Below are 211,008 nucleotides of genomic sequence, written 5' to 3'. Positions count from 1 at the left end.
TTGTGAAGGTCGATTCCGAGGTAGTACATGATGACCTCTGGAGTGGGAGTGCATGGAGTAGAGACACACCTATTCGGGCTTGCCGCCCGTCTGTCTGTCGGACAGACGGGCGGCGTCCCATGATGCGGCTTCCTTGGCACGTAGACCAATCAAGAGCACGCGTTCGAAGACGCTTGTGAAGCATCGGCCTTTACCACCCCATTCTTACTCCATGCGCTGGGGACTTAGCAGGCTTTCATCCCATCAAGAGTGGTGATCAGAACTGGTTTCTCATCCACTGTGTCCGGGTACGTCCGGAAGTATCCCGTCTCGTGTGAGTGTCTCCGAGCCAGCATACCATATCAAAACGCCGGCAAACGTGAGTGAGAAGAGTACGGTAGGGGTTATCGGAAGTGACTCCAAGAGGTGTGGTGTCCCGCCTGTGACACGGATGAACGCCGGCATATTCCCTGCTGCGTGGGCCACCATCACGACGAACAGTCCTCCGTCAGTCTCGTTGTAGAGCCATCCGTAGAAAACCGACGTACCGATCAGTATCAGAGCGTAGTTGAACGGGGTGGTGAAACTTCCGAGTCCGAGTAGTATGAGCGGAGCGTGCCAGACTGCCCAAATCCCTCCGATGAACACGGTCACGAGGGCCGCATTGTAGCGCTGCTGGAGTCGCGCCTGCGCAAAGCCGCGCCACCCGAACTCCTCGAGCGCCCCCGCGAGGATCAGCGTCACGAAGAAGTTGAACAGCGCAGTGTACAGCATCCACCCACTGGCTTCGAGGGTCACCTCTGTGCCGAGGAGAAACGCAGTAATCCCGTTGAAATCCGTTCTGAGAAGCAGCACACCGATTCCAATGCCATACCAGACTCCTCCGACACGCCAGTTCCGGATCTGCCCGATCCACGATCGAACGTTCTCGTCCAGCAGCCAGACGGTCACCACACCACCGACGAGCGGGCCCCAAGCGAACGGCGCACCGACTATGAAAAACACATCGTTACCCGTGACCCCGTACAGGAGCCCCGCAAACCCCCACGAAAAGCTGAACGTGACACAGAGGAACATCACGATCGGACATCGACTTACTGCTAGTTTGAGGGGTTTCACACTGTGACCCTCCACTCCGCACGTGCGGAGTCACGCGTCGAACGCGACCACATCCATCCTACCAATACATTCGTCGACGTGAACGACACGTCGGTAGAACGTCGCCGATATCGGGAGTTCCAGCCCGTGAACCGACGCAATTGAGTGGGACGCTTCTCGAAGGCCGCTATGGAATCGAACACGGCCTTCGTCGTGCTGGCTACGTATCTGATCGGGTTGGGAGTCCTCTCATATCTCCTCAACGAGCTCGTTCGTCGGCGAAGAGTGGACGACGAATGAGAAGACATGAATCGTTCTTGAAGGCTCATTGGTCACTCGATCTTCAGGGAGACGAGTACCGCGAGCACACCGATAAGCTCGATGAACAACACGAGACCGAGGCCGGCGGCGTCCGAAACCCCGACGGTAGATCTGAACACCGTGAGCACGTTGAGTACGAGGAACGGAACGACGGTCAACAACACGATCCCGACTGCCAGCCACTGCATCGACCGGCGTCCGTACCGCCGGTACCCGCGGAGGGCTTGGACTCCGATGAACGCACCGAGAACGGCGGTAACGCCGTTCCCCCCGGCTGTTGCGACGGACAGACTCGCGTCCAACGCCGCCACGAGAGCGAACGGTACGAGCAAGACCAGCCCGCCGCCAACGGCTGCTCCACCGAGTACGTGCCACGTGCGCAGCTGAGAACGGCCATACACGGCATACAGCACCAGAGCCAACCCGACAAACTGAATTGCGGTAGCGACTGCGCTCGTCAGTAATGACGAACCGCCTACGGTCGGGATGAGTATTCGCGTGCCGGTGTAGCCGGCTGACGCGAGCGCGACTCCCGCAGCGAGATACAGCGTCGAGGGATTCTCGGACCGTGTGTATCCACGATACGCCACTATCGCGACCCATGCACCGGCAACGATAGTCGCGATCGCCAGTGTAAATCCGACCAACCCTTCGATAACTGAGCCACCTTCGACGGCGAAATCTGACAGTGTCATCGGAGATCCTCGTAGAGCGTGGTCAGTCGATCGACGCCGTCGCTATCAGTTCGATCGACGGAGACCGTGTACTCTCCGTCTCGGAGCTCGATCGTCACGCGTTCCAGTCGGGCCGAAAAGCGCCGATAATGGTGGCCGTCCGATTGTAGGGTCTGTCGTTCGTGAAGCATATCGAACTCCTGGAGGCGGTTAATTCGGCGGTAGATCGTCGGCGACGACGCATCACATCGCTCGGCAAGCTCGTCCGCTGACAGCGGCTCCCGACTCGTTTCGGCGAGGATCGCCCGAGCGTACTCGTCCTCGAGCAGCTCGCCGACGGTCTCGGCCGTCAGTTGGTCGGGAGGATCTTCCATCTACCAGTCACCCTTCGTTTCTCCGATGAAAAATACCCTTGTACGGAGTTTCTGACTCGGAAACCGTGGATTCCGAACTATTATGCTCAGCCTCGTCCAGTCGGGTATGACTGCGATCCGATTAGATAGCCTCACTAAACGCTACGGAGAGTACGTCGCCATCGACGAGATCGATCTCTCCGTGATGGAGGGTGAAGCGTTCGGATTCCTCGGGCCGAACGGCGCGGGAAAGTCGACGACGCTCGACATTCTCCTCGATTACGCCCGTCCGTCGTCGGGAACGGCAACGGTTCTCGGATATAACGCCCAGGACAACCCCCGTGAGATTCACGACCGGATCGGCGTGCTTCCCGAGGGGTATGATCTGTATGATCGGCTGACCGGGTATGAACATCTCCGTCTCCCGGCGTCCCTCAAAGGGGTCGACATCGATGCCGACCGAGTACTCGATCGACTGGGGCTTTCACAGGCGGATGCCGACCGTCCAGTCGGGACGTACTCGACGGGGATGCGTCAGCGGTTGGCACTGGGGATGGCAACTGTTGGGGATCCGGACCTCCTCGTGCTCGACGAGCCGACGAGCGGGCTGGATCCACACGGAATCTCGCTGCTGAAACGGCTCGTCATCGAAGAGGTCACACGGGGGACCACGGTGTTTTTCTCCAGTCACATACTCGAGCATGTCGCGGAAACCTGCGACCGAGTCGGGATCATCGACGACGGTCGGCTGAAAACCGTTGCTGCGGTCGAGGACCACACGTCGTCGCTCGGAGAGCTATTCGACCGGCATACGTCGGGTTCGCCGTCAGAACCCCCGGGTATGCGATCCGGTTCCGGAGGTGCCTAACACGTGAGCACGACTCGACAGGACGACACGGTGGAGTCCGTGGATGTAGTCGAAACGTCCACGCAATCATCGACGAGTGCGAGCACACGCATCTCTGTCGTCGCCCGGAAAGAACTCCGACACGTTTCCCGGTCACGGTCCGCGCAAACGCTTCTCGTCGTGCTCCTCGTCAGTGTGATCGGTGTGTTCCAAGCCGTCGCACGGGGTCTCGGCCCGACGTCGGCCACGGCTGCGGTCGATAACCTCGGACTTCCGTTTCAGCTTCTCGTCCCGCTTGCGGCGATTCTCGTCGGCTGTTTCACCGTGTCCGGTGAGCGTGCGTCCGGGAGCCTCAGAGTACTCCTCGGGATGCCGCTGTCTCGAACGGAGATCGTCGTCGGTAAACTCGTTGGAGGATTGGCTGCGCTCGCTGTCGGGGTCGCCGCGGCCATTGGATTTGCGATCCTGGTGAGTCTCGGGACGTTCGGTACCGTTCCGGTGCGACCGCTCGTCGGACTCGGCGTTACGACGGTCCTATTCGCGTTCGCGTTCGGCGGTCTGTCGATCGGCGTCTCCGCGGCGGCCGCCACGCCCAAGCGATCGATCGCCGTCGTCACCGGCGGCTACATGACGATGACGTTTCTCTGGGAGCCCGTCGTTGTCGGAATACATCGTGCGGCGTCACAAGTACTCCCCAGCAGTGCTGTCGCAACGTGGGTTCCATTCTTGGAACGGCTCAACCCGATCGAGGCGTACGCCGACGTCGCGACCATTCTGGGGGGCGCGTCGGTGTATCCGCTGCGTATTACCTTCGGATTGCTCGAACGCGACTCTGGCGCGTCACTCGCCGATCACGTGAGTGGAGTCGTTGCCGGATATCTCGTCGAGCCGTTCTTGATCGGCGTGCTGTGTGCGTGGACAATGGTGCCAGTTCTGTTCGGCATGGTTCGCCTCCGGGCTGTCGATATCTCTTGAACGTGCTCGGGAGAACACATTTAACCTCGGCCGTAATACTGTAGAACATGTGGTCCCTCCCCACACAAACCCTCCATCGTGCGTGTACTCGATACGGTCCCGGACGACTTCCCGGTGCTGAACGACCGGACGTCGGCGCAGGCTATGCGGCGGCGAGCGCCGCACTCGCCTCAACGGCCCTGTTCGCCGTCGGTGCGATCACCGGTGAGACTGTCGGCCTGTTGTCGTCGAACGACGGGGTCGTCTGGTTTGCGTTCGCCGGGCTCGCAGTTCCGGTCGTGATTCCGACCGCGTTCTTGGTCGGCGTCGCCGTGTGGCGACTCCTCCCGTCGGACGTTCCGTTTTTTGGGGCCGTCGCCGGGCTGCTCGGCACGCTCGGGACGTACGTCGCCAGCCTGATCGCCGTCACGGTCATCCTGACGGCGTCGGCCGTGCTTGAGCTCTCCGGTGCCGACCCCGTGAACGCGGCGGCGTTCTCGGTCGGCGTCGTCGGCCTCGGATTCATGATCACGTGGTGGGTGACGTTCCCGGTCGGTGCCGTGAGCGGGACCGTGTACACCGCGGTCGTCGAGGAGTCCGAGTGAGGCGATCACGATGAGTTCACCCTCACTTCGGACGCTTCTCGTCGCGACGCTCGCCGGAATCGTCCATCTCGGCGTTGTCGAGTTCCTGTTCCGGTGACTCGGTCACGTTCCCGACTCGCTGTGGCCGCTCGCCTCGGTCTCTAGTGCGGCCTTCGTCTTCGCGTTCGGGTTTCCGGCCGTGCTTTGCCCGGCTCACACGCGATTGCTCTCGCTGATCGTCGGGCTCTCTATCCTGATCGCGTGGGCGACGTATCGGGACGTCGCCTCACCGGCGCCGGAGTGATCGGAGTTCGAGGGGTACCTCGTCGTCGACGGCTCCGTCTACCTGACGAGCTGCGTCGGAACGTGGTGCGTCTGGCTCGCGACGTTCGTCGTCCTCGCCGTCGTCGAGTACGGAGTACGCAACCACTACGGGATCGGGCCGATTGCCGACGCCGATCACCTCGTCGACGCGTTCGAACTTCCCGTGCGAACGACCGATCTCGACCCGATCGACCGACGACCGATCGCCGTGGTGCTGGTCTGTGTCGCCGCGTTCGGCGGTGCGGTCGTCGTCCTCGCTATCGGACCGTGGATACCGCTCGGAGAACTGCTGTTCGGTGGACTCACCTACGGCGTCTTCGGGATCCCGATCGGCGGGTTGCTGCTACGGTTCGTCTGGATGTAGGCGTATCCCGACCGAACGACCGATCCGATCGAACCCTGACCTCGAATGGAGGGCCGAAACGACAGCGGGGGAGGGCTGTCAGCCGGCGTTTACCGTGTCGTCCGTGAGTTCAATATACCCATGGTTGAGTTTCTCGCTCAGAAAATTTGATGCGGATTCGTTCGATTCAGACCTTTCGGCTTCCTTTGAAAAATATCGCATCAAGCATCGAAACGTGCTGTGGCCGGTATTCATCTGGCTCGACCGATCCTATCGCTCAGTTCGGAAGGGTTCGAGATTTTATCCATGAGCCAAAAACACGTGTATGGTCCCCCGCCACTCGCTCCTCCTTGGAAGCGCCCTCGTGGTGGGTCTCCTCCTTGTCGGAAGTGCCTTCGCAGTCGGTACACCCGAACCCACAGTCACGCTTGACGACTCCGGAGGTGGCGGTACAACGACGTGTGCCGGAGGGATCAGTTGGATCTTCCGTTGAGTCTGGCCGTGAGCAAGTAGGTCACCGGCGTTTTCGGTGGGTACCAATTATCACAGCGCCCGTAACGAGCAGAATCACTGTATAAGCCATCGCTTCCTCCCACCCGAAGACAACGCTATCGAGTGTTCCCTGCGAACTTCCGACCGCCCAAAGAATCGGCCACAATACGAGGATGTTACGGCTGAACACGCTGAACAGCACCGCGTGAAAGAGCCCTAGAGCTAGTAGTACGACAACTCCGAGTAACCCGGCAGTCCCGACGTGAAAGAGCGCAAAACCACTTCCTGCCAGTACGATGCCCGGCAGAACTCCGAACGCTTGTTCGAATCGAATCTGTAGAAAGCCGTGCACGAAAAACGGCTCCCAGAACATCAATCCGACAGTAATGATGTGCGGGATGAGGACGGCCGTAGATTCCTCTGTTGCAAGCAGGCCCGGGAAAAATAACACGGCCACAACGATCGACACAAGGACTGCTGGTTTCCACCCGTCAGTAGTGATTCCGACTGCAGACAGCGGTTCTCCTCGAGTATAACAAACGTAGTATATCGGAAATGCGATCGTCAGAGCGAAGTTTCCGATAAGGAGAAACACCACCACGGATTCTGTTGACTCGCTTACAGATTGATAGTAATAGATCCCCCAGAGCACGAGTAATGAGAGGCTCGCAACGAGGGTATCGATATTCGGGTCGAAACGGATATCTCGGGCTGCCGCTAGGCTATCTTTACTGTCCTTTTTGAGTGTCTCTTTGGAGGGCAAGCGAGACATATGGCCGCGTGGTGAATCATGATACAAATAGTTGGTGTGCTAGTTACTGGCCGAGAAAGCGATGTTACAATTTATTGGTAATCTCAACAAATCAGGAGTGATGTTGTCCCCAATACCAGAATCGGTCTATGTACCCGTACACCGACTCGCCGGGAGTCGCGGCTTACCCCCTTCGAACGATTCGAGCAACGGAACGACACCGTTAGACCGGAGGCAATTCCTCGCTGGTGGCTGTGTTGTAGCGGCCAGCACTATACCGGGGTGGTTGTCAACCGACCAGGTTATCAGTTCGTCCCCCCAGGCGACCGCAGAGACCTACGTCAGAGCACTGGACGACGCGGACCGTGATGCTACAAACGAGTTGGTCGCGAACGGGGGTCCGCTTGAAACGTGGTCTGAAACCGAATTTGAGTGGGTCGCTGCGTTCGATATAGATTTTGTCGGGTTCGAGACGGTTGAAGACGACGACGCTTCTGTCATCGGAGATATCACGATGGCAATCGGTGGGAACACGGACACCGTACGCTATCGTTTCCGAAGGGTCGAAGACGAGTGGTTAATCTGGGCCGCTCTCGACGGACTCCGGTCCGGTACGGCGGGGTACACAAGTCCCCGCTCAGTTGCTCGATCTTACATTGAGAGGGTAGATAGCGGTGATCAGGACGCTGCAAACGCGATGATCGCAGACGCAGGTGAGTTAGGTCCGTGGTCCGCAGACGAGTTTGACTGGGTGGGTGCGTTTGATTTTGAGTTCATTGCGTTTGAGATGGTTGAGGAAGGAGAAGTCGACGTTGTCGGCGATGTTACGATAGCGATCGATGGGAACACGAACACGGTGCGCTACCGCTTCCGAACAATCGAAGACGAATGGTTGATCTGGGGAGCACCCGGGGGCAGTCTTCAGTCAAGCTGCTGATAACGATATCCTGGCTAATCGTTCAGACGAGAACAACATACGGTAGCGTCCACATCGTCGCGTGAATTACCGAGGGGATCAGAAGATTTTCAGTCCGTTCGTAGGCCGCACCGAACAGTACTCCGCTGACGAGAGTCTCGATTCCCCACGCGACGATTCCGCCGATTGATCGGCCGTCTATTACGCCGATGAGGACGTGCATGAGTGCGAAGATGATCGCTCCGACAGCGACAGCACCAACTGGTCGCATCGTTTCACGGAGGCGACCTTGGATCACACCACGGAAGAGTAGTTCTTCAGCTGGTGCAGCCACAAGCCAACTGATGATAACGAACACGGTGAATTGTGACAGTGACTCCGTTGGATCTGCTGTAGGGGCTCCATGGTCCATTGAAATCCCGATTATCTCCAACACTGGATCGAGAGCAAGCCCGATCCCGATCAACGTAACGGGTCCGAGTAGGATCCATCCGAGTCCTTCGAGACTGGGACGTTTGATACGAACAAACAGACCAACCGAACTGCGGTACCCGATGTAGCCCACCGCCAGTATGAGGAAGCCGTATTGAAGTCCACGTCGTGATATCCACTGACCGTGAGCCGTTTGTCCAAAATCACCAAGGACTTGGAACGTGATAATATTGCTGAGCAGGCCGACGACCAGTCCGAGGAGCATCAAGCCGAAGCCGACACCGACACCCCGGAGTGTCGATCGTCGTATCCGATCCATAGTTAGCTCTCACGAGAGTGGTCCGTAGATTCGGTCAATAAAAGAATAAACGAGAGTGCCCCGATTACGCCATATACCGGGGCCGGATCTCCAGTTTCTCCCAGGTAATACGCTGCTCCTGTGGCTAGAACGATACCCGACAGGTACAGCGCCATTTCCGTTCGTTCGGCCAGTACTAATTTACTGTTCAATATGTCTACCATGCGCGGGAGTCCAAGGTCAATAAGTAAAATGCTGTGGCAAGAGTTTCACAGTCAGAAGTCGATCTGTGGTGAAAATCACCGGTATCGCCCCCACCATCGGATCGCGTACACAATAGCGGAAATCCAGAACGCGGCGAGAAATACGTACATCGCATCACCGGGAGGATACACCGACTCGGTGAACGTGCGGGAGACCACGTACCCGGCAGCCGCAATGAGGACCGGGACGCCGAGGTACGCGATCACGTGCGGCTGCCAGTCCGCTCCCGGGGGCCGATCTCGCTCGCCGTGGAGATACATCGCGACCGCCGTCAGGGGCGTCAACAGGATTATCAGTCCGAGCAGCCCGAAGACCGACACGAAGAGCACGGCACCCTCGGTCGGGCCGAAAAACACGCCCCCGATGACGAGCGGCAGCACGACGACGTACGCGAGGATGACGAGCGGCCATTTGCCGGGGACATCGGCGTGGGACCCGTACCGGTTGACGAGCGCCGGCGACAGCGGATAGCGCCACGCCGTGCCGAAGGTCGCTTTCCCCATCGCGACGAACCCGACGACGAACGTCCAGACCCAGACGATCGTCTGGAGCGTGAGCAGCGCGGGAACGACCAAGTTCGCGATGGCGACGACGGACGAGGGGAGCACGGCGACGCCAAACACACCCTGTCCCGTGAGCTCACCGAACGCGAGCAGCGAGCCGAACGCGAGGACCGTGATTGCCAGAACCGTGAGGTGCCAGTCGAGGGCGTTGCGAGCGTTCCGTTTCGTGAACTCGTTGGTGGCGAGGAGGTACACGATCCCCGCGCCGACGACACTGGTCGGGATCGCGATGAAGTGGACGAATATGCCACCGACCGACCGCTCTTCAAGGAGGCTCGGTCCCTCGCTCGTAGTTGCCGAGTCACGGGCGTGTTCGGAGGGCATGGACGCTCGCTACCGGAATCTCCCGACGATGTCGACCGACCCGGGGTACGTCCACACCGACCCGAATATCGCCTTCACCGTCGCAACTATGGTGTACACGAGCGTGAGCAGGACGGCGACGAACAACAGGAGCACGAGCAGTACTCCAGTGATCATAAACACCGTATCGAGCGGCGCGGGGAGCAGCGAGAGCTCGGTCGCCTCGCCGCCGACGGTGAGCTCGTCGGCGCCCAAAAAGAACGTCACGAATGCGACGATCGTGAGCGCGAAGACAGTGACGTGCCAGTTCAGCGCGTGACGGGCATTCTCGCGCGTGTACTCGTTGTTGGCAGCGACGTAGACGACACCAGGACCGAGGAATCCAGTGAGTAGTCCGAGGAAATGGACCAGGATACCGCCGAGCGAGCGTTCATCGAGCAGTTCGGGGCCGGTTGCGGTGGATGTGGAGGTCATTGGTGGTTGGTGAGTGCAATTTTGAAAGTCTGGTTACGTCGACGGCAGGATGTTCAGCGGGCCGTATCTGCTGCGAACCCACCGAACGGAGCGCTCAGCGACAAGCAACAGCAGGCTCACGAACAGCAGGTCGAAGGCGGTGTCCCAGAGCACGATATCGCTGTGGGTACTGCTCAGGTCTGCACCAGTGATCGTGAGTACGCCGCCGAGCGCGAACAGCACGAGGCTCAACTGGAATCCAGCGAGCACGAGTGTGCGGATCCCAGCCGTGTCCGACAGCGTGAGGAATCCGCGAGTGGAGAGCCGATCCAGCGGGGTATTCGCGTTCAGCGCGCGTTTGCCCTCGGGAGAGACGGGCCAGTCCGACTCCGGATGGTTGATGTAGTACAGGGTGATCGAGTCGGGATACGTCTCCGTCGCGACGACGTCGATCTCCTGGAGCTCCCGAAGCCGGTTCCGAACGGTGGCCCGGCTGACGTCGGGCTTGATGCGCGCGTGGAGCTGACGGATCGAGAAGAACGGCCGATCGGACGCGAGCATCGTCTCGACGACGTGCTCCTGGGTGAGCGTGTTGTCGAGGTTCCGATCGATCCGGTCATCGATCCAGGACGGAATCGGGGACACGGTATCATCCCATAGATGGCGGGGGTGATTAAAACGAAGTGGGAATTTCATCCCCACGAACCGTCGTTTGGCGGCCGTGAAACGGGTTCTGTCTACCTTCACAAACTGAGAAAACACCGTACCGCGTAGACTTCGAACACATTCAGGATAAAAACCAATCGGCAAAGGTTCGTGGCCGCGATCCATACGGTGGCGGAGATGAACACCCTCTCAGGTGGAGTTCACAGAGTAGTCGAGCTTTCGTCCAGTCTCGCCGCAAGGGGCTTGTCGCCGTGTTCACACCTGTGGGCTCGAACGTCGTAGTACGTTTTCGCGACGACGAGTACCACGAGCAGCCCACCCGGCGATCCGACCAACGTGATAGCGATCGCGCTACAGACGAAGGTAATGAGAAGGATGAACACGCGAGGAAACGATTCGATTCGCCGGTATGAGAGGCCAGTATGGTACAAAAACGCCGCGAGGACACGCCGCTCCATCGGCGTGTCCTCACGGGAAAATACTTCCTGCTGGCGAGCCTTCTCAACCGTGCGGTTGAGCATTGCTTAGCATCCAACGTACCCTTGATCGGCCGCTTCCCTCACGCTAAGATTGACACCCTTTTCAGTTATAAACGACCGTCGCAGTCGGTTCCGTTCGATCCGACGATACCCCGGAACCGCTTTCAATCGGGACCTCGACCCTTCGGGTATGATCGACGAGACGGTCGCCGAGATCCGAGCGATGCGGACCCACAGCACGTCGGCTGTGGCCGTGAAGGCGACGCAGGCGCTCGCGGAGCTGCTCGACCGCGACTACCGAACCGTCGACGAGTTCGAACGCGACCTCGAACACAACGCGGGCGTGTTGCGCCGGTCGAACCCCTCCCACGCCGCCCTCCACAACGCGATGCGCGAGGTGGAACGGACCATCGTCGGCGAGCCGACCTCCGTCGAGGACGCCAAACAGCTGCTCGAGGAGACGATCGAACGGGTTGTCGACGACATCGAGACGTCGAAGGCGGCCGCCGCCGCCAACGCCGCAGAGCGGATCAACGACGGGGATACTCTGCTCGTTCACGACTACTCGACGACGGTACTGGAGTCCATCGAGGCGGCCGCGATGGCCGGCGCGCATCTGACGGTGTACGTGACGGAGGCGCGGCCCCGAACCCTCGGGCGGAAGACGGCCCGCGCGCTCGCCGCGATGGATCGGGTCGACGCTCGGATGGTCGTCGACAGCGCGATGGGGTACGCGCTTCGCGACTGTGACCGCGTCCTCCTCGGGATTACCTGTATCACCGGCGGGACGTACTACAACCGCGTCGGGACGTTCCCGCTCGTCGTGACCGCCCGCGAGTTGGGCGTCCCCGTCACCGCGGTCGGCTCCGGCGCGAAGACCATTGAGGAGTTCCGCTTCGAGAACGAGTTCCGCGACGCCGTCGAAGTGATGCGGGAACCGGTCGAGGGCGTGACGATCGAGAACCCGAGCTACGACGCCACCCCGGTCGGGATGATCGACACCGTGATCACGGACGACGGCGTCCGGTACTGAGCGTCGGATCGCACCCCGACCGAGATCCGTCGGACCCCGAACGACGGTCACTGGTCGAGTAGCACGTCGAGTCGCGCTCCGATCCGGTCGAGCGCCGCGTCCGAGAGGCCGTGCTCGGTGCCCGGTTCGATCCGGAGATCGACCGCCGCGCCGCCCCGTTCGAGGACCGAGGCGGTCGCCTCGACCCGCCGGCGGGGAACGTACGGGTCCGCCTCGGTCGCGTCGAGCGAGACGGGCGTTCCGTCCAGCGAGCCCGTCTCCCGGTCACGCTGACGAGCGTCTCCGTCAGCCCGCCCGACCGTTCGATTCTCGGGATTCGGGCCGGAAAGCGCCGCGGAAACGACGAACGCACCGCCGAAACGTCGCGGACGACGACACAGGAACTCCGCGAGGACGCAGCCGCCTTGCGAGACGCCGACGAGGACGACTCGCTCGGGCGGGATCCCGATCTCCTCGGCGGCCGCGACCGCGCCGGCGACGCAGTCGACCGCGGAGGAGAGCGCGGGCTCGTTGGTTTCGATCGGCTCGTCGTGGGCAGCCGGAAACCAGCTCGACCGCCGGGCGGCGGGCGCGAGCAGCGTCACGCCCGGTCGATAAACCGCATCGGCGAGTCGGATCAGCCCCTCCGCGGTTCCGCCGCGACCGTGAAGGAGGACGACCGCGACCTCCGCGGCCGCGGTCGGCGCGCCCCCGACGACCAGCTCCGCGTCCGCATGGGGTCCCTCAACCGTCGAGAGCGTCCGAGTCATTCGCTTTCACTGTCGGTCTCGGCGGGATCGGATCCCACAGGCGGCTCGATCCCCGGGAGCTGGCGCTCGATGAGCTCCCGGTCTTCCGCGAATCGCCCCGGAAGGTAGAGTTCGGTCGCGTGACCGGCGACTTCTGGGTCGGCGAGTCCCGGCCCGGGCGGCCCATCCGGCGTGGGTGCCTCCGTGGCGAGTTCGACCAACAGCCCGCCCGGGCCGCGGACGTACAGCGAGTGGAAGAAGTGGCGGTCCTTCACCCGTGAGACGTCGTAGCCGCGGTCGCGCTCGCGGAACAGCGCGTGCCAGTCGAGCAGCGCCTCCCGGTCGGGAACGCGGACGGCGACGTGGTGAAGCGTTCCCGGACCCTCCCGAACGAACGGCGCGTCCCGGTTCAACAGGTCGATTCGGGTCGCTCGATTCCCGGGTGCTCGGTACCGGATGCGGTCACCCAGCTCGGCCTCGTACTCGAACCCGAGCGTTTCGAGGACGCTCGCCGCCCCGTACGGATCGGTCGGAAGCGCGGTCGCGCCGTACAGCCCCCGGATCGCGGCCGACTCGGGAACCGGGCCGTTGCGCCAGGGTTCCTCTGCTCTGAAACCATCGGTCGAGGTGGGTACGTCCGTCTCCACTAGCTCGACCGTCGTCCCGGCGGGATCTGCGACCCGCAGCGTCGGATCGCCGAAGCGGTCATCGGGGTCCACGCGCTCGACGGTCGCGTCCCCCTCCGGAGCCAGCTCCGGGAGCCGGTCCGAGAGTCGCTCTCGCCAGTAGTCGAGCGAGCCTGGCGGCACCGCAAGCGAGACGGACTCGTAGCCGGGCTTCCCGACGCGTCCCGGGTCGCCTCCGGGGTCGGGAAAGACGGTGAGGACGGAGCCGGGACGCCCCTCGCCCGTCCCGAAGTAGAGGTGGTGCTGGAGGATGTCCTCGTAGTTCACCGTGGTCCGAAGCAGTCGGAGCCCGAGCGCTCCCGAGTAGAACTCGACGGCATCCCCGGCGTCGCCGACGATCCCGGTTACGTGGTGGATCCCGGGCGTTCGAGTGGTCACGACCGATCTTCGACGAGGGGACACAAATCGATGTCGGCGACGGCACACCGGGCGACTCCGTAGTCAGAGTGAGCCGAGCAGCAGCAGGAGAACGAACAGGAGTCCGCCGACGAGCACTGCGGCAAGCTTCGGGTTTTCGAGCGGCTTCCGATAGAACGGAAGCTCGTCGTACTCCGCGGCGAACGCCTCGCGGTTCGCCTCGTCGTAGAAGTGTTTGGTCGCGAAGAAGAACGATCCCGTCACCGAACAGCCCGTACATACGGGGTCGCCGACGAGCCGTTCCTCCCGGACGTGGTCGTCACAGTTGAGGCTGCCACAGTTCGCACAGTAGGTGATCGGCTCGTCGCCGCCTCTTCGGTCCGACTCGTCGCCGCCTCCGCCGGCTCCGCAGTGGACACAGGTGCTGAAATCGTTGCGGAGAGCCAGCCGGTCGTCTCCGTTTGTGACGAATCCGTGCTCGTACTCGTACTCGCCGAGCGCGGTGGTCGTCGTCGCGTGCGGGAGATACACCGGGTCGACGTCCAGCACTCGGACATCGCTCGCTCGCGGCGTACAGGTCTTGGTGTAGGTGACGTTGTTGTCGCCGGTGTATCGGACGGTCCGTTCGTAGCGGTCGCGCTGGCGGTCGACGACCCAGTCGGTGTACTCGGACTCCGTGCGGCCGAACCGACGGATCTCGACGTCGTCGTATCCGGGATCGAGGCCGTTCGATCCGGCGTCCCCAGGATCGAGGCCGTTCGATCCGGCGTCCTCGTCCGTGGCGTGGGGGTCTGGAAGCGGAGCGCGGGCGCTCGAATCGTCTCCGAGGAGCCGGGCGACCTCGACGTCCAACAACGCCGGCCCCTCGCGGTCGGCCGACACCGCGAGATGCTCGCGCTCCAAGACGGAGTGGATCACGCCGACGGTCGTCTCGAAGGTCGCGTCGACCTCGGTCTCGACGAGCAGCGTGGGCGCGAACGAAAGCGTCGCCGTCGGCTCCGGGAGGTCGGCGGGAGCGAGGTTCTCGATGTCGGCTGCGGCCGCGTCTCGTTCGGCCGCCACGTCGTCAGTGCTCTCCGGCGGCGGGAGGGTCTCGTTACAGAGCACCTCGATCCGGCCGCTGTACAGATCCATACCGATCGAATCGCCGATCTCGCGGAGCTCCCGCCCGTCGAGCAGTTCGATGTCGACGTCGTCGGGCGCGTCGGTGACGCGCTCGGCGTACTCCGCCGCCGGTGACGTGAAGCGGCCCGTCGTCGCGACCATCCCCCGGACAGGCCCGTCGTAGTCGTGAGTCGTGACCGCGGAGTGGAGCTTCTGGACGACCGGCCGGCCGACCGTCGCGGTGTGTTTACACTCGACGACGACGCCGACCGGTTCTCCGGAGCCTCGATCGTCGACCATCGTCACGTCGCGTCCCTCGTCCGCAGTCCTGACTGCCTGCCGGACGTCTCGGTAGCCTTGATGGCGGAACACGTCGACCATCAGCTCCTCGAACTCGAACCCCGATAGATCGTCCAGCAGCGTCGTCACGCTCGGACCGTGACCCGGCGATCCGCAAAACGGTTCCGGTCATCGTTTGCTAAGACATCCCGAAGGTCATCGGAGGTCATCGGAGGTCGCCGGAGATCGTTTCATCCGGTCATTGAACAATCAAAACAGTTTTGAGCATGTACCGTGTTAACGCGTTATATGAGCCTGCATCGTGGCGGAGACGTGAGATTCCGGATCTCCGACTCGGGGCTCGGATCGGAGTGTCGGAGCCTCTCGTGTGAGGTGGCCGGGTTGGTGACCGATCCGGGCGTCGTCACGGCCCTCGTTCTCGTCGGGCTTCTCGCTTTCGTCGCGTTCGCGTACGTTCGGGACGCGAAGTCGTGCTGTCGGCGGGAGCGCCGGCGAGTTCTCGACGAGCGCGACGCCTTCGAGGAGTTCGCCGACAGGGTATCGGGGCTCGACTCGTCCCCGGTGAACGCCACGGGATCGACGTTCGACGGGTCGGTCATCGGCACACAGCACGCGGAGAGCGTCGGCGGACCGGGAGACGTTCGAGTGAGAAACGTCCTCGACACGTACCGGGACACCGTGATGTCGCTGCCACACTACACGGAGGAGTACGACGAGAGCGTCGTCGAGAGTCTCGCCGCGGAGCTGGGCCCGGACACGACGACGTCGTTGGCGTCGAACGGGACGCTCTCGCCCGCGCTCCAGTCGGCACTCATCGGCCGGAGCCGGCAGGCCGCCCGAGCACGCGCATCGCTCGCGGACGCCATCGATACCGAGTTAGACGAACTGACGGACGCGGAGACGACGCTGACGAATATCGACCGACAGCGGACCCGGCTGAACGAACACCTCGAAGGTGTCTCACACGGGGGACGCACCGACGCCTCGATCGACGTATGGGAACGGATGGGCGCTCTCGAAGACCGGTGTGACACCGCCGCCGCCGACCGTCAGGCGTCACTTCGGGACCCTCCCTTGGTCCTCGAAGACGGGAACGGTGCGGACGCCCCCCGGTTCACCGGGTACCTGTACGAACCGATGGAGGGGCCGCAGTATCCGGTGTTGGCGTCGATAGCGTCGCTCGCCGAGCGCATCCGGGCGGATCGGGACCGGCTCGCACGCCGGATCGCGGGGAGCGAGGAGTACGTCTCGCACTGACTGGCCGATCCGATCCGGACCGATACGCGGTGTGACGCCCGGATCAGTAGTGCCACGGGTACTCCTCGAACGCCGGGTCACGCTTCTCGAGGAAGGCGTCGCGGCCCTCCTGTGCCTCCTCGGTCATGTACGCGAGGCGGGTGGCCTCCCCGGCGAACACCTGCTGGCCGACCATCCCGTCATCGGCCATGTTGAACGCGTACTTCAGCATCCGCATGGCGGTCGGCGACTTGCGAGTCATCTCGTCGGCCCACTCCAATGCGACCGCCTCCAGTTCCTCGTGGGGGATCGCCTCGTTGACCATCCCCATGTCAGCCGCCTCCTCGGCGGAGTAGGTCTTCCCGCGGAAGAACACCTCTCGGGCCTTCTTCTGTCCGATCTGCTTCGCGAGGTACGCGGATCCGAACCCGCCGTCGAAGGACCCCACGTCCGGGTCGGTCTGGAGGAACTTCGCGTGCTCCTCGCTCGCGAGGGTCAGATCACAGACGACGTGTAGCGAGTGGCCACCGCCGACCGCCCAGCCGGGGACGACCGCGACGACCGGCTTCGGCATGAACCGGATCAGCCGCTGGACCTCGAGCACGTGGAGTCGACCGGCTCGTGCCTCCCGCACCAGTTCGTCCTCCTCGTCGCCGGCCTCGTCGTCGTCGCGGTACTCGTAGCCGGAGTCACCTCTGACCGACTGGTCGCCGCCGGCACAGAACGCCCAGCCGCCGTCGGAGTCGGAGGGGCCGTTTCCCGTCAACAACACGCAGCCGACGTCCGCCTGCTTGCGAGCGTGGTCGAGGGCGGCGTATAGCTCGTCGACGGTGCCGGGTCGGAACGCGTTGCGAACCTCGGGACGATCGAAGGCGATCCGGACGACGGGCTCGTCGACGCCGCGATGGTACGTGACGTCGTCGAACTCGTCGGTAACCGGCTCCCAGCGGTCGGGGTCGAAGATCTCCGAGACCATATCCGAGGGTCGAACGCGGACAACATAAACGACGGCGGATCCGATGTGACGCGCGGATCCGAGACGCCGGGATTCAGTCGTCCGTGGCGTCTCGAAGGTCGGCGAGGTGGCTTCGGATCACCGATACGGTCGCGTCCGCGTCGGCGTACCCTTGGTCGTACTCCTCGAGTGCCGCGTCCGTCCCGTCGATGAACTCGTCGACTGCGTCCGGGAGGTCGTCGCTCATACGCTACGGTTCCAGCCGGTGCCGGTTATATTCCTCGCTCGCCGATGACCGGTCGTCGGACCGCTTCCCGCGCGAGCGGACTTGTACGCAAGCCACACAAGCCTTTTAATAGAACGGCTCCTATCGAGCGATAATACCATGCCCGATTCATTGGCTGAGCAGCTCCGGAGCGACATGGAGTGTGAGGGGCTGTTGGAGTGTTTTCACGGCCTCAAGCCGCTTGACAGGGAGTGCTTTCAGGTGCTCGTCGAGAGCGACGAGCCGCTCACGATAGACGAGATCGGTGACGCAGTCGACCGGGAGCGGTCGACGGCGTACCGCGCCGTTCAACGACTCCTACAGACCGGCTTCATCACCAAAGAGCAGATAAACTACGAACAGGGCGGCTACTATCACGTGTACCAACCGACCGACCCGGAGCAGATCTCCGGCGAGATGCAGCGGCTGTTGAACGACTGGTACGCGAAGATGGGACAGCTGATCCAGGAGTTCGAGGACAAATACGAGGGCGCGGACGCTCCCGAGTCGGCCACGGCGTCGAGTTGAACTGCGCCGTCGGGACCCGTTTTATAAACAAACCACTTTATCGGTAGTCCGCTGTACCTACGCTCGTGTTCGATCCTCGGTCCGATCCGACTCTCGGAGCCGTTCTCGCCGGCAACGCCGCTGCGCTCGCGGGGGTCGTACTGTTCGGGTTCGACCTCCACACGCTCCTCGTCGTCTACTGGATCGAGACGGGCGTGATCGGTGCGAGCATCGCGGCGAAAATCCGGCGGTCTGAAGCGACCGACGACCCCAACGAACTCCCCGACTGGGAGTACAGCCCGATGGGTGGCGGGTCGCGATCGGTGCGGGAGCTCGCCGGAGCATCGAACCGGACGGTGTTGGGGCAGTTCCTCGGAACGTACGCCGTTTTTTGGACGCTCCTCGGGGCGATCGTGATCTCGATCCCCGACGACGTCGCCGGGATCGATCCGGGCTCCCCGCTTGTCGTCGTCGCGGCCACGGTCGGGCTTGCGGCGACACACGTGGTCTCCTACCGGGTTGAGTACCTCGGCCGCCGCGAGTACGAGCGGACGGGACCGGTGGCGCTGATGATCGCACCGTTCGATCACCTGCTCGTCCTGTTCGTCACGGTGTGGCTCGGCTCGATCCCGGTACGGCTGTTCGGCGAGCCGGTCGGCGCGCTCGTCGTCATGGTGCTCGCGAAGACGTACGCGGACGTGCGGGCACACGGCCACGGAGGAACGAACGGCAGTGGACCCGAAGAGAAGGCAGCGTAACGTCGGCGTGATCCCGGTGACCCCGGCGGGTGATCGACGGCGTTTCTACCTCGTGGAGACCCGCCACGTCGTCGCGCCGGTGTACGACCACTTCTCGATCTCGAGGTCGCCGACCGACTCCTGTAGTTGGACGATCAGCGCACCGATCTCCTTCGGCGAGAGGTCGACGTCGTCGGCGATGAACTTCGCCTTGAAATAGGTCTCGCCGTCGGCGGCCTCCGACCTGAGGTACGAGGCCAGTCGCTCCGCCTTCGACGGGGGGTCCGTCGACGGATCGGTCGTCGTGTCGGGCGAGTTCTCGGCGTCGCCGTGGGACGTGCTCGTACTCATCGCTGATCACCATCGGGACGGTTGTGTCCGTGTCCGATCACGACACAGACCATGTGTGCCGCGAGCAGCGCAAGCGTGCTCCAGGCACCGTCGAACACGCCGACCCCGTAAACTGCGGGGACGTACGCGACTGGGAGGAATATCGCTGCCCAGAACGCGACGGCTCTGGCACCGTCGACGGTGAGTCGCCGGAACCAGGTGGAGAGCGTACTGCCGAGTCGAGTCGGCTTGCGAACGGTTGGGGGGGACGTTTCGCTTGACATTTGGGTCACCTGCTTCGATTCCACCATGGGACGGGGACATCATATAAGGGGACGAGCGTTGTGTCGTATTCGCTCCGATTAACGGTTGTCGAAACAGTTTAACGACTTTTTACGGCAAGCGTCTAACCTTTTATACCGACCGCAGATCGACGTAGACCGTTTACGAACCTATTTGAAGGCGTTTCTTCGCGATCCACTCGACGCTCGGTTCGATGCTCGCTTCGATCGGATCCGCGGTCCCGCTCGGGGTGATCTGGGCAAAACGGTGCGAGGAACTGGCGGCCCGCGCTGACGGCGGGGTGTCGACGGACCGAGTGGACCTCCCGGTAACTCCCGGACTACCGGTTCCTCGTGGGCGTTCACCGTCGACCGGAACGGTCGAGAGAAACGGACGGAGCTGAAACGGCTGGGAGGCGAAACGGACCGTGGTTTCGCCCGCGGGCCGTCCGAACCGCGGTCGGCGATCCGAGCGACCGGGGGGTCCCTCCCGCTACTCCTCCTGATCGTAGGATTCGCCGACTGCGGAGGGCATCCGTGTCTTACCCCACACCGAGAGGACGACGATCACGATGACGTACGGGAAGAGGTTCACGAGCCGGCTCGGAACGTCGATCCCGGCGGTCTGGAACTGTACCTGTAACATGTCCAACCCGCCGAATAGCACGGCCGCCGCAGCCGCTCCGAGTGGATTGTAGTTGCCGAACAGGTACGCGACGATCGCGATCCAGCCTCGGCCGTTAACCATCGTGTCTCCCGTACCGACGAAGTTGCCCGCGTGTGCGAGTAACACCGCACCGCCGAAGCCGGCCATCGCACCGGAGAACAGCACGGTGGCGTACCTGACGCGAGTGACGTTCACCCCGGCCGTATCGAGTGCTTTGGGGTTCTCGCCGGCCGCCTGGACCCAGTAGCCGTACCGGGTCCGGTAGAGAAACACCCACGAGGCGATGACGAGAACGAGCGTCAACAACACCAGCGGTGACTGATCGAACACAACCGGGCCGATCCACGGGATCTCCGAGAGCCCGGGAACGGTCACGTTGTCGATGCTCGCCAGTCCCGGACTGTTACGGCTGCCCCAGACGAGCGAGGCGACGAACGGCGCGAAGCCGAGCCCGATAAACCACACCGCGAGTCCGGCGACGATCTGGTCGGCCTGATAGTCGATGAGCAGCACCGCGAATATCGCCGTCAAGACCAGCGAGACCAGTACTGCGGCCACCATCGCGATCCAGATGTCGCCCTGGCTGGGCGTCGTTCCGCCGAGCGCGAACAGCACTCCGGCCGTCGATATCGCGCCGATGATCATGAACCCTTCCAGACCGATGTTGAACACGCCGCTCTTTTCGGCGTAGAGCCCGCCGATCGCCGCCAGCGTGATCGGGGTCGCCATCTGAAGCGAGCGGTTGACGAACCCGACGGTCAACAGCCGTTCGAGATCCCAGCCGAACATCATCGATCCGACGGCTCCGAGCACGACGAGAACGACCGCCGCGCTCGCGCCGAGCCGAACCCACCGTTGTTGGAGGAGTCCGTCGTCACTCATCGGTCGTCACCTCCGAGCCCCATGCGAGCCCCGATCATTCTGAACAGTTCGGGGACTGCCACGAACAACACGACGAGTCCGATAATCCCGTTGATCAGTTGGACGGGGACGTCGCTGCGGATCTGGATGTGTGATCCGGCGGATTCGAGCCCGCCGAAGAGGATCCCTGCGGGAACGACCCCGATCGGATTGTTCGCCGCCAACAGGCTCACCGCGATCCCGTCGAACCCGTAGTTCCCGATCCCCGCGGGATCGGTGTAGGAACCCTGGATCATGATCGCGAAGACCGCACCAGTGAGTCCCGCGATCATCCCGGAGAGCGTCATCGTGGCGACGATCGTCTGTTTCGAGTCGACTCCGGAGAACCTGGCGGCCGTCGCCTGATAGCCGCTCGTAACCATGTCGTAGCCGTATCGGGTCCGTGTGAGCACGAATGCCACGCCGATGACCGAAAGCACCGCGATCCCGAACCCGACGACCGAGAAGTTCGGATCGGAGAACACCACCTGCGGGAACGCGACGTAGTCCGGTAGCTGCTCGGTCCGGACGCTCGTCGCCTCCTCGCCGCGGAACGGGCCGTTGACGAGCCAGCCGACCACACCGATCGCGATGAAGTTCAACATGATCGTGGTGATGATCTCGTTCGCCCCGGCGTACGCTTTCAGCGCACCGGGTAACGCCCCGTACAAGCCGCCGAAGACGATCGCGTTTACCACGCCGATCCCGATCAGGAGAACGCCGCCGACGGTGCCCGTCGGAAGATATGGTGCGGTCCAGATGATCGACATCACACACGCGATTCCGCCGACGACGAACTGGCCCTGTACCCCGATGTTGAAGACGCCGGCACGGAAGGCGACCGCGACCGCGAGTCCCGCGAGCACGAACAGGGTCGAGAACCGTAGCGTGCGTGCGATCGCGCGCTCGCTGCCGAACGCACCCACGACGAGCTGGGTCGCGAACCGGAACGGGTCGTAGCCCGCAAGCGCGACGATCACGAGCCCGATCAACAGCGCGAACGCGGTAGCTCCGACCGCGATGCCGATCCGTTCGAGCACGGTCGCATCCAGCAGATAGCCGGCGATCCGTTCGAGGCGACTCTTCGACTCGTCCGTATCGGACACACTGCTCATTCCGTCACCTCCTCGTCCTCGATTCCGAGGTCGGGTCCGGGATCGACCTCCTCGTCCACGCCGTGACCGGTCATGAGCAGCCCGAACTCCTCCTCGGTGACGCCGCCGGGATCGACGATGTCGACGAACTCCCCCTCATACATCACCGCGACGCGGTCGGCTAGTTTCCGCACCTCCTCCAGTTTGGAGGAGACGAGCAGGGTCGCAACCCCCCTGTCCCGTAGCTCGATGAGTCGGTTGTGGATGAACTCGATCGCGCCGATGTCCACGCCACGGGTCGGATGTGACGCCACCATCAGGTCGGGGTCGCGTTCGATCTCCCGGCCCACGATGAACTTCTGCTGGTTACCGCCGGACAACGAGGAGGCTTCCGACGTCGTCGTTGGCGGCTGTACGTCGTACTCCTCGACGATCGACTCCGCGTGGTCGGCGACGAACGGCCAGTCGACGAGCGCACCGTCGACGAAGGGTTCGATCGTCTGGTTTCCGAGCAGCGCGTTCCGCACGAGGTCGTACTCCTGTACGAGTCCCTCCTTCTGTCTGTCCTCGGGGACGTACGCGATTCCCGACTCGATCCGTTCGCGCCGGCTCATCTCCGTGGCGTCGCGGCCGCCGAACTCGATCGTCCCGTCGTCGATCGATCGTAGCCCGGTGATCGCTTCTATCAGCTCCGTCTGGCCGTTGCCCTGAACGCCGGCGATCCCGAATATCTCGCCTTCACGGACCGTGAGGTCGACATCGGCGACCTGCTCGACGCCCCGATCGCCGGAGACGCGGAGGTCGCTCGCGGTCAACACCGGGTCGCCGGGCTCGCCCTCCCGCTCCAGTCGGTCGAAGAGCACTTCCCGGCCGACCATCATACGGGCGAGACCGCGCTCGTCCGTCTCTGCGGAATCGACGCTACCGACGGCTTCGCCGTCGCGTAACACCGTGATCTGGTCCGCTGCCGAGAGCGCCTCGTCGAGCTTGTGAGTGATGAAAATAAGCGAGTGGCCGTCCGCCCGAAGGTCGTCCATCACCTCCATGAGCGCGTCCACTTCCTGTGGGGTTAATACGGCGGTCGGCTCGTCGAGAATCAACACGTCCGCGCCGCGATAGAGGCTCTTGACGATCTCGATACGCTGTTGGACCCCGACATCGAGGTCCCGAACCGGCGTGTCGAGGTGACGCGCGACGTCGAAGCCGTACCGGTCGCTGATCTGCGTGATCTCCTCGCGTGCGGCCTCCTCGTCGACGAGCCCGTTCTTCGTCGGCTCGTGACCCAACACGACGTTCTGGAGTACCGTCATCGGCTCGATCAGCTGGAAGTGCTGGTGGATCATCCCGACTCCCGCAGCCATCGCGTCACGCGGTGACGCAAAGGATTGCTCCTCGCCGTCCACGACGATCGTTCCGTCGGTCGGCTGATACAGTCCGTAGAGGACGCTCATGAGCGTCGTCTTCCCGGAGCCGTTCTCGCCGAGCAGCGCGTGGATCGTTCCCTCCTCCAGCGTGAACGTCACGTCGTCGTTCGCGACGACGTCGCCGAAGCGTTTGGTGATCCCGTCGAGCCGAACCGCGGTGCTGTTGTCCGTGCTCATCGGTCACCCCGCGAAATATCGGATCGCACCGGCCGATCAGCAGCCGGTCGGACCGCAGGTCAGTTCGATCTCCCCGGCGATGAACGCGTCCTTCGCGTCCTCGAGGTTCTCGTCGAGAGCGGCCGGCAGGCTCCCCTCGAACTCCTGGCCGGTAATGAAGTCGATACCGCCCTGTTCGATGCTGAGGTTCCGCTCGCCGGACACGCCGCCCCAGTCGCCGTCCATCGCCGCCGTCACCACGTCGTAGGTCGCCTCGTTGAGCGCTTTGACTGCCGAGCCCAGAATGACGTCCGCGTACTGGTCCTCGGTGATCGACTGGTCGACGTCGACGCCGAGCGCGAACCGGTCGTTGCTCTGTGCCGCGGAGAACGCGCCACCGCCCGCCGCGGACGCCGCGTGCCAGACGATGTCTGCGCCGTCGTCGATCTGTGAGGCGGCCACGTCGTTTGCGGCCGACGTATCCGAGAAGCTGCCGCCGTATCCCGTCAGCACCTCGGCGTCGTCGTTGACCCACTCGACACCCTCGATGTACGACGTCTCGAAGGCGTTGATCAGGTCGATGTCCTCGCCGCCGACGAAGCCGACGACGCTCTCGTCCGGGTTCGTGCTGCTGCCCTCGTGTTCGATCGACTCGGTCGTGAGCGTGCCGGCCGCGACGCCCGCGAGGAACGACATCTCGTGGTTCATTTCGATCCAGCCCGAGACGTTGGCCGCGCCCTCGACGTGGTCGTTGATCAGCATCCAGTTCTGGTCGGGATACGTCTCGGAGTTGTTCACCAGCGGGTCGTAATGCTGCTGGCCGACCATCACTATCACGTCGTAGAGGTCCTGCTCGGCGAGTTCGGCTTGAACCGACTCGTACTCGGCTTCCTCCGTCTCCTCGACGTCGTTGATGTCGAGATCGTACTCCTCGGCCGCCTCGCGGAGTCCGTCGCGCGCGTTATCGTTGAACGCGTTGTCGTCGAATCCGGCCGGGCTCGAGATGATGGCGGCGTTGTACTCGGCACCCTCCTCGTCGTCGGCACAGCCCGCGAGCCCGACGGCACCGACCGCTGCCGTCGACGCGAGAAACGTGCGCCGGTCCACCGTTCCCGCCGAGTTCGGCGTAGCGGGGCGAGCGTCCGAATCGCCTTCCGACTGAGTCTGACGTGACATACCATCTCGGCGGATCTCCATATCACATTATAAATGCTTTTATTCTTGACTAACTGCGTACACGAACGGGACGGAACGGGCAAGGAATGCCGAGAGTCTCTCGAATACGTATTCCCGTTTTATCCGGAATCCGAACCGATCTCTTATAAATAACCAGTCATGATAGCGTGAGCGGAGATCGGGACCGAGCGGTCGGCGCGCAAGTGAGATTTAAGAGGAGTCGCCGAGACGACGGCGACATGACTCTCCGTGTCGTCGGCGCGAACTTCGATCAGATGCATATGAACACGAACCTCGAGTGGGTCGTCGACCATCCCGGAACGGAACTCGTCGGCGTCTGTGACGAGTCGCCGGCGACCTCGACCGGCTCGGTCCAACGAGCCGTCGACCAACTCAGCATTCCGTCGGACCGCGTCTATGACGATCTCGATCGGTGTCTCGAGACGCTGGCTCCGGATGTCGTTATCGGCTGTCCGAGGAACGCCGACCACGCGGCGTTCGTCGAGCGTGTCGCTCCGTACGACCTCGCGATCGCGCTCGAAAAGCCCCTCGCAATGACGCTCGCGGACGCCGACCGGATGCTGGCGGCGATCGCGGAAAGCGACGGTCGCCTGTTCGTCAACTGGCCCGTGCTGTGGGACCCGGTCAAACACACCGTCAAGCGGCTCGTCCGGGAGGGGACCGTCGGCGACGTCCTCGAGGTCCAGTACTACGGGGGGAACGCGGGTGCCCCGCCCGACGAAAGCTGGTTTTACGACGCGGGCGCAGGGGGTGGCTCGCTGCTCGATTACCTCTGTTACGGCGCGACGTTCGCCACTTGGTTCCGCGACGGCGACCTCCCGACCGCGGTAACCGCTGAGACGTACACCCCGCCGGAGCTGGAAGTCGATATCCAGTCGACCACGGTGTGCCGATACGAGACCGGCCTGTCGACGTTTCACACCTCGTGGCGGATGGTGACGAACCCGTGGGAGACGCAGCCGCAGCCGGCGAAGGGGTACGAGATCGTGGGTACGCGGGGGTCGATCAGCACCCGCGAGCGCTCCGCGCCGATCCGGGTCCAGACCCGCGAGCGTCCGGAGGGATACGGGGTCAAACCCGACGCGCTCGCCTCGCGGTTCGAGAACCTCGCGGCCTATCTCGTCGATCGGCTCGAAACCGGTGCCGAACCCGAGGGACCCGCCGACCCCGCGTTCTGTCGCGAGGCACACCGGATCATCGAAACCGCGCGGCGGAGCGCACGAACCGGAACTCGGGAGCCGTTGGCGGGGGAGTAGCTGCGTGCCCTCCCAGTCGCCGTCGGTCACACGTCGTCTCTCCCGTCGTTCCTCACCGTCGTGCCGGCGGCGGCGTGTAGCCTTCGAGGTCGGCGTCGGCGAGGACGACCTCGCGACCCTCCTCCGCAGACTTATACGCGGCCATACAGGTCCGTAATACGCGATAGCCGTCGGTCAGGTCCAACGCGCCGTTCTCGCCGGCACGGAACGAGTCGACCGCGTCGCGGTTCTCGGCGACGAACCCGCCCGTCACGACGTCCGCGGCGGCGATCGGGGTCCGCCCGCTCGTCGCGTTCTGTTTCTCGGCCCATCCCTCACCGTCGCCGACGGCGTCGGAGAGGAAGACGCTGGAGGACGCCTCGTCGGAGAGGACCTGTCCGGAGTACTCGGGGCCGAGCAGCTCTATCGTTCGCCGCACGCCGGAGCCGACGTAACACCACGATCCGGTCGCCTCCGAGACGAGCGGAGTTCCCTCGGCGTCCTCGTATCGCACCGTCGCTCGGGCGTAGTCGTCAGCCGGGTTCGTCTCGTAGTCCACGCCGTGTTCCTCGCGGAGCTCGGCGGCGTACTCTTCGCGGCCCCACTTGAGCGTCTCCGTGTCCGCAGTCACGGAGACCGGTGTGAGGCCGGCGTCGGGATCGGCGTTCGGATCGCTCGCGTTGTCCGCCGTCGTATCGGCCGTATCGGTCGCCGGATCCGACAACAGAACCTCGTTGCCCGCGAGCGCGTGACAGAGCATGTCGGTCAGCGCGCCACCCCCCTGTTTCTCCCCGTCCCAGAACCACGCGGAGTGGGGACCGGTGTGTTCCGCCTGCGCCCGGGCGAGGTACGGCCGCCCGGCCTCCCTGCCCCGCGACCACAACAGCTCTCGCATCCCGCTGATGTCGGGTTCATGCGGCCAGTTCTCCAGATAGGCGTGTGGCACGCCGACGGACGCGACGCGGTCGAGGATCCGGGTTGCCTCCGCGAGGTTCCGGGCGACCGGCTTCTCCATGGCGATCCCCCGGAGGGTTGCGCCGTCCTCGAGCGCGTCGACCGCCTCGTCGATCACGTCGACGCGGGTGAAATTCGGTGAGGTTACCCACAGTCCGTCGACCGCAGGGTCCGCGACCAGCCCCGCAACCGAATCTGCCACGGTCGGGTCCCCCCAGCCCTCCTCGCGACACGCGTCCGCGACGGTATCGGCCGTGCTCCGCGTTCGGTTCTGGAGCCCGGCGACGTGGACGCCGGGAAGGTACCCGACGCTCGGGAGGTGTCGTTCGCGCGTGATGAACCCGCAGCCGACGACGCCGATGCCGAACCCGTCAGTGCTCATGTGTCGTTCCGCTCCCCGGTAGCGTATAACTCACACGGTGGTCGCGTTCGTCCGAGACGGGCGAGAGGACCGGTTCTCAGAGCGTGTCGAACTCGATAGCCGACTTGATCCGGCCCTCGTCGCTCTCGAACGCCGACTCGACCGCCTCCGGAGCGAAGGCGTCGGTGATCACGGCTTCGGAGAGCCAGTCGGGGAACGCCGCCAGCGTGTCGAGCGCGGCCCGGAAATGCGGGACGCTGGAGTTGACGCTGCCGACGAGTGCCTTGTTCGACAGGACGAACTCCCGGTGAAGCCGTCCTCCGTCGAGCATGACCGAGTCGTCGCCGGGGATCCCCAGAAGCGCGCCGACCCCGTTGGGCGCGAGCAGGTCGATCGTCTCGAAGGCGTGGGGCGCGTGGCCCGTCGCCTCGATCACGAGGTCCATCGGTTCGTGAACGTCGGGGATCTCCCGCAACGAGTGTTCGCGGGAGTCGACGTAGGTGGCTCCGAGCCGTTCGACGACGTCTATCGTCGGGTCGGGGCGGTCCCGCCGTCCGAGACAGTAGAGCCGGTCGAACCCGGCCGCGTCCAACAGTCCGACGGACAACAGCCCCAACGATCCGTTCCCGAGCACCATCGCGCTTTCGGGGGCCCACTCGAAGGCGGATCGTGACGCGCGTGCGAGTTCAAGCGCCTTCTCGACGTTGCTGATCGGCTCGATCAGAAAGCCCGTCTCCGCGAACGCGGGCGGGACCGGAACGAGGAACTCAGCCGGACTGGTCACGTACTCGGTCATGAACCCGTGTTCGCCGGCGATCCCGCGCTCGACGTAGTGGCCCTCGGGAGCCATGTCCGGCTCGCCGCGCTCGAAGTAGGTCGTCGGGCCGCCTTGGACCGGTCGCCGAACCGTCGGGACCACGAGCTGGCCCGCGTCGAGGTCGGTTCCGTTCGGGTCCTCGACGACGCCGATCGCCTCATGACCCAACACGAGGTGTGACTCGCCGTCGGGATAGCCGCCGTGCCCGCCCGCGATCACCTCGTGGTCGGTGCCGTCGATGCCGACGCGGAGGACCCGAACCAGCGCCTCTCCCGGAGCCGGCTCGGGACGAGCGATCTCGCGGACGTGTGGAACCTCCGTCTCCGGCGTCACGACGATCGCGCGCATCGCGATCACTCTCCTCCTACGGTGCCGTCAGCGTCGTCCCCGGTACCTGCGCCCCCGGTCCCCGCGTCGTCATCGGCGACGTCGTCGACCAAGGAGACGATCCGCTCGACGACGTAGTCTGCCTCCTCGTCGGTGAGACACATCGGGTTGAGCGTGAACTCCCCGTCGGCGATCGAGTCGGCACCGACGAACACGCGGGGCGCCTCGGAACGGAGCCTCCCGACGAGATCGGCCGTGGAGCCGTCGCCCTCGACTGTGACGACCACCTCTGGGGCGACCGACCGCCCGCTCGTGTCGACCCGCGCCGAGAGCCCGGTCGCGGCCGCCACGCCCGCGGACAGCCGCTCCGCACGGTCGTGCCACTCGGCGGCACGGGCGTCCTCGTCCTCCTCCAGGAACGCTTCGAGCGCCGCCAGCAACCCTGCCAGCTCCTCTTTGCCGACCTTGAGCGGTCGGCCGATCCCCTGTTTCGGGACGCCGTCGAGCGAGTCGGCGTCGACCAGCCGCGACGGCGGGTCCCAGACCGCCTCGGCCGCGTGCATGTCGAGTTGCTGGCGCGCGACCGACCGGATCAGGTCCTGCCGCCCCGCGAGGATCCCGGTCGTCTGCGGGCCGCGGATCCCCTTCCCGCCGCTGAACGCGACGAGGTCCGCGCCCTGCTCGGTGAACCACGAGAGGTTCGCGGCCGGCGGCACCTCCGCGGCCGCGTCGACTATCACCGGAACGTCGTGTTCGTGGGCGATCGCACACACCTCCGCGAGCGGCGGCGTCCCGTAGGACTTGTACACGTGGCCGACCGCGACCGTCCCCTCGCCGATCGCGTCGGCATACTCCCACGGCTCGACGTCACGCGATCCGGTCCCCAGGTATCGGTCGTTCGTCCCGACCTCGATGATCGACGCTCCCGCGGTCCGAAAGGCGTGGTCGTAGCCGGTTCGGTGGGTCCGCGGCATCACGATCTCGTCTGCGACCCCGGTCGTGTCCGGTAGTCGGGACATGGTGCCGAGGTCGTCGCCGGCGATACACGCGGCCGCGGCCAACACCATTCCGCCGGCCGCACCGTTGGTGACGTAGCCGGCTTCCGCGCCGGTGACCTCGGCGATCCGGTCGCTCGCGGCGGCCTGGAGGTCCGAGAGCCGGACGAACGATTCCGCGGCGTCGGCCATCGCCTCGACCGCTTCCGGACGGATCCGGCTACCGCCGATGCGCGTCTTCGTTCCCGTCGCGTTGATGACTTCCGGGACCCCCCACCGGTCGTAGACGTGTTCGCGGTTCATACGGACCCTGTCACCGCCGCGGTCATATACTCCGTGGTCGGACAGTCGGTCGATACGGTGCGGTGCTCGTGTATGTATCGTCCTACAATATTCGGATGACGTTCGCCGTGGAGGGAGGACGTCACATCACGTCGTGTGGCGGAGGGACTGACGTCGGTCGACTCGTCGGTCGACGAACGTCTCTCGGCTCACTTCGCGGTCGGCGTCACGTCGCCGACGGCGTCCATGACCTGCATCGCGGCGCTGGCGGCGAGGCCGCGAGCAACCTCGTCGGCGTCGGCGTCGGCGATGCCAGCTTCCAACTCGTCGCTGTCGGGCGTAAAGCCCGCAGAGACGGGATGACCTGCGGGCGGGTTGACGGCGACGGTCGCCTGCGGGCCCTCGGTTCCGACGGAGAGTTCGGAGCCGACGGCGTAGCTGTCCGGGAGGTACGATTCGGTGCGCGAGACGATCCCGGCGACCGTCCGCCTGAGACGCCGTTCCTGTTCCGGGGAGAGGTCGACGGGCGCGGGTTCGCCCGCGTTCGTTACGCCCGGTGGCCCGGCATACGGGTTATTGCCGTTCATCGAAGACAGGCAGTGTACGCGGACCCGACCCAAAAAGGCGTCGGCGAGCACGGTCGACCCGCGTCGGCTACAGGATCGGTTCGGACTCGCCGTACGCCGCGATCGTCACCGCCGTCGTGTACCGGTCGGCGGCGGCCGGCGCGCTCTCGACGTGGGTCCGCCGGTCGGTGAGCTCCCAGTCACGGAGGTCCGCTCCCGCGTCCAGTCCCGCGTGGATCCGTTCCTGGACGGATCCGGGATCCTCGCCGGTCACCTCGTAGAACAAGCCGGGGCCCGGACCGGTCGCCCATCCGAGTCCGGCGACCACGTCGGGACGCCGGCGCGGTGCCCGCTTGTCCGCGGCGTCCTCCGCGCCGGCGCGACCCCCCTCGCGGAAGTCGACCTCGTCGCCCGGGCCGACCGTCCGGCGCGCCTCGACGACGGTGAGCGCGTTTCCGGCGGGCCCCAGATCCGGAACGGCGTCGACGCTCGTCACCGTCGCTTCCGCGGGGACGACCGAGGAGACGGCAACTAGATTGTAGTTGTGGAGGTTTGCGTCCGCGAGCGCGGCGTCGTAGGAGGCCATCGCCGTGTCGGCGACGCCGACGCCGCCGGCGACGTGGATGGTGTTCATTGTCCGCCTTCGACGACGTTTCGAGTAAGGGGTTACGGATCGGGAAGGGAAGGAAAGTGGACTCTGCGGAGACGAACGAACGACCGCCGCGGACGCTCAGTACTGGTAGTTGATGACGCGGTCCTCGGTCTTATCGGCGTCTTGGAGCTTCTCCCGGGCCCGCTCGAAGTCGGACTGGATGACCTCGGTCCGACCGTCGCGGATGGCGAACATACCGGCCTCGGTCGCAAGCGAGGCGATGTCCGCGCCGCTGTATCCGTCGAGTTCGCGAGCAACGACGCCGACGTCGACGTCGGCAGCGACGTTCATCTCCTGCGTGTGGATCTCGAGGATCCGCTCGCGGCCTTCCGGCCCCGGCTCGGGCACCTCGATGAGACGGTCGAAGCGGCCGGGGCGTAAGATTGCCTCGTCGAGCATGTCGAAGCGGTTGGTGGCGGCCATGATGCGGATCTCGCCGCGCTCGTCGAAGCCGTCCATCTCAGAGAGCAGCTGCATCATCGTTCGCTGGACCTCGGCGTCTCCCGAGGTCTTCGAGTCCGTTCGCTTCGAGGCGACCGCGTCGATCTCGTCGATAAAGATCACGGCGGGTTCGCGCTCGGCAGCGAGTTCGAAGAGATCCCGGACGAGCCGTGACCCTTCACCGATGAACTTCCGGACGAGTTCGGAGCCGGCCATCTTGATGAACGTCGCGTCCGACTCGTTGGCGACCGCCTTCGCGAGCATCGTCTTCCCCGTTCCCGGCGGACCGTGGAGCAGCACGCCGCTCGGCGGCTCGACGCCCACCGTCTCGAACTGTTCGGGGTTCTCAAGCGGATCCTCGACGGCCTCGCGCACCTCGCGGATCTGCTCGTCGATCCCGCCGATGTCGTCGTAGACGACGTCCGGCGACTCGGCGACCTCCATCGCCTGTGCCCGCGAGTCGGTCTCGTCGTCGAGCACCTGCTGGACGGCGAACGAATCGTTGATCGCGACGCGGTCACCGGGTCGGAGGTCCGCCTCCAGTCGCGTCGACGCCTGCGTCAACACCTCCTGGTTGTTGCCGTGCTGTTTGATCACCACGCCGTCCTCGGTGATCTCCTCCACCGAAGCGATGTACAGGGAGGACGTTTTCAGGGTCTCGTTCTCCCGTTTCAGCTGATCGACCTCCGATTTGAGGTCGCCACGGCGGCCCTGTACGTCGTCGAGTCGATCGGATAGCTCCTCGTTCATGTGGACGATCCGCCGGTAGTGTTGCCGGATCGCCTCCAACCGTTCCGCCTCGCTCATCTCCGGATCGAGCTCCAGACGAGGACGGTCGGGGAGTGAAGGACTATGAGACATTCGTTACGCCGATGTACGAGATGCCCGTAAATGTGCCTTTGGGTCACGGTGGTTCATCGATCCGAGTCAGAAATCATCTTTGATAATTGGCCCACTGGGTTTTATCAGCTCCAGCGAAAACGGGTTGACATGAACGGACGAACCGTATCCGCTAACGGCGTCGACTCGGCCGGCGTGGGTGTCGGCCGACCGCGACCGATCGGCGATGACTGACGGATCGGCGGCCGCCGACGATCCCCCGCCGACCGTCCTCGCCGTCGACGACGAGCCGGACCTCGCGGAGCTGTACGAGGTGTACCTCGAGGACAGCTACCGCGTCCGCGTCGCTACCGATGGGGAGGAGGCGCTCTCGATGATGGACGACGCCGTCGACGTGGTCCTCCTCGATCGGCGAATGCCCGAGATGTCCGGACACGAGGTGCTCAGGGCGATCCGCGAGGACGGATACGACGCGCGGGTCGCCATGCTGACCGCGGTCGAGCCGGACGTCGACATCGTCAACATGCCCTTTGACGATTACAAGACGAAACCCGTCAGCCGGGAGGACCTCGTGGCGCTCGTCGAAGTGTTGCTCTACCGTGCGGCGTTCGACGAGCGGAGCCAACGCTTCTTCGCGCTCGCCTCGAAGAAGGCGGCACTCGAAGCGTCGGGCGCGACCGATAACGAGGAGTATGCGGAGTTAGTCGACCGGCTCAGAGCGGTCCGCGCGGAGGTCGACGAAACGCTCGACGTCCTCTCGGCCGAGGACGCCTTCGCGGAGATCGCGGCACGTTCCGACTAGCCGACTACAGGCGCTAAGCCCCCTTCTTCACCCGGGCCGGCTACTCGATCTCGAGGTCGCCGCCGCGTTCCTCCCCGTCCGCGTTCTCGTCCCACTCTAGTTCGAACTCGATGCTCAACTCGCCGTCGCCGTCGGCAGGACCCTCCCGCTCGGCTTTCACCTCGAACGTCGGCCGCGGCGGAGGATCCATCGTCACCGACCGGTCGCCGGCCGTGAGCGTTATGTCGTTTCCAGCCTCAAGGGCGTCGGCAACGGTTCGGAGATACGAGGCGATCTCGGCGCGTGTTTGACTACTCTCCGATTCGAACAGGATCTCTTCGGGCATATCAGGTGACACGCGATACAGGAATATAAACCCGCCTCGGATAGGTGCGATCCGAGCCCACGATGCGGTCACGCTGGAGGGCGAGAACTGATCGGAAACGGAGACTTCGACGACGATGCCGGGGCCCGATTATCCGGAGAGTTCTCGTTTCGCTCGGCGTGCCTTCCCGGACATCTCGTCGTTCCCCTCGACATCGGCGAGCGTCTCGACGGCTTCCAACTGCCGGACGGCGTCGTCGAGGAACGAGCGCACGTCGCCGGTGTAGGCGTACACCATGTAGTCGTCGCTCATCACGTCGACGATGGCCTGCGGGCCCAACCCCTGTGCGCGGAGTTCGAGGACGTACCGGATGAACTTCCGCTCGGGACAGCCGCAGTACGGGTTCGCCTGACAGTCGCAGTCGAGGAAGTCCTCGGCGAAATCGAGGATCCGGTCCCGGGTCGTCGAGTCGAGCTTCGAGAGGCCGTCGCCGGTGAACAGCATGTCGAGGGTCGCACCCGTGAACGCCCCCTTCGGGAGATTCGTCTCCAGTTGGGAGGCGAGCTGCCGGTGGTTCTTCACGTATATCTTATCGGTGAACGCCACGGTCTTGGCCCCGATACGCCGCCCCCACTCAAAAGAGTCGTGGTGGGTGCTCGAACGCTCCGTGACTCGATCCCACGGGTCGCCGTGAGTCGTAACGGTTATGAAGCAAAGAAGGATATCTGACCATGCGTGTCCGGGTTAGGGTAGTGGACTATCCTTCAGCCTTGTGGAGGCTGAGACGCGGGTTCAATTCTCGCACCCGGACTTTCTGAGGAACGTAGTGACGAAGAAAGCCGGAAGGCGAAATCGAACCACGCGAGACGAGCGTCAGCGAGTCTCGCAATCGGGTTCAATTCTCGCACCCGGACCTCCCGTTTTTTATTTGAACGAGTCGAGTCGCCGTCGCCTTCCACGTGATGACGACGTCACGTCCCGCGACCAGTTCGAGTCGATCCGCGCTTTCCGCCGTCACGAGCGCTCGAAACGTCGTCCCGTCGATGTCGATACCGACGGTACACACCGTTTCGCCCCGCACGATCCCGGAGACCGCTCCGGGCAGTCGGTTTCTCGCGCTCGTCGAACCCGGTTCCGGGTCGGCGGCCGGGTCGAGAACCGTGAGCGCGTCCGCGCCGATCCGGATCTGGACCGCGTCGTCCGGAGCGACGCCGTGATGGAGGCCGCGGACGGTGCCGACGGTCGTCGTCACGTCGGCCAACTCCCCCGAGACGGACGAGACGGTCCCGTCGAGGACGGTTTCGGGAACTTGTGCGGTCGCTGAGAGCGCCGTCTGTAGCCGTTCGTAGCGGTGTATCAGCTGCCTCGCGGTGTCCGTTAGCGTGCTTCCGCCGCCGCCGCTCCCGCCCCGAGACCGCTCGACGAGGTCGCCGAACGCGGATTCGAGCGTCTCGATCCGGGAGAGTTCGCGCGCACGTGACCGGCCGAGATCCGTCGACGCCTTCGCGATCGACCCGGTTTCGTCGATCGCTCGGAGCAGCGACACGTCGCGTTCGTCGAACTCCACCCCCTCTCGCACGAGTGCGGCACGTCCGTGACCGCTCGGTTCGTCCATCGATCGGATCTCTTCGGGGAGACGCTAGAGTCTTACCCGTCTCGTCGTCGGCTCAGTAGACGAGCTCGCCCTCGATGAACTTCCGTGCTCGTGGGTCCTCCGGGTTCGTGAACACGCGTTCGGCGGGACCGACCTCGATGAGGCGTCCACCGAGCAGCACCGCGACCCGGTCGGCGACGCGCTCCGCCTGATTCATGTCGTGCGTGGCGACGGCGACCCCCAACCCGCGTGTTCGGGCCGTGTCGATCGCGTCCTCGATGACCGCAGTGTTTCGAGGGTCGAGATCGGAGGTCGGCTCGTCGAGGAGCAGGAACTCCGGGTCGTACGCGATCGCTCGGGCGAAAGACACGCGCTGTGCTTCCCCACCGGAGAGCGAGCCGACGGGCCGCGATCCCGCGTCGGCGAGCCCGACGAGGTCCAGCGACTCGGCAACCGCCTCGCTCGCGTCGCCGCCGCGGAGCCGCGAGAACCACTGAGCGAGTCGATCGCGCCAGCTGCGCCGGACGTGTTGGCCGTAGCTCACGTTTCGGCGGACGGTCGTCTCGAAGAGGTTCGCCTCCTGAAACACCATCCCGATCCGGCGTCGAACGTCGAGCCTGTCGCGCTCGGACAGCGCCCACACGTCGGCTCCATCCGTCTCGACGGTCCCCGCATCCGGACGGTGAAAACACGAGAGCAGTCGCAGCAGCGTCGTCTTCCCCGTCCCGGAGGGGCCGATGATAGCCACGGTCTCCCCGCGTTCGACTGCGAGCGACACGTCTTCGATCACGTCGGTGTCATCGAACCCGTGGCTGACGTTCCTGACGGCAAGCCCATCGGTCACTCGTCGGTTCGGCTCCTGTCGTCGTTGGCCTCGGCGCTCCGCCCGTTGCTGCCCTCTGCGTTCCGCCCGTTGCTGCCCTCGGTGTCCCGTCATATGCGGCTCCCCCCCAACCTGAGCACGAGGCCGTTTATCAGCAGGACGAGCGCGACGAGGACCGCACCGAGGATCATCGCGAGTTCGAAGCGTCCCTGTCGGGCTTCGAGCTGGATCGCCGTCGTGAGCGTTCGCGTGACTGAGGTGCCGTCCGCACGAGCGATGTTTCCTCCGACGATGAGCACGGACCCGACCTCGCTGATGGCTCGGCCCAATCCCGCAAGGATCCCGGTCACGATCCCGTACCTCGCCTCCTTGATGGTGACGAGCGCGACGTCGAGTCGCGTCCCACCCATCGCGTACGCGGCGTCGCGAACGCCGTCCTCGACGCCGGTCACGGCGGCGAGACTCACACCGGTGATGACCGGCGCGGCGAGGACGATCTGCGACAGGATCATTGCCTCCGTCGTGAACAGCAGATCGAGGGACCCGAACGGGCCCTGATTGGAGACGGCGAACAACACGATCAGACCGACGACGACGCTTGGAAAGCCCATTCCCGTGTTGATCAGAGCGACGAGAAACCCCTTGCCGGGGAACTCCGAGAACCCCACGAGCATCGCGATCGGAAGGCTCACGAGCGTACTGACGAGGACGGCGGTGAGGCTCACGTACAGCGAGACGTAGATAATGCTCTCGACGTAGTTCCACTTGAAGGGGAGCTCGACGAACAGTGGTAGTGCTCCGTCAGCGGCAGCAACGACTGGTGATGCCTGTTCGATCATCTGGCTGGTTACTCTTCAGTCGTCCAGTTCTCGGGGACGTACTGCCGGAAGTTCGGCTCCTCCGAGACCGCCTCGGGGAAGAACAACTGCTCGCCGTCGATCGCGTACTCCTCGATGATCTCCCGTCCCTCCCGGGACGTGAGAAAGCCGATATACGACATGGCGAGGTCGTAGTTGACGGTCTCGTGGACGCCGGGGTTCACGGCGACGACACCGTACGGGTTCGCGAGGAGCGCCGAACCGCCCTCGATCGGTCCCTCGACGCGGATCGATACCTCGTCGAGTTCGGACCGCTGGGAGACGTACGTGCCGCGGTCGGCGAGCGTGTAGCCGGGCGTCCGGTTCGCCTGATTCAGCACCTCTCCCATCCCGCTGCCGGCCTCCCGATACCACTCGCCCTCGGGGTCGGCGTCGGCCGCGTCCCAGATGGCGAGTTCCTTCACGTGGGTCCCGGAGTCGTCGCCACGCGAGACGAAGACGGACTCGCTCTCGGCGATCGCCCGAAACGCGTCGGTCACGCTCTCCATCCGGTCGACACCGGTAGGATCGTCGTCGGGACCGACAACGACGAAGTCGTTGAACATGAGATCGCGCCGGTTGATCCCGTATCCCTCCCGGAGGAACTCGTCCTCCAGCGATCGGGCGTGAACCATCACCACGTCGGAATCGCCCCGTCGCCCGGTTTCGAGCGCCGCGCCGGTTCCCTGAGCGACCGCCCGGACCGTGACGCCGTACCGGTCCTCGAACGCCGCGTTCACCTCGTCCAGCAGTCCCGTGTCGTAGGTGCTCGTCGTCGTCGTGACCGTCAGTGTCTCGTCGTGTATCTCGGCAGGGGCGTCGTCGTCACCGAGACAGCCGGCAAGTGCCGCCGTCACCCCGCCAGCGACGGCTGTGAGAACTCTCCGTCGATGAATCACGAGTGATACAACGTATTGATGGAGCCTATTTAGCTATTCTGCTTGTACAGTAATTGGAACTGGTTACGTTTGGCGGGTGGCGAGCACGTTTCCGTGGCTGGCGATGTCGCTACGGCCATTCGGAATGTGCGCCGGTAACACTACCGGACGAGTTTCTTTTAGCTGATTACAGGCGGTAAGCCCCCTTCCTCAAGGAGCAACGCAGGCCGAAGCCGAGTAGCGTTAACGAGAGCAAGCTCTCGTTCGCACATCAGAAATCGAAGATTTCTGAGGACGCAGTAGGCAGGGGTAGTTCACTAGGCTCGGTGGAAGTGTATTTGAGGATTTTGGGCACTTGAACTGGTGAAATCAGCATACTCGCTCAAATCCATGGGTCGAGTTCCTCACGGCCATCGAACGAATATCGGTTCTGGCGTCGATCATCGTAATAAGACCAGCCGCAACCTGGTACGCCGGCATCGTATCATCATAGAGGAGAACAATACCAGCGTGAGTCTCTGGTGGTACTCTACCGAAATCTTTCACATCGCTCGTCACGACGATCAATTCGTGTTCTCGGGCATACGGTAGGACGTCCTCTTGGTCGTCGGCTCCTTGCCAGAGTGAATCCCGGACGTGCTCGGCGTGAATCCCTTCCTTCTCTACGTACGTGGCAGTCTTTGGATCGATATTCTCGTCGAGCAGAAACTGCCAATCGCTCATCTCAGGCAGCGTCCGGATCGACGCCTTCCGGACGATCGATGGATTCCCGGAACTCTTCCATGACGTTCTCGCGCTTCTGCTCTGCGTCGCGCATGTTGCGTGGGTGATCGTGATAGTACGCTAGCGCGTGATACACGTCGGCCACATCGAGATCGTACCGATCGGCAACTGCTTCCGGATCCTCATCGTACTCTTCAACGAGGGCGTACACCTGACGGACGCTGATTCGGCGGCCGCGAATATGGGGCTCGCTCAGGAGATTGTGTTCGATCCGCCGAGATTCTCCCTCAGACATACGTAAGCGTTGCTGCTACTCCCGCAAAAACATACTGCTGGCGTATCGACAAGAAAATAGTTACATGTCGATCGAGTCGGCGTGGCCCACCGCCACTCCGGACGTATTTGAGTGATGACGCTGGGAATGACCCACGTGCGCGAAACAATAAACAAGCGAACAACAAACGGATGTAAAGCTACGTTAGTCTTCGACACTGGTGGTCCGGTCGGGAGTAATCACTTGATGATTGTCAAGCCAATCGATGCCAAATCGGATTGGTTAATAAACCGGTGGTTCTACTTCAGCGAGCAAACTGAGGCGTACATGTGGAATTTCGCAGAGAAGATCAGCACCGACAAGGAATATCGACGCCAGTCACGGGAGGAAACAGCAGACTGGAAGCGCGTGGACAACCTGTACGAACCGCTCGCTCGCAGACTCTACCAGGAACTATCCCGCTCCGAACGAAGTGACTTTCCGGTCATGAACGACCACTCCCGTAGCGATTCGGAGAAGTTGGAATCGCTTTGCGAAGAACTGTTCGAAGAGATCAAACGTATCGTGCGGCAGGGAGCGGACCAGCACCCGGAGACGATTTACGACGAGAAGGAAGCAGAGCTACGGCAATGGCTCGCTGACGGATCCGAGTGACTCGTCGAGAGTCATATGTGCCCCGGACACTGCGGGAAATCCGGTTACGTGACGAGCGAAGCGCTAGCGAGCCATAATGTCGCCCGCAACACTAACGACCGGTCTCATCTCCGGCGGCGTGCCGCGTCGACCGGGAAACCCTCGTGGCGGGCGGTCGCCTGCGCGGCGACGGGCGGGTCGCGTCCACGACCGACTGTGGGTCACGGTAGCGACCGGATGTCACGTGCCTGGGTTCTCCGCGCTGTCATCGCTCCCAGTCGGGAGTACTCGGGCGGGGACTGAGGGCACGCGGAGGAGAGTTGCCGCCGAGGGGATATAAACGACGCGTCGGGTGGCCGGTGCGTCGGGTGGCCGGTGCGTCGGGTGGCCGGCGGCTCCTCAACTAGTCGCGTGGACGCCGCACCCCGACTACTCGCCTTTCGTTCGGTCCGTTTCGATCGCGTCTTCGGTGGGTCGGTTGGCCGCGACCGGGTCGACCCCGCGACGGTTCGCGTCAAACTCCGAGAGCCCGTAGACGAGTCCGATCAGGACGACGACGCCGAGCGGCAGCAGCGCGACCGGGGTGATCCCGGTGACGCCCCAAGTCAGCAACACGAGTATCGCCACGACGCCGACCGTGACGGCGTAGTACAGCTGCGTCCGGACGTGGTCGATGAGGTCCGCGCCGGTGAACGTCGCCGACAACACCGAGGTGTCGGAGATCGGCGAGGTGTGGTCGCCGAAGATCGCCCCCGAGAACACCGCGCCGACGACGGCCGCGACCATCGTGTGGTCCCCGGTCAGCGACCACGCGACGGGGATCGCGACCGGCGTAATGATCCCCATCGCACCCCACGAGGTCCCGGTCGAGAAGGCGACGAACGCTGAGAGAACCAACACGACGATCGGCAGGACGGCCGTCGGGAAGTCCGCGCTGACGTACCCCTCAATGAACGCCGCGGTCTCCAGCGAGGCCACGACCTCGCCGATCGACCACGCCAAGACGAGGACGGTGACGGCGGTGAGCATGATGCCGAAGCCGTTAACGGTCGTGTCCGTCGCCTCGCCTAATCCGAAGATTCCGTATACTTTTCCGAGGAGGAATCCGGACGCGACCATCGCGAAGGAGCCGTACAGCAGGGCGGCCGCGTAGTCCGCGGCGATCACCATGTCGTACAGCGACGCGCCGGGCTCGTAGCCGGTCCACAGTGCCGAGCCGACGGTGACCGCGATCAGCACTCCCACGGGTGCGAAGAAGTTGACCAGACGCGGCTCGGTCGCGCTCGGCTCGCCGAGCTCCGCCTCGACGTCCTGCATCGGGACCGCGTCGTCACGGGTCACTTTTCCGGTTGAGGCCGCTCGGTGCTCGGCGGTCAACATCTCGCCGTAGTCCCGTCCGGTGAGGACGACGATCCCGACCATCGCGATAGCGAGGATCGAGTAGGCGTTAAACGGGATGGAGCTGAGGAACACCTCGAACGCCGAGGGCGGGTCCTCGACCCCGAGGTTGTCGTACGCGTCGTTTATTAACCCGAGTTGGAACGCCACCCACGAGGAGATGCCGAGCGTCGCCACGGGTGCGGCCGTCGAGTCGACGATGTAGGACAGCTTCTCGCGGGAGATCCGTAGTTGATCGGAGGCGTCCTTCATCGACGAGCCGACGATAGCCGTGTTGGCGTAGTCGTCGAAGAACATCACGAGCCCCAGCAGCCACGTGACTAGCCCGGCGTCACGACGGCTGTCGAGCCGCTCCAGCGCCCAGTCGCGGACGGCGTAGGAGCCGCCGAGGTTCCAGATCATCGCGACGCCGGAGCCCAAAAGCAGCGTGAACACGATTATCGTCGCGTGAAACCCGTCGTCGACGAGGATCGCCGCGATGATCCAGTCGAACGTCTGGACGAGTCCCAGCCCACCGGTGTATATCACGGCCCCCGCCCAAACCCCGAGGAACAACGAGAGGATCGCCTTCCGAGTGGCAATCGCCAACACGATGGCGAGCAACGGCGGAACGATCGAGAGGACGCCGAACTCTGACATGTCTTCATACACACTCGCCGGAGTATTTAACCGCTCCTGCCAAACCGTCGCTCCGACTCGGATCCCCTGTCGGCGGCTCTGTTGAACTCCTTCGGCTCCGACAAGAACCGCGTGCGGTATACCGCGCGCAAATGGTACCAGAGCTGGTTGCCCTGTGACCGGCGGTGTTCCTGTCTGCGTATCAACCGTATGGTTTCATATACCTACATTTTACTGCGATTGTAGTCGGGAACCGTGTCATGAGTGCCGAACAAGCACCTGAGAGCGGCAGTACGTTCCGTGTGTTACCGGCAGTAGCGATGACCGTTGGAGGGCTAATTATTGCGCTCAGCCTTCTGTTTCTGCCGTATTCGTTATATGGTGTTGTGCATACCGGAGCCATCGGTGTATCGCTCTTCCTGTCCGGGATGGTTTGGACGAGATGGGCAGCGACTAGATGGAACATATCACCAGCGGATCAGCGGAAATGGTCGAGATCGTTTCTCTTCGCAGCGCTCCTGCTGACGATTCTGTGGATTCTTCTCAATTCCTTTGGCCCGATCGACGAGAGAGAGAGATAGCGGAATTAGGATGAATCGGGACTGTTGAAATCCATAGAAATGACACTTTTTCCTGCGGTCAGTACAGGCGCAGTCGTGAGTGACGGCGGGAGTGGGTCTCTCAAATCGGCAGCAACGTGATCGTATTTAAAAGGACTGTGAGCGGCTGCGACGACCACTTATAAATGAACACCGCGGTGGCGCGCCCCGGTTCGCGCCCTTAAAAGGGCGCGAACCGACGGCGCGAGGTCGCCGGCGCTCCGCGCCGGCTGCCAGAGAATCTTCGATTCTCGCTGGAGCCCGGAACGGCGCTTTAAGCGCCGTTCCGGCGAGGCTGGGGAGGCGTGAGGTGCGGGTGCTGTGTGGGGTGGGGCTCAAAGGGGCAGCCTGCTCCGGGAAGACGGGTGACGCAAGCACTCAAAAGGGCTCGCTATGCTCGCCCTTTTGAGCGCGCAGCGAGCCCCTCGACCGGAGCAGGCTGGGGCTTTGGAAGTGTTCACCGACGATCCGTACTCAACCACTTATAAATGAACAGTTAGAGATGTGGAACTGTTCACCACAGCACCATCTACTTATAAACAGCCGCCAACAACACCACTATCCCACTTATAAACAGCCACCACACCGTATCGATATACCCACTCCCGATATCACTCAAAAAGCAGCCCGATCGGCTGGTCGTGCCGTTCGATAGCACGTCTGAAAGCGGCCGTTCAACGAAGTCGGTCGCTTATAAAAGCAAGCTGATCACGGCGAGCACGAGGAAGACGACGACGAGTATCTTCGCGACGCGCATCGTCACGCCCGCGACGCCTCGGAACCCGGCGATACCGGCGATGACCGCCAACAGGAAAAAGGTGATCGCCCAGCCGAGCACGCCGTCACCGAGTACCTGTGCTGGCGTGAGCGCGGTCGCGAGCGCTATCGTCTGTGACATACCTGCGTTCCGCACCGTGGAGGGAAAACGGTGGCGTGCCAGTCAGTCGCTCTGAATTCTCGGGGCTAGCATATACGTTGCCTGCCCGAGCCCCTCGGCGAAGCCGTAGTGGAGCTTGACGGGGAACTCCTCGCCGAGCTCGATGGTGACCTCGGCGTCGCCGGGGATCGCCTTGTTCATGTCCTTCAGGTAATCGAGGCTGAACAGCGAGTCGGCGGGACCGGCCGTGAGCGCGATGAGGTCCTCGCGGGTCAACTCGAGGTCGACGTCGTCGGTGTCGCCCTCCGCCTCGATGAAGAACGTCTCGTCGGTCTCGTCGACGCGGAGGCGGATGTGATCGGAGACCATGTCGGCGGCCTTGATCCCGCGGTCGATCTGGGCACCTTCGACGACGATCTCGGAGGCGAGATCGAGGTCCGGGATGTCGGGTTCCTGGCGGATCGAGTCGGGATCGATGAGCGCGAGGGTGTAGGAGAGTCCGTCCGTCTCGATGTGGAGTTTGCGGGTCTCCTCGTCGAGTTCGAGGTGGATCAGGTCGCCGGAGTTGGCCATGCCGGCGATGTCCTCCAGTCGTGCGAGGTTGACGCCGATGACGCCGCCGTCGGCCTCATAGGACTCGAAGGCGGCGGCCTCTAGGGTGAGATCGACCATGCCGACGTTGGCGGGGTCGACGGCGCGGATCGAGAGGGCCTCCTCGTTCAGACGGATCTTACACTCGTCGACCAGCACGCTCACCGAATCGAGCGCGTCCTGTAGCGTCGACGCGTCCACGATGGCCTTGAACATATACGTTCAGCTACGGCGGTATCCCCTAAAAAGCCACCCAATCGCTGCCATCGCTCCGGGTCGAACGTCGGACTCGACGCCGCGCGGACGGGCCGTCACAGCACCCGGATCAGCCGGCCGATGGCGACGATGGCGAGCAGTACCGCACGGCGTCGGAGCCACGCGATGCGACGGCCACCGCGACACGCCCATCAGACGAGGGGTTCGACGAGTTCGCGACCCTCCGCCAGCAGCGACTCGACGCGGTCGTCGTCGTCGGCCTCGGCGTAGACCCGGAGTTTCGGTTCCGTCCCCGAGGGGCGAACGAGCAGCCACGACCCGTTCTCCAGAAGCAGTTTGAACCCGTCAAGCGTGACGACTTTCGCGACCGCGTGGCCGTCGACGGACTCCGGGATGTGGTCCTCCAGCTCGTCGAGTACCCCCGCCTTCCGGTCGTCCGGACAGTCGATCGACACCTTCCCGGCCGCGATGTGGCCGTGCTCGTCGAGCAGGCGATCGACGCGTGCGTCGAACGGCTCCGCGGTCGTCGCGTCGGCCGCGAGCAGCGACATCAACACGCCGTCCTTCTCACGGACGTGCCCGCGGACGGAGAACCCGCCCGACTCCTCGCCGCCGAACAGCGCGTCGTGTTCCCCCATCGCTTCCGCGACCCATTTGAATCCAACCGGCGTCTCGAACACCTCTTGGCCGTGAGCCTCTGCGATCCGGTCGACGAGAAACGTCGTCGAGACGGTCCGAACCGCGGGGCCGGTGTCCGTCTCTAAGAGGCGATCGTAGCAGGCGGCGTAAAACAGGTTAGCGTCGAGCACGCCGCGCTCCGGCGTCACCACCGCGATCCGGTCGGCGTCGCCGTCGTTGGCGATCCCGAGGTCGACGTCGCTGCCGGGATCGGTGACCAACTCGGCCAACCCCCCGAGATGTTCCGCGCTCGGCTCCGGCGGCTCCCCGCCAAACGTCGGGTCGCGGTCACAGCGCAGCCGGTGGACCTCCGCGCCGGCGGATTCGAGCAGCACGTCCGTGACGCCCCGGCCGCTGCCGTGCATTGCGTCGTATGCGACCGTGAGCCCGTCGAGGTCGGCGTCGACGAGTTCACGGGCCGCGTCGGCGTGTGCGGAAACGAAGTCGCGTCGCTCGATCGTTCCCCGTTCGGGTTCGGGGAGGAACGTCGGCTCCGCGAGCCGATCGACGACATCCTCGGTTACGTCCGGCAGGGCTGGTGCCCCGTCGCTCGGAATGAATTTCACGCCGTTGTACTCGGGTGGGTTGTGTGACGCGGTGACCATACACGCACCTGAAAGTCCGTTGTCGACGATGGCGTAGGCAATCACCGGCGTTGGCACGTCCCGCTCGGGAAGGAGTACGTCGAACCCGTTGTCCGCCAGCACGTCGGCGAGACTCTCGGCGAACCCTTCCGAGGTCTCGCGCGCATCGTAGCCGACCGCGACCGGGTCGTCGTGGCCAGCGGCGTCGAGGTGGTCCGCGACTGCCTGTCCCACGATCCGCACCCGTTCGTCGGTGAAGACGTCGAGCGTCGCTCGCCAGCCATCGGTGCCGAAGGAGATCCGATCCATAGCTACACTCTCGACGGCCGGGACCATAATGGCCGGTGTCGTCGTCGATATCTGAGCGAACTCCGGGGTGGACTCGCCGCGTTTTTGCCCGTCCTCCGCGAGGGGCCGGTATGACGAGGGTCGTCGCCATATCCGGTAGCCGGCGGACGAACAGCACGACGAAGGCTGCCCTTCGTGTGGCGCTCGGCGCGGCTGCGAGGGCTGGCGCGGAGACGGATCTCATCGATCTGGGTGCGGTAGATCTCCCCTTATATCACCCCAACGAGGACGAACAAGGCGAGAGCGACCGGCTGAAAGCGATCGTTCGCGAGGCCGACGGCGTGATCGCCGGGTCGCCGGTGTACCGTGGCTCCTACTCCTCGACCTTTAAGAACTTCCACGACTTTTGCGGCTCCGAGGAGTACGAGTACACCGCGGTCGGCCTGTTGACGACTGCGGGTGGCGGTTCGTACGGAGGCACGCTCGAACACCTCCGGTCGACGTTCCGGAACGTCCACGCGTGGGTCGTCCCCCATGAGGTGGGTATCCGAGGCGCGTCCTCGGCTGTCGCCGCCGACGGAACGTTTCGTGACGACTCGCTACGAGACCGTACGGAGCGCCTCGGACGTGTCGTCGTTGAACACGCGGAGCGACTGCCCGACACGGACCCGTGACCACGCCCGAAGCGATCGTCTCTTCCGGTAGTTTTAAACAAAAATTGGGTCAGTACATTCTATGAGTGTCCGTCGTGACTTCTGGTCGATCTACCGCGAGGCGCTCCCCGTTCTCGTTATCGCACTCGGAGGTGGACTGTTTGCCGGATTGGTTCTCGAGGGCATGCTCGAAAGTGTCGATCGGTTCCCCGGACTGCTCGTCATGGTTCCCGTGTTTCTCGCAACGCGTGGGAACGTGTACGGCGCACTCGGCGGACGGATCGCCAGCGGCCTACATCAAGGGCTGATCGACCCGCGGTTTGAACGGAGCGAACGACTGGTAAACGCCGTGCTCGCGTCCTTTATTAATGGAATCGGTATTTCGATCGTGATCGGGTTCATCTCGTGGGGCGCGCTCACACTTCTCGGACGAGAGTCGGCCGCACTCGTCGAACTGGTGGGGATCATGCTCATCGCGGGCGTGCTCACGTCGTTTGTGCTGATATTCGGGCTGTTGTTGCTCATCTTCACCGGATATAAAGCCGGCTACGACCCGGACAACCTTGTGGGACCGATCGTCACTACGCTGGGTGACGTGTTCGGCATGGCGTTCCTGTTCCTCGCTGTGATCGTCATTGAGGTGCTGATCTGATGGTGGTTCCGAGCGGCTCGCTGGGGTCGTGGGACACCCGCAAGATCGTGACCAACATGTTCCCGCTTCTCGTCGTCCTCTCTATCATCGTTCTCTGGGCGGGGATCACCCTCGAAGACGCCGAGGAACTGCTCGATCAGTACGGGCTGCTCGCGGTGATGGTGCCGACGATGGTCGATATGGGCGGGAATCTCGGCGCAATCCTGAGTTCGCGGCTCTCGACACGAATGCACTTGGGGACGACCGACTTCGACCCTCGTGACCGCACCCTGTGGGCGAACGTCGGTGCCGTGTTCGGGCTGGCAGCGACGATCTTCACCGCTCTCGCCCTCGGCGCGTGGGCAATCGGGCAGATCATCGGCGCGCCGCTCGGACTCGCCGACCTGCTCGTCATCTCGCTTATAAGCGGCATGTCGGTAGCAGTGATCGCGGTCGTGTTCAGCTTCCTCGCGACGTACGGCTCCTATCGGCTCGGGATCGACCCCGACGACACGACGATCCCCATCGTCACGAACGTCGTCGACGTGTTCGGGATGGTGATCTTCATCGGCGTCTCGGCGTGGTGGCTGCCGGCGATCTGAGGTCCGCCCCAGACGAAACACCACGGCTTTGTGCTTTTAGTACAATTCCATCGTATGAGTAGGATCCGCCCCGACGAACTGGACGAGCGTCTCGACGCCGGCGACCGACCGTTTCTCCTCGACATCCGGCCGGAAACGGAGTTCGCGGCAGGCGCGATCGACGGCAGCCACAACGTCCCGGTGTACGACGACCTCCAGAGGGGTGACAAGTCCGCGCTCCGGAAGCGACTCGGCGAGATTCCGGACGACGAGCCCGTCGTCGTTGTCTGTAAGATGGGGATCGTCGCCAAGCGAGCGACGCGGTTCCTCGACGAGCAGGGATACGACGCCACGACGCTCGCCGGCGGTATGAGCGGCTGGAACGGGTATCAAAAAGGGTCGTGGGGGTATCGACTCCGGTCGCTGTGGTGGACGATCCGGTGAGCGTCGCTTGCTTACAATTGAGAGTGAGTCGAGATCCGCGACACGGGACGGGTTCGGGATTGCTCCGGTCCACGCATCTCTATAGCGATCCGTTCACGTGGGGATCGCTACCACGAAAACCGTTAAGCCCGGCTGTCGCCTACGGGCGGGTATGAGCGCTGACCGGTCCGCGTTACGGCGGGCCATCGAGCGCGGCGAACGGGACGGCGGCGCGATCGAGTTCAAGGAACGGCTCACCCGCGAGGTACACCTCGCGGACGGTCGGATGGAGTCGCTCGTCGCCCAGCTGCGCCACCGCGTCCTCTCGGGCGACGGAGAGGCCACCTACGTCCTCGGCGTCACCGACGACGGCGGACTGGCGGGGATCGCTCCGGAGACGTTCTCGGAGACGATGGACGTGCTCTCGCTGCTTGCCGAGGAGGCGGACGCCCACATCGCCGACGTCGAGACGTGGAGCGCGGGCGCGGACGGCAACGGCGACGACGAAGGGCTCGTCGGGCTCGCCACCGTCCGCGAGGGCGGGATGTTCGAGGCTGACGACGACCACCTCGTGATCGGGACGGCGGGCCACGTCGACCACGGGAAATCGACGCTCGTCGGCACGCTCGTCACGGGACGGGCCGACGACGGGCAGGGCGGCACCCGCGGCTTCCTCGATGTCCAGCCCCACGAGGTCGAACGCGGCCTCTCCGCCGACCTCTCGTACGCGGTGTACGGCTTCGCGGACGACGCCGACGAGCCGGTTCGGATGGACAACCCGCACCGGAAGTCGGACCGAGCGCGGATCGTCGAGGAGGCCGACCGGCTGGTCTCGTTCGTCGACACGGTCGGCCACGAGCCGTGGCTCCGGACGACGATCCGCGGACTCGTCGGCCAGAAGCTGGACTACGGCCTGCTCGCGGTCGCAGCCGACGACGGCCCGACGGAGACGACCCGGGAACACCTCGGGATCCTGCTCGCGACGGAGCTGCCAACCCTCGTCGCCGTCACGAAGACGGACGCCGTCTCGGACGAGCGACTCGCCGCGGTCGAACGCGAGGTCGAGTCGATGCTGCGTGACGCCGGCCAGACGCCACTGTTGGTCGATCGCTACGGTGTCGATGTCGCGGTCGCAGAGGTCGGCGAAGGGGTCGTTCCGCTGCTCCGAACCAGCGCGGTAAGCGGCGAGGGGATCGACACGCTTGATCGGCTGTTCGAGTCGCTCCCGAAGCGCGCGACACCCGAGCGCGAGGCGTTCCGGATGTACATCGACCGCAGCTACAAGGTAACTGGCGTCGGCGCGGTCGCCTCCGGCACGGTCAACTCCGGAACGGTCGAGGCGGGCGATGAACTCCTCTTAGGACCGATGGCTGACGGCTCGTTCCGCGAGGTCGAGGTCCGCTCGATCGAGATGCACTACCACCGCGTCGACAAGGCGACCGCCGGCCGGATCGTCGGCATCGCGCTCAAAGGCGTCGACGAGTCCGAAATAGAGCGCGGGATGGCCCTGGTCCCCCGAGAGAGCGACCCGGAACCGGTCCGGGAGTTCGAGGCCGAGGTGATGGTGCTCAACCATCCGACACGGATACAGGAGGGATACGAGCCAGTTGTCCACCTCGAAACGCTCTCGGAGGCCGCGGTGTTCGATCCCGCGGAGGGACGGCTGCTCCCCGGCGACACCGGTCACGCGCGAGTCCGATTCAAGTTCCGTCCGTATCTGATCGAGGAAGGGCAGCGGTTCGTCTTCCGCGAGGGATCGAGCAAGGGCGTCGGGACCGTCCGCGACGTGGAGTGACGGTCCCCGGTCCTCTTTTGACCCTCGTCGTCCTCAATCGCCGCCGTCCACGACCGAGACCAACTCCATCAGCGGATAGCCGTCCCGCATCGTCATTTGAGTGTTGACGACGACCCCCTCGTGGTCGATTCGCATCTCGACATCCATCAGCGACCCCGTAAGTTCGGTGTACCCGTTCTCGTGATCGATCGCGTCCGCGACGCGGTCATCGTGAATCTCGACGCTCACGGACTCACAGAAGGGCTGGTTCTCGATCGATTCCGCCATCGCGGTCTCCAGACTTCGTGTGCTGGACGGGCTCACGGGCGTTCCCGCGAACTGGTGGTACAGTGAGCCGAACTTGATCCCCGCCTCGAAACACGCCTGCTGAGCGTCGCTTGCCATGTCGACACTGCGGTCGCGTCGGCCTAAGGGGCTTCGGAGGGATCCGGGACGCCCGTCTCGGAAGCGCTCGACGACCGGCCACCGTCGACTTCGCTACACAGCGTCTCAACCTCAAGCGGTTCGATTCCCTGCTCTTCGAGACATCGTTCCAGCAGTGGCACCCGGTCAGCGAAATCCTCGGGGTCGTGTGCGTCGGTCCCGACGACGAACCGGATGCCGTGGTCGCGGAACGCTCGGATGAACGGTTCGGTGGGGTGAAAGAGATCGAACTCGCCCCGTTCCCCGGCTCGACCGGCGTTGATCTCCGGAACGGTCCGAGAGTCCGCGCAGGCGGCCGCGACCCGCTCCCGATGGGCGTCGGTGGTGAGTCCGTTGAGCGCCGGATGGTTCTCCACGAGATCAACGTGTGCGAGCACGTCGAACAGCTCCGAGTCGACCAGCGAAACGACCGCGTCGTAGTAGTCGTCGACGAACGCCCGACGCTCTGCGTCGCTCACATCGGTGAACGACTCGAACGGGAACACCTGTTTGCCGGCGACGTAGTGGACGCTTCCGAGCGCGTAGTCGAATCCGGCGTCGTCGAGGAACGCCTCGATCGCGGGCTCCAATGCGGGCTCGTAATCCATCTCGACGGCGTCATAGACAGACAGGTCGGTGCGGGCGTCGGCGATCCCGATCGCCTCGCGGCGACGGGTGTACGTCCGATCGAAGTTGCGGTTCCACAGCAACCGTTCGTCCCGCCACGCTCGGCTCAGGCTACAGTGGTCCGCGAACCCGACCGCATCGAGCCCGGCCGACTCGGCGGCGTCGAGCATGAGCGGGATTCCGGACCCGTCCGAGTAGGACGTATGTGTGTGGATGTCGACCGTCACTATCGAACGGAGGGCCTCGACCGGAGTAAGGCCATCGGGGAACGACATCGATCCGAACAGTTGTCCTCTGCTGCCGCATCGAGAGCAACTGGGAGAACTTCCGTCTGGCACGTCGGAACCGAAGGCGTTTGGTGCGGGCGACGGGATCGGAGCGTATGAACACCCTGTGTGTTACCGGCGGGCGAGCGTTGCGGCCGGACGGTCGCGTGGAGCGGGCGGACGTCGTCATCGATCGCGACGCGGGAACGATCCGTGCGGTCGGTGCCCCGAACGAGGTCGCGGACGCGACGGATGCGGCGACCGAGACCCTCGACGCTGAGGGATCGCTCGTCATTCCCGGGCTCGTCAACGCACACACGCACGTCGCGATGACGCTTCTACGGGGGTACGCCGACGACAAACCGCTCGATGCGTGGCTTCGCGAGGACATCTGGCCGGTCGAGGCCGAACTCACGCCCGACGACGTCGAGGCGGGTGCCGAACTCGGCGTCGTCGAGATGATCCGGTCGGGAACGACCGCGTTCGCGGACATGTACTTCGCGGTGGACCGCGTGGCGGACGTCGTCGACCGCGCGGGGCTGCGCGCACGACTCGGGCACGGTGCCGTCACGGTCGGCAAGGACGACGCGGCGGCGGCCGCCGACGTCGAGGAGAGCCTCGCCGTCGCTGCGGAGTTGGACGGGGCGGCCGACGGCCGGATCCGAACCGCGTTCATGCCGCACTCCTTGACGACCGTTGGTGAGGAGTTCCTCCGGGAGGGCGTTGACGAGGCGCGCGAGGCTGGCGTCCCGATCCACCTCCACGCCAACGAGACGACCGACGAGGTCGATCCGATCGTCGACGAGGGCGGGCAGCGACCGATCGAGTACGCGGACGACATCGGCGTGCTCGGCCCTGAAGACTTCTTCGCGCACGGGGTCCACGTCGACGGCGCGGAGATCGATCTGCTCGCGGAGTCGGGAACCGCCGTCGTCCACTGTCCGGCCTCGAACATGAAACTCGCCAGCGGAATGGCCCCTGTCCAGCGCATGCGCGACGCGGGCGTCACGGTCGCGCTCGGCACCGACGGCGCGGCCTCGAACAACGACCTCGACCTGTTCGACGAGATGCGCGACGCCGCGATGGTCGGGAAGCTCGCCGCCGAGGACGCCAGCGCCGTCCCCGCCGAGGCGGTCGTGGAGATGGCGACCGCGGCGGGCGCGGACGCGCTCGGGCTCCCGGGCGGTCGGATCGCAGAGGGAGCCGCCGCGGACCTCGCCGTCGTTGACCTCGACGCCCCACACCTGACGCCGGTTCACGACCTCGTCTCGCACCTCGCGTACGCCGCGAGCGGACACGACGTGCGCCACACGGTGTGTGACGGCGAGGTGCTGATGCGCGACCGGGACGTGCTCACCCTCGATGTCGAGGCCGTCCGCGAGCGCGCCGCCGAGGCCGCGGCCGGCGTCGTCGCTCGCGCGGAAGACGCGGGCTGATCGAGATCGCGATTCCGTTCTTCCGCCCGTGTCGGCAGCGTTTAGTGCGCGGTGAGCCAACCGATGGACATGAGCGAGAGCACGTATTCGCCGGTAACACACCACCTGTCAGATCCCGACTCGGCCCGCGAGGAGGGCCGCCGCAAGATGGATTGGGCGCTCCAGCACATGCCGATCCTGGAGTCGTTGCGCGAGGAGTTTGTCGCCGAGCAGCCCCTCGACGGCGAGGTCATCGCGATGGCGATGCACGTGGAAGCGAAGACCGCGAACCTCGTCGAGCTGCTCGCCGAGGGTGGCGCGGAGGTCGCGATCACCGGCTGTAACCCGCTGTCGACGCACGACGATGTCTCCGCGGCGTTGAACGAGCACGAGTCGATAACCTCCTACGCCGTGCGCGGCGTCGGCGACGAGGAGTACTACGACGCGATGCACGCGGTCGTCGCCCACGAGCCGACGATCACGGTCGACGACGGGATGGACATGGTCAAACTCGTCCACGAGGAGTACCCCGAGCTGATCGACTCCATCATCGGCGGAGCCGAGGAGACGACGACCGGCGTCCACCGCCTGCGCGCGATGGACGACGAGGACGAGCTTCACTACCCTGTCTTTGCGGTAAACGACACGCCGATGAAGCGGCTGTTCGACAACGTTCACGGCACGGGTGAGTCCTCGCTGGCGACCATCGCGATGACGACGAACCTCTCGTTCGCGGGGAAGAACGTCGTCGTCGGCGGGTTCGGCTACTGCGGGAAGGGCGTCGCGAAGAAGGCGGCCGGACAGAACGCCAACGTGATCGTCTGTGAGGTCGACCCGCGCAAGGCGCTCGAAGCCCACATGGAGGGCTACGAGGTGTTGCCGATGGCGGAGGCCGCACAGAAAGGCGACGTGTTCGTCACGACGACGGGCAACCGCGACGTGATCACGCGCGAGCACTTCGAGGTCATGTCCGACGGCGTGCTCCTCGCGAACGCGGGCCACTTCGACGTGGAGATCAACTTAGAGGAGCTCGACGACCTCGCGGTCGACCGCTTCGAGGCGCGTGACGGCGTCGAGGGCTTCGAGATGCCCGACGGGCGCGTGCTCAACGTGCTCGCCGAGGGTCGCCTCGTCAACCTCGCTGCCCCCATCGCGCTCGGCCACCCGGTCGAGGTGATGGACCAGAGCTTCGGCGTTCAGGCGGTCGTCGTCCGCGAACTCGCCGAGAACGGTGCGGCCTACGAGGCCGGCGTCCACGACGTTCCCGACGACCTCGACCGCGAGGTCGCCGAGATCAAACTCGCCGCCGAGGGCGTCGACCACGACTCGCTTTCCGCCGAACAGCGCGAGTACATGGGCAGCTGGGAGCACGGCACTTAAGCCGGCACTACGTCCCGTCGGTCTCGGTCGGGAGCCGGAGTCGAGCCCTCCCCGACCCATCCGTTTCCCCGTCGCGGTCAGCCGACACGAAGCGGTCGATCGCCACGCTCTCCGGGTCGCCGAGGCCGATCCGGTTCGTCGCCGCCAGCGTCCGTATCGCGTAGAGGTTCCGCGCGGGCGGGAGCCGCGCGTGAACGGCCGGATCGACGATCGCGTCCCACGCGAGTGGGTGGCTCCCTCGCTCGCCCCACGACCCCCGCGGCGCGAGAAACGGCGGGTCCCATCGTCCGTCCCGCTCGGTGAACCGTCGGACCGGCGTGTGGCGCAGTAGCGAGAGGTGTCGATCGATCGGCGCGAGCGTTCGGTCCGTTACTTCCGCAGGGCCGAGACCGGATGAACGGCGGTCGGGATCGTCATCCGTGTCCGCGTCGCCGAGCCCCGCCGCGGCCCGATAGCGGTCGACCGCGAGTTCGCTGTGGAGCCGCTTGTCTTCCCGACATCGTCGTGGCAGCGACGCGTACGCACGGACGTACGCAGGGTCCCACAAGGGGAGCCACGTCTCGACGCCGGCGTTCTCGTAGGCGCGCAGGTCGCCGTTGGTAAAGGTCGTCATCCGGGCGCGCCACTCCCAACGCTCGTAGGCCGCCGCGGCCGATGCGGCGTCGTTCACCGCGTCGGGGTCGCGGTCGCCGAGGAGTCCTCGACGGATCCGCTCGTCGACCGCCGCGTTGAACCGGTCGTCGTCCCACTCCCAGAGGGAGTAGTGCGTTCGTCTGACGTAGTCGGCGAGCGCGTCGACGGTCGGCGGGACCGCGTCGCTCTCCCCCGACTCTCCCTCGTCGCCGGCGGGCGTATCGGGGTCCGCGAACCGGGGAAGACGCTCGCCGGGCGTCGCGACGGTGTGTCCCGGACACCAGAGCGCGTCCGCGGGAACCTGCCCCTCGGCGACAAGCGTCCGAACCGCGGGCCACTCGGCGAGGAAGGGGAGCGCGTCCCCGCCGAACGCCGCTCGACGGTACGTTTCGCCCGCGGGGCCGCCGTACCACTCGTGCCACGTCTCTGCGTCGTAGGGGACGAACCGCCACTCGATCCCGAGTCGCGCGGCGACCTCCCGACTGACCTCGACGTCGGGATGACCCGACCGGCCGAACGTGAACCCGATCACGTCGTGGCCGCGGGCGACGAACTCGCTGGCGACCAGCCGCGAGTCATACCCGCCGGACAGCGGGACGACGACCGGGCGGTCCCCCGCGATCCGGACCGCCCGGTCGAACGCCCGTTCGAGCCCGGATTCGAGCCGCTCGCGCGGCGATTGGGATCCGGTCAGCGAGACGGTTGACGCCGCCGGCTCCGATAGGGTCGATGCCGGCCGTTCCGACACGGTCGATGCCGCCGGCTCCGTCTCATCGGGCCAGTGATCGCGGTAGGTCGTCGGCTCGATTCCGCCTCCATCGTCGATCCGGACGGCCGCACCCGCGCGCGTCGATCTGACGCCCGTCCAGATCGTCTCCGGACCGGAGACGTATCGCGTCAACAGGAACTCCGACTCCGTGACCGGGTCCGTGGACGCGTCGAGGGCGTCGCGAACGACCCGTCCACGATCGGAAACGATCGCCGACCCGTTATGGGTCCCATAGTACAGCGGGATCGAGCGCGCGCCGTCGGCGACGAGGATTGCGGCGTCGGCCTCTCCACTCGTTCGGTCCTCGACGACGGCCGCGTAGAACCCCTCCAGATCGTCGGCAGCCGCGGTGACTGCGGTGTGCGGGTCCGCTCTGGGCACCACGGTCCGGGACTCCGTCTCGGCCACGTCGTCCGCGAACCGCTCGGCGATGGCCGACGCGTCGAGGAGGTCGTCGCCGTCGAACGCCCGACCGCGAGCGACGACGCCGTCGCGGTGAACCCAGCCGGGGCCTCGAAGGTCGACGTCCATGAGACGCATTGACGCCGGGACGTATTTATATATCGCGTCGACCGCGTCCGGTCACGCGACGCGTCCCTTTTGCGCGCTCGGCCCGTAGCTCGACCGTGACAGTCACGAGCCTCCACGATCCGGCCCACCGCGAGGCGCTGTGGGAGCTGGAGGCGGCGTTCGATCGCGGCGACCTGATAAGCGTCTTCGGTCGGTGTTCCGTCTCGTATGAGGGACGGGCAGCCTCCGATCTCGGGTCCGGCGACCGCCTCCTCCTGTTGAAACCGGACGGGGCCGCGCTCGTCCACACCGACGAGGGCCAGAAACCGGTCAACTGGCAGCCCCCCGGCTCCGAACACCGCGCCGCCGTCCGGGAGGGCCGGCTCCGCGTGACGTCCGTCCGGGAGACCCCCGAGGAGACCCTGCGAGTCCACTTTTCGGACGTACAGCAGCTGTCGGCGATGTCGGTCACGGGCGGCCGCGATCTGGAGCTTCACGGTAGCGAGGAGGACCTTCGAACCAGGATCCTCGAACGCCCCGACCTGATCGAGGCGGGCTTCGAGCCGATCGGGACCGAGCACCCCTCCAATGCCGGCCCGATCGACGTGTTCGGCGTCGACGCCGACGGTACCCCGGTCGTCGTCGAGTTGAAACGCCGGCGGGTCGGCCCGGACGCGGTCGGCCAGCTCGCCAGATACGTCCGCGCGATCCGCGAGGAACTCGGAACGGAGGGATCGAGCGTGGCGGAGCCCGAGACGGAGGGATCGAGTATGGCGAACCCCCCTGATGACGCCGACACGACTCGGGTCCGCGGGATGCTCGTCGCGCCCTCGGTGACGGAGCGGGCCGCGGAGCGGCTCGCCGATCGCGGCTTCGAACACGTCGCGCTCGAACCGACGCCGGCGGAGTGACCGCGAGGTCGGTGGAGTGACCACCGGAATGCCGCCTCCGCGGCTCCGTCACCGTATCGAAGGCTTTATCGACGCAGCGGCGGCTACATCGGACAAGTAACCATGTCCGACAAACCCGCCTCTATGTACCGGACGATCGACAAGCCGTCCTACACCCGTCGCGAGTACATCACGGGGATCCCCGGTTCGAAGATCGCACAGCACAACATGGGCGACCTCTCCGCGGAGCCGGACGACTACCCCGTCCAGATCAGCCTCCGCGTCGAGGAGGAGCTCCAGATCCGACACGGCTCGCTCGAGAGCGCGCGCCTGTCGGCGAACCGCCACCTGATCAAGGAGCTCGGCGAGGGCAACTACAAGATGACCCTCCGCAAGTTCCCCCACCAAGTCATCCGCGAGAACAAACAGGCGACCGGCGCGGGTGCGGACCGTGTCTCCGACGGAATGCGTCAGGCGTTCGGCAAACCGGTCGGCACGGCCGCTCGTCTTAACGCCGACGACGTCGTGTTCACCGCGTACTGTACGGCCGATCAGGCCCCCGTCGTGAAGGAGGCGTTCCGTCGCGCGTACAACAAGATGTCCCCGCCGTGCCGGATCACGGTCGATCGCGGCGAGAAGCTCCTCGTCTCGTAAAGCCGACCGTCCTTTCGACGAGTCTCCGTTCGTCCATTAGATACCCGTAACGAGCTCGAGGGATCCGAGCACGAGCCAGACGATCAGGACGTAGTTCAGTACCGTCGAGACGGTCGCATGGACGACGACGCGACCGAACGGATACCGAGCGATCCCCGCGGGAATCAAGACGAAGCTGCCGACGTACGGCACGAGGTTCGTGACGAAGACGCTCGCGCCACCGTACCGTCGGAACCAGCGGTTCGCACGCTCGAGGCGGACCTCCGAGACGCGGATCCATCCGGTCGCGTCCGTGAACCCGGGTCCGTATCGTCTGGCGCTCAGGAACAGCATCACCTGTCCGGTGACGTAGCCGGCGGACGCGACCCCGATCGCGGCCGCGACGAGCAGGTCTGACGCCGACACCGCCAGCAGGTATCCCGGAAGCAGAACGCTCGTCGGGAGCGGTTTGCCGACGAGCGCACCCTTGAGAACGAACACGACGAACAGCGCGGGGAGGCCGAACTCCAGAAGCACGGACAGCGCGGCGTCGCCGAGCGCATCGATCATGGTGTCGTAGTCCGCCGGGAGTCGGTTCGAGACACTCACGACGGGGTTCCACCCCGGCAAACATCGGTCTTTCGGCGGACCAGTCGCGGTCAGGGAGGTGGGGGCGTCGCGGTCAGGGAGGTGGAGGCGTCGCGGTCAGGGAGGTGGAGGCGTCGCGGTCGGGGACGCCGCGAGCCGAACCGCTGAAATACCCGAGACGCGTATCAACGCGCAGTGTCACAGCAGTTGGCCGATGTCGAGACGCTGTTCCTCCACGAGGCACGGAGCGACTACACCGTGGTCGCGAACCGTGACGGGAGCCGGGTGCTTCGCGGTCGTCTCGAACTCAAGGAGACGTCCGCGGGTCCGCGACCGGGGAGGTTCCGCGTCGTCAGGGACGGCGAGGACCACCCGCGCAGCCCCGACGAGTTCGTCGAGCTCGCGCGAGCGGCCGACCGGATCCGGATCTCCCAGCAGACCTCATCGGAGAACCGGGCGCGGTTGGAGGCAATGTTGGACGGCTACCAGCTGGAATCGGTGACGGTGCGGACTTGCCGTCGCTGTGCGAACGACGGGCGATACGGGCCGATCACCTCGGAGACCGCGATCGAACACAACGACGAGCACATCTGTCGGGACTGTGCCCGCCGAGAGCTCGAACGCGAACTGTCGTATAAAGGCGAGTTCACGGGTGCGGCCGAGGAGCGACTCGAAGAGCTCCTCTATGACTCGAAGGATCTCGACCGGATCATCAACCTGCTGTCCGGCGGCCTCGATCCGGACCTCACGAAGTACGACGAGGTGTCGGCGAACGTCGACGACGTCTCCCCGGTTCGAACCGACGAGCTGGAGATCCATCCCGACCTCGCCGCTCATCTCCAAGGGCGTTTCGAGGAGCTGTTGCCCGTTCAGAGTCTCTCGGTTCGAAACGGACTGCTCGACGGGGACGACCAGCTCGTGGTAAGCGCGACGGCGACGGGCAAGACGCTCGTCGGCGAGCTGGCCGGGATCGACCGGGCGCTGAAGGGAGACGGGAAGCTGCTCTTTTTGGTCCCGCTCGTCGCGCTCGCGAACCAGAAACACGAGGACTTTGAGGACCGCTACGGCGACCTGCTTGACGTCTCGATCCGCGTCGGCTCCTCCCGGATCGCCGACGACGGTAACCGCTTCGACCCCAACGCGGACGTGATTGTTGGCACCTACGAGGGGATCGATCACGCCCTCCGGACGGGGAAAGACTTGGGCGACGTGGGAACCGTCGTCATCGACGAGGTTCACACGCTCAAGGAGGGTGAGCGAGGCCACCGGCTCGACGGACTGATCTCGCGGCTCAAGTACTACAGCGAGGACCGCATGGAGAGCTGCCCCGGGTACGACGGCACGCAGTTCGTCTACCTCTCGGCGACCGTCGGCAACCCCGAATGGCTCGCGAAACGTCTGCGGGCGACGCTGATCGAGTTCGAGGAACGCCCCGTCCCGATCGAGCGCCACGTCACCTTCGCGGACGGCCGCGAGAAGGCGCAGATCGCGGACAAGCTCGTAAAACGCGAGTTCGACACGAAGTCCTCGAAGGGGTATCGCGGACAGACGATAATCTTCACCAACTCCCGCCGTCGGTGTCACGAGATCAGCCGAAAGCTCCGGTACGACTCCGCCCCGTATCACGCCGGACTCGACTACGGTCGCCGGAAGAAGGTCGAACGCATGTTCGGGGATCAGGAACTCTCGGCGGTCGTGACCACCGCGGCGCTGGCGGCCGGAGTCGACTTCCCCGCCTCGCAGGTGATCTTCGATACGCTGGCGATGGGGATCGAGTGGCTCTCCGTCCAGGAGTTCTCCCAGATGCTCGGCCGGGCGGGCCGCCCGGACTACCACGACCGCGGACGCGTCTACCTTCTCGTCGAGCCCGACGCGGTGTACCACAACTCGATGGACCGCACCGAGGACGAGGTCGCCTTTACGCTCTTAAAAGGCGAGATGGAGGACGTCGCGACCCACTACGACGAGACCGCCGCCGTCGAGGAGACGCTCGCAAACGTCGTCGTCGCCGGAAACAAGGCCAAACGGCTCAACGATCGCATGATCGGCGAGATACCGACGAAACACGCGGTCGGCAAGCTGTTGGAGTGGCAGTTCATCGACGGCTTCTCGCCGACCCCGCTCGGTCGGGCGATCTGTCGGCACTTCCTCGCGCCGGACGAGGCCTTCTTCATCCTCGATGCGGTCCGGAAGGGAACCGATCCCTACGACGTCGTTGCCGACCTCGAACTGCGCGAGAACGAGGAGTGAGGCGGTCGCGTCGCCGACGCCGCTGGCGGTACCTCTCCGCTCTACCTGACCACGGTGACCGGAACCGGACACCGGCGGAACACGGTCTCCGCGACGTTGCCGACGAACAGTCGATCCAGAAACGACCCGCCGTGACTGCCGATCACGACCGTGTCGAACTCCTCGGCGCGCTTCACGATCGTTCTTGCGGGGTGTCCGACCGCGACCGTCGTTTCGATCTCCGCGTCCCGTTCCGCGGCGATATCCCGTGCACTCTCGAAGACCTCCTCCGCCCGTTCTCTCGCGGCCGCGGGGAGGTCCTCTTCGAGCGCGAGCCCGGCAATCTCGCCCATCATCGGCGTCGCCTTGCCGACGACGTGGAGGACGGTCACCGTGGCGTCCGGATACGAATCGAGGGCGTATTCGAGCGCCGTCTGTGACAGTTCTGAGCCGTCCATCGGGACGAGAACACGATCAACCATGTCTGCCGGTTCGACACGGAGCGATATATACCCGCGCCGGAAGTGCCACCGCGTCCGTCAGTATCTCAACCCTTTTCTTGATTCAGTCTCGTGAGTCATGTGTGAATTTCGCAGCGGTACCCCTGACGGCAACCGAGGTGCCGCCGCTGACGACGGAGATCCTTCTCCTGTTCGCGATCGTCCTCGTCGCGCTCGCCCTCTTCGTTACGGAGCCGGTGCCGATCGACATCACCGCGATCGGCGTGATGGTCGCGCTGATCGTCCTGGAGCCGTGGACGCAGGTCGACGCCGCCACCGGCGTGGGCGGTTTCTCCAGTTCGGCCACGGTGACCGTCCTCGCGATGTTCGTCCTCAGCGAGGGGATCCGCCAGTCCGGACTCATCAATCGGATCGGCGCGTGGATCGCCGACCGGTTCGGCGACAGCCCGTTCAAACAGTTGCTCGCGGTGCTCGGCCTCTCCGGCGGGACGGCCGGGTTTATCAACAACACCCCGGTCGTCGCCATCATGATCCCGATGGTGAACGCCATCTCCGAGAAAACGGGCGTCTCTCCCTCGAAGCTGCTCATGCCCGTCTCGTTCATGGCGATGCTCGGGGGCATGCTCACTCTGATCGGCACCTCAACGAACATCCTCGCGTCCGACGTCTCCGCGCGACTCCTCGATCGACCCTTCTCGATGTTCGAGTTCACGCAACTGGGCGTGATCGTCCTCCTTACCGGCGGGATCTACCTTGCCACCGTCGGTCGATACCTGATCCCCGAGCGGATCCGAATGGACGACAAGCTGATAGAGGGGTTCGAGATGACGGAGTACCTCACCGAGGTGTTCGTTCGTGGCGACTCGCCGTTCGTCGGGCAAACGGTCAGTCAGTGTCTCGAAACGCTCGACGTCGACGCCGACATCGTCCAACTCGTCCGTGACGATCAGGCGTTCACGGAGCCGCTGGCGCGCAAGGAGGTCCGCGAGGGCGACGTGCTCGTGTTGCGGACCGACCGCGGAAGCCTCATGTCGCTCGTCGACGCCGAGGGGTTGGATCTCGCGCCCGACGCCGAGGTGAGCGAGGACCAACTGACGACGGAGGCCGACGCCATCGAGGCCGAGACCGAACAGAACCTCGTGGAGGTCGTGATCTCCCCGGAAGCTCCGCTTATCGGTGAAACGTTGGAGACGCTGAACTTCAGGGGGCGGTACGACGCGACCGTCCTCGCCATCCGCCGGGGCGGACGGGTCATCCACGCGCGGATGGACGAACGGCGGCTTCGCGCCGGCGACACGCTCCTGTTACAGGCAACGGAGGACACCATCACCCGCTTCAGCAACGACCGCGACTTCGTCGTCGGCGGGCGGCTCACCCGACCGGATTTCCGGTCGGAGAAGATCCCGATCGCGATCGGCATCGTTGCCGGCGTCGTCGCGCTCGCGGCACTCGACATCTTCCCGATCCTCGTGAGCGCGCTCGGCGGCATCGTCGCGATGGTCGCCACCGGCTGCGTGAAGCCCAACGAGGTGTACTCCTCCGTCGACTGGAGCGTGATCTTCCTGCTCGCGGGGCTCATCCCGCTCGGCGTTGCGATGGAGCGAACGGGGGCCGCGGAGTGGCTCGCGAGCGTCATCGTCGTCTCCTCCGGCGGGTTGAGCCCGGTGCTCGTGTTGGGCGCGTTCTACCTGTTCACCGCGCTGATCACGAACGTCGTCAGCAACAACGCGAGCGTCGTGTTGATGATCCCCGTCGCCATCGACACCGCCCAAGCGATCGGAGCCGAGCCGTTCCCGTTCGTGCTCGCGGTAACGTTCGCGGCCTCGACCGCCATGTTAACCCCGATCGGCTACCAGACGAACCTGATGGTGTACGGCCCCGGCGGCTACAAGTTCACCGACTTCTTCAGGGTCGGTGCGCCGCTCCAACTCGTCTTGACCGTCGTGACGACCCTCGGGATCGTCCACTTCTGGCCGATCTAGCCGGCCGTCCCTTGGGTCGCCGCCGAACGAAACGCTTTAGCGGCGCATCCGGGTACTAGAGGATACGGGACCGTGGGTTAGTGGTATACTCCGGGCCTTGGGTGCCCGTGACCCCGGTTCGAATCCGGGCGGTCCCACTTGCTGCTGCGAGCAACTCCGCGAGCAGCAGCAATGGAGCGGATTCGAAGCAGGGAGTGGAGCGACGCGGAACGAGTGAGGTTCGAATCCGGGCGGTCCCACTTCTACCCGGTCTCCTCACAGACGGTTCGAATACGTTCTTCATACAGGGCAGCATGGTACTTTTGAAGCGTCTGTGCGTTTTCCGCGAATTCGTCTTCGATCCGGATCCGCGGAACGGCCTACGATCCGTTCGATCCGCTGTGCTACTCGAGGCGTTTTGAGCGATGCCGGGAGTGGGTCTCTCAAATCGGCAGCAACGTGATCGTATTTAAAAGGACTGTGAGCGGCTGCGACGATCGTTTATAAATGAACACCGCGGTGGCGCGCCCCGGTTCGCGCACTTAAAAGGGCGCGAACCGCGAGGGACCGAAGGTCCCTCTGGCAGCCGGCGCGTAGCGCCGGCGACGACGGCGCGAGGGAACCCGGAACGGCGCTTTAAGCGCCGTTCCGGCGAGGCTGGGGCTTTGGAAGTCTTCACCGACGATTTGTCGCTAACCACTTATAAACGAACAGCTGGAGAAGTGGAGCCGTTCATCACAGCACCATCTACTTATAAACAGCCGCCAGCAACACCACTAATCCACTTATAAACAACTACCAAACCGTATTGCGAGACCTACTCCCGACATCGATCACACATGTATCCGTATGGATCACATCGGGGTCACGATCTCTCACCAGCGATCGGAACCTCACGGCCGGCTGGCTTCCGACTCCTCTCACCATGCACCGTCGTACTCGACCCGGGGTCGGTCGACGTTGAGTCCGATCTCCCGTAGCGTTGCGGTCGCGTTCTCGACGGGTGCGGGGGCCGGCCGATCGAGCGCGTCGGTCGTCGCCTCGGCCGCCCGAACCGTCCAGTCGCCGTCGATGACGACCGTCGCGCGCCGCGGGATCTCCGAGTGTCCCTCCCACGACTCCGCCAGCAGGTCGTACGAGTCCGCGACCCCGCCGTGGAAATCGGAGACGATCGGGAAGGGGAGATCGAACCGGTCGGCGTACGCGAACCCCGAGAACAGCGAGTCGCCGGTGGCGGCGACGACGGCGAGGTCAGGGTGGTCGTGCCAGCCGGCGTCCCGTATCGCGGCGAACGCGGCGGTACACGTCGGCACGAAGTTCGCGGGCGCGAACGACACCACGACGGCGCGGTTTGCCTCAACCAGCCGGTATAGCTCCAACTCGACGCCCGTCCCGTCGGAGACGGCCGGTGCGATGAAATCGGGGGCCTTGACGCCGACGTCGATCATACCCTCCGTGAGTGCGTCGCGAACAAAAAGCCCGCGTCGCGCCGTCCTATGGCGGCACGGGCGTGTCGCCTCGCGTGCGTGTCACTCGCTCGATGGAAGAGCTATATACGAGGCCGCCCAATATGCCGTATGCTCGGGTCCGCGTTCGAGACGCTATTCGCCCTCGTCGGGACCTACGGTGCCGTCGTGCTCCTCTGTGTGTTCGTTCTGGAGGGCGCGCTGGTCGGGAAGCTGATCCCGACGCGCACGCTGTTCGTCGCCACGGTGCTCGCGGTCGGAACGAGCCTCATCGCCTTTCTCCCGGTCCTGATCGCCGCGGTCGTCGGCGCGACCCTCGGCCAGCTCCTGCTTTTCGTTCTCGTCCGCCGGTTCGACGTCGACCCGGCGGAGTCACGACTGGTCCCCATCGCGCCCGACCGCGCCGACGGCGCGGCCGACTGGTTCGACCGCTGGGGACTCCCGGCGGTCGCCGTGTCCAACACGGTTCCCGGGATCCGCGGGTGGCTCGCGGTCCCGTCCGCGGGGTCGTCGGTATCGGCCTCCCGGTTCGCCGCTGCGTCGCTTGCGGGATCGACTGCGTACGCGGGCGCGCTCGTCATCGTCGCGTTTGGGCTGGAGGGTGCCGCAAGCGCCTTGATCGGGCTGTAATCACACTATCGTGCCGTGTTTCTTGTCCGGGAGATCCTTCTCGACGTCCTCGTAGAACGCGAAGCGGGCCGCAAGTTCCGCCCGGAGCTGCGAGGGAGGAACGACCTCGTCGATGACGACCTCGCTTGCCATCCGGTGGATGTCGATGTCGCGGCGGTACTCCTCGCGGAGCCGTGCCTCCGTCTCCGCGCGCTCCTCCGGATCGTCGATGTCGGCGAGCTTCCGGGCGTACACGGCGTTGATCGCGGCCTCCGGACCCATGATCCCGATCTCGCCGGACGGGAGCCCGATGACGCTCTCGGGGTCGTAGGCGGGGCCGCCCATCGCGTAGATGCCCGCGCCGTACGCCTTCCGCGTGACGACGGTCTGTTTGGGGACCGTCGCCGACGACGTGGCGTAGATCATCTTCTTCCCCTTCTCCAGGATGGCGTCCTTCTCGACCTGTGAACCGGCCATGAATCCCGGCGTGTCACACAGATAGAGAAGCGGGATCTCGTAGGCGTCACAGGTCCAGATGAACTCCGCGGCCTTCTCGGCGGCGTCGGGGAAGATCGCCCCCGAGCGCTCCGTGGGCTGGTTGGCAACGACGCCGACCGGTCGGCCGTCGATCCGACAGAACGCGGTGACGATCTCCGGACCGTATCCTTCTTTCAGCTCGAAGACGGACTCCGCGTCCGCGATCCGGTCGAGCAGGTCGCGGACGTCGTACGGTCGGTTCGGCGACTCGGGCATCAGTTCGTCGATCCCGTCCGGCGAGAACTTCGGGGGTTTCGGCTCCGATCTGGGGGGAGTCTCGCCCGCTTGGTCCGGGAGGTACGTGATCAGATCGGCCACGAGTTCGCGGGCGTGCTCCTCGTCGCGGGCGACGAGATCCGCGGAGCCTGACTCCTCCGCGTGAACCTGTGGTCCGCCGAGATCCGCCATCTCGATCTCCTCGCCGGTGACCATCTTCACCATTCGCGGCGAAGCGATCGCCATCGCGGACATCCCCTCGACCATCACGGTGAAGTCGGCGAAGACGGGCGTGTACGCCGCACCGGCGATACACGGACCGTAGAGGACACAGATCTGCGGCACCGCGCCCGACAGCATCGAGTGGTTGTAGTAGTACTTCCCGATCCCCTCGCGGTTGGCGAAGAAGCCGCTCTGCTGGTCGATCCGGCCACCGGAGGAGTCCATCAGGTAGAGCACAGGCTTGCCGGTCTTCAGCGCGCGCTGTTGCATCCGGAGGAACTTCTCGACGCCCTTCGCCGCCATCGACCCCGCCTTCACGGTGAAGTCGTTGGCCATGAAGTGGACGTCGCGCCCCTCGAACGCTGCGGCGCCCGTCAACAGCCCGTCGCCGGGGACGCGGTCACCCTCGTCGTACTCGTCGCCGTTCGGCGAGTCGGGATGCCAGTCGTCGAACGCCGCGAACTTTCCGTCCTCGAAGTGGAGCCCGGCGGGATCGCTGGTGGTGCCGTCCTCATCCGTGCTCGCGTCCCCCGTCCCGCGCGTCCCGCCTTCGCCCCCGAACCAGAGGTCGAGCCGATCGCGGACGAACAGCTTCCCTTGGTCGGGAAGGCGATCCCTGTACTTCTCCGGACCGCCTTCGAGGATGTCGTCGATCTCCGCGCGGAGGTCGCGCTCGCGGTCCGTGGGCCCGAGATCGTCGTCGAGCGGGTACTCGGCCTCGGGCGGGTCGGCGCTCGCGGTCGGCTCGTCGTCGTCGCCGACGTGGACGTCGACGCCGACCCCGAGGTGCTCCGCGAGCGATCGGGCGATCGCTGCCGCCTCCTCCGCCGTCGCCGCCGTCCCGACGTGTACCTTCATGACCGCAAAACTTGCGGACGATCCTAAACAGTTTTCCATGTGGGTTTCACCCTCGGCTGTCCTGCCCCCTTCCTCATCCCCGCTTGATAATCCTTAAGCCGGCGACAGGGCTATCCGAACGCAATGAGAGTCGTCGTTTCCATCGGCGGGAGCGTGCTCGCGCCCGAGCTCGATCCCGAACGCGTCGCCGCCTACGCCGACGCGCTCGAACGGTTGGCGGGCGAGGAGTGTGCGTCCGGCGTCGTCGTCGGCGGGGGTGGCGTCGCCCGCGAGTACATCACGACGGCCCGAGAGCTGGGCGCGAACGAGGTGGAGCTCGACGAGTTGGGGATCGGAACCACGCGGCTCAACGCCCGCCTGCTGATCGCCGCGCTCGGCGACGTGGCGGCCCCGTCGCCAGCGACGGGCTACGACGAGGCGGCCGCGGCGCTCAGACGCGGAGAGATCCCCGTGATGGGCGGGATGACGCCCGGACAGACCACCGACGCGGTCGCCGCCGCGCTCGCCGAGTCGGTCGACGCCGACCTGCTGGTGTTCGCGACGAGCGCCGACGGCGTCTACGACGTTGACCCGAACCGCCACGACGACGCGACTCGGTTCGAGACGCTCTCGCCCGCCGAGCTGGTCGAGGTCGTGCTTCCGATGAGTCGGAACGCCGGCGCGTCGGCCCCCGTCGACCTCCTCGCGGCGAAGCTGATCGACCGGGCCGGCATCAGATCGATCGTCCTCGACGGCACCGATCCCGACGCCGTCGTCGACGCGGTTCTCCACGGTGAACACACGGGAACGAACGTCGTCCCCGAGAGAAGCACCGAGCCGGCCGCGTGGGCGGAGGACGAGGAATGACCGACGACTCGCCGCACATCCTGTCGGAACAGGCGGCGGACCGGGGCGGCGCGGGCGACGCGGGCGGTGCGGACGAGAGTACTGCCGGAGACGAGGCCTTCCACGCCTTCTGGGCCGACGTCGTCGCCGACGAGATCGAGGCTCGCGACCCCGAGGACCCGATCGTGATCAAGGGTGGCGTCTCACCCTCTGGCGTCGCACACGTGGGGAACGTCAACGAAGTCATGCGCGGCTACTTCGTCGCCGAGGTGCTCCGCGAGCGCGGCCACGAGGTTCGTCAGGTGTTCACCTCCGATGACAAGGACCCCCTCCGGAAGGTGCCCCGGAAGCTGGCGAACGCCGACGGCGAGATCGTCGGCCTCGGCGACGTCGATGCCGGCGCGCTGGGTCGAAACCTCGGGAAGCCGTACACGGCAATTCCGGATCCCTTCGGCGAGCGCGAGTCGTACGCGGCCCACTTCGCGGCGCTGTTGCGTGCGGACGCCGAGCGACTCGACGTTCCGATCGAGATGGTGTCGAACACCGAGCTGTACGCGGAGGGATCCTTCGACGACGCGGTCCGAACCGTGCTCTCGGATCTCGACGGCGTTCGCGAGGTGCTCGGGAAGTATCAGGACAAGGTCGACGACGAGTACGTCCCGTTCAATCCGGTGTGTGCCGAGTGTGGCAAGGTCACGGAGACGGTGGTTTCGGTGGACGTCGAGACCGAGACCATCGAGTACGTCTGTACCGACATGGATGTCGGCGGCGACACGATCGAGGGGTGTGGCCACGAGGGGACCGCCACGTTCCGGGACGGGAAGCTCCCGTGGCGGCTGGAGTGGCCCGCCCAGTGGCAGGTACTGGGCGTCGACTTCGAGCCGTTCGGGAAGGACCACGCGGAGGGGTCGTGGCCCTCCGGCGTGGACCTCGCACGGAACGTGTTCGGGATCGACCCCCCGGTGCCGATGGTGTACGAGTGGTTCACGCTCGGCGGGGAGGCACTCTCCTCGTCGGCGGGCAACGTCGTCACCGTGCCGGAGCTGCTGGAAGTACTCGAACCCGAGGTCGTCCGGTACTTCTTCGCGCTCCATCCGAAGAAGGCCCGGGACCTCGACATCGAGCGTATCGACCAGCTCGTCGACCGGTTCGACCGGTTCGAGCGGGCGTACTTCGGCGAGGTCGACGACGAGGAGCTGACGCGGTTCGCCGAGCGCGCGTACCCGTTCGTGGTCGGCGGGCATCAACCGGATTCCGGCGGGACGGAGCCCCGCCCGGTCGATGAGGTTCGCGAGGAGCGGGTCCGACTCCCGTACACCTTCGCCGCCGTGCTCGGGATGGTCGAGGACCCCGCGTTCCGCGAGCAGCTCGCACGCGACGAGGGGCACTTCGAGGAGGACACACCCGAGTGGGCGGTCGAGGAGGCGCTCAAGCGGGTCGAAAAGGCCCGAACGTGGGCCGAGCGAACGAACAACGAGTACGACTATCGGCTCCAGACCGACCTCCCGGACGCTGAGTTCGACGACGACGTGGCCGCGGCGCTCGACGATCTGGCCGACTTCGTCGCCGAGGGACACGACGGCGAGGCGATCCAGGGCGAGATGTACGAGACCGCCCGCGAACACGGGATCGAGGTCGCCGACTTCTTCGCGGCGGGGTATCGCCTCTTCTTCGACGAGACGCAGGGACCCCGTCTCGGGGAGTTCCTCGGCGAGTTGGAGCGCGAGTACGTCGTTGCGAGGCTGCGACGGGAGGCGTAGATGCCCGAGGACCGTTCGCTCGACGAGTTCGCCGGCGGTCCGAGCGGTGACGGCGCGGAGGACGACGAGTACCCGGAGGACGACGAGCACGTTCCTCCCGTCGAGGACGACACCGGGTCCGACACCGGCGGTGTCGTCTCCGACGACGACGTCGCCAAAACCGGGAACGACGACGACGATGTCAGTTCGGTCGAGGACAACGAGACCGGTCCCGTCGCCACGGATGACGTCGATCCGGCAACGACGACGTCGGCGTGGGCGAGCGAGGGCGGACGCTGTGAACGCTGTGGAGACACGGTGCGGCGGCTGTGGGAAGAGGACGGAGCGTTCGTCTGCCCCGACTGTAAGGAGTGGTGACGCCGATCCACCGACGCCCCGTCCCGGACCCAGCTCTTTTTGCCCGACGGTGAAGACTTAATACACAAGATGTGCTGCTGTTAGTTGTATAATTGTTCTACTGGTCTTAACCGTCACATCCATGAAATTAGTTCCGGACCGACCGTTCGATCGATCCCCCCACGTCGTCGTCGGCCTGTATCTCGGCCTCGGGGCGGCGTCCGTGCCGGCGGTCGATGTCCTCGTCGGCGTACTCGGAGTCGCCGGGGGCTGGACGCCGACGTGGCTTCTCGGCGGTTGGCTCCTCGTGGGGCTCTCGTCCGTGTTCCTCTACGGGGCGGTGACCCATCATTCCCGTCAGGCGACGGCCGCCCGCGCGGAGCTGGAAACGTCGAATCAGCAGTTACAGGTCCTGAGCCGCGTGTTTCGTCACAACGTCCGAAATGATCTCAACGTCATCCAAGGATACGCCGATCTGCTGGAGCGACGCTTGGACGACGAGCGGAGTCACGAGTGTCTGGAGACGATCCGCGAGACGACGGAGAACATCGTGGAAATAAGCGAGAAGCTGCGGGTCATCGAGGACGCCTCCGGTGAGCCGACGGACGACCGCGTCGATCTCGCGGCGATCGTCGCCGAGGTTGTCACCGATCTCGATCCCGACGAGGCCGACATCGACGTCGACGTTCCGGAGTCCGCGTGGATCCGTGCCGACGACTCGGTCGGCTATCCGGTCCGCGAGGTGTTCGAGAACGCGATCGCACACAACCACGAGCCCGGGCGGCGCGTCGTCGCGCGGATCGACAAGAACGGGACGACGACCTGTCTCGAGGTCCATGACAACCGGCCGGGGATCCCGGCCGACGAGCGGGCGGTACTTCGCGCCGAGGAGGAGACGCCGCTGTCCCACGCGAGCAGCATCGGGCTGTGGCTCGTCAAGTGGATGTGTGAGCTACAGGGCGGGACGGTTCAGTTCGACGCAGGCGACGACGGAACAACGGTCCGGCTTCGGTTCACGTCGGCCGACGGTCCCCGGGTCGGCGGATGACCCCTGAGGAAGTCGGTTCTCGAAACGGTCGGGTCCCCGATCAATCGAGTTCAGTGATCGTGACCGCATACACCGCACCGCAGTTCCCGCACTCGACGTGAACGCCTCGGCTCGTCTCCCCTCGAGTGAACTCCGAGATGTCCTCTGAACAGGAGCACTCGAACTGGACTTTCATTGACGTGGGTAGGCTCCAGTTGTATTTAAAATACGGTGATCGGTTATCGGCGCTGATACCCGTCGTCGCGTCGCCGTCCTCGCTCTCGCCGACCGATGTCGACATACGAACCGTCCGGAACTGGTTTCGACGCCTTCGGCCGAAGGACAGCGGTCAGAGAAACTCTCTACGAGAGCTTCCCGATGCCTTCGGATATCTTCGAACGCCCGAAGCGTTGTCTACGACAGCGTTTCGATCTTCTCGACGACGGCGTCCGCGAACTCGCTCGTCGCGAGCTTCTCGCCGCCCTCTATCTGTCGGTGGAGGTCGTAGGTGACCTTGCCCGAGGAGATGGTTTCCTCGACGGCGTCACGCACGAGGTCGGCGGCATCGGACCAGCCGAGGTAATCGAGCATCTCGCGTCCCGAGAGGATCATCGCGGTCGGGTTCACCTTGTTCTCGCCGGCGTACTTGGGTGCGGAGCCGTGGACCGGCTCAGCGAGTGCGCGGCCGTGCCCGTAGTTGACGCCGGGTGCGATTCCCAGCCCGCCGATCTGTGCGCCGGCCGCGTCGGACATGTAGTCGCCGTTGAGGTTCATCGTCGCGATGACCTCGTACTCGTCGGTCCGGGTCAACAGCTGCTGGAGCATGTTGTCGGCGATACGGTCGTTGACGACGACCGTGTCGTCGGGCTGCTCGCCGTCGTGCTCGTCCCACAGTTCGTCCTCGGTGAGCACGTCGTCGCCGTACTCCTCCTCGGCGACCTCGTAACCCCAGTCGCGGAACGCGCCCTCGGTGAACTTCATGATGTTCCCCTTGTGGACGAGCGTGACGGTGTCACGATCGTTTGCGATCGCGTAATCGATCGCCTCGCGGATGAGCCGCTTGGAGCCGAACTCGGAGATGGGCTTGACGCCGATGCCGACCGGGCCGTCGTGGATGATGTCGGCGATCTCCATGTCGTCTTCGAGGAACTCGCGTACCTGTTCTGCCCCCCCTGTGCCGGCTTCCCACTCGACGCCGGCGTACACGTCTTCGGTGTTCTCACGGAACGTGATCATATCCATCGCTTCGGGGTTTTTGACCGGCGACGGGACACCGTCGAGGTGGTAGGTTGGCCGAACGTTCGCGTACATGTCGAGCGTCTGGCGAAGCGCGACGTTCAGCGACCGGAACCCGGCACCGACCGGCGTCGTCAGCGGGCCCTTGATCGCGACACGGTGGTCGCGGATGGCCGAGACGGTGTCCTCGGGGAGGTTTTCGTCGTACTTTTCGCGAGCAGCGGAGCCGGCGTACACGCGCATCCACGCGATGGAGCGGCCGGTCGCCTCGGCGGCAGCATCGAGGACTCGCTGTGCGGCCGGTCCGACGTCGGTGCCGATCCCGTCGCCGTGAATGATCGGGACGATCGGGTTCTCGGGGACGTTCAACTCGCCGGTCTCCTCGTCAGCAAGCGTAATCTGCTCCCCGTCGTCGGGGACCTCGACCTTGTCGTAGCTCATAACGGCCGAAAATTCTCCCACCGCCGTAAAGTGCCTGCCGTTTTCGGTTCGGGCGGACGTTCGTTCAGTCACCCTCGGTCCAGCCGACCACGTCGACGTCGTATTTCGCGGCCCACCGATAGCGTCGGCCTCCCCACACGAACGTCCGGCGGCCGAACGCGTACGCCAGCAACGCGGGCATGGCGAGGGCGGCCGGCCCGGCCAGCAGGAACGTCGGCCGCCGGAGCCCGGTCCACGCGTACGTCGCCGCCGAGACGAGCGTGAGGAGCCCGACGATCGGAAGCGGAGCGACCAGACACGCCGCCGCCATCACGACCGCGAGAACGACGTTGAACGCGGTCGCGCGCGGCGCGTAGTGGCGGGCGATCCACACGAACCGGACGAACCGCTCCAGCGACTCGCGGATGGAACCGCCGGCAGGAACGAGCCGGGTTCGGTCCGCGGCGGTCACGTCGAGGTGCTCGCTCAGGGTCCCGTCGTCGCTGAGCGCGCGGCGGAGATCCGCAAGGAACGCGTCCTCGTCGACGTCGTCGCGCTCGAAGATCACGGCCCCGCCCCAGACGATCCCGCCGACGGCGACGGGGAGGGTCCCGCCGATCAGGTATGCGGGTTCGAGGAGGACGCCGAGCGGGTCGCGGCCGACAAACGCCGGCCGCTCCGTGGTCGGCCCCTGTCGTTCGTAGTCGACGTGAAGCCGGTCGAGCCAGTCCGGTGGGTGGTGGAAGTCGTCGTCGGTCCAGACGATCCGGTCATGTCCGGCTGCGTTCATTCCTGCTGCGATGGCGTTCGCCTTCCCGGAACGGTCCGTCGGCTCGCCCGCGAAGACGATACGGACGTTGTCCGGCAGGTCCTCGTCGACTGTGCGGTTCTCGTCGCCGTTGACGCGGCCGGTGCGGTCCGCTACCGGATCCGCCCCCGTGTCACAGATCACGAGGAGTTCGTCGTCGGGCCCGAGTTGCTCGGCGACTTCGTCACAAGCATCGGTCCACCGGATCGTGGGGAGGAGCACGGAGGTCGGCGGGGGGTTCGCCATGTACGGCGTTTCGGCCGACCGGATATAAAAACGGTCGCCCGATCGGGGACCCGCTCTCGCTCCCGTGCCGTTCCCGAACCGACCGATCCGGACGCGCTTTCCCCTTTCCCCGCCGCTTTCCGGACCCTTATGAGGTCGCCGTCGGGAGGGATTTCCATGCGCATCATCGTTCACGGCGGCGCGGGCGGAGTCCCAAACGAGCCCGAGCCCCGACAGGCGACCCTCGACGAGGCGGCGGAGACGGGTGCGGCGGCGGCGACCCCGCTCGACGCGGTCGAGTCTGCGGTCCGGGTTCTCGAAGCGAACCCGCGGTTCAACGCCGGTACCGGCGGCGCGCTCCAGTCGGACGGCGTCGTCCGCACCGACGCCGGCCTCATGACCTCGGACCGGTCGATCGGCGCGGCCTGCTCGATGGCGGGCGTCGAAGCCGCGGTGTCGGTCGCCCGCGTCGTGCTGGCGGAGACGCCGCATATCTTCCTCTCCGGCGAACACGCGGTCGACCTCGCTGACGACTTCGGCGTGGAGACGGGCGTCGATCTGACCACCGAGGAGAAGCGCGAGCGATACGAGGCGGAGGATCCGCCCCAAGGTGGCCCGCGCGAGCATCTAGCGTGGCTGGAGACGCGGTTCGGTTCCGGCGACGATCAGGCGGGAAACGGCGGAAACAAGCGGACCACCCCCGACCACGACACGGTTGGTGCGGTCGCCACCGACGGCGAAACGTTCGCGGCAGCAACCTCCACGGGCGGGCGGTCGTTCGCCTTGGCGGGACGGGTCGGCGACGTACCACAGGTCGGGTCGGGCTTCTTCTGTACCGAGGCTGGCGGCGCGAGCGCGACGGGGGCCGGCGAGGATATCGCGCGGGTGACGCTCTCGCGGCGCGCGGTCGACCACCTGGCCGACGGGCTCGACGCGCAGGCGGCCGCCGACGGGGCGATACGCGAGTTCGAGGAGCTAACGGGATCCGGCGCGGGCGTGATCGTTCTCGGCGACGAGACGGCCGGGAGCGCGTTTAATACGGACGGGATGCAGACGAGTGTCGCTTATAAGTAGTCGACTCCGTGGACCGGGAGTCACTCGTCCGCGTCACGGGGTTCGGACTCCGACGAAGCGGAGGGATCCATCTCCGTCGGGTCGAAATCTCGGCCGAACACGGTGTTGAGCGCCATCTTCGCACCAATATACGATCCCGAAACGACGATGGCGAACGCGACCACGACGGTGAGTATGGCGTCGAGGACCATACGGCGAGGATGTATGGGTTTCCTGAAAAAGGCTACCGGTGATCGCGGATCGTCGTCGATAATTTATAAGTGATCGATCGTTGATCGGCGGCGAATACGCACAGATCCCCCAGCGGCTTGCGTATAAGTGGTTGACTGTGGATCAGCGGCGAAGGCCTCCAACGCCTCGGCCACTTATAATCGGCCGCTCAGCGGGATGCGCCGACCGTAGTAGCCGTCGAGCGGCACCGTTCGCTTATAAACGAATCCGTTCCGTCTCGGCGTACCCTCCACGGCCGATCCGCACCAGCGCCCGCGGAGCCGAGGATACAAATCCCGCCGTCGCGTTGCGGGCGTATGGTTACGTTCCTCGCCGGCGGCACGGGGACGCCGAAGCTGCTCGACGGCGCAACCCGCGTCTTTCCGGCGGCCGACGTCTCGGTCGTCGCCAACACCGGTGACGACATCGAGCTCGGCGGCCACCTCGTCTGTCCGGACGTCGACACCGTGCTGTTCGCGGGCGGCGGCGTCCTCGACCGCGAGACGTGGTGGGGGATCGCCGACGACACGACGGCGACTCACGAGGAGCTGGGTCGGCTCGCGGACGCGGCCGGCCTCGATCGCGGCCCGCGATACCTCGACGACGCGGCCCAGATCTCGGGCCGCGAAATCGCCCGATGGCGACGATTCTCCGGCGTCGCGGAGTTCATGGAGATCGGCGACCGGGACCGCGCCGTCCACCTGACACGGACGGGACTGCTCGACGAGGGGCACACACTCACCGAGATCACCCGAACGCTCGCGGACGCGTTCGATCTCGACGTCGACCTTCTCCCGATGTCCGACGACCCGGTGGCGACGCTGGTCCACACGGCCGGCGGGGAGACGATACACTTCCAGGAGTACTGGGTCGATCGCCGCGGCTCCCCGACCGTCGACGACGTGGAGTTCCGCGGGTCGAGGGACGCGGAGCCGACCGCCGAGGTCCGCGAAGCGCTTGCCGATCCGGTCGTGATCGGTCCGTCGAACCCCGTGACGAGCATCGGACCGATGCTGGCGCTTCCGGGGTTCGAGGCCGCGCTCGCGGAGACGCCCGTCGTCGCGGTCTCGCCGTTCGTCGGCGGGGAGGTGTTCTCCGGACCCGCGGCGGAGCTGATGGCCGGCGTCGGCCTCGACCCGTCGACCGCGGGCGTCGCCGACGCCTACCCCTTCGCGGACGCGGTCGTCCTCGACGACGACGATCCGACCGATACCGACCGGGCACTGGCGGGGGTCCACGTCGAGTACACCGACACGCGGATCGACGACGACGACGACGCCGAGCGCGTCGCTCGCGCGTGTGACCGGGCGTTGGGGGCGGTGTCGTGACCCGGAACGGCCCCGTCCTCGTCGCCGCCAGCCTCAGCGGCGAGGCGGACGCGGAGTGGTCGCGGGCGGCCGCCCCCCACGTCGACTGCGCGGTCATGGGCGGGATCGCGCTCGACCCGGCGAGCCGGGCCGCCGCCCGCGACCTCGTCGAACGCGGGCGCGCCGAGTTCCTCCCCGACGACCCGGTCGAGTGGATCGACCGCCAGTTCCGCACGCTCGGCGACGTCCCGGTTCGTCCCGGCGTCAACGTCCGCAGCACGACGGTTGAGCCCGTGCGGGAGGCGGCGGCCGTCTGTGCCGACCACGACGCGGTGTGTGAGATCAACGCGCACTGTCGCCAGCCGGAGCTTCGGGCGGTCGGCTGCGGCGAGACGCTGTTGGCCGACGCCGGTCGGCTGACGGGGTACGTCGCTGCCGCGGCCGAAACGGGGGCGACCACGAGCGTGAAGGTCCGCGCGGAGGTCCCCGGGGTCGATCTCGTCGACATCGCGGTCGCGGTCGCGGAGGTCGGCGCGGACTGGCTCCACGTCGACGCGATGGACTCCGAGCCCGTCATCGCCGACATCGTGGACGCGGTCGCCCGGCACGACCTCGATCTCACGGTCGTCGCCAACAACGGGGTCAGGGGTCGGGAGACGGTCGCCGAGTACGTCGCCCACGGCGCGGACGCGGTGAGCGTCGGCCGACCGAGCGACGACCCCCGGATCCTCTCGCGGGTCGCCGAGGCGGTGGCGGAGTGTCATGAGATCGGTGGCTTAGGGCGTGATACCGAGCAGGGGTCCGGCCGACGAGCCGAACCGGGACCCTCGCGATGACGCTCCGACGCTCCCCCGTCGACGATGCGACGCTCGCGCTCCTTCTCGAAGTCGCTGGCACCCCCAAACCCGGGAACGTCGACCGCCATCGTGACCTCGCTGATCTCCACTTCGAGTCGTTTCTCGGCGGTGCGGTCGGGGCCCGTACCGGTCTCGAACGGGCCGCCCGGGGCGGGGCGGTCGGTCACGCCTTCGAACGCGCGGTCGCCGGCATGGCCGACCGTGCGGGCACCAACACGCAGTTCGGCTGTCTGCTGCTGCTCGTCCCGCTCCTGCGGGCGACCGAGGTCGGGGGGCTCTCGTCAGCTGGCGAGCCCTCGCCGGCTGGCGAGCCCTCGCCGGCGAGGGGGCTCTCCCCAGACGGCCTCGACCGCGTGACTCGCGGGACGACCGTCGACGATGCGGTTGCGTTCTACCGCGCGTTCGAGCACGTCGACGTCGCGGTCGCGGAGCCGCCGCCGGACGCGGCCGACCTCGACGTCCGCCGCGGGGGGGCCGCCGAGCCGACGCTCCGCGACCGGGGGATCACGCTCCGGGACGTGATGGATCGGTCCGCGGATCCGAAGGGGGACCGGGTGCCCGACCGCAACGCGCAGGAGTGGGTCGAGGGGTTCCCCCGGACCTTCCGGGCGGCGGAGTGGATCCGTACCGACGAGGGTCCGGTCACGGACCGAGCCGCCCGCGCGTTCCTCGGGCTGCTCGCGACCGAGCCCGACACGCTAGTCGCGACCGCTCACGACCCGGCGACGGCCCGTGAGGCGACCGACCGGGCGGCCGAGGTGGTGACGTCCGGCGGGCCGAACTCGGAACGAGCGGTCGACGCCGATCACCCGCCAGACGCCGACACGGTCCACGGGATCGACCGCGACGCGGCGGCGGAGCTGGCCGGGGCGTTCGTCGACCGGGGGATCAATCCGGGAACCACGGCCGACATCACCTGTGCGGCACTGTACGTCGCGCTCCGTCGCGGGGTGACGGTCGGTTCGAACTTCGATCCCGGGCCGGGGGGAGACGCGTGACCGACGCCGACTGGCCCGTCGAGCTCCGCGGCGTCACCGAGTCGGTCGTCGCGACCCTCGGCCCCAACGATCGGTGGAACATGGCTGCGCTCGGACTTCACGTGCCGGACGGGAACGACGAGGGCGTTATCGAAGCCGACGGCCGTGTCACCGCTCGAACCTACGGGCGGACCCGAACTTGGCGGAACTTCACCGAGCGTGGCGGCGGCGTCGTCCAGTTCACCGTCGACCCCCGTGAGTTCGTCGACGCGGCGCTCACCGTCCGCGAGGAGTCCGAGCCGGTGTTGCCGAACGCGGACGCGTGGGTGGAGGTCGAAGCCGAACAGGTCGGAGCCGAGGAAACCGGCGACGTTACCGTCCGGACGTGGGCGCTGACGCCGGTCGACTGTGCGGTTCGATCCGAGCGCGTGCCGACCGTCAACCGCGGGTTCGGGGCGGTCGTCGACGCCACCGTTGCGGCCTCACGACTGGACGTTCCCGCATACGATACTCCGGAACTGCTCGATCGACTCCGGTACTTCGCCGATGTCGTCGACCGGTGTGGCGGTCCCGCGGAGCGCGAGGCGTTCGCGCGGATCGACGAGGCGACGGGGTGGCGAGCGGTCGACGTGGACCGCGACGACGCGGGTCACGATGACGGCAGCGCTGACTCCCGGTGACGGGTTCGACCGTCGCGCCGGCGGATTCCTTCGTCACGGCCGCTCGTACGGGAACGAACCCTTTTAGTCCGCGCCGCCGGTACCGCTCGACATGGCTATCAAGCCCAAGTACATCAAACAGCTCGCGAACGTCCTGCTGGAGCGATACCCCCAGTCGTTCAACACGGACTTCGAGACGAACAAGGAGAGCGTCTCCGCGCTGACGAACGTCGAATCGAAGGGCGTCCGCAACCGGATCGCCGGCTACATTACCCAGAAGAAGGCGCAGGCGGCCGCGCCGGCCTGATCGGTTCCTCTCACGAACGTCATCCGACCCACCCCCGAGCCGACAGGCTACTCGACCGATCGGGCGACCCCGGGCAATCGACTGACCGGCTGGTGACCCGTCGTCGCCGGTCCCGGAGTTTATGAACCATGCCGCGGCCACGTCGCCGGGATGGACGCGTTGGTCCGCCCGGTGCTCGACCCGACGTTCGCAGCCGCCGCGCTTGCGTTCCTGTTTGGCGGCGCGGCGCTCGGCGCGGTGAGCGGATTAGTCCCCGGGCTTCACGCCAACAACTTCGCGCTGCTGCTCGCCGGAGTCGCTCCCTCGATCCCCGCCGACCCCCTTCTCGTCGGCGTCGCCATGCTCGGCGCAGGCGTCGTCCACTCGTTTCTGGACATCGTCCCCGCGCTCGCGCTCGGCGTACCGGACGCCGCGACCGCCGTCGCCGCCCTTCCGGGCCACCGGCTCGTCATTGCGGGACGGGGACGAGAGGCGCTTCGGCTGTCGGCGGTCGGCTCCGGGCTCGCGGTCGCCCTGGCGGTCCCGCTCGCGATCCCGATCACGTGGGTCATGGTCCGCGGCTATCCGACAGTCCGATCCCATCTCCCGCTACTTTTGGGCGGCGTCGTTGCCTTTCTCGTCGTCACCGAGTCGTCGAAGCGGTCGGCCGTCGGCGGACTCTGTGCCTTTCTCGCGAGCGCCGCGCTCGGCGCGGCCACGCTCAACGTCGACCCCGCCGCTCCACTCGATGCGGGCGGGGTGCTCGCCCCGCTTTTCACCGGACTGTTCGGCGCGCCGGTCCTGATCGACGCACTGGGAGGCGAGGGCGTCCCGCCGCAGTCGGACGCGCGGATCACGATGGGCAAACGCGACCTCGGCGTCAGCGCGAGCGCGGGGTCGCTCGCGGGCGCGATCGTCGGCTACGTCCCCGGCGTCTCCGCGGCGATCGCGGCCGTCGCAGCGCTCCCCGCGGTTCCACGGAGCGAGGCCGATCGCGGGTTCATCGTCGCCACGAGTGGGGCTAACACGGCCAATACCGTCTTCGCCCTCTTCGCGCTCGCCGCGCTCGGGACGCCGCGGACCGGCGTCACGGTCGCACTGGAGGAGGCGGGCGTTCCGCTCGCGCTGCCGATCCTCCTCGTCGCGGTCGCGACCGCCGCCGTCTGCGGGTTCACGCTCGTGTGCTTGGTCGGGGACACGTATCTCAGGGTCGTGGGGAACGCCGACTACACCCGGTTGTCGATCGCCGTGTTGACCCTGCTTCTCGGCGTCTCCTTCGCGTTCGCGGGACTCTTTGGTGTCGTTATATTTGCCGTCTCCGCGGCGTTGGGGCTCGTTCCCCCGCGTCTGGGCGCGCGCCGCGTCCATCTGATGGGCGTGTTGATCGGCCCACTGATGCTCTCGTGAGATGCGTCACACGGTACCTCACGGCACGTTTTGGCGAGTCGAAATCCGACGGCGACGGCAAAGAACAACCGTTAAACGTCGCGCGCCGGTCTGAAGAGGTATGAGCGATACCGAAAGCCGGAGCACGCAGCAGTGTGTCTCCTGTGGCATCCAGGTGTCCGGCATGAGCGCCGCGCGGTTCGCCTGCCCGGACTGTGGTGCGACGATCTACCGATGCGCGAAGTGCCGCAAGCAGAGCAACCTCTACGAGTGCCACGACTGTGGCTTCCGGGGGCCCTGAACATGGGGGACGTCGCCGCCAAGATCAAGGTCATGCCGAACAGCCCCGAGGTCGACCTCGACGAGCTTCAGGACGAGCTCGAGGAGTCGCTCCCGCAGGGAGCGAAGATCCGTGGCTTCGAGCGCGACGACGTCGCGTTCGGACTGGTCGCGCTCCTCCCGACCGTCATCGTTCCCGACGGTGCGGGCGGCACCGAGGCGGTCGAGGAAGCGTTCTCCGGCGTGGACGACGTCGAGTCCGTCGCCGTCGAGAACGTCGGTCGTCTCTAGACCGAGCCGTCGATTCTCGTCGTTCCCGCTCGACCCCGAGCCACTGCTCCATCGTCGCCCGTTCCGTGGACACGCGTTCGGATGCGGCGTCATCCAACCGCTCGTTCGGTTCGACCACGTCGACTGCCGTCCATGCCGTCCTTTTTATTATCCGTCGATGATGGTCGCGCATGGATCTGAAACGGAAGCTTCGGGAGGGCGACGGACCGGTCGGCGGGTGGTGTTCGCTCCCGTCGCCGGGGGTCGCCGAGGCACTGGCGACGGCGGAGTTCGACTTCGTGACCGTTGACACGGAGCACGCGCCGACGACGATGGAGTCGGTCGAGCACGCGCTCCGGGCGATCGAGGCGGCTCCGGGCGGGACGGAGGCGCTCGTCAGAGTCGCCGAGGTCGACCCGGTCCGGATCAAGCGCGTTCTCGACGCGGGACCGGCCGGGGTGATGGCTCCGCAGGTGAACGCCGCAGCGGAGGCCGAGGATCTGGTTCGTGCGTGTCGGTATCCAGTACAGGAGAGCGATGAGGGCCACACGGGCGATGCGCACTTCGGAGAGAACCGAGACGGAACGCGGGGCATCGCGCTGAGCAGGGCATCCGACTACGGTCGCCGGCTCAACGAGCACGTTCGACACGTCGCCGGATCGGTCGCCGTGATCGCCCAGATCGAGACGCCCGAGGCGGTCGCGAGCGCCGGGGAGATCGCGAGCGTCCCCGGGATCGACGCGCTGTTCGTCGGCCCGGCGGACCTGTCGGCGTCGCTCGGACGGTTTCGGGCGTTCGACGACCCGGAGTTCGTGGACGCGGTCCGGGAGACGGTGACCGCCGGCAACGACGCTGGCGTTCCCGTCGGGACGCTGGCGACGACCGACGAGCGGATCGACGCGTGGCTCGATGCGGGCTTCGACTTCCTGATCGTCGGGACGGACGTCGGCTTTCTCGGGGCCGGCGCGGATCGGGCGATCGAACGGTACGAGGACGGATCATAACCGAGCATCCGGCCGGCGGGGGTCTCGACAGACCCCGCCGAGAGATCGGGTCGCGGATCACCGGACGTTTAAGCGGTGGCCACCCGAACGAAGCGGCATGCGTGGACTCCGTATCGGAACCGTCGTCGGTATTCCGATCCGACTCAACTGGACGTTCCTGATCGTGTTACCGCTGTTCGCGTACCTCATCGGCTCCCAGATAGAGGTGACTGCCGAGGTCATGAACCAAACGATGGGAGCCGGGATCGATCCGACGGCGCTGACGGCGGGGGTCACCCCGTGGGTGCTGGGGCTCGCGGCCGGGATCGGACTGTTCGGTGGGGTGTTGCTCCACGAGTTCGGCCACTCGCTGGTCGCGATGCGGTACGGCTACGAGATCGACTCGATCACCCTGTGGCTGCTCGGTGGACTCGCGAGTTTTACCGAGTTCCCCGAGGACTGGAAACACGAGTTCTGGATCGCGGTCGCGGGGCCGATAGTCAGTCTCGCCGTCGGTGCCGTCTGTTACGGCGTGTTCTTTTTCGCCCCGACCGGGTCGAACGCGGTGGTGTTCGTCTTCGGCTACCTCGCGTTACTGAACGTCGTGTTGGCCGTGTTCAACATGCTCCCCGCGTTCCCGATGGACGGCGGACGGGTGCTCCGGGCGCTCATGGCCCGAAAACGTCCGCATGCCCAAGCGACCCAGCAGGCGGCCGCGGTCGGGAAAGTGTTCGCGTTCCTGATGGGGATCATCGGGCTGTTGACCTTCCAACTGCTGCTCATCCTGCTCGCCTTCTTCATTTATATTGCCGCCTCCGGCGAGGCCCAACAGACGACGCTGAAGGCTGCCTTCGAGGACGTCACCGTCGCCGACGTGATGACCCCGCGTGAGGACCTCCACACGGTGACCGAGGACACCTCGGTCGCCGACCTCATGAGCCGGATGTTCGAGGAGCGCCACACCGGCTATCCGGTCATGGGTCGGAACGGACTCGTCGGCATGGTAACGCTAGAGGACGCCCGAAGCATCCGGGAGGTCGAACGCGACGCCTACCGCGTCGAGGACGTGATGGCGACGGAGATCGCGTCGGTAACGGCCGACACGGACGCGATGACCGCCCTCCAGACCATGCAGGAGCACGGCGTCGGTCGGCTCCCCGTCCTCAACGATCGGGGCGAGTTGGTCGGACTGCTCTCGCGGTCGGACCTGATGACCGCGTTCAACATCATCCAGACCGGCGGAACCCCGAGCGTCATCAGCGGTCGACGGCTGGGTGACGGCCAGCGACCGTTATAATCGGCTGCGGCGCACACGCTGCCTGCCTCGGCCGCTTCGGGAATTCCCGTCTACTCCGCCTGTTCCGGGAGTTCGGCACTATCGGAGACCGAGTCGTCGTCATCGTTCGACTCGACTGCTGAGAGCCGGTCGAGCGCGTCGACCATCGCGACGACGCTGGCCCGCGTGATGTCGGCGTCCGAGGCGGACACCGAGACGGACCGGTCTCCACGGGAGAGGTCGACCGCGACGGTGACGACCGCGTCGGTACCGCCGGTGATCGCGTCGACGTGATACGAGTCGAGCTCGAAGGCGACGCTCTCGGAGCGCTCCGATCCGTCCGCACGCGTCCCGCTTTCCGATCCCGCTTCGAGCGCCGTCCGCACGGCCTCTAGCCCGGCATCGACCGGTCCGGATCCGGTCCCCGAGGCGACCCGTTCCTCGTCGCCGACGCGGAGCCGAACCGAGGCGGTCGGGAGGTTGCCGCCGGAGCTCGCCGACAGATCGACGAGTTCGACGTGCCGGTCGCGCTCGCGACCCTGTACGTCCTCCGCCATCGCGAGCAGGTCGGCGTCGGTGACGCGCTTCCCGCGGTCGCCGAGCTCCTTCACCCGCGAGACGATCTCGCGGAGCTCCGCCTCGTCGACGTCGATCTCGTGTTCGGCGAGCGCGGCCGCAACCCCCGCCCGACCGGCGTGTTTGCCCAACACGAGCCGGCGCTCGCGACCCACCGTCTCCGGCGGGTACGGCTCGTACATCGCCCCGTCCTTCAGCGTTCCGTCGGTGTGGATCCCGGACTCGTGGGCGAAGGCGTTCGCCCCACAGACGGCCTTGTTCGGCGGGAGCACGACTCCCGTCACGTCGGCGACGCGTCGACAGAGCCGGTAGAGTCGGTCGATATCTACCGTGTCGATGTCGTAACAGCGATCGAGCGCGATCGCGACCTCCTCGATGGCGACGTTGCCGGCGCGCTCGCCGATACCCGTGACGGTGCCGTGGACCGTGTCCGCGCCCGCCTTCAGGCCGGCGTGGACGTTCGTCACCCCGAAGCCGAGGTCGTCGTGGGTGTGAAGGCTCGTCGGACCGAGATCGGCGAGCCGTGAGACGACCTCGGCGGTGTGTTCGGGCCCGGCCGCGCCGACGGTGTCACAGTAGCAGACGCGGTCCGCGCCCGCGTCGAGGCCGGCTCGCATGAGGCGTTCGAGGTAGTCGAGATCGGCTCGCGAGCCGTCCTCGCCGAGCACCTCCACCCAGAGCCCGTGATCCGTCGCGTACTCGACGAGTTCGACGGTGGTCTCGACGACCGCCTCGCGGCTCGATCCGACCTTGGTCTCGACGTGTCTGTCCGAGGCCGGGACGACGAGGTTGACGCCGTCGACATCACACTCGAGCGCGCGGTCGATGTCGCTTCGCACGCCGCGCGCGAAGCTCGTGACCGTCGCGTCGAGCCCCTCGCGGGCGACCCGGCGGATCCCCTCGCGCTCGCCCTCCGAGGTGCACGCTGAGCCGGCCTCTATCACGTGGACGCCGGCGGCGTCGAGCTCGCGAGCGATCTCCAGTTTGTCCGCGGGCGTGAGCGAGACGCCCGGCATCTGTTCGCCGTCGCGCAGCGTCGTGTCCAGTAGCTGTACCTCCTCGAGGTGTGTGAGTGGGTTCAAAAGGGTCTCCGTGTCGGTGTCGGCGGAACCGTCATCGCTGGACGGACGGGTTCCGTCGCTGGACGGACGGTCCAGGCTGTCTGATCGGTCGTTACGTTCGGCGAATTTCCCGGCCAGCCGCCGTGAGGCGACTTGCTCTATCCTCCGAACGACCACGATCGTTTCGTGTCATTCGTACCCGTGTCGATGGTTCACAGCCCTATAAACTGCCGGGTCGCGTCAGCTTTGGCCGAGCGGTTCAACCAAGGGGGGATCGGTCGTCCCGAGGGTGAGCGTGTCGGGCCCTCCCGCCGATCGGGAGTAGCGTTATATCGTCGTCGGGAGGATGTCGGCGTATGCGGAAAGTCGCCATCGACGAGGTCGACGTCGTCACCAACCCGATGGGCGTCCACGACCTCCGGAAACCGGTGTCGCGGGCGCTCGGGACCGAACACGTCGCGATGAACTACTTCGAGCTCGCGCCCGGCGACGCCTTCGCCGGGGGGCTCCACACCCACGAGGACCAAGAGGAAGTGTTCTACGTGCTCTCCGGAACCGCCACCTTCGAGATCGGCCGCGAGCGCGAGCGCGTCGACGTTGGCCCGGGCGAGCTGATCCGGTTCGCGCCGGGGGAGTTCCAGTCGGGGTTCGTCCGCGAGGACGCCGACGAGGAGGTCGTCGCGTGGGCGTTCGGCGCGCCGGGCGCGCGCCACGACTGGGACGCGATCCGGTCGATCGCGACGTGTCGCGCCTGCGGCGAGGAGCGCGTCCACGACACGGAGCTCACCGACGAGGGTCGCTTCCGGTTCACCTGTGTCGAGTGTGGGACGTCGTTCTCGCCGTGAGGTCGTTGATCGCCGGCACGGCCTGTCCTGTCCGATTCACCCGAGCATCGACCGGATCGACCGACGACGGGTGCCACACGTCTCCTGATACTCGCAGGCGGAACAGCGGCCGTCGTCGACGCGTGCCGGCGGGCCGTCGATCGCGCGGGCCGCACGGAGCGCCCGCCGGTAGGCCGCCTTTCTGCGAGTCGTAAGCCGTACCGTCCGGACGACGCCGACCGCTGGGTACTCGACTATCGCCTCCTCGACCCGCCGCTCACGCTCCCACGACAGCGCCTTCGCGGCGGCGACCGCCCGCACCGACTGTGGCTCCCAGACGCCGTTCTCGGGCGGTTCACCGGGCGAGCAGAGGACCGGTACCGGCGGACCGTCGTCGGGGCCGGCGATCAGCTTGTGTGCGATCCCGTGACAGTCGCGTCCAGAGAGAAACGCGCGCTCCTTGACCGGATCGACGAGGCGATCGTACACGGGTCGGTTTCGAAGCCGCGCGAGGTTGCGACGATAGGCGGCCGGCGAACGACGGATCGGGAGTCGCCGGAGCGTCGCGTCGGACGCGTCCACCAACTCAGGATAGCGAAACGCCAGATCGATCCGCTCGCGGGCCGTCTCGGAAACGCCGCGGTCCGACTCCTGCCGCCGATAGTACAGCTGCCGCGGGCAGTACGCGGCGGCCGCGAGGTCGCTGAACGGAGTCATGTACCGGGATCGTTCCGGGTTCGTATATAAGGATTCAGGCGGAGATGCCGCCGCTCACGGACTGCGGAGGCCCGCGAGGGTATATAAACGGGTCGAGCAGATTTATAAGGAAACGTCGGTCTCGATGTCCTCCGTCGCCTCCCGGAGACCGTCCTCGCGGGCGTCGCTCGCATGTGACCCCTCGATCTCCGCGTCGGTCAGCAGGTCCCGGAACTCGTCACGGAACCGGTCGTTCGCCCGGGTCGATGCGAGATCCGCGCGGGCGACCGCGGCGTACTCCTCGACGGTATCGGGGTCGACGTCGAACTCGTTCGCCATCTCGTCGCGGTCGCGGTCGCGGTCGCGGTCCGCGGCAACCATCCGTTTCAACGCCGCGTACTCGAAGGGCGAGTCGCGGTCGTCGTCGTCGACGAGGTGAAGATCGAGCCGCGCGTCACGGACCGTCCCGGGATCGATGGATCCCGTCCCGTCCGCCAGATCCGCGGCGATCGCCGCGTCGTCCTCGTCGCCGAAGAAGCCGCGGACCACGCGACAGTAGCCCGCGTCGTCGAGCCCGGCGTCGAACCCGTACCGGTCCCGCATCGCCGACACGAGTTCGGCGACGCGGGCGGCGACCGCGTCGTCGTCGCGGTCGGTGAGGCTCCCGGGCGACTCCGCTTGGTGCTCGGTCACCGTCTCGGACCCAGTCGCGTCGACGAAGAGGTCTCGGAGGTTCTCGGTCTTCTCGTCCATACGTTCGGTACATACGGACTCGGACTGAAAAAACGTGTCGTTGGGTCCCTTCGTAGTCGATCGTGCTCCCGGGAGCAGTTCGAAGCCGCTCCCGCGGCAACGTCGTAAACCAGTACACTGAAGTTGGTTTACGTGAGAACGAACGACATGTCGACACGAACGGAATCGGTCGATCTCGTCGGCGATGAAGCCGCAACGAACGTCGCCCGCGCGGCGCTTTTCGCCGCCCTCGTCGGCGCGTTCGCGTACGTCTCGTTTCCCCACCCGTTCTCGGCGTCGCCCATCACCCTCCAGGTGCTCGGCGTGTTCCTCGCCGGGATCTTCCTCGGGCCGGTGTGGGGCGGCGGCGCGCTCGTGCTCTATCTCGCGGCCGGCGCGATCGGCGCGCCCGTTTTCTCTGCGGGGACGGGCGGTCTCGGCGTGCTGCTCGCGGAGCCGACCCTCGGCTATCTCTGGTCGTACCCGTTCGCCGCGGCGCTCATCGGATTCGTCGTCCACGGCGGCGTGACGCTCCGCGACATCGACACCGTCGGTCTCCCACGGCTGGTCGGCGCGATGGTCGCCGGTACCGCCGTCATCTACGCGTTCGGCGTCGTCGGGTTCGCGGTCGTCCTCGAACTCACCCTCGTGGAGGCGTTCCTCACCGGCGCGCTCGCCTTCATCCCGTTCGAGGCGGTGAAGATGGCCGCGGCGGTCGGCGTCGTCCGGTCGGACGCGATCGCCGCGAACTGAGTTCCGATGAGCAGTCTCGGAGGGCGCTTGTGATCGAGGTCGACGGCGTCACTTGTCGGTACGAGAGTGGAGGCGGTAGATCGACGGGAGACGGATCCGACGGCGTCGTCGCCGTCGACGACGTCTCCGTGTCGATCCCTGACGGCGAGTTCCTCGTCGTCGCCGGCGCGAACGGCTCGGGAAAGACGACGCTCGTCAGGACGTTCAACGGGCTCGTGAGGCCCGACGACGGGGAGGTCGCGGTCAACGGAACTTCCGTCGGCGAGGACCTCGTTGCGGCCCGAACCACGGTGGGAATGGTGTTTCAGGACCCACGCGACCAGATCGTCGCTGCGACTGTCGGGGGCGACGTCGCGTTCGGTCCGGAGAACCTCGGACGCTCTCACGCCGAGATCGACCGGCGGGTCGAGGAGGCGCTGGCGGCCGTGAACATGAGCGGTCGCGCTGACGAGCGAGTCGAGACGCTCTCCGGCGGCGAGCGCGAGCGCGTCGCCATCGCCGGCGCGCTCGCGATGGAGCCCGACCATCTCGTCCTCGACGAGCCGTTCACCGGGCTCGACGAGCCGGCCCGCCGGTCGGTCGTCGATCGGCTCCGGGCGCTTCATCGTGAGGGGACGAGCGTCGTCGTCGTCACCCACGACCTGCGTGACGTGATCGACCTCGCCGACCGCGTCGTCGGACTCTCCCGCGGCCGGGTCGTCGTCGACGCGCCGCCCGCCGAAGCGGTCGGGACGCTTTCCGGACTCGACGTGCGCGTGCCGGAGAGCTGCGCACCCAAGGACGAGTCGGGAGCCGGTGAAGGCGGGTCGGAGCCTCGCGGAGGCGGATCAGGACCTCACAGAGACGGGTCGGGCTCCCCTAAAACCGGGTCGGGGTCGCCGTGACGCTCGCGTACGTCCCCGGGGACTCGCTCGCTCACCGGCTGGATCCCCGCTCGAAACTGCTCGTTCAGGCCGCGTTCGCGGCTGCGGCCTACGCGTACACGACGCCCCGCGGGCTCGCCGCGCTGACGGTCGTCGCCGTCGGATCGCTGCTGTCGGCCGAGGGCGGCCCGCGGGACCTGTGGGGATACCGGTTCGCGGTACCGTTCCTGCTCGTCGCCCCCCTCGTCGCCGGGGCGACGCTCGGCGAGCCGTGGTTCCGACTCGACCGTGCCCGCGACACGACGCTCGCGAGCTATCGGGTCCTGCTCGTCCTCGTCGTGGCCGCGGCGTACGTCAGATCGACACCGGTGCGGGACTCGCGGGCGGCGATCCAGTGGGCGATCCCCGGAAAGCCCGGCCAGTTCCTCGGAGTCGGCGTCGCGCTCGTCTTCCGATTTCTTCCGCTGTTGAAACGCGATCTGCTCGCGACGCGGGAGGCGATACACGCGCGGGCCGGTGGCGAGCGCCCTCTCCGAGACCGGATGCGTCTCGTCGCCGTCGGCGGCATAAACCGGGCGTTCGGGCGCGCCGACCGACTTGGAACCGCGCTGAACGCCCGGTGTTTCGCGTGGAACCCGACGCTCCCCCGGCTCTCGTTCGGTCGGGGTGACTACGCGGTGACGGCGGTCGGGGTGGGTTTGTTTGCGGTCGCGACGATGGCCAGTATATAAATACACGGCTCTGTTGAGATCCGCAGCAAGCGATATACGTTGATCTCACAGTGGTCAATACAGGTGATTTACCGAGTTTATTGGTATTCAGCCGTCCGAAAGTTTGAGATGATGTGATATTAAATTCGGATATATGAAGATCCCCAAACTCGATATAAGAGAGCTCTTTACATCGGCAGTCGTTGTTGTTGTCATCATCGCGCTGTTACAGTATTTCGGGGGTTTACTAGTTACAGCGCCCGGACAAATTGATCCTACTGGGTTAGCCATAATCGGGATACTATTTGTTTTGATTTCGGCTCTGATTGCGATAATTACAGCAAATACGTCTCTTCCGACACCTGACTGGGCCACCGGAAGCGACGAATAAGCACTCTTCAGCGATCGGCTGTTTCATCCTATTTTATGTCTGAATAATAGGGATTCAACGAAGCAAAATGAAGGGTCCTTACGCGGATGAGCGTTAACTACTTCGGCTCGCTTGGACCCGTTTCGACCGTGCCGTATTTCACCGCCCTCCGGCGTTCGGTCGGTGGATCACCTCGCGGACGGAACCGATCGACCACTCGCTTCGTATTGTGGCAAGTTTTAACCCGAACCTACCCACCTGATCGATCATGACGCTCCTACAGGCGGCCACCCGGGAGACGTTCTGGACCATCGGTCCGGTCGGGAAGGCTGCCTTCTACTGGCTCGCCGCGGTCGCGATCCTCGTGTTCCTCTACGGCGTGTACGCCCGCTTCGCGGCGTACTCCCGGGGACGTGCGGATCCCCGGGACCGGCTGTCGGACCTCCCGGGTCGGATCCGCTCGGCGACGAAGACCGTCCTCTCGAACGAGAACCAGTACGACCGCGACCTGTACGCCGGGATCATGCACACGTTCGTCCTGTGGGGGTTTCTCGTCCTCGTGGTCGCGACTGCCATTCTCGGCTTCGACATCGACGTGTATCGCCCGCTCGCCGGCGAGTCGTTCTGGGTCGGCGACTTCTATCTCGCCTACCAGTTCGTCGTCGACGCGTTCGGCCTGCTGTTCGTCGTCGGCGTCGGGATGGCGATATATAAGCGCTACCGGAACCGCGAGGGCCGGCTGTGGGGGAAACACACCTCGTTGGAGGACGACGCGTTCGTCTGGACGCTGTTTCTGCTCGGCGTCGGCGGATTCCTCGTTCAGGCGGTCGGGATCGTTGGCCAGCCCGAACGCGCAGGTGAGACCGTCTCGTTCGTCGGGATGGCGATGGCGAACGCCTTCCAGTGGGCGGGAGTCACGCAGGCCGGCGCGGAGGCCGCCTACGGCGTGATCTGGTGGCATCACTCGCTGCTGGCGTTCGCGTTCATCGCGTGGATCCCGTACGCGAAGCCGTTCCACATGATCTCCTCGTTCGCGAACGTCGTCGCCCGCGACGAGCGGGCCGGCGCGCGGCTCCCCAACGTCCCCGCCGATCTCGATCACACCAACGCCGAATCCATCGAGGACTTCACTTGGAAGGAGCTGATGGACGGGGACGCCTGTACGAAGTGTGGCCGGTGTACCTCGGCGTGTCCCGCCGATACCGTGGGCCGGAACCTCGACCCGCGCGACGTGATCCTCGACCTGAAGGCGTACCGCGAGTCGATCAGCGACGATCCGGTGGTCGGACGCGGCGGGTCAGTTGCGACTGACGGTGGCGTGGCCACCTCCGACGGTGGAACAGTTCCCATTGTCGCTGACGAGGGCGGCGTGATCGCCGCGGAGTCGATGGAGTCGTGTATGTCCTGTATGGCCTGCATGGACGCCTGTCCCGTCGACATCGAACACCTCACCTCGTTCACCAAAATGAACCGTCAGCTTGTCGACGAGGGGGCAGTCGACTCGCATCTACAGGACATGTTCCAAGACGTGATGCAAAAGGGGAACTCGTTCGGCGAGTCGCAGGCGACCCGCGCCGACTGGGCTGACGGGCTCGATTTCGAGCTCAACGACGCCCGAGAACAAGAGGTGGAGTACCTCTGGTACGTCGGCGACTATCCGAGTTTCGACGACCGGAACAAGAAGGTCGCCCGCGCGCTCGCCCGGCTGTTCGACGAAGCTGACGTGTCGTTCGGGATCCTCTTCGACGACGAGAAGACCGACGGCAACGACATCCGCCGGATCGGGGAGGAGTTCCTCTATCTCGAACTCGCCGGCCACCACGTCGAGACGTTCGCCGACTGCGAGTTCGACTCGATCGTCTGTACGGACCCCCACTCGTACAACACGATGAAACACGAGTACCCCGAGGTCGACTTCGCGGAGTTCGCGGACGACCCGATGATGCCGTTCGACCGCGAGGAGCCGTGGAACCCGGACGGCGAGATCGACGTGTTCCACTGGACGCAGGTGGTCGAGGAGCTCGTCGCGGACGGCCGGCTCGATCTGTCGGGCGACGAGCTCGATTACACCGTCACCTATCACGACCCGTGTCACCTCGGTCGCTACAACGACGAGTACGAGGCCCCCCGCGAGCTGATCGAAGCGACGGGTGCCGACCTCCACGAGATGCCGCGCTCCCGCGAGAGCTCCTTCTGTTGTGGCGGCGGCGGCGGCGGACTCTGGACCGAGCACGACGAGGCGGTAAAACCGAGCGAGGAGCGGCTCCGCGAGGCGGTGGAGGACACCGCCGCGGGCAACGCGGTCGAGAAGTTCGTCGTCGCCTGCCCGATGTGTACGACGATGTTCGAGGACGGTCGGAAGACCGGCGGGTTCGAGGACGCGGTCGAGATCGTCGACGTCGCGGAGCTGTTGATCGAGGCACTGGAGGCGGGGACCTAGCGGCCGAGTACGCGCGGCCGAAACCAACGCGCGGCCGAAACCAACGCGGTCAGACGCCGTTCGAGGTCGACCCGACCGCGGTCGCGGTACGGCGCAGCAGGGCTCGACCGGCTGCCCGATCGCGGACAGGGGCGTCGCCGAGGTAGTCGATGAGCGCCTCTCGAAGCAGCGCGGTCTCCTCGGCATCGAGCGGTTCGTCGCGCTCGATGCTCCGCAGCGGCACTCCGTGTGGCGGGGTCTCGGCGGGATCGATGCGGGTAGCGTCAGTTTCGATTGCCGCAACCGCGTCGGGGTCGGCGTCGACGGACCGCTCGCAGGCGGCAAGTAGCGCCGCGTGCGCCACCCACGCCTCCTCGCGGCCCAGAACGAGGCCATCGGTATCATCTCGCGGAGGGCTCATTCGACTGGTTTCTCCGTAGGAAGGGTCTTAAAAGTATGCGTGCTGCCGGTATCCGATCGGCCGTTGCCAATGCGAATTTCGATGGTTTAAGAGTCGGGGACTGAAACGATCCGCCATGGTGCGGGATCCGTCGCGCGAAGAGGAGCCACCCGCCGTCGCGGACGTGCTCGACGCGCTCGCCGACGACGCGGCCCGACGCATCGTCGCGGCGCTCTCGGAGCCGAAGACCGCGAGCGAACTCTCCGAGGAATGTGACGTCCCGTTGTCGACGACCTACCGGAAACTCGAGGACCTCGTCGACGCCTCCCTGCTGACGGAATCGACTGACATCCGGCGCGACGGCCAGCACACGACGCGGTACTCGGTCGCCTTCGAGGAGGTACGCGTCTCGATCGACGCGGACGCCGACGGCGAACTGAGCGTCGAGTTCGAGCGACCCGAGCGGACTCGGGACGAGCGGATCGCCGACCTCTGGTCCGAACTCCGTGAAGAAACATGAGCACACACATAGAGATCGCCATCATCGTCGCAAAGACCGCCATCCTGCTTTTAGGTGGCTCCATCACCTATTACGCGCTCCGGGCATTCGAGCGCACGGGCGATCCCTCGTTGCGCGCGCTCGGGGTCGGGTTCGGTATCGTCACCGTCGGCGCGCTCGTCGGCGGTGTCTCACACCAGATCATCCGCGCCGATCTCGCCGTGGGGATCGCCATCAACAGCCTGCTGACGGCGGTCGGCTTCGCCGTGATCGTCTACTCGCTATACGTTGAGTGAGTCAGGTCTTGTATCGGTATAAAAGACGCGTTCGAAGAAGAGAGAGTCGTGCGGGCGGGCTACGACCGGCTACGCCGACTCTTCCGCGTCCTCGCTACGCATGAGGTACAGGCCGACGAGCGCCATCAGGAGGACGAACCCCGTGAGAAGTCCGATCAGCGCGAGCGCACCGTCCTCCGGGAGCGTGTCTCCGTCGAAGGTGACGCCGATGGCGACCAGCCCGGCGAGGAAGACCGCCGCCGCACCCATGGAGACGACGATCTGTCGACGAAGCTCCGCATCGATTTCCATACTCCCGGCTTCCCGTCGGCACTAAAAAAGGACTTCGATGGCACCGCCGCCGACGGCACGGTCATCACTGCCGCGTTCGCCGAACGAACCGAACCGGGTACACGCCCGAGAACGTAACCGGGTGACGCGTCTCGTTCCGACGAGGCATGATACACCGACAACCTATGACACGCTCGAGAGACGCGTGCGCGCAGCCCGGGCGTGGCCGACTCTACACCGACGGCTCGGGGACTGACAGCTCGGAGACTGACAGCTCGGAGACTGACAGCTCGGGGACTGACAGCTCGGAGACTGACGACGAGAACGACGAGGATCGGTCGAGGCGAGCGCGACGCGAGTCGATGACGGTGTTCCCCCTTCGTGACCGGCGATACCTCGTCGACACCGCGGGCGGAACGTATATTGTCGCACTCGACGTCGGAACGTGTTCGTGTCCCAACCACGAGATCCGCGGGTCGCGATGTAAACACCTCCGCCGGGTCGCCATGGCGGTGACTGAGGGGGCGCTTCCGGCACCGGACGAGCGCGTGTCCGTCTGTGCAGTCTGTGGAGTCGAGACGTTCGTCCCGCTGACGGCCTCCGGTCCCCACCTGTGTGCGCGACACGGTTTCGCCCGCGGCGACGCCGTCCGCGACCGTGAAACGGGGGAAACTCTCATCGTCACCGGCGTCACGGACGAACGCGCCGACGAGTATCGAACTGACGAGGGGCGACCCGTCGACGAGTACCCCACGAACGCCGAGTACGGCGCACACGAACCAGTCATCGAGGCGGTGTACGCGGAGCCGCTAGGACCCACACACGGGGTCGACGACGCGAGACGGTACGGGTTTCCGGCCTCGCGGCTGGTTTCGATCGAAACGACGGTGGAAACCGGAACCTGAGATTACGGTCGTCACTCTTCATGCTGCCCGTTCCGGGGACGGGATGGGTTATAACACGTCTAGCGCGTCCTCGACGGGCATGTGGCCGTCACGGACCGATTCCAGTATCCCACGACGCTCTTCGTCCGGATCGGTCCCGACCTCGTCGAGTGTCACTTTCTCCGTCTCGCCGACGAACTCGGGGAAGTCGGTCCCCTCAGCGAGCGCCGTTTCCTTTTTCACTCGGTAGGAGCCGGCGTCGGTCGTATAGAGATCACCCGGATGGAAAAAATACCAGTCCTCGCGGTCGAACCGGACCGCGATCCGCGCCTTCGCACCGAAGTTCCGGGCGAAGAACAGCAGCGCCTCGACCTCCTCGCCCGTGAGGTAGATGGGGTCGCCCGCGCTGGATTTCGCCTCGATGGCGTAGAACGTCTCGCCGTTGCCCGCGAGCACGTCCGGCAGTTCCCGCTCCGTCGCCGCGCCGCTGGCCGGCGCGCGCATCACCGCGAAGCCCGCGTCGTCGAGTGCGTTGACGAGCTCGCGCTCGCGGCGATCACCCTTTCTGTTAGCGGACACCGTCGTCGTCACCCGGATTCGTCACGACCGGTCCTACCCACGAGAGAAGTAAAAGGGCGACGGGTCGCCGACGGAACGTAGACCTGACGCCGTCGCTACGTGGCGTGAAATACCGAAGAAAGAAACGGGTCCGACGCCAGCGGCGGCGGACGGCGTTCCGTGTTAGTTGCGGACGAGGTTCGTCGCGCGGGGTCCCTTGGGGGATGATTCGATGTCGAACTCGACTTCCTGGCCCTCTTCGAGGTCCGGACCGCCGACGTCTTCCATGTGGAAGAACACGTCCTCGTCGTCGTCTAGGTCGCCGTCGTCCGTCGAAATGAAACCGTAGCCGCCAGTGTCGTTGAAGAAGTCAACCTTGCCTGTCGCCATTACGAATACACATAGAGCCGTGATGGGGATAACGCTTCCGAGAGTCGAGTTATCATGACTCCCGTGTCAGCGACCCACGACTGAAAGCGTGGGGTTCCACCAGTTCCCTTCGTGAGGAAACGAGGAGGACACGGCGCTCCGATCCCATCCGGGAGACAACTATATACCATGTGAACACATCACATGACACGGACCGTTATGAAACCATGCCACCGCTGTCAGTCGGTCATCGACGAGTACATCTTGGACAAAGAACTCGAACCCCTGCGTGACCTCACTGTCGACGATTTCAACGTCTGTGCGGACTGCGTCACCGTGGTCGCGGACGCGTGCGTAGAGTGTGGCGGTGCGGTGTACGTCCCACCGGGCGATTCCCGGGTTCCCGACTTCTGTCCGGCGTGTCGCGCCGACCGGATCAAGCGAACGGGACAGGATCCGGGATGGAATCGCGACCCGATGTCGACCTGATAGCGATGTTCCGAAAGATGTCGTCAGTGATCGTATACACGTGACGACGGGCGTTCTCGACGAACACTATGGTCGACGGAGTCAGCGTGAAAGGATGGAACAGCGACGGGGGTATCTCGACAGTATTTGAGAGCGTCAACTCATCACCACGATGGACTTCGTGAGTCGGTCGGAGGAACTGGATCGGCACTACGACCTCTTCGACTCGGGTCGCGTTCGAATCCGTTCAGGGATGCCAATCGACGATCGATTTTCTCTCCCTACGCCAGTTTGGATGTACGCGAACCCCACCGATGCACCAGTGGACGGCCAGCTATCGAACGAACGCATGCGCCTCGCACTATTACGGCGTCAGCATCGACGCCGGCATGCGATTAGAACGATACGGGCGCGACGGGCGCTACTTCGACTGTCGAACGACTCGACCTTTGAGGCGTGAGGCGGCCGAATTCGACGTCATTGAAGCGGTGATATCCGACATCGTTCAGCCGGCGATGACAAAATCTACACCGGTGCAGCACCGACGCCAGAGCGAATGGCCGACCCGTTGTGGTACCCGTCCGTCGAAGACGTCGTCACCATCCACGACGACGTCGTCGCGGAGTATCCCGATACTCCCGCCGGGGTTCGGAACCGCGGCGATATCGAGTTCGTACTGAACTACATCGAAGAGGGGAGCTTCGGCTCAGCGCCGGAAACCATCCACGAGAAGGCGTATCATCTTCTGCGGCTCCTCGTCGCTAATCACCCCTTCGTCGATGCGAACAAACGAACTGCACTCAACGTGACGGTCGTCTTCTACTTCCTCAACGGGTATCGGTTCGAGTACGATGACGAAGTGAGGGCGATTCTGAAAGCGTTTGGCACCGACGAAGCGGCGGTAGATGAGGAAGAAACCACCGAGTATCTGCGATCCCACACCGAAGAGTTGGATCTGGCCGGTGAGATCGACGAATGGCGAGACGAACTCGTCCGGTATGGGCTAGACCGGCTGGTCGGCGATTCGTCGGACCCGAACGATTAACGGTGTTCGACGCGTCCGTTCAAGCATGGCCACCGAAGAAGGCGCAGAAACGACATCACCGCTTGACGACGTGATGGCGGACATCCGGCGGGAGCTGGTTCGACGGGTCGCGGCGGACGACCGGGATTCGAATCGGGATGTCTACGACGCCCTCGAAGACGAATAATCGCACTTGGGTCGCGTTTGAATCCGTTCTGGGATGTCAATCGCCAATTGATTTTCTCTCCCTACGCCAGTTTGGATGTACGCGAACCCCACCGATGCACCAGTGGACGGCCAGCTATCGAACGAACGCACGCGCCTCGCACTATTACGGCGTCAGCATCGACGCCGGCATGCGATTAGAACGATACGGGCGCGACGGGCCTTCAGTCCCGTAATTATCGGGTTACAATCGGCTTGAATTTGTGTGATACTCATTGTTGTATGATCCTCCATCGGCGATCGGCTTTCTCGCGTTCCGATGCGCGGTCGTAGTGTTTGTCCAGCACGTCCTCGCTCGCGTTGAGCTGATCCGAGACGACACCGCGTGGCACGCCGTCGTTCCGGTACTTCGTCACCCGGGCCTTCCGCGCGTCGTGGGGTGACCGGGCGGACGGACACTCGCTCACGTGCCGGAACGTCGCGAACTTGCACGTCTCCGGGTCCTCGTCATGCGGGCACTCCTTCCCGATGAAACACGGGCGTGTCCACCGGTAGAACGCCTTCCGGATGGTCCCGGCCGCGACCCGCCCCGCGTCGGTCGTGACGAGCGGCGTCCGACCGTGATCATCGACCGTCTCCTTCCGCGGACCGTCGATGTAATCCTGTAAGATCTGGGCGACGCGCTGACTGATCCGGTTCACCCGTTCGCTCCGGGCGTCGTTTTTCAGCGGGGTACCCGTCTCCGGACGGTGGACGAACGAGATCGACGGCTGGTTTCCATCCAGCTCGAGATCGCGGAGGTCGAGCGCACGGACCGCTCCGAGTCGCGCGCCGGTATGCCAGATCAACGCCCACACGACGTGGTCGCGACTGGCATACTCGTATCGCGAGAGATACTCCACGATGTCGCTCGCGCGCTCCGGCGCGAGGTACGAATCGCTCACCTCGTCGTCGCGAGTCAGCTTCACCAGCGGGACCTTCTCGTAGAGATCGGGAGGGACCGCCTCGATCTGCCCACAGAACTTGAGGAACGACCGGAGCGTCGACAGGTTCGAGTGAAGCGTCTTCTTCGCAAGTTCGTCGACCTTACTCTTGCTGTATCCTCCCTCACGACGCCAGATCCGGTACTCGTAGAGGTCCCGACCGGCGAGTTCGTTCATGTTGTCGATCGCTCCCTCCTCGCGACACCACTCGACGAAGGGACGCAGCTCGCTCCGGTGGGTGGTCTGGGTCCACTCGGCGAGGTCCTCCTTGATCTTCTCTAGGTGCATCTCGACGGCCCGCTCGGGCGGGATCGGATCCAGATCGTCACTCATCGGGATCCTCCAAGTCGTCGTCGAGACCGTCCTCGTCGTCGGCGTCGGGCTCGACGTCTCCGTCGTCGCCCATGCCCATAGCGAGCTGGTCGGCGATCCGGCTCGCGTGGCCGCGGTCGTCAGTCATCCGAGGCCCTCCGGTCGAGATCTCCGTCGTAGGGTCCGACGGGCGTGACGAGCCGCACCTGGTCGCGACCGAGGTGCGCGTCGGTCTTCTTGTCTCGGAGTTCGTGAAAGACGCCGTCAGCGTCGTCGCTCGCGGCGCACTTCTGACACCAGAAATGGTGGTTCGTGGGCTCCCACGATCGGTGGCCGCGGGGACACACGAACCGCCACCTGTCCTGCCGGTCTTCGATCCGCACGACTTCTTTCGAGGGCATCACCGTCCGACGACGGACGGGTGTATAAAAGGCCCAATCCAGACGCGCGGAGTGAAACTGAAAGTGGTCCCGGCGCGGGCGGGCGATCCGCTCGGCCGTCGATACGGTTCGGTCGTCGTCGGGGGCTTTTAGGCCCCCAGCGTTGTGCGAATACATGGCTTTCGTGCTTGCTCACGGAAGCTCACGCGGACCCGCTGTCCCACCAGCGGGGTCCGCTTTTGCGAACGACGGGACCCATCGAGGAGCGACGGGTCCGCGGGAGTGCTTCCGATGTCTGTGACACAAGAATGCGGGCTATTTATATTTTGATACTAGATGGTATTAGAACAGGGACTAAATAGGATCGAAGGTCAACGTCTCACGTGATGTTATCACATCGGAATCGAGTTAGGCAGGTATGCGCCCGTTGGTGTCGTGGATGACGAAGTCGGACCCCGCGATACTGGAACTGCTTGAGGAGTCCGACCTAGAGATCCCGCCGGCCGTTATTTCTCACAATATCGATGGGGTCTCGCATCCGACCGTGAAGCGGCGTCTCCCGGTTCTCGACGACCACGGGCTCGTCGCGAAAGCGCCCGAGAAACGGGGATACTACCACATCACCGATCGGGGGCGAGCGTACCTCGCGGGCGACCTCAACGCCGACGATCTCGAATAGCTACACGACCCCCAACTCACGAGCCGCGTCCGCCGAGATCGTCACGGCCCGGTCGCCGACGGTCACCCTTTCGCCGGTCGAGTCCGTGAGCAACCGACGGAGATCGTCGAGGTACGAGTTCGGTCGGCGTTCCTGAATCGAAAGGGTGGCCCTCCCGTCCTGCTCGATCGCCCGGTGGCGGACGTAGATCCGCGCGAACGACTCACGGACCGCGGGCGGAACGTCCCACACGACCGGCGGGAGTCGGTCGAGATCGGTCTTCTCGCCGCGTGCCGCGCCCATCGTGACGAGGCACCGACCGAGAACCGACCTGTCGGCGGTCGGGACAACCTCCGTCGCGCGCCCGGACGCGTCATCGTGCCGGGTCGTCGTCTCCACGCCGACGCGCTCGAAGGCGGCCTGTATCTCGTCGATACCGACACGCCGGCCGAGCGTCACGGCAACGCCGAACGTCCGCTGCCCGATGCTGCCGCCGGCCAGCACGTGCGCGAGCAGCTCGCCGAGCGCCGCGGCGGTCTCGCCGTCGGGGTCGGGGTCGATCCAACCGTAGTCGGTGGCCGTGTTGATCCCGCGGACGGGGTCGGGGAGGGCTCCGTTCAACCAGCCGCGAACGCGTTCGTTCGGGAGGTCGAGGGCGTTGCCGACGCGGACGCGGCCGGCGTTCGGGTGGTCGGCGGCGTACTCGACGACGCGGCGGTGGTCGAGGACCTTTTCCCACGGGTCGGGGTACACCCGATCGCTGTAGGTGCGGGCGAGGGCGTGGGCCGTGGGCTCCATGCGATCCGATCGCTCGGCTACTGATTTGAACCTACCCAACTAATTTTTACACCTGATAAGCAGATCGGTAAGTACATACGTGAGTTCCATTACCATTCAAATAACCAGCAACCGTACGGGATCGGTGCGTTCCGACCCGTGGCGGCGTATGGCTGGATTCAAACCCATGAAACCAACCAACCCGTTCAAATCGGAGAACCGTGCCGTCAGTCCCGTTATCGGCGTTATACTGATGGTCGCAATCACTGTGATCCTCGCCGCCGTCATCGGGACGTTCGTGCTCGGACTCGGCGACTCGCTCGGAGATAATCAGCCGACGGCGCAGTTGAGCGTTGAAATTGATACCGATGGAGATGGCAATATAACTATTGAACACAATGGCGGTGATCGAATTGACTCGGACACACTGACCGTGATTGTGAGCGATGCGGAAGATAGTACTGACCGTGTCGAAGGAGACATCGAAGAAGCACTCACTGTTGGGAACTCCGTAACCGGGGAATTCACTCAAGGCAGCGATACGGTGACTTCTGAGGATGTCCGAGTTCGAATCGTTCACAACCCTAGTGACTCCTTCCTCCTTGACCGCACGTTCGAACTTGGTGAAGTGCTCGAGGTCGGGGACGACGAGATCGACTTCTCTGCTAATTAACGCCATCGACTTTTTATACGCGTCCGGTACTGTAACCCGAGAACCGACGTGTTACACAGTTCCTGAATAAGCACCGGCTCATACTCGTCGCGGGCGTCCCGAATGTTCTCTTCACTCTCCACCAAGTGCGCGAGCGCCGCGTCGATCACGACACTCATCGGCGGGTCGTCGTCGGGACCGCTCGCCACGATCTCGGTCGCCCGCTCCAGCCGCCGCTCCCGCTCGTCGGTGATTTTCAGGCTGGTTCGACGGGTCATTCATGCCCCTCCGTATGTACCGGGGTCGCGATCCCGTCGATCCGCGGTGACTCGACCCCCGCTCGTTCATAAGGAGTGCCGGGTGATCCCCCGCGATCACCGCGGGGACCCCACCCGACCCCTGCCGATCTGATGCACCTCTCGCGCCCATAGCCCACGGGGATGTGCATAGATCGCGGATCGTGAATACATCTACGTCGAACCCCACGGGGTCGCGTCGAGAACCCCCTTCCAGCGGGTTTCACCGAACCACCTCGGGAAGCTCGGGGATCCCATCGTCGTCGACGGCGCGAACCACGTACACCCCGCGACTCAACCGCTGGACGTGCATGTGCTGATCCGCCGGGATCTCTCCCTCGTCGAGAACTCCATCTACGCCGAGTTCACCTTTATCGAGCGTTACTCGAGGCGTTCCGTCGCAGTCGACTAGCTTTCGTAGTGACGACATCGATCCCTGCGGGCACGGTGGGGTACAAAACAGTACCGCCGTATCCCCTGCGTATCCATGCCGTATCCACAATCCTCGGGTTCATTACGGTCACCGTGGCCCGCACACGGGTATGGCAACCTCATACACGTCCGGTCTGACGAACCTGAGCGGCAAACAGAACATGCTCCTCGACACCCTCGCGCTGGCGATCGTCCCGTTCTTCGGGTCGTTCATCTTCGGCGTGTTCACCTTCGAGGTCAACATCTTCGGTGGGTACGACTTCGCGAGCCCGATCTGGACGGTCGCCGGGGCCGAGATCTCGGCCGCGCTCCTGATCGTGCTCGGCGGCGTCGCGTGGATCCTCGCGACCAACGCGATCGACGGCAACGACTACCAGCCGGAAGAACTCGCGATCGTCGCGATCGCGTTCCTCGCGCCGCTCATGTACGTGTTCATTCCGGCGTTCGAGACCTTGGTGAACTACCACGACCTGAGCCGCGTGTTCTTCACCCTGCTCCTGTCGGTCGCGACCGTCTGGATTAGCTACACGGCCTAAGCCCACAGCCCACGGATTTCATTATGTCACACAACACGGAACCCGAGAGTCGTATCGACCGCAGAACGTTCGTCAAAGGGATCGGGGCGACCGGCACCCTCGCGGTGGGGATGGGCTCGACCCGCGGACCCGTCGGGGAGGCGCAGGCCCTCCCACCGTTGGCAATCGGCGTTGCGAGTTCTGGAGCCGCGGCGGCAGTCGGCTGGGCGGTCCGAGAGGGGTATGAGGCCCTGACAGGTGACGAACCAACCGACGGACTCGGGCCGGACGCTCTACATAATCAGGTGTTTCAGATGACGACGCGAACCAAATCGGAGAATGAGAGTACCTTCATCGACAACAAAAACATCATATCTGGGATAGGTAACATCGCATATACTGATGGGAAAATCGCGGCGATAGAGGAGTTGAATAACGAGTCGTCGCTGGAAGTTGTCCAAGATGCGGCGGATGAGGCGGCTCGGGAGCACTTTGTGACCGTTCAGGAGAATCTACTCAAAACGTGGAACGAGTCGGTTCGGGAGTTCCGGGGGATCTACAATAGCCTCGATCAGTCGGAGGAATTGGACGTAGACGACGTAATCACGATGGAGGATCAGAGTACTCGCAATTTTACCGGATGGGAGACGGTAGAGGGGTCCCAAATGGTTGAGACTGCGAACGGTGAATTTGAGGTGGAGACGCACACACCTGTTTGGGATACTAGCGGATGGTCGACAGTCGACTACCCCCGAGCACCGGGTTATTCCACGACGAGCCGGGAAATCATAGTTAAACACCCGAGCGATGGAGATAATTTTAGCGGGTATCTGGACGTGGAGGGATTCGGCGAGATATTTGAAGAAATAGAGGACGAATTAGATAGCGTTACCGGCGGACTCCAGAACTGGACGGCGAACGTCTACTCCGAGGTACAGTCCGGTAGTATCGACGTGGCGGACCTACTCACACCACGCGAGCAGGCGGAACTACTGAGCGATGACGAGGAGTATCCGCAGGCGGTGGCGGATCTTATCGCGCTCAATATCCCGGTGGACCCGGACCGGGAGGCGACGATCTCCTTCGACGACCGTGATATCACCATCTCCGGGTTGATGGCTCCGACGAGCCCGCCAGAAGACGGGTTCCAGACCGGCAACAGCTACGACCCTGCCGCCGAGGACGGGGATCTGTACTTCACATACGACCCGGCGCTCGGCTCCGGCGGCTGGGCCGAGGTCGAGCCGACAATCAGTCAGGGCGAGCTCGTCTTTACCGACGAGCCGTATGCGGACACGCTCTACCAAGTGCCCACCAATCAGGGGACGGTCGAGGTCGTGACCGACGACTTCGACGAGGATGAGGATGGGGGGACGTGGGTCGCCGACGTGTCCGACCAAGTGGAGCGGACTGCCGAGGAGTGGACCGACTTCGAGACCGGGATCGACGGCGGCACGGTCACCTTCGGATCGCTTCCCGACGACCCCACGGACTTCGAGATCGTCACCAACCAAGGTGACGCCGCCGAGGTCACCGCCAGCAGCTTCGAGGAGGCCAACGGGTCCTACGAGGTCGATACCGATCTCGGGATCGCCGAGATCGCCGAGGTAACCGCGGAGATCGACCGCGCCTACGTCGACGAGGACGAGCCCGCGAGCGTCTACGCCGAGGACGGCGAGACAGGCTATGAGACCGTCCAAATTAACGACCCGTTCACGATCGAAGCCATCGAAAACAGCGACGGCGAGGAGGTCGGCGAAACCGAGTATACCCGGACCGAGCCGCAGAACGACGAGAACTACATCACTCAGGAGGAGTGGGACGATCTAGAGGACCAGAATCAGGAACTCATCGAGCGGTACGAGGACGCGATGGACGATGACGGGGTACTTGGCGGGTGGGACCCGTTCGACGGCGGGATCCCCGAGGTTCCGGGTGGCGCGGCAGCCGCCGCCGGGGTCGCCGTCGTCCTCGTTCTCTTCGGAGCGGTGAGACAGATCGCGTCCCTCTACATCCCGGGCAAATGACCCGGAGCATCCGGCTCGTTGTCGTCATCGGAGTCGTCACCCTCGCGGCCGTCGTGGGCTTTGGGCTCGCCGGCGGCGCGTCCGCACAGGAGGATCCGACCGACGCCAACGTCACCGACGTGATCGAGTCCGACTCGGAAGCCGACACGCTCGCGAACCAAGAGGAGATCCGACTGGAGTCCTCGACGACGCTCGTCGGCTGGGAGTTCGCCGACGACCAGCTCCGCGTCGCGGTCGAAGCCGATCGACCCACCCGCGTGAGCATGTCCGACGACACCGCCGGCATCGGAGAGGCTGGCGCGACCCGCGTCCCCGTCTCGACCGAACGCGTCTTCGACGGGACCACCGTGCTCGTCTTCCCGGTCGAGGAGTTCGGCGGCGGCCACGCCGCGACCGTCGGCGCGGGTGGCGAGTCCGTCCGACTCTCGACCGACATGGACGCCTCCGGAGACGACCCGTTCCAGTACTTCGGCGGGGAGAGCGGCCTGTTTTCGGGGATGGGACTCGCGGTTCTCACGTCGCTCGGCGGCGCGGGATACGTCCTGTGGCGCGAGGATAGCGGGGTGATCAAGGCATGAGCGACGACGGCGATCTCTCCGGGACCTTCGGCGGCTGGAGTGACCGACTCACGTACGTCCTCGCCGAGGGGCAGCTCGTCGTTCTCGGGCTCCTGTTCAGCGTCGGTGCGGCGCTCGTGATCTTCCGCCCGTCGCTCCCGTCGGTCCCGCCCATCGTCATCGGGTGGACCGCCGCGCTGTTCCTGTTCGGCCCGCCCCTCTTCGGGTTCTGGGTCGTGTTCGTCCGCCGGCTCCGTGAGAGCCACATGATCCCCGTTCACCACGTCGATGCGACGGGCGACACCCTCGAAAAGTACTACGTCGACCCCGAGATGTGGGCCGAAAAGACCGTCGAGGACGCCAACCCGTACCCGGTCAACGGCGGATCCGGCTGGGCGGTTCAGTCGTTCGAGCATCTCGAAGACGTCGACGAACTCACCGTCAGCGGAGTGTGGCTCTCCGAAGCCGAGGACACGAAGCTACTCACCGCTAAATCGCATATGGAAGCGATCTACGGGAAGCTCACCGAATCCCACATCGCCCTCAACGTGATGCGTGATTCGGTGAGCGAGTTCGGGGCCGACATCCAGAAGCGGGTGGTCAACACCGGCGCGGAGGCCCGCGAACGCGGGACGATGGTCGACGAGACCGCCGTGAAGGAGGTCTTCGAGTCCTTCCAGGAGGACATCGGCGGCACCGGGCCGGGCGACCTCCCGACGATCGACCTCGACGACCTCGCCGACGACGTGAGCGGAGACGGCGCGGTCGTCGACGAGCCGAAGACGACCGGAGCCGGCGAGGAGATCGCCAACGGAACCGCGGAGGCGGTCGCCGATGATTGAAGCCGAACTACTCCGCGCCGTGGGCTTTTGGGCCGCGTGTGTCGGGGTCGTCGTCCTGTATCACCGACCGCTCCGGGCGGCCGCCGCCCGGCTCCGCGAGGTAGCCCCATGACCGACGACAACGACGTATACACGCCGGCACAGTTCCGCGAGCATCAGGACGGCTACGGGGTCCGCGACGCTGACGCCGACCGCCACACGGGCGTCGTACGTGACCCGACGGTCTCGCGGTACCTCTCCGTCGTCGCGAACGAGTACGACCCGCGTGAGGCGTCCCAGCCGGGTCATATGCCGGGCACCTACGACGAACTCGGCGAGGTCCAACAGATCCGATCGATCGCCGCCACGGAGACCGGCCGGGAAGCCCTCGCGAACGGCGACATGCCGACCCTGAAACACCTCACGGGCGACCAGCAGCAACGGGCGGACATCTCCGGGATGAAGGCCATCCAGCAGCTCGACCAGATCATCACCTCCCCCGCGCCGGTGATCGTGATACTCGGCGAGATGGGCGCGGGAAAGACCGATTTCGCCGGTCTCCTCGGGCAACGCGCCACGCACCTCCTCGGCGTCGACAAGGTGGCGAGCAACATCCCGACGCTCGAAGAGACCGACCCGTGGATCGACGGCGACGGGGAGGCTCGAACGGGGTTCGTCCCGAACTTCGCGACGATGGACGAGTGGGTCCGCCAGGACGGTGACCCGCTCGAAAACGACCAGTCCCGCAAGCTGTTCCTCGGCGACGAGTTCTCGTCGGTCGGCTCCGGGAGCGGTAAGAGCGGCCACCTGATGCGACAGAAGATGGGGCCGCTCGTGTTCAAGATCCGGAAGTACGACGGCCTGCTGATCTACATCGCACACGACGAGTCGTCGATCCACCCGCTGCTGTGGCGGGTCGGCGTGATCGTCAAGAAGACGGCCAAGAAGCGGGCGATCGTCGCGGACAAGATCAAGTCGGGGGAACTCCGAGATATCCAGTTCGAGATCGACGGGATTCCGCAGACAGACTGGCGCTACGACACGAAAGACCCCTCCGTGTGGTCGTGGACGGACGAGGACGACGACGAGGAGCCCGAGCCGGGGGAAGTCGCGTACGACGTGGCGCTGTGGACGGTCAAAGCGTGTAAGGAGGACGGACTCTCACACCGTGAGACGGCCAAATTCGTTCCATTCGGGAAGTCGTGGGTCGGCGACCGATGGCCGGAGATCCGCGAGGGCGAGCACGCCGGAGCCCTGGACAGGGTGGAGGCCATAACCGCATGACTCCGGTACGGTGTCCGGGTGTCCGCGTCCGGACACCCCCCGCGTACTACGGGGTCGCCCATAGCCCACAGCGCGCTCGCGGGGCGAGCGGCGCGAGCCGTGGGCCGGCGTCGAGACGTGGCGAGGAGTTGATATATAAGACGCGTGCGAGGCGCGAGAGCGTGTGATCGATGCCGTCACACAAGGCGAACAAACACGGGACGGCGTGTGAGTACCACCTCGCGGATCGGTACAACGTTCGGCTCGTCGACGAGGACGGGAAGCGGCTCGACACGAGCTGGTACGATGGGCTGAAAGACGGCACGCCGTGGGAGTTCAAGGCGACCGCGCACCGCCACGCCGACGGCAACCCGGGCAACTTCAAAATCTACGAGACGTATCACGGGAAGCTCCAGCAGCAGGGCGGGTGGTACGGGTTCGCCGTGTACCGGCGGCGCGGGACCGGCACGCAGATCCTGAAGACGACGGCGGTTCGGGCGTCGAGGCTCCCGACGCTCCGGTGGCACGGGGGCGGCAGCCATCGCGACAGCCAGCAGGCGAAAGTCGCGATCGGCGACGTGTTCTGAACGGCTGATTTTTTCGCGCGCCCCCAGGGGGCGAGCGGCGAGCGCGCCTCCGGCGCGCGGCCGATCCCGCGAAACCGGAGGGGTACCTTAGAATCTGTGGCCTTAGCCACACCCCTAACGTGCGACCGACCCCCGGGGTCGATTCGAGTCCGACTCGCGGCTCGTCGAGGTCGCCGTGGGCTATGGGCGCGACCGAGATCGTGGCCGACCCGCCGGTCACACCCGGTCGATTCCGGCGAAAAACGTCGTAAAAAGGAGGTCAGAATAGTGTTGCCACTCACGAGGGGCCGCGCTACCCGAGCGTCTGACCCCTCCCCCACGCACCCCGCGCCGGCCGGATCTTCGGCCCCGCGTCGTCGCGGTAGTGCGTCTCCGCGTCCTTCAACCGCTCCGGATCACGACCCGCGTCGACCCAGTACCGTTTCAGCCGCGTCACCAGCTCCGACCAGGACTCGTCCGCCAGGTATCCCATCTTCACCCGGAGCCGCGCCTCGCGCTCCTCGACGTGGATCCCGTTCGCCTGGCAGAACGCGATCAGTTCGTCCGTCCGCTCGTCGAGCGCCTTCCGCTCGGCGTTCTGGACCGCGTTCGCCGCGGCACCCACGGCGTTCCGCACGCCCTCACGCGCCGCCGTGAGCGCTTCCACGACCTGCTCGGCGACGTGATGCGACCGGAGCGCCACGGACCCCTGCTCGCGGACCACCATGTCCTCGATCCGCCGGAGCCCACGCCGCACGCTATCGGGATGCCAGTCGTGTTCCTCGGCGATCTCCGCGGGCGACACGTCCCCGCCGTCGGCGACGAGCGTCTGTAACGAGTCCCACTCGACCGGCGAGAGACCGTCCGCCAGCTGCCGGACCACGACGTTCCGCTGGTCGCTCTCGACCCGCTCCAGGTTCAGCGCCAGCACGCGCGACCGGTCGACGGTCTCCGCGTCGAAGTACGCGTCCTCGACGAACGTCCGCCCGCCACCGGGCCCGTCCTCGTCGAGCGGCTGCGTCGGCAGCCCCGCCTCGTTCAACACCGCGAGGACCGCCTCCTCCAGCTCGTCGACGAGGAGGTCGTGGTCCGCCGGCCGGAGCGTCTCGTCCCAGCGACTCGACTGATACGACGCCTCCAGCTTCGGATGGGCGAGCGGGTGGTCGTCGGGCATCGACTCGGCGTTTCTCGCGTAGTAGTGTTTCAACTCCTTCGGCACCCGGTGGTCGGGGAAACACTCGCGGATCCGCTTCGGTCCCAGCGTGACTGTGTGGTAGTAGCCGGCCCGTTCCGTGTCGTCTTGAACGACCTTCCGGTAGCCGGACCGGTCGCTTTCGAGGAGGTGACCCAGCCGCGCGATCGGCCCCTCGCGGGCGTGGACCGGCCCGGACACGTCCCGGTGGAGCCGGACGTATCGCGCCGCGTCGACGACCACGCTGTACTCGTCGCTCCGCGACTCGAAGTGCATCGGGTCGAGGGTCACCGCGCCGGCCGCCCGCTGGATGACCGTCTCCACCCGGTCGAACTCGACGTTCGACGCGTTCACGCGGACGTTCACTGCGTCGCCCGCGTCCCACAGCGGCCGGGCGACCGACTTCCCGGACTCGGATTCGAGCCCACGCCACCGCGGTTGGATCAGCGCTTTCACCTTCCGCTCGCCGATCTCGTCGTCGACGACCGCGTTCAGCCGGAACTCCCGAAGCGTGTCGAACTCGACGGGCGTCCCGTCGGGGGTCTCGCCGCCGTCGGGCGGGGCGAGCCCGGACTCCTGATACGACAGGGTGACCCGCCACGTCTCGCCGTCGAGCGTGAAGCTGCCGCGGCGGCTCCCGGTCGCGTCGCACAGCCGGGCGGCCCCGAACCACGGCCCAAGCCCATCGGCGTACACGTAGTTCGCCATGTACTCGTGAGGGGCGGTCGCGACCGCCTTCATGACTCATCCCCCTCGTTAGCGAAAAGACGCTGCTGACGGGCTCGCTGGTAGCGTTCTCCTTCGTAGTAGACCGTTCCCCTCCTGTCGAGTACATCAAGCAGCCCGTCGGGAACCTCACCAAACACGGCGAGAAGGATTCCGAAGTTCGGGTTTCGGTCACCACCAATAAAGGACAACCGCCCCTCGACGAAGCAGACGACCGGCGCAGGGGCGACGTGTTCGTGGAACAGCTGTGTACTGGTATCTACCGGGAGGAGAACGACTGCCGTCTCAACATGCCCAGCAGCGACTTCGGATCGCGCTCGACGAACCCATCGCTCTTTCTCCGAAAACGGAGGGTTCAACCAAACGGTACCGAACCGTTCGCGGCTCAGTCCGTCGTCCTCTTTCGTAAAACGCGTCGACGCGTGTGGCGTTGCTTCGGCACCCGATGCGGGGTCGAGATCGAAATCTCCGACTGCCTCAGCGATCGGTCTGACGAACTCAGCTGGTGTGCCGAACTCGTCACTACTATTCTCGTGAAACTCGTGTGAGAACAGGCTCACGCGAAGATCACCACCAGGTTGACAGCGGCAACGACCGCGCCGATCAGGGCGACCCCGAAGCCGACCCAGGGGGAGACGTCGAGCGCGTCGGCGGCGGTCGGCCACAGGACACAGCACACGATGACCGCGGCGAGCATGACGAGCGCGGTCGGCAGTTCGCCGATCTCGAGGAGCCCGCGAACGACGGGGTTGGCTTCGGCGTCGATACCGGCGACCCGCGCCGCGCCGATCGTGGTCGCGGCGTCAAGGGCGCCGTGAGTCGTGAAGATCGCGGCCACCTCCCCAGAGCGATCCAAACTTTCTCCGAGTTGGTCGTCACTCGGCAAACGTCGCCACCTCGGTTAGCTCCGACTGTTCAGTCGTCGGGACGTCGATCGCGGCCTCGACCGCTTCGCGAATCGCGCCCGACAGTTCGTAGGGCACCTTCGCCCGTTCGGCCGGCGTGTCTCCGAGAACTCGCGTCGCGCTCGTACCGTCGTACTCGACATTTGCCTCGTGGCAGGACCGCCCTCGCGAACACGACCGGTACGTCATTGGCGGATGGTCGCCCCACAGGTCGGTCCGCTTCATGTAGGGGCGGCCGTACTGGCAGTAAGTTACCTCTCCAGCCGGCCTATCGAGGAACCAGCGGAGCCGTCCCTGCGGGTTTTCAAGGAACCAGTACTCAGGCGCGAGAGCGCGAATCAGGCCGAGTGTGTGGAAGACGAGCGCGACCGCTTCCCGAGCGTCTTCGGTAACTGGCTGATGGGTCTCGAAGTTCCACGCGTGATGATTCCCTGCCGTCGAAAAGTAGGTACACGGCGGGCTGGCGAGAACAAGATCGGCGGCGGGGAGGTCCCGCGGTCGAAGATCCATGATGTCGGCCTGAATATCGGGGTCGAACTCGTCTTCCAGCTCCACCGTGACGACGTCCCACCGATCCGACTCCTCGAACGCGGCCGAGAAGCCCCCGAGACCAGCGAAGAGATCGAGACACACCAGACGATCGGTAGATCCGTCAGACCGGTCGCTCACGCGGATCGCCCCCGTTCGGCGTCACGCCGCCACCGGAGCCGCGCGGCGTCGGTGACGTGGGCTCGTGGGCCGTGGGCCGGGTCGTACAGCCGGCTCGCACGAACGAACGGCGTCATCCCGAAAGCCCTCCGTTCCACGGCTCGCCGCCGTTCCGCGCCGGACTATGCTGGGGATCCGGCGTCGGCGCGTCCTTCCCGGCGGCACTCCCCTCACAGATCCGTACCCACGAGTCGCACTCGGGACACCGGTGAGCCCGATCGTCGTCGTCGCCGTGGACCCGACGGAAGTCCGCCGGGACGTGGGCACCGCAACTGCGACAGGCACCGGGTTCACGGGTGTCTTCCCGGAGGTTCATCATCCGAGAACCACCTCACGGTTGGTCGACCCGATCGCCCGACGTGAGAGGGGCGCGTTACGGGACGTATTCAACCCGATTTGAGGGGCCGGTTCTCGAAGACGCGTATCCGTAGTTTTCGGGAGTAAGAGCGCCGCTACGGCTAGTTCGCTATTGGTCGGCGATCGGTTCGTGAGAAGGCGGGCGCGACGGGATTTGAACCCGCGGCATCTTGGTCCGGAACCAAGTGCTCTGTCCGCTGAGCTACGCGCCCTCATGGACGCGTATCCCGGGCGAGTGTTTAACCCTTCTGACTCCCGAGTCCACCGTGCTCGGTGACGTTCGGTTTCATTGTTGATCCACCTTACTCGAACGCCGAACTCGCGTCGGCCCTGCCGTCCGTCGTCATTCGATGAACAGGCCGTCGACTATCGTCTCGATCAGTCGTTCTTCGACTTCCGCGTACTCCTCGACGTGGAGGGTCCCGATGAGCGTCTCCTGCGATCGAGTAACGAACACGAGCGAGCGGAAGATCCCGCGGATCAGGTCGGGATCGTCATATCTGAACTCCTCTATTCCCGCCCACCGTTCGGCTAACGTGATCCTGTCCTCTGAGGGCGACGTGGAGACCGATCGGCACTCCGCGTCGGAGAGTTGGTCCTGGATCTGTCGTAGCTCACCCTCCACGATCAGCCGTGCGATGAGCGGATTCGAACGGACCTCGGAAAACAGGGTCCTGAGAAGCGTTCTGACTTCGTCTTTGGGCGTTTCAGCGCTGTCAACTGCCGTTTTAAGCATCTCCTCTATCGCTTCACGCTCGGCGGTGAGCACCACCACGTACAGCGCTTCTTTAGAATCAAAGAACTGACAAAACGTGCTCGTTCCGATGTCGACGGCCTCGGTAACGTCTCTGATCCGGGTTCGCTCGAAGCCGAACTGTGCGAACAGTTCCCGCCCGGCTTCGACGAGTTCCGCACGGATCCGCTCGCGATCGCCGTCATCGAACGAACTCATCGAGGGAACCGCCTCCCTCGGTCGATACGGTCTGAACCATACGATCCTCGTAGCTCCATACGACTCCCACAGATGGCAGACACAAAACGCCACCGATTACAGGAACAAAAGAATTATGCGTTCATGAGCTTCATGTCGAGTGTGAATCGAACGTCATTCGAATCGAAGTCGTTCCGCTTCGTGTCATCCGTTCAGTCCGTCACCGGTGAGAGGTGATCGGATGCGAACGAAAACGCTTCTAACCCTGATCATCACGGCTGCGTTGCTCACGACCGGTGTTGCCGCCACCGGACTCGCACCGGCGGATGGCAGTCCGGCACTCGCCATCGGTACTGCCGCCGCGGATCAGGCCTCTCCCGGGGGCGACGCCCAGCCACAGCCGCAACAGCAGCTCGTGCGTGGCTCTCCGGACTTGGACGTCACCGCGCCGGACAAGTTCGTGACGCCGGGCAACACGAACGAGGTCACGGTTCAGGTCTCCAACGACGGCTCTCTCAGCCTCGGCACCGCGGAGGTACGTGAGGTCGTGACGACCGCCCGCAACGTCCGGTTGGAGGCCGAAGCGGACGACCCGCTGACGGTCACGACCGGTCAGAGTGCGATCGGTACGATCGGCGAGAACGAACCTCGTGAGGTACCGATCGCCGTCGACGTCCCCGAAACCGTCGAGGAGGGGACCTACGACATCGACGTCGAACTGAGATACGCACACACTCGTCAACAGGACGGTGGCGTCACGTTCGATCGCTCGCGCACCGTGACCGAGACGGTCGAGGTGGAAGTGCGTGACGAGGCCCGGTTCAGCATCACGGGCGCAACGACCGACGTACAGATCGGTGACACTGGAACGGTCGACGCCGAGGTCGAAAACATCGGTTCCGCGGCGGCGAGCGACGTCGACGTGGTTCTCGACTCCGCGAGTACGGGCCTCGTCATCGGTGAATCGCCGGAGGCGGGGGACAGCGCTCGGATCGGCGAGTTGGAGCCCGGTGAGACGGCGACAGTCACGTACGACGCGTCGCTGTCCGGGGACGCACCGCTCCGCCAGTACTCGCTAAGCGGGGACGTACAGTTCAGAAACGCGGACGGGATCCAGCGGATCGACGAGGGGATCCGGACGGGCGTGACGCCGTTCGAGAAGCAGCGCTTTACCGTCGATGACATCGAGTCCGACCTGTACGTCGGCGAGGACGGAGACGTACGCGGAACGGTCACCAACGAAGGGCCGAACGAGGCTCGAAACGTCGTCGTCCAGTACACGGACGAGTCGCCGAACGTGATCCCGATCGAGAGTTCCGTCGCAGTGGGGACGCTCGGACCCGGAGAGTCCAGCGACTTCCGAATGCCGATCGAGATCGGCGGCGAGGCGGATCCCGTCGATAGAACCGCCGACATCGCGATCCAGTACCGTAACGCCGACCTCGAACGGCGAGCGTACGAGGATGTAGAGCTGCTGTTCGACGTCGAACCGAAGCGGGACCAGTTCCGACTCGAGGTACAGGACCGCGAGATCACCGCCGGTGAGACGATCGCGTTCGACATCGAAGTGACGAACAACCTCGATCAGACGGTCGACGACGTCGAGGCGCGCCTGTTCGCGAACGATCCCCTCGACAGCGATGACGACGAGGCGTACGTGGAATCGCTCGAATCCGGCGAGTCGACGACGATGACCTTCGAACTCGAAGCGGAGTCCGGGGCGACGGCGAAGACGTATCCGGTCTCGTTCGACTTCCGGTACGACGACGAACGGGGTAGCAGCCAGCTGTCGGACACGACTCGGGTTCCGATAACGGTGACGCCTACCGAAGGCGGGTTCCCGTGGCTCCTCGTCATCGGCGCGCTGGTTCTCGTTGCTGCGGCGGGCGGTGGATACTACCTGTACGCACGGGAGACGTAGATGAGTCGACTCGGCGAACGCGTCGAGGACTTCACCCGCCGCGTCAACGAGGTGATCGTCTCTCGTCCGCGAGGAGTCATCGTCGCGTTCCTGCTCGTGACGGCCGTGTTCGCCGGCGGATTGACGGCCGTGACGACGGAGACGGACGCGACCGGCGGGTTCACCGACGATCTCCCCGAACAGGAGGCGCTCGACGCGATCAACGACGAGTTCGACGATCCGTTCGAAGCCGACGAGGAGACGACACAGCTGATCCACGACGGCAACGACGTTCTCACACGCGGGGAGCTACTGAACTCACTTCGGTTATTGGAGCGGATCGACTCGCGGGACGACCTCCGGATGGACTCCGCGAACGGTCCGGCGACCCTTGTCGCCCAGTCGCTGGATCCGACTGCGACGACGCCCGCCGAACAGCGACGTGCCGTGGAGCGGGCGACCAGTTCCGAGATCAGACAGGTGGTTCGGCAGCTCTCGGAGAACCCGCAGTTCACGGCGATCGTCTCCGACGACTTCAACGAGAACCACGCGTCGGCGTCGACCTCGATAACCGTGGTTTCCCACGACGTTCCGCGGGGGTTCTCCGACGACGACTTACAGGACGTCCAGACGACGATCGGCGAGCTCGCCGACGACGAGCCCGCCGACATCCGTGCGTTCGGTCCCGGTGTCATCAATTCGGAGTTCGCGAACATCATCGGCGACTCGCTGGCGATCGTCATGCCGGTGCTGGTCGTGATGTTGCTCGGCTTCCTGGTCGTCGCGTACCGTGACCCGATCGACCTCGCGCTCGGACTGCTCTCGTTGCTAATGACGATCGTCTGGACGTTCGGGTTCCTCGGACTCTCGGGTATCCCGTTCGACCAACAGATGATCTCCGTTCCGGTGTTGTTGTTGGCGGTCGGGGTCGACTTCGGGATCCACAACATCAACCGCTATCGCGAGGAGACGGTGAAGGGGATCGAGCCGATACCGGCGATGCGGATCGCTGCCAACCAGCTGGTGATCGCGTTCGTCATCGTTACCGTCACCGCGGTGTTCGGGTTCGGGGCGAACATCGTCTCGGATCTCGGTCCGATCCGGAACCTCGGCATCGTCTCGGCGATCGGGATCGTGTTCACGTTCCTCACGTTCGGGCTGTTCCTTCCGGCGACGAAACTCGAGGTCGACCGGATCCGCGAGCGATACGGCGTGCCGGAGTTCAACTCGACGCCGATCGCGTCCGAGGACTCGACGCTCGGACGACTGTTGTCCGTGTCCGTGACGGTCGGACGAAAGGCTCCTGCGCTGTTGGTCGTCGTCCTGCTCCTCGTCGGCGGGGGCATGGGTGCCTACGGGATGGGCGTCGACACCTCCTTCGAGCAGGAGGACTTCCTCCCGCCCGAGGAGGAGGCCTGGTACGTCGAACACATTCCCGAGCCGTTCGCGCCGGACGAGTACACGGTCACGGGAACGATCAACCTGCTTGACGAGCGGTTCGACGCGAACCAAGACGAGTCGATCACGATATTCGTCGAGGGGTCCTTTGAGGAGGACCACGCGTTGGAGGCGCTTACGAGCCCCGACGACGACCCGCCAGGGACCCTTGCGATCGGTCCCGGTGGTCAGGCCGACGCGCAGAGCATCGTCACGGTGATCCAGTCACACGCCGAGAACGACGAGGAGTTCGCCGCGTTGGTCGCCCGTAACGACCGGAGCGGTAACGGGATTCCAGACCGGAACCTCGACCGGATCTACGACGAGCTGTTCGCCTCCTCTGCGGGTCCGCAGGCCGAGCAGTTCCTGACCGACGACAGACGGGGTGCGCAGGTCGAGTATACCGTCGAGGCCGGCGCGTCGCAGGCGGAGGTGTCCGAGGACGGTGCCGAACACGCGGCCGACTTCCGGTACACCGCGACGGCGACGGGGCAGCTCGTCATCTTCGACGCGATCACGCAGATCATCTTCGAGTCCGCGATCCAGGGGCTGATACTCGCGTTGATCCTGACGACCGTGTTCCTCGTCGTCTCGTACGGAGTGTTGGAGGGGAAACCGATGCTCGGCATCGTCAACGTGTTCCCGATCGCCATCGCGGTCGCGTGGCTGATCGGGACGATGCGGTACCTCGGCATGCCGCTGAACGCGTTGACCGGGACCATCCTCTCGATCGCCATCGGGATCGGGATCGCGTACTCGGTCCACATCACCGCCCGGTTCATCGACGAGTACAACGCCAGCGGGGACACGTACACGTCGCTGCGCACGACGCTGTCCGGGACCGGCGGTGCGCTCACGGGGAGTATGCTCACGACCGCGCTCGGAACGGGCTCGCTCGCGCTCGCAGTGACGCCCGTGCTCGGCGACTTCGGGTTCCTGATGGCGATGAGCGTCGTCTACTCGTTCGTGGCGGCGATCGTCGCGCTCCCGCCGGCACTGTTCCTCTGGGACAGGTTCACGACCTCGGGACCCCGTCCGAACCGGTCCGACGACGGGCTCGCCGCGGCAGGTGACGACTGAGCCCGACCGATCTCCCGCGCGTTCGTTCCGTCCCTGTATTTCGGATCCGATAATTTGCGGGTGTGGTTTTATACACCACCGGTCATAGCCGTGCGCAAGCGAGATGACCCTCCACCCGATGGATCAACCCCACGCTACGGAGACCGCCTCCACGCCGAACGCCGACCGATTCCTCGTAGCCGTCGCCGTCGACGGAGAAGTACTGTTCGCGGGGCCGTCCGTTCCCTCGGTTCTCGGCGTCGAGCGCGAGACGCTGGTCGGAGACGACTTCCTCGAACACGTCCATCCGAGCGGGCGCAAAGCGGTCTCGGACGCGCTCTCGGCGGTCGCGGTCGACAGGCGCGTAGTCCACCGGGTTCGACACGCGAGCGGGGGATACGTTCGGGTCGAGTCGGTCGTCGACGACGAGGTCGCTCCGGAGTTCGGCGGGCGCGTCGTCACCAGCCGACGCGTCGACGGGACGTTTCCCGAGCGATACCGGGCGTTCCTCGAATACGGAACGGACATCGTCACCGTCGTCGACGACGACGGACGCGTTCGCTACGAGAGCCCGTCGGTCGAGGAAGTGCTCGGCTACGAACAGGGTTCGCTCGTCGGACGGTCCCCCCTCGGGTACGTCCACCCCGACGACCGTGATCGGGTCACCGAGGAGTTCTACGGAGCGCTCTCCGATCCCGACGCCGCATCGACGCTGGAGTACCGATACCGGACCGCCGACGACGACTGGGTCTGGCTGGAGTCACGGACCCGGTCGTTGCCCGACGACGCCGCAGTCGGCCGGCTCGTTATCAACTCGCGGGACGTCACCGAGCGGAAACACCGAGAGCGACGGCTCGCGGACCGGAACGACCGACTCGACCGGTTCACTAGCATCGTCTCACACGACCTTCGGAACCCGCTATCGGTGGTCCGGGCGTCGATCGAGATGGCACGACACAGAGGAGAGACCGATCCGCTGGAGCGCGGCGAGCGCGCCGTCGACCGGATCGAGCGGCTGACGACCGAGCTGCTGACGCTGGCTCGACAGGGAGAGGGGATCGACGACCCGTCGGAGTTCCCGCTCGAACGGGTCGCTCGCGAGGCGTGGGACACCGTCGGGACGGCCGACGCCGACCTCGTCGTGGGGAGAGGCGCGAGGATACGCGGGGACCGGAGTCGCCTCAGACAGGCGCTTGAGAACCTGTTCCGCAACTGCGTCGAACACGGCGGACCCCGGGACCTCCGAGTCGTCGTCACCGCCACCGATCGCGGGTTCGTCGTCGCCGACGACGGCCCCGGGATCGATCCCGACCACGAGTCGGACGTGTTCGAATCGGGATTCACGACCCGCGAGGACGGGACGGGCTACGGCCTCGACATCGTGCGTGGGATAGTCGAGGCACACGACTGGAGCGTCGCGCTCACCGACTTCGATCGGGTGGCGGGAGCCGACATCGACCGCCCCGCTCCCGACGGTGCCTGCTTCGAGATCCGAGCACCGACCCCCAAACGCGCGGGCCGTGTCAGCACTAACGATGCGGAGGGGAGCGTCTCCGACACCGCCGACAACGCCGCCGCCGATAACGACGTCGCAGGCGGCGACCGGAGGCGGACGTGGATCGATCGGTGATCGGAGGTGGACGGCAGGTCACCCCGCCGCGCTTATTTCCCTGGCCGTCCAACTGCCGGCGTGACACCCGTCGAGACGACGATCCGTCCGGTCGAACGGGCCGACCTCCTTGCCGTAGTCCGGATCGAACGGGCGTGCTTCTCGGACCCGTGGGCGTACGATGTCTTCGAGCGCCTGCTCGACGAGCCGGGGTTCCTCGTCGCCGAGCGGGAGGGAACCGTCGTCGGCTTCGTCGTCGGCGACGTGACGCCGAACGCGGGGCGCGACATCGGCCACGTAAAGGACCTCGCGGTCCGGCCCGACTCCCGGGAGCGAGGTATCGGACGGGCGCTCCTCCGTTCCGGGCTCGCCCGACTCCGCGCGGCCGGAGCGGCGGTCGTCAGACTGGAGGTCCGCGAGAGCAACGAGGTCGCGCGCTCGCTGTACGCGGAGGAGGGGTTCGAACCGATCCGGCGGGCGGCGAACTACTACCGCGACGGCGAGGACGCGCTCGTGCTCGCCGTCGACCTCGCGGTGTGGGCGAACGGAGAGTAGGGCTGAGACGGGCACGATGACGCTCGGACCCGGCTTCCCCTTCCGGTTTTGACAAGGCTTAGTTCCCCGGGCATGAACGGGCGTGTATGAGTTCGGTTCCCGAACGATCCGAGATCGACGAGTCGTACAAGTGGGACCTCGAGAGCATCTTCGAGGACGATGACGCGTGGGCGGCGACCTACGAGGATATCGGGGACCGGATCGACGAGCTACGGGCGTACGAGGGTCGCGTCACGGAGAGCGCGGAGACCCTTCTGGAACTGTTGGAGCTGCGCGAGGAGGTCTTCCGCGAGCTCGCCCGTGTCGCGACGTATCCGCAGCTCCGGAGCGCGGAGGACACCCGAAACCAGGAGTACCAAGCGATGGCGGCGAAGGCGTCGTCGCTCCGCTCCGAGGCGTCGAGCGCGACCTCCTACTTCGAGCCCGAGCTACAGTCGCTGAGCGAGGACGACGTCGAGGCGTTCATCGAGACCGAGCCCGAACTCGCGACCTACGAACACTACTTCGACGACGTGTTGCGGATGAAACCCCACACCCGGTCGACCGAGGTCGAGGAGGTGCTCGCGGAGCTGTCGGAGGTCACCGACGCACCGAGTGAGATCTACTCGATGCTGACGAACGCCGACATGACCTACGGCGTCGTCGAGGATCCCGACGGCGAGGAGGTCGAGATCACGCAGGCGAATTTCACGAAGCTCCAGACGAACCCCGACCGCGAGTTCCGTCGTCGGGTCCATGAGACGTTCTACGACGAGTGGGCTGACGTACGCAACACCGTCGGAACGAGCCTCGAAAAGGCTGTCCGCGAACACGTGACGAGCGCCGAGATCCGGAACTACGACTCCGCCCGCGCGGCCGCCCTTGACGGCTCGAACGTCCCGGTCGAGGTGTACGACACCCTCGTTGACACCGTCGACGACAACCTCGACGCGCTCCACCGTCACGCGGAGCTGAAGGAGGCAGCGCTCGGTGTCGACCAGTTGGAGAGTCACGACCTGTACATGTCGCTGACGGGCGATCAGGGGCCCGACGTGGAGTACGATCAGGCCGCCGAGTGGGTTATCGAGGCGGTCGCGCCGCTCGGTGAGGCGTATCAGGAGCGGATGGCTGAGGGACTCGAAAGCCGCTGGGTGGACGTCTACGAGAACCGCGGGAAACGCTCGGGCGCGTTTTCCTCCGGCACGTACGACACACAGCCGTTCATCATGATGAACTACCAGGACGACGTCTCCTCGATGTACACGCTGGCACACGAGCTCGGGCACTCCATGCACTCGGAGCTGGCCGGCGACGCACAGCCGTGGCACGACGCGAGCTACGAGATCTTCGTCGCGGAGATCGCCTCGACGGTCAACGAGACTCTCCTCACCCACTACCTGCTGGAGAACGTCGAGGACGAGGAACTTCGGACCCATGTCCTCGACGAGTACCTCGAACGGTTCCGCTCGACGCTGTTCCGACAGACGATGTTCGCAACCTTCGAACAGCGGATCCACGAGCGCGTCGAGGACGGCGAGGCGCTCACCCCCGATGCGTTCGACGAGATGTACGCCGATCTCAAGGGCGACTTCTACGAGCCCGCCGAACTCACCGGGGGTATCGAGCGCGAGTGGCAGCGCATCCCGCACTTCTACTACGACTTCTACGTCTATCAGTACGCGACCGGGATCTCCGCGGCCGCCGCCATCGTCGAGCGCGTCCTCGAAGAGGGCGAGCCCGCCGCCGCGGACTACCGCGAGATGCTGAAAGCCGGCGGCTCCGACTACCCCCTCGGTGTCGTCGAGCGCGCCGGGATCGACATGTCCTCGCCCGACCCGATCGAATCGGCCGCGGGAATCTACCGGGAGTACCTCGACGAGGTCGCGGCGCTGCTCGATCTGGAATAGACCGTCCAAAGACCTACAGACGTTTGTTTATCAGTCGAACTGCGGTGGCGTGTGCCGTGAGCGGGCCTTCGGCCCGCGAGCGACCGCGCGAGGGACGCCGCGAGCGCTTTCAAGCGCGAGCGGCGAGGCTGGGGAGGCGTGAGGTGCTGTGCGGGGTGGGACTCAAAGGGGCAGCCGCGAGGCCGGCGCAGGCGACGCAAGCACCGGAAGGAGCGAACGGAGTGAGCGACTGAGGAGCGCAGCGAGCGTGCGCCGGCCTCGCGGCTGGGGCTTTGGAGGTGTTCGCCGTCGATATGCCAAGAACGACTTATAAGCAAGCGGCTGGGGATTTGGAGGTGTTCGCCGTCGATATGCCAAGAACGACTTATAAGCAAGCGGCTGGGGCTTTGGAGGTGTTCCCAGCCAACCGGCTACCACCCTCTTATAAATAGACTACAACTGGGTCGGCGCAACGATCACCGACCCGGCACCGATTTATCGCTCCTCTACGACACACCGTGTGATGGACGAACGCGTACGCGAACACGCCGAACTGCTGGTCGATTGGAGCGCACGAGTCGAGGCGGGCGACGACGTGGTCGTCTCGGTCGCAGAAGACGCCCACGAGCTTGGCGTCGCCGTCGCTGAGGCGCTCGGTGAGCGGGGCGCAAACGTCACGACGCTGTACGGGTCCGACGAGATCGGCCGCGCCTATTTAAAAGGCGTCGAGTCGGCCGCCGACGGCGATGTCGAGGCCGCCGACTTCGACGACGACCCCGCCGTCGATCGCGCGCTCTTCGAGGCCGCCGACGCCTATCTCCGGATCGGCGGCGGGCGTAACACCACCGCCTCCGCTGACGTGAACCGCGAGACCCGCCAAGCCTACGCCACGGCCCGGAAGGGGGTCCGCGAGGCTCGGATGGACACCGATTGGGTGTCGACGGTCCATCCCACGCGCAGCCTCGCACAACAGGCCGGGATGGCCTACGAGGAGTATCAGGAGTTCGTGTACGACGCCGTCCTCCGCGACTGGGAGGCGCTGGCCGACGAGATGGCGAACATGAAAGACGTGCTCGACGCCGGCGAGGAGGTTCGGATCGTCACCGAGCGCGACGACGCGCCCGACACCGATATCACGATGTCGATCGCGGGTCGAACCGCCGTCAACTCGGCCGCCTCCGTCGCGTACGACTCGCATAACCTCCCCTCGGGGGAGGTGTTCACCGCGCCGTACGACACCACAGGCGAGGCGTTTTTTGACGTGCCGATGACGATCGACGCGACCCGAGTGCGAAACGTCCACCTCACCTTCGAGGACGGTGAAGTCGTCGACTTCTCGGCGGAGACAGGTGAGGACGCGCTCGCAGGTATCCTCGACACTGACGCGGGCGCACGTCGACTCGGTGAACTCGGAATCGGCATGAACCGTGGCATCGATCGCTTCACCGACTCGATCCTCTTCGACGAGAAGATGGGCGACACCGTCCACATGGCCGTCGGCCGCGCCTACGACGCCTGCCTCCCCGAGGGCGAGTCCGGGAACGACAGCGCCGTCCACGTCGACATGATAAGCGACGTGAGCGAGGACTCGTTCATGGCCGTCGACGGCGAGGTCGTCCAGCGAAACGGCACGTTCCGGTGGGAAGACGGCTTCAAGGCGTGACGGATCGTCGGCACTGTTTATAAATGCCGTCGCGGTCGGTCGGCGACGAGCCGCCACACGACCGGAGCGAGAGCGATCGTCGTCAGGACTCCGTGGACGGCACCCCCCACGGCGAGCACGAGCCCCCAGCCGGCGATGATGGCGAGCGCGACGACCCCACCGACCCACCCGAGGACTCGTTGCCGGTATAAGGCGACACCGCTGATGACCGCGAGCGATCCGAACCCGCCGTACACGGCTGCCGTGACGACGCCCGGCTGGACGGCCGCGTCCACCGCCACCGGCCCCGTCAACAGCGCGGCCGCCCCGATCAAGAACGCGAACAACCCGGACGTGACGCAGACGACCGCGTACATCGTTCGTTCGAACCCGGACAGATCGCTCTCGCCGGGGGCGCGGCGTCGGAGAAGGGACACCGGAGCGTCATGGAGGGACATACGGGTACGTCACGGCGCGATCAATAAAAATTCGACTCCGAGGCGTGAGAGTTGGACGGGACTTATAAGATAACGAGCGACGGCATGACGACCGTCGGATAAATATAAGCGATCGCTGGCGACCCGCGACTACCGCAGCGCGTCGAGGTCGAACTCGAAGGCGGCCACCGGCACCTCCAGATCGTGTTCGACGAGCACCGCGGGGTGGACCTCGCCGACGACGCCGACTGAGTCGCCGTCGATCACGACCTCGGCGACCCGTCCATCGATGAACGACGGGTGGTCTGTGGGTGGTGTCGAGAGGTCGGCACGGAAGTCGTCACACACCGACTGAAGACGGCCCTTCGCCGCCTCATAGGAGGCGTCACGTCGGGCGACCGCGCCGGCGACGTGCCGGGACTCCGCGACGTTCGTGTTCTCGGTCTCGTCGCGCTCGGCGACGAACCCGATCTCCGAGACATCCTGCGGATACGTGTTGTGGGTGTTACCCTCTAACAGCATCAGCAGCGACGGGAGCGCCCACGTCCGCAACTGGGTGTACTCCTCGCTGTACGGCTCCGTGATCGACACGGGCTCGCCGCCGCCGAGGACATCGGTTCCGGGTTCGACGTTCATCCGGTCGTAGTTTGCGACCCCGCTCGTCATGTGGAAATTCAACAGGTCTTCGAAGCCGAGCCCGACGAGACTGGTTCGGACGGCGTCCTCCAGTCGCGTGCGCTCGTGTCGCCCGCCGACGGTGCCGATATCGGGGTAGCGCGGGGCGAGGTTGTCGAAGCCGTACGCGCGTCCCACGTCGTCGACGAGATCTAGTGGGTGGAGCACGTCGACGCGGTACGGCGGAATCTCGACCTCGTAGGTCACCTCCTCGTCGAGGGTGTACGTCGCGTCGAGCCCCGAGCGCTCGAAGCAGTCGACGACCTCCTCCGGCTCGAACTCGACGCCGAGCAGCGTCTCGATCCGGTCGTGAGTCACCGACTTCTCGTCGATATCGAGGTTCGGGCGGACCAGCTCCGACCCGTACTGTTCGGGGGCGCTCGCGCCGTCAGCGTACTCGACCTCGACCGACTCGATCGTCGCGCCTCGTGCCGAGAGCGCGTAACAGACGATCGCACACATCCGGTCGATCGTCCACTGGTCGGTGCCGGTGAGCTCGACGAGCAGTTCTCGGGAGCCGGTCGTCACCTCCGTCCGCCGTCCGTTGATCACCGGTGGGAACGAGAACAGGCCGAGCTCGTCGTAGATCGCCGGATAGCGGTCGTACGCCTCGACGAGATCCGCGTATTCGCGGCCGGTCCCGTGGTCCGTCAGCACCGCGGCCGGGCTCAACTCGTCGTTCGCGTCGAGCGGAACGAACGTGTCTCCCTCGGGCTCGACACCGCGATACGTGATCGATCGCTCCGCCCCCTCCTTCAGCGGCGCGCCCTTCACCATCGCGAGGTCGTGGATCCCGATCGCACCTTTCGCGCGACCGCGCCCCATCGTCGCGTGGAGCTTCTCCTGTAGCTGGATCAGCGATTCGAGCGCCGCCTCATCCAGATCGACGCCGCGGATCACCGCGCCCGTGACGTACGGGCGCTCGTCGGGCACCGACTCGTCTACCTCTATCGTCCACTCGGGGTCGTTCGTGTCGGGAACGTACACGCCGCGGTCGTCGCCGTAGTGGTATCGGAGCGACCGCGCAACGCCCTCGACGCTGAGGCGGTCGAGCCGGTCGGGCGCGAACTCGAACTGGAGGTCGCCGTCGTCGGTCTCTCCCTCGAACTCTAAGCCGAGTCCGAACAGGTCCTGCTTGAACGTCTTGTCGTCTTTGTCCGTGTGCCCGGTGAGCTGTCGCAGCTCGTCGGGGTCGACATCGACGACGGGCATCAGTAGCTCACCTCCGCGTTCCGCAGGAACTCGATGTCGGCTAGGGTTCCGTGGAGATCACGGATATCCTCCGCGCCGGTCGTCAACATCGCCAGCCGCTCTAAGGCGAGTCCCCACGCCATCACGTCGCAGTCGACGCCGAGCGGGCCGGTGACCTCCTCGCGGAAGATGCCGGAGTTGCCGATCTCGATCTCCTCGCCGGTCTCGGGGTGTTTCCCGAACAGCTCGAAGGAGGGTTCGGTGTAGGGGTTGTAGTGCGGCTTGAAGCGGACGTCGGTGATGCCGAACTGTCGGTAGAACTCCTCGAAGGTGCCCATCAGGTCACGGACGGAGAGGTCCTCGGCCATCACCCATCCCTCGATCTGGAAGAACTCGAGGAGGTGCGTCGGGTCGAGGGTGTCGTTTCGATACACCTTCTCGACGGAGAAGTAGCGCTGTGGCGGCTCCAGCTCCGCGCCGGCGTACCCGGAGAGGTACCGCATCGACAGCGAGGTGGTGTGGCCGCGGAGCGCAACTTCACGGGCGAACGCCTCGGACCACGGGGAGTGGTAGCCGTCGCCGTCATCCCCGTACCCCTCCCGGTGGGCCGACTCGACGCGATCGATGAGCGTCTTTGGGATATCATCCATCGGAGGGACGTCGAGCGCGAATCGGTCCCAGTGGGTTCGAGCCGGATGGTCCTGCGGCATGAACAGACAGTCGTTGATCCAGAAGTCGCTGTCAGCGTGTGGCCCTTCCATTTCCTGAAATCCCATGCCGACGAGCACGTCCTTCACCCGATCCGCCGTCCGGCGGAGCACGTGTTTCCGTCCGCCGCCGACGTCGGGCGCGTCGGCCTCGACGTCGTACTCGGTGAACTCGACGTCACGCCACTCGCCGCTCGCGAGCAGTTCGGGCGTGACCTGTGCGACCGTCTCCGCGACCTCGACGCCCTCCATCAGCGCGGTGACGCCCGCGTCAGTGAGCGTGACCGAGCGGGTGGTTCGCTCCGCGAGTTCGACGAGCCCACGAGAGGCGAGCCGGTCGAGAACCTCGTCGTCGACGTCGGTCAGGACGTCCCCGTCGCCTGCGTCGTCTGCGTCACTCGCGTTCTGAATCGCCGCGAGGGCGGTCGCTTCGGGGTCGTCGTCGGGGTCGACCGACGCGTCGATGGTCAACTCGCCGGAGTCGACCGTTCCGAACCCTTTCCGCGGGAAGTTTGCGAGCGCGATGTCGACTTCGGGGCCCGCGAGATCGGCCCGGCCGATGACTTCACCCATCGAAACGGGATCGTCGGCCGCGCCCGCGTCCGCGGCCGCCCGGTGGAGCCGCGTCTCCGGGAGTCCGTCGGCGACGTAGGCGCTCCCCTCGTCGGTTATCTCGGCGGCCTCGACGCTCGTCTCCGTCACGTCGAGCAGGTCCTCGTCGCGGAGGTCGAACGCCGCGCCGGTGACCGTCTCGGGTTTGAGTCCCGTCTCGGCCGCGATCTGGTCGATCGTCCGTTCGTCCGTCGCGCTCGCGGCTTCGAGGACCGCGAGCTGTCGTTCCGGGAGTCGCATTCGGTTGTATGGATACGTGTGTGGCTGCGTGGTAACGGTTCCGGCACGTCGCCGGCGCGGTACGCGGCGGCCGAAGTCGGTCTCGACTCCTCGAACCGATGCGGCCGCCCGCCGAGTCGCCCGGTTTCACCGTCCCGCCACGGGACGGATCCGCCGCGCGCGACTCAGCGGAAGAAGGCCCCGAACGCGTCGCCGTCGGTCCCGCGGGTGATCCCGCCAGCCGCGTGTTCGGATGGCATACGCTCACGTGGCTCGTGACGAAGGATATGTGTTGCGTTCGCGGCCGACGCGGTTCGACCGACGAGCCGCCGGATCCCCTCACTCCCCCGAGCGCTCTCGAAGCGCAGCGATGCGGTCGCCGAGCGGGGGTTGTACCTCGAACCACGTCGACCAGTCGCCGGTCTCCGGGTCCACCCCGCGAAGGGCGGCGACGGCCTCGAACGCGTCGGCGACGCGTGCGGCCCCGACCGCGTCCGCGGCCCGGTCGTCGGCGACGTACTGGACGCGCCGCCCGACCCAGAAGGAGGCGACGCCGACGACGATGACCGCCGTGAACCCCGAGCCGAACGGGACTACCGTGGCCACGATCGCCGCGAGGATGCCGACGACCGCCGCGACCGAGACCGCCCGGAACTCACCGTAGTACGTGTCCACCCGTCCAGCTTCGGCTGCGAGAAGACCGACGGCCGTGTCCTCGTCGAGTTCGTCGAGGACGTAGTCGGTGACGAAGAGCACGCGCCTGCGCGGCGGTCCGCGGACCGCGACGTCGACGGACTCGTCGCCGCTCGTCTCCACGATCGCCACCCGGTCGACGTCGAGCCCGGCCGTCTCGCGGAGCGCGTCGAGCGCGGCCCGCTCGGGGTCGGTCGGCTCCCGGAGGTCGCGGAAGCGGTCGTTGACGACGAGGGGGCCGACCTCGACCGCGAGGAACGCGACGACGACGACCCCGACGAGGAAGGCGACCGTGAGCATCGACCGGGCATCGGTCGTGTGGCGGGTAAAACCACGCGGTTTCGATCCGGACGGTTCCGTTTGCCGTGCCGACTCGCGGGTCCGTCGGGAGCGTGATTCCTTCAGTCCGGAACTCGCCCCGCAAGCGTTCGGATCGTTTCGGCGGCCTCGCTGTCAGGAGCCTCGTCGACCACCGGTCGTTCCGCCACGATCGACCGGCCGACGCGGGGGTCCGCCGGGACGACCGCCGCCGGCGCGCCGAGGGCGTCGGCGATCGCGTCCGTCGGCGCGCCCCCGGTCACGCGGTTGACCGCACAGCCGACTAGTCCGGCGTCCAACTCCCGGGCCAGCGCCCGACACTTGATCGCGTCGGCCAGCGCGAACGCCCGCGAGGAGACGACGATCAGACAGGCGTCCGCGACCGCGAGCGGAACCCCGGCGTCCGCCCGTCGACCGGCCGGACAGTCGATCACGATCGATCCGTGCTCGCGTTCGAGCGTCTCGACCGCGTCGGCAAGGTGTGTGAGGTCGGACGCCCGAGCACCGGCGAGGGTTCGGCCACAGGGGACGATGTCCACCGGCCCGGGACACACCGTCTCCGCGACGGCCGCACGGCCGGCGAGCACGTCGTGAAGGTCCGGCCCCCGACCGGCAGGGAGGTCCGCCATCCCCAGATCGGCGTCGACGACAACCGCGTCGAGGACGGCCGCGACGTTGTACGCGAGCGTCGTCTTTCCGACCCCGCCCTTGCCGCCGGTGACGGCGAGGATCACGCCAACCGCTCCAGCGCCTCCACGGGCGCGTCGGTCTCCTCGGCGCGTCGAGCCAGCGCCGCTGCTCGATCGCTCACCCGTCGAAGGCGGACGGCGTCGTCCGACACCCGCCGGTCGAGATCGGCGACGGCGTTCGTCCCGCCGAGCGCGGCGACCGCCTCCGTCGCCGAATCGAGATCGCCGTCCGTCAGACGCTCCGCACGTTCGATCCGCCGCTCGACCGCGTCGAACCAGTCGTCGATCCGATCCGGACCGATGGCAGTCCGATCGTGCTCCGGGCGTGACGATCGAACCGGGGAGTCGGCCGGATCCGGACTCGTCGAGCAGGCACTCGTCGGATCGAGGGCATTCGGATCGAGGGCATTCGGATCGAGAGCACCCGGATCGAGGTGCGTCGAACCGGCGTCCTCCGACCCGGCGTCCTCCGGCCCGGGGCCGTCCGACCCGGCGCCCCCCGAGACGGGATCGGCCGGGCGATCCGGCATGGACGATCGAGTCGGGTTCGTAGTCGCGCCGCCGTCGAATGCCGCTCGACCGTGCTCAGAGGGAACGTCGGTTCCAAAATCGAGCGAGTCCGCCGATTCGAGGGACGCGGAGGCGTCGGTCGCCACGGCCTCGCCCGGCGGGCGATGCTCTCCCAACGTTCGAATCGCCTCGGCCGTCGTGTCCGACTCCGGTTCCGCATCCTCTCCGGCAAGCGACTCGAACTCGGCGATCTCGACCGGCGGATCGGTGGCCGGTGCGGGCGAGGCGAAGCCGACGCCGCGCCGCTCGTCCGCATCGAGACGGAGCGTCACCCCGTCGCGATCCCAACCGGCCTCCGGAACGCCGGAGCGGCGCGGGGGGAGAACCGGCCCGGAAAGGAGGCTGTCGATCCGGACCCGTCGGACGACGTCAGCCTCATTGTGGACGCGACAGGCAACGAAACGGACGCCGTCGACCTCGTCGACGGTCCACGAGAGATCCACGCTCATACGCCGGCTGGCTCGGCATGGTATCTAAAGGTCGGGACGGACCGCGGGGACGCCGAGAGCCGTCTCCGGCGAGGGACCGTCCCACCGGTCGAACGCGGTTGCGGCGTCCGGACCGAGCACGACGGGTCCGTCGACCTCCGAGATCCGGACCGCGGCGAACGAGGCAGCAAGCGAGGACCCCTCGTACGCCGACGGCGCGTCGCCCGGATCCGCCATCGCTCCGTTCGGAACCATCGGGAGTGCCTCGCAAAAAGCGGGATACGTCGCGTTCGCGAGCTCCGACCGGGCGTCCCGACGGCGGTTATCCAGCCGGTCTCGCAGGGTGAGGCGTCGCTCGCGTTCGTCACGAGCCGCGGCCGCCCGATCGCGTGCCCGTTCGAGCGCCTGTTCGGCAGCTATCCGCTCCGTCTGGGCGGCCGAGAGTGCGGCCGCCGCCTCCTCGAGATCCGCGAGCGACCCCTTCGCGTCGGCGTCGACCTCACGCCTGCCCTGAACGTTTCCGCGCGTCGCGGCGACGCGTTCCTTCAACCGTTCCTCTTCACCCGTCGCCTCCGCGAGTCGCTTTCGAGCCCCTTCGAGGTCGACGCTCGGTATCTCGATCGCTTCGATCGACTCGTGGAGCGTCGAGAGCTCCGCCGCGAACGACGACGCCAGCCCCCGTGACCGTGCCGCCGCCGCGAGCTCCGTCCGCAGCGTCGTTCCCGTCGGGATCCGACCGAGCACCTCGGGCGGGTTCGGTACGGGAACGCCGGCGGACGGGGCGGATCCGCTAGGTCGAGCGTGGTCGGCGGACACGACGCGGTCATCGAGGTGGATCTCCGTACCATCGCGCACGTTCACGACGGGGGACGAGTCCCTTGGTACCGAGAGCTCGTCAGCCACCTCCTCCGAACGGTCGGTACCCGTCACAGTTCCTCCCCCTTCATCGTTTCCGGGTCGGGGTGGTCCGTTCCGGCCGCAAACGACGTGTACGGCGTCGACTTCGTCTCACGGTTCGCGTACGCGGCCGCGGCCTCACGGACCGCATCGTCGACCGCGGTGAACTCGTTGAACGGCTCCGTCCGCTCGATCTGAACGGCATCGCCGTACGCCTCGCGGAGTCGTAAGGCGAGAAACGCGCCGTACACGGTCGGATCGAACAGCGCCGCGCGGCCGAATCGGCGAGCGATCTGCTCGGAATGGCGTCGACACACGTTTCGGAGTCCGGTCCGAGCGGGCTCCGAATACGTCACGACCAACAACACAGGAGTGGGTGTTCGGTTCCGAAATAAATCGGTTCCGAACGAGATCGTAATCGAGAGCTGAAACGAAGTGGGTCGAACGACTCAGACCCGTTCGACGTGGAACTCGGGCACCGGGTCCGTGTCGGGGTCGACCCCCGCGGCGGCCAACACGCGCTCTCTCGCCGCGGGCTTCGAGGGGGCGACGACGACCCGCCCGTCCACGGCTCCCTCGCCGACCGCGCGAAACACGTCGTCGTCGCCGTCGAGCTCCGAGGCGTACGTCCGGAGGATCCCGGCGACGCGCCGCTCCGTCTCCGTGAGGTCGACCTCGCCGTTCTCAAACGCTTGGAGCGCGTCCTCGATGTTCCGTAACGCCGATATTCGGTCCATTTACGTCGTCCGTAAGTGCCCCTGTTTGGGCTCGTACACTTCGCCTTTGGTGCGGAGTTTCTCGATCTCCGATTCCGCCTTCCCTGGGTCCATGCCGATCTCGCCCGCACGGTCGAGCACCTCGTCGACCGGTGCGCCCTCCTCGTACTCCTCTTCGATGTCCGCGATGAGCCCCTTGATGTTCTTGATCCGGTCGCGCTGGCTCTTCGATGTCCCGGTCTCGACCACGTCGGCGTCGAACTGTCCCGTTTCCGGGTCGACGCCGATGTCCTTGAGACACGACTCGATGATGTTCGTCGCACGATCCGCGTCCTCGCGCTCGACCGTGTCCGAGAGTCGGACGCGCGCGCTCGCCTCCGAGAGCCGCACCATCGCCTCCAGCTTCCGGGCGGTGACGGGCACGGGTGCGTCCTCGTCGGCTCCCTTCGAGCGGAGATCGACATAGAACTCCTCTATCAGCTCTTTTGCCTCGTCGGTCATCGTCGGATAACACGAGCGTTTCGCGTGCGCGATGTATTTTCGGAGTAACTCGGCGTCGATCTCTGGTGCGACCTCCTGAGTCACCTCCGCAACCTGATCGGAGGTGAACTCCGAACTCGCCAGCTCCGTTCGCTGGGTGTTGAGCTCGCCGGCGTAGTTCGTCTTGATGATGTGTTTCGCCAGCCGAGAGTCGTGTTCCGGGTCCGGACTGTCAGTCACCGTGAAGATGAGGTCGAATCGTGAGATGAGCGCGGGTTCGAGGTCGATCTGCTCGCCGATCGGCTCGTATTGGTCGAACCGACCGTACTTCGGGTTCGCCGCACCCAGCAGGGAGCAGCGAGCCTTGAGCGTGGCGTTGATCCCTGCCTTCGAGACGGAGATCTTCTGCTGTTCGAGCCCCTCGTGCATCGCGGAACGGTCCGAGGAGTTGTGGACGACGAGCCCGTTCGCGACGAAGTTGTGCGTCTCCTCGACGGTCAGATCGTACACCTTCGGTTGCCGCCCGTCCTCTATTCGCGCCAGTATTGACCGCAGTTCTGCCTTCACGGCGTCGACCTCTTCGGCGATAGCATCGCGCAGGTCGTCACGACGGTCCGTTTCGACGGTGCCGGACAGCCACCGCGACACCGTCGCTTGGTTCACGTCGAGTCCCGACGCTACGTCCGCCTGACTGACTCCGTAGTCGTCGAGCGTCGCCGATAGTTCCGTCCGTGTTTCGCCGATCGGGCCGCAGTCGAGCAGCTCGCGAGCACGCTCTTCAACTGTCCCCACCGGCCCCCCGATGAGGGCTGCGAGACGCTGTCGGAGCACCTCGCCGCGGTGTTCGGTCGACTCGGGCGGAACGGTTTCGACCGATCCCACCCGACGCCACTTCACGTCTCCCCGGACGAGATCACGAAGGTCGTCGAGGTCGGTCGCCGCGATGTCGGTGAGGATCTCTCGGAGCCGCTCAGCCACCGTCCGACGGACCTCGTCGCGTTCACCCCACTCGCGGGAGATCTGCTGTTGGGATAACGGTGTTCCGTCCGCGAGTTCGGACTGCGAGACGTGATACCGGCCTCGGAGCTCCGAGAGCGTCTCCCACGTCGGTCTCTCGTCGAGTCGACACCGGTCCTCAACGGCCGCCTCTCGTCGGTCTTCGAACGCCGCGAGTATCCGGCCGGCGCGGTGGAGTGAGACGTTCGCATCCCCGCTCTCAAAGTCGTGGTACGTGACCGCGTCGAGACCGCACTCGTTTTGATGAAGACGAAGCGAATCGCGAGACCGCGCGAGCGCGTCGCCGACATCCGGGATCACGTCGAGAATCGTGCGATCACCGTCGGCTGAATCGACGACGCGGTCGAGAGCCTCGGCCTTTCGCGTGGCCGTGAACCCGACGAGATCCCGGAACGACGTGAGCGAATCCGCGTCGGTCACCGTGAGGTAGAACACGTCGCGACCACCGTCTCGTTCGCGGTGCTGGAGCTGGCTCGACACGCCGAACCCTAAGAGGAGGTTCCGTGTGCCATCCAGCAGGTCTCGGCTCGCAGACGCTATCCAAACGTTGCCCGCCGACTCGTCGACGTGGCCCTCGCTGTCGGCGAGCGCGCGGACGAACGCGGCCTTGGCCGCCCGGCTTCCGGCCGAAACGGGCGTCGGGAAGCACTTCTCGTCGCACCGGCTGAGGTTCATTCCCGCGTCGAGGACGGCGTCGGCGTGTTCCTTCCCGGTGACGCGGACCGTTTCGGCCCCGTCGTCGCGCTGCTCGCTCGGCGGCCGCGTCGGCTCGGCGTTGAACGCCTCGCGCGCAGCGCGTTCGAAGTCATCTAAGAGTTCGTCGTCGGTGTTGGTGAACCGAACGCCGTAGACGCCCTCGTCGCGGTCGTAGAAGACGTTCCCGTCGCCGGAGAGGTATCCGAGCACGCTCGCCATCGCGGCGTCGACTCCCTCGCCGCCCTCGGCGAGTTCGGTCGCTGGTCCGTCTCCACCGTTCGCGGCCACCGCCCCGCCGTCGGCGGCCTTCGTCGGAATCTCTCGGGGGACGTACACCCAGTCGCCGTCGTCGAGCGCGGCCGCCTCGCGCTCGACTCGCTTCCCGTCTTCGAGGACGAAGAACGGGTGATCAGCCGTCGCCGTCAGCGACTCCCCGGTCTCCATCGTCACTCGGGTCAGCTCCGCCGGCGCGTCGTACTCGTGGACCGCTGAGACCGGCCGTTCGACCAGCCGCCCCCCATCGTCCATCGTCCAGACATCGAGGTCGACGTCGCGGATGTGGCGGCCGTTCGAGAGTTCCTCGATATTGCCGTCTTCAGCGGCCTCTCTCGCGAGTTCATCGATGCGTTCCACGCGTCCGTCCGCCAACGAGACCAGCGTGTCGCCGGTAACACAGTCCATCTTATCCAGCTCATCGACTGCGGCGATCCCCTTGTCGGCGAGGACGAGCGCTCCGGCTTCAAGCGACCACTGTTGGCCGTCGCCGAAGTCATCTCTCACGGCGGCGGCCGTCAAACCGGCCGCGCTGCTGCCTTTACCGGAGGTATAGACAGATCTGGGTGCGATGTTTTCCACGTACGAAATCATCTGTGAGTTGTGTGAGATGATCCCGTTTGAGACGTAGTTGTGCGTTCCTCCAACTTCGAGATCGTACACCCAATCGTCTTCGGGCTTGACCGGTTCGATCGACTCGATGCGGTCCCACCGAATGTCGTCATCCACCCGTTGTCGAAGGGCCGCAATATCGGCAGCTACTCCCCCTCCATCGGTCTGTACGCTTCCGATCTCACTGCTGTCTGTCGGGGGTAGGTGAGCGCCCTCGAACGCTTTGACGATGTTCCGCAGCGCACCGATGCTCGGATTTCGCGATCCCGCTTCGTAGTGACGATAGGTATTGCGAGGAACGCCGCACTCGTATTGCGTCAGTCCGAGCGAGTCACGGACTCGTCGGAGGACGGGGGAGACGTTCGGAACGACGTCGAGGTTGGTGTTTCGGTCTGTTTCGAGATGTTCTTCTGCCGCCTCCTGCTTCCGGTCGGTTACGAACCCGATATTGGTCACGTACCGGTCGAACTGCGCCCCGCTAATGCGCAGCCGGTGGCTTCCGTTCTTCCGCTCGTGGAGTTGACTGGTGATCTCATGCCGAAGCAGAAGCGTCCGAAGATCCGTGAGGAGCGTTTCGCTCATCGATGCCACGGTAATCTCCCGTTGCTTCGCTGAGACGTGAGCCTCCCCCTCGACGAATCCCCTTATGAACATCCGCGTGGTGGAAGGCGACGCCCCGAGGATCGGTCTCGGAATCCGCTGGTCTGCGGACCCCTCAAGTAGCATCCCGTCGAGGTTTTCGAGGAAACTAACGAACTCCCCTGCGGAACACGTCAGCTCCCTCGCGTCCTTTCCGTCATGTGGTTCGCGGGTTGTGGTTTGGAGACCCAGCATCTCGAACGTCGAGCGGGCGTCGGACAGGACCGCCTCGTCGTTGTTCGTGATCGACACGAGCCCCGAATGGTCGTCACGCCGCTCGACGTACCCCTCAGCGACGATGTATCCGAGGAGACGCCCGAGAGCCGGTGTCCACTCGTCAGGCAGATCGAGCCGAACCGCGTTGTGCGACTGGGCGCGGCGGAATCCGACGTCGATCGCGTCGTCGCTTTCTACGTTGAGTCGCTTCGGAGCAGCGACGAACTCGCCTTCGCTTAGCTCGTCCGCGACGACCGCCTCAAACTGTCCGTCACGCTGAACGAACAGCGGATGCGACGGCGTTACTTCCACTTCCGCACCAGACGCGGTTTCGACGCGGTACATCGTTTCGGGAGCCTCTCGTTTCCAGACCTTCGTCGCTCGGGCGGACCCCACGGTCCCGTCGGACCGGAGCGACGGCACCTCGAAGTCAACCTCGTCGAAAACGCCGTCGTCTATCGGTTTCGGCTCGTCCAGATTATTTTCAACGAGATCGCGTACCGGAACCTCTCGGCCGTCAATAAGAGTGATTTTTGTGTCCCCATGCAAACACTTTCCCGTACCGGGGTCACCGATCAAGAGCATGTGGAGGTCACCTCGAATCCGCGAGCCGTCGGGGAGGTGTTTGGTGACGCCGGAGAAGAGTTGGAGGATCATTGCGAGCTTCTCCTCCTCGTAACCGTAAATGGCGGGTGCGATGGAGTTCACCATCGCGTCGTAGATGTCGTCGCGGTTGGAGAGTTCGATGATCTCGCGGCGATCCGCCTCGGTGATGTCCATGTCCTCGAACTCCTCGTCCTCGATACCGATGGCGACGCCGTCCATGTACAGATCGAAGATGGCGGACTTCTCGTTGCCCTGTTCGACCTGCTCGATGTGGAGGACGCCGACGCAGGTGACGTGGTCGCCCGGACTCACCTTCCCGGTGATGTCGTCGACGATGTCGACGTCGAGCGACTGTGGCGTCTCACCGCCGCGGAGCCCCTCCGGCGACTCTTGGATGCGAAGCTTCTGGGAGTCGATGAACTCGGACTGATCGAAGTTGACGCGGAACGGGCCCTGTCGTTCACAGCCCTGACACTCGTGGGGTTCTTGGAAGCCGCCGTCGCTCTGGGGGATGTACGTCATCGTCCCGCAGCGCTGGCACTCGAACGCTGCTTCGGTCACCTTCGGGCGGACGTCGGTCGCCTTCCGGACGATTCCCTTGACCGAGACCAGCTTTCCGATGTGGTCGTCGTGGACGCGAATGCCGCGGATGTCGATGCTCTCTGGAAGGTTCTCGATCCGCACGTGGGCGCGCCCGAGACTGACATCTGCGGGGAGGTCGTAGAGCCGCAACGCCTCCTCGGCGTACTCGCGCATCTGGTCCGGTTTCGTGCGGAAGTCCTCCGCGAGATCGCGGTCGAACTGGAACAGGTCGTCGTAGTCGACGTACAGCGAGCGCTTCTCGTTGGGGTACTGCTGTGCGAGGGTGCCGATCTCCTCGCGGTAGTAGTTGCGGTAGAACTGGATGAACCGCTCCGTGAGGTCCTGATTGCCGGCCTGAGCCATTACGACATCACTTCGTCGGCATCACGTATGAACCTCATGCTCGGGGCGGAGGTGATCGTGTATCGGCCCCTTGCGGCGCGTTCCGCCGCGTTCACGCTTTCGTCACGAACGTCGCGTCCGCGGACGTTCGACCCTCGTTAAACGAGAGCACCTTCGCGCGGATCACGTCGCCCTTCTTGAGGCCGCGAGGGATGTCCTCGGTGAAGACGACGAACCCCTCAACCTTGCCGACCGCGACCTCCTCGCCGGAGTGGTGATCCGTCATTTCGGTCACGCCGAACTCGTAGGTCTCGCCGATCTCGACGGGCGGGTCGCGTTCCTGTGCGGCCTCGTGTGCCTGCTTCGACTCGCGCGCATCCGCTGACGGCCCGCGAGCGCGACGCACGACGGCAAACAGGACGAGTAGGACGACGACTATGGCGGTTCCGATGACGATCGGAGACGACGGTATCATACCCGAGCGGTCGACCCCGAGTCACCTAAACGCCCGGGGTCCGCCGTTGCCGCGACCGCCGATCCCGCCCGCATGAGAAACGCCTTTGCCCTCGAAGCCCCCGACTCGATCCAATGCGATTCAGCCGCGGTCGACGACGACTCACACACGGATGTGGTGTGCCGTGAAGGTCGCAGACGCGGTCCCGGAGTTCGCCGACGCCTTCGGCTTCGAGGAGTTCAACCGGATGCAACGCGAGGCGCTTCCGGGAATCTTGGAGTCCGATCACAACGTCGTCGCGTCCGCGCCGACCGCATCGGGGAAGACCGCACTCGCCGAGTTAGCGATCTGTAAGACGCTCTCGGAGGGGGGTACCGCCCTCTTTATCGCGCCGCTTCGCGCGCTCACGAACGAGAAGGAAAGCGAGTGGGAGCGGTTCGAGGAACTGGGCTACTCCGTCTACGTCGTCTCCGGCGAGCGCGACCTCAACCCCCGTCGCGCGGAGCGTGCGGACGTGCTGGTGACGACCCCCGAGAAAGCCGACAGCGCGACCCGAAAACACGACTCCGCGCGCTACTCGTTCATCACCGATGTCGACTGCGTCGTCATCGACGAGGTTCATCTGCTCGACAGCGAGAAGCGCGGCGGCGTCCTCGAAGTGACCGTCTCCCGGCTCCGACGCCTCCAGGACCCCCGCGTGGTGGCGCTATCGGCGACGATGCCGAACGTCGACGACGTCGCCGAGTGGCTCGACGCGCCGCCGGAAACGACCTACGCGTTCGGCGACGAGTACCGCCCGGTCGATCTGGAGACGGGCGTGAAGACGTACTCACACGGCTCGAACGCGTTCGCCGACAAGTACCGGCGGCTCTACCGCGCGCTCGATCTGGCGGAGCCGCACGTCCGCGAGGACGGACAGGCACTGGTGTTCGTCTCCTCGCGTCAGGACACGGTACAGGCCGCAAAAAAGGCACGCGATGAGATCACGGACCGCGACATCCCGGTCGACTCGCGAGGCAACTACGACTTCCACAACGAAGCGAAATCGCTCTCGAACGACACCCTTCGGCAGTCCGTGCTCGACGGGGTTGGCTTCCACCACGCCGGGCTCGGGAAGGAGGACCGCGACCGCGTCGAGGAGTGGTTCAAGGAGGGGAAGATCAAGCTGCTCTTCTCCACGTCCACGCTCGCGTGGGGCGTCAACCTCCCGGCGCGGTGTGTCGTGATCCGCGACACCAAGTATCACGATCCGCTGGAAGGGGAGACGGACATCTCGCCGCTCGACGTACTCCAGATGCTCGGGCGCGCGGGGCGGCCCGGCTACGACGACGTGGGCTACGGCTGGGTCGTCTGTGACCGGTCGGACGCCGACAAGTATCGCCGGCTGCTGCGGGAGGGCAAGGAGATCGAGTCGCGGCTGGCCGGAGACCTCGAATCACACCTCAACGCGGAGATATCGATGGGGACGATCCGCGGGCTGGAGGACGTGATGGAGTGGTTAGAGACGACGTTCTACTACGTCCGGGCCCGGTCGGAGCCAACCGAGTACGGGTTCGACGGGCTTCGCGATCGTGTTCGCGACACGCTCGACTCGCTGATCGAGACCGGATTCGTCGACGCCGGCGACGACCTCGCGATCGAGCCGACCGCGCTGGGACGGCTCGCCTCGAAGTACTACCTCCGGCTCGACACCGCTCGCGAGTTCCACGCGCTCGCCGAGCGGGAGCGGCTCACCGTCGATCGGATCCTGGAGACGGTCGCCGCCGCCGGCGAGTTCGACTCCGTCTCGGCGCGCTCGGCCGAGTCCGACGCGATAGACCGGATTCTCGACGGTCACGACACCGAGTTGGAGGACGGCCACCGGAAGGTGTTCGCCATCCTGCTCGCGGGGATGGCCGACTCGATCCCGTCTGACCTCCGCTCGGACGCGTGGGTGATCCGGCAGAACGCGCTCCGACTCCTCGCCGCGCTCTCGGAGTTCCTCGACCGGTTCGCCGGACCTCGGGCCGCCAACCTCGCGTGCCGGGTCGAGGCGCGCGTCGAACACGGCGTCTCGCGGGAGGCGGTCCCGCTCACCGCGATCGACGGGGTCGGCTCCGGCCGCGCGGAGCGGCTCGCCGGTGCCGGGCTCACGTCCCCGACCGCCGTCGTCGACGCGGGCCCGGAAGCGCTCGCGAACGCCGGGATGAGCGACTCAGTCGCCGAGCGGATCGTCGAGGCGGCTCGCGACTGCCCACGGATCGATGTCGACTGGGGCGAGTTCCCGGAGGCGATCGGCGTCGGGGAGAACGACATGTGCGAGGTCGGCGTCTCAACCGTCTCCGGTGCGGCCCGAACCGGGATCCGGGTCACCGTCAACGACGTGGAGATGACCGAGACGACGACGTATCTCGACGGGGAGACGACGGTTCCGGTCGGTGTGTTCGGCCCGCCGGACGCGGACGAGTTGGAGTTCGTCGTCGAGGTCGTCTTCCCCGACCTCCCGCTGATGCCGGTGCGCGCGACGCGGACGGTGCGGGTCGAGTAGTCTGGCGGGTCGGAACCCGCTCCCGTGACCTCTCTTGCCGGATGATATTTATAACGGATCGAGCGACGGCGACGACTCTTTATAAATAAACGATGCGGTGGCGCGCCCCTCCGAGCGCCCAGTAGGGCGCGAGGAGCGTCGCGCGAGGGAGTCGGCCGGCCGGAGCAACGCGGAGGCCGGCCGACGAGGCCGGGGAGGCGTGAGGTGCGGTTGCTGTGGGGCAGGACTCAACGGGGCAGTCGGGAGGACGGCGCAGGCGTTCACGAGAGCGGCGCTCTCGTGAGCCAATCAGAACGCGGAGCGTTCTGATGACGACGCAAGCACTGGAGGGAACGAGCAGCGCGAGTGACCGAAGCGCGCAGCGAGCGTACGCCGTCCTCCCGGCTGGGGGCTTTGGAGGCGTTCCCCATCGCTCCGTAATCAATCACTTATAAACGAGCGGTCGGGACTTTCGAGGCGTTCATCACCGATCCGTAATCACTCTTTATAAAGGACAGACCGAAACGCCGAAAAAGGCCCCTGCGCCGGCAACGAGGAACACGCGACCACAATCCGTACCGTCACCCCCTCCGTATCCCTCATAAACCCCCGTTCCGACCGCTTAACACCGATACCGCGGCCACGCCCCCCATGCCCGAACGACTCCGCGTGCTCGCAGGCGACTGTCAGGTGACCGAACGCGGCGACCGCACCCGGACGCATCGCGGGCGCGTCGTCGTGCTTATAAAGCCCGACAACACCACGCTCGTCCACGACGCGGACGGCTATCAACCGGTCGCGTGGCTCACTCGACCGGACTCGGTCGTCGTCGAGGGGGACGGTGCGGGCTTCACCGTCACCGCTCGCGACGGGACCAGACGGCTCCGCGTCGTCGCCGAAGAGGCGACCGCCAGCCGTGGACTCCCGATCACGGAGGCAGGGGTCCCGGTCGGAAGCTGCCCGGACGACGGCGGCCCGCTGGTCCGCTCGCGCGGGGACGTGGTCTGTCTCGACTGCGAGGCGCGCTGGGGACTCCCCGCCGGCGCGAGCGTGACGGACGCGACGTGTGACGACTGCGGGCTGCCGAAGATCCGCGTCGAGCGCGGCGAGCCGTTCCACCTCTGTCTCGACCCGTCGTGTGACCCGATGGAGGCCGCCGTCAGCGACCGGTTTGATCGCGTGTGGGACTGTCCTGACTGCGACGGCGACCTAACCGTCGAGTTCGCGCCCGGACGGGTGTACCTCGCGTGTGAACACGAGACCGACTGTGGGACCACGCTCTCGATCCCCTCGGGCGTCGTCGTCGACGAGTGCGGCTGCGGGCTCCCCGTCTTCGAGACCGCGGCCGGCCGGAGCTGTGTGGACGGTACCTGCGAGCTGGAGGGCCACACCGTGAGCGGAGAGTAGATGGAAACGACTGAAACGCGAGACAGGGAGCTACTCCGCGAGCTGCTCCCGGCCGGGTGCGATCAGCCGGTCGAGGTACTCGGCGAGCGCACCCTTCGCGTCCGCCGGGTGGAGCTCACCAGATTCGAGGTCGGCCTCGAGGTCGTCGTACGCCGCGTACTCCAAGTCGCCGCCGTACTCCTCGGGGCGCTCGACGACGACGTCCTCGAACCGGGGGAACACGTGGTACTCGAAGACCTGGAGGACGGGGTTCTCCCGGTCGGTACCCTCCTCCGTCGGATCGGGGTCCGCGGTCGGCGGGCAGTACGCGCCGTTCACCTTCTCCTCGATCTCCTCGCGGGAGTCCTCCATCGAGATGGTGACGCCCTCGCTGGAGGACATCTTTCCGCGACCGGTTCCGAGGTCGGCGATGAGCGGAGTGTGAAGGCTCGTCGGCGGCTCGCGGTCGATGCTCGGCAGCACATCGCGTGCGAGCATGTGGACCTTGCGCTGTTCCATCCCGCCGACCGCCAGATCGACGCCGAGGTACGGGATATCGAGCGCCTGCATCAGCGGGTACACCGCCTGTGACACCTTCACGGAGTCGCCGGAGGTAATCTCGGCCATCGCGCGCTCCGCGCGGGCGAGCGTCGTCTCCAGCTCCAAGGCGTGTAAATCGAGCGTGTAGTCGTCGTCAAGCTGGAAGTCTGAGCCGAGCACGAACTGCGTGTTCGACTCGTCGAGCCCGTACGCAATGAACTGGTCGCGCATCCGCTCGGCGGTATGTCGGATGTCCGCGAACGATCCCTTGTCGTTGAGGTACGCGTGGACGTCCGCGAGGAGGACGGTGACCTCGAAGCCCGCCTTCTGGAGGTCGATCAGCTTGTTTGCCGTGAGCATGTGCCCGATGTGGAGCACGCCGGAGGGTTCGTAGCCGACGTACGCCCGCTTCCCGTCGGGGTCGTCGGCCAGCGTCTCGATCTCCTCCTCCGTGACCACCTCGGCCGCGTTCCGGGTGATCAGCTCGTGGGCGTCCATGCCTACGATAGCGTGACGGCTCGGCATATGACTTCTGGAACCGTTCGAGAGCCGAGACGTCGACTACTCCTCGCTCTCTGGGAGCGTCGTTCCCGCTCGGTGTTCGGAGATGATCCGGTCGAGTCGCTCGGCCTTCTCGTCGCGGCGTCGACGCTCGGCGCGGGCCTCCCAGTCGTCGACCGCGGCCGCCAGTCTCGTCTCGTCGGCGACTGCCAGTTCGTCGACCTCGCGGACGGGGACGGCGTCGACCGGCACCACCGGAACCTCGTGATCGAACAGTACCTGATCGGCGACCTCCGAGAGGTTGCCGTCGCGGATCACCGCTCGCGGCTCCGCGTCGGCCAGTCGCTCGGCGGTTCGCCGTCCCGCGCCGGAGGCGTCACGGAGGTACACGACGTCGCCGGCGACGAGCCCGTACGCCTCGTCCGCGGCGTCGAGCGCGTCGAGCGTGAACTGTTCGACCACTTTCACGCTGACGAGTCCCTCACCCTCCGCGACGTCCGCGAAGTTCGAGTGGTCGAGCTTCCACAGCTCCTTGAGCGTCTCAACCTTCCGTTCGAGGTCGGCGACCGCCTCGCGAGCCTCGTCGCGCTCGCGTTCGAGCCGCTCCGTCTCACGTTCCAGCCGTGAGACCTCCCGGCGGGTGCGCGCCTCGATCCGTTCCTCTCGTTTGGCGTCCGATAATGCCTCCTCCAGCTCCGCGATCCGATCGTCGCGATCGTCGAGATCCGACTCCAACGACTCCGCGTGCGACTCCAGTCGCTCGACCCGCTCGCGGAGCCGGCGGATCGTCTCCTCCTCCTCGCTCCGCTCCGGCTCGGTCGGGTCCGCGTCCGGCTCCCCGCCGTCTCCCTCGTCGTCGCCGGGGTCCTCACGCAGGTCCTCGATGACGGCCTCGACAGACGCGCCGCCGGCGACGACGCCGGCGATGACGGCCTCGCGGTCCATTCGGGGCGGGGTCTTCTCCGTGATCCGCTCGAACTGGTCGGCGTGGTCGTCGTAGGCGTATAAGGCGGCCGCGAGCGCGTCCCGCTCGTGGTCGTTCTCGTAGGCCGCCTCGCGGGTCCGGTGAAGCTTCTCGTCGACCGGGAGGTCCGTCGTCGGCCGCCAGCCCGCCGCGTCGAACGACCGCCGGAACTTCTCGACGGTCTCGGGCATCGGCTCGACGTCGGCGGCGACGATGATAGGGCGGCCCTGCTCGATCACCCACTCCGTCACCGCGGCGGTGTCGGCGGTTCGCGACGAGTAGAGGGCGTGGACGGTGCCGTCGAGTCCGACCACGGCGGCCGCGGTGGTCGTTCCCGGGTCGATCCCGACGATGACGCGGTCGCGACGCTGGACGAGCGGCTCGTACTCGATCCCGTCGCGGCGCTCGCGTTCCACCTCGACGCGCACGTCGCCCGCGCGGGAGTTCGAGACCGGGATGTCCTCGGGACGGGCCTGAACGGTGAACACGGCGTTCGAGTAGCCGCCGTACTTTTTGGTCACGTCGCGTTCGTATTCGAGGTTGGACTCCGTGAGCTTCGTCTCCACCTGTCGGCTCCGTTTCTTGACGTTGCCGTGGATCCGGCGGGTGTAGCGGTCCTGACTCCAGCCGCCTTTTCCGGTGGATCGCCCGCGGGAGACCTTCACCGTCGTCTCGTCGGTGAAGGCGGTCACCTCGTGGCCGACGTTGGCGGCGGCGAGACGCGCGGCGGCCTCCGCCTCCTTCATCGGCTTCTTTCCGTACGGGATCCCGTGACGGGAGGCGACCCGGGAGAGGGGTTCTGGTCGCTCCGCACCGGTCACTTGGACGAGTCGGGTGCCGTCCGGGAGGCTCCGAAGTAGTCCGACGAGCGCGTTCTTGTCGGGCGCGAGTTCGTAGGCGTTATCGGTGGCGACGTACAGCGGCTCGCGGTCGTCGATCAGTCGGCGGAGCTTGCGGAGGGAGACGACGTCGCGCGTGACTCGGGCGAGCGGGCCGTCGGCGTCCGGTGCGTCGGGGTCGTCCTCCCCGACCGGATCGAGGATCACCAGCGCGTAGGAGGGGTCGTCGCCGCGGACGTCGCCGCTCTGGACGTCGACGCCGAACACCGGCCGGTCGCGGGCACGGATGGTTCGGGATGGCACAGAATACCATAGGCCGGTCGGTCGTATATACCCCACGCCGACCCCACCCGCTTATACGTCACGGCGGCGAAACGACGGACGAATGACCGAGGAGTTCGTGCTGCTCGAACCGGACGACCAGCCCGGCGACGAGTGGGAGGCGCTCGACGTCTCCGACACGGAAGCCGACCGGATCGCCCGGCGACAGGACCGGGAGTTCGACGAGTTCCGGAAGCGGATCAAGGACACGGAGCAGTTCAAACTCCAGGAGTCGGTGTTCGACGACGCGACGCTGGCAGCGGTGTACAAACTGGTTCAGGACGGCTACGTCGACGCCTTTGGTGGGCCGGTCTCGACCGGCAAGGAGGCCAGCGTCTTCGAGGCGCTCGGCGGGCAGGCTGGTGAACGCCCGGAGCCCGGCTCTGCGGCGGCGGGCGGCGGCCCCGAGGGAGTCACCCCCGACCGCGAGGTGGCGGTGAAGGTGTACCGAATCAACTCCTCAAACTTCCGGCAGATGCGCGACTACCTCGAGGGAGACCCGCGTTTCGAGGGAATCGCGAACGACAAGAAGGCGGTCGTGCTGGCGTGGACAAAAAAGGAGTTCGCGAACCTCAAACGCGCCCGTACGGCCGGCGTCCGGGTGCCCGAACCGATCGCAGTCCAGCGGAACGTCCTCGTGATGGAGCTCGTCGGCCACGCCGACGACCGCGCTCGGCGACTGAGCGAGGTCGACGTGGAGAACCCGGAGACGGCCTACGAGGTCGTCCGCGAGTATATGCGGCGACTCTACCGCGCCGGACTGATCCACGGCGACCTTTCGGAATACAACATGATCATCCACGAGGGCGAACTCGTCGTCATCGACATGGGGCAGGCCGTGACGGTTCATCACCCGAACGCCGGGGAGTTCCTCGACCGCGACTGTGAGAACGTGGCCGCCTTCTTTACTCGACAGGGGACCGAGGTCGACCCCGACGACCTGCGTGCGTACGTGACGGAACCAGAACCCGACGAGGAGTCGGAACCGGACGGAGAGCCGGATCCGGGAGCGAGTTCGGCGACCGAGGCGGGGCCCGAATCGAGTAGCGACATCGGCGAAGAGCGCTAACGGAAATAGCGGGTCTCACACGCCCGTTACGGTGGCACACACCGAGCCCACCGGAACACGTTTAAAAGGCTCGGCCGGGTATCTCGGTGTATGCAACACGTGACGGTTCCGCAGGACCGGATCGGCGTCGTCATCGGTGCCGGTGGCGAGACGATGCGGGAGATCGAGGAGCGGGCGGGGGTGCGGCTCGACGTCGACTCGGACTCCGGCAGCGTCGCCATCGAGGAGGCGGGTGACCCCGTCGCCGCGATGGTCGCGCCGGACATCATCAAAGCGATCGGTCGCGGGTTTAAACCAGAGACCGCGCTGTCGATTCTCGATCACGACCTCCGGACGCTCGAACTGATCGACCTGACAGAACACACCCGCAACGACAACGATCTCCAGCGAAAGAAGGGCCGGATCATCGGTGAGAACGGGCGGACTCGCGAGCTCATCGAGGAGCTCTCGGGTGCGAACGTCGTCGTGTACGGAACGACCGTCGGCGCGGTCGGCGGCCCCGAGGAGCTTCAGGTGGTGCGGCGGGCGGTCGGCATGTTGCTCGACGGCGCACCCCACGGCGCGGTGTACTCGTACCTCGAACGGAAGTCGAACGAGCTGAACGAGGATGTCGATTTTCAGTCGCCACAGTAGGACCGCGCTCGGCTGAACGGATCGGGGAGCGAACGAGAACCGGTACGCGATGGCGGGAGTGAACCTCGCAACACGTCGTGGTGGTTGTTTATCACCGAACGATCGGTGGTGCTAGCGACAGTTTATAACTGATCGTCGGGGCCGCTCACGTCCTTTTAAATACGATCTCGTTGCCGTCGATCTGATCGACCGACACCCGAGACCGATCACCGACGTATCCGGACTGACCCGGATCGGACCGGAACACGTCCGTTCTCGATGCGACTCGACCGTGGTGAGGCGGAACGGACGATCCGCCGTTCTATATAAACACCCGTGATAACGAGCCACATACGGGGTTCATAGCCCCCCTCCGTGTTGCGTTTTCGCACGAATCGAACGACAGATTTATATAGAATCACAATCAATCAATGGTTGTAATGTCACAGCGCCAGCGGATGGGCAATCAGCCCATGATCGTACTTTCCGAGGAGTCGCAGCGAACCTCCGGAAAGGACGCCCAGAACATGAACATCACGGCCGGGAAAGCCGTCGCCGAGTCCGTCCGCACCACGCTCGGCCCGAAAGGGATGGACAAGATGCTCGTCGACTCCGGCGGATCCGTCGTCGTCACGAACGACGGCGTTACGATCCTCAAGGAGATGGACATCGACCACCCGGCGGCCAACATGATCGTCGAGGTCTCGGAGACCCAGGAAGACGAGGTCGGAGACGGCACCACGAGCGCAGTCGTCGTCGCCGGCGAGCTCCTCGATCAGGCCGAGGACCTCCTCGATCAGGACATCCACGCGACCACGCTCGCGCAGGGATACCGTCAGGCCGCCGAGAAAGCGAAGGAGATCCTCGAGGACGAGGCCATCGAGGTCTCCGAGGAGGACCGTGAAACGCTCGTCCAGATCGCCTCCACGGCGATGACGGGCAAGGGCGCGGAGAACGCGAAGGAGCTTCTCGCCGAACTCGTCGTCGACGCGGTCACCGCGGTCGCTGATGACGACGACATCGACACGGAGAACGTCTCCGTCGAGAAAGTCGTCGGCAGCTCCATCGACGACTCCGAGCTCGTCGAGGGCGTCATCGTCGACAAAGAGCGCGTCGACGAGAACATGCCCTACGCGGTCGAGGACGCCGACGTGGCGCTGTTCGACGGCGCAATCGAAGTGAAGGAGACGGAGATCGACGCCGAGGTCAACGTCACGGACCCCGACCAGCTCCAGCAGTTCCTCGATCAGGAGGAGGAGCAGCTCCGCGAGATGGTCGACCACCTCGTCGACATCGGCGCGGACGTCGTCTTCGTCGGTGACGGCATCGACGACATGGCCCAGCACTACCTCGCACAGGAGGGCATCCTCGCCGTCCGCCGCGCGAAGTCCGACGACCTCAAGCGCCTCGCCCGCGCGACCGGCGGCCGCGTCGTCTCCAACCTCGACGACATCGAGACGGACGACCTCGGCTTCGCCGGCTCCGTCGCTCAGAAGGACGTCGGTGGCGACGAGCGCATCTTCGTCGAGGACGTCGAGGAGGCCAAATCCGTCACGCTCATCCTCCGCGGCGGCACCGAACACGTCGTCGACGAGGTCGAGCGAGCCATCGAGGACTCGCTCGGCGTCGTCCGCACGACGCTGCTCGACGGGCAGGTGCTGCCCGGCGGCGGCGCACCCGAAACCGAGCTCGCGCTCCAGCTCCGCGACTTCGCCGACTCCGTCGGCGGCCGCGAGCAGCTCGCTGTCGAGGCGTTCGCCGACGCGCTGGAAGTCATCCCGCGCACCCTCGCCGAGAACGCGGGTCTCGACCCCATCGACTCGCTGGTCGACCTCCGCTCGCGCCACGACGGCGGCGAGTTCGGTGCCGGTCTCGACGCCTACACGGGCGACGTGATTGACATGGAGGAGGAAGGCGTCGTGGAGCCGCTCCGCGTCAAGACGCAGGCCATCGAGTCCGCCACCGAGGCGGCAGTCATGATCCTCCGCATCGACGACGTCATCGCGGCCGGCGACCTCAAGGGCGGCGGCTCCGACGACGGCGGCGACGAGGGCGGTCCCGGCGGCGCGCCCGGCGGAATGGGCGGCGGCATGGGCGGCATGGGTGGCATGGGCGGTGCGATGTAAGCGAGGTTCTGAAAGAACCTCGATTCCGAGCGGGGAGCGCACGCGACCCGCGAGGTGTGAAGTTCGGCACGAACTCACGCGCCCACCCGTTCCGACCTGACGCCGGACCGCCTCTCAACTGACCGTCGCGTGCCTTTTCAGGCCTCGACGACACGCAATTTTTATCGACGACAACCACTGGCCGCGTAGCCGGCGGCTCGTTGAGCATCGATATCCAGCAGACAAGCGCTGCTCACCGTCTCGTTACACGGGCCGGGAGGGATCCACGCGAGCAAAGCGAGCGTGGGGGCAGTCGGATCGCGTCGCAGTCCGACGGGATTCGAACCGCGCCCAGACGTGCTCTCACTTCGTTCGCTGCGCGCGACTGGCCTCTTCGAATCCCCCTCCGAGACCTGTCGCTCGCGATGTGCTCACCGTCTCGTTGTACGGGCCGGGAGGGATTCGAACCACGGTCACTCCGCGTTGCTCCGTTCTCTGATTCGAATCCCTCCTGCCGGTTCACTCGACGGTTCGCGCTGCTCACCGTCTCGTTGTACGGGCCGGGAGGGATTCGAACCACGGTCACTCCGCGTTGCTCCGTTCTCTGATTCGAATCCCTCCTGCCGGTTCACTCGACGGTTCGCGCTGCTCACCGTCTCGTTGTACGGGCCGGGAGGGATTCGAACTACGCCCAGACGTGCTCGCTCACTTCGTTCGCTGCGCGCGACTGGTCTCTTCGAATCCCTCTGACGTTTTCACTGCTCCCGTTGGTCGCAGGAAAACGGGCCGGGAGGGATTCGAACCCCCGACCGTCCGGTTAAAAGCCGGACGCTCTCCCTAACTGAGCTACCGGCCCAGACACGAATTTGTAGGGAGAGAGCACGGATAAACGTTTAGAAACCGCGTGCGGCGGAGTGATCGTCTCCGACCCGAAACGGTTTCCGCTCACCCGCCGTCGCCGCGAGCATGGACTTCGACATGCGCGCGTTCGCGGCCGGTCTCTGTGCGATTCCCTCCACCGCCGGCGAGGAGGCCGCTGCCGCCGACTGGGTCCGAGACCGCCTCGATAATATCGGCTTCGAGACGTATACGTGGGAGGCCGATGCCGACCTGCTCGCCGACCATCCCTCCTTCCCGGATGAGCCGGAAGCGATCGACGCCGTCGGCCGTCGCAGCGTCGCGGGCGTTCTCGCGCTCGGCGGCGCGGACGTCGAGGGCGACGCGGACGGGCGCGAAAACGGGAGCAACGGGAACGCGATCGGTGACGACGACGCCCTCACGGTCGTCCTGAACGGCCACATCGACGTCGTGCCGGCCGAACCGGCGGAGTGGTCGAGTGACCCCTTCGAGCCGGAGTGGGGGACGACGGACGAGGGCGACGAAATCCTCGCCGCTCGCGGCGCGGCGGACATGAAATCGGGGGTCGCGGCGTGCGTCGGCGCGGCACTCGACGTGCGCGACCGCGTCGAGAGCGGGGGTATCCGGCTCCCTGATGGCGGTCTCCGGATCGTCGTCGAGGCGGTTGCCGGCGAGGAGGACGGCGGCTACGGCGCGGCGACCGCGGCGCTCGCGAACCCGTACCCGTTCGAGCGCGACGCGGCGATCGTCGCGGAGCCAACCGAGCTCCGACCGGTCGTCGCCTGTGAAGGGAGTCTGATGGCGGAGTTGCGGCTGGTCGGGCGGAGCGCACACGCGGCCACGCGCTGGCGCGGCGAGGATGTCCTCCCGCGGTTCGAGGCGATCCGCAGGGCGTTCTCGGCGCTCGAAGACGAGCGTACCCGGACGGTCTCCCATCCGTTGTTCGAGGAGTTTCCCGTCCCGTGGCCGGTGGTTTGTGGGACCATCGAGGCGGGATCGTGGGCGTCGACCGTGCCGGCCGCATTGACCGCGGAGTTCCGGATCGGGGTCGCGCCCGGCGAGACCGTCGAGGAGGTGGAACGCGCGTTCCGCGACCGGCTCGATTCGGTCGTCGACGACGACCCGTGGCTACGCGAGCACCCGCCCGAACTCGAACGGTTCTCCGTCCAGTTCGAGCCGAGCGAGATACCGGGCGATGCGCCCATCGTTGCGGCAGTGCGCGCGGGCCTCGCCGACGCCGGGCTCCCCGATGTCGAACCGGTCGGTGCGACCTATGGGACGGACGCGCGCCACTACATCGAGGCCGGGATCCCGACCGTCGTCTTCGGCCCGGGGACGATCGACGAGGCACACTATCCGAACGAGACGATCGAGTGGGAGGCCGTCGAGGACGGACGAGCGGCGATCGCGGCCGCGGTTGGGCGGTTCGCCGGACGTTCGCGTTAACGGTCCGGCTCCAGTCGGTCATCGACCGAGGTGTCGGAGAAGTAGCCGTCGAGCGCCGCCGAGACGATGGCTCCGGGCTCGACGTTCCGCATCGCCGCCCGCCGACGGAGTTCGACGTACGTCTCCGGCGGGAGGTCGACCTGTATCCGACCGAGTTCGATCCCGACCTCGCGGAGCGCGCTCTCGACGCCGGTGCCGTCGTTGACCGCGGAGGCAACGGATCTGACCTCACGAACCGTCATCTCGCCGTCGATAGCGGCCCACGCCAACTGGTAGCGGTCGGTGCCGCCGAGGCGGGCGACGTGTTTCGCCGCGCTCGGCGTGATGTGGCCGCGGGCGACCTGTCGGCGGATCGCCTGCGGGAGGTCATGGACCCGCGCCCACTTCCGAATGAAGGAGACGGAGACGCCGTCGCCGGCGCGTTCGGCGGCCATTTTATACGAGCCGACCCCACGAACGAGCGCCGCACACGCTGCAGCTCCGCGGAGCATCAACACGTGGTCGTCGTCGCCGACCTCGCCGGCCGCGAAGCGCCGGACCGTCTCCGCGGCCTCCCGCACGCTGTCGGGGTCGTCGGGGTCGAATCCCACCGCCTCGGCCGCCCGCTCGCCCGTGACGGCCGGATCGGACCGGACGACCGGCTCGCCTACCGGGGAGCGTCGGTCCGCGGGTGATTCCTCGTCCATACACCGTCTTCGCGTCCGAACACATAAGGGGCGGGCACCGGGGCAGGTATCGCTGCCGACCCGGACGACCAGTCACCCGGACGACCAGTCGACCGTGGCTCAGTCGCCGCCGGTCGACGACAGCTCCTCGGCGACGACGACGGGGGACAACAGCTCCGGATCGATGGCCAGATCAGCAACTGCGGCGACGAACTCCGGCAGCGACCGCTCGGAGTACGTCACGACCGTCACCGAGGGGTTCAGCTCCTTGGCGACCGGGATCGCGGTCGCCTCCTCGACATCGGTCAAGACGAGGAGGTCGACATCGGCGATCCCGGCCGTTTCGAGCGCGTCCGCGGAGACGACGCCCTCGATCCGCGAGACCGGGACGCCGAGTTCGGCCAGCTCCTCGCCGAGGGCGTGCTCGTCCGGGCCGGCGATGACCGCGGAGGTGGCATCGGTGTCTGTGATATCGTCCGCCATCACTCGTACTCGATCGTCGCGGGCGGTTTGTGGGTCACGTCGTAGACGACGCGGGCGACGTTCTCGTTTTCGCCCGTGATCCGGCTCTGGATCCGCTGGAGGGTGTTCCAGTCGACCTCCTGGGCGCGGGCGGTCATCCCGTCACGGCTCTCGACCGACCGGACCGCGACGATCCAGCCGTGAACCCGGTTGTCGCCCTTCACGCCGGTTCCCTTCCCGATCACCGCGCCGAACGCCTGCCACGGGTCGTGATCCGCCAGCTCCTCCTCGACGACGTGACACGCCTCGCGGGCGACGTCGGCCTTCTCGGGCGTCACCTCGCCGACGACGCGGACGGCGAGCCCCGGTCCGGGGAATGGCATCCGCTCGGAGATGACTGCCTCCAGGTCGAGCGCGCGGGCAACCTCGCGGACCTCGTCCTTGTAGAGGTCACGAACCGGCTCGACGATCCCCTCGAAGTCGACGACCTCCGGGAGTCCGCCGACGTTGTGGTGCGATTTGATGTTTCCCTCCGACTCGATCCGGTCGGGATAGATCGTTCCTTGTACGAGGTAATCGGCGTCGACCTCGCGAGCCACCGTCTCGAACTCGTCGATGAACCCCTCGCCGATGACGTGCCGTTTCTCCTCGGGGTCGATGACGCCCTCCAGACGCTCGAAGAAGCGGTCCTGTGCCTCGACGATCCGTAGCGACTCCATGAAGGAGAACGTCTCGGCGACCTCCTCGGTCTCTCCCTTCCGCATCAGCCCGGTGTCCACGTACACCGGGGTGAGCTGATCGCCGATCGCCCGGTAGGCAAGCGTCGCCGCGACGGAGGAGTCGACTCCGCCCGAGAGGGCGATCACTGCGTTCGCGTCGCCGACCTGCTCGCGGATCTCCGTTACCGCATCCTCGATGAACGCCTCGGTATCGACCATCTATAGCCTCACGTCCGCGTTCCGCTCTGTTGTGTCCGTCGATCCCAGCGCGGCCTCGACCAAGGCGACGAACGGCGGACTCGCGCGGTCCGGCCGTGACCGGAACTCCGGATGCGCCTGCGTCCCGAAGAAGAACGGATGGCTCTCGCGTTCGAGGATCTCCATCCGGTTGTCCGCTCGACCGGAGAAGACGAGCCCGTCGGTCTCCAACTCGTCGATGTACTCGGGGTTCACCTCGTAGCGGTGACGGTGTCGCTCCGTACAGGAGTCGCCGCCGTACACCGCCGCCGCGAGCGTGTCGGGTTCGATGTCGGTCTCGTGGGCCCCGAGCCGCATCGTTCCGCCCATGTCCTCGGTTTCGTACTGGTCGGGGAGCAGATCGATGACGGGATACGGCGTGTCCGGGTCGAGTTCGGCGGAGTGGGCGTCAGCGAGCCCGAGCACGTTGCGCGCGTGTTCGACGACCGCCATCTGGAAGCCCAAACAGAGGCCGAGGAAGGGCACGTCGTTCTCGCGAGCGTGCCGGATCGCCTCTATCTTGCCGTCGGTGCCACGGGAGCCGAAGCCGCCGGGAACGACGACCGCGTCGGCCGACGCGAGCCGCTGTTCGTGGCGCTCCGTGGTCTCGTCGGCGTCGACCCAGAGGACGTTCACCTCCGTCTCCGTGTGGATCCCCGCGTGTTTCAACGCCTCGTGGATCGACATGTACGCGTCTTCCAAGGCGTACTTGCCGACGAGTGCCACGTCGATCTCCTCTTCACGGTCGCGAGTGACGAGTTCGCGCCATTCCGTCGAGCGCTCCGACTTCGGAAGCGCCTCGTCGGCGATGCCGAGCCGCTCCATCACGTGCTCGTCCAATCCCTCGTCCTCGACCATCAGCGGGACGTGGTAGATGTCCTCCACGTCGGGGTTCGAGAAGACGGCGTCCGTCGGCACGTCACAGAACAGGGCGATCTTTTCCTTCGTCTCCGGTTCCAGCCGGTCCTCACAGCGCCCGACGAGGACGTCCGGCTGAAGGCCGATGGAGCGCAGTTCCTTCACTGAGTGCTGGGTCGGCTTCGTCTTCTGCTCGCCGTTCTTCGAGTAGGGGACGAGCGTCACGTGCGCAAAGAGGATGTCCTCGTCGTCCTCCTCGTGGGCGAACTGGCGGAGCGCTTCGAGGAAGGGCATCGATTCGATGTCGCCGACCGTTCCGCCGATCTCGATCAGACAGACGTCCGAGCCCTCCGCAGCTTCCCGGATGCGTCGCTTGATGTCGTCGGTGACGTGAGGGATGATCTGGACGGTCTTGCCGAGGTAGTCACCGGCGCGCTCGCGCTCGATGACGTGCTGGTAGGTCTTCCCCGTGGTGACGTTGTGATCGAACGTCATGTCAGTGCCGAGGAAACGCTCGTAGTTGCCTAAATCGAGGTCGACCTCGCCGCCGTCCTTTAACACGTACACCTCGCCGTGTTCGTACGGGTTCATCGTCCCGGCGTCGACGTTGAGATAGGGGTCCACCTTCACCGCGGTGACGTCGAAGCCCGCGTTCGCGAGGAGTCGGCCGGTGCTGGCGGCGGTGATACCCTTACCCAGCCCGGACATCACCCCGCCCGTGACGAACACGAACTTCCGACCCAGCGACGGGTCGTACCCAGTGTCGGGATCCGTTGGCATATCGACCGTCCGTCAGGGGCCGGCAAAACCGTTTCGGAGCGACTGGGGAATCGTCGATATCCGCAACGATCGACCGTGAGATCCAACGAACAGTGAGCCGACGGCGTACAGCCGGAGTGGCTCGGGGTCAAGCCCCGAGGCAGTTCACGCGACGAGGGGATCGAGCCGCGTTCGGACCTCGATGGTCGCCGTACAGACCGGACAGGTGTGTGTCTCGCGAGCGGGAGTCTCCTCGACGAGCCAGTCGCCGTCGGCGTCGCTCTCGTGGCCGCACTCGGGACAGAATAGCGTCGTCTTCGACCGCGACCGGGTACCGGCCGCGGAGGATCGCTTGGGGGACATGGTAACTGAACGTGATAGGGGTTCGTCGGGAATAACGTTGTTGGCGACGAACGATCGGGATAAACCGGTGTTTCACGCCCGCTCCGTGCGGATCGGGACCATGGGCGTCGGTCACGTTCAGTGTCGTTCTTTATAAGTCGACTCCCGAGTTTCGGTTTACAGCGAGTGGCGTCTTCGGGGTCCGCTACGGTCAGGGCGGGCGACGCGACGAGCGATATCGGGAGTAAGTCGCTCAAATCGGCAGTGACGTGATCGTATTTAAAAGAGGCTTGAGCGGCAGCGACTATTGCTTATAAATAAACGAGGCGGTGGCGCGCGCGCGAGAAACGCGCGCGAGGTCGCCGGCGGCGGCGCCGCCGACGAGGTTGGGGAGGCGTGAGGTGCGGTCGTGGGGCGGGGTGGGACTCAAAGGGGCAGTCGCCGGACTACGTCCGGCTGCCAGAGGCGTGGAGCGCCTCGCTGCCGTGTGAGCGGCGTACGCTCGCTGCGCTCCTCACTCGGTCGCAAGTTCCCTCGTTGCGGTGTCGCCGGCGGCGGAGCCGCCGGCTGCCCGTGGCGCTCCGCGCCACGCTGCTTGCGTCGTCATCAGAACGCGTAGCGTTCTGATTGGCTCACGAGAGCTCCGCTCTCGTGAACGCCTACGCCGCTCACACGGCTGGGGCTTTGGAGATCGTCACCATCGATCCGCAGTCGCAGACTTATAAACGAGTGGGTGGAACGTGTGAGTTGTCTCTCGCGGAGTCATTCACTTATAAACCGCCGCCAGCAACAGCACTCTCTCGCTTATAAACGCCACTCTCTCAATATACTCGATATACTCCCGACATCGCTCATCACGTCGCCGACATCGGCTATTGACCTCCTCCCGCGCCTGAAGACGCGGGGCGCGTGAGTCCACGGGCCAGCTTCAACCCCCGTCGGCTGTGGGGGATCGGGATCCGTCCTTGGCGGGCGACCGCCGCCTCGGCCTGTGGGTCCATCGTGTCGGCGGACATACGTCACGGTCCGGCGAGCGGGCCGGTAAACGTTCCGGGCACGCTGGCGGTGCCGTCGCTGGTGGCGTCTCGTTGTGGAAGTTTTGCGAGGGAAGAGCGCTCCGAGAGCGGTCTTCCGCATCACGGGGGTGAACCCCGACGATGCGAGGGGAGGGATTTGAACCACGGTCGCGCCAGAGGCGCTCCCTGATTCAAATTCTCCCCTCTTGTGCATTCACGCGCTGTGACGCGCTCATGCGAGGGGAGGGATTTGAACCCACGGACCTCTACAGGAGCGGAGCTTGAATCCGCCGCCGTTTCCGGGCTTGGCTACCCTCGCACGCGACCTGTGGTTTGACCCCGGAGTTCTTTATATCGTCGGTTCCGCGCCGACCGACCACACCCCGAGAGCGTTCGAGTCCGCGAAACGATTAGGTCGCTGCGGAGTGGATCCCCGGTATGGACGATCACACCCGCGACGCGACCGTCGCCCCGCCGGTGTCGGGCAGCCCCACGGGGTGGCGGCGCGACCGCGGCGAGTCGAACGGGTGGGAACACGGCACGCTCCGGCAGGCGGTGATCAACGGGGTCCGTCTGTACAACGACGGGTCGTACCACGAGTCACACGACTGCTTCGAGGACGAGTGGTACAACTACGGGAGCGGAACGACCGAGAGCGCCTTCCTTCACGGGATGGTACAGGTGGCGGCCGGCGCGTACAAACACGTCGACTTCGAGAACGACGCCGGGATGCGGTCGTTGTTCGAGACGGCCCTCCAATACCTCCACGGCGTCCCCGACGACTTCTACGGGGTCGACGTGGCGGACGTGCGAGCGACGCTCGCGGACGCGCTCGACGACCCGAGTTCGCTCGACGGGTGGCGGATCGAACTCGACGGCGACCGCCCGAGTGCGAGGGAGGAACACTACGCCTACGCCGAGCGGCTCGAATGACGGGCTCTCGGAAGACGGCGATATCGGCGGTGAACCGAACGAGGACGTCGAGCAGACGGCGGTGGCTCCGAGGTGTCAGCTTCGCCGGTACGCTCGCGGTCGCCGGCTGTCTCGATCGTCCGCCCGGAGGCGATGCCGACGTGATCCATCCGGGATACGACACCCGGGAGGTTCGCGTCGAGACATCGGATGGGGAGGTACTCGGGTCGGTGACGGCCGCGATCGCTGACACGCCGGAGCGACGATACACTGGCCTGAGCGAGACGGAGTCGCTGCCCGAGGACCGGGGCATGCTGTTCGTCTACGACACCGTCGGGGATCGGACCTTCGTCATGCGGGAGATGTCGTTCGGCATCGACATCGTCTACGCGGACGCTGACGGCGTGGTGACCGAGATACACCACGCGCCCGCACCGGGACCGGACGAGGACGGCGAGGAGCAGCGGTATCCGGGGCGAGGACAGTACGTGCTGGAGGTCGGATACCGGTGGACCGCCGACCGCGACGTAGGCGTCGGCGACGTGCTCCGGTTCGGTCCGGTCGAGCCGACCGCAGCGGTTGCGGGAGCCGGATCGAACGTGTGATCGGAGTCGAGCCGGATCCGAACGCCACTTACCCGCTGACCGCCTTCAACAACTATGGACGTGTACGAACTGGGCGACGGCCCGCCGGAGGTCGCCGTCGTCGGAGGGATCCACGGGGACGAGCCCTGTGGGGCACGAGCCGTCGAGCGGCTCGTCGACGAGGACCCCGACGTCGAGCGCCCGGTCAAGCTGATACTCGCGAACGAGGAGGCGCTCGAAGCCGGGGAGCGGTACCTCGACGTCGACCTCAACCGATCGTTTCCCGGAGACCCGGACGCCGAGAGCCACGAAGGGAGACTCGCGAATCGCCTCCAGTCCGAGCTCGTCGGCTGTAGCACGCTGGCGATCCACTCGACGCAGTCGTACGCCGAACCGTTCGTCGTCGTCGACTCGATGGACGAGGTCGCGCGCGCCGTCGCCCCACACCTCCCGGTCGACGCGGTGATCCAGACCGACGCGTTCACCGAGGGGCGGTTGATCGAGCATCCACACACTCTCGAAGTGGAGGCCGGACTTCAGGGCTCCGACGCCGCCGCGAACAACGCGTACTGGCTGTCGCGGGCGTTCCTCGCGGCGACGGGAGCGTTGCCGGCCCCGGGTGCGGACGGCGTCGTCGACGCCGGCGGTCGCGAGGACGTTCCGGTGTTCCGGCTCCGCGATCGGATCCCGAAGCCGGCGGCCGAGGAGTACGAGGTGTTCGCCCGCAACTTCGAGCGTGTCGACGCCGGAGAGCGGTTCGCGGCGGCGGACGGGGAGCCGCTCCACGCCGAGTACGCGTTCTATCCGGTTCTGTTGTCCGCGTACGGATACCAGGACCAGTTCGGCTACGTGGCCGAGCACATGGGGAGCGTCACCTAGCCCGTCGGCCGCGGCGTCTTCACTCGACGAGCTCGATCGTGTCGTCCCCGTTCGGCACGGCACAGAGGAACGCGCCCGGTTCGTCGCCGTCGTTCCGATACCAATGCTCGACACCTGCGGGGATGAGCAGAGCGTCGCCGGCGGCGACAACGTGCTCCTCCTCGCCGACCCCGACCACGTACTCGCCCGCAAGGACGTACTGTTCGTGTTCGACCGCGTTGGTGTGACGCGGGACCTCGCTACCGGCCGCGAGCTCGAACCGTCGGAGCGAGAAGTTCGGCGCACCGTCGGACTCGTCGATGAGCACGCCCTTTTCGAGGCCGTCGGCGGCCGAAACCGATTCGTACTCGATCGCCGCCGCGCGCTTGATGGCGGGAGACTCGCCCATCGGCTCGGTTTCGTCCGTCGACTCGGCCTCGCTTTCCGGCCCGTCCGACCGCGTCGGATCCGGTGTGTCGCTCATTTGAGGTCGATGTCGCGCTCCCCGGCGGGAACGACGATCTCAAGCCAGTTCTCCTCCGGCGGAAGCGGGCAGGCGAACGTCTCGCTGTACGCACAGAACGGGTTGTACGCGAGGTTAAAATCGAGATCGACGACGTCGCCGTCCTGTAGCGTTCCTTCGGGTTCCAGTTCCATGTACCGGCCCTGATAGTACGTCTGCTGGCCGGTGGTCTTGTCGCGGAACGGAACGAAAATCACCTCCTCCTCTTCGTCCTGACGGTAGCCGGCGAGCGTGTGCTCCTCGCCGTCGATCTCGAACCGGAAGGTGACGACTCGAAGGTAGCGGACCGGGTTGCTCGCGGTCGTCTCCATCTCGACCGGGTCGGGGTCCTCGTGGACCGTCACGGTCGCTTCCACGCGATACCCGATGTCGGGCTCGAAGTAATCGAGTCCGTCGAACGACTCGCGGGACTCCGGCGGGATCGGGGACTGCGGGTGGTCCTCGAAGAACTCGTCTTTCTCGCGTCTGTTCTCGGCTATCGTCCCGGCGTACTCCTCGGCCGTGAGATCTGGTTCCCGTTCGCTCATGGTCGCCCACAGACCAGCCAACGGTTTCAGCCCCCCGATCGCGGGGCGTTCCACGTTGCGGCGCGTGTCGTGAGGCGGGGCGCTATAGCTCCCGGAGGTCGGCCAGACACTCGTTGAGATCCCGCGTCGAGGTCGCAAGCGAAAAGCCGTCGACGCGTGCGAGGTCGCTCGCGTGTTCCCAGAGGTCGTCGGCGTCGATCCCGTGGAGCACGATCGCGTTCGGCGTCGGGCTGACGACGCGCATCGCGACCAGCGGCGACTCACCGCGGGTAACCCGAGTGAACACCAGCGCGCGGTTCGTCGACTGGCCGTACAGACGGTAGAACTCCTCGCTCGAGAGGCGTGTGATCGCTTGGATGGAGTCGATGACGGTGTGGCCGTTGACGTGGTCGTGGTCGCCACGGACGACCTCCGTCGCGCCCATCGCCTCGTAGAACTCCTCCAGCGGGATCGCGGTGGCGTACTCCCGAAGGTCGTGGACGATGTCGCTCTCGAAGCCGGCCGAGAGCACTCGCGCGTACTGTCGGAGACGCCCGCCGCCCCGACGCTCGTCGATGTCGAGTAACCCCTCCACGGTTCGGCGCACGACGCCGATCCCGGGGCTCTCGCGGCGGCCGCTTTCGTAGTCGGAGATCACCGACGACGACACGCCGAGCTGGTCGGCCAGTTCCGTCTGTGAGACGTCGAAGTCGGTTCGCCACTTCCGGAGGGTCGCCCCGGGATCGTCGCTGAGCGTGATCTCACCGGCTATCCGACGGGAGAGTTCTTCGCGTGCGGTCTCGCTCATTCGTCCGATCGAACACGAGAATCCCGCAAAAGGCTACCGCTCGCCGGTCGGATCATGGCATCCGGGCGAGCCGCCGCTCGCGAGGGTGACTCCCCGCGCTTAGCTTCGAGTGAGGTAGGGGTGGCTTTGTTGGATCCCGCAGCAGTCGGTGTTTTTACACTTCAACTCGGTACGGATACGGTAGTGAGTGACGTAAGGTTCGGTACTGTGTCGATCTCTTATAAACCGCCGTCAGATCCGCTACTGTTACTCCTCGACGGCTTCCGGCTTGCCGCCACCAGTGGAGTCGGTCCCGTCGGCACCGTCCGTGTCGCTCCCGTGTTGCTCCCGCCAGTCGGTGACCTCGTCTGCCTCCTCCACGCGCGTTTCGTAGTACGAGAGGGGGTCGGCGGCCACGCGCATGTGGTCGTCCTCGTTGTGGCAGATCCCGTAGTTGGCGAGCGTCTCGCAGGTCGGCGGCGGGTACTGGGTTCCGCGGTCGTCGTGGAGATACTCCGTCTGGTAGCGGATCCCCTCGGCATCGAGGCTCGTGTCGGCACAGAACGCGACGACCTCGTCGGGCGTCATCCCGATGCCGACGAGAAACGCCATCAGGGCGAACGACTCGGGCGGGGACAGCGTCACGTCGCGTTCGGCCTTCTCGATCAGGTTCGTCATACACGGTGGGAACAGCGCGGGCGCGACGACGTCGACGGGGGCCGTGTACGTCCGCTCGGAGAGCAGGCGTTTCAGCTCCGCCACGCGGGACTCCAGATCCGCCGCGATCCCCTCGCCCGCCTCCAGATCGAAGGGGAGCCCCTCCCGGACGCGTTCCTCGACGGCCGCGCCGAGCGCCTCCAGCAGCTCCTCGCGGGAGACCCGAACGTCGCCGTTCGAGAGCGCACGGTTGACGAGCCGCCACGACTCGCCCCACGACGGCGAGGTGAACCGGAGGTACGCACCCACATCGATCCAGTAGTAGACCGGGTCGCGGCCGCCGCGGGTCGGCTCGGCGCGGACGGCGTCCGCGAGGTCGAACTCCGCGAGGACCTCGTCCAGATCCACCGTCGGTCTCGACGTCGACCGGAGCTCGTCGTCGGTCTCGATGTCGGAGCGGATCCGGTCGAGCGCAGTCGCGGCTTCCGCGGCCGCGTACTTCTCGATAGCTGGCTCGGAGTCCAGAAGTGACACGAGGATCCGCGCGATGGGGTACGAGAGCAGCTCCGCGCGGGCCACATCCCCGGACTCCGACCCGTCGAACGCGCCGCTCTCGGGCTCGGCGGTTCCCTCCAACAGCGCGCGTTCGACGCGTTCACGGGCGCGCTCCACGGCGGGGGCGTCCTCGGCGACGAGAGTCGGTAGCGACGCCGACGCGCCGGCGACGGCCTCCCGGGCCGCCTCGAAAAACGGGTACTTGGCGTGGAGCGCGTCCATGTCCGCTCCGTGATAGTGAGGGGCGGCGAATAAGCGGTACGGTCCGTGATCGTCCGGGGCGGTCGCAGCGGAGAGGTTCCTTGCCTCTTACGAGTCGGTCTCCTCGACGGCCGCGCCGGGCGCGTTCGATTTGACGCTTTTGAGGCCGCCGGTGGCGTTTCGTTTCGAGGCGTACCCCTGTCCGCCGTCAGCGATGATGTTGCCGTTGTCGTGGAGCAGTCGCCAGCGCCACTTTTCCTCCGCGTCTTTGAACAGCTCGAAGGTCGCGTCGCTACCGCCCTCATCCGGGGCCTCTTCGCCTTTTTCAGTGTCGACAACGTGCGCGCCGGGGGCGTTCGATTTGACGCTGTCGAGACCGTTCTGTGCGTCGCGTTTGTCGGTGTATCCTTCGCTCCCGTCGGCGATGATGTTGCCGTTGTCGTGAAGCAGCCGCCAGCGCCACTTCTCCTCCGCGTCCTCGTACAGCTGGAATGTGGCCTTGCTCGCGGCGGCGTCCGTGTCGACCGCACCCGCTTCCTCGTCGAATTCGAGTTCCAACTCAAGACTCATCGTTCCGTCCTCGCGTTCGAGTTCCACTTCGAACTCGGGTTCCGCCCCGGGATCGACCGTCACTGTCCCGGCGTCGTCGACGGGGGCGGGCTCTCCTCGGCGGAACGCCTTCGCGATCCGAGCGAAGTACGTGGCGAGTGCTTGTCGGGTTCTGGACCCCTCGGATTCGTGAATCGTCTCCTCGGACATGCGGTCGAACTATCACCGCGAGCACACAAAACGCTATGCCCGGCGCGGATCCCGTGCGAGGGCGGTGTCGATACTGATCTCATGGATGACGGGAGTACGCCTGATACATGTGTGTCGGGTTGTTTATAAGTGAGCGAGCGGTGTCGCTGGCGGCTGTGTATACGTCGTTGGTGGCGTGTTAGGTGCGTTTGAACAGCCGGTCGTTCGTTTATAAGTCGTTGCTGGCGGGTCGGTGGCGACTGACAAAGTCCCAGCCGCTCGCTTATAAGTGATCGACGGTAGGTCGACGGCGAACGCCTGTGCCGCCCGTACGGCAGCGAGGCGCTACGCGACTCTGGCAGCCGGACGTGGTCCGGCGACTGCCCCTTTTGAGTCCCACCCCACACCGCACCGCACCGCACCGCACCCGCACCGCACCCGCACCGCACCGCACCCGCACCGCACCCGCACCCGCACCGCACCTCACACCTCCCCAGCCTCGCGGTTCGCGCTCTCCGAGCGCTCACCGCGTCCCTCGCGGACTCCTCGCGGCCTCGCACCGCTCGGCCGCTCGGAGGCACGCCACCGCACCGCTTACTTATAAACCATCGTCGCTATCGTTCGTTCCGTATTTAAATACCATCTCGTCGCCGTCGGTCTGAGAGACTCACTCCCGCTCGGCGATGATCGTCTCGCCCGCGCGGACCGAGTCGCCCTCGGCGACGAGCAGGTGCTCGCGGTCGACATCTGTCGGCAACACCACGTCGGCGCGTGACCCGAACGAGACGTGGCCGACGCGGTCGCCTCGTTCGATCCGGTCGCCGGCCTCGACGGCGGGGTGGATCCGGCGGGCGAACCAGCCGGCGATGACGAGCAGTTCGTACTCGCCGACGTCGATGGCGACCTGCTCGTTGCGCTCGGACTCCTTGTCGAACGCCGGCCGGTTCGCACCGGGACGATGGCGCACCTCCCGGACCTCACCCGCGATCGGCGCGCGGTTGACGTGGACGTCGGTCGCGCTCATGTACACGCCAACGCGGAGTCGCTCGCCCTCCTCACGGACGACGCTCACGGTCCCGTCCGCGGGGGCGACGACGGCCGCCTCCGGTTCCGGCGGGGTCCGCTCGGGGTCACGGTGGAACCAGAGGACGCCGAGGGAAGTCGCGAGCGCGAGGATCCCGACGGGCGGGAGAAACGGTAGGGTGACGGCCGCGACGAGCGCGGGCACGAGCGCCAAGCGCCACGCCTCGTCGACGACGGGGAACGGGAGCAGTCGGGAAAGCGGCGGGTTCCGACTCATCTCAGGCCTCCACCGGCTCGTGGAAGCCGGCGCGCAGCTCGGTTCGACCGGCAGCCCACGCGGCGAGCAGGTGGGTGAGGTGGAGCCGGTCGTCGAGTCCGTCGGTCAGGTCCAAGTCCGCCTCGCCCGCGAGCTTGTGGAGTCGGGCGAGATCATCGCCATCGTACGCGGAGCCCGCGCGAGCGACGCGCAGGGTCGCCCGGAGCAGGTCGGGACCGTCGTACCCCCCCTCGTCGAGTAGGTCGTCGAGGACCCCGCGGGCGTCCTTCAGGTTTCCCTCCCTGGCGGCCGCGAGCGCCTCGCGGATCTCGTCGTCGTCGCCGACCTCGCCGAGCGTCTCGTAGGCGGTCGTCATGGTGATCTCTCCGCCCTCGACCGCGGTCGCCTGTGCGGAGAGGATCGCCGTCCGGAGGTCACCGCCGGCCGCGCTGGCGACGAACTCCAACCCGTCGGCGTCGTACTCGACTGCCTCGCGCTCGCAGATCGCTTCGAGCACGTCGATGGTCTCGTCGGTCGTCGGAGCGCGCAGCCGGATCGGGAAGCACCGCGACCGGATCGGCGCGATGAGCTTCGAGGGCTGGCGGGTGGCGACCACGAACTGGGTCGTTCGATGGTGTTTCTCCATCACGCGCCGGAGCGCCTGCTGGAAGTCCTCGCGGATCGCCTCGGCGTTGTCCAGCAGCACCGTCTTGTACTCGCCGGACATCGGCGCGTACGCCGCCGACTCCGTGAGCACGTGGTTTATCATGTCGCGTTTCGCCATCCGGCTCTTGCCCGCGAGGAAGCCCTCGAACCGGGGATCCGTTCGGATCTCCTTTTTCGTCCGTCCGAAGAAGTCGGCGACGTTGATCTCGATCAGGTCACTCTCGGGGGCGGCGTGTGACTCGCGGGCGAGCGCCCGCGTCGCCGCGGTCTTGCCGACGCCCGAGGGTCCCTGAACGATGAGGTTCATCGGCTCGTCGACCGCCCGCCCGAGCCGCTTCCGGGCGTCGTCCTGACGGATCTCGTCGAGATCCGGAGCGTGTGCGTCGATCCACAGCGGTCCGTCCATACCGTGGTGTCGGGGCCGTACGCTCAAGAATCGGTCGGTCCGAACGGGGACGTGGACGAGCGAGGAGAGAGGCGTGTGCGGTTCCCCGCCGACGTTTTACTTTCGGGAACGAACTTACTACTTCCGTACTAAATATGGACCTCTATTATCAATGATTAAGTACGCTCATGATCAACTGATATACGGACTATGACAGAGACACCAAGCAGAGACACTGTGGACCGTGTAACCCGTCGCCGCTACATCGCCGGTGCCGGGGCGGTCGCGACCGTGGCCGTCGCCGGTTGTTCCGACGATCCCGAGGTCGGAGAGGACGACGGTGCCGGCGACGATGACGGAGCCGGCGACGACGGTACCGGCAACGGGGGCGACGCGGACGAGGGCGATCTGGAGATCGTCCACTGGTGGACCGCCGGCGGCGAGGAGGAGGCGTACAACGCGCTTCTCGACGGCTTCCGCGAGCAACACCCCGACGTCGAGATCGTCGACAACCCGGCTCCCGGCGGTGCCGGCTCGGCGATCGACACGGTGATCCAGAACCGCGTGCTCGACCAGAACCCGCCGAGCACGTTCCAGATCTGGCCCGGTCAGGCGCTGACACCCTATACGGACGAGGGGCTCCTCGAAGACATCGGTGACTCCGTCTGGGACGATGAGATGCGCGAGGCGTACCTCGACGACATCGTCGAGCTCTCACGGCCCGGCGGCGACCTCGTCGCGGTCCCGATCAACATCCACCGGCTGAACAACCTCTTTTACAACGTGGACGTCCTCGAATCGGCCGATGTCGACGCGACGGACATCGACGACCCGCAGGGTCTGATGGACGCGCTTCAGGCGGTCGACGAGAACACCGACGCGGTCCCCATGGCCCACCAGACGCAGGCCCCGTGGTCGACGCTCCAGCTGTTCGAGGCGGTCTTCCTCGGCCAGCAGGGAACCGACGACTACCTCTCACTCGTCGACGGCGACGTCGAGGGTCTCGAAGACGAGGTCCGGGAGGCGTTGGAGCTGCTCGCCGAGTACGCCGACTACTACCCCGAGGACGCCGGTTCGATCTCGTGGGACCAGGGGAACGACCGGCTCATCGAGGGCGAGGCCGCGTTCCTCCACCAGGGCGACTGGGCTGCCGGCCAGTACGAGGGCGCGGACGGCTTCGAGTTCGGTGAGGACTGGGAGATGGTTCCGTTCCCGGGAACCGACGGCGTCTACCACTCCGTCATCGACTCGTTCGTCTTCCCGACGAACAACCCGTCACCCGAGGCGACCGAGCAGTTCCTCAACTACGCGGGTACCGTCGACGCACAGGAGCGGTTCAACCCGATCAAGGGGTCCATTCCCCCGCGCACGGACGTCCCGAACGACGAGTTCGGTCCGTTCCTCACCCGACAGATCGAGGACTTCGATAACTCGAACACGCAGCCGCCGACGATCGCACACGGAACGGCCGTCGCGCCGGCGGTGCAGTCGGAGTTGGAGGAGGCGTTCGCCAACTTCAACGACAACCGCAACGTCGACACCGCCTACGAAGCCATTCGGGACGCGTTCTAACGCGTGATGTTCGACCGAATCCGTCGGTCGCTCGCGCACCGACGGCGCACCGACGACGGCGCGTCCGACGGCCCCGACGAACGGGGCGAAGACGGTCAGTCGGACGGTCTCCGGGCCGACGGCGGGACAGTCACCGAGTCCGACAGCGTCCCGCTCGCGACGCGACTTCGGCGCAGCCAGTTCCTCGAGTCGCTTCCGTTTTGGGGTCCGCCCGGACTGCTGGTATTGCTGTTCGTCTACGGAGCGATCGGCTGGAACTTCGTCATCTCCCTGACTGGCTGGGAGGGACTCGGGCAGCCGGACTACACGGAGCTGTCGGCCGAAGCGTACACGACGCTTCTGACGGACGCCTCCTTTATCGCGGCGTTCCGGAACACCATCGTCCTGCTGCTCGTGTTCACCGTCCTCTCGCTTATCGTCGGACTGGTGCTCGCGATACTCGTCGACCGCAAGATCCGGTTCGAGAACACGTTCCGTACGATCTACCTGTTGCCGATGAGCCTCTCGTTCGTCGTCACCGCGATCTTCTGGTCGTGGATGTACAACCCTCGAATCGGGTTGATAAACGAGAGCATTCGGGGGGTGGTCGGCGTCCTCGACGGGGTCGTCTTCTGGACGACCGTGGAGGCCGGGTTCCTCACGCAGGCGTGGCTCGACGACCCACGATTCAAGCTCGCCGCGATCATCTTCGCGCTGATGTGGCAGTTCTCCGGCTACTGTATGGTCGTGTATCTGGCCGGACTGCGCGCGATCCCGACGTCACAGTACGAAGCGGCACGGATCGATGGCGCGTCGGCCGTCCGGCTGTACCGGCGCGTCATCATCCCACAGCTCCGTGCGTCGACGATGTCGGCGGCGGTGGTGTTGATGGTGTTCGCGCTCAAGGCGTTCGACTTCCTGTTCGTGCTGTTCGGCGTCAACCCCGGCAGCTCGGCGGATATCCTCGCGGTGATGATGTACCGGGTCGCGTTCGACCGGCTCCAGTGGGCGTACGGCTCCGCGGTCGCGATGGTGTTGTTCGCGATGGCACTGTCGGTGATCGGGCCGTACCTCTACTTACAGTACCGGCGGGGTGAGCTATGAGCGACGATTCGTCGGTGCTCGCCGGACTCGACCGCTCCCGGATCGCACTGTACGCCGTGTTGCTCGGGATGGTCGCGTTCTACCTCGCACCCCTCGAATCCGGGCTGATGACGGCGTTCAAGACGACCGACGGGTTCCGAGCGACGACGCCGTTCGCGCCGCCGCCGGCGGGGGAGTTCACCTTCGACGCGTGGCAGGTGGCGTTCGAGCGGCTCTCGACCGGACTCACCAACAGCGCCATGATGGCGATTCCGGCGACGATCCTGTCCGCCTTCTTCGGATCCATCGCCGCTTACGGGCTGACGAACCTGAGCTGGCGCGGCCAGATCGGCGTGCTGGCGTTGTTCGTCGCCGGCGTGTTCATCCCGTATCAGGCCGTTCTCGTGCCGCTCACGCAGTTCTGGTCGTTCGTCGACCTCGGCGCGCGGATCCCGTTCGCGTTCGTCGACGACTACCAAGGGCTCATCAATCTGAGCATCACACACACCGCCTACGGGATCCCGATCTGCACCGTCCTCTTCCGGGCGTACTACGCGACGATCGACGAGGAGATGATCGAGGCGGCGCGGCTCGACGGCGCGTCGGCGATGACGATCTACCGCCGGATCATCCTGCCGCTGTCGGTGCCGATCTTCGCGGTGACGCTCATCTACCAGTTCACGCAGGTGTGGAACGACCTCCTGTTCGCGATCGTGTTGGTGAGCGATCCGTCGAACCGGGTCGTAACGGTCGCGCTGAACCAGCTACAGGGATCGTTCGTTCAACAGTACAACCTCCAGATGGCGGGGGCGTTCATCGCGGCGTTGCCGACGCTGATCGTCTACGTCCTCTTCGGAGAACAGTTCGCGAAAGGCGTCGCAGGTAACACATAATGGCACGACTCGAACTCGACTCGGTGACGAAGCGGTTCGGCGAGGGGGACGGCTCCGTCCTCGCCGTGGACGACGTGAACGTCGACATCGCGGACGGGGAGTTCCTCGTCCTCGTCGGCCCCTCAGGCTGTGGAAAGTCGACGACGCTCCGAATGGTCGCGGGGCTCGAATCGATCACGGACGGCGAGATCCGGCTCGACGACCAGCGGATCAACGATCAGGCACCCGCGGAGCGGGACATCGCGATGGTGTTTCAGTCGTACGCGCTGTACCCGCATATGACCGTCCGAGAGAACATGCGGTTCGGCCTCGAAGAATCGACCGATCTACCGGCCGACGAGCGAAACGCACGCGTCGAGGAGACCGCAGGGATGCTCGACATCACCGAACTCCTCGACCGGAAGCCGGGGGCGCTCTCGGGCGGGCAGCGACAACGCGTCGCGCTCGGGCGCGCTATCGTCCGCGAGCCAAAGGCGTTCCTGATGGACGAACCGCTCAGCAACCTCGACGCCAAACTCCGGTCGCAGATGCGTACGGAGCTCCAACAGCTCCAAGAGGACCTCGACACGACGACCGTCTACGTCACCCACGACCAGACGGAGGCGATGACGATGGGTGACCGGATCGCCATCCTCGATGCCGGCGAACTCCAGCAGGTGGCGACGCCTCTGGAGGCGTATCACCGCCCGGCAAACCGGTTCGTCGGGAGCTTCATCGGGGAGCCGTCGATGAACTTTGTCGACTGCGGCGTCGACGACGGAGCGCTCCTCGGCGAGTTCGAGGTACCGGTGGACGGGCCCGACGAGTCGCGGATCGGTCTCACGGCGGACGACGAGGACGACCGGCAGCTGGAGACGGTCGAGTTCCGCTATCCGCTCGGTGCGGACGTTCGGGACGCGGTCGCCGGGAGCGCCGAGGCCGCACTCGGGATCCGGCCCGAGGACGTCCTCATCGAGCCGGTTACCGCCGACGACGAGAGCGACGCTGCCGCCGCGGGAGCCAGTCCGCTCGGGGACGCCGCGGCCGATCACGTCTTCGGCGGGATCGTGACCGTCGTCGAGCCGATGGGCGACGAGAACGTGGTTCACGTGACGCTCGACGACGGGCCGGAGCTCGTCGCGACGGTTAACGGACTCCGCCGGATCGACTCCGGGACGCGCGTCCGCGTCGGCCTCCCCGCGGACGCGATCCACGTTTTCGACGGCGACACCGGCGAGGCGGTTCACAGCCGCTCGCTCGACGACGCGGAGCTCGACGAGCGCCGAGTGTAGCCGCCGTCGGTCGCCCCCGTTTTTCGTCGATCGCCACACCATCGACGGCCTAGCCGTAGCGCTCGCCGTCGACGATCCCGCGACGCCGCCACGCGCGGCCGGTCGCGTTCCCGAGCACTGCGGCGACCACCACCTCGACGTAGAACGCGACGAAAAACCCGAGTGCGACGACGTTGAGCGCGCCGTACGCGCCGGCGGCGAGCGCGAGCGCTGGCGTCGAGAGGAGGACGGCGACGAGGTAGCCCGCGTCCCGCGTCGCGGGACCCACGAGCGACGTGTCGACCGCGGCACGGAGGGAGCGCTCGCGGGCGACCGCGACGAGCGCGGCGGGAAGCGGATACGCGACCGCGAACGCGAGCATCGTCGTGAGCGTGGTCCCGAGGAGAAACACGGTTCCGTCCGTCGTTCCGGTCGGGTCGACCCGTTCGAGAGGGCCGCCGAACGTCACGACGAGCAGAATCACCGGGACCGCGAGGTAGCCGACGGCCGTCACCACCATCCGGAGCCCGTCGGCCAGGAGGGGGCGGACCGGCCGCCATCCCGGTCGATCGGCGTCACGGACCCGATCGACGTCGGCGGTCGCGGCGAGTACGCGCGCTCCGTAGCCGGCCACGACGACGAACGGGAGCAGCGGGAGCCACACCGCGATCAGATGGAGACCGCCACCGACGAGCACCGCGTCGACTCGCGGTGATCCCGCGAACGGGTACCGGAGTAGTTCCCGGATCACGTCCGGGTCACCTCCGGATCACTCCCGGAGCCGCTCCACTTCACGTTCGAGGCCCTCCCGGACGCGGGCGGCCACGTCGCCGTCGCGGTCGACGGTCTCGGCGTCCTCGGTCTCCAGCAGACGATCGAGCCGGCGCTCGAACTCCGCCTCGTCGATATCGCCGCGCGCATAGCGTTCGCGGAGGGCGTCGAGCGCCGGATCGACGCTCCGAGCGCGATCGTCGTCGCCCGTGTCGTCGTCGGGAACGGGCTTCGCGAGCGTGTGGAGGACGGGGAGAACGACGAACAGTCCGAGGAACCAGACGAGCGGGAGCGTCCACCAGAGCCCGGTGAGAAACGGCGCGAGGGTGCCGGCACCGACGACGAGCAGCCCGAACACCCGTCGCCAGCGGTGTCGCAGGTTCCACGCGACACGTCGGAGGAGACCGGTCATAGTCGACGGGACGGAAGGGAGGCGTGAAAGGGTTTCGTCGTCGCGTTCGGCCGGATCGGGCGTTCATCGTACGCCGTCGGCTCTCACGGGAGGGCAAACTGGATCCGGTCGCCCGGCTCGACGCCGTGGCGCTCGCTCCAGCCCACCGGGACTTCGAGGACGTATTGGCCCTCTCCCTCGTACGTCGTCAGCGGGCGCGACTCGGGTTCGGCCTCGTGTATCCGGGTCACCTCCCCGTCGGGCGCGACGAACAGGATGTCGATCGCGAACGCCATGTTCCGCATCACGTAGCCGTACTCGCCCGGCTCGTCGTGGACGAACAGCATTCCCTCGTCGTCGTCGAGTTCGTCCGTCGCCGAGAGCCCGACGTAGCGTTTGAGCCCGTCGTCGGCGATCCGTGCCTCCACGCTGGCGAGTTCCGCCTCGCTCTCGCCGTCGACCGCCTCGACCGTGGTCGTCTCATAGCCCGTGATCAACAGCGCGGGAGCCGCCGTGAAGACGGCGGCAAGGGCGATTCCGAGGACGACGAGGACGGCGGCGAGGAGTCCGAGGCGGCGTCGGTTCACATGGAGTGCTCGCGGCGAAGAAAGAAATCGTTTTCCGCTCGCGGCGGCTGCGTCCGGGTGAGGGCTCGTGGTCTAGCTGGTTATGACGCGGCCTTTACAAGGCTGAGGTCGGCGGTTCGAACCCGCCCGAGCCCATTTCTGGGACGAACGGAGTGAGTCACAGAAATGTATGTGAAGGTGGTCGAGCCCTGAAAGACGCAGCGTCGAGTGAAACGAGACGATCGTCTTTCTCCGGTTCGAACCCGCCCGAGCCCATTTCTGGGACGAACGGAGTGAGTCACAGAAATGTATGTGAAGGTGGTCGAGCCCTGAAAGACGCAGCGTCGAGTGAAACGAGACGATCGTCTTTCTCCGGTTCGAACCCGCCCGAGCCCATTTCTGGGACGAACGATCGGCAGCCACCGGAACGTCGCTGGAGCCAAGCGATTATGTCGGTCGCCACCCTCGGAGGGGACGTGAGCGATACGAGCGAGGGAGCCGACGCCGATCACGGCGGACGACCGTGTCCGCGCTGCGGGACGGCGATGGATCACCGACACTGTAAGTACGTCTGCCCCGTTCACGGAGTCGTCTACGACTGTAGCGACACCTTCTATTAGATCCGGTGAACCATCGACCCCGTAGCCGGCCGCGGATCCACGGGATGGATCGTGGCCGATCGGGTCGAAATAAAGGTAGTATGTGGGAACTGTTATGTTGGTGGGGACCGTCGTTTCACGTATGATGGGCGACCCGCTCTCGACCCTCTCCGTCGACCTGCTGGGGTCACCATGGTAGAGAAAACGCAGGTTGCCCGGAGCAAGCGGATCCAGCGCCGTACCGGGAAGACGTTCCACGTTGCCACCCGCCTGCTGCCGGAACGGATCCGACATCCGACGTACGTGCTGTACGGGTTCTTCCGCATCGCCGACGAGGTCGTCGACGCGGAGGACACGGCTCCGCCCGAGGAGCAGCGTGCGGAGCTCGACCGGCTTCGAGCGGCCGCACTCGGCGAACGGGAGACGGACGACCCCGTACTCGACGCGTTCGGGTCGGTCCGGGCCGAACACGGCATCGCCGACGAGGACGTTCACGCGTTCGTCGACGCGATGGAGAGCGACATCGACACCGACCGCTACGAGACGTATGCTGACCTTGAGGCGTACATGGACGGCTCCGCCTCCGCGGTCGGCCGGATGATGACCGCGATCATGGGACTCGACGCGGAGACGGAGGCGACCGCGCTGCCGCACGCGACGAAGCTGGGGGAGGCGTTCCAGATGACGAACTTCCTCCGTGACGTCCGCGAGGACGTGGTCGAGCGCGACCGGATCTACCTCCCGCTGGAGACGCTGGAGAGACACGGCGTGAGCGAGGAGCGAATCTTGAACTTGGAGTTCGACGACGACGTCGCCGCCGCGATCCGCGAGGAGCTCGTCCGGACCGAACGGCTCTACGAGGAGGGCGTCGCCGGGATCAAGTACCTCCCCGACGACTGCCAACTGGCCGTGTTGCTGGCGGCGGTGTTGTACGCCGACCACCACCGTCTCATCCGGAATCTGGGGTACGACACCGTCTCGACGACGCCGTCGCTCTCTTTCACCCGAAAGATATCGCTGCTCGTCCGGACCCGCTGGAAGTGGCAGTGGAAGCAGGATCCGGAGGCCGTGTTCTACGAGATGAGCCACGGTTTCGACGCCGACCACGGACGACACGGACACGGACCGCCGGACGCGACCGCGTTCCGGACCGACTGAGACGGTCGACGCTCCCGAAATGAACAGAGCCCGATTCGTCCAGCTGGTCCTCGTCGCGTTCGGGCTCGTGTTCGCCTCCTTCGTCGTCCGCGGGACGACCCGACTCCTCGCGCCCTACGAGCTCGCGGTGACGCTCTCGGCACCGCTACTCTTCGCCGCGGCCGCGCTGCTGGCGGGATTGGTCGTCCTCGCGACGCTCGACGCAACCGGGATCCGTCCGCTGGAGTGAGTCGGAACGCCCTTTTCCGTCCGCCACGCACGATCGGTATGGACGTACGAGCCGTCGCCGACCTCTCGCCCGCGGAGCGGCGCGCCTTCTTCGAGCGCGACGCGGGCGTCGAAGCGGTTCGCGGGGACGTGCGGGGAATAGTCGAACGGGTTCGCAAGGAGGGTGATGTCGCCGTTCGCGAGTTCGCCGAGGAGTTCGACGGGATCGCCGTCGGCAACCTCGAGATCACCGACGAGGCCGCCCGCGCACACGACGAGTTGGCCGACGCCGACGATCCCGTGCTCGACGCGATCCGGGAGGCCGCGGACAACGTCCGCGCGTTCCACGAGCGTCAGCGACCCGAGGACTGGCGCGAGGAGTTCGACGGCCGGGAGCTGGGACGCCGGTTCCGCCCGATCGACCGGGCGGGCGTGTACGTGCCGGGCGGGGCGGCAGCGTATCCTTCCAGCGCGCTGATGGGCGTGATCCCGGCGACGGTGGCGGGCGTCGACCACGTCGCGGTCGCGACTCCGCCCGCCGAGGAGATCTCCCCGGCGACGCTCGCGGCGATCCACGAGGCGGGCGCGGACGCCGTCTATCAGGTCGGCGGCGCACAGGCGATCGCCGCGTTGGCGTACGGCACCGAGACGGTGACGAACGTCCAGAAGGTGGTCGGCCCCGGAAACAAGTGGGTGACCGCGGCCAAGGCCGAGGTGCAGGGCGACGTCGAGATCGACTTCCTCGCGGGGCCGAGCGAGGTGTTGGTGCTCGCCGACGGGACGGCCGACCCCGAGCTCGTCGCCGCGGAGCTGCTCGCGCAGGCGGAACACGACCCGAACGCCTCCGTCGTGGCTGTCACCGCCGACGCGGATCTCGCGGCGGCGGTCGCCGAGGCGGTCGAGGCGGGCGTCGACGAGCGGGCCCGTGCGGAGACGATCCGTGCCGCCCTCGACAACGACGCCTCCGGCGTGTTGTGTGCGCGGTCGATGCCGGAGGCGGTCCTGTTCACCGAGGAGTACGCCGCCGAGCACCTCTCGATCATGGCCGAGGACGACGAGGCGCTGTTGGACCGGATCACGAACGCCGGTTCGGTGTTCCTCGGCGACTTCTCGCCGGTCGCCGCCGGTGACTACGCCGCCGGGACGAACCACGTGTTGCCGACGAACGGCGGGGCGAAACGCTACGGCGGGCTTTCAGTCGACACGTTCCTGCGGTCGTCGACGGTCCAGCGGCTGGACCGGGAGTCGCTCTCGGGCGTCGCCGACGTCGTGACGACGCTCGCGGAGGCGGAGGGGTTGGAGGCCCACGCCGAGAGCGTTCGAAAGCGGTTCGAGTGACGGACCGCGGACCGATCGGGATCGTCGAAACCACCAGTGGTTTCATCGCGGCGTCAGGGTTTTCATCCTGCGGGTGGTACGGCTTTCCATGAGTACGGAATCGGTAGAGACGAGCGGCGATCCCGCTATCGAGGTGACGCCGGACGCCGCCGAGGAGGCGCTGTCGCTACTGGAGGGCGAAGGACTCGACACCGGCGAGGCCGGGCTCCGGCTGTTCGTTCAGCAGGGTGGCTGTGCGGGGCTCTCGTACGGAATGCGATTCGATACGGAACCGGAAGGGGACGACCTCGTGGTCGAACACCACGGGCTGCGGGTGTTCGTCGACCCCGCCAGCCGCAACTACATCGGCGGAAGCAGACTCGAGTACGAGAGCGGGCTTCAGGCGGCCGGGTTCAACGTCGAGAACCCCAACGTCGTCTCCGAGTGCGGCTGCGGCGAGTCGTTCCGCACGTAGAAGTTCTTCCGCTACCGTTCGTTCCCTACCGCTCGCCCCGTTTAAGTCCCTTGACGGGCTAGAGACGAGCATGAGCCTCAACGCGTCGACGACCGCGGACGGCGAGCGAGTGTATATCGATCGGGGACAGGCCGAACGTGGTGCCGAGGGGCCGTTTTACGTCGTCTTCGCCGACGCCGACGCCAGAGACCGATGGGGGTTCGCCTGTGGCGGGTGCGGCTCGCTCGACACCGCGATGGACACGATGGGGCGGATCCAGTGTACCGACTGCGGGAACCTCCGAAAGCCGGACGAGTGGGACGCCGCCCACGAGTGACCGGGTTTATAGGCAATGTAGCCGCCTACATCGACGAGCAACGGCGGGAGATGCCGTTGACGGTCGATCGGTTCCCGAGAATCGTGAGAAAGTTTATCACGGATCGCGGCCAACCTCCGGCTAGATGGCCACTGCGAACATCCCACCGACGACGGAGGCCAGAGACGTCTTCCGAGAGCTCGGATACACCGTCGACGAGAACGGACGCGAGTTCGTTGCCGAACGAAAGTGGCGACGCGTACTCGTCACGACGCTGTGTATGGAGACCGACGATCTCGAGCCCTATCTCACGGACGGCGGCGAGACGCCTCGGCTCCGATGTTTCGTTACGTGGCGTAACAACGCGGGAGAGCTCCGCGATCAGCTGGTCTCGTCGAAACCTCCCTACGACTGGGCGGTGATCGGGATCGACGCCGACGGCGAGGACTTCGCTGTGATGGAAGGCGCGCCCGGTAGCCCGTGAGCGACTGCGTCCGACGGCGATACGCTCCGTTATTCCGTCGTCGGGATCGCCCCGTCGTAGCCCTCGGGGACGTAGGGGCACAGGGGGTCGCTCGCGGTCGGGTCACCGGCGTGTGCGTACGCCCGCGATCGACTCCCACCACAGACACCTCGGAACTCGCACGCGCCACATTTCCCTGAGAGCGCGTCCGTATCCCGGAGCCGCTCGAAGAGGTCGGCGTTCCGGTAGATGTCGACGACGGAGCGATCGCGGACGGTCCCCGCCGACTTCGGGAGGAAGCCCGACGGGTAGACGTCGCCGACGTGGCTCACGAACGCGAACCCGCGCCCGGCGGTGATCCCACCCCGTCGTGTAGCGTCCGCCCGGTCGGACTGGATCCCGACCCGTCTGTAGAACGGAGCCTCGGTCGTCTTGACGCCGAACGGCTCCGCTTCGTCGACCGCGTGGAGCCACTCCATCACCCGCTCGGCACGCTCCGGGGGGATCGGGTCGAGCAGCCGTCCTCGACCCACAGGCACGAGGAAGAACACGGACCAGAGCACCGCGCCGAGGTCGCGGACGCGCTCGCGGATCGCCGGCAGCGACGAGACCGTTTCGGCACACACCGTCGTGTTGATCTGGATCGGGAGCCCCGCGTCGGCCGCGGCCTCGGCGGCCTCGATCGTGTCCGTGAAGCTCTGTTCGCCGCGGAACGCGTCGTGTTCCTCGGCGGTCGCACCGTCGAGACTGAGTGCCATCCGGCGGATTCCGGCGTCGGAAAGCGCCCGGACCCGGTCGGGGGTGAGCGACCGCGTGCCGCTCGGCGTGATCGTCATCCGGTTCCCCTGCTCGGTCCCGTACTCGACCAACTCGACGAGATCGTCGCGGCTCAGCGGGTCGCCACCAGAGAGCACGACCAGCTGGCCGTCACCGAACGCCGCGGCCTCGCGCAGCAGGCGTTTCCCTTCCTCCGTGGTGAGTTCGTCCGGGTGACGCTCGGGACGCGCGTTCGCCCGGCAGTGCCGACAGGCGAGCTCACAGGCCTGCGTGACCTCCCAGATCAGGACGAGCGGGCGGCGGTCGGTGTCGAGGTCGTCGAACATCTCACATAGGGCTGAAACGGGAACCCACTTGAGTGATGGATCGAACGTGTTCGGTGGAACGTCCGTCGGTCGGTTTTGCGTCGGTCTCACCGTGACCGCCTAGTTCCGTTGTGACGGTGTCGGTACGCCGAGAGGACGTGGTAGTCCTTTATATACGTGTGCGTCCAACGATCGAATCCATGGTGTTCAAAAAGATCACGCTGATCGGAACGAGCGACGAGAGCTTCGATGCGGCCGCCGACGACGCGATCGACCGCGCCGAGAACACGCTCGAAAACGTCTACTGGGCGGAGGTAGAGGAGTTCGGCGTGGAGATCAAGGGCGCACCGGAGCGCGAGTATCAGGCGGAAGTCGAGGTCGCGTTCGAACTGGAAGAGTAGTATCGCGGCGGCGGCCGCTTTTTATACGGTGTTACGCCGAGAACTCGTAGAGTTCGTCGCCGACGTGGTGGATCGACTCGACGACTTTGCCGCTGTCGCCGACCATCTGGTCGCCGTCGACCATCGCGCGACCGACGGCCAGTACCTTGCCGTGGGTCTCCTCTGCGATCACGACGAGGTCGCCCTCGCGGATGGCCGAGTCAGCCTCGACGATCCCCGGACGCATCACGTCCGCGCCGTCGGAGACGAACGAGATGGCCCCGGCGTCGACCGTGACGACCCCCGTCTCGGGCTCGTAGTCGTTCGCGCCACGGACCGTGAGGAACGGTTCGTCGTCGTCGACGTAGAAGACGGCCGGGTCGCCGTTGACGAGGACGAGCTCGTAGCTCGCGTCGACGAACTCGACGAACTCGAAGGTGTCCCCGTCGATGTCGACGCCGAGGTGGTCGGCGATGGCCTCGCGGATCGCCGTGATGTCGTCGCTGCGGAGATGGTGGCGGGATTTCACCTGCATGCGGGCCACGTCGACCGGCACGCCGATAAATGGACCGCTCCGGCGTTGGCCCGATCAAAACGGCCTTAAACTACCTCTTCATAGGCGTGCGTATGTACGTTCCATTGGCGATCGGGGCCGACCCGCTTGCGATCGGGCTGGCGGCGATCGCGACGCTGACGGTCGTGCTCTTCAGCCTCCTGAAAGGGACGGGGTGGGAGCCCACGGCGGACGTCTCGGAGGAGATCCTCGAGAAGCGTGCGAAATCCGTCCCGGAAACCGAGTTTCCCGAGCCGGGGAACCGCTCGATCGGCGGTGGCGGCGGCGGCGGCGCGATCCCGGCCGGCGGCGAGGGCGGCGAGGGCGAGTTGGAGGACGGAAGCACTGCGAGCGCCGGCCCCGGCGACATCCCGGAAGACGAAGTCGAGTACTACGAGGTCGAGTTCGCCAAACAGGGCGAGACGATCGAGCTCGCGAACAACGAGACGATCCTCGATCAGGGCGAGGAGAACGGCTGGGACCTCCCGTACGCCTGCCGGCAGGGCCAGTGTGTCTCGTGTGCCGGGCACGTGACGGACGGTCCCTCCGAGGACTACCTCGAACACGACAACCAGCAGATGCTTGAGGAGGCTGAACTGGAGGACGGCTACACGCTCACCTGCGTTGCGTATCCCCGCGACTCCTTCACGATCGAAACCGGCGAAGCACCCTAACCGACCGCGATCCGCTCGCTCGGCGACTGCCTGTACCCCTCCGATCGATCGTCTGACCGCTCGACGATTCACGCACCCGTTTTCGAACTCGAATGTCTGGAACACCGATACAGTCGATGAACGCAGGGCTGCCGCTAGCCGGTGGGATCCCGTCGGTCCCGATCGAGGAGCCGGTGATCGTTTTCGCGATCGCGTTGGCGACGTTCCTCGTCGCGCCGCTGCTCATCGAACGCGCGGGGCTCCCCGGGATCGTCGGGATCGTGCTCGTCGGTGCGGTGCTCGGGCCGAACGGGACCGGCGTGCTCGCGGAGACCGACGCGATCGTGCTTCTGGGCAACGTCGGACTGGTCTACCTGCTTTTCACCGTCGGCTTGGAGCTCGACCTCCGAGGGTTCCTCGCGGCTCCGGAGAACGCCGCGCTGTTCGGGCTGACGAGCTTCTTTCTCCCGTTCACGGTCGGCTCCGCCGCGGGGATCTACGTGCTCGGGCTCGACCCGTGGGCGTCGTTCCTGCTCGCGGCGGTCTTCTCCTCGCATACGCTGCTGGCCTACCCGGTCGTGAACCGACTGGACGTAACGAAGAACCGGGCGGTGACCGCCGTCTTCGGCGGGATACTGTTTACTGACACGTTAGCGCTCGTCGTTCTCGCGATCGTGTTAGGGCAGGCGGACGGCGAGTTGACGCTCATGTTGTTCGGACAGGTGTTCGCGTCGATCGCGATCCTCTTTGCGGGCGTCTGGTTCGTCCTCCCGCCGATCGCTCGGTGGTTCTTCCGGAACACGAGCCAAGAGAGCTACTTCGAGTTCCTGCTCGTGGGTGCCGCCATTTTCGGGGCGGCGAGTTTCGCCGAGGTTCTCGGACTGTCGGACATCCTCGGCGCGTTCGTCGCCGGGATCGCTCTCAACCGGCTGATCTCGCGTGGCGGCCCGCTGATGAACCGTATCGAGTTCGTCGGCAACGCGTTGTTCGTTCCCTTCTTCCTGCTGTACGTCGGGATGCTGGTCGATCCCGGGGTCATTTTCGACGGGCCGCGAACGCTGTTGGTCGCGGCCGTGATAATCGGGGTAATGATCGTCACGAAGGTCGGTGCAGCGGGGATCGTCTCGGCGATACAGGGGTACGACCGGAACGAGTTCGGTGTGATCGCCGGACTCTCCGTCGGACAGGCAGCGGCCGCGCTGGCGATCACGCTTGTGGGCTTCGACGCGGGCCTGTTCGGCGCGGACGTGCTCAACGCGGTCGTCGTGATGATGCTCGTCGCGGCCGTCCTCAGCCCGTGGCTCACGGAGCGATACGGCACGCGGCTGGCGCTCGAAGACGACGTGGAGCCCGGCGATTCCGGGACTGTCGACCCTCGTGTGCTGTTGCCGCTGTCCACTGACGCCGACCGCCAGCGCCATCTCCTCGAACTCGCGTTCGTTCTCAAAGACGAGCGACCGGAGAGTCCCGTTCACCTGCTCACCGTGGTCCAGCCGGATGGGTCGGGCACCGACGACGACGCGGTCGCCGAGGCGGAAGCGGGTCTGGAAGCAGCTTCCGAGGTCGCCGATGCCGCGGAGGTGCCAGCACGAACGGAGACGCGGGTGAATCACAGCATCGCGTCGGGCGTGGTTCGCGCGAGTACGGAGACCCGTGCGGAGCTGATCGTGATGGGCTGGGACGCCCAGCAGTCGTTGAGCAATCGCGTGTTCGGGAGCATCATCGACCAGGTGCTCCGTCGGACGACCGTCCCGGTGCTCGTCTCGCGGCTCGGCCATCCGATCAACACCACGGAGCGGATATTCGTCGTCGCGCCGCCGGGTATCGACCACCACGAGGGGTTCTACGAGGCCGTCCACGTCGTCAAGCGACTGGCCGAGCGACTCGGCGCGGAGCTACACGTGTACGTCGTCGAGGGCAACGAGAAACAGTACGAACGGCTGTTCGGAATGGTCGAACCCGAGCTCGAAGCCCGCTTCGAGAGCGCTCGCGGCTGGGCAGAGCTGGAGTCCACGCTCCGCCGAGAGACGGACGAGAACGACCTCGTCGTCCCGATATCGCCCCGGCAGGGGAGCGTCGGGTGGGACCCGATGCTGGCACAGCTACCGCGGACGCTCGCGGAACTCCCACCACAGTCGTTCATCGTGGTGACGCCGCGACAGGGCGAGCCGGGGTACGCGGCACGCTTCCTCACCATCGAATGAGCGTCGCGACCGGTCCCGACGGATCGACGATGACGTAGTTCCTTTCGCTCCTGTGGTCCGGTCCCAAACCGCAACCTTCCAAAGGATCGGGAGCGTATGGAAACCAATGAGCGAGAAGAGCCTCGCGGAGCGGGTGGAACAGTGGATGGTCGGCCAGATGCCGATCATTCAGATGCACGGCGGTACGAGCGTCGTGCGCGAGGCGAACGAGGAGACCGGAGAGGTCGTCGTCGAACTCGGCGGCACCTGCTCCGGGTGCGGGATATCGAACGTCACCGCGGACAACATCCGACGGGATCTGATCATGGACTTCGAGGACGTCACCGACGTGACGGTTCGGACCGCCTCCTCCGGGGATAACGGCGCGTCAACGGTCGAGGGCGGTCGCGGCGGCGAACTCAAACACGAGACTGAGTCCGCCGGACACTTCTGAGGCTGCGGTCGTTCACAATCCGTTCTCCAGTGCGGCAGCCACGCTGCGGGCCTTCTCGGCCAGCGGCTCTGGGGTGTGGCCCGCCGCGACCGACTCGTCGAGGACGGCGTCGTCGACCCGCTCGACCGTGCCGTCGGGACGTTTGATCACGTCAACGTGGAGGTCGACGTAGCGCGCCGCCTCGGGGAACACCTCGACCGGCGTACAGACGTTGACGTAGGTCCCCTTCACTTCTCCGTCGGAGCTCCGGTAGGTGGTCGGATACCACCAGCGCCCCTCCGAGAAACTCGTCACGGCCACGTCGCCCGCCTCTCGGCGACCGCCGAGCGCGTCGTACGTCCCGCCGGGCGTCATCTCCCGTTCGACGGTGACCGACCCGTCGGCATCGACCGCCGTTACGTCGCCCTCGCCGAGCGTGATGAGCCGCCCGTCCGGCTTGCCGTGTTCGATCCGGAGCGTGTCGTCCTCGGCAGGCCCGAACGAATCGGCCACGACCGAGAACGGGAAGTCGGCGTCCGAATCGGGTTCACACAGCGCCTCCGCGAAGTCGACGCCCGCGGACGCCGACGACGACCCGGCTTTGATCCGGTGATGGCCCGGCATCGTCGTCTCGACCGCCCGCCGGACGTCGTCGAGCGCGAACCGAGATTCCCGACCGAACCAGACCCATAGCCCCACGTTCGGGCGAGCGGTCGGCGCGTCGCGCGTCGCCGAGGCGTCCGCGAGCACGCCGAGTGTCCCGGCCGCGTCCGCCAGCCGCTCGGCCGCGTCGACCGCGCGGTCCAGTCCCGCCTCTAACGTGTCCATCCCGGCGTCGAGTGCCGCGGGCTCCCAGACCGCGCGCCAGCCGTCCGGCGGCTCGATCCCGAGGAGCTCTGTCATGCCGGCGAGCTCGCGGGCCGCCTCGTCGTCGCGGACATCGACGCGGGTCCCCGATCCGGGTTCGAGTGCGACGAGCCCGCCGCCCGCGCGAAGCGACGCGTCGAGTTCCGGCCGTCGTGACGCCCACGGCGCGGCTGACTCGCGCACCTGTACCCGGACGCGGTCCCCGGTCTCGACCCGAGCGTCGACGGCCCCGTACGGGAGGTACCCCTCCCTGCGTTCACCGCCGGACCCGTCGTCGTCGCTGTCGCGGTCGTCATCGCTGTCGCCGTCCCCGACCGCGAGCGCGACGACCGCGCCCCCGCCGAGCGTCTCGGTCACCTCGCCGTCGAGCACGGTCCCCGGCGGCGTCGGGTCGGGCCACGCGAGCGCGTCGATTCCGATATCAGTCAACAGCGGGCGAATCGCGTCGACCGCATCCGGATCGCCGACGACACCGACGCCCTGTGCGTCGTCGGTCGCCGACACGCTCGCGTGGGGCGGCGCCGCCGGAAACGTCTCGTCGAACCGACGGCGGATCGGCGGCGAGACGTCGACGACGTCGTGGCCGGCGTCGAGCAGCAGGCGGGTCAAAGCGGTGGTGTAGATCCCGCGGACGCGAACGTTCACGTCGCGACACCCCTCGTGCCGGATCGCCGTGGTGAATCCGAGTCGACCGTCGGCGGTGTTCCACGACCGGAGTCGATCGTCATGGTCCATCGTTCTCACGCCGACGGCTTAAGTCGGATCGAACCGAAGACGGCGTATGCCATCACGGTCGGATCCGGTCGAGGAGGCCGCGGACGACGACCGCGACCTCTACGACGTCGCCACGTGGGAGGAACGGACCTCTCTCGACGGCCTCTCTGTCGCGCTGTACTGGCTCCTCACCCGGGGGACGAAGCTCTTCGTCGTGCTCCTCGCCGGGGCCATCCTGCTGGCGATCCTCGCGTCGTTCGGGCTGGGCCTCCTCTTCGATCCGGCCGTCGCGGCGCTCGTCGCGCTGTCGGCGGTTCCCGCGTTCGGACTCGCGGCGTACGTGTACGTCTCCGACGTGACGACCGCGGAGCCGCTCTCGCTGCTCGTCGCGACGTTCCTGTTGTCGGTGTTGACGGCGACGTTCGCGGCGGTTCTCAACGACCTCGCCAGACCCTTCTTCGCCCCGCTCGGCTACGTCGGACTCGTGCTCTTCTTTTTCATCATCGTCGGCCCCGTCGAGGAGACCGTCAAGCTGCTCGCTGTGCGGCTGTACGCGTACACCGACGCCCGGTTCGACGCGGTGATCGACGGCGCGGTGTACGGCGCGATCGCAGGACTCGGATTTGCGGTCATCGAGAACCTCGTCTACATCGCACAGAACGTCGAGTTGGAGGGACTCGCCCTCGGAGTGGCCGCGCTGGGGGCTGGCGACGGGATCGCCGCGCTCCGGGCGCTGGCCGGCCCCGGGCACGTCATCTACTCGGCGTTCGCGGGCTACTACCTCGGACTGGCGAAGTTCAACCCGGAGCATCGGGGCCCGATCGTGATCAAGGGACTGGTGATCGCGGCGACGATCCACGCCCTGTACAACAGCCTTGTCGGGCCCGCCACCGTCGGGATATCCGCGATCTCCGGACTCCCGCAGGTCCCCGCGCTGTTCGTCTTCGTCGTCCTGTTTCAGGGCTTTTTCGGCTACCTCCTCGTGCGGAAGCTCCGCCGGTATCGCGACGTCTACACGGACACACGAAACGACACCCGGGAGTCGGAGGTCTCGGAAAGCGGTGAACGGGTCGGTCTCTCCGAGCGGGACTAGGGCGGCGATTCGACACGCGACCGATCCCCGGTACCGCCGGTGAGCGCGCTCGCGAGCGCCCCTTTGACGACGACCTCGTCGCCGAGCTCCGTGAGCCTGATCTCGGGAACGTTGATGAACACCATCTCCGGCAGCTTCTCGCGGACCGGGTCGAGGAGCCGTTCGGGGTTGTTGAGCGCGACCGCGCCGCCGACGCTCACGACGAGCGGCGCGTACGCGTGGATCACGTTCGCGATACCCATCGCGTTCCAGTGGGCGAGCTGGTCGATGACGTGGTCGGCGAAGATGTCGTCGCCGGCCGCCTCGAAGACGTCGACCGCGGAGAAATCGGGGTCATCGATCGGCAGCGACGTCTCGACCGGATCCTCCTCGTGGAGCTCGCGGGCGTACGTCGGGATGTTGTTGCCCGAACAGTACGCCTCCCAGTGGCCGTCGTGGCCGCATCCACAGGTCATGAAGTCGTGCGGGTCGACGGTCATGTGACCGACCTCACCGGCGTTGCCGTCCCATCCGGAGAGCACCTCGCCATCGACGGCGACGCCCGCGCCGATGCCGGATGAGACCGTGAGATACACCATGTCGTCCGGGTTGCGCTCGGCGTGGAACCGCTCGCCGATCACGCCCGCGTTGGTGTCGTTATGGAGATGGACCCGGTCGGTGTCGAGTAGCCGTGAGATCGGCCCGACGAGCGGGATCCGCTCGACCGTGTCCGGAAGGTTCGCGGGTCCCAGAACGACCCCGGCGGCGAGGTCGAGCGGTCCGATGGAGCCGATGCCGGCGGCGACGGCGTCCGTCGGGGCGACGCCGGCCTCCGAACAGGCGTTCCGGATGACCTCCAGGACCGCTTCGGTGACGGCGATGCCGTTCGGGCCACGGGGGGTCCCACGCTCGCCGGAGCCGAGCACGGTCGCCGTCTCGTCGCCGACGACCGCACGGACGTTGGTCGCGCCGAGGTCGACGCCAACGTAGTAAGCCATCAGCGGAAACAGGGTCGCCTCACCACTTAATCGGGACGGTTCCAGCGAGCCGGGCACGGGAACCGCTCACGGCGGATCGACGAACAGCGGATCGCCCGGCGGGCGGCCGTAGTCGACGACCCAGTAGCGACCGTCGTACGCGCCGACGTTCTCGGGTTTCAGCTCGTCGAAATGGAACCGATCGTCGTGGACGGCGAGGGCGTCCCGGACCCGAGAGATCGCCGCCTCGCGTTCGGCGGCCGGCGGCGGAACGGCCGCGCGCGGCATCGCGAGCCACGCATCCCCGTCCGCGGCAGAGAGAACGGGGAGAAACGGATGGCCGGAAACCGCCTCCCACACCTCCCTCTCCCGGCGGTTCTGTGGTCGTCCGTCTCCCATCTCGGCGGAGGGGCCGTACCGGGCGAGCTTCGCGACGATCGGCGGTCGCTCAACTCCCTCCTCGCTCTCGTCACCGGGACCGAACTCGGCCGGAAGCTCGACGGCAACGCGGCCGGTGCCGACGCCGACGACCTCGATACCGTGGGTCTCTGCGGCGTCTGCGAGAACCGCCTCCTCCCCGGGCGAGAGCTCGTGGAAGTACGTTCGGGCCTCTCCGGCGGGCCACGACCACGTCCGGCCCGCGTACTCCCACTCCGTCTCCGCGACGTCGATGGCGTCGAGCGCCTCGCGGCGCGCTGCCCGGAGGTCGCGAGCCGTCCGCGAGAGCGCCGCCGACAGCGACGGCGACACCGTGTGCATCATCGGTTTCGATACTCGTCGGGAACTCAATAGTGTATCGCCGGCGCGTCCGGAACCCATCAGGACGCCGTCGGTGGTCGGACGATCGGGGGAACCGATATGTTCGATCCGCCCGTGTTTCGACCGTGAGCACGACGCTGTTCGTCAGGCACGGGACGACGACGTGGAACGAGACCGACCGGATCCAAGGATGGGCACCGGTGGGACTCTCGGAGACCGGGCGCGCGGAAGCGGCGACCGTGGCGACACATCTGAGCGCGGCCCGCGACGTCGACGCGGTCGTCAGCTCCGATCTCGCTCGTACCGTCGAGACCGCGGAGCGGATCGCGAACGCGACCGGTGTCCCCGTCGAGACGGATCAGCGGCTCCGTGAGCGCGACTTCGGCGTGTACCAAGGACTGTCGTCGGCGACGTTCTTCGAGCGATTTCCGAAACTCGACCTCCTCGAAAACGGAACGGACGCCGCCGCGTACACCCCCGAGAGCGGCGAGAGCTGGCTTACGGTGCGTGATCGGGTCCATGCCGCGTTCGACGACCTCAGTGACCGTCCCGAAACGACCGTCGTCGTCACCCACGTGAACCCGATCCGCTTGGTCGTCGGCGAGTGCCGCGGTCTCGACGTGGTTTCGTCGCTCACGGAGCTGTCGGCGGCCAACTGCTCGGTGACCGAGTTCACCGACGGGGAGATCCGCCGCGAGAACGACACCGAATTCCTGTAGGAAGGCGCTCGTATCGAGCAGTTCAGTAGTCCGGCGCGTCGTCCTCGACCTCGCGTTTCAGCGAGTCCCGGCGGGACTTCGCGTCCCGACCGGTCGCTTCGAGCAGGAACTCGTTTTTCCCGTCGACGGCGTCGGCGGCCGCATCGGCGTTCCCTTCGGCGATGACCTCCTCGGCAGGACGCTCCTCGAAGTGGACGGCAAGTTTGTCCTTCTTACCGCTGTACTCGGCCGCACCCGCGAGGATCTTCTCGAACACGGGGTTGTCCGGATCCGCGACGACGTACAACTCGTGTCCGTTCCACTCCTCGGTGCCGGTGACCTCGCCGAAGTACTCCTCGATGGATCCCTTCAGGTCCGGCATGCGGTCGTCGAGGTGCTCACCGCGACGCATCTTGTACTCTTTCATGCCGCGACCGTTCGACAGGGGTCCGTAAACCAGTTTCGTCACGTGGGAGGCCGAGACTCGGCGGATCGGAACCCGAACGTCCGAGAACGGTCGGAAGCAGAAACCGACGAGCAGCGAACCACCGTCAGCGAAGTCAGCGCGGACGTTCGTCGACGTATCCGCGTTTACATTTGGGGCAGATGTCGCCGGCCCGCATCGAGTTTCCGTCCGTGTCCATGGTCATCCCACACTCGGGACAGTAGTACTCCGCGGGCGCGTCAGAGGGCTGCCGCTCAAGTTCCGGACTCTCTCCGTGTGTGATCCCCGAGCCGGAGCCGTCCGAGGCGTCGCCGTCATCGAGCGTGTCGGCCTCGATACCGGCACTGCCGGACTCGATGCCCCCGCTGCCCGAGGCCGTCCCCGGGGTGGAACCTTCCGCATCGGTTACGGTCCCGTCGTCGGGTGCCTCGACGTACTCCGTCACGTGGTCCACGTCCACGGACGGATCAGTCGCCTCGGGCGTGAGACCACCGCCGAACTCGACGTCGGCGTCGTCACCGCTTCCGCCGGTCTCGGCGCTGTACCCCTCGTCTTCTCCGTGCTGCTCCGGCCATGGCGTCGGCTCCGACCGTTCGTCGACCGACTCGTCGTCGGTCGGCCACGCCCCGTGCTCTCGGTCGGCGTCGTCCGCGGACGCCTCCTCGTCGAGGATCACGCCGTCGTCGGTTTCAGCGTCGTCCGCGGCGGACCCCTCGACGGTATCATCGCTCGATTCGACATCGGCCGACTCGCCAGCGCCCGACACGGTGGGTGACTCCGCCGTGTCGTCGGCGGCGTCGGGCCCGCCATCGATCAGTTCCGCGTCCTCGTCGTCGGCCGTGCCGGGAGCGACGCCGGCGTCGGGAGGCGTGTCCGTCGCCCGATCGCGTGGCGAGCCGGCCATCCGCTCGCTCGACGAGTCGGTGGACCGGTCCGAGAGCGACCCGTCGGGATCCGCGTCGTCGTCGAGGATCACCGCGTCGTCATCGACCGGTGCGTCATCCAGCCCGTCGGCGTCCGGGCCGAGGCCGGGATCAGCGGTCGGCGTCGCGTCGGGAACCCTGGGCCCGTCGGCCGAACTCCCGTTCGTGCCCTCGACAGCGGAGGACGGATCCTGATTCGAAGCCGGTGAGCCGGCCGCTGACGCGTTATCTACCGTCGCTTCCTCCGAGATATCGTCCGCGTCAACCGACTCGGCGGTCGCTTGGTCGGCGAGCTGTTCGATCGTCGTGACTTCCGTGTTCTCGCTGACGATCTGCGTCTCGCCGCAGCGAGCGCAGGTCTTCACTTCCCTGACGGTCGTGACGACTTCCTCGCCCTCCTCTTCCCGCTCGCGTTCGATTTCAGGCTCGGTGAAATCGTGTCCGAGCAGACACCTGAGTCCCATTACACCCTCCTGCGGTGCCGAGGGTAAAAAACGCCCCGTCGGCGTCGGACGCACGGCACACGCGACCGCACCCGAACCGTGTGAACGAGAGACACACGACGCGGCTCGGAAACCCGCACACGCCAGCAACTATCAGGCTGGACCACGTACGGAACTTCATCACATGCCAACCGTGTACTACGAGGGCGAGGAGATCGAGTGCGAGAAGGGTGCCGTGTTACGCGACGTGCTTCGGGAGGCCGGACTCTCCGTGTACAACGGCAAGTCGGAGCAGTTCAACTGTCGTGGGATGGGATCGTGTGGCACCTGCGCGGTGAAGGTCGAGGGCGAGGTCAGCGAGCCGAGCAGAAAGGAGAGCGCACGGCTCTGGTTCCCGCCACACCACCCCAGCCATGACGTCAGGCTCGCGTGCCAGACACGCGTCGAGGGAGACATCGAAGTGACGAAAGGGCGCGGCCTCTGGGGCCAACACGTCTAGATCGGAACGTGAACGGATCGAGACGCGGACGGAGCCCTCGCTACGGTCGTTGATAACAACCCGGGACGGACGAGGTCCGCGCCACGGGGAAGAAACGCTCGTTTTCGTGTGTGTGAGTCGCCGCCGGCGTGAACCGGACCGACTCGCCTCCGTCCGGTCTACTGCCGAACGACGTTGGTCGCGCGGGGGCCCTTGGGCGAGGACTCGATGTCGAACTCGACCTCCTGACCCTCCTCTAGGTCCGGGCCGCCGACGTCTTCCATGTGGAAGAACACGTCCTCGTCGTCGTCCAAGTCGCCATCGTCCGTCGAAATGAAACCGTAGCCGCCAGTGTCGTTAAAGAAGTCGACCTTGCCTGTCGCCATTGCGTCCGTATCGATGGCCGTTTTACGAATAAAGCTTGTGTGTGGTGCTTGACGAGGTTTACACGAGAATTCGTCTTGGTTTTTGAACTCTGAGACTCAGAAGTGAGAATACATACAATTATTTCCGGTGAGTTGACTAACTCGCCGATTCCGAGGTGCCGAGGGTCCGTGGCGATCCGCCAGCGGGAGCGTGACCCCGACCACACCGGCACGGCGGATTTATGACGCCGACACGACGAACGTCGTACGTGTTCCGACGCCTTCGTGAGAACGGTCCAGCGGTGCTCGTGCCGGCGGCATGGACGGTCGTCGCCGGTACCACGACGGGAATCGTCTCCGAATACGCGCTGTTCGTGGCTCACCTCGTCATGAGCGTGTTGCTCGTCGGGTTCGTCGTGGCGTCATGGGGCGAGATGTCCTCGGGAGTCCTCCGTGCGTGGAAGCTCGTGATCCTCGCCGGCACTCCGGCCACCGTCGCCGGGGTCCTCGGATTTCTGGCACGTGACGGGACGATAGCCCTACCGGCAGACGCACTCCTCGCGGCGGCGTTGTACGCGTGGGTCCTGCTGCCGGCGGCCGGCTTCTTTTATACGGCACGACGAGTCGAAGACACCTCGTTGGCGTACGACGTGGGGTGGGTGTGCTCGCTCGCGGGAGCGGTCGGCGTCACGCTCGCGGTCACGCCGATCGAGGTGGTCTCAGCGCTCGCCGTCGTCGGCGCGGGACAGACGATGGGGATCGCCGCCGCGACGATGATCGACGGCAGGTCGACGTGAGCACGGGACGGAACCGAGGGCTGCGGGCGGTTTCGGATCGTCGATCGGCCCGGAGTAACTGAAGTACCCATCGTAGTCTCCAACAAGTATACATACGCGCTGGTCGTGGAGCAACTAACTCGGCCACACGGCCGACCGGATCGCATGCAGTCAGGAACCCTTCCGACCCCGATCGCCCGCGTCGGCGACGGCTGTACGCAGCTATGGTTGCGGACCGCGCCCGTTCGCGATCGGATTCGGGACCGGTTCGCGGTCGACACTCGCTCGCTGGCGGCCGTCCGGATCGCCCTCGGACTGATCCTCCTCGTGGATCTGATCCACCGAGCGCCCTTCATCGAGATGTTCTACACCGACGGCGGGGCGTACCCCTTCGCGGCGTACGAGCTCACGTACACACAGTACAACGGACTCTCCATCCACGCGCTGTCGGGAGACGTGTGGTTTCAACAGCTGCTGTTCGTCGTCGCGGCGCTGTTCGCGGTCGCGTTCGTGTTGGGCTATCGAACCCGGCTCGTCGGAGCGATCTCGCTGGTGTTTCTGTTCTCTCTCCACGCCCGAAACCCCGCTCTCCTCAACGGCGGCGACCGACTCCTGCGAGTCCTGCTGTTCGTCGCGCTCGTGACACCGCTCGGGGAACGGTGGTCGGTCGACGCGCTCCGCCGAGGATCCGCCCGCAGGACGGTCGCCAGCTTCGGGACGGCGGCGTTGCTCGTCCAGCCGCTCGTCGTGTTCACCGCCAACGCGATCGAGAAACACGCCGGCGACACCTGGTACACCGGGGAGGCGCTACGGATCGCGATGGCGAACGACGTGATGACGGTGTACCTCGGGAACGTGATCACCGACTATCCGCCGGTGCTGACGACGTTGAACTACGCGTGGGTGACGCTTCTCGCCGGGTCCATCGTCTTCCTGCTGCTTCCGGTCGGACGGATCCGGATGGTGGCCGCGCTGGCGTACATCGCCGCGTTTCTCGGCATGCTGACCGCGATGGCGGTCGGCCTGTTCCCGCTCGCGCTCGCCGCCTCCGTGCTCCCGTTCCTCCCGGCCGTCTTCTGGGACACGCTCTCGCGGTACGTCCCCGAGCGCTGGGGCGACCGCCTGCCCGACGCCGACGATCTGGGGCCGTTGGAGCGACCACCCATCGAACGCCGCGTCATCGAGCGCTACCGCGATGGCCAGTACGACGCCGTCGTCTCCTACGGCGTCGCGTACGGGCGCTCGCTTCTCACGGTCGTCGGGTTCTGCGTGCTCGTCTGGATCCTCGTGTTCGGCGCGAGCGACGTCAGCGGACACGACGTACCCGACGAGATCGATTACAGCCAGCTCGATCAACAGAGCTGGGGGCTGTACGCACCGGACCCGTCGTCGTCGTACAGCTGGTACGTTCCCCGGGTCGACCTCGCGAACGGGTCGAGCATCGACGCCCGGACCGGCGGCGAAGTCGACTTGGACCGTCCGCCGGACGCGTCAGCGGAGTACGACACCTTCCGGCACCGGAAGTTCATGCAGGCCGTCCGCGACTCCGACGGCGGAAGCATCTCGCAGGGATACGCCGACTGGATGTGTCGTCAAGCGAGCGAGAACTACGGCGTCGACGCCGAACACGTCCGCGTTTATCGGATGATCCAGTCGAGCCCCGTCGACGGCGAGTTCGACGAGGAGCCCAGCCGACAGATGGTGATCGAGATCGGCTGTGCGGACGCCGCTCCGGGGTAACTGCCTCGGCCGTGGGTCGTATAAAAAACTATGCCGCCTCCCGGATTTGAACCGGGGACAGCTCGATCTTCAGTCGAGTGCTCTCCCAGTCTGAGCTAAGGCGGCTCGCACTCGGACCAACGCCGATTCGAGACAAAAGGATTTCGAAAGACGGCAGTCGACCCGGACCCGTCGAGTGCGGTTTCGACCGCGGCGTCGATCGCTGACTCCCAACTCCAGAAGCCGCCGGCCAGCAGGGGGCCGGCAGAAGGCGTCGTCGGACCGATCGTGGAGGGTATTGGCGAGACATTCTCGGGAGACTCAATAAGACCTGTCCGGGTGAGTGATGGCTTTCATGCGGTGTTCGAGAACGTTCGACTGTTCAGATCGGTTCACATTGATACGTCAGTGAACGATGACGGGAGTAAGTCTCACAATAGGGTGTGGTGGGCGTTTATAAGTGGACGAGCGAGGCTGCTGGCGGCAGTTTATAAATAGATGGTGCTGTGGTGAACGGTTCCATCCCTCCAGCTGTTCGTTTACAAGCGCTTGGCACCGAATCAACGGTGGACACCTCCAAAGCCCCAGTCTGCTCCGGTCGAGGGGCTCGCTGCGCGCTCACACAGCTCGCTGCGCTCGCCCTTTTAACTGCTTGCGTCGTCATCAGAACGCGGCGCGTTCTGATCGGCTCACGAGAGCGCCGCTCTCGTGAACGCCCATCTTCCCGGAGCAGGCTGTCCGTTTGAGTCCCACCCCGCACCGCACCCGCACCTCACGCCTCCCCAACCTCGTCACCGGCGGCAAAGCCGCCGGTTGCTAGCGAGAGCTCCGCTCTCGCCCTGTCACCGGTGGCGCCGGTGACGCCACCGCATCGCTTGTTTATAACCCATCGTCGCAGCCGTTCACACACTTTTTAAATACGATCTCATTGCCATCGATCTGAGTGACATCGCTAGAAGAGACATCCAAGAGAGTCTTGAGTTCATACGGAACACCCGACGACGGTACAACCGAGAACGATCGCAGGGAGTTCCGTGAGTGAAACGAACGGAACGTCGACTGACGGAGTCAGTCGGAAGTGCACCGGCCGAGATTCCCGCGAGCAATGCGAGCGGGAAGCCGGGCGGGGCACGACCGCAGGGAGTACACCGGCCGAGATTTGAACTGGGGAACGACGGTCGGTTCGCTTCGCTCACCGCTGCGTCGTTCGGAGTTCACACTCGCAGTGATTTTGCTCACTTCGTTCGCAAAATGCACCGGCCGAGATTCCCGCGAGCAATGCGAGCGGGAAGCCGGGCGGGGCACGACCGCAGGGAGTGCACCGGCCGAGATTTGAACTCGGGTTGCAACCATGGCAAGGTTGCGTGATACCACTACACTACCGGTGCGTGCTTCGCATTCGCTGATGCGTCGGTGAGACACTTAAACCTATCACATCGACGCGGCGGCAGCCCGGATCGAACCGAGCGACCGGAGGCGGATCGACCACGCCGAAACCGCGTGAGACCACCCGGACAACGCTTATATTACGACCTCCCGAGGAGACGGTATGCGGATCCGGGAGCGGGCATCCCGCGCCATCGACCGACTGGAGCCGCCGCCGCGGATCGTCGACTGGTCGCTGCTCGTCGTCGTTCTCGCGGAGGTCGCGACGGGGCTCGTTTCCTTTACGATCGGCACGCCGGACGGCTGGCCGGTGTTCTGGCTTCATCGGGCGCTCGGCCTCGCGATCATCGCCCTGATCGGGTTCAAGCTCGCGCGCGTGCGACACAGACTTCTTGATCGAAAACTGTGGCAGCGTTCGACCGCCCTCTCGGTACTGACGCTCGTTGCCGCGCTCGGCGCGCTCTCGACGGGGATCGTCTGGGTGTTCGGACTCGATGTCCGGATCTCCTACTGGACGCTGCTGTCGGTTCACGTCGGATTCGGGCTTGCGCTGGTCCCGCTCGTCGTGCTTCACGCTTCGACGCGGTTCCGACCGCCACGGCGGGTCGACTTCGAGGGACGCCGAACCGCGGTCCAGTACACCGTGCTCCTCGTCGCGGGTGCGGTGACGTATCGTCTTCAGCAGGGCGTCAACCGGCTGCTCTCGACGCCGGGCGCGGACCGACGGTTCACCGGATCACAACTCCGGGAGGGCGAAGGGAACTTCTCGTTTCCCGTCACCTCGTGGGTCGCCGACGATCCCGACCCGATCGACCGGAGCGAGTACCGGCTCTCGGTAGTGGGGCTCGTCGACGAGCCGCGGGCGTTCACGCCGGACGAGCTCGTCGCCGGTGACGAGACGGAGGCGCTGCTCGACTGTACGAGCGGCTGGTACACGGTACAGGAGTGGGGCGGGGTCCGGGTGGGCGACCTGCTGGAGGCAGCAGGTGGGGTCGGGGACGGAATCGACGACGAGCCCGCGTACGTCAGGTTCGTCTCCGTCACTGGCTATCGATGGAGTCTCCCGCTTGCGGAGGCCGAGGACGCACTGCTGGCGACTCACGTTGCCGACGACCGGCTCGCACACGGTCACGGCGCGCCCGCGAGGCTCGTCGCGCCGGGCCGTCGAGGGTTTCAGTGGGTGAAGTGGGTGACCCGCGTCGAGGTCCGGTCCGAGCGCGACCCCGCACAGTGGGTAGTCACTCTTATAAGTGGCTTCGACGATTGACCGTCGATATCGGTCCCGGCCGGTCCGCTTCTGGATCCGGACGGTCCTATTCCGTTCCGTTCCGGTCTCGGAGGACCGGCCGAAACCCCGTGAAAGCGCCGTGTGAACGGTCCACAGCCCGAAAACGGGACCGCTATCCTTTTAGGTTGTCGTCCGAAATCGAGAGTACAGTCTCGTCACGATGCGTACCGAAGACGGAGTCACGATCTGTGTTCCGTCTTCGGTCGTCCGGGAAGCCGAAGACGATCGCGAGGCAACTCGCAAACTCGGCTACGTCGCCCGTGCGGCGGCGGTGTTCCGGGCGGACCGGCTCGTCGTCTTCCCGGACCGGGAAGGCGAACGCCGCCGGGGTGGGGAGTACGTTCGTGCCGTGCTGGGGTACGCCGCGACGCCGCCGGAGCTCCGAAAGGACCTCTGGGGCGAACGCGACGCCCTCCGGTACGTCGGCGTGCTACCGCCGCTCCGCGTGTCATGGCGGACCGGCTCGTCCCCCGACGGGGACGAGTCGATAACACAGGGACTCGTGACCGAGGTCGGACCTGAAGGCCGCGTTCGGGTCAATTCCCCGCTGGGGGAACACCCGATCTCACTGCTCGTTCCCTCTGGAATGGAGGTCGAGCAGGGGGAGCGCGTCACCATCAGGATCTCTTCGAGAGAACCGGTCCGCGCCCGCATCACCGGGAAGCCGGAGGACGGTTTCCAGGTCGTGGGCGCGGACCTTTCGGAAGCGCTCGACGGCGACGAACTCGCCGTCGCAACGTCGCGACACGGGGAGGAACTCTCCGTCTCGCGGCTTGGCGACATCGTCCCGGACGCGCGGGAGGCCGGCGGATACACCGTCGCCTTCGGCGCGCCCGAACGGGGGCTTCCGGAGATGCTCGGGCTATCGCCCGAGGACGTCCGCACGGCCGTCTCAGACGGCCGCCGAGTCGAACCCGATCCGGGGTTCGACCTCTGGCTGAACACGATCCCGGCACAGGGCAGCGGGGTAGTCCGAACGGAGGAGGCTCTGTTCGCGACCCTCGGCTCGCTCACACTCACGGAGTAAACACATGCCACAACCAAGCCGACCACGAAAAGGCTCGCTGGGCTACGGCCCACGCACCCGCGCGGACAGCGAAGTACCGCGTATCCGCTCGTGGCCAGACGACGATGGGTCCCCTGCGCTACAGGGCTTTGCCGGCTACAAAGCCGGGATGACCCACGTCATGATGGTCAACGACGAGGCGGACTCGCCGCGGGAGGGGATGGAGGAGTCCGTCCCCGTCACGGTGGTGGAGACGCCGCCGATGCACGCCGTCGCCGTTCGAGCCTACGAACACACACCGTACGGACAGAAGCCGGTCGCCGAGGTCTGGACCGCCGAGTTCCACGAGGAGCTCGACCGGGCCCTCGACCTCCCGGCGGAGAACACCTTCGAGGAGGACGCCGAGGAGCTACGAGCGCTCCTCGACGACGGCGTCGTCGACGACGTTCGCGTCATCACGCACACGTCGCCCTCGGAGCTCGCGAACGTGCCGAAAAAGAAGCCCGATGTCATGGAGACGCGGGTCGGCGGCGGCTCCCTCGCGGAGCGGGCCGACTTCGCGCTCGACCTCGTCGAGGACGGCGGCGCCCACGAGTTCGGCGACGTCTTCCGCGCGGGGCAGTACACGGATGTCTCCGGCATCACGAAGGGGAAGGGAACGCAGGGTCCCGTCAAGCGATGGGGCGTACAGAAGCGGAAGGGCAAACACGCCCGTCAGGGATGGCGGCGTCGGATCGGTAACCTCGGTCCGTGGAACCCCTCCCGCGTCCGCTCCACCGTTCCCCAGCAGGGCCAGACCGGCTACCACCAGCGCACCGAGCTCAACAAGCGTCTCATCGACTTCGGCGAGGGCGACGACGCCTCCGTCGACGGCGGCTTCGTCAACTACGGCGAGGTCGACGGCGAGTACGCGCTCATCAAGGGCTCGCTGCCGGGACCGGAACAGCGTCTGCTTCGCTTCCGACCGGCCATCCGGCCGAACGACCAGCCGCGCCTCGACCCCGAGGTCCGGTACGTATCCACCGCATCCAACCAGGGATAATTCATGAACGCAACAGTACACGACCTGGACGGCGGGGACGCGGGCAGCATCGAGCTGCCGGCGATCTTCGAGACCGCGTTCCGACCGGATCTCATCGGTCGGGCGGTCTCCGCCGCACAGGCTAACCGGAAACAGGCCTACGGTGCCGACGAGTTCGCCGGGCTGCGAACCCCCGCGGAGTCGTTCGGCTCCGGTCGCGGGCTCGCACACGTCCCGCGCTCCGAGAACGTCGCTCGCCGCGTCCCGCACGCCGTGTCGGGCCGCGCTGCGCATCCGCCGAAGGCCGAGAAGGACCAGACGAAGAGCCTGAACGACAAGGAACGACAGCTCGCGATCCGGTCGGCCATCGCGGCCACCGCCGACGCCGAGCTCGTCGCCGAGCGCGGCCACGCGTTCGATTCGGACCTCGATCTTCCGCTCGTCGTGAGCGACGAGTTCGAGGAACTCAACAAGACGCAGGAGGCGCTCGCGTTCCTCGAGGCTGTCGGCGTCGACGCCGACATCGACCGCGCCGAGGAGGGTCGCTCCGTCCGAGCAGGACAGGGGAAGGCCCGCGGCCGCAAGTACAGCCAGCCGAAGTCCGTTCTCGTCGTCACCAGCGAGGAGCCGTCCCGCGCCGCCCGCAACCTCGCGGGCGTCGATGTCGCGACCGCTCGCGAGGTCAACGCGGAGGACCTCGCGCCCGGAACACACCCGGGACGACTCACGCTGTGGACCGAGTCGGCGATCGAGGAGGTGGCCGACCGATGAGTTCGCTCATCGAGCACCCGCTCGTCACCGAGCAGGCGATGAACGAGATGGACTTCAAGAACAAGCTGCTGTTCCTCGTCGATGTCGACGCGACGAAACCGGAGATCCGCGACGAGATCGAGAGCCGGTACGATGTCGTCGTCGTCGACGTGAACACGCAAGTGACCTCGAAGGGCAAAAAGAAGGCGACGGTCACGCTGTCGGACGACGACGACGCGACCGAAATAGCCTCACGAATCGGGGTGTTCTGAGATGGGACGACGAATTCAAGGACAGCGGCGTGGACGCGGCGGCCCAACGTTCCGGGCCCCGTCCCACCGCTACAAGGCGGAACTGTCGCATAAGAAGCTTGAGGACGTGGACACGATCACCGGCGAGATCGTCGGGATCGAACACGACCCCGCCCGCTCGGCTCCGCTCGCGGAGATCGAGTTTGAGGACGACGACCGTCGGCTCGTGCTCGCGCCGGAAGGCGTGAGCGTGGGCGATACGATTCAGGTCGGCGTCTCGGCGGAGATCAAGCCCGGAAACACACTCCCGTTGGCGGAGATCCCAGAGGGCGTTCCGGTTTGTAATGTCGAGAGCAACCGCGGCGACGGCGGAAAGTTCGCCCGCGCCTCGGGCGTCTCGGCGACGCTTCTCACCCACGACCGTGATGTCACGGTCGTCGAGCTTCCCAGCGGGGAAGTAAAACGGCTCGACCCGCAGTGCCGCGCCACGATCGGCGTGGTCGCCGGCGGGGGACGGACGGAGAAGCCGTTCGTCAAGGCCGGCAACAAACACCACAAGATGAAGGCGCGTGGAACGAAATACCCGCGCGTCCGCGGCGTCGCGATGAACGCCGTCGACCACCCCTTCGGTGGGGGTGGCCGTCAACACCCGGGCCAGCCGAAATCGGTCTCGCGGGACGCCCCGCCGGGACGGAAGGTCGGAGACATCGCATCCAAACGCACCGGACGAGGTAGCAACAAATGAGTTCCGAATACCGAACCGGCCGCGAGGGCAAGGAGTTCGCCTACCGCGGTCACTCACTCGACGAGCTGCAGGCGATGGACGTAGATGAGGTCGCGGAACTGCTCCCCGCACGTCAGCGGCGAAGTATCACGCGAGGACTGGGCGTCGAGCACGAGAAGCTGCTCGAAAGAGCCCGGAACCGCGACAAAGAGGAGACGGCCGACGACCCGATCCGGACGCATCTGCGCGACATGCCGATACTGCCGGAGTTCGTCGGTATCACCTTTGCCGTGTACAACGGACACAGTTTCGAGCGCGTGCAGGTCGAACCCGAGATGATCGGTCATTATCTCGGCGAGTTCCACCTCACCCGAAGCACCGTGTCACACGGACAGGCCGGCATCGGCGCGACCCGGTCCTCGAAGTTCGTGCCTCTCAAGTAACCCATGGGAATCAACTACAGCGTCGAGGCCGACCCGGACACCACCGCCAAGGGGATGCTCCGCGACCGGCCCATCAGCGTGAAGGACAGCAAGGAGATCTCCCGGGAGATCAAAGGCGAGACCGTCGCCGACGCCGAGGAGTTCCTCCAGGCCGTCATCGACGAGGAGCGGTCGGTACCGATGCGCCAGCACAACGCCGGCGCGGGTCACCGCTCGGACATCGACGGCTGGGACGCGGGTCGGTATCCCGCCAAGGCCGCGAAGGACTTCCTCAAGCTCCTAGAGAACGTCAAGAACAACGCGACCGAACAGGGGTTCGACGGCGACGAGATGCTCATCAAACACGTCGCCCCCCACAAGGTCGGGGAGCGACCGGGTCGAAACCCGCGAGCCGCGGGGGCGACCCAGTGGAACACGACGCTCGCCGATGTCGAACTCATTATCGAGGAGCCGGACGCGGAGGTCGATAGCTAATGGCTGACGAACACCAATTCATCGAGGACGGGCTTCGGCGGTCACAGATCAACGAGTTCTTCGCGGACGAACTCGGCCGCGCCGGGTACGGCGGCATGGATGTCGCCAAGACCCCGATGGGCACGCAGATCGTCCTGAAGGCCGAGAAACCGGGAATGGTCATCGGGAAGGGCGGAAAGAACATCCGGAAGATCACCACGGAGCTCGAGGACCGCTTCGGGATGGACGACCCCCAGATCGACGTACAGGAGGTCGACGAGCCGGACCTGAACGCACAGATCGTCGCGGACCGTCTCGCGAACGCCTTGGAGCGTGGCTGGTACTTCCGGAAGGCCGGCCACACGACGATCGACCGGATCATGGATGCGGGTGCGCTGGGTGCCGAGATCGTACTGAGCGGGAAGGTCACGGGTGCGCGCTCGCGCGTCGAGAAGTTCAACCGCGGCTACATCAAACACAACGGCGAACCGGCACAGGAAGTGGTCGACCACGGACAGGGCGTCGCCGTCATGAAGCTCGGGACGATCGGCGTCAACGTGAAGATTATCCCGCCGGGAGCGAAGCTTCCGGACGACTTCGACGTGATCGAGGACGCGGAGGTCCCCGAAGTCGAGCAGGCCGACGGGGCCGACGACGAGGGCGTCGAGGCGCTCTTAGAGGAGGAACCCGAGGAGGTTCCGGACGTCGGGGCTGACGACGACGTCGAGGTTCCTGACGAGGATCCCGCCGACCTCATCGACGAGGAAGTCGTCGAAGAGGTCGTCGAGGAAGCCGCCGAAACGGGTGGCGACGCGACTGATGCCCCCGCGGAGGAACCGATCGAGACCGGCGAGGTCGAGGACGAACCCGACGAGCTCGACGAGCTCGACGAGGAAATAGAGTCCGAAGCGGCCGACTTGGTCGCGGAGATGGAAGCTGCGGACGAAGAAACCGAGGAGGACGAGTAACATGGCGATCCTCTACACCGAAGAGATCCGTGACATGACCGCAGCCGAGCGGGAGGTCGAACTTGAGGAGCTCGAGACCGAGCTGCTCAACACGAAGGCACAGCAGGCGGCCGGCGGAATGCCGGAAAGCCCCGGCCGGATGAACGAGCTGAAGAAGACGATCGCGCGGATCAAGACGATCCAAGCGGAAGAAGGCGACTTCGACGACGAGTAACACGATGATCTCCCCCGAAACGCTCACACGGCACGAACTTGTCGGCCTCCCGGTTCGGGTGGCCGACGCCGCCAGCGATGCCCACGTCGGGATCGCGGGCCGCGTGCTGTTCGAGACGGTCAACACCCTCGTGGTGCGGACCGGGTCGGGGGACAAGCGGGTGCCCAAATCGGGCACGACGTTCGAGTTCGCGGTCGTCGAGTCGGCGACCGCACGCACAGATGAAGCCGCCGACGACGGCCAATCGTCGGGGTCTGCGTCCCAACTCGGGCCGGATACTACGGGGGTCCGCCCCCGTCAGTCCGGCCCGTCCGAGTCCACAACCGCCGTCGTCGGTGACGGCGCGGACTCGGCGAGCCGGCGAGGCGAGTGCAAAGACGTGGTCTACGTAACGGTGGATGGCACGCAGTTGCGGGATCGACCCGCCGAACGCACCGAACGAGGTGTCTCACAATGGCGATAGGAATCGACGTACCCATGCCTCCGGAACCAACCGATCCGGAGGATTACGACTACGAGAAGTGTCCGTTTTACGGGCAGCTTCCCGTCCGCGGCCAGCTCCGAGAGGGGACGGTCGTGTCGACGGATATGGCAAAGACCGTCATCGTCGAGCGAGAATACGACGTGTTCGTACCGAAATACGACCGGTACATGAAGCGTCGGTCGCGCATCCCGGCACACGTGCCGGGCGTGCTCGACTCGCTCGAAGAAGGTGACGAAGTGACGATCGCGGAGACGCGACCGCTCTCGAAGACGAAGTCCCACGTCGTCGTCGAGAACCGCTCGGGTGATCAGTGATGGAGGCGCTCAAGGCCGACGTCACACAGGGGCTCTCGAAGGGCTCGCTGATCACGTGTGCCGACAACACCGGCGCGCGTGAGCTGAAGGTGATCTCCGTGTCCGGCTACTCCGGCACGAAGAACCGACATCCGAAGGCGGGTATCGGCGACAAGGTGACCGTCTCGGTCACCAAAGGGACGCCGGAGATGCGGCGGCAGGTGCTGGAGGCGGTCGTCGTCCGCCAGCGCAAGCCGATCCGCCGTCCGGACGGCATGCGTGTGAAGTTCGAGGACAACGCGGCCGTGATCATCGACGACCTCGACGAGCCGCGAGGGACCGAGATCAAGGGTCCGATCGCACGCGAGGTCGCCGAGCGCTACGGGAGCATCGCGTCCACCGCGACGATGATCGTATAACCATGACGAAACAGCCACGCAAACAACGAAAACGGTCGGAGACCGCGTCGCTTCACGAGCGACAACAGCAGGTCCGATCCCCGCTCACCCCCGAGCTTCGCGAGGAGTACGGGCAGCGGAACGTCCGCGTTAACGCGGGCGACACCGTCGAAGTGCTTCGCGGCGACGCCGCGGGCACCGAAGGGGAGGTCCTTACGGTGGACCTCACCGACGAGCGGATCACCGTCGAGGACGTCACCGTTGAGCGGGCGGACGGGGAAGAGGCCCCGCGCCCGATCCCGGCGAGCAACGTCCGCGTGACGGATCTGGACCTCACTGACGAGCGTCGCGAGACGCGGCTCCAGGAGGACAACGAATGACGCGACATCAGAAACGACTGGCAGTACCGAACTCCTGGCCGGTCGAGCGAAAGACCGACACGTTCACCGTAAAGGCCGGCGCTGGCCCGCACGGTGAAGAGGGGGTTCCCCTCGTCGTCCTGCTGCGGGACGTGCTCGGCTACGTCGACTCGACGAAGGAGGCACGCTACGCCGTAAACACTGACTCGGTCCTCGTCAACGGGGACGCGGTCTCGGACGAGCAGCGTCCGATCGGGATGTTCGACATCCTGGCGTTCCCCGTTCGCGGGGAGTACTTCCGTGTGTTCCCCGACGAGGGTGGTCGGCTCGCGCTGACGCCCATCGACGAGGAGTCCGCGGGCAGCCGCCTCGGGAAGATCGTCAACAAGACGGTCGTTTCCGGCGGCGACGCACAGCTGACGCTCCACGACGGCACCAACGTCCGCGTGGACGTCGACACCGAGTACGACACCAAGGACTCGATCGTCATCGACAACGAGTCGAAGGAGGTCGTCGCCCACTTCGAGTACGAGGAGGGCGCACTGGTCACCGCCGTCGCCGGTCAGCACGCCGGCAGCATCGGCGAGATCGAGACGATCGATGTCACGCTCGGATCCGGGTCCAACACCGTCGTCGTCGGCGGTGAGGACGGATACGAGACCGTCGAGGAGTACGTCGTCGTCATCGACGAGAACTTCACCGACGACGAGGATGCCGCCGACGTGGCGGCCGACTCCGACGCCGAAGAGGCGGGTGAGAGCGATGAGTGACGCCGAGAGCGCGACCCACGAGATGCGCGAGCCGTCCCTCGAAAAAGTCGTCGTCCACATGGGCGTCGGGCAGGGCGGTGAGCCGCTCGCGGACGCAGAAGAGATCATCGAGGAGATCACCGAACAGCAGTCTGTTCGGACCACCTCGAAAAACACTATCGCCGAGTTCGGAATCCGCAAGGGCGACCCGATCGGCGTCAAGGTGACGCTGCGCGGCGAGGACGCACACGAGTTCCTCGAGACCGCACTCGAACTGGTGGACATTGCTGAGAGCCAGTTCGACGACACGGGTAACCTGAGCTTTGGGATCGAGGATCACACCGACTTCCCGAGCCAGGAGTACGATCCGAACATCGGGATCTACGGACTCGACGTGACGACGACGATCGTCCGACCGGGGTACCGCGTCGCCAAGCGCGACAAGGTCACCCGGTCGATCCCGTCGGCTCACCGAATGACAGCCGAGGACGCGGCTACGTTCCTCGAAACGAACTTCGACGTGGAGATAACGGAATGAGCGAAGCGAACAACGAGACGGGCGAGCACGCGGCGAAACGCACCAGCACTCGACACACGTGCCGGCGGTGCGACCGCGAGCAGGGGTTAGTCGGGAAGTACGACATCAACCTCTGTCGCCAGTGTTTCCGCGAGGTCGCCCGAGACATGGGATTCGAAAAGTACAGCTGATCATGACAGGAAACGATCCATTCGCCAACGCACTCGCCGGCGTGGACAACGCCGAGAGCGTTGGCCACCTGTCGTACACGGTAGAGCCCGCTTCGAACATCATCGGCTCCGTCCTCGAGGTCCTGTATGACCGCGGGTACGTCGACGGCTTCGAGTACGTCGACGACGGAAAGGCCGGGAAGTTCGAGGTCGAACTGAAAGGCGCGATCAACGAATGTGGCGCCGTCAAGCCCCGCTACTCGGCGGGTGCAGATGAGTTCGAGAAGTGGGAGAAGCGATACCTCCCCGCCCGTGACTACGGGACGCTCATCGTCACGACGAGCCACGGCGTCATGAGCCACTACGAGGCCCGGGAGGAGGGAATCGGTGGCCAAGTGATCGCATACGTCTACTAACAATGAACAGAGTCGAAATCGAGATTCCGGACGATGTCTCCGCCGAGACCGACCACCTCGAACTCACGGTCGAGGGTCCCAACGGAAGCGTTACGCGACGCCTCTGGTACCCCGACATCGACGTGTCGGTCGAGGACGGCGCGGTCGCCATCACCACGGAGAACGAGGACGCGAAGACGAACGCCACGGTCGGCACCTTCGAGAGCCACGTCTCCAACATGATCCACGGCGTGACCGAGGGATGGGAGTACACGATGGAAGTGTACTACGCCCACTTCCCGATGCAGGTCAGCGTGGAGGGGGAGGAAGTCGTTATCGAGAACTTCCTCGGCGAGAAGGCGGCGCGACGCGCCCCGATCCGCGGAGACACTGACGTACAGGTAGACGGCGAGACGGTGCGGCTCACGGGCTCTGACAAGGAGGCCGTCGGCCAGACCGCCGCCGACATCGAACAGCTGACGAAGGTGACCGACAAGGACACGCGCGTCTTTCAGGACGGCGTGTACATCGTCGAAAAGCCTACCGGAGGTGCCTAACACATGGCAGACGAACTCGAAGACATCAGCGGTGTCGGTCCCTCGAAGGCGGACGCCCTTCGTACGGCCGGCTACGAGACGGTCGAGGACGTGAAGGCCGCCTCCCAGTCGGAGCTCTCCGAGGTCGACGGCGTAGGTAACGCGCTCGCCGCGCGTATCAAAGCCGACGTCGGCGGACTGGAGGTTGACGAGGAGGCCGACGCGGAGATCGAAGACGAGACCGACGAGGAGGAGGCCGCCGACGAGGAGGCCGACGCCGCCGAGACGGTCGAGACGGAGCTTCGCCCCCGCGGTCACGCCGACAAGACGCCGGAACTGGACGACGAGACCGCTCGCGCGCTCGCACAGAAGCACCGCGAGGGGAAACCCCAGTTCAACCGGCAGGACTACCACAAGAAGAAGCGCATCCCCACCTCGTGGCGCAAGCCGCGCGGCGGGCTCTCGAAACAGCGCCGTCGCATGAAAGCGAAGGGTCCGGTCGTCGAGGCCGGGTTCCGCTCGCCGACGGCGTCGCGTGACCTCCACCCGAGCGGCTTCGAGGAGGTCCGTGTCCACAACACGGACGATCTCGAAGGCGTCGACGGCGACACGCAGGCGGTGCGGATCGCCTCGAAGGTCGGTGGACGGAAGCGCGAACTGATCGAGGACGAGGCGGAGGAACGCGAGATCCGCGTGCTCAACCCGACCTACGTCGAAGTGGAGGTCGACGATGAGTGACCTAAAAGCACAGAAGCGACTCGCGGCGGACGAACTGGACGTCGGCAAGGGCCGCGTTTGGCTCGACCCCGAGGCACAGGAGGAGATTGAGGACGCGATCACCCGCGAGGACGTTCGCGAACTCATCGATCAGGGAACGATCCGCGCGAAGGACGCGAAGACGAACTCCCGCGGTCGGGCCCGTGAGCGCGCCGAGAAGCGTTCGTACGGTCACAAGAGCGGTGCCGGGACCCGGAAGGGGAAAGCCGGCGCCCGACAGAACACCAAGGACGACTGGAAGGCACGGATCCGCGCACAGCGCGCCCGCCTGAAGGAACTCCGTGACGAGGAGAACGTGCTCGACGCCAGCGAATACCGCACGCTCTATAACAAAGCGAGCGGTGGCGAGTTCGAGGACGTCGCCCGACTGGAGGCGTACATCCGGACGCAGTTCGGTTACGAGGTGACGAACTAATGGCGACAGGACCACGATACAAGGTGCCGATGCGGCGCCGCCGAGAGGTCCGGACGGATTACCACCAGAGGTTGCGCCTGCTGAAATCGGGCAAGCCTCGCCTGGTCGCTCGGGTGAGCAACGCTCACGTCAGGGCGCAGCTGGTTACCCCCGGATCCGACGGCGACGAGACACACGCGACCGCCTCGAGTGAGGACCTCGCGGAGTACGGCTGGGACGCCCCCACGGGCAATCTCCCCAGCGCGTATCTCACGGGGTACCTCGCGGGTGCTCGCGCGGTCGATGCCGGCCTCGACGAGGCCGTGCTCGACATCGGTCTCAACACGGCGACGCCCGGCAACAAGACGTTCGCAGTACAGGAAGGAGCGATCGACGCGGGCCTCGAGATCCCCCACAACGACGACGTGCTGGCCGACTGGTCGCGCACGCGAGGCGAGCACATCGCCGCGTACGCCGAGCAGCTCGACGAGCCGTTGTACAGCGGGGAGTTCGACGCCAGCGAGTTACCCGAGCACTTCGACGACGTGCTCGAAGAGCTACAGGAGAACCATGAGTAGACACAACGACGGCTGGGAACCGCGGACGCGGCTCGGCCGCAAGGTACAGGACGGCGATATCACGTCCATGGAACAGGCCCTCGACTCCGGGCTCCCGCTGAAGGAGGCCGAGATCGTCGACCAGCTCCTTCCGGGGCTCGAAGACGAGGTACTGGACATCAACATGGTCCAGCGTATGACCGACTCCGGTCGCCGCGTGAAGTTCCGCTGTGTGGTCGCCGTGGGGAACCGCGACGGCTACCTCGGTTACGCGCAGGCGCGTGACGATCAGGTCGGCGGCGCGATCCAGAAGGCGATCGACGTCGCGAAGCTGAACGTCATCAGAGTCGATCGCGGCTCCGGATCTTGGGAGGACCAGCCCGGCGGCACGAACTCGCTGACGCGAACCGCCAACGGCAAGGCCGGCTCCGTCACGGTCGAAATCAAGCCCGCCCCGCAGGGGCTCGGGCTGGCGGCCGCCGAGACGGTCAAGAACATCCTCGAACTCGCCGGCGTGGAGGACGCGTGGACGAACTCCGACGGCAACACGCGCACGACGGTGAACCTCGCGAAAGCGACGTTCAACGCCTTAGAGAACGCGGCGCAGTCCCGCACGCCGGAGCACGCCCGTCAGGTCCACTACGACGAGGTGAGAGAGTGATGCAAGCGATAGTTCAACTCCGCGGTGAGGTCAACGTGAACGAGGGCGTCGTCGACACGCTCGATATGCTGAACATCGGGCGCGTCAACCACGCGACGTTCGTTCCCGAGACCGACTCCTACCGCGGCATGATCACGAAGGTGAACGACCTCGTCGCGTTCGGCGAACCGAGCGTCGAGGCCGTCGCGGCCACGATCGCACGGCGCGGCGAGCCCCTGGAGGGCGACGCCGACGTTGACGACGAGTGGATCGCGGACAACACCGATTACGAGAACGCCGAGGCGCTGGCAGCGGCAGTCGTCGAGGAGGAGACGACCCTGCGCGAGCAGGGGATCTCCCCGACGCTCCGTCTCCACGCCCCTCGCGGCGGACACGACGGCGTCAAGCACCCGGTCGTCGAGGGCGGCGAACTCGGCCGTCACACGACCGAGGAGATGGACGCACTCCTGGAGGCAATGCGATGAGCAAGAAACGTCGACAGCGCGGTTCCCGGACGCACGGCGGCGGCACGCACAAAAACCGGCGCGGTGCCGGTCATCGCGGCGGCCGCGGTGCCGCGGGACGCGCGAAACACGAGTTCCACAACTACGGACCGCTCGGCAAACACGGATTCAAGCGACCCCCGGACGCCCAAACGGACGTCCTGGAGGTCAAAGCCCAGAAGCTCGACGAGGACGCGGCGCTATACGTCGCGGAAGGCCTCGCCGAGGAGGACGGGGACGCGTACGTCGTCGACGCGCGCGACGTCGTCGATGACGGTCACGAGGCTGACGTGGTGAAGGTGCTCGGCGGCGGACAGGTCCGGAACGAACTCCGCGTTACGGCCGACGCGTTCACTGCCGGTGCCGTCGAAGGTATCGAGTCCGCCGGAGGCGAAGCGACGCTCTCCGAACGTGCCGAAGTCGCGGACGGCGAACCGGAAAACACTTCAGACGACGATAATAACGAGGCGTAAATATGAGCTGGAAGGAGGTCGCCGAGCCGGTACTCACGCGAATGCCCGTGGTGAATCGTCCCGCGGGTCACGTTCCGTTCAAGCGGAAGCTGGCGTGGACGGCCGGGATCCTGATCGTCTACTTCTTCTTGACCAACATCAACCCCTTCGGGCTCGTTGCCGGACAGGGGACCGACTTCTTCGGACAGTTTCGGTCGGTGTTGGCGGGAGAGCACGGCTCGCTGCTACAGGTCGGAATCGGTCCGATCGTCACGGCGTCGATCGTCCTCCAGCTTTTGGGCGGGGCGAACCTCCTCGGGCTCGACACGAACGACCCGCGCGACCAAGTGCTGTATCAGGGGCTCCAGAAGCTCCTCGTGATCATCGTTACGGCGCTGACGGCAGCGCCGATGGTGTTTACCGGCGAGTTCCTTCCCGCCAATCCGGACGTGGGAGCCGCCCTCGGCATCGGTACCTTCGGTGTCGAGCTACTGATATTCACGCAGGTGTTCATCGGTGGCGTCCTCATCCTGTTCATGGACGAGATCGTGAGCAAGTGGGGAGTTGGCTCCGGCGTCGGACTGTTCATTATCGCCGCCGTGAGCCAGCAGATCGTCGGTGGCTTCTTCAGCTTCTCGGCGCTCGGCACGTCCGGCTTCTTCGCCAGTTGGTACGGGATCATCATCGGGGACATTGCCCTCGGCTCGCCGTTCTCGGCCGAAGGGCTCCAGAACCTGCTGTTCGATCCGGGTAACGTCCTCGCGCTGTTCACGACGGTGTTCATTTTCGGGATCGTCGTGTACGCGGAGTCCGTCCGCGTCGAGATCCCGCTGTCACATGCCCGCGTGAAGGGTGCCCGTGGACGATTCCCGGTGAAACTCATCTATGCGTCCGTCCTTCCGATGATCCTCGTTCGTGCGCTACAGGCAAACATCCAGTTCCTCGGGCAGATACTTTCCTCGCAGTGGGCGGGGATGCCGGAGTCGCTCGGCGTGTACGGGGACCAAGGAGAGCCGATCTCCGGGTTGTTCTACTACTTGAACCCCATTCAGCGACGTGACGAGTGGATGTGGTTCCTCGGCGAGATTCCGGCGACCGTCGAGCCGTGGATGATCGCGACACGGATCATCATCGATCTAACCTTCATGATCATCGGCGGCGCGATATTCGCCATTTTCTGGGTCGAAACGACCGGAATGGGCCCGGAGGCGACGGCGAAACAGATCCAGAACTCCGGGATGCAGATCCCCGGGTTCCGACGGAACCCGCAGGTCGTCGAGAAGGTCATGGAACGTTACATCCCGCAGGTGACCGTTATCGGTGGAGCCCTCGTCGGACTCCTCGCCGTCATGGCGAACCTGCTCGGTACCATCGGTCAGGTCTCCGGGACCGGACTGCTGCTGGCAGTCTCCATCACGTACAAGCTGTACGAGGAGATCGCCGAAGAGCAGCTCATGGAGATGCATCCGATGATGCGCCAGATGTTCGGCAACGAGTGAGAGCAGTTCTAGAACGCAAACGGGCGTTCTAGCTGTTCTTACGCTGTTTTATTGAAAACACTCAGCCGCTAACGAGACTAATTGACGCTGAGCACCAGCGTCGGGTTTTCTCGACTCCTTGGCGTTTGATCGTACCCTACGCGTGTCTCCGAGGTCTTCGAGGCCAACAGTCGTACGCACGTTATCTCGCTCGGACATAGTTCCCTGTCGGGACCGCGTTACACTACCTCTATCTCGACGGAAAACGATCCTCTGAACGGGCCATTTCGAAACAGGCCAATCCGGAGCTGTTCGCTATCTCCGACCCGAACGCTCGGGATAATCCGGATCCGCCCTCTGGAGGGTTCCACACGTCCACGCAGGGGGAACGTCATCTCCTATTGGGGCCCAGCTCCTCCGGTCCGATCTGCCCAACGATCCCGGAGTCGGAGACGCGCTCGCGGAGCAGTCGGTAGTTCTCCTGACGTAGCGATTCCGGGGACGAGTCCGCAGTGAGAAGCCGCGAAAGCGTGTGTCCGAACTGCTCGCTCGCAAGGAAGTCGGTGACGTTCACGTAGGTCGCCCCGTCATCGACGAGTTCGACCGCGACCTCGGTGTCATCCGCACGGAGGATCACGTCAGCGTTGGTCGAAAGCGAGAGGATCTCCTCCGAAAGCGAACGGTCCGGGGCCGTCGAGACGATCAGCTCCGCCCGGTCGATCCCGAGGAGCGCTTGGACGTCGTCGTTCATCGCGTCGCCGAAGACACAAGTCTCGTGGAACTCCCGGGCGAGCTCGAACCGGTCGGGGTCGTTTTCGACGACGATGACCGGCTTGCCGAGTTCACGACAGACGGAAACGACGCTGCTGCCGAGCTTTCCGTAGCCGACGACGACTACGTGGTTATCGAGGGGTTCGTCGGGCAGCGAACTCCGTTCGCGCGTTAGCTGCCGTGTGGAGCCGAACAGACCGATCCGGTCGAGAACCCGGTAGAACGTGTTCTCGTAGGCGTACGTGATGGACGACGTGACCATCGTCGCCGCCGCCGCGAGGATGATAGCGTCGAACAACGTCTGTGGGATCGTGCCGGCCAACAGGCCACTGATCGCGAGGACGAGTGCGAACTCGCTGATCTGGTCGAGACTGAAGCTCGTCAACGCGGCCGTTCGCGGGTCGTATCCCTGATAGATCAGCGCCCAGATAGTTACGAGCGGCTTGACCACGACGATCCCGAGCATCAGTGCCCCAGCCATGCTGAGCACTTCGACCGAGGGGGCCACGACGAGACTGCCGAGCGTGACGAAGAAGATAGCCGTAAAGAAGTTCTCGATGGATTCGAGCGCCGAGAGCAGCGCGAGGTTGTGCTCGAACTCCTGTGTAATCGAGATCCCGGCCGCGAACGCGCCGACGACGATCGATAGATCGAGGATTTCGGCGATCGCGAGGAACCCGATCAGGAGACCGATCCCGGTCAACATGATCAGTTCATCCGAGTCACCGGAGAGCCGGACGAGAAGATCGAACACGTAGATCCGGATGAGGATCGCGGCGACGAACAGTAGCACGCCGTATCCGAGTTGGAGTGCGATCGCGTCGAGCGAGAACGTCGCCGCTCCGAGAACGAGGATGATCCCGACCGCGAACAAGTCCTGAACGAAGTGGATCGACTCGGTGAGCCGACCGTGGATCAAGTTCCGTCGGATCTCTCCTTCCGCGAGTTCCCGACCGACGAGCGAGGAGCTCAACGCGGCTGCGACCGCGAAGTATACCGCCGGGAGTGGATCGAGGCCGAACGACAGGCCCGCCACGAATCCAAGACTGCCGACGGCGAGAACCTGTACCGCCGCGACGTGCTCGCTGTCCCGGGCGACCGAGAGGAACCGGCTCGGCTCGGCGTTGACGCCGAAGGCGAAAACGAGGAACGCGATCCCTAGCTGGGCCAGCTCGAGCGTGGTCCCGGGATCGATGAGGCCACCGGCACCGATCCCGAGTCCCGCGAGGATGTACAGCGGAACCGCCGGAACGGGTGCTCGGGTTGCGATCAGCAACATGACCGCGGCGACGATGAAGACGAACGCCAGCGGCTCGATCAGCTCAGACATCCGTATCACCGTCCGGATCGAAGCGGTCTGCGTCCGGATCGAAGCGGTCCGCGTCCGGATCGAAGCGGTCCGCGTCCGGATCGAAGCGGTCCGCGTCCGGATCGAAGCGGTCCGCGCCCGGTTTGGACCGATCCGAACCCGGTTCGACCGACGACGGGCCGGCGGCCGCCGATCGGAGCCACCCGATGTCGTCGTCCACGAGCGTTCGGAACGCCGAACGGTCCCGTATGTAGCATGTGAGGTACTCGCGGATCCGGATACCGGCGAGGACCGTCGGAATGGTCACGTAGTGTGCGCCCGCTTCGTAGAGGTCGACGGCGTTGTCGACGCCGTCGGACTCGACGATGACCAACGCGTCGTCGTCGGCCTCGCGAATGGCAGTCTCGTTTATTTCCGACTGGACCGACGAGGACAACACGACCGACGCCCGGTCGAGTCCGGCTTCCTTGCGGAGCTCGCCGTGTTTGAAATCGCCGTATATGACGTCGTACGGCGTGTCGTCGAATCGGTCCGACGTCTCCGGGTTGCGGTCGACGATGACCACGTCACCCACCGTCTCGTGGAGGACCGGGAGCACCGGCTCCGTCACGTCGTCGACGCCGATGACGACCGCGTGGTCCCGGTACGTCTTCAGCTCCACGTCCCGCTTGTCGTCGCTCTCGAATCGGGCCCACAGCGGTCGAGTCAGGTCGTACAGCTGGTGGTTGTACTTGATGAGATACGTCGAGGCACTCATTGTCATGATCGCCATCAGACTCAGATAGCCCAGTATCGGTTCCTCGATGAACTCCTGTTGGACCGCGAGCGCGCCGACGACGAGCGAGAACTCGCTGACTTGGACCATGTTGATACTGCCGAGGAAGGAAGTCTCGGGGGTGAAGTCCTCGCGATTGATGAGATAGAACATGATGAGGAAGTTCCCGAGCATCAACGCGATCGAGGCGATCACCGCCTCCTGCCAGAACTCGAAGAGGTCGTCCGCCGCGATCCGGAGGCCGATACTCGAGAAGAACACCACCATGAACAGGTCCGTAAGGGGGCGGACCCGTTCGGTGAGCTCGGTCGTGTACTGGACCTGTGCGAGGCTCAAGCCGGCGAGGAACGCGCCGACCTCGATGGAGAGATCGAGGGCCATCGAGCCGTAAATGAACAGGAACGCCCACGCGATGCCGACGATGAAGAAGGCCTCCCGATCGCCGGCGACCATCCGGAACAGTCCCGGCAGCACGTGACGTGCGGCGAGATACGAGAACACGCCGATCCCAGCCATCAACACGAATATTTCGGCGATGTTGGCCGCGATGGTCGTCGGGTTCTCGAAGGAGTCCGCGCCGAGGATCGCGAGGAGGACGACCAGGTAGATGTCCTGAAGGATCAACACCCCCACGTCGATCTTCCCGGGGAGCGACGTGAGTTCGTCTTTGTCCGCGAGCACTTTGACGATGATCGGGGTCGCACCGAAGACGGTCGCGAGCGCGATGATCGTCGTCTGAACGAGGGTGAACCCGAGCGCATACGCGACGGCGAACGCCAGCGCGGTCTGTAACACCGTCTGCCAGAGGGCGATGTTGATGACCGGCCGGAGTATCTCCCTGATGTCGTCGATACGGAGCTTCAGTCCGAGGAGGAACAGCAGGAACCCCAACCCGAGCTCGGCCATGAGCTCGACGAGCTCGCCCTCGGTGATGACGTCGAGAAAGACGGGACCCAACACGATCCCAGTGACGAGGTACGCGACGATGGTCGGCTGGCCCGACAGCCGGAACAGATATCCCAACGCCACGGCTGTCAGGACGATCAGCGCGAAGTCGGTCGCGATCGTGACGCTTCCCGCGGCCATTACTGTACAAAAACCGTCATGTTACTGTCGTTCGGTTGCTCGTGGTAGCTCGTACATTGGGAGATTGCCCCAACGCGGGAGAGACTCTGGTGGTATATCGGTTCGGCGGTCGGTTCGTGGCCGAGAAGTCACGATGCGGACGGCTCACTCCGGACCGTGGAGGAGTTCGCCCAGCTCGCCGTGTGCGATCTGGTCGCCGATGACGACGAGCTGGTCGTCGACTTCCAGCGTGAACTCGTCCGGCGGATTCGCGGTCCGCTCGCCGCTCCGGACGACGGCGAGGATCGCGGCCCCGTTCAGGGACTCGATATCTATCTCGCCGATCGTTTGCCCAGCCGCCGGGGCGTCGACGCCGATCTGGTACCACTTGGTGTGTTCGTCGGTCGGCGTGACGTCGCCGACACGGGTCGGCACCGGCTGGTAGTAGGCGCCGACGAGCAACAACCCGAGGGCCCGCGCCTGTGAGTCCGAGAGCTCCGCGACACGTTCGTAGTCGCGAGAGGGGTCGGTTCGGTGATATAAGTCGCGTCTCCCGCTGTTGTGGATCACCGTCGCGATGCTCTCTTCCGCGGTGAGGTCGACCTCGTATCGAACGCCGACGCCGGGGAGTTCTCGCTCCCGTATTTCGAGTGGCATGGTATGGGCTCGGGTTGGACGGTCCTTTCTCGTCGGTTCACTTTAGTGTTACACCCGTTTTCAGCCCACCAACACGGAACGTCAAGGGTAGACGAGCCGCCGCCATAGCACCCGTATTCCATGGGATCCGATCCTTACAGTCCGAGAACGAAGGCGCTCCGGCCGGCAGTTCGGTAAACGGAACCGCAAAACTCCGCCGGACGTGTGATGGTCGCCTCCTCCGAGATCCGTCGTAGTGTGTGCTGAGCGACTTCGGGAGTAAATCTCCCAAATCGGTGACGACGAGATCGTATTTAAAAGAGACTTGAGCGGCAACGACTATTGCTTATAACTGAACGAGGCGGTGGCGCGCGCGTTTCTCGCGCGCGAGGGAGTCGGGGGGCCCCCCCCCCCCCCCCCCCCCGGGGGGGGGGGGGGGCCGGGGGGGGGTGGTGAGGGGTGGGGTGTGGGGGGGGGTGACAACGCTGCCGGCCCGGGGGCTGCGG

At 65.7% G+C, this 211,008-nt stretch carries 230 protein-coding genes and 8 tRNA genes; 124 read left to right on the top strand and 114 right to left on the bottom strand.

All coding sequences use genetic code 11. The features are described from left to right. Window positions 1-270: 270 nt before the first annotated feature. From J2751_RS04710 to J2751_RS04700, 3 genes are all read right to left on the bottom strand, one after another. Window positions 271-1,056 (bottom strand): CPBP family intramembrane glutamic endopeptidase, encoded by a 786-nt coding sequence (locus J2751_RS04710; RefSeq protein ID WP_209483645.1) that lies wholly within the window; start codon window positions 1,054-1,056, stop codon window positions 271-273. A 353-nt stretch (window positions 1,057-1,409) separates the two neighbouring features. After that, entirely contained in the window at window positions 1,410-2,093 is a 684-nt protein-coding gene (locus tag J2751_RS04705) for a DUF7521 family protein (RefSeq protein ID WP_209483643.1), read from the bottom strand. Beyond that, window positions 2,090-2,446: an ArsR/SmtB family transcription factor gene (locus J2751_RS04700; protein ID WP_209483641.1), complete on the bottom strand. Its 357-nt coding sequence runs from the start codon at window positions 2,444-2,446 to the stop codon at window positions 2,090-2,092. Before J2751_RS04700 ends, J2751_RS04705 begins: the two co-directional genes overlap by 4 nt. 106 nt (window positions 2,447-2,552) lie before the next feature. Between J2751_RS04700 and J2751_RS04695 the strand changes: the two genes are divergently transcribed. Genes J2751_RS04695 through J2751_RS04685 form a run of 3 tightly spaced genes read left to right on the top strand, consistent with a single transcriptional unit; the run spans window position 2,553 to window position 4,831 of the window. Continuing rightward, window positions 2,553-3,293, top strand: coding sequence for an ABC transporter ATP-binding protein (locus J2751_RS04695; RefSeq protein ID WP_209483639.1), 741 nt, complete (start codon window positions 2,553-2,555; stop codon window positions 3,291-3,293). Between the two features lie 3 nt (window positions 3,294-3,296). After that, window positions 3,297-4,247: an ABC transporter permease gene (locus J2751_RS04690; RefSeq protein WP_209483636.1), complete on the top strand. Its 951-nt coding sequence runs from the start codon at window positions 3,297-3,299 to the stop codon at window positions 4,245-4,247. A gap of 47 nt (window positions 4,248-4,294) precedes the next feature. Continuing rightward, window positions 4,295-4,831 carry a hypothetical protein gene (locus tag J2751_RS04685; RefSeq protein WP_209483634.1) on the top strand — a complete coding sequence of 179 codons (537 nt, stop codon included), beginning with the start codon at window positions 4,295-4,297 and terminating at the stop codon, window positions 4,829-4,831. 22 nt (window positions 4,832-4,853) lie between these two features. Here J2751_RS04685 and J2751_RS04680 read toward each other — a convergent pair whose 3' ends face one another. Then, complete coding sequence (locus tag J2751_RS04680) at window positions 4,854-5,027, bottom strand: hypothetical protein (RefSeq protein ID WP_209483632.1); 174 nt, start codon at window positions 5,025-5,027, stop codon at window positions 4,854-4,856. A 270-nt stretch (window positions 5,028-5,297) separates the two neighbouring features. On the opposite strand from J2751_RS04680, the gene J2751_RS04675 reads away from it, so the two are divergent. After that, complete coding sequence (locus J2751_RS04675) at window positions 5,298-5,498, top strand: hypothetical protein (RefSeq protein WP_209483631.1); 201 nt, start codon at window positions 5,298-5,300, stop codon at window positions 5,496-5,498. Window positions 5,499-5,991: 493 nt separating this feature from the next. Here the strand turns inward: J2751_RS04675 and J2751_RS04670 are convergent, their stop codons facing one another. Further along, a complete protein-coding gene (locus tag J2751_RS04670; RefSeq protein ID WP_209483629.1) occupies window positions 5,992-6,741 on the bottom strand; it encodes a hypothetical protein in 750 nt (249 codons plus the stop codon). A gap of 265 nt (window positions 6,742-7,006) precedes the next feature. Here J2751_RS04670 and J2751_RS04665 point away from each other — a divergent pair, with 265 nt between their 5' ends. Further along, window positions 7,007-7,657, top strand: a complete 651-nt coding sequence (locus tag J2751_RS04665; RefSeq protein WP_209483627.1) for a hypothetical protein — start codon at window positions 7,007-7,009, stop codon at window positions 7,655-7,657. Window positions 7,658-7,679: 22 nt separating this feature from the next. On the opposite strand, the gene J2751_RS04660 is transcribed toward J2751_RS04665, so the two are convergent. The 5 genes from J2751_RS04660 to J2751_RS04640 form a co-directional block, all read right to left on the bottom strand. Then, window positions 7,680-8,333: a CPBP family intramembrane glutamic endopeptidase gene (locus J2751_RS04660; protein ID WP_209483625.1), complete on the bottom strand. Its 654-nt coding sequence runs from the start codon at window positions 8,331-8,333 to the stop codon at window positions 7,680-7,682. Window positions 8,334-8,665: 332 nt separating this feature from the next. Continuing rightward, window positions 8,666-9,517 (bottom strand): DUF4870 domain-containing protein, encoded by an 852-nt coding sequence (locus J2751_RS04655; RefSeq protein WP_209483623.1) that lies wholly within the window; start codon window positions 9,515-9,517, stop codon window positions 8,666-8,668. Window positions 9,518-9,526: 9 nt separating this feature from the next. Next, the gene (locus J2751_RS04650) at window positions 9,527-9,970 is read right to left on the bottom strand and encodes a DUF4870 domain-containing protein (RefSeq protein ID WP_209483620.1); all 444 of its coding nucleotides are present in this window, start codon (window positions 9,968-9,970) and stop codon (window positions 9,527-9,529) included. A gap of 33 nt (window positions 9,971-10,003) precedes the next feature. Beyond that, entirely contained in the window at window positions 10,004-10,594 is a 591-nt protein-coding gene (locus J2751_RS04645) for a hypothetical protein (RefSeq protein ID WP_209483618.1), read from the bottom strand. A 221-nt stretch (window positions 10,595-10,815) separates the two neighbouring features. Beyond that, window positions 10,816-11,136, bottom strand: coding sequence for a DUF6498-containing protein (locus J2751_RS04640; protein ID WP_209483616.1), 321 nt, complete (start codon window positions 11,134-11,136; stop codon window positions 10,816-10,818). A 148-nt stretch (window positions 11,137-11,284) separates the two neighbouring features. Here J2751_RS04640 and J2751_RS04635 point away from each other — a divergent pair, with 148 nt between their 5' ends. Further along, entirely contained in the window at window positions 11,285-12,127 is an 843-nt protein-coding gene (locus J2751_RS04635) for a translation initiation factor eIF-2B (protein WP_209483614.1), read from the top strand. A 47-nt stretch (window positions 12,128-12,174) separates the two neighbouring features. On the opposite strand, the gene J2751_RS04630 is transcribed toward J2751_RS04635, so the two are convergent. The 3 genes from J2751_RS04630 to J2751_RS04620 all read right to left on the bottom strand — a co-directional run bounded on the left by J2751_RS04630 (window position 12,175) and on the right by J2751_RS04620 (window position 15,431). After that, window positions 12,175-12,876 carry an alpha/beta hydrolase gene (locus J2751_RS04630; protein WP_209483612.1) on the bottom strand — a complete coding sequence of 234 codons (702 nt, stop codon included), beginning with the start codon at window positions 12,874-12,876 and terminating at the stop codon, window positions 12,175-12,177. Beyond that, on the bottom strand, window positions 12,873-13,919 hold the full coding sequence (locus tag J2751_RS04625) for a VOC family protein (protein ID WP_209483610.1): 1,047 nt from the start codon (window positions 13,917-13,919) through the stop codon (window positions 12,873-12,875). Before J2751_RS04625 ends, J2751_RS04630 begins: the two co-directional genes overlap by 4 nt. Window positions 13,920-13,982: 63 nt before the next feature. Continuing rightward, window positions 13,983-15,431, bottom strand: a complete 1,449-nt coding sequence (locus J2751_RS04620; protein WP_321168583.1) for a restriction endonuclease — start codon at window positions 15,429-15,431, stop codon at window positions 13,983-13,985. Between the two features lie 159 nt (window positions 15,432-15,590). On the opposite strand from J2751_RS04620, the gene J2751_RS04615 reads away from it, so the two are divergent. Further along, a complete protein-coding gene (locus tag J2751_RS04615) occupies window positions 15,591-16,559 on the top strand; it encodes a DUF7260 family protein (RefSeq protein ID WP_209483607.1) in 969 nt (322 codons plus the stop codon). A 43-nt stretch (window positions 16,560-16,602) separates the two neighbouring features. Here J2751_RS04615 and J2751_RS04610 read toward each other — a convergent pair whose 3' ends face one another. Then, window positions 16,603-17,514, bottom strand: coding sequence for a 1,4-dihydroxy-2-naphthoyl-CoA synthase (locus J2751_RS04610; RefSeq protein ID WP_209483605.1), 912 nt, complete (start codon window positions 17,512-17,514; stop codon window positions 16,603-16,605). A 73-nt stretch (window positions 17,515-17,587) separates the two neighbouring features. Then, window positions 17,588-17,740, bottom strand: a complete 153-nt coding sequence (locus J2751_RS04605; RefSeq protein ID WP_209483603.1) for a hypothetical protein — start codon at window positions 17,738-17,740, stop codon at window positions 17,588-17,590. A 138-nt stretch (window positions 17,741-17,878) separates the two neighbouring features. Here J2751_RS04605 and J2751_RS04600 point away from each other — a divergent pair, with 138 nt between their 5' ends. Both J2751_RS04600 and J2751_RS04595 read left to right on the top strand, forming a co-directional pair. Then, on the top strand, window positions 17,879-18,286 hold the full coding sequence (locus tag J2751_RS04600; protein ID WP_209483601.1) for a helix-turn-helix domain-containing protein: 408 nt from the start codon (window positions 17,879-17,881) through the stop codon (window positions 18,284-18,286). A 65-nt stretch (window positions 18,287-18,351) separates the two neighbouring features. Then, window positions 18,352-19,023 (top strand): DUF6498-containing protein, encoded by a 672-nt coding sequence (locus J2751_RS04595; protein ID WP_209483599.1) that lies wholly within the window; start codon window positions 18,352-18,354, stop codon window positions 19,021-19,023. A 45-nt stretch (window positions 19,024-19,068) separates the two neighbouring features. Here J2751_RS04595 and J2751_RS04590 read toward each other — a convergent pair whose 3' ends face one another. From J2751_RS04590 to J2751_RS04565, 6 genes are all read right to left on the bottom strand, one after another. Further along, window positions 19,069-19,353, bottom strand: coding sequence for a DUF7123 family protein (locus tag J2751_RS04590; protein WP_209483597.1), 285 nt, complete (start codon window positions 19,351-19,353; stop codon window positions 19,069-19,071). Beyond that, window positions 19,350-19,616: a hypothetical protein gene (locus J2751_RS04585; protein WP_209483595.1), complete on the bottom strand. Its 267-nt coding sequence runs from the start codon at window positions 19,614-19,616 to the stop codon at window positions 19,350-19,352. The genes J2751_RS04590 and J2751_RS04585 overlap by 4 nt, the downstream gene beginning before the upstream one ends. Before the next feature lie 490 nt (window positions 19,617-20,106). Beyond that, window positions 20,107-21,162: an ABC transporter permease gene (locus J2751_RS04580; RefSeq protein ID WP_394357371.1), complete on the bottom strand. Its 1,056-nt coding sequence runs from the start codon at window positions 21,160-21,162 to the stop codon at window positions 20,107-20,109. Further along, entirely contained in the window at window positions 21,159-22,295 is a 1,137-nt protein-coding gene (locus J2751_RS04575; RefSeq protein ID WP_209483593.1) for an ABC transporter permease, read from the bottom strand. The genes J2751_RS04580 and J2751_RS04575 overlap by 4 nt, the downstream gene beginning before the upstream one ends. After that, window positions 22,292-23,875 (bottom strand): ABC transporter ATP-binding protein, encoded by a 1,584-nt coding sequence (locus J2751_RS04570; protein WP_209483591.1) that lies wholly within the window; start codon window positions 23,873-23,875, stop codon window positions 22,292-22,294. The genes J2751_RS04575 and J2751_RS04570 overlap by 4 nt, the downstream gene beginning before the upstream one ends. Window positions 23,876-23,911: 36 nt before the next feature. Continuing rightward, window positions 23,912-25,030: a substrate-binding domain-containing protein gene (locus J2751_RS04565; RefSeq protein WP_209483589.1), complete on the bottom strand. Its 1,119-nt coding sequence runs from the start codon at window positions 25,028-25,030 to the stop codon at window positions 23,912-23,914. Between the two features lie 239 nt (window positions 25,031-25,269). On the opposite strand from J2751_RS04565, the gene J2751_RS04560 reads away from it, so the two are divergent. Then, window positions 25,270-26,307, top strand: a complete 1,038-nt coding sequence (locus J2751_RS04560) for a Gfo/Idh/MocA family protein (protein WP_209483588.1) — start codon at window positions 25,270-25,272, stop codon at window positions 26,305-26,307. Window positions 26,308-26,359: 52 nt separating this feature from the next. Here J2751_RS04560 and J2751_RS04555 read toward each other — a convergent pair whose 3' ends face one another. The 6 genes from J2751_RS04555 to pan2 form a co-directional block, all read right to left on the bottom strand. Then, entirely contained in the window at window positions 26,360-27,622 is a 1,263-nt protein-coding gene (locus J2751_RS04555) for a Gfo/Idh/MocA family protein (RefSeq protein WP_209483585.1), read from the bottom strand. A 76-nt stretch (window positions 27,623-27,698) separates the two neighbouring features. Then, window positions 27,699-28,766: a glucose 1-dehydrogenase gene (locus J2751_RS04550; protein ID WP_209483583.1), complete on the bottom strand. Its 1,068-nt coding sequence runs from the start codon at window positions 28,764-28,766 to the stop codon at window positions 27,699-27,701. Between the two features lie 5 nt (window positions 28,767-28,771). Continuing rightward, complete coding sequence (locus J2751_RS04545; protein WP_209483581.1) at window positions 28,772-30,043, bottom strand: aminotransferase class V-fold PLP-dependent enzyme; 1,272 nt, start codon at window positions 30,041-30,043, stop codon at window positions 28,772-28,774. A 188-nt stretch (window positions 30,044-30,231) separates the two neighbouring features. Continuing rightward, window positions 30,232-30,609 carry a DUF5811 family protein gene (locus J2751_RS04540; protein ID WP_209483580.1) on the bottom strand — a complete coding sequence of 126 codons (378 nt, stop codon included), beginning with the start codon at window positions 30,607-30,609 and terminating at the stop codon, window positions 30,232-30,234. A 67-nt stretch (window positions 30,610-30,676) separates the two neighbouring features. Then, complete coding sequence (locus tag J2751_RS04535; RefSeq protein ID WP_209483578.1) at window positions 30,677-31,222, bottom strand: pyruvoyl-dependent arginine decarboxylase; 546 nt, start codon at window positions 31,220-31,222, stop codon at window positions 30,677-30,679. 96 nt (window positions 31,223-31,318) lie between these two features. After that, entirely contained in the window at window positions 31,319-32,542 is a 1,224-nt protein-coding gene (pan2, locus tag J2751_RS04530) for a proteasome-activating nucleotidase Pan2 (RefSeq protein WP_209483576.1), read from the bottom strand. A 205-nt stretch (window positions 32,543-32,747) separates the two neighbouring features. On the opposite strand from pan2, the gene J2751_RS04525 reads away from it, so the two are divergent. Further along, window positions 32,748-33,323, top strand: coding sequence for a response regulator (locus tag J2751_RS04525; protein WP_209483574.1), 576 nt, complete (start codon window positions 32,748-32,750; stop codon window positions 33,321-33,323). A gap of 40 nt (window positions 33,324-33,363) precedes the next feature. Here the strand turns inward: J2751_RS04525 and J2751_RS04520 are convergent, their stop codons facing one another. Both J2751_RS04520 and J2751_RS04515 read right to left on the bottom strand, forming a co-directional pair. Continuing rightward, window positions 33,364-33,648: an amphi-Trp domain-containing protein gene (locus J2751_RS04520; RefSeq protein WP_209483572.1), complete on the bottom strand. Its 285-nt coding sequence runs from the start codon at window positions 33,646-33,648 to the stop codon at window positions 33,364-33,366. A 129-nt stretch (window positions 33,649-33,777) separates the two neighbouring features. Continuing rightward, window positions 33,778-34,233 carry a DUF5814 domain-containing protein gene (locus J2751_RS04515; RefSeq protein WP_209483570.1) on the bottom strand — a complete coding sequence of 152 codons (456 nt, stop codon included), beginning with the start codon at window positions 34,231-34,233 and terminating at the stop codon, window positions 33,778-33,780. A 132-nt stretch (window positions 34,234-34,365) separates the two neighbouring features. On the opposite strand from J2751_RS04515, the gene J2751_RS04510 reads away from it, so the two are divergent. Further along, window positions 34,366-34,438: transfer RNA gene (locus J2751_RS04510), tRNA-His, on the top strand. 84 nt (window positions 34,439-34,522) lie between these two features. Here J2751_RS04510 and J2751_RS04505 read toward each other — a convergent pair. The 6 genes from J2751_RS04505 to J2751_RS04480 all read right to left on the bottom strand — a co-directional run bounded on the left by J2751_RS04505 (window position 34,523) and on the right by J2751_RS04480 (window position 38,797). Beyond that, on the bottom strand, window positions 34,523-35,242 hold the full coding sequence (locus J2751_RS04505) for a TOBE domain-containing protein (RefSeq protein ID WP_209483568.1): 720 nt from the start codon (window positions 35,240-35,242) through the stop codon (window positions 34,523-34,525). A 52-nt stretch (window positions 35,243-35,294) separates the two neighbouring features. Continuing rightward, a complete protein-coding gene (locus J2751_RS04500) occupies window positions 35,295-36,158 on the bottom strand; it encodes an amino acid ABC transporter ATP-binding protein (protein WP_209483566.1) in 864 nt (287 codons plus the stop codon). Beyond that, window positions 36,155-36,883 (bottom strand): ABC transporter permease, encoded by a 729-nt coding sequence (locus J2751_RS04495; RefSeq protein ID WP_209483564.1) that lies wholly within the window; start codon window positions 36,881-36,883, stop codon window positions 36,155-36,157. Before J2751_RS04495 ends, J2751_RS04500 begins: the two co-directional genes overlap by 4 nt. 8 nt (window positions 36,884-36,891) lie before the next feature. Beyond that, the gene (locus J2751_RS04490) at window positions 36,892-37,800 is read right to left on the bottom strand and encodes a substrate-binding domain-containing protein (protein WP_209483562.1); all 909 of its coding nucleotides are present in this window, start codon (window positions 37,798-37,800) and stop codon (window positions 36,892-36,894) included. 348 nt (window positions 37,801-38,148) lie between these two features. Beyond that, window positions 38,149-38,502, bottom strand: a complete 354-nt coding sequence (locus J2751_RS04485; protein ID WP_209483560.1) for a DUF5615 family PIN-like protein — start codon at window positions 38,500-38,502, stop codon at window positions 38,149-38,151. A gap of 1 nt (window position 38,503) precedes the next feature. Further along, window positions 38,504-38,797 carry a DUF433 domain-containing protein gene (locus J2751_RS04480; RefSeq protein ID WP_209483558.1) on the bottom strand — a complete coding sequence of 98 codons (294 nt, stop codon included), beginning with the start codon at window positions 38,795-38,797 and terminating at the stop codon, window positions 38,504-38,506. Between the two features lie 114 nt (window positions 38,798-38,911). Between J2751_RS04480 and J2751_RS04475 the strand changes: the two genes are divergently transcribed. Beyond that, window positions 38,912-39,430: a hypothetical protein gene (locus tag J2751_RS04475; RefSeq protein ID WP_245202614.1), complete on the top strand. Its 519-nt coding sequence runs from the start codon at window positions 38,912-38,914 to the stop codon at window positions 39,428-39,430. Between the two features lie 408 nt (window positions 39,431-39,838). Here J2751_RS04475 and J2751_RS04470 read toward each other — a convergent pair whose 3' ends face one another. Then, complete coding sequence (locus J2751_RS04470; protein ID WP_209483556.1) at window positions 39,839-41,446, bottom strand: Na+/H+ antiporter NhaC family protein; 1,608 nt, start codon at window positions 41,444-41,446, stop codon at window positions 39,839-39,841. Between the two features lie 239 nt (window positions 41,447-41,685). On the opposite strand from J2751_RS04470, the gene J2751_RS04465 reads away from it, so the two are divergent. Then, complete coding sequence (locus tag J2751_RS04465; RefSeq protein ID WP_209483554.1) at window positions 41,686-42,006, top strand: hypothetical protein; 321 nt, start codon at window positions 41,686-41,688, stop codon at window positions 42,004-42,006. A gap of 709 nt (window positions 42,007-42,715) precedes the next feature. Here J2751_RS04465 and J2751_RS04460 read toward each other — a convergent pair. The 3 genes from J2751_RS04460 to J2751_RS04450 form a co-directional block, all read right to left on the bottom strand. Continuing rightward, entirely contained in the window at window positions 42,716-42,922 is a 207-nt protein-coding gene (locus tag J2751_RS04460; RefSeq protein WP_209483552.1) for a DUF1328 domain-containing protein, read from the bottom strand. A gap of 42 nt (window positions 42,923-42,964) precedes the next feature. Beyond that, window positions 42,965-43,708 (bottom strand): DNA polymerase sliding clamp, encoded by a 744-nt coding sequence (locus tag J2751_RS04455; RefSeq protein ID WP_209483550.1) that lies wholly within the window; start codon window positions 43,706-43,708, stop codon window positions 42,965-42,967. A gap of 191 nt (window positions 43,709-43,899) precedes the next feature. Continuing rightward, window positions 43,900-45,279, bottom strand: coding sequence for a phosphoglucomutase/phosphomannomutase family protein (locus J2751_RS04450; protein WP_209483547.1), 1,380 nt, complete (start codon window positions 45,277-45,279; stop codon window positions 43,900-43,902). A gap of 110 nt (window positions 45,280-45,389) precedes the next feature. On the opposite strand from J2751_RS04450, the gene J2751_RS04445 reads away from it, so the two are divergent. The 5 genes from J2751_RS04445 (at window position 45,390) to J2751_RS04425 (ending at window position 49,341) form a co-directional block, all read left to right on the top strand. Continuing rightward, window positions 45,390-45,932 carry an NADPH-dependent FMN reductase gene (locus J2751_RS04445; protein WP_209483545.1) on the top strand — a complete coding sequence of 181 codons (543 nt, stop codon included), beginning with the start codon at window positions 45,390-45,392 and terminating at the stop codon, window positions 45,930-45,932. A gap of 61 nt (window positions 45,933-45,993) precedes the next feature. Continuing rightward, window positions 45,994-46,563: a magnesium transporter gene (locus J2751_RS04440; protein ID WP_209483543.1), complete on the top strand. Its 570-nt coding sequence runs from the start codon at window positions 45,994-45,996 to the stop codon at window positions 46,561-46,563. After that, window positions 46,563-47,144 carry a magnesium transporter gene (locus J2751_RS04435; RefSeq protein ID WP_209483541.1) on the top strand — a complete coding sequence of 194 codons (582 nt, stop codon included), beginning with the start codon at window positions 46,563-46,565 and terminating at the stop codon, window positions 47,142-47,144. Before J2751_RS04440 ends, J2751_RS04435 begins: the two co-directional genes overlap by 1 nt. A 54-nt stretch (window positions 47,145-47,198) precedes the next feature. Further along, window positions 47,199-47,567 (top strand): rhodanese-like domain-containing protein, encoded by a 369-nt coding sequence (locus J2751_RS04430; RefSeq protein ID WP_209483539.1) that lies wholly within the window; start codon window positions 47,199-47,201, stop codon window positions 47,565-47,567. A gap of 151 nt (window positions 47,568-47,718) precedes the next feature. Beyond that, on the top strand, window positions 47,719-49,341 hold the full coding sequence (locus J2751_RS04425; protein ID WP_209483538.1) for a GTPBP1 family GTP-binding protein: 1,623 nt from the start codon (window positions 47,719-47,721) through the stop codon (window positions 49,339-49,341). A gap of 33 nt (window positions 49,342-49,374) precedes the next feature. Here J2751_RS04425 and J2751_RS04420 read toward each other — a convergent pair whose 3' ends face one another. Next, entirely contained in the window at window positions 49,375-49,725 is a 351-nt protein-coding gene (locus J2751_RS04420) for a dihydroneopterin aldolase family protein (RefSeq protein ID WP_209483536.1), read from the bottom strand. Between the two features lie 23 nt (window positions 49,726-49,748). Continuing rightward, the gene (locus J2751_RS04415) at window positions 49,749-50,645 is read right to left on the bottom strand and encodes a PHP domain-containing protein (RefSeq protein WP_209483534.1); all 897 of its coding nucleotides are present in this window, start codon (window positions 50,643-50,645) and stop codon (window positions 49,749-49,751) included. Window positions 50,646-50,752: 107 nt separating this feature from the next. Between J2751_RS04415 and J2751_RS04410 the strand changes: the two genes are divergently transcribed. Further along, the gene (locus J2751_RS04410) at window positions 50,753-52,072 is read left to right on the top strand and encodes an amidohydrolase (protein ID WP_209483531.1); all 1,320 of its coding nucleotides are present in this window, start codon (window positions 50,753-50,755) and stop codon (window positions 52,070-52,072) included. A gap of 69 nt (window positions 52,073-52,141) precedes the next feature. Continuing rightward, complete coding sequence (locus tag J2751_RS04405) at window positions 52,142-53,431, top strand: adenosylhomocysteinase (RefSeq protein ID WP_209483529.1); 1,290 nt, start codon at window positions 52,142-52,144, stop codon at window positions 53,429-53,431. A gap of 7 nt (window positions 53,432-53,438) precedes the next feature. On the opposite strand, the gene J2751_RS04400 is transcribed toward J2751_RS04405, so the two are convergent. Continuing rightward, window positions 53,439-55,364 (bottom strand): asparagine synthase-related protein, encoded by a 1,926-nt coding sequence (locus J2751_RS04400; protein WP_209483526.1) that lies wholly within the window; start codon window positions 55,362-55,364, stop codon window positions 53,439-53,441. A gap of 95 nt (window positions 55,365-55,459) precedes the next feature. On the opposite strand from J2751_RS04400, the gene nucS reads away from it, so the two are divergent. Continuing rightward, window positions 55,460-56,254 carry an endonuclease NucS gene (nucS, locus tag J2751_RS04395; protein ID WP_209483524.1) on the top strand — a complete coding sequence of 265 codons (795 nt, stop codon included), beginning with the start codon at window positions 55,460-55,462 and terminating at the stop codon, window positions 56,252-56,254. Between the two features lie 102 nt (window positions 56,255-56,356). Continuing rightward, the gene (locus tag J2751_RS04390; RefSeq protein ID WP_209483522.1) at window positions 56,357-56,887 is read left to right on the top strand and encodes a 50S ribosomal protein L16; all 531 of its coding nucleotides are present in this window, start codon (window positions 56,357-56,359) and stop codon (window positions 56,885-56,887) included. 36 nt (window positions 56,888-56,923) lie between these two features. On the opposite strand, the gene J2751_RS04385 is transcribed toward J2751_RS04390, so the two are convergent. Beyond that, window positions 56,924-57,475: a DedA family protein gene (locus J2751_RS04385; RefSeq protein ID WP_209483520.1), complete on the bottom strand. Its 552-nt coding sequence runs from the start codon at window positions 57,473-57,475 to the stop codon at window positions 56,924-56,926. Window positions 57,476-57,649: 174 nt separating this feature from the next. Here J2751_RS04385 and J2751_RS04380 point away from each other — a divergent pair, with 174 nt between their 5' ends. Further along, on the top strand, window positions 57,650-59,704 hold the full coding sequence (locus J2751_RS04380) for a DEAD/DEAH box helicase (RefSeq protein WP_209483518.1): 2,055 nt from the start codon (window positions 57,650-57,652) through the stop codon (window positions 59,702-59,704). 41 nt (window positions 59,705-59,745) lie between these two features. Here the strand turns inward: J2751_RS04380 and J2751_RS04375 are convergent, their stop codons facing one another. Beyond that, a complete protein-coding gene (locus J2751_RS04375; protein ID WP_209483516.1) occupies window positions 59,746-60,165 on the bottom strand; it encodes a universal stress protein in 420 nt (139 codons plus the stop codon). Window positions 60,166-60,323: 158 nt separating this feature from the next. Between J2751_RS04375 and J2751_RS04370 the strand changes: the two genes are divergently transcribed. Further along, window positions 60,324-62,126 carry an SLC13 family permease gene (locus J2751_RS04370; protein WP_394357372.1) on the top strand — a complete coding sequence of 601 codons (1,803 nt, stop codon included), beginning with the start codon at window positions 60,324-60,326 and terminating at the stop codon, window positions 62,124-62,126. Window positions 62,127-62,192: 66 nt separating this feature from the next. Next, window positions 62,193-62,263, top strand: a tRNA-Pro gene (locus tag J2751_RS04365). A gap of 762 nt (window positions 62,264-63,025) precedes the next feature. Here the strand turns inward: J2751_RS04365 and J2751_RS04360 are convergent. After that, window positions 63,026-63,553 carry a redoxin domain-containing protein gene (locus J2751_RS04360; protein ID WP_209483514.1) on the bottom strand — a complete coding sequence of 176 codons (528 nt, stop codon included), beginning with the start codon at window positions 63,551-63,553 and terminating at the stop codon, window positions 63,026-63,028. A gap of 129 nt (window positions 63,554-63,682) precedes the next feature. Here J2751_RS04360 and J2751_RS04355 point away from each other — a divergent pair, with 129 nt between their 5' ends. After that, on the top strand, window positions 63,683-64,201 hold the full coding sequence (locus J2751_RS04355; RefSeq protein WP_209483512.1) for a DedA family protein: 519 nt from the start codon (window positions 63,683-63,685) through the stop codon (window positions 64,199-64,201). Here J2751_RS04355 and J2751_RS04350 read toward each other — a convergent pair whose 3' ends face one another. Then, the gene (locus J2751_RS04350) at window positions 64,202-66,013 is read right to left on the bottom strand and encodes an acyl-CoA carboxylase subunit beta (protein ID WP_209483509.1); all 1,812 of its coding nucleotides are present in this window, start codon (window positions 66,011-66,013) and stop codon (window positions 64,202-64,204) included. A gap of 123 nt (window positions 66,014-66,136) precedes the next feature. Between J2751_RS04350 and pyrH the strand changes: the two genes are divergently transcribed. The 4 genes from pyrH to J2751_RS04330 all read left to right on the top strand — a co-directional run bounded on the left by pyrH (window position 66,137) and on the right by J2751_RS04330 (window position 69,982). After that, on the top strand, window positions 66,137-66,859 hold the full coding sequence (gene pyrH, locus J2751_RS04345; RefSeq protein ID WP_209483507.1) for a UMP kinase: 723 nt from the start codon (window positions 66,137-66,139) through the stop codon (window positions 66,857-66,859). Further along, window positions 66,856-68,598, top strand: a complete 1,743-nt coding sequence (lysS, locus tag J2751_RS04340) for a lysine--tRNA ligase (RefSeq protein ID WP_209483505.1) — start codon at window positions 66,856-66,858, stop codon at window positions 68,596-68,598. Before pyrH ends, lysS begins: the two co-directional genes overlap by 4 nt. Then, a complete protein-coding gene (locus J2751_RS04335) occupies window positions 68,599-68,955 on the top strand; it encodes a DUF7573 domain-containing protein (RefSeq protein ID WP_209483503.1) in 357 nt (118 codons plus the stop codon). It begins immediately after the preceding gene. 121 nt (window positions 68,956-69,076) lie between these two features. Next, window positions 69,077-69,982: a sensor histidine kinase gene (locus J2751_RS04330; RefSeq protein WP_209483501.1), complete on the top strand. Its 906-nt coding sequence runs from the start codon at window positions 69,077-69,079 to the stop codon at window positions 69,980-69,982. 40 nt (window positions 69,983-70,022) lie between these two features. On the opposite strand, the gene J2751_RS04325 is transcribed toward J2751_RS04330, so the two are convergent. The 3 genes from J2751_RS04325 to J2751_RS04315 all read right to left on the bottom strand — a co-directional run bounded on the left by J2751_RS04325 (window position 70,023) and on the right by J2751_RS04315 (window position 72,671). Next, the gene (locus J2751_RS04325; protein ID WP_209483670.1) at window positions 70,023-70,262 is read right to left on the bottom strand and encodes a hypothetical protein; all 240 of its coding nucleotides are present in this window, start codon (window positions 70,260-70,262) and stop codon (window positions 70,023-70,025) included. A 113-nt stretch (window positions 70,263-70,375) separates the two neighbouring features. Further along, a complete protein-coding gene (icd, locus tag J2751_RS04320) occupies window positions 70,376-71,638 on the bottom strand; it encodes an isocitrate dehydrogenase (NADP(+)) (protein WP_209483499.1) in 1,263 nt (420 codons plus the stop codon). A 64-nt stretch (window positions 71,639-71,702) separates the two neighbouring features. After that, window positions 71,703-72,671, bottom strand: coding sequence for a glycosyltransferase family 2 protein (locus tag J2751_RS04315; RefSeq protein ID WP_209483497.1), 969 nt, complete (start codon window positions 72,669-72,671; stop codon window positions 71,703-71,705). Between the two features lie 156 nt (window positions 72,672-72,827). Here J2751_RS04315 and J2751_RS04310 point away from each other — a divergent pair, with 156 nt between their 5' ends. Beyond that, complete coding sequence (locus tag J2751_RS04310; RefSeq protein WP_209483495.1) at window positions 72,828-73,724, top strand: isoaspartyl peptidase/L-asparaginase; 897 nt, start codon at window positions 72,828-72,830, stop codon at window positions 73,722-73,724. Between the two features lie 20 nt (window positions 73,725-73,744). On the opposite strand, the gene J2751_RS04305 is transcribed toward J2751_RS04310, so the two are convergent. Beyond that, window positions 73,745-73,915 (bottom strand): hypothetical protein, encoded by a 171-nt coding sequence (locus J2751_RS04305; protein ID WP_209483492.1) that lies wholly within the window; start codon window positions 73,913-73,915, stop codon window positions 73,745-73,747. 336 nt (window positions 73,916-74,251) lie between these two features. Here J2751_RS04305 and cofD point away from each other — a divergent pair, with 336 nt between their 5' ends. From cofD to J2751_RS04255, 10 genes are all read left to right on the top strand, one after another. Then, window positions 74,252-75,262: a 2-phospho-L-lactate transferase gene (gene cofD / locus J2751_RS04300; protein WP_209483490.1), complete on the top strand. Its 1,011-nt coding sequence runs from the start codon at window positions 74,252-74,254 to the stop codon at window positions 75,260-75,262. Continuing rightward, the gene (locus tag J2751_RS04295; protein WP_321168576.1) at window positions 75,259-76,077 is read left to right on the top strand and encodes a beta/alpha barrel domain-containing protein; all 819 of its coding nucleotides are present in this window, start codon (window positions 75,259-75,261) and stop codon (window positions 76,075-76,077) included. The genes cofD and J2751_RS04295 overlap by 4 nt, the downstream gene beginning before the upstream one ends. Next, a complete protein-coding gene (locus tag J2751_RS04290) occupies window positions 76,074-77,096 on the top strand; it encodes a triphosphoribosyl-dephospho-CoA synthase (RefSeq protein ID WP_209483488.1) in 1,023 nt (340 codons plus the stop codon). The genes J2751_RS04295 and J2751_RS04290 overlap by 4 nt, the downstream gene beginning before the upstream one ends. Further along, complete coding sequence (locus tag J2751_RS04285) at window positions 77,093-77,755, top strand: DUF447 domain-containing protein (protein ID WP_209483486.1); 663 nt, start codon at window positions 77,093-77,095, stop codon at window positions 77,753-77,755. The genes J2751_RS04290 and J2751_RS04285 overlap by 4 nt, the downstream gene beginning before the upstream one ends. A 91-nt stretch (window positions 77,756-77,846) precedes the next feature. After that, the gene (locus tag J2751_RS04280) at window positions 77,847-78,041 is read left to right on the top strand and encodes a 30S ribosomal protein S17e (protein WP_209483484.1); all 195 of its coding nucleotides are present in this window, start codon (window positions 77,847-77,849) and stop codon (window positions 78,039-78,041) included. Between the two features lie 150 nt (window positions 78,042-78,191). After that, a complete protein-coding gene (locus J2751_RS04275; protein WP_209483482.1) occupies window positions 78,192-79,427 on the top strand; it encodes a tripartite tricarboxylate transporter permease in 1,236 nt (411 codons plus the stop codon). A 100-nt stretch (window positions 79,428-79,527) separates the two neighbouring features. Continuing rightward, the gene (locus J2751_RS04270; RefSeq protein ID WP_209483480.1) at window positions 79,528-79,707 is read left to right on the top strand and encodes an HVO_2753 family zinc finger protein; all 180 of its coding nucleotides are present in this window, start codon (window positions 79,528-79,530) and stop codon (window positions 79,705-79,707) included. Window positions 79,708-79,709: 2 nt separating this feature from the next. Continuing rightward, window positions 79,710-79,976 (top strand): elongation factor 1-beta, encoded by a 267-nt coding sequence (locus J2751_RS04265; protein ID WP_209483477.1) that lies wholly within the window; start codon window positions 79,710-79,712, stop codon window positions 79,974-79,976. 170 nt (window positions 79,977-80,146) lie between these two features. Then, complete coding sequence (locus J2751_RS04260) at window positions 80,147-80,959, top strand: HpcH/HpaI aldolase family protein (protein WP_209483476.1); 813 nt, start codon at window positions 80,147-80,149, stop codon at window positions 80,957-80,959. Between the two features lie 97 nt (window positions 80,960-81,056). Further along, the gene (locus tag J2751_RS04255; RefSeq protein ID WP_209483474.1) at window positions 81,057-82,235 is read left to right on the top strand and encodes a CBS domain-containing protein; all 1,179 of its coding nucleotides are present in this window, start codon (window positions 81,057-81,059) and stop codon (window positions 82,233-82,235) included. Between the two features lie 50 nt (window positions 82,236-82,285). Here J2751_RS04255 and J2751_RS04250 read toward each other — a convergent pair whose 3' ends face one another. Continuing rightward, window positions 82,286-83,872 carry a (R)-citramalate synthase gene (locus J2751_RS04250; RefSeq protein ID WP_280900821.1) on the bottom strand — a complete coding sequence of 529 codons (1,587 nt, stop codon included), beginning with the start codon at window positions 83,870-83,872 and terminating at the stop codon, window positions 82,286-82,288. Between the two features lie 335 nt (window positions 83,873-84,207). Between J2751_RS04250 and J2751_RS04245 the strand changes: the two genes are divergently transcribed. After that, entirely contained in the window at window positions 84,208-84,696 is a 489-nt protein-coding gene (locus tag J2751_RS04245) for a cupin domain-containing protein (RefSeq protein WP_209483470.1), read from the top strand. Window positions 84,697-84,732: 36 nt separating this feature from the next. On the opposite strand, the gene J2751_RS04240 is transcribed toward J2751_RS04245, so the two are convergent. Together J2751_RS04240 and J2751_RS04235 are read right to left on the bottom strand one after the other, a co-directional pair. Further along, entirely contained in the window at window positions 84,733-85,392 is a 660-nt protein-coding gene (locus J2751_RS04240; protein WP_209483468.1) for a CRISPR-associated protein Cas4, read from the bottom strand. Between the two features lie 102 nt (window positions 85,393-85,494). Further along, entirely contained in the window at window positions 85,495-86,124 is a 630-nt protein-coding gene (locus tag J2751_RS04235; protein ID WP_209483465.1) for a hypothetical protein, read from the bottom strand. A 147-nt stretch (window positions 86,125-86,271) separates the two neighbouring features. On the opposite strand from J2751_RS04235, the gene J2751_RS04230 reads away from it, so the two are divergent. The 5 genes from J2751_RS04230 to J2751_RS04210 all read left to right on the top strand — a co-directional run bounded on the left by J2751_RS04230 (window position 86,272) and on the right by J2751_RS04210 (window position 91,239). Then, window positions 86,272-86,856 carry a biotin transporter BioY gene (locus J2751_RS04230; RefSeq protein ID WP_209483463.1) on the top strand — a complete coding sequence of 195 codons (585 nt, stop codon included), beginning with the start codon at window positions 86,272-86,274 and terminating at the stop codon, window positions 86,854-86,856. A 29-nt stretch (window positions 86,857-86,885) separates the two neighbouring features. After that, entirely contained in the window at window positions 86,886-87,740 is an 855-nt protein-coding gene (locus tag J2751_RS04225; RefSeq protein ID WP_209483461.1) for an energy-coupling factor ABC transporter ATP-binding protein, read from the top strand. Further along, window positions 87,737-88,450 (top strand): energy-coupling factor transporter transmembrane component T family protein, encoded by a 714-nt coding sequence (locus J2751_RS04220; RefSeq protein ID WP_209483459.1) that lies wholly within the window; start codon window positions 87,737-87,739, stop codon window positions 88,448-88,450. Before J2751_RS04225 ends, J2751_RS04220 begins: the two co-directional genes overlap by 4 nt. A gap of 133 nt (window positions 88,451-88,583) precedes the next feature. Next, window positions 88,584-88,820, top strand: coding sequence for a hypothetical protein (locus J2751_RS04215; RefSeq protein WP_209483457.1), 237 nt, complete (start codon window positions 88,584-88,586; stop codon window positions 88,818-88,820). Between the two features lie 247 nt (window positions 88,821-89,067). Next, window positions 89,068-91,239 (top strand): (Fe-S)-binding protein, encoded by a 2,172-nt coding sequence (locus J2751_RS04210; protein ID WP_209483456.1) that lies wholly within the window; start codon window positions 89,068-89,070, stop codon window positions 91,237-91,239. 49 nt (window positions 91,240-91,288) lie between these two features. On the opposite strand, the gene J2751_RS04205 is transcribed toward J2751_RS04210, so the two are convergent. Then, window positions 91,289-91,639, bottom strand: coding sequence for a DUF7853 family protein (locus J2751_RS04205; protein ID WP_209483454.1), 351 nt, complete (start codon window positions 91,637-91,639; stop codon window positions 91,289-91,291). 115 nt (window positions 91,640-91,754) lie between these two features. Here J2751_RS04205 and J2751_RS04200 point away from each other — a divergent pair, with 115 nt between their 5' ends. Then, window positions 91,755-92,138, top strand: coding sequence for an ArsR/SmtB family transcription factor (locus J2751_RS04200; RefSeq protein ID WP_209483452.1), 384 nt, complete (start codon window positions 91,755-91,757; stop codon window positions 92,136-92,138). Then, window positions 92,135-92,413, top strand: a complete 279-nt coding sequence (locus J2751_RS04195; RefSeq protein ID WP_209483450.1) for a DUF7521 family protein — start codon at window positions 92,135-92,137, stop codon at window positions 92,411-92,413. Before J2751_RS04200 ends, J2751_RS04195 begins: the two co-directional genes overlap by 4 nt. Before the next feature lie 69 nt (window positions 92,414-92,482). Here J2751_RS04195 and J2751_RS04190 read toward each other — a convergent pair whose 3' ends face one another. After that, the gene (locus J2751_RS04190; protein WP_209483448.1) at window positions 92,483-92,704 is read right to left on the bottom strand and encodes a DUF7472 family protein; all 222 of its coding nucleotides are present in this window, start codon (window positions 92,702-92,704) and stop codon (window positions 92,483-92,485) included. A 341-nt stretch (window positions 92,705-93,045) separates the two neighbouring features. On the opposite strand from J2751_RS04190, the gene J2751_RS04185 reads away from it, so the two are divergent. Next, on the top strand, window positions 93,046-93,588 hold the full coding sequence (locus tag J2751_RS04185) for an SWIM zinc finger family protein (RefSeq protein WP_209483447.1): 543 nt from the start codon (window positions 93,046-93,048) through the stop codon (window positions 93,586-93,588). A gap of 48 nt (window positions 93,589-93,636) precedes the next feature. Here J2751_RS04185 and hjc read toward each other — a convergent pair whose 3' ends face one another. Then, window positions 93,637-94,158 (bottom strand): Holliday junction resolvase Hjc, encoded by a 522-nt coding sequence (gene hjc, locus J2751_RS04180; protein ID WP_209483445.1) that lies wholly within the window; start codon window positions 94,156-94,158, stop codon window positions 93,637-93,639. A gap of 150 nt (window positions 94,159-94,308) precedes the next feature. Beyond that, on the bottom strand, window positions 94,309-94,515 hold the full coding sequence (locus tag J2751_RS04175) for a cold-shock protein (RefSeq protein ID WP_209483443.1): 207 nt from the start codon (window positions 94,513-94,515) through the stop codon (window positions 94,309-94,311). A 198-nt stretch (window positions 94,516-94,713) separates the two neighbouring features. Between J2751_RS04175 and J2751_RS04170 the strand changes: the two genes are divergently transcribed. The 3 genes from J2751_RS04170 to J2751_RS04160 all read left to right on the top strand — a co-directional run bounded on the left by J2751_RS04170 (window position 94,714) and on the right by J2751_RS04160 (window position 96,173). After that, window positions 94,714-94,983, top strand: a complete 270-nt coding sequence (locus tag J2751_RS04170) for a DUF7571 family protein (protein ID WP_209483659.1) — start codon at window positions 94,714-94,716, stop codon at window positions 94,981-94,983. Window positions 94,984-95,518: 535 nt separating this feature from the next. Next, window positions 95,519-96,007, top strand: coding sequence for a type II toxin-antitoxin system death-on-curing family toxin (locus tag J2751_RS04165; RefSeq protein WP_209483441.1), 489 nt, complete (start codon window positions 95,519-95,521; stop codon window positions 96,005-96,007). Between the two features lie 25 nt (window positions 96,008-96,032). Further along, a complete protein-coding gene (locus J2751_RS04160) occupies window positions 96,033-96,173 on the top strand; it encodes a hypothetical protein (RefSeq protein WP_209483440.1) in 141 nt (46 codons plus the stop codon). Between the two features lie 250 nt (window positions 96,174-96,423). Here the strand turns inward: J2751_RS04160 and J2751_RS04155 are convergent, their stop codons facing one another. The 3 genes from J2751_RS04155 to J2751_RS04150 are packed head-to-tail and all read right to left on the bottom strand — an operon-like array spanning window position 96,424 to window position 97,847. Continuing rightward, window positions 96,424-97,467 (bottom strand): tyrosine-type recombinase/integrase, encoded by a 1,044-nt coding sequence (locus J2751_RS04155; protein WP_209483437.1) that lies wholly within the window; start codon window positions 97,465-97,467, stop codon window positions 96,424-96,426. After that, complete coding sequence (locus J2751_RS15690) at window positions 97,460-97,594, bottom strand: hypothetical protein (RefSeq protein ID WP_280900820.1); 135 nt, start codon at window positions 97,592-97,594, stop codon at window positions 97,460-97,462. The genes J2751_RS04155 and J2751_RS15690 overlap by 8 nt, the downstream gene beginning before the upstream one ends. Next, window positions 97,587-97,847 (bottom strand): hypothetical protein, encoded by a 261-nt coding sequence (locus J2751_RS04150; RefSeq protein WP_209483436.1) that lies wholly within the window; start codon window positions 97,845-97,847, stop codon window positions 97,587-97,589. Before J2751_RS04150 ends, J2751_RS15690 begins: the two co-directional genes overlap by 8 nt. Window positions 97,848-98,244: 397 nt before the next feature. On the opposite strand from J2751_RS04150, the gene J2751_RS04145 reads away from it, so the two are divergent. Continuing rightward, window positions 98,245-98,505 carry a helix-turn-helix domain-containing protein gene (locus J2751_RS04145; RefSeq protein ID WP_209483434.1) on the top strand — a complete coding sequence of 87 codons (261 nt, stop codon included), beginning with the start codon at window positions 98,245-98,247 and terminating at the stop codon, window positions 98,503-98,505. Here J2751_RS04145 and J2751_RS04140 read toward each other — a convergent pair whose 3' ends face one another. Further along, window positions 98,506-99,282, bottom strand: a complete 777-nt coding sequence (locus tag J2751_RS04140) for a hypothetical protein (RefSeq protein ID WP_209483432.1) — start codon at window positions 99,280-99,282, stop codon at window positions 98,506-98,508. 148 nt (window positions 99,283-99,430) lie between these two features. Here J2751_RS04140 and J2751_RS04135 point away from each other — a divergent pair, with 148 nt between their 5' ends. Next, on the top strand, window positions 99,431-99,934 hold the full coding sequence (locus tag J2751_RS04135; protein WP_245202613.1) for a type IV pilin: 504 nt from the start codon (window positions 99,431-99,433) through the stop codon (window positions 99,932-99,934). Here the strand turns inward: J2751_RS04135 and J2751_RS04130 are convergent. Next, on the bottom strand, window positions 99,931-100,191 hold the full coding sequence (locus J2751_RS04130) for a DUF7386 family protein (protein ID WP_209483430.1): 261 nt from the start codon (window positions 100,189-100,191) through the stop codon (window positions 99,931-99,933). The two genes, J2751_RS04135 and J2751_RS04130, sit on opposite strands and share 4 nt — an antisense overlap. Before the next feature lie 241 nt (window positions 100,192-100,432). Continuing rightward, window positions 100,433-100,639 (bottom strand): hypothetical protein, encoded by a 207-nt coding sequence (locus J2751_RS04125; protein ID WP_209483429.1) that lies wholly within the window; start codon window positions 100,637-100,639, stop codon window positions 100,433-100,435. A gap of 112 nt (window positions 100,640-100,751) precedes the next feature. Here J2751_RS04125 and J2751_RS04120 point away from each other — a divergent pair, with 112 nt between their 5' ends. The 6 genes from J2751_RS04120 to J2751_RS04095 all read left to right on the top strand — a co-directional run bounded on the left by J2751_RS04120 (window position 100,752) and on the right by J2751_RS04095 (window position 106,411). Continuing rightward, a complete protein-coding gene (locus J2751_RS04120) occupies window positions 100,752-101,177 on the top strand; it encodes a hypothetical protein (RefSeq protein WP_209483427.1) in 426 nt (141 codons plus the stop codon). A 23-nt stretch (window positions 101,178-101,200) separates the two neighbouring features. Further along, on the top strand, window positions 101,201-103,183 hold the full coding sequence (locus tag J2751_RS04115; RefSeq protein ID WP_209483425.1) for a hypothetical protein: 1,983 nt from the start codon (window positions 101,201-101,203) through the stop codon (window positions 103,181-103,183). Then, complete coding sequence (locus J2751_RS04110) at window positions 103,180-103,761, top strand: hypothetical protein (RefSeq protein ID WP_209483423.1); 582 nt, start codon at window positions 103,180-103,182, stop codon at window positions 103,759-103,761. The genes J2751_RS04115 and J2751_RS04110 overlap by 4 nt, the downstream gene beginning before the upstream one ends. Then, a complete protein-coding gene (locus J2751_RS04105) occupies window positions 103,758-104,582 on the top strand; it encodes a hypothetical protein (protein WP_209483422.1) in 825 nt (274 codons plus the stop codon). The genes J2751_RS04110 and J2751_RS04105 overlap by 4 nt, the downstream gene beginning before the upstream one ends. Before the next feature lie 108 nt (window positions 104,583-104,690). Continuing rightward, entirely contained in the window at window positions 104,691-105,845 is a 1,155-nt protein-coding gene (locus tag J2751_RS04100; protein WP_209483419.1) for a hypothetical protein, read from the top strand. Window positions 105,846-106,015: 170 nt separating this feature from the next. Next, window positions 106,016-106,411, top strand: coding sequence for a hypothetical protein (locus J2751_RS04095; RefSeq protein WP_209483417.1), 396 nt, complete (start codon window positions 106,016-106,018; stop codon window positions 106,409-106,411). A 292-nt stretch (window positions 106,412-106,703) separates the two neighbouring features. Here J2751_RS04095 and J2751_RS04090 read toward each other — a convergent pair whose 3' ends face one another. The 7 genes from J2751_RS04090 to J2751_RS04060 form a co-directional block, all read right to left on the bottom strand. After that, a complete protein-coding gene (locus tag J2751_RS04090) occupies window positions 106,704-108,323 on the bottom strand; it encodes a DUF7845 domain-containing protein (protein ID WP_209483415.1) in 1,620 nt (539 codons plus the stop codon). Then, window positions 108,320-108,868: a DNA N-6-adenine-methyltransferase gene (locus J2751_RS04085; protein WP_209483413.1), complete on the bottom strand. Its 549-nt coding sequence runs from the start codon at window positions 108,866-108,868 to the stop codon at window positions 108,320-108,322. The genes J2751_RS04090 and J2751_RS04085 overlap by 4 nt, the downstream gene beginning before the upstream one ends. Continuing rightward, window positions 108,865-109,164 (bottom strand): hypothetical protein, encoded by a 300-nt coding sequence (locus tag J2751_RS04080; protein ID WP_245202611.1) that lies wholly within the window; start codon window positions 109,162-109,164, stop codon window positions 108,865-108,867. Before J2751_RS04080 ends, J2751_RS04085 begins: the two co-directional genes overlap by 4 nt. A gap of 19 nt (window positions 109,165-109,183) precedes the next feature. Continuing rightward, window positions 109,184-109,882 (bottom strand): DNA cytosine methyltransferase, encoded by a 699-nt coding sequence (locus J2751_RS04075; protein WP_209483409.1) that lies wholly within the window; start codon window positions 109,880-109,882, stop codon window positions 109,184-109,186. Between the two features lie 112 nt (window positions 109,883-109,994). Continuing rightward, entirely contained in the window at window positions 109,995-110,237 is a 243-nt protein-coding gene (locus J2751_RS04070) for a DUF7563 family protein (protein ID WP_209483408.1), read from the bottom strand. Between the two features lie 180 nt (window positions 110,238-110,417). Then, a tRNA-Arg gene (locus J2751_RS04065) sits at window positions 110,418-110,490 on the bottom strand. 131 nt (window positions 110,491-110,621) lie between these two features. Further along, window positions 110,622-111,230: a TetR/AcrR family transcriptional regulator gene (locus tag J2751_RS04060; protein ID WP_209483406.1), complete on the bottom strand. Its 609-nt coding sequence runs from the start codon at window positions 111,228-111,230 to the stop codon at window positions 110,622-110,624. Between the two features lie 220 nt (window positions 111,231-111,450). Between J2751_RS04060 and J2751_RS04055 the strand changes: the two genes are divergently transcribed. The 6 genes from J2751_RS04055 (at window position 111,451) to J2751_RS04030 (ending at window position 121,297) form a co-directional block, all read left to right on the top strand. Then, on the top strand, window positions 111,451-113,130 hold the full coding sequence (locus J2751_RS04055) for a COG1361 S-layer family protein (protein WP_245202610.1): 1,680 nt from the start codon (window positions 111,451-111,453) through the stop codon (window positions 113,128-113,130). Further along, entirely contained in the window at window positions 113,131-115,626 is a 2,496-nt protein-coding gene (locus tag J2751_RS04050; protein ID WP_209483404.1) for an efflux RND transporter permease subunit, read from the top strand. Between the two features lie 118 nt (window positions 115,627-115,744). Continuing rightward, the gene (locus tag J2751_RS04045; protein WP_245202608.1) at window positions 115,745-117,235 is read left to right on the top strand and encodes a PAS domain-containing protein; all 1,491 of its coding nucleotides are present in this window, start codon (window positions 115,745-115,747) and stop codon (window positions 117,233-117,235) included. A 60-nt stretch (window positions 117,236-117,295) separates the two neighbouring features. Further along, the gene (rimI, locus tag J2751_RS04040) at window positions 117,296-117,769 is read left to right on the top strand and encodes a ribosomal protein S18-alanine N-acetyltransferase (protein ID WP_209483400.1); all 474 of its coding nucleotides are present in this window, start codon (window positions 117,296-117,298) and stop codon (window positions 117,767-117,769) included. Between the two features lie 86 nt (window positions 117,770-117,855). Next, a complete protein-coding gene (gene pepF / locus J2751_RS04035) occupies window positions 117,856-119,655 on the top strand; it encodes an oligoendopeptidase F (RefSeq protein ID WP_209483397.1) in 1,800 nt (599 codons plus the stop codon). Between the two features lie 502 nt (window positions 119,656-120,157). After that, the gene (locus J2751_RS04030) at window positions 120,158-121,297 is read left to right on the top strand and encodes an aminopeptidase (RefSeq protein ID WP_209483395.1); all 1,140 of its coding nucleotides are present in this window, start codon (window positions 120,158-120,160) and stop codon (window positions 121,295-121,297) included. A gap of 17 nt (window positions 121,298-121,314) precedes the next feature. Here J2751_RS04030 and J2751_RS04025 read toward each other — a convergent pair whose 3' ends face one another. From J2751_RS04025 to J2751_RS03975, 11 genes are all read right to left on the bottom strand, one after another. After that, window positions 121,315-121,734, bottom strand: a complete 420-nt coding sequence (locus J2751_RS04025) for a hypothetical protein (RefSeq protein ID WP_209483393.1) — start codon at window positions 121,732-121,734, stop codon at window positions 121,315-121,317. 129 nt (window positions 121,735-121,863) lie between these two features. Then, window positions 121,864-123,600, bottom strand: coding sequence for a phenylalanine--tRNA ligase subunit beta (pheT, locus tag J2751_RS04020; protein WP_209483391.1), 1,737 nt, complete (start codon window positions 123,598-123,600; stop codon window positions 121,864-121,866). After that, a complete protein-coding gene (pheS, locus tag J2751_RS04015) occupies window positions 123,600-125,138 on the bottom strand; it encodes a phenylalanine--tRNA ligase subunit alpha (protein WP_209483389.1) in 1,539 nt (512 codons plus the stop codon). The genes pheT and pheS overlap by 1 nt, the downstream gene beginning before the upstream one ends. Before the next feature lie 318 nt (window positions 125,139-125,456). Continuing rightward, window positions 125,457-126,110, bottom strand: a complete 654-nt coding sequence (locus tag J2751_RS04010; RefSeq protein WP_209483388.1) for a M48 family metalloprotease — start codon at window positions 126,108-126,110, stop codon at window positions 125,457-125,459. Window positions 126,111-126,211: 101 nt separating this feature from the next. Continuing rightward, window positions 126,212-126,862, bottom strand: a complete 651-nt coding sequence (locus J2751_RS04005; protein WP_209483386.1) for a nucleotide-binding protein — start codon at window positions 126,860-126,862, stop codon at window positions 126,212-126,214. Next, complete coding sequence (locus J2751_RS04000) at window positions 126,859-127,836, bottom strand: DUF7857 domain-containing protein (RefSeq protein ID WP_245202606.1); 978 nt, start codon at window positions 127,834-127,836, stop codon at window positions 126,859-126,861. Before J2751_RS04000 ends, J2751_RS04005 begins: the two co-directional genes overlap by 4 nt. Window positions 127,837-127,860: 24 nt before the next feature. Continuing rightward, window positions 127,861-128,745: a DUF7856 family protein gene (locus tag J2751_RS03995; protein WP_321168570.1), complete on the bottom strand. Its 885-nt coding sequence runs from the start codon at window positions 128,743-128,745 to the stop codon at window positions 127,861-127,863. Beyond that, window positions 128,742-129,080, bottom strand: coding sequence for a DUF7855 family protein (locus J2751_RS03990; protein WP_209483383.1), 339 nt, complete (start codon window positions 129,078-129,080; stop codon window positions 128,742-128,744). The genes J2751_RS03995 and J2751_RS03990 overlap by 4 nt, the downstream gene beginning before the upstream one ends. An 81-nt stretch (window positions 129,081-129,161) precedes the next feature. Next, window positions 129,162-129,449: a DUF7854 family protein gene (locus J2751_RS03985; RefSeq protein WP_209483381.1), complete on the bottom strand. Its 288-nt coding sequence runs from the start codon at window positions 129,447-129,449 to the stop codon at window positions 129,162-129,164. Next, window positions 129,450-134,912 (bottom strand): LAGLIDADG family homing endonuclease, encoded by a 5,463-nt coding sequence (locus tag J2751_RS03980; RefSeq protein WP_209483379.1) that lies wholly within the window; start codon window positions 134,910-134,912, stop codon window positions 129,450-129,452. It abuts the gene before it with no gap. Window positions 134,913-135,003: 91 nt separating this feature from the next. Beyond that, window positions 135,004-135,366 carry a TRAM domain-containing protein gene (locus J2751_RS03975; RefSeq protein WP_209483377.1) on the bottom strand — a complete coding sequence of 121 codons (363 nt, stop codon included), beginning with the start codon at window positions 135,364-135,366 and terminating at the stop codon, window positions 135,004-135,006. 163 nt (window positions 135,367-135,529) lie between these two features. On the opposite strand from J2751_RS03975, the gene J2751_RS03970 reads away from it, so the two are divergent. Both J2751_RS03970 and J2751_RS03965 read left to right on the top strand, forming a co-directional pair. Beyond that, window positions 135,530-137,872 (top strand): DEAD/DEAH box helicase, encoded by a 2,343-nt coding sequence (locus J2751_RS03970; protein WP_209483375.1) that lies wholly within the window; start codon window positions 135,530-135,532, stop codon window positions 137,870-137,872. 630 nt (window positions 137,873-138,502) lie between these two features. Beyond that, the gene (locus J2751_RS03965) at window positions 138,503-139,258 is read left to right on the top strand and encodes an endonuclease NucS domain-containing protein (RefSeq protein ID WP_209483373.1); all 756 of its coding nucleotides are present in this window, start codon (window positions 138,503-138,505) and stop codon (window positions 139,256-139,258) included. A gap of 30 nt (window positions 139,259-139,288) precedes the next feature. Here J2751_RS03965 and J2751_RS03960 read toward each other — a convergent pair whose 3' ends face one another. Both J2751_RS03960 and J2751_RS03955 read right to left on the bottom strand, forming a co-directional pair. Continuing rightward, window positions 139,289-140,275, bottom strand: coding sequence for a tyrosine--tRNA ligase (locus tag J2751_RS03960; RefSeq protein ID WP_209483371.1), 987 nt, complete (start codon window positions 140,273-140,275; stop codon window positions 139,289-139,291). A gap of 63 nt (window positions 140,276-140,338) precedes the next feature. Further along, window positions 140,339-142,384, bottom strand: a complete 2,046-nt coding sequence (locus tag J2751_RS03955) for a DUF460 domain-containing protein (RefSeq protein WP_209483369.1) — start codon at window positions 142,382-142,384, stop codon at window positions 140,339-140,341. 82 nt (window positions 142,385-142,466) lie between these two features. Between J2751_RS03955 and rio1 the strand changes: the two genes are divergently transcribed. From rio1 to thsA, 3 genes are all read left to right on the top strand, one after another. Then, window positions 142,467-143,471, top strand: a complete 1,005-nt coding sequence (gene rio1, locus J2751_RS03950) for a serine/threonine-protein kinase Rio1 (RefSeq protein WP_209483367.1) — start codon at window positions 142,467-142,469, stop codon at window positions 143,469-143,471. A 90-nt stretch (window positions 143,472-143,561) separates the two neighbouring features. Beyond that, window positions 143,562-144,104, top strand: a complete 543-nt coding sequence (locus J2751_RS03945; RefSeq protein WP_209483365.1) for a KH domain-containing protein — start codon at window positions 143,562-143,564, stop codon at window positions 144,102-144,104. Window positions 144,105-144,556: 452 nt separating this feature from the next. Further along, complete coding sequence (gene thsA, locus J2751_RS03940) at window positions 144,557-146,209, top strand: thermosome subunit alpha (protein WP_209483649.1); 1,653 nt, start codon at window positions 144,557-144,559, stop codon at window positions 146,207-146,209. Between the two features lie 761 nt (window positions 146,210-146,970). Here thsA and J2751_RS03935 read toward each other — a convergent pair. Continuing rightward, window positions 146,971-147,044: transfer RNA gene (locus J2751_RS03935), tRNA-Lys, on the bottom strand. A gap of 110 nt (window positions 147,045-147,154) precedes the next feature. Here J2751_RS03935 and J2751_RS03930 point away from each other — a divergent pair. Next, a complete protein-coding gene (locus J2751_RS03930; RefSeq protein WP_209483364.1) occupies window positions 147,155-148,492 on the top strand; it encodes a M20/M25/M40 family metallo-hydrolase in 1,338 nt (445 codons plus the stop codon). Here J2751_RS03930 and J2751_RS03925 read toward each other — a convergent pair. The 7 genes from J2751_RS03925 to J2751_RS03895 all read right to left on the bottom strand — a co-directional run bounded on the left by J2751_RS03925 (window position 148,489) and on the right by J2751_RS03895 (window position 153,869). After that, on the bottom strand, window positions 148,489-149,178 hold the full coding sequence (locus J2751_RS03925) for a DUF7119 family protein (RefSeq protein WP_209483362.1): 690 nt from the start codon (window positions 149,176-149,178) through the stop codon (window positions 148,489-148,491). The genes J2751_RS03930 and J2751_RS03925 overlap by 4 nt on opposite strands. A 99-nt stretch (window positions 149,179-149,277) precedes the next feature. Then, a complete protein-coding gene (locus J2751_RS03920; protein ID WP_209483360.1) occupies window positions 149,278-149,640 on the bottom strand; it encodes a DUF7126 family protein in 363 nt (120 codons plus the stop codon). Beyond that, window positions 149,640-150,557, bottom strand: coding sequence for a glutamine-hydrolyzing GMP synthase (guaA, locus tag J2751_RS03915; protein WP_209483357.1), 918 nt, complete (start codon window positions 150,555-150,557; stop codon window positions 149,640-149,642). Before guaA ends, J2751_RS03920 begins: the two co-directional genes overlap by 1 nt. Next, complete coding sequence (locus J2751_RS03910; RefSeq protein ID WP_209483354.1) at window positions 150,558-152,213, bottom strand: CTP synthase; 1,656 nt, start codon at window positions 152,211-152,213, stop codon at window positions 150,558-150,560. Window positions 152,214-152,357: 144 nt separating this feature from the next. Beyond that, window positions 152,358-152,555, bottom strand: a complete 198-nt coding sequence (locus J2751_RS03905; protein WP_209483352.1) for a hypothetical protein — start codon at window positions 152,553-152,555, stop codon at window positions 152,358-152,360. A gap of 851 nt (window positions 152,556-153,406) precedes the next feature. Beyond that, a complete protein-coding gene (locus J2751_RS03900; protein ID WP_394357370.1) occupies window positions 153,407-153,550 on the bottom strand; it encodes a hypothetical protein in 144 nt (47 codons plus the stop codon). 235 nt (window positions 153,551-153,785) lie between these two features. After that, window positions 153,786-153,869: transfer RNA gene (locus J2751_RS03895), tRNA-Leu, on the bottom strand. A 119-nt stretch (window positions 153,870-153,988) separates the two neighbouring features. Here J2751_RS03895 and J2751_RS03890 point away from each other — a divergent pair. The 3 genes from J2751_RS03890 to J2751_RS03880 are packed head-to-tail and all read left to right on the top strand — an operon-like array spanning window position 153,989 to window position 155,925. Then, on the top strand, window positions 153,989-154,483 hold the full coding sequence (locus J2751_RS03890; RefSeq protein ID WP_209483350.1) for a DUF309 domain-containing protein: 495 nt from the start codon (window positions 153,989-153,991) through the stop codon (window positions 154,481-154,483). Then, entirely contained in the window at window positions 154,480-155,067 is a 588-nt protein-coding gene (locus J2751_RS03885; RefSeq protein ID WP_209483348.1) for a DUF192 domain-containing protein, read from the top strand. The genes J2751_RS03890 and J2751_RS03885 overlap by 4 nt, the downstream gene beginning before the upstream one ends. A gap of 54 nt (window positions 155,068-155,121) precedes the next feature. Continuing rightward, complete coding sequence (locus tag J2751_RS03880; RefSeq protein WP_209483346.1) at window positions 155,122-155,925, top strand: M14 family metallopeptidase; 804 nt, start codon at window positions 155,122-155,124, stop codon at window positions 155,923-155,925. A gap of 19 nt (window positions 155,926-155,944) precedes the next feature. Here the strand turns inward: J2751_RS03880 and J2751_RS03875 are convergent, their stop codons facing one another. From J2751_RS03875 to J2751_RS03845, 7 genes are all read right to left on the bottom strand, one after another. Beyond that, a complete protein-coding gene (locus J2751_RS03875) occupies window positions 155,945-156,313 on the bottom strand; it encodes a cupin domain-containing protein (RefSeq protein WP_209483647.1) in 369 nt (122 codons plus the stop codon). Window positions 156,314-156,384: 71 nt separating this feature from the next. Further along, window positions 156,385-156,954, bottom strand: coding sequence for a DUF1684 domain-containing protein (locus J2751_RS03870; RefSeq protein WP_209483345.1), 570 nt, complete (start codon window positions 156,952-156,954; stop codon window positions 156,385-156,387). An 82-nt stretch (window positions 156,955-157,036) separates the two neighbouring features. Continuing rightward, entirely contained in the window at window positions 157,037-157,741 is a 705-nt protein-coding gene (locus J2751_RS03865; RefSeq protein WP_209483343.1) for a helix-turn-helix domain-containing protein, read from the bottom strand. Window positions 157,742-157,987: 246 nt separating this feature from the next. After that, a complete protein-coding gene (locus J2751_RS03860) occupies window positions 157,988-159,154 on the bottom strand; it encodes a DNA primase (protein ID WP_209483341.1) in 1,167 nt (388 codons plus the stop codon). Window positions 159,155-159,241: 87 nt separating this feature from the next. Then, window positions 159,242-159,892, bottom strand: a complete 651-nt coding sequence (locus J2751_RS03855) for an HVO_2922 family protein (protein WP_209483339.1) — start codon at window positions 159,890-159,892, stop codon at window positions 159,242-159,244. A gap of 646 nt (window positions 159,893-160,538) precedes the next feature. Continuing rightward, the gene (locus J2751_RS03850) at window positions 160,539-161,171 is read right to left on the bottom strand and encodes a protein sorting system archaetidylserine decarboxylase (protein ID WP_209483337.1); all 633 of its coding nucleotides are present in this window, start codon (window positions 161,169-161,171) and stop codon (window positions 160,539-160,541) included. A gap of 1 nt (window position 161,172) precedes the next feature. Continuing rightward, a complete protein-coding gene (locus tag J2751_RS03845) occupies window positions 161,173-162,222 on the bottom strand; it encodes an AAA family ATPase (RefSeq protein ID WP_209483335.1) in 1,050 nt (349 codons plus the stop codon). Window positions 162,223-162,411: 189 nt separating this feature from the next. Here J2751_RS03845 and J2751_RS03840 point away from each other — a divergent pair, with 189 nt between their 5' ends. The 4 genes from J2751_RS03840 to J2751_RS03825 are packed head-to-tail and all read left to right on the top strand — an operon-like array spanning window position 162,412 to window position 166,999. After that, window positions 162,412-163,773: an ABC transporter substrate-binding protein gene (locus J2751_RS03840; protein WP_209483332.1), complete on the top strand. Its 1,362-nt coding sequence runs from the start codon at window positions 162,412-162,414 to the stop codon at window positions 163,771-163,773. A gap of 6 nt (window positions 163,774-163,779) precedes the next feature. Continuing rightward, window positions 163,780-164,856: a carbohydrate ABC transporter permease gene (locus tag J2751_RS03835; RefSeq protein ID WP_209483330.1), complete on the top strand. Its 1,077-nt coding sequence runs from the start codon at window positions 163,780-163,782 to the stop codon at window positions 164,854-164,856. Beyond that, window positions 164,853-165,728 carry a carbohydrate ABC transporter permease gene (locus J2751_RS03830; RefSeq protein ID WP_209483328.1) on the top strand — a complete coding sequence of 292 codons (876 nt, stop codon included), beginning with the start codon at window positions 164,853-164,855 and terminating at the stop codon, window positions 165,726-165,728. The genes J2751_RS03835 and J2751_RS03830 overlap by 4 nt, the downstream gene beginning before the upstream one ends. Continuing rightward, entirely contained in the window at window positions 165,728-166,999 is a 1,272-nt protein-coding gene (locus tag J2751_RS03825; protein ID WP_209483326.1) for an ABC transporter ATP-binding protein, read from the top strand. Before J2751_RS03830 ends, J2751_RS03825 begins: the two co-directional genes overlap by 1 nt. Window positions 167,000-167,048: 49 nt before the next feature. Here the strand turns inward: J2751_RS03825 and J2751_RS03820 are convergent, their stop codons facing one another. From J2751_RS03820 to J2751_RS03810, 3 genes are all read right to left on the bottom strand, one after another. Beyond that, window positions 167,049-167,729 carry a DUF4013 domain-containing protein gene (locus J2751_RS03820; RefSeq protein WP_209483323.1) on the bottom strand — a complete coding sequence of 227 codons (681 nt, stop codon included), beginning with the start codon at window positions 167,727-167,729 and terminating at the stop codon, window positions 167,049-167,051. Window positions 167,730-167,747: 18 nt separating this feature from the next. Beyond that, window positions 167,748-168,161 carry an SHOCT domain-containing protein gene (locus tag J2751_RS03815; RefSeq protein WP_209483322.1) on the bottom strand — a complete coding sequence of 138 codons (414 nt, stop codon included), beginning with the start codon at window positions 168,159-168,161 and terminating at the stop codon, window positions 167,748-167,750. 83 nt (window positions 168,162-168,244) lie between these two features. Continuing rightward, window positions 168,245-168,727 (bottom strand): DUF192 domain-containing protein, encoded by a 483-nt coding sequence (locus J2751_RS03810; RefSeq protein ID WP_209483320.1) that lies wholly within the window; start codon window positions 168,725-168,727, stop codon window positions 168,245-168,247. Between the two features lie 61 nt (window positions 168,728-168,788). Here J2751_RS03810 and J2751_RS03805 point away from each other — a divergent pair. From J2751_RS03805 to J2751_RS03770, 8 genes are all read left to right on the top strand, one after another. Next, a tRNA-Val gene (locus tag J2751_RS03805) sits at window positions 168,789-168,862 on the top strand. A 320-nt stretch (window positions 168,863-169,182) separates the two neighbouring features. Further along, on the top strand, window positions 169,183-169,326 hold the full coding sequence (locus J2751_RS03800) for an HVO_2523 family zinc finger protein (protein ID WP_209483319.1): 144 nt from the start codon (window positions 169,183-169,185) through the stop codon (window positions 169,324-169,326). A 171-nt stretch (window positions 169,327-169,497) separates the two neighbouring features. Next, window positions 169,498-170,463, top strand: coding sequence for a phytoene/squalene synthase family protein (locus J2751_RS03795; protein WP_209483317.1), 966 nt, complete (start codon window positions 169,498-169,500; stop codon window positions 170,461-170,463). Window positions 170,464-170,482: 19 nt separating this feature from the next. Beyond that, a complete protein-coding gene (locus J2751_RS03790) occupies window positions 170,483-170,692 on the top strand; it encodes a hypothetical protein (RefSeq protein WP_209483315.1) in 210 nt (69 codons plus the stop codon). Between the two features lie 38 nt (window positions 170,693-170,730). Next, entirely contained in the window at window positions 170,731-172,008 is a 1,278-nt protein-coding gene (gene hisD, locus J2751_RS03785) for a histidinol dehydrogenase (RefSeq protein ID WP_209483313.1), read from the top strand. Window positions 172,009-172,096: 88 nt separating this feature from the next. Then, window positions 172,097-172,462, top strand: a complete 366-nt coding sequence (locus J2751_RS03780) for a HesB/IscA family protein (protein WP_209483312.1) — start codon at window positions 172,097-172,099, stop codon at window positions 172,460-172,462. Window positions 172,463-172,532: 70 nt separating this feature from the next. Further along, a complete protein-coding gene (locus J2751_RS03775; protein WP_209483310.1) occupies window positions 172,533-172,778 on the top strand; it encodes a DUF5816 domain-containing protein in 246 nt (81 codons plus the stop codon). 124 nt (window positions 172,779-172,902) lie between these two features. Beyond that, complete coding sequence (locus tag J2751_RS03770; RefSeq protein WP_209483308.1) at window positions 172,903-173,241, top strand: DUF7116 family protein; 339 nt, start codon at window positions 172,903-172,905, stop codon at window positions 173,239-173,241. Between the two features lie 29 nt (window positions 173,242-173,270). Here the strand turns inward: J2751_RS03770 and J2751_RS03765 are convergent, their stop codons facing one another. After that, window positions 173,271-174,323, bottom strand: coding sequence for a radical SAM protein (locus J2751_RS03765; RefSeq protein WP_209483306.1), 1,053 nt, complete (start codon window positions 174,321-174,323; stop codon window positions 173,271-173,273). Window positions 174,324-174,502: 179 nt separating this feature from the next. Between J2751_RS03765 and J2751_RS03760 the strand changes: the two genes are divergently transcribed. After that, the gene (locus J2751_RS03760) at window positions 174,503-174,703 is read left to right on the top strand and encodes a dodecin (RefSeq protein WP_209483304.1); all 201 of its coding nucleotides are present in this window, start codon (window positions 174,503-174,505) and stop codon (window positions 174,701-174,703) included. A gap of 31 nt (window positions 174,704-174,734) precedes the next feature. Here the strand turns inward: J2751_RS03760 and J2751_RS03755 are convergent, their stop codons facing one another. After that, window positions 174,735-175,217: an RNA-binding protein gene (locus tag J2751_RS03755; RefSeq protein ID WP_209483302.1), complete on the bottom strand. Its 483-nt coding sequence runs from the start codon at window positions 175,215-175,217 to the stop codon at window positions 174,735-174,737. A gap of 92 nt (window positions 175,218-175,309) precedes the next feature. Between J2751_RS03755 and J2751_RS03750 the strand changes: the two genes are divergently transcribed. The 3 genes from J2751_RS03750 to J2751_RS03740 all read left to right on the top strand — a co-directional run bounded on the left by J2751_RS03750 (window position 175,310) and on the right by J2751_RS03740 (window position 178,525). Next, window positions 175,310-175,909, top strand: coding sequence for a 2Fe-2S iron-sulfur cluster-binding protein (locus J2751_RS03750; protein WP_209483300.1), 600 nt, complete (start codon window positions 175,310-175,312; stop codon window positions 175,907-175,909). Window positions 175,910-176,001: 92 nt separating this feature from the next. Next, a complete protein-coding gene (locus J2751_RS03745; RefSeq protein WP_209483298.1) occupies window positions 176,002-178,092 on the top strand; it encodes a cation:proton antiporter domain-containing protein in 2,091 nt (696 codons plus the stop codon). 106 nt (window positions 178,093-178,198) lie between these two features. After that, on the top strand, window positions 178,199-178,525 hold the full coding sequence (locus J2751_RS03740; protein WP_209483296.1) for a NifU family protein: 327 nt from the start codon (window positions 178,199-178,201) through the stop codon (window positions 178,523-178,525). Between the two features lie 12 nt (window positions 178,526-178,537). Here the strand turns inward: J2751_RS03740 and J2751_RS03735 are convergent, their stop codons facing one another. Continuing rightward, window positions 178,538-180,016 (bottom strand): DUF402 domain-containing protein, encoded by a 1,479-nt coding sequence (locus J2751_RS03735; protein ID WP_321168588.1) that lies wholly within the window; start codon window positions 180,014-180,016, stop codon window positions 178,538-178,540. A gap of 136 nt (window positions 180,017-180,152) precedes the next feature. Here J2751_RS03735 and J2751_RS03730 point away from each other — a divergent pair, with 136 nt between their 5' ends. Beyond that, on the top strand, window positions 180,153-181,178 hold the full coding sequence (locus J2751_RS03730; RefSeq protein WP_209483291.1) for a PrsW family intramembrane metalloprotease: 1,026 nt from the start codon (window positions 180,153-180,155) through the stop codon (window positions 181,176-181,178). Here J2751_RS03730 and J2751_RS03725 read toward each other — a convergent pair. Next, entirely contained in the window at window positions 181,175-182,155 is a 981-nt protein-coding gene (locus J2751_RS03725; RefSeq protein WP_209483289.1) for an ROK family protein, read from the bottom strand. The genes J2751_RS03730 and J2751_RS03725 overlap by 4 nt on opposite strands. 66 nt (window positions 182,156-182,221) lie before the next feature. Further along, window positions 182,222-182,896 (bottom strand): hypothetical protein, encoded by a 675-nt coding sequence (locus J2751_RS03720; RefSeq protein ID WP_209483287.1) that lies wholly within the window; start codon window positions 182,894-182,896, stop codon window positions 182,222-182,224. 122 nt (window positions 182,897-183,018) lie between these two features. Here J2751_RS03720 and J2751_RS03715 point away from each other — a divergent pair, with 122 nt between their 5' ends. Further along, window positions 183,019-183,612, top strand: a complete 594-nt coding sequence (locus tag J2751_RS03715; RefSeq protein ID WP_209483286.1) for a histidine phosphatase family protein — start codon at window positions 183,019-183,021, stop codon at window positions 183,610-183,612. A gap of 22 nt (window positions 183,613-183,634) precedes the next feature. Here the strand turns inward: J2751_RS03715 and J2751_RS03710 are convergent, their stop codons facing one another. Continuing rightward, entirely contained in the window at window positions 183,635-184,018 is a 384-nt protein-coding gene (locus J2751_RS03710; RefSeq protein ID WP_209483284.1) for a DUF5611 family protein, read from the bottom strand. Between the two features lie 133 nt (window positions 184,019-184,151). Beyond that, entirely contained in the window at window positions 184,152-185,423 is a 1,272-nt protein-coding gene (locus J2751_RS03705) for a DUF7093 family protein (RefSeq protein ID WP_209483282.1), read from the bottom strand. A gap of 163 nt (window positions 185,424-185,586) precedes the next feature. On the opposite strand from J2751_RS03705, the gene J2751_RS03700 reads away from it, so the two are divergent. After that, on the top strand, window positions 185,587-185,901 hold the full coding sequence (locus J2751_RS03700; protein ID WP_209483280.1) for a 2Fe-2S iron-sulfur cluster-binding protein: 315 nt from the start codon (window positions 185,587-185,589) through the stop codon (window positions 185,899-185,901). Window positions 185,902-186,059: 158 nt separating this feature from the next. On the opposite strand, the gene J2751_RS03695 is transcribed toward J2751_RS03700, so the two are convergent. Then, window positions 186,060-186,266 carry a cold-shock protein gene (locus J2751_RS03695; protein WP_209483278.1) on the bottom strand — a complete coding sequence of 69 codons (207 nt, stop codon included), beginning with the start codon at window positions 186,264-186,266 and terminating at the stop codon, window positions 186,060-186,062. A gap of 221 nt (window positions 186,267-186,487) precedes the next feature. On the opposite strand from J2751_RS03695, the gene J2751_RS03690 reads away from it, so the two are divergent. Continuing rightward, complete coding sequence (locus tag J2751_RS03690) at window positions 186,488-187,042, top strand: hypothetical protein (RefSeq protein WP_209483276.1); 555 nt, start codon at window positions 186,488-186,490, stop codon at window positions 187,040-187,042. Between the two features lie 144 nt (window positions 187,043-187,186). Beyond that, on the top strand, window positions 187,187-188,761 hold the full coding sequence (locus J2751_RS03685) for an HTTM domain-containing protein (protein WP_209483274.1): 1,575 nt from the start codon (window positions 187,187-187,189) through the stop codon (window positions 188,759-188,761). 31 nt (window positions 188,762-188,792) lie between these two features. On the opposite strand, the gene J2751_RS03680 is transcribed toward J2751_RS03685, so the two are convergent. Both J2751_RS03680 and J2751_RS03675 read right to left on the bottom strand, forming a co-directional pair. Next, window positions 188,793-188,866 (bottom strand) — tRNA-Phe (locus tag J2751_RS03680). Between the two features lie 1,191 nt (window positions 188,867-190,057). Beyond that, window positions 190,058-190,128 (bottom strand) — tRNA-Gly (locus J2751_RS03675). Window positions 190,129-190,289: 161 nt separating this feature from the next. On the opposite strand from J2751_RS03675, the gene J2751_RS03670 reads away from it, so the two are divergent. From J2751_RS03670 to secY, 26 genes are all read left to right on the top strand, one after another. Beyond that, window positions 190,290-191,393, top strand: coding sequence for a molybdopterin-dependent oxidoreductase (locus J2751_RS03670; RefSeq protein WP_209483272.1), 1,104 nt, complete (start codon window positions 190,290-190,292; stop codon window positions 191,391-191,393). Between the two features lie 181 nt (window positions 191,394-191,574). Next, window positions 191,575-192,441, top strand: coding sequence for a putative RNA uridine N3 methyltransferase (locus J2751_RS03665; protein WP_209483270.1), 867 nt, complete (start codon window positions 191,575-191,577; stop codon window positions 192,439-192,441). A gap of 4 nt (window positions 192,442-192,445) precedes the next feature. Then, window positions 192,446-193,462 (top strand): 50S ribosomal protein L3, encoded by a 1,017-nt coding sequence (locus J2751_RS03660; protein ID WP_209483268.1) that lies wholly within the window; start codon window positions 192,446-192,448, stop codon window positions 193,460-193,462. Window positions 193,463-193,465: 3 nt separating this feature from the next. Further along, complete coding sequence (gene rpl4p, locus J2751_RS03655) at window positions 193,466-194,212, top strand: 50S ribosomal protein L4 (RefSeq protein ID WP_209483267.1); 747 nt, start codon at window positions 193,466-193,468, stop codon at window positions 194,210-194,212. Further along, window positions 194,209-194,463 (top strand): 50S ribosomal protein L23, encoded by a 255-nt coding sequence (locus J2751_RS03650; protein ID WP_209483266.1) that lies wholly within the window; start codon window positions 194,209-194,211, stop codon window positions 194,461-194,463. The genes rpl4p and J2751_RS03650 overlap by 4 nt, the downstream gene beginning before the upstream one ends. A 1-nt stretch (window position 194,464) precedes the next feature. Further along, window positions 194,465-195,187, top strand: coding sequence for a 50S ribosomal protein L2 (locus J2751_RS03645; protein WP_209483265.1), 723 nt, complete (start codon window positions 194,465-194,467; stop codon window positions 195,185-195,187). Next, window positions 195,184-195,609: a 30S ribosomal protein S19 gene (locus J2751_RS03640; protein WP_209483262.1), complete on the top strand. Its 426-nt coding sequence runs from the start codon at window positions 195,184-195,186 to the stop codon at window positions 195,607-195,609. The genes J2751_RS03645 and J2751_RS03640 overlap by 4 nt, the downstream gene beginning before the upstream one ends. A 3-nt stretch (window positions 195,610-195,612) precedes the next feature. Continuing rightward, window positions 195,613-196,083, top strand: a complete 471-nt coding sequence (locus J2751_RS03635; RefSeq protein WP_209483260.1) for a 50S ribosomal protein L22 — start codon at window positions 195,613-195,615, stop codon at window positions 196,081-196,083. After that, entirely contained in the window at window positions 196,083-197,030 is a 948-nt protein-coding gene (locus J2751_RS03630) for a 30S ribosomal protein S3 (RefSeq protein ID WP_209483258.1), read from the top strand. Before J2751_RS03635 ends, J2751_RS03630 begins: the two co-directional genes overlap by 1 nt. A gap of 1 nt (window position 197,031) precedes the next feature. Further along, the gene (gene rpmC, locus J2751_RS03625) at window positions 197,032-197,244 is read left to right on the top strand and encodes a 50S ribosomal protein L29 (protein WP_209483256.1); all 213 of its coding nucleotides are present in this window, start codon (window positions 197,032-197,034) and stop codon (window positions 197,242-197,244) included. 4 nt (window positions 197,245-197,248) lie between these two features. After that, the gene (locus J2751_RS03620) at window positions 197,249-197,707 is read left to right on the top strand and encodes a ribonuclease P protein component 1 (protein ID WP_209483254.1); all 459 of its coding nucleotides are present in this window, start codon (window positions 197,249-197,251) and stop codon (window positions 197,705-197,707) included. After that, complete coding sequence (locus J2751_RS03615; protein WP_209483253.1) at window positions 197,698-198,042, top strand: 30S ribosomal protein S17; 345 nt, start codon at window positions 197,698-197,700, stop codon at window positions 198,040-198,042. The genes J2751_RS03620 and J2751_RS03615 overlap by 10 nt, the downstream gene beginning before the upstream one ends. Further along, window positions 198,042-198,440: a 50S ribosomal protein L14 gene (locus J2751_RS03610; RefSeq protein ID WP_209483251.1), complete on the top strand. Its 399-nt coding sequence runs from the start codon at window positions 198,042-198,044 to the stop codon at window positions 198,438-198,440. Before J2751_RS03615 ends, J2751_RS03610 begins: the two co-directional genes overlap by 1 nt. Before the next feature lie 2 nt (window positions 198,441-198,442). Then, window positions 198,443-198,799 carry a 50S ribosomal protein L24 gene (rplX, locus tag J2751_RS03605; protein WP_209483249.1) on the top strand — a complete coding sequence of 119 codons (357 nt, stop codon included), beginning with the start codon at window positions 198,443-198,445 and terminating at the stop codon, window positions 198,797-198,799. Then, entirely contained in the window at window positions 198,796-199,548 is a 753-nt protein-coding gene (locus J2751_RS03600; protein WP_209483247.1) for a 30S ribosomal protein S4e, read from the top strand. The genes rplX and J2751_RS03600 overlap by 4 nt, the downstream gene beginning before the upstream one ends. Continuing rightward, a complete protein-coding gene (locus J2751_RS03595) occupies window positions 199,541-200,065 on the top strand; it encodes a 50S ribosomal protein L5 (protein WP_209483245.1) in 525 nt (174 codons plus the stop codon). Before J2751_RS03600 ends, J2751_RS03595 begins: the two co-directional genes overlap by 8 nt. Continuing rightward, on the top strand, window positions 200,062-200,235 hold the full coding sequence (locus J2751_RS03590; RefSeq protein ID WP_209483243.1) for a 30S ribosomal protein S14: 174 nt from the start codon (window positions 200,062-200,064) through the stop codon (window positions 200,233-200,235). The genes J2751_RS03595 and J2751_RS03590 overlap by 4 nt, the downstream gene beginning before the upstream one ends. Before the next feature lie 2 nt (window positions 200,236-200,237). Beyond that, the gene (locus J2751_RS03585; protein ID WP_209483241.1) at window positions 200,238-200,630 is read left to right on the top strand and encodes a 30S ribosomal protein S8; all 393 of its coding nucleotides are present in this window, start codon (window positions 200,238-200,240) and stop codon (window positions 200,628-200,630) included. Window positions 200,631-200,632: 2 nt separating this feature from the next. Continuing rightward, entirely contained in the window at window positions 200,633-201,166 is a 534-nt protein-coding gene (locus J2751_RS03580; RefSeq protein ID WP_209483239.1) for a 50S ribosomal protein L6, read from the top strand. Between the two features lie 3 nt (window positions 201,167-201,169). Then, window positions 201,170-201,883, top strand: coding sequence for a 50S ribosomal protein L32e (locus J2751_RS03575; protein WP_209483236.1), 714 nt, complete (start codon window positions 201,170-201,172; stop codon window positions 201,881-201,883). Continuing rightward, on the top strand, window positions 201,876-202,337 hold the full coding sequence (locus J2751_RS03570; protein WP_209483234.1) for a 50S ribosomal protein L19e: 462 nt from the start codon (window positions 201,876-201,878) through the stop codon (window positions 202,335-202,337). Before J2751_RS03575 ends, J2751_RS03570 begins: the two co-directional genes overlap by 8 nt. Beyond that, window positions 202,337-202,894 carry a 50S ribosomal protein L18 gene (locus J2751_RS03565; protein WP_209483231.1) on the top strand — a complete coding sequence of 186 codons (558 nt, stop codon included), beginning with the start codon at window positions 202,337-202,339 and terminating at the stop codon, window positions 202,892-202,894. The genes J2751_RS03570 and J2751_RS03565 overlap by 1 nt, the downstream gene beginning before the upstream one ends. Next, window positions 202,887-203,534: a 30S ribosomal protein S5 gene (locus J2751_RS03560; protein ID WP_209483229.1), complete on the top strand. Its 648-nt coding sequence runs from the start codon at window positions 202,887-202,889 to the stop codon at window positions 203,532-203,534. Before J2751_RS03565 ends, J2751_RS03560 begins: the two co-directional genes overlap by 8 nt. Next, window positions 203,534-203,998, top strand: coding sequence for a 50S ribosomal protein L30 (locus J2751_RS03555; RefSeq protein WP_209483227.1), 465 nt, complete (start codon window positions 203,534-203,536; stop codon window positions 203,996-203,998). The genes J2751_RS03560 and J2751_RS03555 overlap by 1 nt, the downstream gene beginning before the upstream one ends. Continuing rightward, window positions 203,995-204,489: an uL15m family ribosomal protein gene (locus tag J2751_RS03550; protein ID WP_209483225.1), complete on the top strand. Its 495-nt coding sequence runs from the start codon at window positions 203,995-203,997 to the stop codon at window positions 204,487-204,489. The genes J2751_RS03555 and J2751_RS03550 overlap by 4 nt, the downstream gene beginning before the upstream one ends. Before the next feature lie 2 nt (window positions 204,490-204,491). Beyond that, window positions 204,492-205,967, top strand: a complete 1,476-nt coding sequence (gene secY / locus J2751_RS03545; RefSeq protein ID WP_209483223.1) for a preprotein translocase subunit SecY — start codon at window positions 204,492-204,494, stop codon at window positions 205,965-205,967. A 370-nt stretch (window positions 205,968-206,337) separates the two neighbouring features. Here the strand turns inward: secY and J2751_RS03540 are convergent, their stop codons facing one another. The 3 genes from J2751_RS03540 to J2751_RS03530 all read right to left on the bottom strand — a co-directional run bounded on the left by J2751_RS03540 (window position 206,338) and on the right by J2751_RS03530 (window position 210,523). Further along, window positions 206,338-208,047: a cation:proton antiporter gene (locus J2751_RS03540; protein ID WP_209483221.1), complete on the bottom strand. Its 1,710-nt coding sequence runs from the start codon at window positions 208,045-208,047 to the stop codon at window positions 206,338-206,340. Further along, complete coding sequence (locus J2751_RS03535) at window positions 208,040-209,887, bottom strand: cation:proton antiporter (RefSeq protein ID WP_209483219.1); 1,848 nt, start codon at window positions 209,885-209,887, stop codon at window positions 208,040-208,042. Before J2751_RS03535 ends, J2751_RS03540 begins: the two co-directional genes overlap by 8 nt. Before the next feature lie 144 nt (window positions 209,888-210,031). Next, the gene (locus J2751_RS03530) at window positions 210,032-210,523 is read right to left on the bottom strand and encodes a cation:proton antiporter regulatory subunit (protein WP_209483217.1); all 492 of its coding nucleotides are present in this window, start codon (window positions 210,521-210,523) and stop codon (window positions 210,032-210,034) included. Between the last annotated feature and the right edge of the window lie 485 nt (window positions 210,524-211,008).

Source organism: Halorubrum alkaliphilum, from assembly GCF_017873815.1.
Taxonomy (GTDB): domain Archaea; phylum Halobacteriota; class Halobacteria; order Halobacteriales; family Haloferacaceae; genus Halorubrum; species Halorubrum alkaliphilum.
This window is presented reverse-complemented; position numbering and strand designations above follow the sequence as displayed.

Bases quoted from the DNA above. Each gene is read 5' to 3' on its own strand.
- J2751_RS04710 (WP_209483645.1), bottom strand. From the start codon at position 1,056: ATGTTCCTCTGTGTCACGTTCAGCTTTTCGTGGGGGTTTGCGGGGCTC.
- J2751_RS04705 (WP_209483643.1), bottom strand. From the start codon at position 2,093: ATGACACTGTCAGATTTCGCCGTCGAAGGTGGCTCAGTTATCGAAGGG.
- J2751_RS04700 (WP_209483641.1), bottom strand. From the start codon at position 2,446: ATGGAAGATCCTCCCGACCAACTGACGGCCGAGACCGTCGGCGAGCTG.
- J2751_RS04695 (WP_209483639.1), top strand. From the start codon at position 2,553: ATGACTGCGATCCGATTAGATAGCCTCACTAAACGCTACGGAGAGTAC.
- J2751_RS04685 (WP_209483634.1), top strand. From the start codon at position 4,295: ATGTGGTCCCTCCCCACACAAACCCTCCATCGTGCGTGTACTCGATAC.
- J2751_RS04670 (WP_209483629.1), bottom strand. From the start codon at position 6,741: ATGTCTCGCTTGCCCTCCAAAGAGACACTCAAAAAGGACAGTAAAGAT.
- J2751_RS04660 (WP_209483625.1), bottom strand. From the start codon at position 8,333: ATGCTCCTCGGACTGGTCGTCGGCCTGCTCAGCAATATTATCACGTTC.
- J2751_RS04655 (WP_209483623.1), bottom strand. From the start codon at position 9,517: ATGCCCTCCGAACACGCCCGTGACTCGGCAACTACGAGCGAGGGACCG.
- J2751_RS04650 (WP_209483620.1), bottom strand. From the start codon at position 9,970: ATGACCTCCACATCCACCGCAACCGGCCCCGAACTGCTCGATGAACGC.
- J2751_RS04640 (WP_209483616.1), bottom strand. From the start codon at position 11,136: ATGCTCAACCGCACGGTTGAGAAGGCTCGCCAGCAGGAAGTATTTTCC.
- J2751_RS04635 (WP_209483614.1), top strand. From the start codon at position 11,285: ATGATCGACGAGACGGTCGCCGAGATCCGAGCGATGCGGACCCACAGC.
- J2751_RS04630 (WP_209483612.1), bottom strand. From the start codon at position 12,876: ATGACTCGGACGCTCTCGACGGTTGAGGGACCCCATGCGGACGCGGAG.
- J2751_RS04615 (WP_209483607.1), top strand. From the start codon at position 15,591: ATGAGCCTGCATCGTGGCGGAGACGTGAGATTCCGGATCTCCGACTCG.
- J2751_RS04610 (WP_209483605.1), bottom strand. From the start codon at position 17,514: ATGGTCTCGGAGATCTTCGACCCCGACCGCTGGGAGCCGGTTACCGAC.
- J2751_RS04605 (WP_209483603.1), bottom strand. From the start codon at position 17,740: ATGAGCGACGACCTCCCGGACGCAGTCGACGAGTTCATCGACGGGACG.
- J2751_RS04600 (WP_209483601.1), top strand. From the start codon at position 17,879: ATGCCCGATTCATTGGCTGAGCAGCTCCGGAGCGACATGGAGTGTGAG.
- J2751_RS04590 (WP_209483597.1), bottom strand. From the start codon at position 19,353: ATGAGTACGAGCACGTCCCACGGCGACGCCGAGAACTCGCCCGACACG.
- J2751_RS04585 (WP_209483595.1), bottom strand. From the start codon at position 19,616: ATGTCAAGCGAAACGTCCCCCCCAACCGTTCGCAAGCCGACTCGACTC.
- J2751_RS04580 (WP_394357371.1), bottom strand. From the start codon at position 21,162: ATGAGTGACGACGGACTCCTCCAACAACGGTGGGTTCGGCTCGGCGCG.
- J2751_RS04575 (WP_209483593.1), bottom strand. From the start codon at position 22,295: ATGAGCAGTGTGTCCGATACGGACGAGTCGAAGAGTCGCCTCGAACGG.
- J2751_RS04570 (WP_209483591.1), bottom strand. From the start codon at position 23,875: ATGAGCACGGACAACAGCACCGCGGTTCGGCTCGACGGGATCACCAAA.
- J2751_RS04565 (WP_209483589.1), bottom strand. From the start codon at position 25,030: ATGTCACGTCAGACTCAGTCGGAAGGCGATTCGGACGCTCGCCCCGCT.
- J2751_RS04560 (WP_209483588.1), top strand. From the start codon at position 25,270: ATGACTCTCCGTGTCGTCGGCGCGAACTTCGATCAGATGCATATGAAC.
- J2751_RS04555 (WP_209483585.1), bottom strand. From the start codon at position 27,622: ATGAGCACTGACGGGTTCGGCATCGGCGTCGTCGGCTGCGGGTTCATC.
- J2751_RS04550 (WP_209483583.1), bottom strand. From the start codon at position 28,766: ATGCGCGCGATCGTCGTGACGCCGGAGACGGAGGTTCCACACGTCCGC.
- J2751_RS04545 (WP_209483581.1), bottom strand. From the start codon at position 30,043: ATGAACCGCGAACACGTCTACGACCGGTGGGGGGTCCCGGAAGTCATC.
- J2751_RS04540 (WP_209483580.1), bottom strand. From the start codon at position 30,609: ATGAACGGCAATAACCCGTATGCCGGGCCACCGGGCGTAACGAACGCG.
- J2751_RS04535 (WP_209483578.1), bottom strand. From the start codon at position 31,222: ATGAACACCATCCACGTCGCCGGCGGCGTCGGCGTCGCCGACACGGCG.
- pan2 (WP_209483576.1), bottom strand. From the start codon at position 32,542: ATGTCTCATAGTCCTTCACTCCCCGACCGTCCTCGTCTGGAGCTCGAT.
- J2751_RS04525 (WP_209483574.1), top strand. From the start codon at position 32,748: ATGACTGACGGATCGGCGGCCGCCGACGATCCCCCGCCGACCGTCCTC.
- J2751_RS04520 (WP_209483572.1), bottom strand. From the start codon at position 33,648: ATGCCCGAAGAGATCCTGTTCGAATCGGAGAGTAGTCAAACACGCGCC.
- J2751_RS04505 (WP_209483568.1), bottom strand. From the start codon at position 35,242: ATGGACGAACCGAGCGGTCACGGACGTGCCGCACTCGTGCGAGAGGGG.
- J2751_RS04500 (WP_209483566.1), bottom strand. From the start codon at position 36,158: ATGACGGGACACCGAGGGCAGCAACGGGCGGAACGCAGAGGGCAGCAA.
- J2751_RS04495 (WP_209483564.1), bottom strand. From the start codon at position 36,883: ATGATCGAACAGGCATCACCAGTCGTTGCTGCCGCTGACGGAGCACTA.
- J2751_RS04485 (WP_209483560.1), bottom strand. From the start codon at position 38,502: ATGAGCGATTGGCAGTTTCTGCTCGACGAGAATATCGATCCAAAGACT.
- J2751_RS04480 (WP_209483558.1), bottom strand. From the start codon at position 38,797: ATGTCTGAGGGAGAATCTCGGCGGATCGAACACAATCTCCTGAGCGAG.
- J2751_RS04475 (WP_245202614.1), top strand. From the start codon at position 38,912: ATGACGCTGGGAATGACCCACGTGCGCGAAACAATAAACAAGCGAACA.
- J2751_RS04470 (WP_209483556.1), bottom strand. From the start codon at position 41,446: ATGTCAGAGTTCGGCGTCCTCTCGATCGTTCCGCCGTTGCTCGCCATC.
- J2751_RS04465 (WP_209483554.1), top strand. From the start codon at position 41,686: ATGAGTGCCGAACAAGCACCTGAGAGCGGCAGTACGTTCCGTGTGTTA.
- J2751_RS04460 (WP_209483552.1), bottom strand. From the start codon at position 42,922: ATGTCACAGACGATAGCGCTCGCGACCGCGCTCACGCCAGCACAGGTA.
- J2751_RS04455 (WP_209483550.1), bottom strand. From the start codon at position 43,708: ATGTTCAAGGCCATCGTGGACGCGTCGACGCTACAGGACGCGCTCGAT.
- J2751_RS04450 (WP_209483547.1), bottom strand. From the start codon at position 45,279: ATGGATCGGATCTCCTTCGGCACCGATGGCTGGCGAGCGACGCTCGAC.
- J2751_RS04445 (WP_209483545.1), top strand. From the start codon at position 45,390: ATGACGAGGGTCGTCGCCATATCCGGTAGCCGGCGGACGAACAGCACG.
- J2751_RS04440 (WP_209483543.1), top strand. From the start codon at position 45,994: ATGAGTGTCCGTCGTGACTTCTGGTCGATCTACCGCGAGGCGCTCCCC.
- J2751_RS04435 (WP_209483541.1), top strand. From the start codon at position 46,563: ATGGTGGTTCCGAGCGGCTCGCTGGGGTCGTGGGACACCCGCAAGATC.
- J2751_RS04430 (WP_209483539.1), top strand. From the start codon at position 47,199: ATGAGTAGGATCCGCCCCGACGAACTGGACGAGCGTCTCGACGCCGGC.
- J2751_RS04425 (WP_209483538.1), top strand. From the start codon at position 47,719: ATGAGCGCTGACCGGTCCGCGTTACGGCGGGCCATCGAGCGCGGCGAA.
- J2751_RS04420 (WP_209483536.1), bottom strand. From the start codon at position 49,725: ATGGCAAGCGACGCTCAGCAGGCGTGTTTCGAGGCGGGGATCAAGTTC.
- J2751_RS04415 (WP_209483534.1), bottom strand. From the start codon at position 50,645: ATGTCGTTCCCCGATGGCCTTACTCCGGTCGAGGCCCTCCGTTCGATA.
- J2751_RS04410 (WP_209483531.1), top strand. From the start codon at position 50,753: ATGAACACCCTGTGTGTTACCGGCGGGCGAGCGTTGCGGCCGGACGGT.
- J2751_RS04405 (WP_209483529.1), top strand. From the start codon at position 52,142: ATGAGCGAGAGCACGTATTCGCCGGTAACACACCACCTGTCAGATCCC.
- J2751_RS04400 (WP_209483526.1), bottom strand. From the start codon at position 55,364: ATGGACGTCGACCTTCGAGGCCCCGGCTGGGTTCACCGCGACGGCGTC.
- J2751_RS04390 (WP_209483522.1), top strand. From the start codon at position 56,357: ATGTCCGACAAACCCGCCTCTATGTACCGGACGATCGACAAGCCGTCC.
- J2751_RS04375 (WP_209483516.1), bottom strand. From the start codon at position 60,165: ATGGTTGATCGTGTTCTCGTCCCGATGGACGGCTCAGAACTGTCACAG.
- J2751_RS04360 (WP_209483514.1), bottom strand. From the start codon at position 63,553: ATGATCGACGTCGGCGTCAAGGCCCCCGATTTCATCGCACCGGCCGTC.
- J2751_RS04355 (WP_209483512.1), top strand. From the start codon at position 63,683: ATGCTCGGGTCCGCGTTCGAGACGCTATTCGCCCTCGTCGGGACCTAC.
- J2751_RS04350 (WP_209483509.1), bottom strand. From the start codon at position 66,013: ATGAAGGTACACGTCGGGACGGCGGCGACGGCGGAGGAGGCGGCAGCG.
- pyrH (WP_209483507.1), top strand. From the start codon at position 66,137: ATGAGAGTCGTCGTTTCCATCGGCGGGAGCGTGCTCGCGCCCGAGCTC.
- lysS (WP_209483505.1), top strand. From the start codon at position 66,856: ATGACCGACGACTCGCCGCACATCCTGTCGGAACAGGCGGCGGACCGG.
- J2751_RS04335 (WP_209483503.1), top strand. From the start codon at position 68,599: ATGCCCGAGGACCGTTCGCTCGACGAGTTCGCCGGCGGTCCGAGCGGT.
- J2751_RS04330 (WP_209483501.1), top strand. From the start codon at position 69,077: ATGAAATTAGTTCCGGACCGACCGTTCGATCGATCCCCCCACGTCGTC.
- J2751_RS04325 (WP_209483670.1), bottom strand. From the start codon at position 70,262: ATGTCGACATCGGTCGGCGAGAGCGAGGACGGCGACGCGACGACGGGT.
- icd (WP_209483499.1), bottom strand. From the start codon at position 71,638: ATGAGCTACGACAAGGTCGAGGTCCCCGACGACGGGGAGCAGATTACG.
- J2751_RS04315 (WP_209483497.1), bottom strand. From the start codon at position 72,671: ATGGCGAACCCCCCGCCGACCTCCGTGCTCCTCCCCACGATCCGGTGG.
- J2751_RS04310 (WP_209483495.1), top strand. From the start codon at position 72,828: ATGCGCATCATCGTTCACGGCGGCGCGGGCGGAGTCCCAAACGAGCCC.
- J2751_RS04305 (WP_209483492.1), bottom strand. From the start codon at position 73,915: ATGGTCCTCGACGCCATACTCACCGTCGTGGTCGCGTTCGCCATCGTC.
- cofD (WP_209483490.1), top strand. From the start codon at position 74,252: ATGGTTACGTTCCTCGCCGGCGGCACGGGGACGCCGAAGCTGCTCGAC.
- J2751_RS04290 (WP_209483488.1), top strand. From the start codon at position 76,074: ATGACGCTCCGACGCTCCCCCGTCGACGATGCGACGCTCGCGCTCCTT.
- J2751_RS04280 (WP_209483484.1), top strand. From the start codon at position 77,847: ATGGCTATCAAGCCCAAGTACATCAAACAGCTCGCGAACGTCCTGCTG.
- J2751_RS04275 (WP_209483482.1), top strand. From the start codon at position 78,192: ATGGACGCGTTGGTCCGCCCGGTGCTCGACCCGACGTTCGCAGCCGCC.
- J2751_RS04270 (WP_209483480.1), top strand. From the start codon at position 79,528: ATGAGCGATACCGAAAGCCGGAGCACGCAGCAGTGTGTCTCCTGTGGC.
- J2751_RS04265 (WP_209483477.1), top strand. From the start codon at position 79,710: ATGGGGGACGTCGCCGCCAAGATCAAGGTCATGCCGAACAGCCCCGAG.
- J2751_RS04260 (WP_209483476.1), top strand. From the start codon at position 80,147: ATGGATCTGAAACGGAAGCTTCGGGAGGGCGACGGACCGGTCGGCGGG.
- J2751_RS04255 (WP_209483474.1), top strand. From the start codon at position 81,057: ATGCGTGGACTCCGTATCGGAACCGTCGTCGGTATTCCGATCCGACTC.
- J2751_RS04245 (WP_209483470.1), top strand. From the start codon at position 84,208: ATGCGGAAAGTCGCCATCGACGAGGTCGACGTCGTCACCAACCCGATG.
- J2751_RS04240 (WP_209483468.1), bottom strand. From the start codon at position 85,392: ATGACTCCGTTCAGCGACCTCGCGGCCGCCGCGTACTGCCCGCGGCAG.
- J2751_RS04235 (WP_209483465.1), bottom strand. From the start codon at position 86,124: ATGGACGAGAAGACCGAGAACCTCCGAGACCTCTTCGTCGACGCGACT.
- J2751_RS04230 (WP_209483463.1), top strand. From the start codon at position 86,272: ATGTCGACACGAACGGAATCGGTCGATCTCGTCGGCGATGAAGCCGCA.
- J2751_RS04215 (WP_209483457.1), top strand. From the start codon at position 88,584: ATGAAGATCCCCAAACTCGATATAAGAGAGCTCTTTACATCGGCAGTC.
- J2751_RS04210 (WP_209483456.1), top strand. From the start codon at position 89,068: ATGACGCTCCTACAGGCGGCCACCCGGGAGACGTTCTGGACCATCGGT.
- J2751_RS04205 (WP_209483454.1), bottom strand. From the start codon at position 91,639: ATGAGCCCTCCGCGAGATGATACCGATGGCCTCGTTCTGGGCCGCGAG.
- J2751_RS04200 (WP_209483452.1), top strand. From the start codon at position 91,755: ATGGTGCGGGATCCGTCGCGCGAAGAGGAGCCACCCGCCGTCGCGGAC.
- J2751_RS04195 (WP_209483450.1), top strand. From the start codon at position 92,135: ATGAGCACACACATAGAGATCGCCATCATCGTCGCAAAGACCGCCATC.
- J2751_RS04190 (WP_209483448.1), bottom strand. From the start codon at position 92,704: ATGGAAATCGATGCGGAGCTTCGTCGACAGATCGTCGTCTCCATGGGT.
- J2751_RS04185 (WP_209483447.1), top strand. From the start codon at position 93,046: ATGACGGTGTTCCCCCTTCGTGACCGGCGATACCTCGTCGACACCGCG.
- J2751_RS04175 (WP_209483443.1), bottom strand. From the start codon at position 94,515: ATGGCGACAGGCAAGGTTGACTTCTTCAACGACACTGGCGGCTACGGT.
- J2751_RS04170 (WP_209483659.1), top strand. From the start codon at position 94,714: ATGAAACCATGCCACCGCTGTCAGTCGGTCATCGACGAGTACATCTTG.
- J2751_RS04165 (WP_209483441.1), top strand. From the start codon at position 95,519: ATGGCCGACCCGTTGTGGTACCCGTCCGTCGAAGACGTCGTCACCATC.
- J2751_RS04160 (WP_209483440.1), top strand. From the start codon at position 96,033: ATGGCCACCGAAGAAGGCGCAGAAACGACATCACCGCTTGACGACGTG.
- J2751_RS04155 (WP_209483437.1), bottom strand. From the start codon at position 97,467: ATGAGTGACGATCTGGATCCGATCCCGCCCGAGCGGGCCGTCGAGATG.
- J2751_RS15690 (WP_280900820.1), bottom strand. From the start codon at position 97,594: ATGACTGACGACCGCGGCCACGCGAGCCGGATCGCCGACCAGCTCGCT.
- J2751_RS04150 (WP_209483436.1), bottom strand. From the start codon at position 97,847: ATGCCCTCGAAAGAAGTCGTGCGGATCGAAGACCGGCAGGACAGGTGG.
- J2751_RS04145 (WP_209483434.1), top strand. From the start codon at position 98,245: ATGCGCCCGTTGGTGTCGTGGATGACGAAGTCGGACCCCGCGATACTG.
- J2751_RS04140 (WP_209483432.1), bottom strand. From the start codon at position 99,282: ATGGAGCCCACGGCCCACGCCCTCGCCCGCACCTACAGCGATCGGGTG.
- J2751_RS04135 (WP_245202613.1), top strand. From the start codon at position 99,431: ATGGCTGGATTCAAACCCATGAAACCAACCAACCCGTTCAAATCGGAG.
- J2751_RS04130 (WP_209483430.1), bottom strand. From the start codon at position 100,191: ATGACCCGTCGAACCAGCCTGAAAATCACCGACGAGCGGGAGCGGCGG.
- J2751_RS04125 (WP_209483429.1), bottom strand. From the start codon at position 100,639: ATGTCGTCACTACGAAAGCTAGTCGACTGCGACGGAACGCCTCGAGTA.
- J2751_RS04120 (WP_209483427.1), top strand. From the start codon at position 100,752: ATGGCAACCTCATACACGTCCGGTCTGACGAACCTGAGCGGCAAACAG.
- J2751_RS04115 (WP_209483425.1), top strand. From the start codon at position 101,201: ATGTCACACAACACGGAACCCGAGAGTCGTATCGACCGCAGAACGTTC.
- J2751_RS04110 (WP_209483423.1), top strand. From the start codon at position 103,180: ATGACCCGGAGCATCCGGCTCGTTGTCGTCATCGGAGTCGTCACCCTC.
- J2751_RS04105 (WP_209483422.1), top strand. From the start codon at position 103,758: ATGAGCGACGACGGCGATCTCTCCGGGACCTTCGGCGGCTGGAGTGAC.
- J2751_RS04100 (WP_209483419.1), top strand. From the start codon at position 104,691: ATGACCGACGACAACGACGTATACACGCCGGCACAGTTCCGCGAGCAT.
- J2751_RS04095 (WP_209483417.1), top strand. From the start codon at position 106,016: ATGCCGTCACACAAGGCGAACAAACACGGGACGGCGTGTGAGTACCAC.
- J2751_RS04090 (WP_209483415.1), bottom strand. From the start codon at position 108,323: ATGAAGGCGGTCGCGACCGCCCCTCACGAGTACATGGCGAACTACGTG.
- J2751_RS04070 (WP_209483408.1), bottom strand. From the start codon at position 110,237: ATGAACCTCCGGGAAGACACCCGTGAACCCGGTGCCTGTCGCAGTTGC.
- J2751_RS04060 (WP_209483406.1), bottom strand. From the start codon at position 111,230: ATGAGTTCGTTCGATGACGGCGATCGCGAGCGGATCCGTGCGGAACTC.
- J2751_RS04055 (WP_245202610.1), top strand. From the start codon at position 111,451: ATGCGAACGAAAACGCTTCTAACCCTGATCATCACGGCTGCGTTGCTC.
- J2751_RS04050 (WP_209483404.1), top strand. From the start codon at position 113,131: ATGAGTCGACTCGGCGAACGCGTCGAGGACTTCACCCGCCGCGTCAAC.
- J2751_RS04045 (WP_245202608.1), top strand. From the start codon at position 115,745: ATGGATCAACCCCACGCTACGGAGACCGCCTCCACGCCGAACGCCGAC.
- pepF (WP_209483397.1), top strand. From the start codon at position 117,856: ATGAGTTCGGTTCCCGAACGATCCGAGATCGACGAGTCGTACAAGTGG.
- J2751_RS04030 (WP_209483395.1), top strand. From the start codon at position 120,158: ATGGACGAACGCGTACGCGAACACGCCGAACTGCTGGTCGATTGGAGC.
- J2751_RS04025 (WP_209483393.1), bottom strand. From the start codon at position 121,734: ATGTCCCTCCATGACGCTCCGGTGTCCCTTCTCCGACGCCGCGCCCCC.
- pheT (WP_209483391.1), bottom strand. From the start codon at position 123,600: ATGCCCGTCGTCGATGTCGACCCCGACGAGCTGCGACAGCTCACCGGG.
- pheS (WP_209483389.1), bottom strand. From the start codon at position 125,138: ATGCGACTCCCGGAACGACAGCTCGCGGTCCTCGAAGCCGCGAGCGCG.
- J2751_RS04010 (WP_209483388.1), bottom strand. From the start codon at position 126,110: ATGCTCACGGTCGCCTTCCTCGTCGGGGTCGTCGTCGTCGCGTTCCTC.
- J2751_RS04000 (WP_245202606.1), bottom strand. From the start codon at position 127,836: ATGAGCGTGGATCTCTCGTGGACCGTCGACGAGGTCGACGGCGTCCGT.
- J2751_RS03985 (WP_209483381.1), bottom strand. From the start codon at position 129,449: ATGGACCGAATATCGGCGTTACGGAACATCGAGGACGCGCTCCAAGCG.
- J2751_RS03980 (WP_209483379.1), bottom strand. From the start codon at position 134,912: ATGGCTCAGGCCGGCAATCAGGACCTCACGGAGCGGTTCATCCAGTTC.
- J2751_RS03975 (WP_209483377.1), bottom strand. From the start codon at position 135,366: ATGATACCGTCGTCTCCGATCGTCATCGGAACCGCCATAGTCGTCGTC.
- J2751_RS03965 (WP_209483373.1), top strand. From the start codon at position 138,503: ATGCCCGAACGACTCCGCGTGCTCGCAGGCGACTGTCAGGTGACCGAA.
- J2751_RS03960 (WP_209483371.1), bottom strand. From the start codon at position 140,275: ATGGACGCCCACGAGCTGATCACCCGGAACGCGGCCGAGGTGGTCACG.
- rio1 (WP_209483367.1), top strand. From the start codon at position 142,467: ATGACCGAGGAGTTCGTGCTGCTCGAACCGGACGACCAGCCCGGCGAC.
- J2751_RS03945 (WP_209483365.1), top strand. From the start codon at position 143,562: ATGCAACACGTGACGGTTCCGCAGGACCGGATCGGCGTCGTCATCGGT.
- thsA (WP_209483649.1), top strand. From the start codon at position 144,557: ATGATCGTACTTTCCGAGGAGTCGCAGCGAACCTCCGGAAAGGACGCC.
- J2751_RS03930 (WP_209483364.1), top strand. From the start codon at position 147,155: ATGGACTTCGACATGCGCGCGTTCGCGGCCGGTCTCTGTGCGATTCCC.
- J2751_RS03925 (WP_209483362.1), bottom strand. From the start codon at position 149,178: ATGGACGAGGAATCACCCGCGGACCGACGCTCCCCGGTAGGCGAGCCG.
- J2751_RS03920 (WP_209483360.1), bottom strand. From the start codon at position 149,640: ATGGCGGACGATATCACAGACACCGATGCCACCTCCGCGGTCATCGCC.
- guaA (WP_209483357.1), bottom strand. From the start codon at position 150,557: ATGGTCGATACCGAGGCGTTCATCGAGGATGCGGTAACGGAGATCCGC.
- J2751_RS03910 (WP_209483354.1), bottom strand. From the start codon at position 152,213: ATGCCAACGGATCCCGACACTGGGTACGACCCGTCGCTGGGTCGGAAG.
- J2751_RS03905 (WP_209483352.1), bottom strand. From the start codon at position 152,555: ATGTCCCCCAAGCGATCCTCCGCGGCCGGTACCCGGTCGCGGTCGAAG.
- J2751_RS03900 (WP_394357370.1), bottom strand. From the start codon at position 153,550: ATGTCCGCCGACACGATGGACCCACAGGCCGAGGCGGCGGTCGCCCGC.
- J2751_RS03890 (WP_209483350.1), top strand. From the start codon at position 153,989: ATGGACGATCACACCCGCGACGCGACCGTCGCCCCGCCGGTGTCGGGC.
- J2751_RS03885 (WP_209483348.1), top strand. From the start codon at position 154,480: ATGACGGGCTCTCGGAAGACGGCGATATCGGCGGTGAACCGAACGAGG.
- J2751_RS03880 (WP_209483346.1), top strand. From the start codon at position 155,122: ATGGACGTGTACGAACTGGGCGACGGCCCGCCGGAGGTCGCCGTCGTC.
- J2751_RS03875 (WP_209483647.1), bottom strand. From the start codon at position 156,313: ATGGGCGAGTCTCCCGCCATCAAGCGCGCGGCGGCGATCGAGTACGAA.
- J2751_RS03870 (WP_209483345.1), bottom strand. From the start codon at position 156,954: ATGAGCGAACGGGAACCAGATCTCACGGCCGAGGAGTACGCCGGGACG.
- J2751_RS03865 (WP_209483343.1), bottom strand. From the start codon at position 157,741: ATGAGCGAGACCGCACGCGAAGAACTCTCCCGTCGGATAGCCGGTGAG.
- J2751_RS03860 (WP_209483341.1), bottom strand. From the start codon at position 159,154: ATGGACGCGCTCCACGCCAAGTACCCGTTTTTCGAGGCGGCCCGGGAG.
- J2751_RS03855 (WP_209483339.1), bottom strand. From the start codon at position 159,892: ATGTCCGAGGAGACGATTCACGAATCCGAGGGGTCCAGAACCCGACAA.
- J2751_RS03850 (WP_209483337.1), bottom strand. From the start codon at position 161,171: ATGAGTCGGAACCCGCCGCTTTCCCGACTGCTCCCGTTCCCCGTCGTC.
- J2751_RS03845 (WP_209483335.1), bottom strand. From the start codon at position 162,222: ATGGACGGACCGCTGTGGATCGACGCACACGCTCCGGATCTCGACGAG.
- J2751_RS03840 (WP_209483332.1), top strand. From the start codon at position 162,412: ATGACAGAGACACCAAGCAGAGACACTGTGGACCGTGTAACCCGTCGC.
- J2751_RS03835 (WP_209483330.1), top strand. From the start codon at position 163,780: ATGTTCGACCGAATCCGTCGGTCGCTCGCGCACCGACGGCGCACCGAC.
- J2751_RS03830 (WP_209483328.1), top strand. From the start codon at position 164,853: ATGAGCGACGATTCGTCGGTGCTCGCCGGACTCGACCGCTCCCGGATC.
- J2751_RS03825 (WP_209483326.1), top strand. From the start codon at position 165,728: ATGGCACGACTCGAACTCGACTCGGTGACGAAGCGGTTCGGCGAGGGG.
- J2751_RS03815 (WP_209483322.1), bottom strand. From the start codon at position 168,161: ATGACCGGTCTCCTCCGACGTGTCGCGTGGAACCTGCGACACCGCTGG.
- J2751_RS03795 (WP_209483317.1), top strand. From the start codon at position 169,498: ATGGTAGAGAAAACGCAGGTTGCCCGGAGCAAGCGGATCCAGCGCCGT.
- J2751_RS03790 (WP_209483315.1), top strand. From the start codon at position 170,483: ATGAACAGAGCCCGATTCGTCCAGCTGGTCCTCGTCGCGTTCGGGCTC.
- hisD (WP_209483313.1), top strand. From the start codon at position 170,731: ATGGACGTACGAGCCGTCGCCGACCTCTCGCCCGCGGAGCGGCGCGCC.
- J2751_RS03780 (WP_209483312.1), top strand. From the start codon at position 172,097: ATGAGTACGGAATCGGTAGAGACGAGCGGCGATCCCGCTATCGAGGTG.
- J2751_RS03775 (WP_209483310.1), top strand. From the start codon at position 172,533: ATGAGCCTCAACGCGTCGACGACCGCGGACGGCGAGCGAGTGTATATC.
- J2751_RS03770 (WP_209483308.1), top strand. From the start codon at position 172,903: ATGGCCACTGCGAACATCCCACCGACGACGGAGGCCAGAGACGTCTTC.
- J2751_RS03765 (WP_209483306.1), bottom strand. From the start codon at position 174,323: ATGTTCGACGACCTCGACACCGACCGCCGCCCGCTCGTCCTGATCTGG.
- J2751_RS03760 (WP_209483304.1), top strand. From the start codon at position 174,503: ATGGTGTTCAAAAAGATCACGCTGATCGGAACGAGCGACGAGAGCTTC.
- J2751_RS03755 (WP_209483302.1), bottom strand. From the start codon at position 175,217: ATGCAGGTGAAATCCCGCCACCATCTCCGCAGCGACGACATCACGGCG.
- J2751_RS03750 (WP_209483300.1), top strand. From the start codon at position 175,310: ATGTACGTTCCATTGGCGATCGGGGCCGACCCGCTTGCGATCGGGCTG.
- J2751_RS03745 (WP_209483298.1), top strand. From the start codon at position 176,002: ATGTCTGGAACACCGATACAGTCGATGAACGCAGGGCTGCCGCTAGCC.
- J2751_RS03740 (WP_209483296.1), top strand. From the start codon at position 178,199: ATGAGCGAGAAGAGCCTCGCGGAGCGGGTGGAACAGTGGATGGTCGGC.
- J2751_RS03730 (WP_209483291.1), top strand. From the start codon at position 180,153: ATGCCATCACGGTCGGATCCGGTCGAGGAGGCCGCGGACGACGACCGC.
- J2751_RS03725 (WP_209483289.1), bottom strand. From the start codon at position 182,155: ATGGCTTACTACGTTGGCGTCGACCTCGGCGCGACCAACGTCCGTGCG.
- J2751_RS03720 (WP_209483287.1), bottom strand. From the start codon at position 182,896: ATGATGCACACGGTGTCGCCGTCGCTGTCGGCGGCGCTCTCGCGGACG.
- J2751_RS03710 (WP_209483284.1), bottom strand. From the start codon at position 184,018: ATGAAAGAGTACAAGATGCGTCGCGGTGAGCACCTCGACGACCGCATG.
- J2751_RS03705 (WP_209483282.1), bottom strand. From the start codon at position 185,423: ATGGGACTCAGGTGTCTGCTCGGACACGATTTCACCGAGCCTGAAATC.
- J2751_RS03700 (WP_209483280.1), top strand. From the start codon at position 185,587: ATGCCAACCGTGTACTACGAGGGCGAGGAGATCGAGTGCGAGAAGGGT.
- J2751_RS03695 (WP_209483278.1), bottom strand. From the start codon at position 186,266: ATGGCGACAGGCAAGGTCGACTTCTTTAACGACACTGGCGGCTACGGT.
- J2751_RS03690 (WP_209483276.1), top strand. From the start codon at position 186,488: ATGACGCCGACACGACGAACGTCGTACGTGTTCCGACGCCTTCGTGAG.
- J2751_RS03685 (WP_209483274.1), top strand. From the start codon at position 187,187: ATGCAGTCAGGAACCCTTCCGACCCCGATCGCCCGCGTCGGCGACGGC.
- J2751_RS03670 (WP_209483272.1), top strand. From the start codon at position 190,290: ATGCGGATCCGGGAGCGGGCATCCCGCGCCATCGACCGACTGGAGCCG.
- J2751_RS03665 (WP_209483270.1), top strand. From the start codon at position 191,575: ATGCGTACCGAAGACGGAGTCACGATCTGTGTTCCGTCTTCGGTCGTC.
- J2751_RS03660 (WP_209483268.1), top strand. From the start codon at position 192,446: ATGCCACAACCAAGCCGACCACGAAAAGGCTCGCTGGGCTACGGCCCA.
- rpl4p (WP_209483267.1), top strand. From the start codon at position 193,466: ATGAACGCAACAGTACACGACCTGGACGGCGGGGACGCGGGCAGCATC.
- J2751_RS03650 (WP_209483266.1), top strand. From the start codon at position 194,209: ATGAGTTCGCTCATCGAGCACCCGCTCGTCACCGAGCAGGCGATGAAC.
- J2751_RS03645 (WP_209483265.1), top strand. From the start codon at position 194,465: ATGGGACGACGAATTCAAGGACAGCGGCGTGGACGCGGCGGCCCAACG.
- J2751_RS03640 (WP_209483262.1), top strand. From the start codon at position 195,184: ATGAGTTCCGAATACCGAACCGGCCGCGAGGGCAAGGAGTTCGCCTAC.
- J2751_RS03635 (WP_209483260.1), top strand. From the start codon at position 195,613: ATGGGAATCAACTACAGCGTCGAGGCCGACCCGGACACCACCGCCAAG.
- J2751_RS03630 (WP_209483258.1), top strand. From the start codon at position 196,083: ATGGCTGACGAACACCAATTCATCGAGGACGGGCTTCGGCGGTCACAG.
- rpmC (WP_209483256.1), top strand. From the start codon at position 197,032: ATGGCGATCCTCTACACCGAAGAGATCCGTGACATGACCGCAGCCGAG.
- J2751_RS03620 (WP_209483254.1), top strand. From the start codon at position 197,249: ATGATCTCCCCCGAAACGCTCACACGGCACGAACTTGTCGGCCTCCCG.
- J2751_RS03615 (WP_209483253.1), top strand. From the start codon at position 197,698: ATGGCGATAGGAATCGACGTACCCATGCCTCCGGAACCAACCGATCCG.
- J2751_RS03610 (WP_209483251.1), top strand. From the start codon at position 198,042: ATGGAGGCGCTCAAGGCCGACGTCACACAGGGGCTCTCGAAGGGCTCG.
- rplX (WP_209483249.1), top strand. From the start codon at position 198,443: ATGACGAAACAGCCACGCAAACAACGAAAACGGTCGGAGACCGCGTCG.
- J2751_RS03600 (WP_209483247.1), top strand. From the start codon at position 198,796: ATGACGCGACATCAGAAACGACTGGCAGTACCGAACTCCTGGCCGGTC.
- J2751_RS03595 (WP_209483245.1), top strand. From the start codon at position 199,541: ATGAGTGACGCCGAGAGCGCGACCCACGAGATGCGCGAGCCGTCCCTC.
- J2751_RS03590 (WP_209483243.1), top strand. From the start codon at position 200,062: ATGAGCGAAGCGAACAACGAGACGGGCGAGCACGCGGCGAAACGCACC.
- J2751_RS03585 (WP_209483241.1), top strand. From the start codon at position 200,238: ATGACAGGAAACGATCCATTCGCCAACGCACTCGCCGGCGTGGACAAC.
- J2751_RS03580 (WP_209483239.1), top strand. From the start codon at position 200,633: ATGAACAGAGTCGAAATCGAGATTCCGGACGATGTCTCCGCCGAGACC.
- J2751_RS03575 (WP_209483236.1), top strand. From the start codon at position 201,170: ATGGCAGACGAACTCGAAGACATCAGCGGTGTCGGTCCCTCGAAGGCG.
- J2751_RS03570 (WP_209483234.1), top strand. From the start codon at position 201,876: ATGAGTGACCTAAAAGCACAGAAGCGACTCGCGGCGGACGAACTGGAC.
- J2751_RS03565 (WP_209483231.1), top strand. From the start codon at position 202,337: ATGGCGACAGGACCACGATACAAGGTGCCGATGCGGCGCCGCCGAGAG.
- J2751_RS03560 (WP_209483229.1), top strand. From the start codon at position 202,887: ATGAGTAGACACAACGACGGCTGGGAACCGCGGACGCGGCTCGGCCGC.
- J2751_RS03555 (WP_209483227.1), top strand. From the start codon at position 203,534: ATGCAAGCGATAGTTCAACTCCGCGGTGAGGTCAACGTGAACGAGGGC.
- J2751_RS03550 (WP_209483225.1), top strand. From the start codon at position 203,995: ATGAGCAAGAAACGTCGACAGCGCGGTTCCCGGACGCACGGCGGCGGC.
- secY (WP_209483223.1), top strand. From the start codon at position 204,492: ATGAGCTGGAAGGAGGTCGCCGAGCCGGTACTCACGCGAATGCCCGTG.
- J2751_RS03540 (WP_209483221.1), bottom strand. From the start codon at position 208,047: ATGTCTGAGCTGATCGAGCCGCTGGCGTTCGTCTTCATCGTCGCCGCG.
- J2751_RS03535 (WP_209483219.1), bottom strand. From the start codon at position 209,887: ATGGCCGCGGGAAGCGTCACGATCGCGACCGACTTCGCGCTGATCGTC.
- J2751_RS03530 (WP_209483217.1), bottom strand. From the start codon at position 210,523: ATGCCACTCGAAATACGGGAGCGAGAACTCCCCGGCGTCGGCGTTCGA.